This window comes from Janthinobacterium goodfellowi (assembly GCF_051380695.1).
In the GTDB taxonomy this organism is placed as follows: domain Bacteria; phylum Pseudomonadota; class Gammaproteobacteria; order Burkholderiales; family Burkholderiaceae_D; genus Janthinobacterium.
In genome coordinates this window covers 228,216-451,239 of the sequence record NZ_JBNYXN010000001.1, presented here as the reverse complement: position 1 = coordinate 451,239, position 223,024 = coordinate 228,216, and the positions used below count along the sequence as shown (strand labels likewise).

General features: G+C 63.3%; 209 protein-coding genes, 3 tRNA genes and 1 other RNA gene (1 of these 213 running past the window's edge). 114 read left to right on the top strand and 99 right to left on the bottom strand.

Annotated features, from left to right (window positions below):
- The first annotated feature begins 8 nt into the window (after positions 1 to 8).
- The 3 genes from ACQ4WQ_RS02075 to ACQ4WQ_RS02065 all read left to right on the top strand — a co-directional run bounded on the left by ACQ4WQ_RS02075 (position 9) and on the right by ACQ4WQ_RS02065 (position 4,294).
- Positions 9 to 1,082 carry a patatin-like phospholipase family protein gene (locus ACQ4WQ_RS02075; RefSeq protein WP_436494344.1) on the top strand — a complete coding sequence of 358 codons (1,074 nt, stop codon included), beginning with the start codon at positions 9 to 11 and terminating at the stop codon, positions 1,080 to 1,082.
- Positions 1,083 to 1,204: 122 nt separating this feature from the next.
- Positions 1,205 to 2,953: a methyl-accepting chemotaxis protein gene (locus ACQ4WQ_RS02070; RefSeq protein WP_436494342.1), complete on the top strand. Its 1,749-nt coding sequence runs from the start codon at positions 1,205 to 1,207 to the stop codon at positions 2,951 to 2,953.
- A gap of 165 nt (positions 2,954 to 3,118) precedes the next feature.
- A complete protein-coding gene (locus ACQ4WQ_RS02065; protein WP_436494340.1) occupies positions 3,119 to 4,294 on the top strand; it encodes a tetratricopeptide repeat protein in 1,176 nt (391 codons plus the stop codon).
- On the opposite strand, the gene hemW is transcribed toward ACQ4WQ_RS02065, so the two are convergent.
- From hemW to rph, 3 genes are all read right to left on the bottom strand, one after another.
- Positions 4,291 to 5,565 carry a radical SAM family heme chaperone HemW gene (gene hemW / locus ACQ4WQ_RS02060; RefSeq protein ID WP_436494338.1) on the bottom strand — a complete coding sequence of 425 codons (1,275 nt, stop codon included), beginning with the start codon at positions 5,563 to 5,565 and terminating at the stop codon, positions 4,291 to 4,293. The genes ACQ4WQ_RS02065 and hemW overlap by 4 nt on opposite strands.
- On the bottom strand, positions 5,562 to 6,146 hold the full coding sequence (rdgB, locus tag ACQ4WQ_RS02055; protein ID WP_070222390.1) for an RdgB/HAM1 family non-canonical purine NTP pyrophosphatase: 585 nt from the start codon (positions 6,144 to 6,146) through the stop codon (positions 5,562 to 5,564). Before rdgB ends, hemW begins: the two co-directional genes overlap by 4 nt.
- Positions 6,147 to 6,284: 138 nt before the next feature.
- A complete protein-coding gene (gene rph / locus ACQ4WQ_RS02050) occupies positions 6,285 to 7,013 on the bottom strand; it encodes a ribonuclease PH (protein WP_046685905.1) in 729 nt (242 codons plus the stop codon).
- A 301-nt stretch (positions 7,014 to 7,314) separates the two neighbouring features.
- Between rph and ACQ4WQ_RS02045 the strand changes: the two genes are divergently transcribed.
- On the top strand, positions 7,315 to 8,205 hold the full coding sequence (locus ACQ4WQ_RS02045) for a YicC/YloC family endoribonuclease (protein WP_326456708.1): 891 nt from the start codon (positions 7,315 to 7,317) through the stop codon (positions 8,203 to 8,205).
- Between the two features lie 3 nt (positions 8,206 to 8,208).
- Positions 8,209 to 8,538 carry a hypothetical protein gene (locus ACQ4WQ_RS02040; protein WP_326456707.1) on the top strand — a complete coding sequence of 110 codons (330 nt, stop codon included), beginning with the start codon at positions 8,209 to 8,211 and terminating at the stop codon, positions 8,536 to 8,538.
- Between the two features lie 15 nt (positions 8,539 to 8,553).
- Here ACQ4WQ_RS02040 and ACQ4WQ_RS02035 read toward each other — a convergent pair whose 3' ends face one another.
- On the bottom strand, positions 8,554 to 8,964 hold the full coding sequence (locus ACQ4WQ_RS02035; RefSeq protein WP_436494334.1) for a DoxX family protein: 411 nt from the start codon (positions 8,962 to 8,964) through the stop codon (positions 8,554 to 8,556).
- Positions 8,965 to 9,161: 197 nt separating this feature from the next.
- On the opposite strand from ACQ4WQ_RS02035, the gene gmk reads away from it, so the two are divergent.
- From gmk to ACQ4WQ_RS02020, 3 genes are all read left to right on the top strand, one after another.
- Entirely contained in the window at positions 9,162 to 9,800 is a 639-nt protein-coding gene (gmk, locus tag ACQ4WQ_RS02030) for a guanylate kinase (RefSeq protein ID WP_077407781.1), read from the top strand.
- A 52-nt stretch (positions 9,801 to 9,852) separates the two neighbouring features.
- Entirely contained in the window at positions 9,853 to 10,056 is a 204-nt protein-coding gene (gene rpoZ, locus ACQ4WQ_RS02025; protein ID WP_010400723.1) for a DNA-directed RNA polymerase subunit omega, read from the top strand.
- A gap of 82 nt (positions 10,057 to 10,138) precedes the next feature.
- On the top strand, positions 10,139 to 12,421 hold the full coding sequence (locus ACQ4WQ_RS02020; protein ID WP_436494332.1) for a RelA/SpoT family protein: 2,283 nt from the start codon (positions 10,139 to 10,141) through the stop codon (positions 12,419 to 12,421).
- Between the two features lie 56 nt (positions 12,422 to 12,477).
- Here ACQ4WQ_RS02020 and greB read toward each other — a convergent pair whose 3' ends face one another.
- A complete protein-coding gene (gene greB / locus ACQ4WQ_RS02015; protein ID WP_436494330.1) occupies positions 12,478 to 13,044 on the bottom strand; it encodes a transcription elongation factor GreB in 567 nt (188 codons plus the stop codon).
- Positions 13,045 to 13,139: 95 nt separating this feature from the next.
- On the opposite strand from greB, the gene ACQ4WQ_RS02010 reads away from it, so the two are divergent.
- The 4 genes from ACQ4WQ_RS02010 (at position 13,140) to ACQ4WQ_RS01995 (ending at position 17,708) form a co-directional block, all read left to right on the top strand.
- Positions 13,140 to 13,727 carry a hypothetical protein gene (locus ACQ4WQ_RS02010; protein ID WP_436494328.1) on the top strand — a complete coding sequence of 196 codons (588 nt, stop codon included), beginning with the start codon at positions 13,140 to 13,142 and terminating at the stop codon, positions 13,725 to 13,727.
- A gap of 17 nt (positions 13,728 to 13,744) precedes the next feature.
- Positions 13,745 to 15,235 (top strand): sensor histidine kinase, encoded by a 1,491-nt coding sequence (locus ACQ4WQ_RS02005; protein WP_436494326.1) that lies wholly within the window; start codon positions 13,745 to 13,747, stop codon positions 15,233 to 15,235.
- A 52-nt stretch (positions 15,236 to 15,287) separates the two neighbouring features.
- The gene (locus tag ACQ4WQ_RS02000) at positions 15,288 to 15,935 is read left to right on the top strand and encodes a response regulator (RefSeq protein ID WP_034753998.1); all 648 of its coding nucleotides are present in this window, start codon (positions 15,288 to 15,290) and stop codon (positions 15,933 to 15,935) included.
- 201 nt (positions 15,936 to 16,136) lie between these two features.
- Positions 16,137 to 17,708 carry a diguanylate cyclase gene (locus tag ACQ4WQ_RS01995; protein WP_326456714.1) on the top strand — a complete coding sequence of 524 codons (1,572 nt, stop codon included), beginning with the start codon at positions 16,137 to 16,139 and terminating at the stop codon, positions 17,706 to 17,708.
- 89 nt (positions 17,709 to 17,797) lie between these two features.
- Here the strand turns inward: ACQ4WQ_RS01995 and ACQ4WQ_RS01990 are convergent, their stop codons facing one another.
- The 3 genes from ACQ4WQ_RS01990 to ACQ4WQ_RS01980 are packed head-to-tail and all read right to left on the bottom strand — an operon-like array spanning position 17,798 to position 22,004.
- Positions 17,798 to 19,009, bottom strand: a complete 1,212-nt coding sequence (locus ACQ4WQ_RS01990) for a class I SAM-dependent methyltransferase (protein ID WP_436494324.1) — start codon at positions 19,007 to 19,009, stop codon at positions 17,798 to 17,800.
- The gene (locus ACQ4WQ_RS01985) at positions 19,006 to 19,947 is read right to left on the bottom strand and encodes a UDP-glucuronic acid decarboxylase family protein (protein ID WP_436494322.1); all 942 of its coding nucleotides are present in this window, start codon (positions 19,945 to 19,947) and stop codon (positions 19,006 to 19,008) included. The genes ACQ4WQ_RS01990 and ACQ4WQ_RS01985 overlap by 4 nt, the downstream gene beginning before the upstream one ends.
- Entirely contained in the window at positions 19,944 to 22,004 is a 2,061-nt protein-coding gene (locus ACQ4WQ_RS01980) for an O-linked N-acetylglucosamine transferase, SPINDLY family protein (protein ID WP_436494320.1), read from the bottom strand. Before ACQ4WQ_RS01980 ends, ACQ4WQ_RS01985 begins: the two co-directional genes overlap by 4 nt.
- A 94-nt stretch (positions 22,005 to 22,098) precedes the next feature.
- On the opposite strand from ACQ4WQ_RS01980, the gene ACQ4WQ_RS01975 reads away from it, so the two are divergent.
- The 9 genes from ACQ4WQ_RS01975 to ACQ4WQ_RS01935 all read left to right on the top strand — a co-directional run bounded on the left by ACQ4WQ_RS01975 (position 22,099) and on the right by ACQ4WQ_RS01935 (position 30,346).
- The gene (locus ACQ4WQ_RS01975) at positions 22,099 to 22,281 is read left to right on the top strand and encodes a hypothetical protein (RefSeq protein ID WP_436494318.1); all 183 of its coding nucleotides are present in this window, start codon (positions 22,099 to 22,101) and stop codon (positions 22,279 to 22,281) included.
- Between the two features lie 141 nt (positions 22,282 to 22,422).
- Entirely contained in the window at positions 22,423 to 23,880 is a 1,458-nt protein-coding gene (locus tag ACQ4WQ_RS01970) for a flagellin N-terminal helical domain-containing protein (protein ID WP_436494316.1), read from the top strand.
- An 84-nt stretch (positions 23,881 to 23,964) separates the two neighbouring features.
- A complete protein-coding gene (locus tag ACQ4WQ_RS01965) occupies positions 23,965 to 24,336 on the top strand; it encodes a flagellar protein FlaG (protein WP_436494314.1) in 372 nt (123 codons plus the stop codon).
- A gap of 230 nt (positions 24,337 to 24,566) precedes the next feature.
- Positions 24,567 to 27,248 (top strand): flagellar filament capping protein FliD, encoded by a 2,682-nt coding sequence (gene fliD, locus ACQ4WQ_RS01960; RefSeq protein ID WP_436494312.1) that lies wholly within the window; start codon positions 24,567 to 24,569, stop codon positions 27,246 to 27,248.
- Positions 27,249 to 27,270: 22 nt separating this feature from the next.
- Positions 27,271 to 27,717 carry a flagellar export chaperone FliS gene (fliS, locus tag ACQ4WQ_RS01955; RefSeq protein ID WP_436494310.1) on the top strand — a complete coding sequence of 149 codons (447 nt, stop codon included), beginning with the start codon at positions 27,271 to 27,273 and terminating at the stop codon, positions 27,715 to 27,717.
- Positions 27,718 to 27,720: 3 nt separating this feature from the next.
- Positions 27,721 to 28,047 (top strand): flagellar protein FliT, encoded by a 327-nt coding sequence (locus ACQ4WQ_RS01950; protein WP_436494308.1) that lies wholly within the window; start codon positions 27,721 to 27,723, stop codon positions 28,045 to 28,047.
- A gap of 26 nt (positions 28,048 to 28,073) precedes the next feature.
- Entirely contained in the window at positions 28,074 to 29,255 is a 1,182-nt protein-coding gene (fliK, locus tag ACQ4WQ_RS01945) for a flagellar hook-length control protein FliK (RefSeq protein WP_436494306.1), read from the top strand.
- Complete coding sequence (locus tag ACQ4WQ_RS01940; protein ID WP_096238642.1) at positions 29,248 to 29,574, top strand: EscU/YscU/HrcU family type III secretion system export apparatus switch protein; 327 nt, start codon at positions 29,248 to 29,250, stop codon at positions 29,572 to 29,574. The genes fliK and ACQ4WQ_RS01940 overlap by 8 nt, the downstream gene beginning before the upstream one ends.
- 25 nt (positions 29,575 to 29,599) lie before the next feature.
- Positions 29,600 to 30,346 carry a flagellar brake protein gene (locus tag ACQ4WQ_RS01935; protein ID WP_436494305.1) on the top strand — a complete coding sequence of 249 codons (747 nt, stop codon included), beginning with the start codon at positions 29,600 to 29,602 and terminating at the stop codon, positions 30,344 to 30,346.
- A gap of 79 nt (positions 30,347 to 30,425) precedes the next feature.
- Here the strand turns inward: ACQ4WQ_RS01935 and fliE are convergent, their stop codons facing one another.
- A complete protein-coding gene (gene fliE / locus ACQ4WQ_RS01930) occupies positions 30,426 to 30,728 on the bottom strand; it encodes a flagellar hook-basal body complex protein FliE (RefSeq protein WP_205711475.1) in 303 nt (100 codons plus the stop codon).
- Between fliE and ACQ4WQ_RS01925 the strand changes: the two genes are divergently transcribed.
- The 14 genes from ACQ4WQ_RS01925 (at position 30,625) to fliR (ending at position 42,385) form a co-directional block, all read left to right on the top strand.
- Positions 30,625 to 30,981: a hypothetical protein gene (locus ACQ4WQ_RS01925; protein WP_314606218.1), complete on the top strand. Its 357-nt coding sequence runs from the start codon at positions 30,625 to 30,627 to the stop codon at positions 30,979 to 30,981. The genes fliE and ACQ4WQ_RS01925 overlap by 104 nt on opposite strands.
- An 85-nt stretch (positions 30,982 to 31,066) precedes the next feature.
- Positions 31,067 to 32,782 carry a flagellar basal-body MS-ring/collar protein FliF gene (gene fliF / locus ACQ4WQ_RS01920; protein WP_152284687.1) on the top strand — a complete coding sequence of 572 codons (1,716 nt, stop codon included), beginning with the start codon at positions 31,067 to 31,069 and terminating at the stop codon, positions 32,780 to 32,782.
- A complete protein-coding gene (fliG, locus tag ACQ4WQ_RS01915) occupies positions 32,775 to 33,773 on the top strand; it encodes a flagellar motor switch protein FliG (RefSeq protein ID WP_034787109.1) in 999 nt (332 codons plus the stop codon). Before fliF ends, fliG begins: the two co-directional genes overlap by 8 nt.
- A 43-nt stretch (positions 33,774 to 33,816) precedes the next feature.
- Positions 33,817 to 34,530, top strand: a complete 714-nt coding sequence (locus tag ACQ4WQ_RS01910) for a flagellar assembly protein FliH (protein ID WP_436495942.1) — start codon at positions 33,817 to 33,819, stop codon at positions 34,528 to 34,530.
- On the top strand, positions 34,515 to 35,936 hold the full coding sequence (gene fliI / locus ACQ4WQ_RS01905) for a flagellar protein export ATPase FliI (RefSeq protein WP_436495941.1): 1,422 nt from the start codon (positions 34,515 to 34,517) through the stop codon (positions 35,934 to 35,936). The genes ACQ4WQ_RS01910 and fliI overlap by 16 nt, the downstream gene beginning before the upstream one ends.
- A gap of 32 nt (positions 35,937 to 35,968) precedes the next feature.
- Positions 35,969 to 36,409 (top strand): flagellar export protein FliJ, encoded by a 441-nt coding sequence (gene fliJ / locus ACQ4WQ_RS01900; protein WP_436494302.1) that lies wholly within the window; start codon positions 35,969 to 35,971, stop codon positions 36,407 to 36,409.
- Between the two features lie 19 nt (positions 36,410 to 36,428).
- Positions 36,429 to 37,697 (top strand): flagellar hook-length control protein FliK, encoded by a 1,269-nt coding sequence (locus ACQ4WQ_RS01895; RefSeq protein ID WP_436494300.1) that lies wholly within the window; start codon positions 36,429 to 36,431, stop codon positions 37,695 to 37,697.
- 186 nt (positions 37,698 to 37,883) lie between these two features.
- The gene (fliL, locus tag ACQ4WQ_RS01890; protein WP_436494298.1) at positions 37,884 to 38,396 is read left to right on the top strand and encodes a flagellar basal body-associated protein FliL; all 513 of its coding nucleotides are present in this window, start codon (positions 37,884 to 37,886) and stop codon (positions 38,394 to 38,396) included.
- A gap of 6 nt (positions 38,397 to 38,402) precedes the next feature.
- Entirely contained in the window at positions 38,403 to 39,389 is a 987-nt protein-coding gene (gene fliM, locus ACQ4WQ_RS01885) for a flagellar motor switch protein FliM (protein WP_034754035.1), read from the top strand.
- 51 nt (positions 39,390 to 39,440) lie between these two features.
- Positions 39,441 to 39,875: a flagellar motor switch protein FliN gene (gene fliN, locus ACQ4WQ_RS01880; RefSeq protein ID WP_034754038.1), complete on the top strand. Its 435-nt coding sequence runs from the start codon at positions 39,441 to 39,443 to the stop codon at positions 39,873 to 39,875.
- A complete protein-coding gene (gene fliO, locus ACQ4WQ_RS01875) occupies positions 39,872 to 40,450 on the top strand; it encodes a flagellar biosynthetic protein FliO (RefSeq protein WP_436494296.1) in 579 nt (192 codons plus the stop codon). The genes fliN and fliO overlap by 4 nt, the downstream gene beginning before the upstream one ends.
- The gene (gene fliP, locus ACQ4WQ_RS01870; protein WP_495542705.1) at positions 40,440 to 41,216 is read left to right on the top strand and encodes a flagellar type III secretion system pore protein FliP; all 777 of its coding nucleotides are present in this window, start codon (positions 40,440 to 40,442) and stop codon (positions 41,214 to 41,216) included. The genes fliO and fliP overlap by 11 nt, the downstream gene beginning before the upstream one ends.
- A gap of 10 nt (positions 41,217 to 41,226) precedes the next feature.
- A complete protein-coding gene (gene fliQ, locus ACQ4WQ_RS01865; protein WP_035821365.1) occupies positions 41,227 to 41,496 on the top strand; it encodes a flagellar biosynthesis protein FliQ in 270 nt (89 codons plus the stop codon).
- A 22-nt stretch (positions 41,497 to 41,518) separates the two neighbouring features.
- Positions 41,519 to 42,385 carry a flagellar biosynthetic protein FliR gene (gene fliR / locus ACQ4WQ_RS01860; protein ID WP_436494294.1) on the top strand — a complete coding sequence of 289 codons (867 nt, stop codon included), beginning with the start codon at positions 41,519 to 41,521 and terminating at the stop codon, positions 42,383 to 42,385.
- A gap of 7 nt (positions 42,386 to 42,392) precedes the next feature.
- Here the strand turns inward: fliR and ACQ4WQ_RS01855 are convergent, their stop codons facing one another.
- Positions 42,393 to 43,040, bottom strand: a complete 648-nt coding sequence (locus ACQ4WQ_RS01855) for a LysE/ArgO family amino acid transporter (protein WP_326459302.1) — start codon at positions 43,038 to 43,040, stop codon at positions 42,393 to 42,395.
- A 73-nt stretch (positions 43,041 to 43,113) separates the two neighbouring features.
- Between ACQ4WQ_RS01855 and ACQ4WQ_RS01850 the strand changes: the two genes are divergently transcribed.
- Positions 43,114 to 44,010 carry a LysR family transcriptional regulator ArgP gene (locus ACQ4WQ_RS01850; protein WP_436494291.1) on the top strand — a complete coding sequence of 299 codons (897 nt, stop codon included), beginning with the start codon at positions 43,114 to 43,116 and terminating at the stop codon, positions 44,008 to 44,010.
- 9 nt (positions 44,011 to 44,019) lie between these two features.
- Here the strand turns inward: ACQ4WQ_RS01850 and ACQ4WQ_RS01845 are convergent, their stop codons facing one another.
- The 13 genes from ACQ4WQ_RS01845 to flgB form a co-directional block, all read right to left on the bottom strand.
- The gene (locus ACQ4WQ_RS01845; protein WP_326459300.1) at positions 44,020 to 45,279 is read right to left on the bottom strand and encodes an MFS transporter; all 1,260 of its coding nucleotides are present in this window, start codon (positions 45,277 to 45,279) and stop codon (positions 44,020 to 44,022) included.
- 48 nt (positions 45,280 to 45,327) lie between these two features.
- Entirely contained in the window at positions 45,328 to 45,780 is a 453-nt protein-coding gene (locus ACQ4WQ_RS01840) for a MarR family winged helix-turn-helix transcriptional regulator (protein ID WP_436494289.1), read from the bottom strand.
- A gap of 164 nt (positions 45,781 to 45,944) precedes the next feature.
- Positions 45,945 to 47,186: a flagellar hook-associated protein FlgL gene (gene flgL / locus ACQ4WQ_RS01835; RefSeq protein ID WP_436494287.1), complete on the bottom strand. Its 1,242-nt coding sequence runs from the start codon at positions 47,184 to 47,186 to the stop codon at positions 45,945 to 45,947.
- A 51-nt stretch (positions 47,187 to 47,237) separates the two neighbouring features.
- A complete protein-coding gene (gene flgK, locus ACQ4WQ_RS01830) occupies positions 47,238 to 49,205 on the bottom strand; it encodes a flagellar hook-associated protein FlgK (protein ID WP_436494285.1) in 1,968 nt (655 codons plus the stop codon).
- An 88-nt stretch (positions 49,206 to 49,293) separates the two neighbouring features.
- On the bottom strand, positions 49,294 to 50,220 hold the full coding sequence (flgJ, locus tag ACQ4WQ_RS01825) for a flagellar assembly peptidoglycan hydrolase FlgJ (protein ID WP_326459296.1): 927 nt from the start codon (positions 50,218 to 50,220) through the stop codon (positions 49,294 to 49,296).
- Positions 50,221 to 50,230: 10 nt separating this feature from the next.
- Positions 50,231 to 51,346 carry a flagellar basal body P-ring protein FlgI gene (locus ACQ4WQ_RS01820; RefSeq protein ID WP_326459295.1) on the bottom strand — a complete coding sequence of 372 codons (1,116 nt, stop codon included), beginning with the start codon at positions 51,344 to 51,346 and terminating at the stop codon, positions 50,231 to 50,233.
- Positions 51,347 to 51,348: 2 nt separating this feature from the next.
- The gene (locus ACQ4WQ_RS01815) at positions 51,349 to 51,999 is read right to left on the bottom strand and encodes a flagellar basal body L-ring protein FlgH (protein WP_086148190.1); all 651 of its coding nucleotides are present in this window, start codon (positions 51,997 to 51,999) and stop codon (positions 51,349 to 51,351) included.
- Positions 52,000 to 52,049: 50 nt separating this feature from the next.
- Positions 52,050 to 52,832: a flagellar basal-body rod protein FlgG gene (flgG, locus tag ACQ4WQ_RS01810; RefSeq protein WP_071322383.1), complete on the bottom strand. Its 783-nt coding sequence runs from the start codon at positions 52,830 to 52,832 to the stop codon at positions 52,050 to 52,052.
- 72 nt (positions 52,833 to 52,904) lie between these two features.
- Positions 52,905 to 53,648, bottom strand: coding sequence for a flagellar basal body rod protein FlgF (locus tag ACQ4WQ_RS01805; protein ID WP_046685936.1), 744 nt, complete (start codon positions 53,646 to 53,648; stop codon positions 52,905 to 52,907).
- 181 nt (positions 53,649 to 53,829) lie between these two features.
- Positions 53,830 to 55,377 carry a flagellar hook protein FlgE gene (locus tag ACQ4WQ_RS01800; protein ID WP_436494281.1) on the bottom strand — a complete coding sequence of 516 codons (1,548 nt, stop codon included), beginning with the start codon at positions 55,375 to 55,377 and terminating at the stop codon, positions 53,830 to 53,832.
- 52 nt (positions 55,378 to 55,429) lie between these two features.
- Entirely contained in the window at positions 55,430 to 56,125 is a 696-nt protein-coding gene (locus ACQ4WQ_RS01795) for a flagellar hook assembly protein FlgD (protein WP_326459293.1), read from the bottom strand.
- Between the two features lie 15 nt (positions 56,126 to 56,140).
- Positions 56,141 to 56,542, bottom strand: coding sequence for a flagellar basal body rod protein FlgC (gene flgC / locus ACQ4WQ_RS01790; protein WP_071075845.1), 402 nt, complete (start codon positions 56,540 to 56,542; stop codon positions 56,141 to 56,143).
- Between the two features lie 2 nt (positions 56,543 to 56,544).
- Complete coding sequence (gene flgB, locus ACQ4WQ_RS01785; RefSeq protein ID WP_436494278.1) at positions 56,545 to 56,994, bottom strand: flagellar basal body rod protein FlgB; 450 nt, start codon at positions 56,992 to 56,994, stop codon at positions 56,545 to 56,547.
- A 191-nt stretch (positions 56,995 to 57,185) separates the two neighbouring features.
- On the opposite strand from flgB, the gene flgA reads away from it, so the two are divergent.
- From flgA to ACQ4WQ_RS01770, 3 genes are all read left to right on the top strand, one after another.
- Positions 57,186 to 57,893, top strand: coding sequence for a flagellar basal body P-ring formation chaperone FlgA (flgA, locus tag ACQ4WQ_RS01780; protein WP_436494276.1), 708 nt, complete (start codon positions 57,186 to 57,188; stop codon positions 57,891 to 57,893).
- Between the two features lie 111 nt (positions 57,894 to 58,004).
- The gene (flgM, locus tag ACQ4WQ_RS01775; protein ID WP_034787161.1) at positions 58,005 to 58,313 is read left to right on the top strand and encodes a flagellar biosynthesis anti-sigma factor FlgM; all 309 of its coding nucleotides are present in this window, start codon (positions 58,005 to 58,007) and stop codon (positions 58,311 to 58,313) included.
- An 8-nt stretch (positions 58,314 to 58,321) separates the two neighbouring features.
- Positions 58,322 to 58,789 carry a flagella synthesis protein FlgN gene (locus tag ACQ4WQ_RS01770; protein ID WP_326459290.1) on the top strand — a complete coding sequence of 156 codons (468 nt, stop codon included), beginning with the start codon at positions 58,322 to 58,324 and terminating at the stop codon, positions 58,787 to 58,789.
- Positions 58,790 to 58,840: 51 nt separating this feature from the next.
- On the opposite strand, the gene ACQ4WQ_RS01765 is transcribed toward ACQ4WQ_RS01770, so the two are convergent.
- From ACQ4WQ_RS01765 to ACQ4WQ_RS01710, 12 genes are all read right to left on the bottom strand, one after another.
- Positions 58,841 to 59,701 (bottom strand): hypothetical protein, encoded by an 861-nt coding sequence (locus tag ACQ4WQ_RS01765; RefSeq protein WP_436494273.1) that lies wholly within the window; start codon positions 59,699 to 59,701, stop codon positions 58,841 to 58,843.
- Positions 59,702 to 59,772: 71 nt separating this feature from the next.
- Entirely contained in the window at positions 59,773 to 60,135 is a 363-nt protein-coding gene (locus ACQ4WQ_RS01760; protein ID WP_326459288.1) for a translation initiation factor Sui1, read from the bottom strand.
- 94 nt (positions 60,136 to 60,229) lie between these two features.
- On the bottom strand, positions 60,230 to 61,840 hold the full coding sequence (locus ACQ4WQ_RS01755; RefSeq protein WP_436494271.1) for a CehA/McbA family metallohydrolase domain-containing protein: 1,611 nt from the start codon (positions 61,838 to 61,840) through the stop codon (positions 60,230 to 60,232).
- Positions 61,841 to 61,937: 97 nt separating this feature from the next.
- Complete coding sequence (motD, locus tag ACQ4WQ_RS01750; protein WP_326459308.1) at positions 61,938 to 62,708, bottom strand: flagellar motor protein MotD; 771 nt, start codon at positions 62,706 to 62,708, stop codon at positions 61,938 to 61,940.
- Between the two features lie 16 nt (positions 62,709 to 62,724).
- On the bottom strand, positions 62,725 to 63,471 hold the full coding sequence (locus ACQ4WQ_RS01745; RefSeq protein WP_326459286.1) for a flagellar motor protein: 747 nt from the start codon (positions 63,469 to 63,471) through the stop codon (positions 62,725 to 62,727).
- Positions 63,453 to 64,184 (bottom strand): RNA polymerase sigma factor FliA, encoded by a 732-nt coding sequence (locus ACQ4WQ_RS01740; RefSeq protein WP_102297166.1) that lies wholly within the window; start codon positions 64,182 to 64,184, stop codon positions 63,453 to 63,455. The genes ACQ4WQ_RS01745 and ACQ4WQ_RS01740 overlap by 19 nt, the downstream gene beginning before the upstream one ends.
- Before the next feature lie 45 nt (positions 64,185 to 64,229).
- A complete protein-coding gene (locus tag ACQ4WQ_RS01735; protein ID WP_070220170.1) occupies positions 64,230 to 65,093 on the bottom strand; it encodes a MinD/ParA family ATP-binding protein in 864 nt (287 codons plus the stop codon).
- Complete coding sequence (flhF, locus tag ACQ4WQ_RS01730; protein WP_326459285.1) at positions 65,086 to 66,414, bottom strand: flagellar biosynthesis GTPase FlhF; 1,329 nt, start codon at positions 66,412 to 66,414, stop codon at positions 65,086 to 65,088. The genes ACQ4WQ_RS01735 and flhF overlap by 8 nt, the downstream gene beginning before the upstream one ends.
- A gap of 267 nt (positions 66,415 to 66,681) precedes the next feature.
- The gene (gene flhA, locus ACQ4WQ_RS01725) at positions 66,682 to 68,778 is read right to left on the bottom strand and encodes a flagellar biosynthesis protein FlhA (RefSeq protein WP_436494268.1); all 2,097 of its coding nucleotides are present in this window, start codon (positions 68,776 to 68,778) and stop codon (positions 66,682 to 66,684) included.
- The gene (flhB, locus tag ACQ4WQ_RS01720) at positions 68,775 to 69,968 is read right to left on the bottom strand and encodes a flagellar biosynthesis protein FlhB (RefSeq protein WP_326459283.1); all 1,194 of its coding nucleotides are present in this window, start codon (positions 69,966 to 69,968) and stop codon (positions 68,775 to 68,777) included. The genes flhA and flhB overlap by 4 nt, the downstream gene beginning before the upstream one ends.
- 263 nt (positions 69,969 to 70,231) lie before the next feature.
- The gene (locus ACQ4WQ_RS01715; RefSeq protein ID WP_436494265.1) at positions 70,232 to 71,230 is read right to left on the bottom strand and encodes a fumarylacetoacetate hydrolase family protein; all 999 of its coding nucleotides are present in this window, start codon (positions 71,228 to 71,230) and stop codon (positions 70,232 to 70,234) included.
- 87 nt (positions 71,231 to 71,317) lie between these two features.
- On the bottom strand, positions 71,318 to 72,028 hold the full coding sequence (locus ACQ4WQ_RS01710) for a pseudouridine synthase (RefSeq protein ID WP_436494263.1): 711 nt from the start codon (positions 72,026 to 72,028) through the stop codon (positions 71,318 to 71,320).
- A gap of 256 nt (positions 72,029 to 72,284) precedes the next feature.
- Here ACQ4WQ_RS01710 and ACQ4WQ_RS01705 point away from each other — a divergent pair, with 256 nt between their 5' ends.
- Positions 72,285 to 72,662: a hypothetical protein gene (locus ACQ4WQ_RS01705; protein ID WP_436494261.1), complete on the top strand. Its 378-nt coding sequence runs from the start codon at positions 72,285 to 72,287 to the stop codon at positions 72,660 to 72,662.
- A 371-nt stretch (positions 72,663 to 73,033) separates the two neighbouring features.
- Here ACQ4WQ_RS01705 and ACQ4WQ_RS01700 read toward each other — a convergent pair whose 3' ends face one another.
- The 4 genes from ACQ4WQ_RS01700 to ACQ4WQ_RS01685 form a co-directional block, all read right to left on the bottom strand.
- The gene (locus ACQ4WQ_RS01700; protein ID WP_326459279.1) at positions 73,034 to 74,035 is read right to left on the bottom strand and encodes a S49 family peptidase; all 1,002 of its coding nucleotides are present in this window, start codon (positions 74,033 to 74,035) and stop codon (positions 73,034 to 73,036) included.
- Between the two features lie 41 nt (positions 74,036 to 74,076).
- Positions 74,077 to 74,454 (bottom strand): Rieske (2Fe-2S) protein, encoded by a 378-nt coding sequence (locus tag ACQ4WQ_RS01695; protein ID WP_436494259.1) that lies wholly within the window; start codon positions 74,452 to 74,454, stop codon positions 74,077 to 74,079.
- A complete protein-coding gene (locus tag ACQ4WQ_RS01690; protein WP_096237515.1) occupies positions 74,451 to 75,110 on the bottom strand; it encodes an HAD-IIIA family hydrolase in 660 nt (219 codons plus the stop codon). The genes ACQ4WQ_RS01695 and ACQ4WQ_RS01690 overlap by 4 nt, the downstream gene beginning before the upstream one ends.
- Before the next feature lie 90 nt (positions 75,111 to 75,200).
- Positions 75,201 to 76,196: an RluA family pseudouridine synthase gene (locus tag ACQ4WQ_RS01685; protein ID WP_034754116.1), complete on the bottom strand. Its 996-nt coding sequence runs from the start codon at positions 76,194 to 76,196 to the stop codon at positions 75,201 to 75,203.
- 699 nt (positions 76,197 to 76,895) lie between these two features.
- Between ACQ4WQ_RS01685 and ACQ4WQ_RS01680 the strand changes: the two genes are divergently transcribed.
- From ACQ4WQ_RS01680 to ACQ4WQ_RS01655, 6 genes are all read left to right on the top strand, one after another.
- Entirely contained in the window at positions 76,896 to 80,048 is a 3,153-nt protein-coding gene (locus tag ACQ4WQ_RS01680; protein WP_436494256.1) for an Rne/Rng family ribonuclease, read from the top strand.
- An 89-nt stretch (positions 80,049 to 80,137) separates the two neighbouring features.
- Positions 80,138 to 81,484 (top strand): chromate efflux transporter, encoded by a 1,347-nt coding sequence (chrA, locus tag ACQ4WQ_RS01675; protein ID WP_436494254.1) that lies wholly within the window; start codon positions 80,138 to 80,140, stop codon positions 81,482 to 81,484.
- Between the two features lie 29 nt (positions 81,485 to 81,513).
- A complete protein-coding gene (gene moaA / locus ACQ4WQ_RS01670) occupies positions 81,514 to 82,635 on the top strand; it encodes a GTP 3',8-cyclase MoaA (RefSeq protein WP_436494252.1) in 1,122 nt (373 codons plus the stop codon).
- 62 nt (positions 82,636 to 82,697) lie between these two features.
- Entirely contained in the window at positions 82,698 to 84,557 is a 1,860-nt protein-coding gene (moeA, locus tag ACQ4WQ_RS01665) for a molybdopterin molybdotransferase MoeA (protein WP_436494250.1), read from the top strand.
- 264 nt (positions 84,558 to 84,821) lie between these two features.
- The gene (locus ACQ4WQ_RS01660) at positions 84,822 to 85,748 is read left to right on the top strand and encodes an MHFG family PEP-CTERM protein (RefSeq protein WP_436494248.1); all 927 of its coding nucleotides are present in this window, start codon (positions 84,822 to 84,824) and stop codon (positions 85,746 to 85,748) included.
- 78 nt (positions 85,749 to 85,826) lie between these two features.
- Positions 85,827 to 86,591 (top strand): hypothetical protein, encoded by a 765-nt coding sequence (locus ACQ4WQ_RS01655; RefSeq protein WP_436494246.1) that lies wholly within the window; start codon positions 85,827 to 85,829, stop codon positions 86,589 to 86,591.
- 27 nt (positions 86,592 to 86,618) lie between these two features.
- On the opposite strand, the gene ACQ4WQ_RS01650 is transcribed toward ACQ4WQ_RS01655, so the two are convergent.
- Both ACQ4WQ_RS01650 and ACQ4WQ_RS01645 read right to left on the bottom strand, forming a co-directional pair.
- Complete coding sequence (locus tag ACQ4WQ_RS01650; RefSeq protein WP_436494244.1) at positions 86,619 to 87,980, bottom strand: DNA recombination protein RmuC; 1,362 nt, start codon at positions 87,978 to 87,980, stop codon at positions 86,619 to 86,621.
- A gap of 5 nt (positions 87,981 to 87,985) precedes the next feature.
- The gene (locus tag ACQ4WQ_RS01645; RefSeq protein ID WP_034754244.1) at positions 87,986 to 88,381 is read right to left on the bottom strand and encodes a group II truncated hemoglobin; all 396 of its coding nucleotides are present in this window, start codon (positions 88,379 to 88,381) and stop codon (positions 87,986 to 87,988) included.
- Positions 88,382 to 88,513: 132 nt separating this feature from the next.
- Between ACQ4WQ_RS01645 and ACQ4WQ_RS01640 the strand changes: the two genes are divergently transcribed.
- The 3 genes from ACQ4WQ_RS01640 to ACQ4WQ_RS01630 are packed head-to-tail and all read left to right on the top strand — an operon-like array spanning position 88,514 to position 90,672.
- Positions 88,514 to 89,788 carry an MFS transporter gene (locus ACQ4WQ_RS01640; protein ID WP_436494242.1) on the top strand — a complete coding sequence of 425 codons (1,275 nt, stop codon included), beginning with the start codon at positions 88,514 to 88,516 and terminating at the stop codon, positions 89,786 to 89,788.
- A 12-nt stretch (positions 89,789 to 89,800) separates the two neighbouring features.
- Positions 89,801 to 90,148: a GIY-YIG nuclease family protein gene (locus tag ACQ4WQ_RS01635; protein WP_436494240.1), complete on the top strand. Its 348-nt coding sequence runs from the start codon at positions 89,801 to 89,803 to the stop codon at positions 90,146 to 90,148.
- 56 nt (positions 90,149 to 90,204) lie between these two features.
- A complete protein-coding gene (locus ACQ4WQ_RS01630) occupies positions 90,205 to 90,672 on the top strand; it encodes a MarR family winged helix-turn-helix transcriptional regulator (RefSeq protein ID WP_436494238.1) in 468 nt (155 codons plus the stop codon).
- Between the two features lie 6 nt (positions 90,673 to 90,678).
- Here ACQ4WQ_RS01630 and cqsA read toward each other — a convergent pair whose 3' ends face one another.
- Positions 90,679 to 91,923, bottom strand: a complete 1,245-nt coding sequence (gene cqsA / locus ACQ4WQ_RS01625; RefSeq protein WP_326456435.1) for an alpha-hydroxyketone-type quorum-sensing autoinducer synthase — start codon at positions 91,921 to 91,923, stop codon at positions 90,679 to 90,681.
- Positions 91,924 to 92,087: 164 nt separating this feature from the next.
- Here cqsA and ACQ4WQ_RS01620 point away from each other — a divergent pair, with 164 nt between their 5' ends.
- Together ACQ4WQ_RS01620 and ACQ4WQ_RS01615 are read left to right on the top strand one after the other, a co-directional pair.
- On the top strand, positions 92,088 to 93,404 hold the full coding sequence (locus ACQ4WQ_RS01620; protein WP_436494236.1) for a sensor histidine kinase: 1,317 nt from the start codon (positions 92,088 to 92,090) through the stop codon (positions 93,402 to 93,404).
- 3 nt (positions 93,405 to 93,407) lie between these two features.
- Positions 93,408 to 94,415: a response regulator gene (locus ACQ4WQ_RS01615; RefSeq protein WP_326456433.1), complete on the top strand. Its 1,008-nt coding sequence runs from the start codon at positions 93,408 to 93,410 to the stop codon at positions 94,413 to 94,415.
- Between the two features lie 2 nt (positions 94,416 to 94,417).
- Here the strand turns inward: ACQ4WQ_RS01615 and ACQ4WQ_RS01610 are convergent, their stop codons facing one another.
- Positions 94,418 to 96,949: an ABC transporter permease gene (locus ACQ4WQ_RS01610; protein ID WP_436494233.1), complete on the bottom strand. Its 2,532-nt coding sequence runs from the start codon at positions 96,947 to 96,949 to the stop codon at positions 94,418 to 94,420.
- A gap of 24 nt (positions 96,950 to 96,973) precedes the next feature.
- Positions 96,974 to 98,005: an adenosine deaminase gene (locus ACQ4WQ_RS01605; protein WP_436494231.1), complete on the bottom strand. Its 1,032-nt coding sequence runs from the start codon at positions 98,003 to 98,005 to the stop codon at positions 96,974 to 96,976.
- A gap of 570 nt (positions 98,006 to 98,575) precedes the next feature.
- Here ACQ4WQ_RS01605 and ACQ4WQ_RS01600 point away from each other — a divergent pair.
- The 14 genes from ACQ4WQ_RS01600 to ACQ4WQ_RS01535 all read left to right on the top strand — a co-directional run bounded on the left by ACQ4WQ_RS01600 (position 98,576) and on the right by ACQ4WQ_RS01535 (position 115,660).
- The gene (locus tag ACQ4WQ_RS01600) at positions 98,576 to 100,498 is read left to right on the top strand and encodes a PrkA family serine protein kinase (RefSeq protein WP_034754154.1); all 1,923 of its coding nucleotides are present in this window, start codon (positions 98,576 to 98,578) and stop codon (positions 100,496 to 100,498) included.
- A gap of 72 nt (positions 100,499 to 100,570) precedes the next feature.
- Complete coding sequence (locus tag ACQ4WQ_RS01595) at positions 100,571 to 101,839, top strand: YeaH/YhbH family protein (RefSeq protein ID WP_436494229.1); 1,269 nt, start codon at positions 100,571 to 100,573, stop codon at positions 101,837 to 101,839.
- Entirely contained in the window at positions 101,839 to 103,440 is a 1,602-nt protein-coding gene (locus tag ACQ4WQ_RS01590; protein WP_436495936.1) for a SpoVR family protein, read from the top strand. The genes ACQ4WQ_RS01595 and ACQ4WQ_RS01590 overlap by 1 nt, the downstream gene beginning before the upstream one ends.
- 539 nt (positions 103,441 to 103,979) lie before the next feature.
- Positions 103,980 to 104,636 (top strand): energy transducer TonB, encoded by a 657-nt coding sequence (locus ACQ4WQ_RS01585; protein ID WP_034754161.1) that lies wholly within the window; start codon positions 103,980 to 103,982, stop codon positions 104,634 to 104,636.
- Between the two features lie 86 nt (positions 104,637 to 104,722).
- Entirely contained in the window at positions 104,723 to 105,643 is a 921-nt protein-coding gene (locus ACQ4WQ_RS01580; RefSeq protein ID WP_436494227.1) for a MotA/TolQ/ExbB proton channel family protein, read from the top strand.
- Positions 105,644 to 105,648: 5 nt separating this feature from the next.
- Complete coding sequence (locus ACQ4WQ_RS01575; protein WP_034754165.1) at positions 105,649 to 106,077, top strand: ExbD/TolR family protein; 429 nt, start codon at positions 105,649 to 105,651, stop codon at positions 106,075 to 106,077.
- A gap of 105 nt (positions 106,078 to 106,182) precedes the next feature.
- A complete protein-coding gene (locus ACQ4WQ_RS01570) occupies positions 106,183 to 106,614 on the top strand; it encodes an ExbD/TolR family protein (protein ID WP_176741207.1) in 432 nt (143 codons plus the stop codon).
- 75 nt (positions 106,615 to 106,689) lie between these two features.
- Entirely contained in the window at positions 106,690 to 107,901 is a 1,212-nt protein-coding gene (locus ACQ4WQ_RS01565; RefSeq protein ID WP_326456428.1) for a tetratricopeptide repeat protein, read from the top strand.
- 284 nt (positions 107,902 to 108,185) lie between these two features.
- Complete coding sequence (locus tag ACQ4WQ_RS01560; protein ID WP_230502563.1) at positions 108,186 to 109,157, top strand: bifunctional riboflavin kinase/FAD synthetase; 972 nt, start codon at positions 108,186 to 108,188, stop codon at positions 109,155 to 109,157.
- A gap of 67 nt (positions 109,158 to 109,224) precedes the next feature.
- Positions 109,225 to 112,125 (top strand): isoleucine--tRNA ligase, encoded by a 2,901-nt coding sequence (gene ileS, locus ACQ4WQ_RS01555; protein WP_436494224.1) that lies wholly within the window; start codon positions 109,225 to 109,227, stop codon positions 112,123 to 112,125.
- Positions 112,126 to 112,321: 196 nt separating this feature from the next.
- Complete coding sequence (gene lspA / locus ACQ4WQ_RS01550; protein ID WP_152250316.1) at positions 112,322 to 112,831, top strand: signal peptidase II; 510 nt, start codon at positions 112,322 to 112,324, stop codon at positions 112,829 to 112,831.
- 17 nt (positions 112,832 to 112,848) lie between these two features.
- A complete protein-coding gene (gene coaBC / locus ACQ4WQ_RS01545; protein ID WP_436494222.1) occupies positions 112,849 to 114,069 on the top strand; it encodes a bifunctional phosphopantothenoylcysteine decarboxylase/phosphopantothenate--cysteine ligase CoaBC in 1,221 nt (406 codons plus the stop codon).
- 25 nt (positions 114,070 to 114,094) lie between these two features.
- Positions 114,095 to 114,544, top strand: coding sequence for a dUTP diphosphatase (gene dut, locus ACQ4WQ_RS01540; RefSeq protein WP_326456424.1), 450 nt, complete (start codon positions 114,095 to 114,097; stop codon positions 114,542 to 114,544).
- A 60-nt stretch (positions 114,545 to 114,604) separates the two neighbouring features.
- Positions 114,605 to 115,660, top strand: coding sequence for a M48 family metalloprotease (locus ACQ4WQ_RS01535; protein ID WP_436494219.1), 1,056 nt, complete (start codon positions 114,605 to 114,607; stop codon positions 115,658 to 115,660).
- A 153-nt stretch (positions 115,661 to 115,813) separates the two neighbouring features.
- Here the strand turns inward: ACQ4WQ_RS01535 and ACQ4WQ_RS01530 are convergent, their stop codons facing one another.
- Positions 115,814 to 115,954, bottom strand: coding sequence for a hypothetical protein (locus tag ACQ4WQ_RS01530; protein ID WP_175444556.1), 141 nt, complete (start codon positions 115,952 to 115,954; stop codon positions 115,814 to 115,816).
- 98 nt (positions 115,955 to 116,052) lie between these two features.
- On the opposite strand from ACQ4WQ_RS01530, the gene ACQ4WQ_RS01525 reads away from it, so the two are divergent.
- The 5 genes from ACQ4WQ_RS01525 to ACQ4WQ_RS01505 all read left to right on the top strand — a co-directional run bounded on the left by ACQ4WQ_RS01525 (position 116,053) and on the right by ACQ4WQ_RS01505 (position 119,787).
- Positions 116,053 to 117,060, top strand: coding sequence for an XdhC family protein (locus ACQ4WQ_RS01525; RefSeq protein WP_436494217.1), 1,008 nt, complete (start codon positions 116,053 to 116,055; stop codon positions 117,058 to 117,060).
- 66 nt (positions 117,061 to 117,126) lie between these two features.
- Positions 117,127 to 118,038: a DNA-3-methyladenine glycosylase family protein gene (locus tag ACQ4WQ_RS01520; protein ID WP_436494215.1), complete on the top strand. Its 912-nt coding sequence runs from the start codon at positions 117,127 to 117,129 to the stop codon at positions 118,036 to 118,038.
- 58 nt (positions 118,039 to 118,096) lie between these two features.
- Positions 118,097 to 118,462 (top strand): COG4315 family predicted lipoprotein, encoded by a 366-nt coding sequence (locus ACQ4WQ_RS01515; RefSeq protein WP_409028005.1) that lies wholly within the window; start codon positions 118,097 to 118,099, stop codon positions 118,460 to 118,462.
- Positions 118,463 to 118,483: 21 nt separating this feature from the next.
- A complete protein-coding gene (locus ACQ4WQ_RS01510; protein ID WP_436494213.1) occupies positions 118,484 to 119,005 on the top strand; it encodes an RNA polymerase sigma factor in 522 nt (173 codons plus the stop codon).
- The gene (locus ACQ4WQ_RS01505; RefSeq protein ID WP_326456418.1) at positions 119,002 to 119,787 is read left to right on the top strand and encodes an anti-sigma factor family protein; all 786 of its coding nucleotides are present in this window, start codon (positions 119,002 to 119,004) and stop codon (positions 119,785 to 119,787) included. The genes ACQ4WQ_RS01510 and ACQ4WQ_RS01505 overlap by 4 nt, the downstream gene beginning before the upstream one ends.
- A 41-nt stretch (positions 119,788 to 119,828) precedes the next feature.
- Here ACQ4WQ_RS01505 and mug read toward each other — a convergent pair whose 3' ends face one another.
- Positions 119,829 to 120,350 carry a G/U mismatch-specific DNA glycosylase gene (mug, locus tag ACQ4WQ_RS01500; protein ID WP_436494210.1) on the bottom strand — a complete coding sequence of 174 codons (522 nt, stop codon included), beginning with the start codon at positions 120,348 to 120,350 and terminating at the stop codon, positions 119,829 to 119,831.
- A gap of 152 nt (positions 120,351 to 120,502) precedes the next feature.
- Between mug and ACQ4WQ_RS01495 the strand changes: the two genes are divergently transcribed.
- Both ACQ4WQ_RS01495 and ACQ4WQ_RS01490 read left to right on the top strand, forming a co-directional pair.
- A complete protein-coding gene (locus ACQ4WQ_RS01495) occupies positions 120,503 to 120,979 on the top strand; it encodes a (2Fe-2S)-binding protein (RefSeq protein WP_326456416.1) in 477 nt (158 codons plus the stop codon).
- Entirely contained in the window at positions 120,976 to 123,282 is a 2,307-nt protein-coding gene (locus tag ACQ4WQ_RS01490) for a xanthine dehydrogenase family protein molybdopterin-binding subunit (RefSeq protein WP_436494208.1), read from the top strand. Before ACQ4WQ_RS01495 ends, ACQ4WQ_RS01490 begins: the two co-directional genes overlap by 4 nt.
- Here the strand turns inward: ACQ4WQ_RS01490 and ACQ4WQ_RS01485 are convergent.
- Positions 123,279 to 124,463 carry an MFS transporter gene (locus tag ACQ4WQ_RS01485; protein WP_436494206.1) on the bottom strand — a complete coding sequence of 395 codons (1,185 nt, stop codon included), beginning with the start codon at positions 124,461 to 124,463 and terminating at the stop codon, positions 123,279 to 123,281. The two genes, ACQ4WQ_RS01490 and ACQ4WQ_RS01485, sit on opposite strands and share 4 nt — an antisense overlap.
- Before the next feature lie 110 nt (positions 124,464 to 124,573).
- On the opposite strand from ACQ4WQ_RS01485, the gene ACQ4WQ_RS01480 reads away from it, so the two are divergent.
- A complete protein-coding gene (locus ACQ4WQ_RS01480; protein WP_436494204.1) occupies positions 124,574 to 125,374 on the top strand; it encodes a helix-turn-helix transcriptional regulator in 801 nt (266 codons plus the stop codon).
- A gap of 47 nt (positions 125,375 to 125,421) precedes the next feature.
- Here ACQ4WQ_RS01480 and ACQ4WQ_RS01475 read toward each other — a convergent pair.
- Positions 125,422 to 125,498, bottom strand: a tRNA-Met gene (locus ACQ4WQ_RS01475).
- Between the two features lie 142 nt (positions 125,499 to 125,640).
- Positions 125,641 to 125,717, bottom strand: a tRNA-Met gene (locus ACQ4WQ_RS01470).
- A gap of 198 nt (positions 125,718 to 125,915) precedes the next feature.
- Between ACQ4WQ_RS01470 and ACQ4WQ_RS01465 the strand changes: the two genes are divergently transcribed.
- The 3 genes from ACQ4WQ_RS01465 to ACQ4WQ_RS01455 all read left to right on the top strand — a co-directional run bounded on the left by ACQ4WQ_RS01465 (position 125,916) and on the right by ACQ4WQ_RS01455 (position 128,036).
- The gene (locus ACQ4WQ_RS01465) at positions 125,916 to 126,494 is read left to right on the top strand and encodes an NUDIX hydrolase (protein WP_034747557.1); all 579 of its coding nucleotides are present in this window, start codon (positions 125,916 to 125,918) and stop codon (positions 126,492 to 126,494) included.
- Positions 126,495 to 126,524: 30 nt separating this feature from the next.
- Positions 126,525 to 127,241, top strand: coding sequence for a leucyl/phenylalanyl-tRNA--protein transferase (gene aat / locus ACQ4WQ_RS01460; protein WP_326456412.1), 717 nt, complete (start codon positions 126,525 to 126,527; stop codon positions 127,239 to 127,241).
- Positions 127,242 to 127,313: 72 nt separating this feature from the next.
- Complete coding sequence (locus ACQ4WQ_RS01455; protein WP_326456411.1) at positions 127,314 to 128,036, top strand: arginyltransferase; 723 nt, start codon at positions 127,314 to 127,316, stop codon at positions 128,034 to 128,036.
- 114 nt (positions 128,037 to 128,150) lie between these two features.
- On the opposite strand, the gene ACQ4WQ_RS01450 is transcribed toward ACQ4WQ_RS01455, so the two are convergent.
- On the bottom strand, positions 128,151 to 131,450 hold the full coding sequence (locus ACQ4WQ_RS01450; protein WP_436494201.1) for a S41 family peptidase: 3,300 nt from the start codon (positions 131,448 to 131,450) through the stop codon (positions 128,151 to 128,153).
- A gap of 203 nt (positions 131,451 to 131,653) precedes the next feature.
- Here ACQ4WQ_RS01450 and ACQ4WQ_RS01445 point away from each other — a divergent pair, with 203 nt between their 5' ends.
- From ACQ4WQ_RS01445 to ACQ4WQ_RS01435, 3 genes are all read left to right on the top strand, one after another.
- Positions 131,654 to 132,703, top strand: coding sequence for a quinone-dependent dihydroorotate dehydrogenase (locus ACQ4WQ_RS01445; RefSeq protein WP_436494199.1), 1,050 nt, complete (start codon positions 131,654 to 131,656; stop codon positions 132,701 to 132,703).
- Positions 132,700 to 133,749 (top strand): aldo/keto reductase, encoded by a 1,050-nt coding sequence (locus ACQ4WQ_RS01440; protein ID WP_436494197.1) that lies wholly within the window; start codon positions 132,700 to 132,702, stop codon positions 133,747 to 133,749. The genes ACQ4WQ_RS01445 and ACQ4WQ_RS01440 overlap by 4 nt, the downstream gene beginning before the upstream one ends.
- Positions 133,750 to 134,043: 294 nt before the next feature.
- Positions 134,044 to 136,467 (top strand): TonB-dependent receptor plug domain-containing protein, encoded by a 2,424-nt coding sequence (locus tag ACQ4WQ_RS01435; protein WP_436494195.1) that lies wholly within the window; start codon positions 134,044 to 134,046, stop codon positions 136,465 to 136,467.
- A gap of 102 nt (positions 136,468 to 136,569) precedes the next feature.
- Here the strand turns inward: ACQ4WQ_RS01435 and ACQ4WQ_RS01430 are convergent, their stop codons facing one another.
- On the bottom strand, positions 136,570 to 137,127 hold the full coding sequence (locus ACQ4WQ_RS01430) for a PEP-CTERM sorting domain-containing protein (protein WP_436494193.1): 558 nt from the start codon (positions 137,125 to 137,127) through the stop codon (positions 136,570 to 136,572).
- 354 nt (positions 137,128 to 137,481) lie between these two features.
- Here ACQ4WQ_RS01430 and ACQ4WQ_RS01425 point away from each other — a divergent pair, with 354 nt between their 5' ends.
- Both ACQ4WQ_RS01425 and ACQ4WQ_RS01420 read left to right on the top strand, forming a co-directional pair.
- Positions 137,482 to 138,093, top strand: coding sequence for an immunity protein Imm33 domain-containing protein (locus ACQ4WQ_RS01425; protein WP_436494191.1), 612 nt, complete (start codon positions 137,482 to 137,484; stop codon positions 138,091 to 138,093).
- Positions 138,090 to 138,443 carry an MmcQ/YjbR family DNA-binding protein gene (locus tag ACQ4WQ_RS01420; RefSeq protein WP_436494189.1) on the top strand — a complete coding sequence of 118 codons (354 nt, stop codon included), beginning with the start codon at positions 138,090 to 138,092 and terminating at the stop codon, positions 138,441 to 138,443. Before ACQ4WQ_RS01425 ends, ACQ4WQ_RS01420 begins: the two co-directional genes overlap by 4 nt.
- On the opposite strand, the gene ACQ4WQ_RS01415 is transcribed toward ACQ4WQ_RS01420, so the two are convergent.
- The 8 genes from ACQ4WQ_RS01415 to ACQ4WQ_RS01380 all read right to left on the bottom strand — a co-directional run bounded on the left by ACQ4WQ_RS01415 (position 138,440) and on the right by ACQ4WQ_RS01380 (position 145,325).
- A complete protein-coding gene (locus ACQ4WQ_RS01415) occupies positions 138,440 to 139,372 on the bottom strand; it encodes a CysB family HTH-type transcriptional regulator (protein ID WP_436494187.1) in 933 nt (310 codons plus the stop codon). The two genes, ACQ4WQ_RS01420 and ACQ4WQ_RS01415, sit on opposite strands and share 4 nt — an antisense overlap.
- Positions 139,373 to 139,386: 14 nt before the next feature.
- The gene (locus ACQ4WQ_RS01410) at positions 139,387 to 140,457 is read right to left on the bottom strand and encodes a sulfate/molybdate ABC transporter ATP-binding protein (RefSeq protein ID WP_071075790.1); all 1,071 of its coding nucleotides are present in this window, start codon (positions 140,455 to 140,457) and stop codon (positions 139,387 to 139,389) included.
- A 1-nt stretch (position 140,458) separates the two neighbouring features.
- Entirely contained in the window at positions 140,459 to 141,385 is a 927-nt protein-coding gene (cysW, locus tag ACQ4WQ_RS01405; protein WP_436494185.1) for a sulfate ABC transporter permease subunit CysW, read from the bottom strand.
- Positions 141,382 to 142,191, bottom strand: coding sequence for a sulfate ABC transporter permease subunit CysT (cysT, locus tag ACQ4WQ_RS01400; protein ID WP_070224513.1), 810 nt, complete (start codon positions 142,189 to 142,191; stop codon positions 141,382 to 141,384). The genes cysW and cysT overlap by 4 nt, the downstream gene beginning before the upstream one ends.
- A gap of 323 nt (positions 142,192 to 142,514) precedes the next feature.
- Complete coding sequence (locus ACQ4WQ_RS01395) at positions 142,515 to 143,153, bottom strand: peroxiredoxin (RefSeq protein ID WP_070224512.1); 639 nt, start codon at positions 143,151 to 143,153, stop codon at positions 142,515 to 142,517.
- Between the two features lie 42 nt (positions 143,154 to 143,195).
- Positions 143,196 to 143,762: an RBBP9/YdeN family alpha/beta hydrolase gene (locus tag ACQ4WQ_RS01390; RefSeq protein WP_326456402.1), complete on the bottom strand. Its 567-nt coding sequence runs from the start codon at positions 143,760 to 143,762 to the stop codon at positions 143,196 to 143,198.
- Positions 143,763 to 143,806: 44 nt separating this feature from the next.
- A complete protein-coding gene (locus tag ACQ4WQ_RS01385; protein ID WP_326456401.1) occupies positions 143,807 to 144,811 on the bottom strand; it encodes a sulfate ABC transporter substrate-binding protein in 1,005 nt (334 codons plus the stop codon).
- A 130-nt stretch (positions 144,812 to 144,941) separates the two neighbouring features.
- Positions 144,942 to 145,325, bottom strand: coding sequence for a diacylglycerol kinase (locus tag ACQ4WQ_RS01380; RefSeq protein ID WP_436494182.1), 384 nt, complete (start codon positions 145,323 to 145,325; stop codon positions 144,942 to 144,944).
- A gap of 153 nt (positions 145,326 to 145,478) precedes the next feature.
- Here ACQ4WQ_RS01380 and ACQ4WQ_RS01375 point away from each other — a divergent pair, with 153 nt between their 5' ends.
- Positions 145,479 to 146,258 (top strand): IclR family transcriptional regulator, encoded by a 780-nt coding sequence (locus ACQ4WQ_RS01375; protein WP_152250343.1) that lies wholly within the window; start codon positions 145,479 to 145,481, stop codon positions 146,256 to 146,258.
- 33 nt (positions 146,259 to 146,291) lie between these two features.
- On the opposite strand, the gene pbpG is transcribed toward ACQ4WQ_RS01375, so the two are convergent.
- From pbpG to ACQ4WQ_RS01360, 3 genes are all read right to left on the bottom strand, one after another.
- Positions 146,292 to 147,365 carry a D-alanyl-D-alanine endopeptidase gene (gene pbpG / locus ACQ4WQ_RS01370; RefSeq protein WP_436494180.1) on the bottom strand — a complete coding sequence of 358 codons (1,074 nt, stop codon included), beginning with the start codon at positions 147,363 to 147,365 and terminating at the stop codon, positions 146,292 to 146,294.
- Positions 147,366 to 147,542: 177 nt separating this feature from the next.
- On the bottom strand, positions 147,543 to 148,262 hold the full coding sequence (locus ACQ4WQ_RS01365; RefSeq protein ID WP_436494178.1) for a nitroreductase: 720 nt from the start codon (positions 148,260 to 148,262) through the stop codon (positions 147,543 to 147,545).
- 14 nt (positions 148,263 to 148,276) lie between these two features.
- Positions 148,277 to 149,203, bottom strand: coding sequence for a DMT family transporter (locus ACQ4WQ_RS01360; protein WP_230539758.1), 927 nt, complete (start codon positions 149,201 to 149,203; stop codon positions 148,277 to 148,279).
- Between the two features lie 352 nt (positions 149,204 to 149,555).
- Between ACQ4WQ_RS01360 and ACQ4WQ_RS01355 the strand changes: the two genes are divergently transcribed.
- A complete protein-coding gene (locus ACQ4WQ_RS01355; RefSeq protein WP_034747490.1) occupies positions 149,556 to 150,122 on the top strand; it encodes a phasin family protein in 567 nt (188 codons plus the stop codon).
- A 130-nt stretch (positions 150,123 to 150,252) separates the two neighbouring features.
- Here ACQ4WQ_RS01355 and ACQ4WQ_RS01350 read toward each other — a convergent pair whose 3' ends face one another.
- The 6 genes from ACQ4WQ_RS01350 to ACQ4WQ_RS01325 form a co-directional block, all read right to left on the bottom strand.
- A complete protein-coding gene (locus ACQ4WQ_RS01350; protein WP_326456397.1) occupies positions 150,253 to 150,975 on the bottom strand; it encodes an ABC transporter ATP-binding protein in 723 nt (240 codons plus the stop codon).
- Positions 150,972 to 151,745 carry an ABC transporter ATP-binding protein gene (locus tag ACQ4WQ_RS01345; protein ID WP_128142146.1) on the bottom strand — a complete coding sequence of 258 codons (774 nt, stop codon included), beginning with the start codon at positions 151,743 to 151,745 and terminating at the stop codon, positions 150,972 to 150,974. The genes ACQ4WQ_RS01350 and ACQ4WQ_RS01345 overlap by 4 nt, the downstream gene beginning before the upstream one ends.
- Before the next feature lie 14 nt (positions 151,746 to 151,759).
- Positions 151,760 to 152,977 (bottom strand): ABC transporter permease subunit, encoded by a 1,218-nt coding sequence (locus ACQ4WQ_RS01340; protein WP_326456396.1) that lies wholly within the window; start codon positions 152,975 to 152,977, stop codon positions 151,760 to 151,762.
- 22 nt (positions 152,978 to 152,999) lie between these two features.
- Positions 153,000 to 153,929 (bottom strand): branched-chain amino acid ABC transporter permease, encoded by a 930-nt coding sequence (locus tag ACQ4WQ_RS01335; RefSeq protein WP_034747477.1) that lies wholly within the window; start codon positions 153,927 to 153,929, stop codon positions 153,000 to 153,002.
- A gap of 295 nt (positions 153,930 to 154,224) precedes the next feature.
- A complete protein-coding gene (gene ispH / locus ACQ4WQ_RS01330) occupies positions 154,225 to 155,172 on the bottom strand; it encodes a 4-hydroxy-3-methylbut-2-enyl diphosphate reductase (protein WP_436494174.1) in 948 nt (315 codons plus the stop codon).
- A 9-nt stretch (positions 155,173 to 155,181) separates the two neighbouring features.
- A complete protein-coding gene (locus ACQ4WQ_RS01325; RefSeq protein WP_070224501.1) occupies positions 155,182 to 155,637 on the bottom strand; it encodes an FKBP-type peptidyl-prolyl cis-trans isomerase in 456 nt (151 codons plus the stop codon).
- A gap of 120 nt (positions 155,638 to 155,757) precedes the next feature.
- On the opposite strand from ACQ4WQ_RS01325, the gene radC reads away from it, so the two are divergent.
- The 3 genes from radC to rpmG all read left to right on the top strand — a co-directional run bounded on the left by radC (position 155,758) and on the right by rpmG (position 157,106).
- Positions 155,758 to 156,432, top strand: a complete 675-nt coding sequence (gene radC, locus ACQ4WQ_RS01320; RefSeq protein WP_070224500.1) for a RadC family protein — start codon at positions 155,758 to 155,760, stop codon at positions 156,430 to 156,432.
- A 247-nt stretch (positions 156,433 to 156,679) separates the two neighbouring features.
- Positions 156,680 to 156,916 carry a 50S ribosomal protein L28 gene (gene rpmB / locus ACQ4WQ_RS01315; protein ID WP_010400928.1) on the top strand — a complete coding sequence of 79 codons (237 nt, stop codon included), beginning with the start codon at positions 156,680 to 156,682 and terminating at the stop codon, positions 156,914 to 156,916.
- 22 nt (positions 156,917 to 156,938) lie between these two features.
- Positions 156,939 to 157,106, top strand: a complete 168-nt coding sequence (rpmG, locus tag ACQ4WQ_RS01310; protein ID WP_010400929.1) for a 50S ribosomal protein L33 — start codon at positions 156,939 to 156,941, stop codon at positions 157,104 to 157,106.
- 140 nt (positions 157,107 to 157,246) lie between these two features.
- Here rpmG and ACQ4WQ_RS01305 read toward each other — a convergent pair whose 3' ends face one another.
- From ACQ4WQ_RS01305 to ACQ4WQ_RS01285, 5 genes are all read right to left on the bottom strand, one after another.
- Positions 157,247 to 158,455: a DesA family fatty acid desaturase gene (locus ACQ4WQ_RS01305; protein ID WP_035821552.1), complete on the bottom strand. Its 1,209-nt coding sequence runs from the start codon at positions 158,453 to 158,455 to the stop codon at positions 157,247 to 157,249.
- Between the two features lie 133 nt (positions 158,456 to 158,588).
- Entirely contained in the window at positions 158,589 to 159,947 is a 1,359-nt protein-coding gene (locus tag ACQ4WQ_RS01300) for a mechanosensitive ion channel family protein (protein WP_436494172.1), read from the bottom strand.
- Positions 159,948 to 160,069: 122 nt separating this feature from the next.
- Positions 160,070 to 161,389 (bottom strand): RsmB/NOP family class I SAM-dependent RNA methyltransferase, encoded by a 1,320-nt coding sequence (locus ACQ4WQ_RS01295; protein ID WP_436494170.1) that lies wholly within the window; start codon positions 161,387 to 161,389, stop codon positions 160,070 to 160,072.
- A 21-nt stretch (positions 161,390 to 161,410) separates the two neighbouring features.
- The gene (purN, locus tag ACQ4WQ_RS01290) at positions 161,411 to 162,019 is read right to left on the bottom strand and encodes a phosphoribosylglycinamide formyltransferase (protein ID WP_326456392.1); all 609 of its coding nucleotides are present in this window, start codon (positions 162,017 to 162,019) and stop codon (positions 161,411 to 161,413) included.
- Between the two features lie 156 nt (positions 162,020 to 162,175).
- The gene (locus ACQ4WQ_RS01285; RefSeq protein ID WP_034747450.1) at positions 162,176 to 162,574 is read right to left on the bottom strand and encodes a barstar family protein; all 399 of its coding nucleotides are present in this window, start codon (positions 162,572 to 162,574) and stop codon (positions 162,176 to 162,178) included.
- 401 nt (positions 162,575 to 162,975) lie between these two features.
- Here ACQ4WQ_RS01285 and ACQ4WQ_RS01280 point away from each other — a divergent pair, with 401 nt between their 5' ends.
- The 5 genes from ACQ4WQ_RS01280 (at position 162,976) to ACQ4WQ_RS01260 (ending at position 166,834) form a co-directional block, all read left to right on the top strand.
- A complete protein-coding gene (locus ACQ4WQ_RS01280) occupies positions 162,976 to 163,488 on the top strand; it encodes a glycine zipper 2TM domain-containing protein (RefSeq protein ID WP_326456391.1) in 513 nt (170 codons plus the stop codon).
- Positions 163,489 to 163,585: 97 nt separating this feature from the next.
- The gene (locus ACQ4WQ_RS01275) at positions 163,586 to 164,374 is read left to right on the top strand and encodes a class I SAM-dependent methyltransferase (protein ID WP_436494167.1); all 789 of its coding nucleotides are present in this window, start codon (positions 163,586 to 163,588) and stop codon (positions 164,372 to 164,374) included.
- A gap of 47 nt (positions 164,375 to 164,421) precedes the next feature.
- A complete protein-coding gene (locus ACQ4WQ_RS01270; protein WP_436494165.1) occupies positions 164,422 to 166,188 on the top strand; it encodes a GspE/PulE family protein in 1,767 nt (588 codons plus the stop codon).
- A gap of 68 nt (positions 166,189 to 166,256) precedes the next feature.
- A tRNA-Lys gene (locus ACQ4WQ_RS01265) sits at positions 166,257 to 166,332 on the top strand.
- Positions 166,333 to 166,435: 103 nt separating this feature from the next.
- A complete protein-coding gene (locus ACQ4WQ_RS01260; RefSeq protein WP_436494163.1) occupies positions 166,436 to 166,834 on the top strand; it encodes a hypothetical protein in 399 nt (132 codons plus the stop codon).
- Position 166,835: 1 nt separating this feature from the next.
- Here ACQ4WQ_RS01260 and ACQ4WQ_RS01255 read toward each other — a convergent pair whose 3' ends face one another.
- Positions 166,836 to 167,303, bottom strand: a complete 468-nt coding sequence (locus ACQ4WQ_RS01255; RefSeq protein WP_436494161.1) for a hypothetical protein — start codon at positions 167,301 to 167,303, stop codon at positions 166,836 to 166,838.
- Positions 167,304 to 167,342: 39 nt separating this feature from the next.
- A complete protein-coding gene (locus ACQ4WQ_RS01250; protein WP_436494159.1) occupies positions 167,343 to 168,389 on the bottom strand; it encodes a lysozyme inhibitor LprI family protein in 1,047 nt (348 codons plus the stop codon).
- Between the two features lie 174 nt (positions 168,390 to 168,563).
- On the opposite strand from ACQ4WQ_RS01250, the gene ACQ4WQ_RS01245 reads away from it, so the two are divergent.
- A complete protein-coding gene (locus tag ACQ4WQ_RS01245; RefSeq protein WP_436494157.1) occupies positions 168,564 to 170,711 on the top strand; it encodes a dipeptidyl-peptidase 5 in 2,148 nt (715 codons plus the stop codon).
- Positions 170,712 to 170,869: 158 nt separating this feature from the next.
- Here the strand turns inward: ACQ4WQ_RS01245 and ACQ4WQ_RS01240 are convergent, their stop codons facing one another.
- The 5 genes from ACQ4WQ_RS01240 to ACQ4WQ_RS01220 form a co-directional block, all read right to left on the bottom strand.
- On the bottom strand, positions 170,870 to 172,162 hold the full coding sequence (locus ACQ4WQ_RS01240) for an MFS transporter (protein WP_436494155.1): 1,293 nt from the start codon (positions 172,160 to 172,162) through the stop codon (positions 170,870 to 170,872).
- 157 nt (positions 172,163 to 172,319) lie between these two features.
- On the bottom strand, positions 172,320 to 173,051 hold the full coding sequence (locus tag ACQ4WQ_RS01235) for a BON domain-containing protein (protein WP_326456383.1): 732 nt from the start codon (positions 173,049 to 173,051) through the stop codon (positions 172,320 to 172,322).
- A gap of 104 nt (positions 173,052 to 173,155) precedes the next feature.
- Positions 173,156 to 173,848: a hypothetical protein gene (locus ACQ4WQ_RS01230; RefSeq protein WP_436494153.1), complete on the bottom strand. Its 693-nt coding sequence runs from the start codon at positions 173,846 to 173,848 to the stop codon at positions 173,156 to 173,158.
- A 151-nt stretch (positions 173,849 to 173,999) separates the two neighbouring features.
- Positions 174,000 to 175,721: a dipeptidyl-peptidase 3 family protein gene (locus tag ACQ4WQ_RS01225; protein ID WP_436494151.1), complete on the bottom strand. Its 1,722-nt coding sequence runs from the start codon at positions 175,719 to 175,721 to the stop codon at positions 174,000 to 174,002.
- A gap of 109 nt (positions 175,722 to 175,830) precedes the next feature.
- The gene (locus tag ACQ4WQ_RS01220) at positions 175,831 to 176,430 is read right to left on the bottom strand and encodes a short chain dehydrogenase (RefSeq protein ID WP_326456380.1); all 600 of its coding nucleotides are present in this window, start codon (positions 176,428 to 176,430) and stop codon (positions 175,831 to 175,833) included.
- A 114-nt stretch (positions 176,431 to 176,544) separates the two neighbouring features.
- Here ACQ4WQ_RS01220 and ACQ4WQ_RS01215 point away from each other — a divergent pair, with 114 nt between their 5' ends.
- Positions 176,545 to 177,462, top strand: a complete 918-nt coding sequence (locus tag ACQ4WQ_RS01215; RefSeq protein ID WP_230539778.1) for a LysR family transcriptional regulator — start codon at positions 176,545 to 176,547, stop codon at positions 177,460 to 177,462.
- Between the two features lie 9 nt (positions 177,463 to 177,471).
- Here ACQ4WQ_RS01215 and ACQ4WQ_RS01210 read toward each other — a convergent pair whose 3' ends face one another.
- The 3 genes from ACQ4WQ_RS01210 to ACQ4WQ_RS01200 are packed head-to-tail and all read right to left on the bottom strand — an operon-like array spanning position 177,472 to position 181,805.
- Positions 177,472 to 178,950: an efflux transporter outer membrane subunit gene (locus ACQ4WQ_RS01210; protein WP_436494148.1), complete on the bottom strand. Its 1,479-nt coding sequence runs from the start codon at positions 178,948 to 178,950 to the stop codon at positions 177,472 to 177,474.
- 50 nt (positions 178,951 to 179,000) lie between these two features.
- Positions 179,001 to 180,599 (bottom strand): DHA2 family efflux MFS transporter permease subunit, encoded by a 1,599-nt coding sequence (locus ACQ4WQ_RS01205; RefSeq protein ID WP_436494146.1) that lies wholly within the window; start codon positions 180,597 to 180,599, stop codon positions 179,001 to 179,003.
- Between the two features lie 6 nt (positions 180,600 to 180,605).
- Positions 180,606 to 181,805, bottom strand: a complete 1,200-nt coding sequence (locus tag ACQ4WQ_RS01200) for an HlyD family secretion protein (protein ID WP_326456376.1) — start codon at positions 181,803 to 181,805, stop codon at positions 180,606 to 180,608.
- A gap of 144 nt (positions 181,806 to 181,949) precedes the next feature.
- Here ACQ4WQ_RS01200 and ACQ4WQ_RS01195 point away from each other — a divergent pair, with 144 nt between their 5' ends.
- Entirely contained in the window at positions 181,950 to 182,666 is a 717-nt protein-coding gene (locus ACQ4WQ_RS01195) for a TetR/AcrR family transcriptional regulator (RefSeq protein WP_436494144.1), read from the top strand.
- A 23-nt stretch (positions 182,667 to 182,689) separates the two neighbouring features.
- Here the strand turns inward: ACQ4WQ_RS01195 and ACQ4WQ_RS01190 are convergent, their stop codons facing one another.
- Positions 182,690 to 183,790 (bottom strand): hypothetical protein, encoded by a 1,101-nt coding sequence (locus ACQ4WQ_RS01190; RefSeq protein WP_436494142.1) that lies wholly within the window; start codon positions 183,788 to 183,790, stop codon positions 182,690 to 182,692.
- Between ACQ4WQ_RS01190 and ACQ4WQ_RS01185 the strand changes: the two genes are divergently transcribed.
- Complete coding sequence (locus ACQ4WQ_RS01185; protein WP_436494140.1) at positions 183,779 to 184,102, top strand: hypothetical protein; 324 nt, start codon at positions 183,779 to 183,781, stop codon at positions 184,100 to 184,102. The genes ACQ4WQ_RS01190 and ACQ4WQ_RS01185 overlap by 12 nt on opposite strands.
- Before the next feature lie 349 nt (positions 184,103 to 184,451).
- Here ACQ4WQ_RS01185 and lpdA read toward each other — a convergent pair whose 3' ends face one another.
- From lpdA to aceE, 3 genes are all read right to left on the bottom strand, one after another.
- Positions 184,452 to 186,248 carry a dihydrolipoyl dehydrogenase gene (lpdA, locus tag ACQ4WQ_RS01180; protein ID WP_436494138.1) on the bottom strand — a complete coding sequence of 599 codons (1,797 nt, stop codon included), beginning with the start codon at positions 186,246 to 186,248 and terminating at the stop codon, positions 184,452 to 184,454.
- Positions 186,249 to 186,258: 10 nt separating this feature from the next.
- Positions 186,259 to 187,926 carry a dihydrolipoyllysine-residue acetyltransferase gene (aceF, locus tag ACQ4WQ_RS01175; RefSeq protein WP_436494136.1) on the bottom strand — a complete coding sequence of 556 codons (1,668 nt, stop codon included), beginning with the start codon at positions 187,924 to 187,926 and terminating at the stop codon, positions 186,259 to 186,261.
- A gap of 94 nt (positions 187,927 to 188,020) precedes the next feature.
- Entirely contained in the window at positions 188,021 to 190,717 is a 2,697-nt protein-coding gene (gene aceE, locus ACQ4WQ_RS01170; RefSeq protein ID WP_099408847.1) for a pyruvate dehydrogenase (acetyl-transferring), homodimeric type, read from the bottom strand.
- 600 nt (positions 190,718 to 191,317) lie between these two features.
- Here aceE and folD point away from each other — a divergent pair.
- The 5 genes from folD to ACQ4WQ_RS01145 all read left to right on the top strand — a co-directional run bounded on the left by folD (position 191,318) and on the right by ACQ4WQ_RS01145 (position 196,595).
- Positions 191,318 to 192,163, top strand: coding sequence for a bifunctional methylenetetrahydrofolate dehydrogenase/methenyltetrahydrofolate cyclohydrolase FolD (folD, locus tag ACQ4WQ_RS01165; protein WP_436494134.1), 846 nt, complete (start codon positions 191,318 to 191,320; stop codon positions 192,161 to 192,163).
- Between the two features lie 94 nt (positions 192,164 to 192,257).
- Positions 192,258 to 194,327 (top strand): M3 family metallopeptidase, encoded by a 2,070-nt coding sequence (locus ACQ4WQ_RS01160; RefSeq protein ID WP_436494132.1) that lies wholly within the window; start codon positions 192,258 to 192,260, stop codon positions 194,325 to 194,327.
- A gap of 5 nt (positions 194,328 to 194,332) precedes the next feature.
- A complete protein-coding gene (locus ACQ4WQ_RS01155) occupies positions 194,333 to 194,758 on the top strand; it encodes a DNA polymerase III subunit chi (protein ID WP_326456440.1) in 426 nt (141 codons plus the stop codon).
- Complete coding sequence (locus ACQ4WQ_RS01150; RefSeq protein ID WP_436494130.1) at positions 194,755 to 195,126, top strand: DUF2486 family protein; 372 nt, start codon at positions 194,755 to 194,757, stop codon at positions 195,124 to 195,126. Before ACQ4WQ_RS01155 ends, ACQ4WQ_RS01150 begins: the two co-directional genes overlap by 4 nt.
- Positions 195,127 to 195,452: 326 nt before the next feature.
- Complete coding sequence (locus ACQ4WQ_RS01145; protein ID WP_436494128.1) at positions 195,453 to 196,595, top strand: branched-chain amino acid ABC transporter substrate-binding protein; 1,143 nt, start codon at positions 195,453 to 195,455, stop codon at positions 196,593 to 196,595.
- A gap of 91 nt (positions 196,596 to 196,686) precedes the next feature.
- On the opposite strand, the gene ACQ4WQ_RS01140 is transcribed toward ACQ4WQ_RS01145, so the two are convergent.
- Positions 196,687 to 197,589 (bottom strand): LysR family transcriptional regulator, encoded by a 903-nt coding sequence (locus ACQ4WQ_RS01140; RefSeq protein WP_436494126.1) that lies wholly within the window; start codon positions 197,587 to 197,589, stop codon positions 196,687 to 196,689.
- A 108-nt stretch (positions 197,590 to 197,697) separates the two neighbouring features.
- Here ACQ4WQ_RS01140 and ACQ4WQ_RS01135 point away from each other — a divergent pair, with 108 nt between their 5' ends.
- On the top strand, positions 197,698 to 198,714 hold the full coding sequence (locus tag ACQ4WQ_RS01135; RefSeq protein WP_436495934.1) for an NAD-dependent epimerase/dehydratase family protein: 1,017 nt from the start codon (positions 197,698 to 197,700) through the stop codon (positions 198,712 to 198,714).
- A gap of 21 nt (positions 198,715 to 198,735) precedes the next feature.
- On the opposite strand, the gene ACQ4WQ_RS01130 is transcribed toward ACQ4WQ_RS01135, so the two are convergent.
- Both ACQ4WQ_RS01130 and ilvD read right to left on the bottom strand, forming a co-directional pair.
- Entirely contained in the window at positions 198,736 to 199,047 is a 312-nt protein-coding gene (locus ACQ4WQ_RS01130; RefSeq protein WP_436494124.1) for a c-type cytochrome, read from the bottom strand.
- A 220-nt stretch (positions 199,048 to 199,267) separates the two neighbouring features.
- Positions 199,268 to 201,133 (bottom strand): dihydroxy-acid dehydratase, encoded by a 1,866-nt coding sequence (gene ilvD, locus ACQ4WQ_RS01125; protein WP_436494122.1) that lies wholly within the window; start codon positions 201,131 to 201,133, stop codon positions 199,268 to 199,270.
- Positions 201,134 to 201,303: 170 nt separating this feature from the next.
- On the opposite strand from ilvD, the gene ACQ4WQ_RS01120 reads away from it, so the two are divergent.
- The 3 genes from ACQ4WQ_RS01120 (at position 201,304) to ACQ4WQ_RS01110 (ending at position 204,818) form a co-directional block, all read left to right on the top strand.
- Positions 201,304 to 202,215 (top strand): LysR family transcriptional regulator, encoded by a 912-nt coding sequence (locus tag ACQ4WQ_RS01120; protein ID WP_436494120.1) that lies wholly within the window; start codon positions 201,304 to 201,306, stop codon positions 202,213 to 202,215.
- A gap of 79 nt (positions 202,216 to 202,294) precedes the next feature.
- The gene (gene lgt, locus ACQ4WQ_RS01115) at positions 202,295 to 203,125 is read left to right on the top strand and encodes a prolipoprotein diacylglyceryl transferase (RefSeq protein ID WP_436494118.1); all 831 of its coding nucleotides are present in this window, start codon (positions 202,295 to 202,297) and stop codon (positions 203,123 to 203,125) included.
- A gap of 178 nt (positions 203,126 to 203,303) precedes the next feature.
- Positions 203,304 to 204,818 (top strand): GGDEF domain-containing protein, encoded by a 1,515-nt coding sequence (locus ACQ4WQ_RS01110; protein WP_436494116.1) that lies wholly within the window; start codon positions 203,304 to 203,306, stop codon positions 204,816 to 204,818.
- Here the strand turns inward: ACQ4WQ_RS01110 and ACQ4WQ_RS01105 are convergent.
- The 5 genes from ACQ4WQ_RS01105 to ACQ4WQ_RS01085 form a co-directional block, all read right to left on the bottom strand.
- Positions 204,815 to 205,279, bottom strand: a complete 465-nt coding sequence (locus tag ACQ4WQ_RS01105; RefSeq protein ID WP_436494114.1) for an EVE domain-containing protein — start codon at positions 205,277 to 205,279, stop codon at positions 204,815 to 204,817. The two genes, ACQ4WQ_RS01110 and ACQ4WQ_RS01105, sit on opposite strands and share 4 nt — an antisense overlap.
- A 78-nt stretch (positions 205,280 to 205,357) precedes the next feature.
- Positions 205,358 to 205,535, bottom strand: a non-coding RNA gene (ssrS, locus tag ACQ4WQ_RS01100) — 6S RNA.
- 54 nt (positions 205,536 to 205,589) lie between these two features.
- Positions 205,590 to 205,901, bottom strand: coding sequence for a cell division protein ZapA (locus ACQ4WQ_RS01095; RefSeq protein WP_034747344.1), 312 nt, complete (start codon positions 205,899 to 205,901; stop codon positions 205,590 to 205,592).
- Positions 205,901 to 206,164: a DUF904 domain-containing protein gene (locus ACQ4WQ_RS01090; RefSeq protein ID WP_070289202.1), complete on the bottom strand. Its 264-nt coding sequence runs from the start codon at positions 206,162 to 206,164 to the stop codon at positions 205,901 to 205,903. Before ACQ4WQ_RS01090 ends, ACQ4WQ_RS01095 begins: the two co-directional genes overlap by 1 nt.
- Positions 206,165 to 206,320: 156 nt before the next feature.
- Positions 206,321 to 207,067 (bottom strand): hypothetical protein, encoded by a 747-nt coding sequence (locus ACQ4WQ_RS01085; RefSeq protein WP_436494112.1) that lies wholly within the window; start codon positions 207,065 to 207,067, stop codon positions 206,321 to 206,323.
- A 525-nt stretch (positions 207,068 to 207,592) separates the two neighbouring features.
- On the opposite strand from ACQ4WQ_RS01085, the gene groES reads away from it, so the two are divergent.
- From groES to ACQ4WQ_RS01070, 3 genes are all read left to right on the top strand, one after another.
- Positions 207,593 to 207,883 (top strand): co-chaperone GroES, encoded by a 291-nt coding sequence (gene groES / locus ACQ4WQ_RS01080; protein WP_010400979.1) that lies wholly within the window; start codon positions 207,593 to 207,595, stop codon positions 207,881 to 207,883.
- Positions 207,884 to 207,933: 50 nt separating this feature from the next.
- Positions 207,934 to 209,583, top strand: a complete 1,650-nt coding sequence (gene groL, locus ACQ4WQ_RS01075; protein ID WP_128142111.1) for a chaperonin GroEL — start codon at positions 207,934 to 207,936, stop codon at positions 209,581 to 209,583.
- Positions 209,584 to 209,767: 184 nt separating this feature from the next.
- Positions 209,768 to 210,277 carry a hypothetical protein gene (locus ACQ4WQ_RS01070; protein WP_436494110.1) on the top strand — a complete coding sequence of 170 codons (510 nt, stop codon included), beginning with the start codon at positions 209,768 to 209,770 and terminating at the stop codon, positions 210,275 to 210,277.
- Positions 210,278 to 210,281: 4 nt separating this feature from the next.
- Here the strand turns inward: ACQ4WQ_RS01070 and ACQ4WQ_RS01065 are convergent, their stop codons facing one another.
- Complete coding sequence (locus ACQ4WQ_RS01065) at positions 210,282 to 211,520, bottom strand: MFS transporter (RefSeq protein ID WP_436494108.1); 1,239 nt, start codon at positions 211,518 to 211,520, stop codon at positions 210,282 to 210,284.
- Positions 211,517 to 212,056: a PadR family transcriptional regulator gene (locus tag ACQ4WQ_RS01060; protein ID WP_326459586.1), complete on the bottom strand. Its 540-nt coding sequence runs from the start codon at positions 212,054 to 212,056 to the stop codon at positions 211,517 to 211,519. Before ACQ4WQ_RS01060 ends, ACQ4WQ_RS01065 begins: the two co-directional genes overlap by 4 nt.
- A 100-nt stretch (positions 212,057 to 212,156) precedes the next feature.
- Here ACQ4WQ_RS01060 and ACQ4WQ_RS01055 point away from each other — a divergent pair, with 100 nt between their 5' ends.
- Positions 212,157 to 212,726 carry a GNAT family N-acetyltransferase gene (locus tag ACQ4WQ_RS01055; RefSeq protein ID WP_436494105.1) on the top strand — a complete coding sequence of 190 codons (570 nt, stop codon included), beginning with the start codon at positions 212,157 to 212,159 and terminating at the stop codon, positions 212,724 to 212,726.
- An 82-nt stretch (positions 212,727 to 212,808) separates the two neighbouring features.
- A complete protein-coding gene (locus tag ACQ4WQ_RS01050) occupies positions 212,809 to 214,383 on the top strand; it encodes a POT-type proton-dependent oligopeptide transporter (RefSeq protein WP_436494103.1) in 1,575 nt (524 codons plus the stop codon).
- Positions 214,384 to 214,434: 51 nt separating this feature from the next.
- Here the strand turns inward: ACQ4WQ_RS01050 and ACQ4WQ_RS01045 are convergent, their stop codons facing one another.
- Entirely contained in the window at positions 214,435 to 216,066 is a 1,632-nt protein-coding gene (locus ACQ4WQ_RS01045) for an alpha-D-glucose phosphate-specific phosphoglucomutase (protein ID WP_436494101.1), read from the bottom strand.
- A 314-nt stretch (positions 216,067 to 216,380) separates the two neighbouring features.
- Between ACQ4WQ_RS01045 and ACQ4WQ_RS01040 the strand changes: the two genes are divergently transcribed.
- From ACQ4WQ_RS01040 to ACQ4WQ_RS01020, 5 genes are read left to right on the top strand one after another with little or no spacing between them, the layout of a single operon-like run.
- Complete coding sequence (locus ACQ4WQ_RS01040; RefSeq protein ID WP_436494099.1) at positions 216,381 to 218,642, top strand: TonB-dependent siderophore receptor; 2,262 nt, start codon at positions 216,381 to 216,383, stop codon at positions 218,640 to 218,642.
- A gap of 50 nt (positions 218,643 to 218,692) precedes the next feature.
- Complete coding sequence (locus ACQ4WQ_RS01035; RefSeq protein ID WP_436494097.1) at positions 218,693 to 219,439, top strand: DUF4198 domain-containing protein; 747 nt, start codon at positions 218,693 to 218,695, stop codon at positions 219,437 to 219,439.
- Between the two features lie 2 nt (positions 219,440 to 219,441).
- Positions 219,442 to 219,777: a DUF3649 domain-containing protein gene (locus tag ACQ4WQ_RS01030; RefSeq protein ID WP_409027966.1), complete on the top strand. Its 336-nt coding sequence runs from the start codon at positions 219,442 to 219,444 to the stop codon at positions 219,775 to 219,777.
- Positions 219,774 to 221,396 carry a PepSY-associated TM helix domain-containing protein gene (locus ACQ4WQ_RS01025; RefSeq protein WP_436494095.1) on the top strand — a complete coding sequence of 541 codons (1,623 nt, stop codon included), beginning with the start codon at positions 219,774 to 219,776 and terminating at the stop codon, positions 221,394 to 221,396. The genes ACQ4WQ_RS01030 and ACQ4WQ_RS01025 overlap by 4 nt, the downstream gene beginning before the upstream one ends.
- Positions 221,396 to 221,764, top strand: coding sequence for a DUF3325 domain-containing protein (locus tag ACQ4WQ_RS01020; RefSeq protein WP_436495932.1), 369 nt, complete (start codon positions 221,396 to 221,398; stop codon positions 221,762 to 221,764). The genes ACQ4WQ_RS01025 and ACQ4WQ_RS01020 overlap by 1 nt, the downstream gene beginning before the upstream one ends.
- Here the strand turns inward: ACQ4WQ_RS01020 and ACQ4WQ_RS01015 are convergent.
- Positions 221,751 to 223,024, bottom strand: partial view of a putative bifunctional diguanylate cyclase/phosphodiesterase gene (locus ACQ4WQ_RS01015; RefSeq protein ID WP_436494093.1) — the 3' portion only. It continues 535 nt past the right edge of the window; the window shows 1,274 of its 1,809 coding nt (coding positions 536–1,809); its start codon lies off the right edge, out of view; its stop codon occupies positions 221,751 to 221,753. The two genes, ACQ4WQ_RS01020 and ACQ4WQ_RS01015, sit on opposite strands and share 14 nt — an antisense overlap.

Sequence of the window (223,024 nt, the reverse complement as noted above, 5' to 3'; positions counted from 1 at the left end):
GACTACTCATGCAATCACCGATCACCATCCGCCTGGGCCGCCGCGCCCGCGCCCGCATCGCCGACCACGGCTTGCGCGCGCTTGACGTCGCCATCGTGCCCGCCGCCGCCGGCGGGCCGAAAGGCTTGATCCTGCACCAGCTCGATTGCTGGCTGTTCGGCGACTTCCTGCCGCAGGCGCCGCGCCCGCGCCACTTCGTCGGCGCCTCGATCGGCGCCTGGCGCATGGCCGCCGCCGTGTTCCCCGACCCCGTGGCCGCGCAGCGCCGCCTGGTGCGCGAATACGTGGGCCAGCGCTATCCCGACAAGCCCGCTGCGGCGCATGTGAGCCGCACGTGCCGCGCCCTGCTCGACGCCGTCCTCGATGGCCAGGATGCACAGCTGCTGCGGCATGCGCAGCACAGCCTGTCGGTGCTGGCCGTGCGCGGCATCGGCGCGCTGGCGCAGCCGGGCAAATGGCGCGACCGGCGCGGCTTCGTGCTGGCGGCCGCCGGCAACGCCGTGGCGCGCGCGCGCCTGGCCGCCTCGCTGGAACGCACCGTGTTCCATGCCGGACCGGACGGCGCCAGCTGGCTGCGCTCGCGCTTCGACGCCTTTCATTCGCATTTCGTGCCGCTGGCGCAGAACAACCTGCGCGACGCGCTGCTCGCTTCCGGTTCCATCCCGCTGGTGCTCGATGCGGTCACGGACATCGCCGGCGCGCCGCCCGGGCGCTACTGGGACGGCGGCCTGGTCGACTATCATTTGCACCTGCCCTACCAGCGCGAACCGGACCTGGTGCTGTACCCGCATTTTGCCGACCATATCGTGCCCGGCTGGCTGGACAAGGCCCTGCCCTGGCGCCGCGCGCGCAACGGCGATAGCGCACTCGACAATATGATTCTCGTCTCGCCCTCGCCCTCCTTCGTGGCCAGCCTGCCCAATGGCAAATTGCCGGACCGGCGCGACTTCCCCCACTACGGCCAGGACCACGCGGCACGCATGCGCGACTGGCGCCGCGCCATCGCGGAAAGCGAACGCATGGCCGCCGCCTTCGCCCGCTGGGCGGAGCAGCCGGACTTGCGCCAGGCGGGCGAGCTGTAGCACGGGCGTGGCTGCAACAGGCGCGAAAACAAGCGCGCTTTTCCCTCGCCTCTTGGTCACTTATCAGTGCATACTATGTCGCACAGGCAATTTAAATCCCCTCTGCGACAGGAGTTCCGACCATGCACGCCCTCTCCCACCTTCGTATCGGCACGCGCCTGGCTGCAGGCTTCGCGCTGGTGCTGCTGCTGTCCGTGATCTCCACCTCGTACGCGCTGTACAGCGCCCGCGTGAATGCCGAAGCGACGCGGCAAATGATGGAAAAACCGCTGGCCAAGGAACGCCTCGTATCGGACTGGTACGTGCTGATCTATTCGGCCATCGCGCGCACCTCGATGATCGCCAAAAGCACGGATGAAACCCTCTCCAGCGTGTTTGCCGACACCATCGCCGACAGCACGAAACAGGGCAGCGAACTGCTGAAGAAGATCGAGACGCTGCTCGACAGCGACGAGGAAAAGGCCATCTTCAAGTCGTCCATTGCCGAGCGCGTCAAGTACCAGGATGCCAAGACCCTGGTGATGAATGCGCGCAAGGCCGGCAATGCGGCGCAGGCGGAAAGCACCTACCGCGACAGCTTCGCGCCGGCCGCCACCCGATACCAGAACAACGTCAAGGCCCTGCTGTCGCAGCAGCGCCAGGCCATCGACGCCACGGCGCATGCGATCGAGGCGGCCAATGAACGCAGCTTCACCCTGCTGCTGACCTTGTGCGCGCTGGTGGTGGCGCTGGGCAGCGCCTGCGCGTGGCTGATCACGCGCTCGATCACGCAGCCGTTGAAGGCCGCCGTGAAGGTGGCCGAAACGGTGGCCGACGGCGACTTGCGCACGCATTTCGGCACGCCGGCCAGCGACGAAATCGGCGACCTGATGCGCGCGCTGCACGGCATGAACGAGGCGCTGCGCAAGGTGGTGTCGGAAGTGCAGACGGGCACCAACGCGATCGCCACGGCATCGGGCGAAATCGCCGCCGGCAACCAGGATTTGTCGGCGCGCACGGAAGAGCAGGCCAGTTCGCTGGAAGAGACGGCGTCGTCGATGGAAGAGCTCACCAGCACCGTGAAGCAAAATGCGGACAATGCGCGCCAGGCCAACCAGATGGCGGTGGCGGCGTCCGGCGTGGCCGAACGGGGCGGCAGCATCGTCAGCCAGGTGGTCGACACCATGGGCGCCATCGATACGGCATCGACGAAAATCGTCGACATCATCGGCGTCATCGACGGCATCGCCTTCCAGACGAATATCCTGGCCTTGAACGCCGCCGTCGAAGCGGCGCGCGCCGGCGAGCAGGGGCGCGGCTTTGCCGTCGTCGCCACGGAAGTGCGCAGCCTGGCGCAGCGCTCGGCCGCCGCGGCGCGCGAAATCAAGACCCTGATCGGCGACTCGGTGGAACAGGTCAACAACGGCACGCGGCTGGTGCAGCAGGCCGGCAGCACCATGGGCGAAGTGGTCGACAGCGTACGCAGGGTCACCGACATCATGGCCGAGATCACCGCCGCCAGCGCCGAGCAAAGCATGGGCATCGACCAGGTCAACCAGGCCATCGCGCAGATGGACCAGGTGACGCAGCAAAATGCGGCCCTGGTGGAAGAAGCGGCGGCGGCCGCCGAAAGCATGCAGGACCAGGCGGCGCGCCTGGCGCAGGTGGCGGCGGGCTTTCAGCTCGAGCACGTGACTGCGGCGGCGCCGGTGCGCGCCGCGCGGCCGGCCAAGGCAGCTATTGCCACCACGCAAAAACTCGCGCCACGCCCGCCCCAGGCCGCAGCCGGCAAGGCCACGGCCGGCAAGCCGGCAATGCCCAAGGCAGCCGGTGCCGCGGTGCACAAAACGCCGTCGCACATCGCCGCCGACCAGGACTGGGAAGAGTTTTAAGCCCGGTTTCAAGCCCGCTTTCAAGCGCCATGATCGCTGCCGCCGATACGCCCGCCGCGGGCCGCTGAAAGTATTTGACAGCGGGGGCTGGCGCGCCGATACTGATTTCAGGTGGGACAGGCGCGCCACCATGCAGCCAAGAAAGCCGGCGCCCCTCAGGGAGAGATGATGCGCCCCTATTTTGCTTGCGCCCGCCACCTCATGCGCCTGCTTGCCGCCCTGCTCTGCGCCACGCTGGCAGCCTGCGCCACCACAACGCCCGCCAGCTTGCCCCCCATTTTCAACGACAGCGATTTTGTGCCGGCCGCCGCCATCGACGCCAGCCAGGTCTTCGCCCTCGACGACGCCATGCGTCAGTATGTGCAGACGCAAGTCCGGCACGCGGCGCGCAACGGCAATCCCCGCCTGGCGCTGTACGAGGCGCTGTACGACAAATCCAGGCTGAAACTCGAATACGATGCGGCCATGACCCGCAATGCGCGCGAAACGTTCGAGGCGCGCAGCGGCAACTGCATGTCGCTGGTGATCATGACGGCGGCGCTGGCGCATGAATTGGGCTTGCAGGTGCGCTACCAGGAAGTGCTGGGCGAAGAAAGCTGGAGCCGCAGCGGCGACATGTATTTTGTCGCCGGCCACGTCAACCTGGTGCTGGGCCAGCGCCTGGGCGAAAATCCGAATAACTACGATACCAAGGGCCTGCTGGTGATCGACTTTCTGCCGTCCGGCGACGTGGCGGGCTACCGCACGCGCGAAATCAGCGAGGCGACCGTGCTCGCCATGTACATGAACAACCGCGCCGCCGAAACCATGAGCGAGGGCCAGCTGGACCAGGCGTACTGGTGGGCCCGGGCAGCGCTGCTGCAAGACCCCTCGTTCAGCGGCGCCTACAACACCCTGGGCGTGATCCAGTTCCGCCATGGCGACCTGGCGCAAGCGCGGCGCACGCTGGCCCATGCGCTGATGCGCGCGCCTGACAACACGGTGCTGCTGTCGAACCTGGCGCAGGCGCTGGAAGCGTCCGGCATGCCCGATGAAGCGCTGCCGCTGCGCCGGCGCCTGCTGGCGCTGCAGCCACAGCCGCCCTTCCACTACTTCAACCTGGGCAAGGCGGCCATGCAGCGCAACGATTACGTGCAGGCGATACAGCTGTTTTCACGCGAAATCGCGCGCGATCCGTACTACCACGAATTCCACTTCTGGCTGGCACAAGCCTATGCGCGCCTGGGCCAGCTGGAGCAGGCCGGCAAGCAGCTGGAACTGGCGATGGACAACAGCACCACGCGCGGCGATCACACTGTCTATGCGGCCAAGCTGCAGCGCCTGCGCGCCATCACCCATTAATCTTCCAGGAACATCTGCTGCAGGTCGTTCAGGAAGCACAATCCCCGTTCCGTCGGGCGGATGACTTGATGGTCGCGGTACAGCAAGCCTTTCGCTTCGGCCGCATTCAGCGGCTGCTCGATGGCGTTGAGGGCTACGCCCGTGCGCTCGGCGAACAGGTTCGGCGCAAAGCCCTGCGTCAGGCGCAAAGTATTGAGCATGAATTCGAAGCCCATTTCCTCGCGCGCCAGTTCGCGCTCTTCCTGCACCGGATTACCGGCCAGTACCGCGTCCATGTAGGCGCGCGGCTGCTTGTAGCGGGCCTGGCGCAGCACGCGGTGCGGGAACGATATCTTCGAATGCGCGCCCGCGCCGATGCCGAGATAGTCGCCGAATTCCCAGTAATTGCGGTTGTGGCGTGCCTGGCGGCCCGGCTGCGCATACGCCGACACTTCGTAGCAGCCGTAGCCCGCCTGCGCGGCGCGCGCGGCGACCATGTCGGCGATGTCGGCGCTCTCGTCGTCGTCCGGCAGCACGGGCGGATACTTGGCGAACAGGGTGTTCGGCTCGAGCGTCAGGTGGTACAGCGACAGGTGCGGCGGCGCGAACGACAGCGCCGTGTCCAGGTCCTGCCGCGCCTCGGCCAGGGTTTGCGTGGGCAGCGCGTACATCAGGTCGAGGTTGAAATTGTCGAAGTTGGCGTGCGCGATGTCCACCGCGCGGCGCGCCTCGCTGTCGTCATGGATGCGCCCCAGCGCCTGCAGATGGCGGCCATTGAAGCTCTGGATGCCGATCGACAGGCGGTTGATGCCGCTGGCACGGTAAGACTTGAATTTTTCCGCTTCGAAGGTGCCCGGATTGGCTTCCATGGTGATTTCGCAATCGGGCTCCAGTGGCAGCAGGGTGCGCACGTCCGACATCAGCCGGTCCAGGCCTGCCGCCGACATCAGGCTGGGCGTGCCGCCGCCGATGAAGATGGTGTGGATCTTGCGGCCCCAGATCAGCGGCAGCGCCATTTCCAGGTCCAGCCGCAGCGCGGCCAGGTATTCGGCTTCCGGCAAGTCGCCGCGCACCTCGTGCGAATTGAAGTCGCAATACGGGCATTTTTTCACGCACCACGGGAAATGGATGTACAGCGACAGCGGCGGCAGCGCCGTCAGGTTCAGCGCGCCCGGCTGCAGATACTTCAGCGCCGCCCCGGCCGCGCCGGAAAGGCCTTCCTGCGGCGCGGGGGCGGTATTCGGCTTGGCTCCCGACTTGGCCACGGCGCCCACCAGTTTGATCGGGATCATCGCAGTTTTTCCACCAGCGCGCGCAGGGCCTGGCCGCGGTGCGACAGCGCGTTCTTTTCGTCGGACGTCAGTTCGGCCGCGCACTTGCCCAGCGCGGGAATGAAGAAATGCGGATCGTAGCCGAAGCCGCCGTTGCCGCGTGGCGTGGCGATCATCTCGCCGTTCCAGCGGCCGTCGGCGATCACCGGCTGCGGGTCGTCCGCATGGCGCACGTACACCAGCACGCAGTAGTAATACGCGGACTTGTCGGCATGCGCCTCGAGGTCGGCGATCAGCCTGGCGCTGTTGGCCGCATCCGATTTCGGCTCGCCCGCATAGCGGGCCGAGTACACGCCCGGCGCGCCGCCGAGCGCATTGACGCACACGCCCGAATCGTCGGCCAGCGCCGGCAAGCCCGTCAGGCGCGACGCGTGGCGCGCCTTTTGCAGGGCGTTTTCAACGAAGGTGTGGAACGGTTCGTCGCTTTCCGGCACGTCGTACTCGCCCTGGGCGTGGACGGAAAAACCGATGGTCGAGAGCAGCTCGTTGAATTCCTTGAGCTTGCCGGCGTTATTGGAGGCGAGGATGAGGCGTTGGGTCATGTCAGTAGTCCGGTTGAAGTGCCGACATTGTAAACCTTTTGCGCTCCCCTCACCTTCGCCCGCCGCCGCGCTCAACGGCGGCAGGTGTGGGCTTTTTGCCCGGCGCGGCGGGCAATGACATGTAAATCTGTGTAAAGATTACATGCCGAGAGCTTGCTTTTGCAGGGCGATCAGGTCGGCGATGCCGCCCTGCGCCAGGTCCAGCAGGCGGTTCATGCCGGCGCGGTCGAAGGCGGCGCCTTCGGCCGTGCCCTGCACTTCGATGAAGTGGCCCGCTTCCGTCATCACCACGTTCATGTCCGTGTCGCAGCCCGAGTCTTCCACATAGTCGAGGTCCAGCACCGGCATGCCCTGGTAGACGCCCACCGAGATGGCGGCGACGAAGCTTTTCACGGGAATGGCGGCGATCGCGCCGCGCGCCTGCAGCTGCGAAAACGCGTCATACGCGGCCACCATGGCGCCCGTGATCGAGGCCGTGCGCGTGCCGCCGTCGGCCTGGATCACGTCGCAATCGAGGTGCAGCGTGCGTTCGCCGAACGCCTGCAAATCGAAGGCGGCGCGCAGCGAGCGGCCGATCAGGCGCTGGATTTCCTGCGTGCGGCCGGACTGCTTGCCGCGCGCCGCCTCGCGGTCCATGCGCGTGTGCGTCGAGCGGGGCAGCATACCGTACTCGGCCGTCAACCAGCCCTGGCCCTTGCCCTTCAGGAAACCCGGCACCTTGTCTTCGATGCTGGCGGTGCAGATGACCTTGGTGTCGCCGCACTCGATCAGCACCGAGCCTTCGGCATGCTTGGTGTACTGGCGGGTGATGCGGATGGCGCGCAGCGCGTCGACGGCGCGGCCGCTCGGGCGGGATTCGAATGTCATGGGGTGTCCTGTGTGATTGGGGTTGCGGCAGCGATTCTACCACCGCGCGCCCATCCATTTGCAGCCATGCAACAGCGCGGGGCGCAATGGCGGGCGGCGCACACATGATCCCTACAATCCTGCCCCGCCAAACACAATTTTCTTTACAATGCCGTAAAACGCACACTATTCAGCAATTTTCAGGCCATCGGGCACTTCGGTCCTGTTTTGCGGCGCGGGCGGTATTGCCTGCGCTGGCTGATTAAGTGTATAAGTGACTGTATACAAGATCAAATCGGGGAATCCTTTGAGCATTTCAAGCATGACAGGCTACGCGGTTGCCACCAGCGAAGGTGCTGCAGGCACACTGACAATTGAAATCAAGAGCGTCAACTCGCGCTTTCTCGACCTGCAATTCCGGATCAACGACGATCTGCGGGCCCTGGAGCCTGACTTGCGCGCCGCCGTCATGTCCGCCATCACGCGCGGCAAAGTCGAGGTACGTCTGAGCTTTGGCCGCAAGGCTGCGACCGCCGGCACACAGGCGCTGAACGTGCCCCTGCTGGCCGAACTGGCACGCCTGCAAAACGAAGTGGGCCAGCATTTTGTCTCCGCCCCCGTCATGACGGTGGCCGAACTGCTGCGCTGGCCTGGCGTCATCGAAGAAGCGCAAGTGGGCCAGGAGTCCCTGCAGGCGGACGTGGGCGCACTGACCAAGCGCACCGTAGCCGCCTTCGTCGACAGCCGCAAGCGCGAAGGCGCGGCGCTCGAAGCGGTGCTGGTGTCGCGCATCGAGGCGATGGAAGCCATCGTCAAGCGCATCACGCCCTTGATTCCGCAAGTGGTGGCGGCCTTCCAGCAAAAAGCCATCGAGCGCATGCAGGATGCGCTGGGCCTGGCCAGCCAGGGCTCGAATTCGGCCCTGTCGCGCCAGGACGCCATGGAGCGCATCCGCCAGGAAGTGATCCTGTACGGCATCCGCATTGATGTGTCCGAAGAACTGGCGCGCCTGTCGGCCCATTTGGGCGAAACGCGCCACATCCTCGCCAAGGGCGGCCAAGTGGGCAAGCGCCTCGACTTCATGATGCAGGAACTCAACCGCGAAGCCAACACGCTGGGCGCCAAGGCCTCCGTCAAGGAACTGGCTGACGCCTCGATGGACTTGAAGCTGCTGATCGAGCAGATGCGCGAACAGGTACAGAACCTGGAATAAGCCATGACCGCAGCACGCATCCTGGCTACACTCGCCAGCGTGGCCCTGGCGCTGCTGGCGGCAGGCGCGCAAGCGCAACCCGTGCAGCAGCCGTCGCCATATGCGGTCGAAGGCTGCGCCTCCGGGTGCTTCGCGCTCAAGGAACGCGGCGCCGCCATCTACACGGGCGCCGACGCCGCCTCCTACCGCATCTGCTCGCGCAGCAACCTGGGCGCGGAAGTCTCGGTCGACAGCGCCATCGTGCGCATCAGCAACCGCGACTGCACCGATGTGAATGGACGGGCGATCGTGCTCAATAGCGGCGAAATCGCCCTGGGCCGGCTGCCCCGCTGAGGCAGGGCACGCAACTTACGCCAGGCGCGCTCCGGCGCGCCCCCTGTCGCTGGCGGCGATGACGACGCAGGCGACAAACAGCACGATGCTGTACTCCATGCCGCCGGCACCATGCTCGCCCACGAACCAGCCCTTGGCCGCGTGCACGATAACGATGCCGCCGATGCAGATCGCCATCAGCCCAGCCGCCGCCCAGCGCATGTATTTGCCGGCGATGAGCAGGCTGCCACAAACAATCTCGACGATGGTAATCGCCCATACGACGGCCAGGCCATAGATAAATCCCTTGTCTTCCAGGAAACCGGCAAAGCGGGGAATGGTGCCGTTGGCGATGCGCGTGATGGCGTGCGCCATGAACATCACGGCGATGGCCACGCGCAGCAACAACATGGCTTGGGCGATACTGAGAAACGGGAAATTTTTCATGCGCGCATCCTGTCGATAAAGAAAAATATTCCAAATTAGATAACTACTTCTTCAGGATAACAAGCAAAATATGCGCAGACGCGGCGGCCAGGCGCATCGCGGGGCTGGCTCGCCGCCTTGCCTCTTGGTAAAATACCGAATTGGGCGGCGCCTATGCAAGCGCACACGCCGCCATCAACGCATATGGAAAGATCCGCATGAGCCACCCTACCGCCTTCTCCGGCAGCCTGTTCGTGGTCGCCGCGCCATCGGGCGCCGGCAAATCGACACTGGTCAATGCATTGCTGGCGCAAGAGCCCGGCATCAAATTGTCGATCTCGACCACCACGCGCGCGCCCCGTCCGGGCGAGCAGCATGGCCGCGAGTACTATTTCACGACGGCGGAAGACTTTGTCGCGCGCGCCGACCAGGGCGAATTCCTGGAATGGGCGGAAGTGCATGGCAACTACTACGGCACCTCGCGCATCATGGTGGAACAGCAAATGCTGGCCGGCACCGATATCCTGCTGGAAATCGACTGGCAGGGCGCGCGCCAGGTGCGCAAGCAATTTCCCCGCGCGGCCGGCATTTTCATCCTGCCGCCGTCGATCGATGCGCTGGAAGAACGCCTGAACAAGCGCGGCCAGGACGAGCCGCACGTGATCACGCGCCGCCTGCTGGCGGCCGGCGGCGAAATCGCACACGCTCCCGAGTTCGAGTATGTTATTATCAATGAAGAGTTTACGGTCGCTTTGTCCGAACTGAGCGCGATCGTGAGAGCGGCCCGTTGCCGGTTTGCGCAACAAGCGGCCCGCAACGCATCGCTATTCGCCCAGCTGGGCCTGCACGCAGAGTAATCAGCCTGCACGCCAATTCACACAGCACCACGCAAAAATTTTAGGAGTTACCATGGCCCGTATCACAATCGAAGATTGCCTGAAGCAGATCCCTAACCGTTTCCAGCTGACCCTGGCTGCGACCTATCGCGCACGTCAGTTGTTGCAAGGCCACACCCCTAAGGTGGAAGCCAAGGACAAGCCTACCGTCGTCGCACTGCGCGAAATCGCTGCCGGTAAAGTCGGCATCGAAATGCTGAAAAAGGTCCCGATGTAAGTGGGAACCCGCGTGCCGGAACAGTGCTGACCCCTGGTTCTACCGTATCCTTTATTCACACTGTAAAGCAACGCGACGTTTTATGAGTCTGACCCCAGCCGACACGACTTCCGCAGCACTGCCGCCCCTGGCCTCGCGCCAGGCGGCAAAATCGCAGGGCGCTTCCGCGCCCGGCGCCGGCACGTCCGGCAGCAACACCCCCGCAGTACCGCCGGCACCCGCCCTGGGCGTGGCTTCCGTCAGCCACCTGGCCGACAAGCTGGCCGAATACCTGTCTCCCGCCGACCTGAAAAAAGTCAAGGAGGCCTACCGCTTCTCCGACGAAATGCACCTGGGCCAGATGCGCCGCTCGGGCGAGCCGTATATCTCGCATCCGATCGCCGTCGCGGAAATCTGCGCCGACTGGAAGCTCGACGCGCAAGCCATCATGGCCGCCCTGCTGCACGACGTCATGGAAGACCAGGACGTCAAGAAGGAAGAATTGATCGAGCGCTTCGGCGCACCCGTGGCACACCTGGTCGACGGCCTGTCGAAACTGGAAAAGATCGAATTCCAGAGCCAGATCGAAGCGCAGGCGGAAAACTTCCGCAAGATGCTGCTGGCCATGGCGTCGGACGTACGCGTGATCCTGATCAAGCTGGCCGACCGCCTGCACAATATGCGCACCCTGGACTTCATGACGGCGGCGAAAAAACGCCGCATCGCCAGCGAGACCATGGAAGTGTACGTGCCGATCGCGCACCGCCTCGGCCTGAACAACATCTACCACGAGCTGCAGGACCTGTCGTTCTCGCACCTGTACCCGATGCGTTACCGCACCCTGGCGAAAGCCGTCAAGGCGGCGCGCGGCAACCGGCGCGAAGTGGTCAACAAGATCATGGAAGCGGTGAAAAGCACCCTGTCCATGGCCGAGCTCGAAGCCGACGTCACGGGCCGCGAAAAGACCCTGTACGACATCTATAAAAAGATGCGCAGCAAGCATTTGTCGTTCTCGCAAGTACTGGACGTGTACGGCTTCCGCGTGGTGGTGGGCAGCTTTGCCGACTGTTACGTGACCCTGGGCACCTTGCACAGCCTGTACAAGCCCATGCCGGGCAAGTTCAAGGATTACATCGCGATCCGCAAGCTGAACGGCTACCAGTCGCTGCACACGACCGTCATCGGCCCCTACGGCACGCCCGTCGAATTCCAGATCCGCACGCAGGAAATGCACCGCACGGCCGAGTCCGGCGTGGCGGCGCACTGGCTGTACAAGAGCGGCGAATCGAACCCGTCCGACCTGCAGCAGCGCACCCATGCGTGGCTGCAATCGCTGCTCGACATCCAGCAGCAGACGGGCGACTCGGCCGAATTCCTCGAACACGTCAAGGTCGACCTGTTCCCCGATTCCGTCTACGTGTTTACGCCGAAGTCGAAGATCATCGCCCTGCCGCGCGGCGCCACGGCCATCGACTTCGCCTACTCGATCCACACGGGCATCGGCGACCAGACCGTGGCCGTGAAAATCAACAACGAAACCTCGCCGCTGCGCACCGAACTGCACAACGGCGACATCGTGGAAATCATCACCGATTCCTCGTCGCGCCCCAGCCCGACGTGGCTGTCGTTCGTGCGCACCGGCAAGGCCCGCTCGGCCATCCGCCACCATCTGCGCACGATCAACCTCCCTGAATCGATCGCCCTGGGCCAGCAGTTGCTGTCGCAGGCGCTGCACACCCTGAACATCGACGCCGAGCTGCCGGCGCCGCTGGTCGAGCGCCTGCTCAACGAATCGAGCGCCAATTCCATGGACGAGCTGTACGCGGACATCGGCATCGGCAAGCGCATGGCCACCCTGGTGGCGCGCCACATCTTCGGCTTGATCGGCGGCGAAGCGGCCAGCATGCCCGTGGAACACAATAGCGGCAGCGAACTCGACCCGGTTACCATCTGCGGCAGCGAAGGCGTGTCCGTGCAGCTGGCGCCGTGCTGCCTGCCGATACCCGGCGACCAGATCATCGGCCAGCTGCGCCGCGACCAGGGCTTGCTCGTGCACACGAGCGACTGCTCGCAAGCGAAACGCCAGCGCGCCAAGGAACCGGACCGCTGGATCGCCGTACGCTGGGGAACCGAACTGAACCGTCGCTTCGACTGCCGCATCAAGGTCTTGATCAACAGCGAACGGGGCATCCTCGCCCGCGTGGCCGCCGAAATCGGCGAATCGGACGCCAATATCATCTACGTGGGCATGGACGAAGACAAGGACAACGTCCTCGACCAGCTGCGCTTTACCGTGCAGGTCAAGGACCGGGTCCACCTGGCCGCCCTGCTGCGCAACGTGCGCCGCGTCGCCGGGGTCAACCGGATACTCCGGGAGCGCAATTAAAAAAACGGCTGGCCAGATTCTCTGCCCAGCCGTTTTTTCATGCCGAGAGCATCAGCTCAAGTTTCCCCCGGCGCCGGATACGTCACTTCCAGCAATTCCAGTTCATGCTCGCCCAGCGGCGTGTTGAGGGTGATCACGTCGCCTTCGCGCGCCTTGGTGATGGTGCGGGCCATAGGCGAGACCCAGCTGATCTTGCCGTTCAGGGGGTCGAATTCGTCGATGCCGACGATGGTGATGGTGTGCGTTTCGCCGTCGCTGGTGCGGTAGGTTACCGTGGCGCCGAAAAATACCTGATCGTTGCCATGGTGCACGCTGGGGTCGACGATGGCGGCCAGGTCCATGCGCTTGGTGAGAAAACGGATGCGGCGGTCGATTTCGCGCAGCCGGCGCTTGCCGTAGATATAGTCGCCATTTTCCGAACGGTCGCCATTCGACGCCGCCCAATGGACGATGCGCACCACTTCCGGACGATCGACGTCGATCAGCTGCAGCAGCTCTTCCTTGATGCGCTGGTAGCCGGCCGGCGTGATGTAGTTCTTGGCGCCGGCGGGAATGGCCAGCGCCAGCGCGGCCGCTTCTTCATCGTCGTCGTTATCGGATTCTTTTACAAAGGCTTTATTCATCCGCCTATTGTAGCCCCGTCAAGGACTGCCGGACACACCGATTTATCGTATCATCGAGGCAATGGCAACCATACTGGAGCGCCACACGGAGACGGATGAAAAAATTCTACAGAGTCAGGCGCTGGCTGTTCGCGCCGCTGGTCTACCTGGCCGCCATCTGCCTGCTGATCGAGGAATGGCTGTGGGCAACGGGCGCGCGCATCATGCAGGTGGTGGCGCAATTCCCGCCCCTGCATGCACTGGAGGCGTGGATCAGGCGCCTGCCGCCGTACTGGGCGCTGGCCATCTTCGTGCTGCCGGCCGTGCTGCTGTTTCCCGTCAAGCTGCTGGCCCTGCTGGCGATCGCGCGCGGCCATGCGTTTTCCGGCATCGGCGTGATCGTCATCGCCAAGCTGGGCGGCGCGGCCGCCGTCGCGCGCCTGTATTCGCTGACGCGCCCTACCCTGCTCAGTTTGCCGTGGTTTGCGCGCTGGCATGGCCTGTTCATGGAAACCAAGGACCGCTGGATCGCCCGCCTGCGCGCCACGCGTCCGTGGCGCCGTGTCAGCCGCCTGTCGGCCGCGCTGGGCCGCGCCCGCCGCGCCTGGTGGCAGCGCTTGCGCAAGGGCACGCCAGGGCGCCATAATTCCCGCCCAGCCCGGGTGCTGCGCCGCTTTGCCGCCTTCTGGCGCGCCCGCCGCTGATGAAGAAAGGCAATTCCATGCACGACACTCCCCGGCTGGCCCCCGCCCTGCGCGCGGCGGCGCCGGAAATCTACCTGTACGATGCGGCCAGCTTGCAATTGCTGGACGCCAACGATGCCGCCTGCCACAACTTGCAGTATGCGCGCAAGGAATTGCTGGCCATGACGCCCTTCACGCTGGCGCCGCAGCTCGACGCGCAGCAACTGGCCGCCGTGCTGGCCACCCTGGACGACAGCATCGGCGCGCAAGCCAGGCTGCACGTGCAGCAGCGCCGCCGCGACGGCAGCCTGTATTCGCTCAGCCTGCACCTGTCGCGCGCCCAGCGCCAGGGGCGCGCCCTGCTGCTGGCCGAGGGCGAAGACTTGCGCACGCCGCAGGCGACGGCCGCAGCCCTGGCCCAAGTGCAGTCGCGCTTCAATGCCATCGTCTCGAATACGCCGGGCCTCGTGTACCAGTTCTGCCTGCATGCGGATGGACGGGCGTCCTTTGCCTACCTGAGCGACGGCTGCCAGGCCCTGCTGGGTCTGAGCCCGGCACAGCTGCACGCGCGCCCGGAACTGTTTTACCAATTGATCCTGGCCGACGACCGGGCCTCGTATCTGGAATCGATGCAGGCCTCAAAAAACGCCTTGTGGAGCTGGAACTGGGAAGGCCGCATCTGGATCGATGCCTGGAAGGACGTCAAATGGATCAACCTGCGCTCCACGCCGCGCGCGCTGGCCGACGGCACGGTGCAGTGGGAAGGCATCATGACGAATATCACGGAAAGCCGGCTGGAACAGATCGAAGTGCGCCAGTCGCGCGCCCGCCTGGCCGAGCTGACGGCGCATATCGACAAGGTCAAGGAACATGAACGCACGCGCCTGGCGCGCGAGCTGCACGATGACCTGGGCGGCAATTTGACGGCGATCAAGATGGCGCTGGCCATGCTGGCGCGCCGCCTGCCGCCGGACGACACGCTGCTGCAGGAAAAGGCCGATTATGTCGATGCCCTGGTCGACCGCAGCATCGACGCCGTGCACCGCATTTCGCTGGACTTGCGCCCCTCCATGCTGGATCTGGGCCTGGTCGCCGCGCTGGACTGGCAAGTCAAGGAATTCGCGCGCCAGGCCGGCATCGAATGCCAGTTCATTTCCAACCGCCAGCACATCGAACTGGAACTGGACCAGGCGACCAGCCTGTTCCGCATCGCCCAGGAGGCGCTGACGAATATCGCCAAGCATGCGCAGGCGAGCAAGGTCAGCGTGCGCCTGGCCCGGCAGCGCCAGCATATCAGCCTGACCATCGCCGACAATGGCGTCGGCATGCGCCTGTCCGACCGCGCCAAGCCGCAGTCGTTCGGCATCCGCGGCATGGCCGAACGGGCCAGCGCGCTGGGCGGCAGCCTGAGCCTGATGGATGGGCCGGACGGCGGCACCATCCTGCGCATAAAAATCCGGCTGGCCACGCCGCGAGAGGCGATAATAGCGGCTGCAGCCAGCGCACCAGCCCAAAGCGGAGCGCCATAAGGCCACTGGGCCGCCGCAGGGCGCAGGGATTCAGATAGGAAACAACGCAGTCATGAAAGAAAAAGCCACCATCCGGGTATTCATCGCCGACGATCACGCGATCGTGCGCGAAGGCTTGAAGCAAATCCTCGCCGACACGAAGGACATCATCGTGGCCGGCGAGGCTGAAAATGGCCACGACGCCATCAAACTGTTCCGCGGCTCGAAGTGCCAGGTGTTGCTGCTCGACATCTCCCTGCCCGACCGCAGCGGCATCGAGGTGCTCAAGCAGATCAAGAAGGAAAAGCCGGAACTGGCCGTGCTGATGCTCTCCATGCACCGCGAAGACCAGTACGCCATCCGTTCGCTCAAGGCGGGCGCGGCCGGCTACCTGACGAAACAGAGCGCGCCGCGCGAACTGGTCACGGCCATCCGCCAGGTGGCGCAAGGTTTGAAATACATCAGCGCCTCGCTGGCGCAGGAACTGGCCAACACGGTGGGCGAAGACCACGAAACGGCCTTGCACGACACCTTGTCGGACCGCGAATACCAGACCCTGGTCATGATTGCCTCGGGCAAGGCGGTGGGCGCCATCGCCGAAGAACTCAAATTGTCCGTGAAAACCGTCAGCGAATACCGCGCCCGTTTACTGGTCAAGATGAAGCTCAAGAACAGCGCGGAACTGACGCATTACGCCATCCGCAACCAGCTGGTGGATTGACGGCAAAGCGGCATGCCCGCTGGCATCGGGCGAATTGACAGGACTTCTCCTTGCTTCTCGCACAATAAGTTCTTTGCCAACTCGCATATCATGAGGATAATGAGAAATATCTGAAAAGGCTGTGCCTACATGTCCAGTAAATTGCCATCTTCACCAGCAAGCGCGCCCGCTGGCGCCACGAATACCGCCGCCGCTGCGGCGATGAACCCGGCCGATATCGCCCGCGAAGCGTTTCGCCGCCTGGCCACGCGCCGCATCGCCCCGACGCCGAGCGCCTACCGCGACATCTACAATGAAATCGCGGGCATCAGCGAAGCGGCCGAGACGCCGGCTACGCCGGGAGCGGTGCTGGCCGCCAGCGCACCCACGGAGAGCGGCGCGGAAAACGTCCTGACGCAATTCGCCGCCAAAATGAGCGAATCGGCGGGCGAACTGGGCGACTTTGGCAAGCGTTTCCAGCGCGCCCTGAAAGCGCGCGACTGGGATGGCTATGCACGTACCCTGGCGCAACTGGCCGAGAAGCAGGTCAAGAAAAGCGGCGGCATCGAATTGCCGCCCCTGCCGGACGGCGAACAGACGCGCACCCTGCGTGAATTGCTCAGCCGAACCCTCGGCTTTGCGGTCGCCACCTTGCTGACGGGCACGCCCGCGCTGGTGGAAGAGGCAGAGTCCCTGGGCGCCGCCATCAAGCAGGCGCATACGGAAGAAGCACTGAACGAAGCGGCCCTGCGCCTGAAGCAGTTGTGCTACCAGATCGAACTGAAAAGCGGCGACACGGCCGAGCAGCAGGAATTGCTGCTGCGCCTGTTCAAGTTGCTGTTGGACAACGTCAGCCAGTTGCTCGACGACGACAGCTGGCTGCGCGGCCAGGTCGACGCCGTGCAAAACCTGATCGCCGGTCCGCTCGACCAGCGCGCGCTGGAAGACGCCACGCGCAGCCTGAAGGAAGTCATCTACAAGCAAAGCCAGCTCAAGCACAGCCTGTCCGACGTCAAGCTGACGGTCAAGAACATGATGATGACCTTCATCGACCGCCTGGGGCAAGTGGCGGCCAGCACGGGCGACTTCCATGAAAAGATCGGCGGCTATTCGGAAAAGATCAGCCAGGCGGAAAATATCAGCGAGTTGAACAGCGTTCTCGACGAAGTCTTGCGCGAAACGCGCATGGTGCAGAACGAGGCCTTGCGCGCACGCGACAAGATGGTGCTGGCGCGCCAGGAAGTGCAGGACGCGGAACAGCGCATCCACACGCTGGAAGCGAAGCTCCAGCATATGAGCGAGCTGGTGCGGGAAGACCAGCTGACGGGCAGCCTGAACCGCCGCGGCCTGGACGATGTGTTCGAGCGCGAGACGGCCCGCTCGGACCGCCGCGGCACGCCGCTGTGCATCGCCATGCTGGACCTGGACGATTTCAAGCGCCTGAACGACACCTACGGCCACCTGGCCGGCGATGCGGCGCTGAAACACTTGGTGAAGATCGTCAAGGAAACCCTGCGCTCGATGGACGTCATCGCCCGCTTCGGCGGCGAGGAATTCCTCATCCTGCTGCCGGAAACCACGGTCGAGGCGGCTTCATCGACGATGACGCGCCTGCAGCGCGAACTGACCCGGCATTTCTTCCTGCACGACAACGAAAAAGTCCTGATCACCTTCTCCGCCGGCGTGGCCCTGCGCCTGCCCAACGAAGACCAGGCCGAACTCGTGAAACGCGCCGACCGCGCCATGTACCAGGCCAAGCAGACGGGCAAGAATCGGGTGGTGGTGGCGGATTGAAGAACGTCACACGGTACACGCCAATAAAAATGCCGCTCATCAAGCGGCATTTTTGCATTCCAGCGCCAGCTGGGCACCTGGCGAGAGCATCAGCGGTATGGATGCTCATCAGCAAAGAAATCGATCAAGCTTCCCTCGTGCTCGATCAGGATGGACTTGGCGACGATGCCCTCGCGCGCCATTTCGGCGGCGATATCGCGTGCGCGCCACTGCGTGGGGATGATGACCACGTCGGCGGACTGCGTTTTGAGCACGTCGCGGTAGACGATTTCCTGACCCAGGCCCGGCACGAAGGTCCCGGCCTTGTCCGGATCGGAATCGACCACCAGCGGGAAGCGCTGCGCGTCGGCGCCGAACTGGTGCATGAAGGCGGCGGCCTTGCCCGTGCCGCCCCAGATGGCCACGCGCTGGCCGCCGGTGGCCAAAGTATCGAGCTGGGCGGCAATGGTCTTGCGGCTGCGCTGGGCGGCAACGGCGAACGCATTGCTGTGGCGCGCCTGGTCGCGCAGCGCCTTCGGGATCTGCAGGCGCACCAGCGCATACACGACTTCGCCGTCATAGCCATGCGCCAGTTGCACCACCTCGCCTGCGCGCTGCATCAGGGTACGGAACGATTCCGTCGTGAAATGCGACATGTGTTCATAAAAGAAATCGGCCAGGCGGCCCGTGGCGAAGACACGGTCGATGCACGGCACTTCGGCAAACAGCCAGATGGGCTTGTCCGAGCGCGCGGCGGCCCACGCCATCTGCTCGACCAGCGCAGCGGGATCGGTCAGGTGTTCCAGCACGTGGCGGATCACCAGCGCATCGGGCGCGAACTCGGGCACATCCTGCAGCGGCTGGAAATAACGCGCGTAAAACTCCACGCCGCGGCCAGTTTCCGGCGTGGCGTTCGGATCGAAGCCGATGAAACGCCCCTGCTCGCTGCGGGCGTCGGCCAGCGCGCGCACGAAATGGCCTTCGCCGCAACCGATGTCGATCACCGTCGGCAAAGCCGGCAACTGGGCCAGCAGCACGTCGCGCGTGTCGGCCAGGTGGCCTTTCCAGATGCCTCCTTTATTGAACATGCGGTTGGGATTGTTTTGGTAGGGAATGGCGTCATAGGAAAACGCGCGGTTCCATACGTGGGAGCACTGCGGGCATTGCACGAAATCGTGCGGCTGCGCGGCCATCGCCTGCGCGTCTGCCGCACTGGCTGGCCAGCCCAGGGTGGCCAGGGCTTGCTGGCCACCATTGAAAAACGCCGCCGCCACCGTGTGGGCGCAGACCGGGCACACTGCCGGGAGCAATTGCTGTTTCATGCAAAGATCACTTTCTTGAAATAGGCGATGGTTTCTTTCAAGCCATCATGCAGGCTCACCGTCGGCTCCCATTCCAGGGCGGCGCGCGCCTTGGCGATGTCGGGCTGGCGGCGCACGGGATCGTCGGCCGGCAAGGGGCGGAAGACCAGTTCGCTTTTCGATTCCGTCAGGCGCAGCACCAGCTCGGCCAGTTCGCGGATGGTGAATTCTGCGGGATTGCCCAGGTTCATCGGGCCGATTTCCTGCGTCTGGTTCATCATGCGCACCATGCCCTCGATCAAGTCGTCGACATAGCAGAACGAGCGCGTCTGCTGGCCATCGCCGTACAGGGTGATCGGTTCCCCGCGCAGGGCCTGCACGATGAAGTTGCTGACCACACGGCCATCGTTCGGATGCATGCGCGGGCCATAGGTATTAAAGATGCGCACGACGCGGATATCCACGGCCGACTGGCGGTGGTAATCAAAAAATAATGTTTCCGCACAGCGCTTACCCTCATCGTAGCAGGCGCGCGGGCCGATCGGATTGACATGTCCCCAGTAATCCTCGCGTTGCGGATGCACCTGCGGATCGCCATATACTTCCGACGTGGACGCCTGCAGGATACGCGCGCGCTTGCGCTTGGCCAAACCCAGCATGTTGATGGCGCCCAGCACCGAGGTCTTGGTGGTCGAGGTAGGGTCGTTCTGGTAATGCACGGGGCTGGCCGGGCAAGCCAGGTTGTAGATGCGGTCCACTTCCACGTACAGCGGCAGCCACACGTCGTGGCGCAGCAGTTCGAAGCGCTTGTGGCCCAGCAGGTGGCGGATATTGTCCTTGCTGCCCGTGTAAAAATTATCCACGCACAACACATCGTAGCCATCGGCGATCATGCGGTCGCACAGGTGCGAGCCGAGGAAGCCGGCGCCGCCGGTAATCAGGGTGGTACGGGGCATCATGGTTCTCCTTGGGATATGCCGCAGGATTCAGCCAGTTTTTTGCTCTTGTCGTGCCACATGCCCCAGACCGCATCCTCAAAGTGACGCGCGAAACGGCGTGCGTCATACAGCGGCGAGTTCACGACCTGCTGGCGCAAGCCCCCCCGCAGGGCCGCCAGCGCATCGACGTCGCCGGCAAAGCGCCGGGCGACGGCCACGTAATCGTCATCGTCGCTGGCGATCCAGGCCGGCAAGCCTGCATTGAGCAGTATCGACTCTCCCAGATGCGACAAAAAGTGCGTGCCGCGCCGCGTCACGATGGGCACGGCCATCCATAGTGTCTCCATGCTGGTAGTACCGCCGGGATATGGAAAAGGATCGAGTGCAATATCGACATGCTGATAGGCTTCCAGCATGGCCAGGCGGGTTCCGGTTCCCGACATGGAAATACGCTCGGCACTGATGCCATGGGCAGCAAAGCGCGCCAGGGTGCGCGCGCGCACGGCGGCGTCATCCAACTGTTTGGTCTTGAGCGACAGCCGGGAATCGGGCACGGCCTTGAGTACGCGTGACCACAGGGCGACGACGGCATCAGTCATCTTGGCAAGATTATTGAAACAGCCAAATGTGACATAGCCATTCGACAAAGCCGGCAACGGCGTCACAGACACCTCCTCACGCGGCTCCGTGAAGCACAGGTAGCTGTCAGGCATGCGCCACAGCGTCTCGGTGAACTCGCCCTCCTCTCCCAAGGGTGCCACATGAGGGTCTGCCAATAAATAATCCATTTCCGCCATGCCCGTGGTGGCAAAATAACCAAGCCAGCTCACCTGAACGGGCGCTGGACGCCAGGCGAATACGGGCAAGCGATTGTTGCCTGTATGACCACCAAGATCGAACAACACGTGCACGCCATCGCTTTCAATCAACTGCGCCGCCGCCGCATTGGCCATGCCGGAAATCGGGCGCCATGCGGCAAAGTGAGGCCGCAGGCGTGCCGTCACTGCATCGGCGTGCAGGACAGTCGGGTAAGCAATCAATTCCACACGGCGCGGATCGAGCGCCGCCAGCAATGCCTCCAGGAAAAGTCCAACCGGATGGTTCCTCAGATCGGCTGAAACCATGCCGATGCGCAAGCGTTGCGGCTGTTTACTACACGACCAAGCCGTAAATGGCCCGCTCGCCTGACGACTGACCTCTTGGCCAAAACGCCGCGCTTCGGCCAGGCGTTTGGCTGGCGTTGTACGGGAATGATAGTTTTGCATCAAAATAAGATTGCTATGCGCCAACATTAAGCCAGGCGCCATCGTCAGAGCATTCCTGCAAGCATTTTCGGCAGCGGTCATATTGCCCAGTTCCTGCAAGATCAGTCCCAGATTGTGCTGGGCCTCAGCATCCCCAGGCAATAGACGCGCAGCCTTCTGCATGCATGGCAGCGCCTCGCGCGAACGGCGCTGCTCCTGCAACGCAGCCCCCAGCAATTTCCAGCAGTAGCCGTCGCGCGGCTGGCGCCGCGTCAAGGCTCGCGCACCCACTTCCACCTCGGCATAACGGCCTTGCTCGAACAAGGCGCCCAAATCGTCTTCCAAATGCCCTACAGCGCCCTGCCCATCGCCGACGGAAAACTTGCCCGGAGAACCGACATCAGCGGCAGACACCGCCGCTTCGCGCTCATTGAGCCGGCGGGCCAACTGGTCAGCCCATATATTGTCGAGGCCGCGTTCGCGCCCGAACCGCAGCACCTGTCTTGCCGTCTCATGCTGGCCAGCCAGGATCAACGCTTCTATATAGTCCAGCCAGCCAGCGGCCAGATCGGGACGCGCCTCGAGTGCGGCGGCAAAGAAAGGCAAACTTGCCTCGACTTCGGCCGCCTTTAATGCCAGCAGCCCCAACTGGCGATTAGCTTCCGCATGCAAGGGTGAAAGTTGCAATACCGCTTTATATAGCTGTTCAGCCTCGGAAAACTGTTCCGCCAGCAAATGTGTCTCTGCCGACAATATGGCTTGCGCCACCGCCAGCGCGATTTCGCTGCCCTCAGGCAGGCCGGCAGCATTGCCAGCAGCAGTATCAGTCATCATTTTATTAGGGTGTCCATCCAATCCATACAACTGCACGGCCGTCACGAGCGGTTCGCTGCGCTATGCTGATCCTTACCATGACAGGCATCCATACATGGTAGCAATGATCTTAGCAGCTTATCTTCATGCCGAGGAGCACAGCCTCGGCGATGAAAGCATCGTCCGCCGCAAAAAACATGGCGGCGCAAAGGCAAAATATTTTTTTATTTCCCCTCAAGTTTCCCGCAAGCCTGCCGATAGACGGGCCCTGATTTTAAAAATTGAAGGAAAAAAATAAAATAAAGAATGTTTTCCCCTATTAACTTTTCCAGACAGTAACCGATAAACATTACAACAGCGGCTTGATTGCCCCAGGACAACGGGGCAGGCCAAAGTGACTAGCACATAGCGCAATGTAGTACCTGTCTGGAGAATTATCATGGCTGCAGTAATTAACACCAACATCGCTTCCCTGAACTCGCAACGCAATCTGTCGACTTCGCAATCGGCCCTGACCACCTCGCTGCAACGCCTGTCTTCAGGTATGCGCATCAACAGCGCCAAGGACGATGCCGCTGGTCTGGCAATTTCCGACCGCATGACGTCGCAGATCCGCGGCATGACCCAAGCAACCCGCAATGCAAACGACGGCGTCTCGTTGGCGCAAACGGCCGAGGGCGCGTTGGCAAGCTCGGGCGACATCCTGCAACGTATCCGCGAACTGGCAGTGCAATCGTCGAACGCCACCAACTCGTCGAGCGACCGCCAGGCGCTACAAACAGAGGTGGGTCAACTGGGTTCGGAACTGAACCGTATCGCCACCACGACCTCTTTCAACGGCCAGGCATTGCTAGACGGCACGATGGGTACGGCCAATTTCCAGGTCGGCGCCGATGCCAATCAGTTGATTTCCGCAAATGGCGCGAACTTCCTGACCAGCACTTATGGCAACAACCGCATTGAGAACAGTGCAGTTGCAACAACCGCCTCGACAAGCGTAGTCGCCGGCAAGGCGATTGGGATCAACGGCAAGCTCGGTTCCGCCAGCTACACCACCACGGCCACCGATACGGCCCAAACGATCGCCGCCGCCCTGAACCAGAAAACAGCGGCCACCGGCGTAACGGCAACCGCCAAGACAGAAGCCAACCTGGGCCTGGTCGCCGGCAACTATGCCTTCACGATCGCGTCGGACAACAGCGCCAGCCCGGTCACCGTCTCGTTTAACGTCGCGGCCGGTGCCGCCAGCGCAACTGACTTTGCTGCCGGTATCAACGCCATCAATGCCCAAACGGCAAAGACCGGCGTCACGGCCCAGTTCGACAACACGAATGGCGGTATCAAGCTGAGCAACGCTAACGGCGCCAACATCGCCATCGCCGACACGGCTGCCGGCGGCGCCAATCAGTTGAAGGTCAATACCTATACCACCGCCGGCGGGATTGTTGCAGGCGTGGATGCCAAAGGTGCTACCGCCGTTGCCAACGGAACCGTCACGTTCGACTCGGACAGCAGCTTCTCCGCCAGCGATGCGGGCTCCGGCCTGGCTCTGGTTGCGGGTGGCACGGCTTCCAAGCTGAACTCGGTTGCTTCGCTCGACGTCACCACCTTCGGCGGCGCCCAATTGGCATTGAAGATTGCCGATGCTGCCCTGTCGACGGTGAACAGCCAGCGCGCGCAGTACGGCGCCTTGCAGTCGCGCTTCTCGTCGGCCATCGCCAACCTGCAATCGACGACGGAAAACCTGTCCTCGTCGCGCAGCCGCATCGTCGATACGGACTTCGCTTCGGAAACGGCCAACATGACCCGCGGCCAGATCCTGCAACAAGCTGGTACGGCCATGCTGGCACAAGCGAACTCGCTGCCAAACGGCGTCCTGAGCCTGCTGCGCGGCTAATCTCCGATTAGTCAGGCAACAGCGTAGGACTCTGATTCCCCTGCCGGATTTGTTCGGCAGGGGAATTTTCACTAGGAGAGCACCATGACTATCGACACGATAGCGGCCGCCTCCGCGGCCAGGATAGACAAGAGTTACGTGTCTGCAGACACGTCTGCAGCGCGCCCGGCAGCGCCACGCGGCGCGACGGAAAGCGGCACGGTTGCACCACAGCAAGCCAGCAAGGAGCCCAGCCGAGACCAATTGAACAAGGCGGTATCGGAACTGAACCAATCGTCGCAAATCAAAACGCAAGGCATCGAATTTTCCATCGACGAGGACAGCCAGCGCACGGTGGTCAAGATCATCGACCAGGAAACCAAGGAAGTACTGCGCCAGATACCCACCAAGGAAGCCCTGGAACTGGCCAAGACCTTCGACTCGGCCAAAGGCTCCTTGATCAGCCAAAGCGCATAACGATGGCATTGCCTACGGACATGCAGCATCGCAGCAATACGCATCGGCATGACCACGGGGCTGGATAGCCCGGCTATCCAGCCCCGTTTTTCATTACCAATCAAGCAATTCCCGCCTATATCTCTCCCGCCTTTTCGCTCCCGCTGAAAACAGCGCGGTAAATCCCCCTCTCAAGTCCTGATTGATTCTGCCGATAACAGCTTATATTAGCGTTTTCCTAGGAGCATTCCGTGGCCATCACCCCTACAATATCATCCGTTGGCATCGCCGCCGGCGCCAGCGGCCTGGACGTGAACGCCATCATCGACAAGCTGATGACCGCAGAAGCGGCGCCACTGGGCACTTTTGACAAGAAAACGGCGTCCTATCAGGCCAAACTCAGCGCGCTGGGAACGCTCAGCGGTTCCGTCAGCAGCTTCCAGAGCTCGCTGTCGGCACTGACCAACTCGAACAACTTCCGCGCCGTCAGCGCCACGCCATCGGATCCGCTGGTCCTGACGGCCAGCGCCGGCGCCAAAGCCGTCGCCGGCAGCTACAACATCAATGTTTCCCAACTAGCCCAGGCACAGACGCTGACATCCGGCGGCATGGCCAGCAAGCTGTCCACCATCGGCAGCGGCGCCAAGACGACTGTTTCATTCCAGCTCGGCTCGCTCGCCGGCGGCACCTTCGGCGTATCAGGCACGACGCTGGGCGGCAGCACCCTGCTCACGGGCGTGAGCAACGGCTCGCTGATCATCAATGGCACGGCCATCCCGACGGATGCCAGCACCAAGAGCGCGCGCGCCTTGGCCGACGCCATCAACGCCAAGAGCAACACGACGGGCGTCACAGCCACGGCCCAGCCGACAGCCAGCAATGCCACCATGTTCAGCGGTTTCGGCAATATCGCCACCGGCGCGGACGGCACCTATTCGCTGTCGGTCGGGGGTATCGAGATCGTTACCCAAGGTAACGGCGTCGCCGCAGGCAGCGGTATCACGGCCGCCTCGCTCGATACGACGCTTGCCGGTCCGAATGCTGTCTCAAACGCGCTGGCGGCGGCAAATATCACCGTCACCGGCACGGCAGCTGGCGGCAACCTGCAGTTTACGCGTGCCGATGGCTCCAATATCAATATCGAGGAAGTGGTCACAGGCAGCGTCACGGGCGGCATCGGCCATGCCGCCAATTCCGTCAACGACGGTTCGAATGTGACGATTGCCAGTTCGATCACCCTGGCCTCGGGCAACGCCAGCCCCATCACCATTGCCGGCAGCAATCCGGCCGCAGCCGGGCTGACGGCAGGCTCGGGCGGCACCTACATGAATACCAACTTTACCCAGGACGGCACTCAAGCAACGGGGTCGGTGGTGATCGATGCCACCAACAACACCTTGCAGGGCATACGCGACGCCATCAATAACGCGGGCCTGGGAGTGACCGCCAGCATCGTCTCCGATGGCAGTGACAAGCCGTATCACCTGGTGCTCAGTTCAACCAAGACAGGCGCCAATTCGGCCATGAAGATTTCGCTCAGCGGCAGCGATGGCCAGCCTGCCGACAGCGCCCTGAATAACCTATTGTCCTATGATGCATCCGGCACGCAAAATCTGAAGCAGAACAGTGCGGCGCAAAACACCATGTTCAGCGTCAACGGCATTGCCATTACCAGCAGTTCGAACAGCGTCGATACGGCAATCGAAGGTGTCACCTTGGGCATTACCAAGATAGGCACTTCCAATTTGTCGGTGGCAAAAGATACCACGACGGTCAAAACCAGCATCACCGCCTTCGTCAAGGCCTACAACGACCTGAATACCTCGATTAGCAAGATGACAGCCTACAATCCAGATACCAAGACGGGTGGGGTTTTACTTGGAGACGCAACCGTTAAATCGATCCAGAGCCAGTTACGCAGGCAGCTGGGCGCGCCGATTACCGGCCTGAACAGTGGCATGAGCACCTTGAGCCAGGTGGGCATTTCCTTCCAAAAAGATGGCAGCCTGAGCCTAGATACCAGCAAGCTCGACAAGGCAATCAGCACGAACTTCGGCGACATCGCCGGCCTGTTTTCAGCCATCGGCGCGACCACCGACAGCAACGTGGCCTTCACCAGTTCGACTGCCGCCACCAAACCCGGCACCTATGACCTGACCATTACCACGATGGCCAGCCAGGGTTCGCTCACCTCGGATGCAGTATTGCCGGCCAGCACCACGATTGCCAGTGATACCACCTGGAACGTCACCCTCAACGATACGGAACCGTCGGCCGCCAAGAACACGGCCAAAGTGACGATACCGGCCGGCACCTACACCCCTACACAGCTGGCCTCGTTGGTACAGTCGTCGATCAACGGCGTGAAGGCGTTCTCGGACAATGGCTCGACGGTTTCCGCCGCGATCGACGGCACCGGCAAACTGGTCCTTTCATCGAGCCGCTACGGCTCCGTCTCCAATCTGGCCGTGAGCAGCGGCACGGGAACTGGCATCGACACCCTGTTTGGCGCGGCCAAGCCCGTCAAGGGCGCCGACGTGGCCGGCACGCTGGGCGGGCAACCGGTGGTCGGCTCCGGCCAGACCCTGACGGGCGCCCCCGGCTCGCCGGCCGAAGGCTTGAAGATTGAAGTGACCGGCGGCGTCATCGGCTCGCGCGGCACGGTCAGCTTTTCGCAAGGCTATGCCTACCAGTTGAACAACCTGGCCACGTCTTTCCTGGGTACTGACGGTATGATCACCGGACGCACGAACGGCATCAATGAAACCCTGAAATCGGTGGCGGCGCAGCGCGACAAGTTCAGCGCGAAGCTGACCGACATCGAAGCGCGCTACCGCGCCCAATACACGCGCCTCGACGTTACGCTAAGCAAATTGCAGTCCACGCAAACCTATTTGACCCAGCAGCTGGCATCCATCGCCGCCAACCGCTAAGCGCCATCATCAGGAGAAACATATGTTCGGAACTCAACAACGCGGCGTCAATGCCTATGCCAAAGTCGGCCTGGAAACGGGCATCGGCTCGGCCTCGCCGCACAAGCTGATCGTGATGCTGTACGACGGCGCCCTGGTGGCAGTGCTCAGCGCACAGATGCACATGAATTCAGGCAATATTCCCGAGAAAGGCAAGTCGATCTCGAAAGCCATCCAGATCATCGACAATGGCTTGCGCGCCAGTCTGGACAAGGACGCGGGCGGCCAGATCGCCGAAGGCCTCGACGCCCTGTATGAATACATGAGCGCGCGCCTGCTGGCGGCCAACATCCACAACGATCTTGGCATGCTGGAAGAAGTGCAGCGCCTGCTGACCGACTTGCGCGAAACCTGGAACGCCATCGGTACCACGCCGGCCGCCATCCCCGGCGCCGATTTGAAACGTATGCCCAGCCTTGCGAGCGCCTGACCCATGATGACGAACCAAGAAGTCCTGACCACCTACGAAACCATGCAGACCCTGACGGGCCGGATGGTGACCGCCGCCAGCAACGCCGACTGGGACGAGCTCGAAGCGCTGGAACAGCAAGTGAGCGCGCATGTCGAGGCGCTGAAGGCGAATGAAGAAAAAGTCGTGCTGGAAAGCGCGGGCCGCCAGCGCAAGGTCACCCTGATCAAGCAGATGCTGGAAGACGACCGCAAGATCCGCGACCTCACTATGCCGTGGATGGCGCAATTGTCCAAGCTGATCAACAGCACCGGCACCGAACGGCGCCTGGCCAACGCCTACGGCGTCTAAACGCCCACGGGGCAAGGTCAGCTATCATGTTGCCGAAGATGGATGCGATCGGCATGACGCCCCTGACGCCGGTCAAGCCCACGCGGGCGGCCGATGCCGTCGCCGACCCGCGCCAGGCCGAGTTCCAGCGCTCGCTGCAGGGACTGATCGGCAAATCCATGCAGGGACAAGTGCTGGCCCGCATGGGCGATGGCAGCTTTCTCGTGCGCGTGGCCGGCACGCCTGCCCGCATGCAGCTGCCCGCCGGCGCCCAGGCGGGCACGGAAATCCCGCTGACCTTGATCGGCATCAATCCCCGTCCTTCTTTTCAAATCGGCAATAACCGCGACCAGCCCGCCAGCGCCCTGCTGACATATGCGGACGCGGAAGCCGAGCCCGAGGCTGCCGACCTGCGCGGCCCCCAGGCCGGCGCCGCCCAGGCGGGCACGCGCGCCAGCAGCACGGCCGCCACCCTGCTCAGCCGTGCCCCCCTGACGCCAGCCAATCTGCTGCCCGCCCTGGCCGGCGACACCCCTGCGCCCGAGCTGAGCACGACCGCGCGCGCCATCAGCACCGTGCTCAGCCAGGCCGAAAGCGTGCCCGGCGCGCCCCTGTCGCTGGTCGGCAAGTCGCCGCTGATGGCCACGCCGGGTGCCGATCCCGCCCAGGTGGCGCAAAAGCTGCGCGACACGGTCGGCAGCAGCGGCCTGTTCTATGAATCGCATGTGGCCGAATGGGCCGAAGGCAAGCGACCGCTGGCGTCGCTGCTGCTGGAACCGCAGATGCAGAAAGCCCCGCAAGGCGAGACGGCCAGGACGGGCACCGACCTGGCTTCGGCGCAACTGATCAATTTGCAGCTGCATACGCACGAACAGGCGCGCGTGCAGTGGCAAGGCGAAGCCTGGCCCGGCCAGAAGATGCAGTGGGATATCAGCAAGGATGCGCCGCAAGGCCAGCCGCACGAGGGTACGGACGCCGCCGAGGAAGCGACGGCCTGGCGCAGCAATGTGCGCTTCCAGTTTCCCCTGCTGGGCGACCTGGCCGCGCACGTGGTCTTGCAGGGCGGCAGAGTATCCATCCAGCTGCAGGCCGGCAGCGAAGGCAGCGCCGACACCCTGCGCCAGCATGCGGCGCGGCTGGAAGCGTCGCTAGACGCGGCCGGATGGCCGTTGTCATCGTTGACGATCACCGGCAAGCCGGAGGCGGCGGCTGGAGAAGATGATGCTTGACGACACCAAGCGCAAGGTGCCGCAGACAGCCGTCGCGCTCGCCTACCAGAGCGGCACGCCGGCGCCCAAGGTGGTGGCCAAGGGCAGCGGCCTGATCGCGGACCAGATCATCAGCACGGCGCGCGAACACGGCGTCTTCGTGCATGAATCGAAGGAATTGGTGGCCTTGCTGATGGATGTCGACCTGGACCGCCAGATTCCGCCCGGCCTGTATCGGGCGATTGCGGAACTGCTGGCCTGGTTATATCATATTGAATCTGCGAATGGCGGGCCCATCCCGCCGCCGCCCGACACCAGCATCAACCTCACCGATACATAGACAGGCATCAATGCAAGCACATATTATGGATTCCGGCCTCGAAAACTGGCATGATTTTGAAGTGGAATCGCGGCGGGAAATCATCGCCTTGCTGCGCGGCATCAGCGAAAAGAACCAGCTGATCCGCATGCTGATCCACGGTGAATCCGATGTGTGCGTCACGTCCATCCTGGAAGTCGATGCCGACCACAACACCGTCATCCTCGACCGCTCTGTGAACGCCGACCAGAACCGCCGCATGGTGGCCGCCACCGGCATTTCGTTTGAAACCTCGCTCGACAAGATCCGCATCCTGTTTGCCAGCGCCCTGGTGGAAGAGTGCAATTACGGCGGCACGCCCGCCTTGAGAATTGCCATCCCAGAAACATTGATCCGCTTGCAGCGGCGCGAGTATTACCGCATGACGACGCCCGTGAGCAATCCCGTGCGCGTGTCGATTCCCCTGCCGCCCTCGCTGGGCGGCGCCGACACCCTGTTTCCGCTGGCCGACATCAGCTGCGGCGGCATCGCCATCCTCGACAATAAATTGATGCTGGGCGAGACCATCGGTCGGGACTATCCGGGCTGCCGCATCGACTTGCCCGACGTCGGCATCGTCACCGCGACTTTGCAAATTCGCAACTCGCTGGACATGACCCTGCTGAACAACAAGCTGAACCGCCGCCTCGGCTGCCAGTTCGTCGACCTGCCGCGCAGCATGCTGGCGCACGTGCAGCGCTATATCACGCGGCTGGAGCGTGAGAGAAATGCACGGATGGCAGGGTTGGGCTGATCATAGTTAACCCAAAACGCAAGGGCCGGGGTCGGACCCGGCGGGTCCGACCCCAGTCTTCGTTTTGGGTTCTCAACAGTTAAACCTGCATATTCATGATCTCATGATACGCAGAAACTAATTTATTGCGCACCTGCACCGTCGCCTGGAATTCGATGCTCGATTTCTGCATCGACACCATCACGTCCGACAGGCTGACCTTTTCGTCGCCCATGGTAAAGCGCTGGCCCAGTGCCGACGAAGCCTGTTGCGCGCCGCTCACGGAATCGAGCGCGCTCTTGAAGGCATCGGCGAAATTCACCTTCGCCGCCGGCATCTCGGTCTGGATCGCCGGTATTTTCGCCTCCGGCCGCGTGGCCGCCGACTTCAGTTGCGCGATCATCGCCTCGATCCTGCTGCTATCGATACCGCCTGTTTTCACTTTGCCTCCCGATTCTGGTCTGCTTCATATCTGTTCCATGCCTGTTGCACCCAGAGAACAAAACCCTGGCTTGCAAGGCAACGACGGGTACAATAACTTCCGTCACATGTTGCCAGGGTTCCACAATACCAGCGCCAACGCCAGCCGCTCGGCCGAGCAGGCGGCAAAAGCGCCTTCTATTTGGACGATTGAAGCGCGTGACAGTGGCGGATAATTCTGCATATCGCCCCCTCCTCCAGTGGAAGCGGCCCCCACGCATTACCGAACATACCTAAATACACGCGCCCCGGAAGGCAATCATGGCTGTAGCCGAAGAAATCGATGTGAACCGCATACCGCCAGAACCGGCGCCTGCCCGCTCGCCGGTGGAATCCGTGCAAGCCTTCGCCAAGACGCCGATGGGCAAGAATTTCCTGCGCGGCCTGGGCGTGGCGGCGCTGATCGCCATCGGCGTGGCCCTGTACATGTGGAACCAGCCGCCCGAGTACAAGGTGCTGTTTTCCAACTACACGGACCGCGACGGCGGCGCCATCACCGCCTCGCTGGACCAGCTGGGTATCAAGCACAAGTTTTCCGAAGGGGGCGGCGCCATTCTCGTGCCGTCCGAGCAAGTCCACGACGCGCGCCTGAAACTGGCCGCGCAAGGCTTGCCGAAGGGCGGCAATGTGGGCTTCGAGCTGATGGAAAACCAGAAGCTGGGCGTGTCGCAATTCCTGGAACAGGTCAATTTCCAGCGCGCGCTGGAAGGCGAGCTGGCCAAATCGATCGAATCGGTGTCCGCCGTCGATACGGCGCGTGTCCACCTGGCCCTGCCCAAACCGTCCGTCTTCGTGCGCGAACAGCAAAAACCGACGGCTTCCGTGCTGCTGAACCTGCATCCGGGCCGCGGCCTCGACCAGCTGCAGGTGAGCGCCATCGTGCACCTGGTGGCGTCGAGCGTGCCGGAATTGCTGCCGATCAATGTCACCGTGGTCGACCAGGCCGGCACCTTGCTGTCGAACCAGGAAAAGGACAAGGACCGCGCCAACGGCATCAAGAGCCTGGACCCGAACCAGCTGAAGTACGTGCAGCAATTGCAGCAAAGCGTGATCAAGCAGGTCGAATCGATCTTGCTGCCCATCGTCGGCGAAGGCAATGTGCGCGCCGAAGCGACGGCCGATGTTGATTTTTCGCAAAGCGAGCAGGCGGCCGAAACCTACAAGCCGAACTCGCCGCCGGAAGCGTCCACCATCCGCAGCCAGCAAACGAGCGAATCGACGGGCGCCGGCAATGCCAACCCGTCCGGCGTGCCGGGCGCGCTGTCGAACCAGCCGCCGGGCGTGGCCACGGCGCCGCTGACGGCCGAGGCGCCGGGCGCCCCGGGCGGCGCGCCGACGGCGCCGACACAGAAGGAATCGACGACGAATTATGAAGTCGACAAGACCGTGCGCTACGAGCAGAAATCCATGGGCGGCTTGCGCCGCCTGTCGGTGGCCGTCGTCGTCAATTACCGCCGCAGCTTCGACAAGGATGGCAAGGTCACGGTCAAGCCGATTTCGCCTGCCGAAATGGTCCAGATCAATAATCTGGTCAAGGAAGCGATGGGCTACAACAAGGAGCGCGGCGACAGCTTCAGCGTGGCCAACTCCCCGTTCGACGGCATCGACCGCGCGCCGGAAGGCAAGCTGGAGTGGTGGCGCGACCCCGCCAACTTGCCGCTGGCCAAGGAACTGGCGAAATTCCTCATCACAGCCCTGATCCTGCTGTATATCTTCATCAAGATCGTACGCCCGATGCTGCGCCCCGTGATGCGCAAGATCGACGATTTCGGCGCCCCGCCGCCCGTCATCGAGCCGGAACTGAGCAAGGACGGCGAAGAAAACGAAGTCCTGCTCAGCGAAGCGGAGCTGGAAGAACTGGAAGAAGACACGGCCCGCGGCTACCGCGAAAACCTGGCGATGGCCCGCAAACTGGCGCAGGAAGACCCGCGCGTGGTCGCCAACGTCATCAAAGCATGGATAGGCAATAATGACTGAGACAACGGGACTGCAAAAAGCATCGATCCTGATGCTGGCACTGGGCGAGAGCGAAGCGGCCGAGGTCATGAAATTCCTCGGCCCGCGCGAAGTGCTGAAACTGGGCGCCGCCATGGCCACCATGAAGGGCATCGCGCACGAACAGGTGGTCGAGGTGCTCGACGACTTCCGCGCGCAGACGGAACTCAATTCCACCGTCGGCCTCGATTCGGACGAATACATCCGGCAGGTGCTCACCAAGGCGCTGGGCGACGACAAGGCATCCGTGCTGCTGTCGCGCATCCTGGGCGGCAAGGATGCGTCCGGCATCGAATCGCTGAAATGGATGGATTCACAATCCGTCTCCGAGCTGATCCGCAACGAACATCCGCAGATCATCGCCACCATCCTGGTCCACCTGGAACGCGACCAGGCCTGCGAAATCCTCGGCCATTTCACGGACCGCCTGCGCAACGACGTGGTCTTGCGCATCGCCACCCTGGACGGCGTGCAGCCGGCCGCCTTGCGCGAGCTCAACGATGTGCTGACGAAACTGCTGTCGGGTAACGAAAACATCAAGAAATCGTCGCTGGGCGGCGTGCGCGCGGCGGCCGAGATCCTGAACTTCATGAGCGGCGAGCAGGAAGGCTCCGTCATGGACAATATCAAGAATTACGACAACGACATGGCGCAAAAGATCATGGACGAAATGTTCGTGTTCGACAACGTGATCGATATCGACGACCGCGGCATCCAGCTGCTGCTGCGCGAAGTGCAGTCGGAAATGCTGATCATCGCCCTGAAAGGCGCCTCGCAGGAGCTGCGCGACAAGATCTTCAAGAACATGTCGCAGCGCGCCGGCGAGATGATGCGCGAAGACCTGGAGTCGAAAGGCCCCGTGCGCCTGTCGGAAGTGGAGTCGCAGCAGAAACAGATCCTGCAGATCGTGCGCCGCCTGGCGGACGAGGGGCAGATTGTCTTAGGCGGAAAAGGCGAGGATTCGTTTGTCTAATTTGATTCCCAAAGAGCAGCAAACCGCCTACCAGCGCTGGGAAATGACCTCGTTTGGCGACGAGCGTCCCAGCGTGGTGGCGGCGCGCAAGCTGCTCGAACCCGATCCTGAACCCGAATTCGACCCGGAAGTCGATCCGTACGGCGAGCTGCACGAGGAAGAGCCGGCGCCGCCACTCGAATACCCGACGCAGGAAGAACTCGACGCCATCCGCGAGGAAGCGCGCGCCACGGCTTTCGACGAAGGCCGGGCGGCCGGCTATGCGGAAGGCCACGCGGCCGGGCATGCCGACGGCCATGCGCAATCGTATGCGGAAGGCAAGGCGGCCTCGGCCGTGGTACTGGCGCACCTGCAAACCATCGCCGTCGACTTCGGCACGGCCGTGCACCAGGCCGACGAACTGATCGCCAACGACGTGATGGAACTGGCCCTGCAGCTGGCCAGGGGCATGCTGAAGACGGCCCTGCCCGTGCGCCCCGAGCTGATGCTGCCGGTCGTGCGCGAAGCCATCGAATACTTGCCCGTACTGCAACAGCCGGCCTTGCTGATGCTCAACCCGGAAGATGCGCAAGTAGTGCGCGACGGCATCGGCGATGAGCTCGACAAGGGCGGCTGGCGCGTCATCGAAGACCCGTCCGTGGAACGCGGCGGTTGCAAGATCGACACGGCCAGCAACCAGATCGACGCGCAGGCATCCACCCGCTGGCAGCGCCTGACGCATGCGCTGGGCAAGGACCTGGACTGGCTGGCGCCGTGAGCGAGCCCGTCAAAGGCCCCACGGCCCATGCGGCGCGCTGGCGCGCCTACCTGAACGACTGTTCGGCCGTGGTCAGCTTCGTGGAACCGATGCAAATTTCCGGCCGGGTCACGCGCGTGGCCGGCCTGGTGATGGAAGCCGTGGGCTTGCGCCTGGCCGTGGGCGCCGCCTGCACCGTGCCGCTGCCCAATGGCGGCCGGGTCGAGGCGGAAGTGGTGGGTTTTGAAGGCGACAGGCTGTTCCTCATGCCGCAAAGCGACGTCGAGGGCATCGTGCCCGGCACGCGCGTGTTTTCCGTCGAACCGGCCATCCCCCGCCCCGGCAGCGTGGCGCACCCGCGCCGCCGCCCCAGCGACCGCGCGCGCCACCTGCCCGTCGGACCGCAACTGCTGGGCCGCGTGCTCGACGGCGCGGGCCGTCCGCTGGACCAGCTCGGTCCGCTGCACACGACCGACAGCGCCCCCATCAATGTGCGCCCCGCCAATCCCCTGGGCCGCGCGCCCATCGTCGACACGCTCGACGTGGGCGTGCGCTCGATCAATGCCATGCTGACCGTGGGCCGTGGCCAGCGCATGGGCCTGTTCGCCGGTTCCGGCGTCGGCAAGAGCGTGCTTCTGGGCATGATGGCCCGCTACACGGAGGCGGACGTGATCGTCGTCGGCCTGATCGGCGAACGCGGACGCGAGGTAAAAGAATTCATCGAGCAAATCCTCGGCCCCGAAGGCCTGGCCCGTTCCGTCGTCGTGGCCGCGCCGGCCGACACGCCGCCGCTGATGCGCCTGCAGGGCGCCGCGTATGCGACGGCGATTGCCGAGCATTTCCGCGACCAGGGGCAAAACGTCCTGTTGATCATGGATTCGCTGACCCGCTACGCCATGGCGCAGCGCGAAATCGCCCTGGCCATCGGCGAGCCGCCCGCCACCAAGGGCTATCCGCCGTCCGTCTTCGCCAAGCTGCCCGTGCTGGTGGAACGGGCCGGCAATGGCGAGGAAGGCGGCGGCTCGATCACGGCCTTCTACACCGTGCTGACCGAGGGCGACGACCAGCAAGACCCGATCGCCGACTCGGCGCGCGCCATCCTGGACGGCCATATCGTGCTCAACCGCCGCCTGGCCGAGGCGGGCCATTATCCCGCCATCGACATCGAGCAATCGATTTCGCGCGCCGCGCACTCGATCACCACGCCTGAGCACCAGCAGCAGGCGCGCAAGCTGAAACAGCTGTATTCGCGCTACGAGCGCAGCCGCGACCTGATCAGCGTGGGCGCCTACAGCGCCGGCACCGACCCCGTGCTGGACCAGGCCATCGCCCTGCATGAAAAGATCGAAGCGTTTTTGCAACAGCAAATCACGGAACGGGTCAGCATGGACGAGAGCTTGGGGCAACTTACCGCTCTATTCGACTGATTAGGACTTGCATAGCGGGAATATAATCAGCCATGGCTTCTCCTTCCCAACTTGCAACCCTGATCGACCTCGCCCAGCGCGAAACGGATGATTGCGCCAAGCGCCTCGGCGCGGCCCTGAAAGCGCTCGACGATTGCCGCCAGAAGCTCGAGATGCTGTCCGGCTACCGCGACGACTATGCCAAGCGCTTCGAGGCGAGCATGAGCAACGGTATCACGCCCATGGCTTACCGCAACTTCCAGGCCTTCATGGTCAAGCTCGACAGCGCCATCCTGGGCCAGCAGCAAGTGGTCGAGCATGCGCAAGCGCGCAGCGACAATGAAAAGATGCGCTGGCAGCTGGCCGAGCGCAAGCGCATGTCCTACACCACCCTGAACAACCGGGCGCAGGAACAGGCGCTGAAGCTGGAAAACAAGCGCGACCAGAAAGCAATGGATGAGCACGCGGCGCGACAAGCCTATTACAAACGCTAAGCAACACTGAGGCAGCATCATGCAAACCCAGCCAACCCCGATTTCCCAGATCGTCTCGCCGAACGCCACGCCGGGCGCCGCCAACCGCAGCCAGCCGTCCACCAGCGGCACGGCGGGCGACTTCCAGCGCACCCTGAACCGCCAGATCGAACAGCGCCAGGCCAGCCGCAATACAGCCCCAGCGCAAGCGCCGGTGGCGCGTCCCGCCAGCCCTCCTGCCGCCACACAGGCGCCCGCCCAGGCGCCAGCGAACGAAGCGAAGCCGGCGCAAGCAGGTAGCGAACAGGCGGCCGGCAGCGACCAGCCGTCCGCGCCGGTGGCCGAGGCAGCCGCACAAGCGACCGGCGACAACGCGCCGGCCGAGGCCAGCGTCCCCGCCGCAACAGTCGTGCCGCCAGCCGATCCGGCCGCCGACATGCTGGCTCTCGTGGGCAGCATCCAGCTGGCCATCCAGCCGCCGGCAGCCAAGGCCGCACCGGAACTGCCCGCGCGCGCCAGCGTCAAGGCCGACGGCAAGGGCCTGGCAAGCGGTCCATTGCTGGCAGCGGGCCAGGGCAGCGGCAAAGCCGCCGCTGCCGCCGCAGCGCCAGCGGACAGCGGCGGCTTTGCCGACAGCCTGGGGCAGGCACAGGCCAAGACAACAGCCACGCCAAGCGCCAGCGTCCCAAGCGGCAAGGCCGAGCCTGGAAAACTGGCCGTCGATGCGCAGCTGGCCGCCACCGTCAAGGCGGGCACCGCCGTGGCCGAACCGGTCATCAAGGAAACACCTGCCGACCTGAGCCGTCTGGCGGCCCAGTTGCAGCCGGGGGCGCTGCAGCAGGCGGCCGCCGCCGTGGCCGTGCCGGCCGACAAGCTGACGGGCCGGGTCGGCTCGCCGGCCTGGGACCAGCAGCTGGGGCAGAAAGTCGTGTGGATGGCGGCCGGCGGCGACCAGAGCGCCACCCTGACCCTGAATCCGCCCGACCTGGGGCCCGTGCAGGTGGTCCTGACGGTCACCAATGACCAGGCCGACGCTGCCTTCATGTCGGCCCAGCCGGAAGTACGCCAGGCGCTGGAAGCGGCCATGCCGCGCCTGCGCGAAATGATGAGCGAAGCGGGCATCGCCTTCGGCAGCGCCACCGTCTCGGCCGGCACGCCGGAACAGCAAAACCATGGCGAACGCGCCGCCTCGGGCGAACGCCGTGGCAATGGCCAGGGCGGCGGCGTCTCCGGTGGCGAGATCGCCATCGCGCCGGCGGCGGGCGGGCGCAGCCGGCCCAGCCTGAGTGCCGTGGATACCTTTGCCTGAGGACAATTCGTCGTCCGCAGGCCACAGGCGCGCCCCACGGCATAACTTTTCGTATAAAAACAGCGAGTTGAGGGCGCTTCCGCCCTCTTTTCACTGCATCCTTCTGCGCAGAATTTGCCGATAATGACATAATGGCGTCGTGATCCACTTCCATGCACCCGAGTACCATTGAAAGCAAATCCAAAAATGAAAGCAGATCCGAAAGCAGATGCAGGCCTGGCCCCCGCCGGCGCCTCGAAAAAGAAGCTTCTGATCATAGTGCTGGCCTCGGTGCTGGTGGCCGGCGGCCTCGGTGGCGGAGCCGCCTGGTATTTCCTGCATGGCAAGGCCGATAAAGAAGAATCAACGCCCAGCAAGAAAAAACACGCCGCTTCCAAGGCAGGTCCGCCCGTTTTCGTGCCCGTCGATGCCTTCACCGTCAACTTGCAGCCGGAAAATGGCGAGCAATATCTGCAGATCGCGTTTACCCTGCAGGTGGGCAGTCCCGAAGAAATGGATACGATCAAGCTGAACATGCCGAAGGTGCGCAGCCGCTTGCTGTTGCTGCTGTCCGGCAAGAAGGCGTCCGAACTCAATACCGTGGAAGGCAAGCAGCAACTGGCGGCCGAAATCATCAATCAGGTGAACCAGCCGTTCGAGGACAAAGGGCCGGAGCAGGACGTGACGGACGTATTATTTACCGCATTCATCATTCAATAAGCAGCCATGGCCGATAATTTCCTCTCCCAGGAAGAAGTCGATGCCCTTCTGAAGGGCGTCAACGGAGACCAGGACGACGCGCAGGCGCCGGAAGATGTCACGGGAGTTCGTACCTACAACCTGGCAACCCAGGAGCGCATCGTGCGCGGCCGGATGCCAACGTTGGAAATTATCAACGAGCGTTTCGCCCGGCTGCTGCGCGTGGGCCTGTTCAACTTCCTGCGCCGCAGCGCCGAAGTGTCGGTCGGCTCCGTGCGCGTCTCGAAATACAGCGAGTTCATCCGTAATCTGGTGGTGCCGACCAACCTGAACCTGGTGCACATGAAGCCGCTGCGCGGCACGGCCCTGATGGTCTTCGATCCGGGCCTCGTGTTCCTGCTGGTCGACAACCTGTTCGGCGGCGACGGACGTTTTCATACGCGCGTCGAAGGGCGCGACTTTACGCAGACGGAGCAGCGCATCATCCTGCGCATTCTCGACATCGTCTTCGAGGCGTACACCAAGTCGTGGGAGCCGGTCTTCCCCGTCGAGTTCGAATATATCCGTTCAGAAATGAACACGCAGTTCGCCAACATCGCCACGCCAAACGAAGTGGTGGTGGCCTCCACGTTTACGGTGGAATTGGGCTCCGTTTCCGGACAAATCCACTTCTGCATGCCGTATTCGATGATCGAACCGATCCGCGATTCGCTGACCTCGAGCCTGCAGGGCGAGGCGCTGGAAGTGGACAAGCGCTGGATACGCCTGATGACGCAGCAGATCCAGATCGCCGAAGTCGAGCTGGTGGCTTCGCTGGGCACGGCGCGCGTGTCGTTCGACGAGATCTTGAACATGAAGGTGGGCGACATCATCCCCCTGAACATCCCCGAACTGATCGCCGCCACCGTCGACGGCGTGCCCGTGATGGATTGCACGTATGGCGTGTTGAACGGACAATATGCATTGAAGGTGGAGAAACTCCTCGCCAATGCCGATAACATGAATAACCACTAAATAAATACCCGGGCCGCGCTGCGGTCCGTATCTGTACAACAGGAGAAACACATGTCTGACAACCAAGACGACCAAAGCGCGGAAGACGATTGGGGCGCGGCCATTGCCGAGCAGGCCAAGGCGGAAGCCGAAGCGCTGCAGAACCAGGCCGCCAATACGGCCAGCGCGGCCAGCGCCGCCGTGTTCAAGGACTTTTCCAAGCAGGCATCGAAGTCGGAAACGCACAACGATATCGATTTCATCCTCGATATCCCCGTGCAGCTGACGGTCGAACTGGGCCGCACCAAGATCGCCATCAAGAACCTGCTGCAACTGGCGCAGGGTTCCGTGGTCGAGCTCGACGGCCTGGCCGGCGAACCGATGGACGTGCTGGTGAACGGCTGCCTGATCGCCCAGGGCGAAGTGGTGGTGGTCAATGACAAGTTCGGCATCCGCCTGACCGACATCATCACGCCTTCCGAACGCATCCGAAAATTGAATAAATGAAGCCTGGCCTGTTGATTTCCACCGTGCTGCCGCTCTTGGCGGCATGCAGCATTGCCCACGCGGAACCGGCAGCCGCATCGGCGCCGGCGGCCAGCGCGCCTGCAGAGCTTGTATCTGAGAAAGCCGCATCTGCCACCCCGGAAACCCAAGCCCCGGCGGCAGCCTCGCCGGCCGCCGCCCTGCCCGCCATGCTGCCGGGCGCCCCCATGACGATGGCGCCGACCAGCTCGGCCGGCAGCCTGCTGCAAACCATCTTCGCGCTGGTATTCGTGCTGGCCCTGTTGATTGGCCTGGCCTGGTTCATGAAGCGCTATGGTCCCAAGGTGATGGGCGGCAACAACAAGATGCGCGTCGTCAGCTCGCTCAACCTGGGCGGACGCGAACGCATCGTCCTCGTCGAAGTGGCCGACCAGTGGATCGTCGTCGGCGCCTCGCCCGGCAGGATCAATGCGTTGGCCACCATGCCGCGCCAGGAAGGCGAATTGCCGCAACTGGCCACGGCGCAAAACGGCCCCGCGGCCGCCAATTTTTCCGAGTGGCTGAAACAGACCATCGAAAAACGCAATGGGAAATAAGCAGCAGATGGCGTGGTCCACCTTGAAGACTCCCCTGACCTGGCTGCTGGCGGCCGCCGCCCTGGCCTTGCCGCTGTGGGCGCTGGCCGAACCGGGCATCCCGGCCTTCAACAGCACGCCGGCGCCGGGCGGCGGCCAGAATTACTCGCTGCCGGTGCAGACGCTCATCCTGATGACGTCGCTCACCTTCCTGCCGGCGGCGCTCTTGATGATGACCTGCTTTACGCGCATCATCATCGTGCTGTCCCTGCTGCGCCAGGCCATCGGCACGCAATCGGCGCCGCCGAACCAGGTGCTGGTGGGGCTGGCGCTGTTTTTGACCCTGTTCGTCATGGGTCCCGTGTTCGACAAGATCTACACGGATGCGTATCAACCATATCAGGAAAACAAGATCAGCATGCAGCAGGCGATGGACAAGGGTGTCGAACCGCTGAAAACCTTCATGCTCAAGCAGACGCGCCAGGCCGACCTGGCGCTGTTCGCCAAGATGTCGCGCTCGGCGGCCCTGCAAGGTCCGGAAGACGTGCCGCTGCGCATCCTCGTGCCCGCCTTCGTCACCAGCGAACTGAAGACGGCATTCCAGATCGGCTTTGCCATCTTTATCCCGTTCTTGATCATCGACATGGTGGTCGCCAGCGTGCTGATGTCGATGGGGATGATGATGATGTCGCCGGCGACCATCTCGCTGCCGTTCAAGCTGATGCTGTTCGTGCTCGTCGATGGCTGGCAGTTGCTGCTGGGCTCGCTGTCCCAGAGTTTTTACTAGGGGAAATACGATGACACCCGAAAGCGTCATGACCCTGGGCCGCCATGCGATGGAAATCACCTTGATGGTGGCCGCGCCCATGCTGCTCGTCGCCCTCATCATCGGCTTGATCGTGAGTATTTTCCAGGCGGCCACGCAGATCAACGAGGCGACCCTGTCCTTCATCCCCAAGCTGGTCGGCATCTTCGTCGCCCTCGTCGTGGCGGGCCCGTGGATGCTGTCCGTCATGCTCGACTACATGCGCCAGGTATTTACCGGCATCCCGAACCTGGTCGGCTAGGCGTGGGGCTGCGGCATACGCCATGCTGACCCTGTCCAGCATCGAACTGAACACGTGGATCGCAGCACTGCTGTGGCCGCTTAGTCGCATCCTCGGCCTGATCGCGGCCGCGCCCCTGTTCGGCAACGCGGCCGTGCCCGCCACCGTCAAGGTGACCCTGGGCGCGCTGCTGGCCATGATCATCGCCCCCACCGTGCCGGCCTTGCCTGCCGTCAACCCGATGTCCTTGCCCGGCCTGCTGATCCTCACGCAAGAGATGCTGGTGGGCCTGGCCATCGGCTTTTCCATTCGCATCGTGTTTTCCGCCGTCGAAATGGCCGGCGAGATCAGCAGCCTGACCATGGGCCTGGGCTTCGCCTCGTTCTTCGATCCGCAAACCAAGGGCCGCTCGTCCGCCATCAGCCAGTTCCTCGTCATGCTGGCCACGTTGATGTTTCTCACTGTCAATGGCCACCTGGTCTTGCTGGCGGCGCTGGCGGAAAGCTTCGTCAGCCTGCCGATTTCATCGAGTCCCATCAGCGGCGGCGGTTTCCAGCAATTGGCGGCCTGGGGCGGGGAAATCTTCCGTTCCGGCCTGCAAATTTCACTGCCCATCCTCGCCGCCCTGCTGCTGACCAACGTGGCGCTGGGCATCCTGACGCGGGCCGCGCCGCAGCTGAACATCTTCGGCATCGGTTTTCCCGTCACCCTGGGCGTAGGCTTGCTGGTGATCAGCATGGTCCTGCCCTACCTGGCCACGCCGTTCCAGAACATGTTCCTGCGCGGCATAGAAACGGCGCGTTTGCTGCCGCGCGGCTTTGCCACGCGTGACCGGCCACCGCCGCCCGTGCCGCCGAATCCCCTGCGTCCCGCGCTGCCGACGCCGGCGCCGCTGCCGCCCGCGCGCTGATCCAGCGCTACCAGCCCAGCGCGTGGCGCAGCAGCAGCGCCGACAGCACGAACATGGTCACGCCGATCAAGCCATCGAGCACTTGCCAGGCGCGGGGCCGCGCAAACCACGGCGCCAGCCAGCGCGCGCCATAACCCAGCGATGCAAACCACAGCAGGCTGGCCGCGCTGGCGCCAACAATAAACCAGCCGCGCAGCGCGCCCGGCTGCTGCGCGCCAATACTTCCCACCAGCAATACCGTATCCAGGTACACATGCGGGTTGAGCAGGGTAAATGCGGCCGCCTGGGCCAGGACGGCGCCCAGGCCCAGTCCGCCCCCGCCCTCGGCGGCGCGCAGCAGCTGCGGCCGGCGGGCGCGCCGCAAGGCTTGCCAACCGTAGACGGCCAGGAAAACGGCGCCGCCCAGCGCCAGGACGTTGGCCAGCAAGGGGCGCTGCCCCAGCGCCTGGGCCATGCCCAGCACGCCGGCGGCGATCAGCGCCGCATCGGCCAGCGCGCAAAACAGCACGATGGCGCCCACATGTTCGCGGCGCAAGCCTTGCCGCAGAACAAAGGCATTTTGCGAGCCGATGGCAACGATGAGTCCCAGGCCCAGGCTCAAGCCCTGGAGAAAGACGGAAAAAACGGGTGCGGTGGTGGCGGTCGAGAGTGTCATGCGGCGATCTTGCCAGCCGCGCGCAATGAAGGCAAACTACCTTTACTACAGCAAGTTAAGGAAAACTACATTCATGCTCGATTATGCCGCCCTCGCCGCCCTGGCAGCCGTCATCCGCGAAGGCAGTTTCGAGCGCGCGGCGCGCGCCTTGCACGTGACGCCATCGGCCATTTCGCAGCGTATCCGCCTGCTGGAAGAGCGCGTCGGCTGCGCGCTGGTGATACGCGACCAGCCCTGCCGCGCCACGGAAACGGGCCGGCGCCTGTGCCAGCACGTGGACCAGGTGCAGCTGCTCGAACAGGATTTGCAGGGCGCCTTGCCGGCGCTGGCGGCGCAAGGCCTGACGCGCGCCAGCGTGCCCGTCGCCGTGAATGCCGACAGCCTGGCCACCTGGCTGGCGCCCGCCATCGCCGCCTTTGCGGCCGGGTACCCGGTGCTGCTGCAAGTGGCCGTCGACGACCAGGACCACACGGCCGAATGGCTGCGCAGCGGCGCCGTGCTGGCCGCCGTCAGCGCCACGGCCCGGCCCGCGTCGGGCTGCAACAGCCGCCCGCTGGGCGCCATGCGCTACCTGGCGGCCGCCAGTCCCGCCTTCCTGCAGCGCTATTTTGCCCACGGCGTGGGCGCCGCCAGCCTGGCGCTGGCGCCCAGCCTCGTCTTCAATGCCAAGGACGAGCTGCAATCGCGCTGGGTGCGTCGCCTGTGCCACCGGCACGTGGAACTGCCGCGCCATGCCTTGCCCTCGTCACATGCCTTCGTCACGGCCGGCCTGGCCGGCATGGGCTGGGGCCTGCACCCGCAGGCGCTGATCCAGCCGCATCTTGACAATGGCAGCCTGGTCGAACTGCTGCCGGATATGCCATTGGATGTCGCCCTGTACTGGCATACGGCGCGCGCCGCGTCCAGCCTGCTCGACGGCTTGAGCGGCGCCATCCTCGCCGCCGCCCGCACGGGCCTGCTGCCGCCCTGACGGGCTGCCTTAATGCTGGTCGCTGCTGAATGCGAAGCGCCAGCGCCGCAGGTCGACGTTCAGGCGCAACTGGTGATGTTTGACCAGGTAGCGCACGCCGACGAGGGCGGCCGCCAGGCCCGACAAGGCACCGATGCCCAGCGCCCAGCGCGGGCCGAAGGTGTCGGCCACCCAGCCCACGATAGGCGCACCCAGCGGCGTACCGCCCGCCGAGATGGCCAAAAGGATGGCCATCACCCGGCCCCGCATGGCGGGCGCCGTCGACAGTTGCACGCTGCTGTTGACGCTGGTGGTAAACGTTTGCGCGGCGATGCCGATGACCACCAGCATCATGCCGAACAGCCAGTAATTGGGCATCACGGCGGCCAGCGCGCAGGCCAGGCCGAACAGCGCGGCCGCCCCCAGCAGCAAGGCCAAGGTGGGCTGGCCCCGCCCCGCCGCCAGCAGGGCGCCCGCCACGGAGCCGCACGCCATCACGGAGCTGAGCAGGCCATACTGGCCGGCGCCCGCGTGGAAGGCCGTCACGGACATGGTCGAGAGGAAAATCGGAAAATTCAGGCCAAAGGTGCCGATCAGGAACAGCATCAGCAGGATGGCCATCAGGTCGGGCCGCTGGCGCACGTAGCGGAAACCTTCGCCCAGGCTGGCGCGCGTGGCCTTGACGCGCGGCGCGCGGCGCAGCAATTCCACGCGCAGCAGCAACAGCGAACCGATCACGGCCGCAAACGAGACGGCGTTGATGATGAAGACCCAGCCGCTGCCGACGCTGCTGATCAAGAGTCCCGCCACGGCCGGGCCCAGCATGCGCGCCGCATTGAACGAGGTGGAATTGAGCGCCACGGCGTTCGTCAAATCTTCCTCGCCGACGATTTCGGAAACAAAAGTCTGGCGCACGGGCGAATCGAAGGCCGTCACGCAGCCCAGCAGGAAAGCAAACACATACACATGCCACAGTTGTACCAGGCCGCTGATGCACAACATCCCGAGTCCCAGCGCCAGCAAACCCATGGCCGCCTGCGTGCACAGCAGCAATTTCCTGCGGTCGAGCAGGTCGGCCGCCATGCCCGTCAGGGGCAGCAACAGCAGTTGCGGGCCGAATTGCAAGGCCATGACGATGCCGACGGCGCTGGCATTGTGCTGCGTCAATTCGCTCAGCACCAGCCAATCCTGCGCCGTGCGCTGCATCCAGGTGCCGATATTCGACACCAGGGCGCCGCCGGCCCAGATACGGTAATTGGGAATGCGTAGCGAACGGAATGTGTTGTTCATCTGGGCGTGCGGGCTCCTTGCCGGGGTCGTGGTGAAAAATTCAGCGGATCACTCCGCCAAGCGTTTGAGTAATGCCACCGCGTTGTCCAGCTCGGTGACTTCGGCCGGCGTGAGCCGGGTTTCGATGGTGCGCGCCAGCCAGTCCTCGCGCGCGGCGCGGCTGGCCGCGATCCAGGCGCGGCAGCTGTCCGTCAGGGTCAGCAGCGTTTGCCGGCCATCGAGCGGATCGGGCGAACCCGTCACCATCTGCGCGTCCGTCAAGGCTTGCACGGTGGCGGCCATCGACTGGGGCCGCATGCCTTCGGCGCGCGCCAGGCTGCTGGCAGTGGCCGGGCCGTCGCGCTCGAGACGGCTGAGCACGGACGCCTGCGACATGCTGACGTCGCCCAGGTGGGCTTCCTCGCGCAGGCGGCGGCGTAGTTTGCCGATGAGAATGCGCAATTCGCCGGCCAGTTGCAGCACCTGCTCGTGATCTTCGTGGTCATCTTGTGGGGTGCTCATGGGGGCCGCTGGTGAATCAACAGCCTCTACTATAACAGATATGCAGGTAGACTGCACAGTTTGCCTGTATATCTTGCCAGCCTGGCCAGATTGCGGACGCAAAAAAGCCGGGGCGGGAAGTCTCCCTGCCCCGGCCCGGCCGGACGTCATGCTGGAACGACGGCTTAGCTGATGTAGTTGAACAGCGACAGGCCCGAGATCGACGTGAAGGACTTCTGCGCCGCCTGCAGGGTGATCTGCTGCTGGCTGAACAGGGAAATCGCCTTCACCATGTCCAGGTCCTGCAAGCCGGACAAGGTGCTCGCATATTGCAGGTCGAGGTCGTCGCCGGCGCTGTCGAGCGTATCGATCTCCTTCAGGCGCGAACCGACTTCCGCGCGCACGGATAGCACATTGTCGTAGGCCGTGTCGAGGATATCGTGCGCGGCGTTCAGGCTGGCCGTCAAGCGCGCCTGGCCCGCGTCGCCCGAAGCCGGCTGGCCCAGCGCGCCGATCAGGTTGGTAATCGTGGTAAAGATCGATTCCTTGCTGCTGGGTTCCAGGGTGAACTTGTCCAGATCGGCCGGCTTGCCCGCGATATTGACTTGCTGGCCGTCAAAGTTGATCGCGTCGCCCGATTTATACGCCACCGGCACGGCGGGATTCGGGATGGTCTGGCCCAGGGTCACGTCCGTCACGGTATAGGTCGTGACGGCAGCGGTGCCCGTGCCCGTCACCTGGAAATCGATCGAATACTTGTGCCCCGTCAACTTGCTGGCATCGGTGATGGTACCGCCGGAAATGATGCCGGCGCCGCCGCGCGCAAAGTTGCCCGGGTCGGCCGCCGTGGTGAACTTGCCGTTGCCCGTCAAATTGTTCTCGAACACGGCCGCGCCCGAGTCGCTGGTGGCCAGGTAGCGGGCCGAGCCCACTTGCAGCTCGCGCTGGCCCTGGTCGCCCACGTAGGTGGCGCCGCCCGGCGTCTGACTGAACGGTTGCGTCGTCGACTTGTAGCCGCCGAACAGATAGCCGCCCGCGTTGTCGGACGTGTTGGCAATGCCCATCAGGTCGGTCAAGCGTCCCTTCAGTTCCGTGGCCAGGCTCTGGCGGTCGATATCCTTCAAGGCCGGATTACCGGCCTTCAGCACCAGCTCCTGCACGTCGGCGATCAGCGACGTGGTGCTGGCCAGCGCCAGCTCTTCCTGCGAGAGGAAATTCTTGGCGTTGGAGCGATTCGTCACGAATTGCGTATTGATCGATTGCGACTGCGTCACTTCCAGCGCGCGCGCCGAGGCGATCGGGTCGTCGGCCGGCGTCAGGTTGCGGCGGTTCGCCGACAGCTGCATCTGCGTGCGGTTCAACGCGCCCTGCAGATTGTTCAGCTGCGTGCTGCCCGCGTCATAGATCATTTTGGTACTGATGCGCATGATGCTGCCCTTCCTGATGGCGGCGGGCGCCAGGCGCCGCCGCTTGAATAATTAACGTCCGAGGCCGATGACCACGTCGAACAGGGTGCTGGCGATCTGCATGACCTTGCCGCAAGCCTGGTAGGCTTGCTGGTAGCGCAGCAGATTGGCCGCCTCTTCATCGAGGTTGACGCCGGAAACGGCCTGCTGCTGCGTGCTGGTCTGCTGCAACAAGGCCATGCTGGCCAGGCCGCTGACCTGCACTTCGCGCGTCTTGTTGCCCACATAGCTGACGGTTTCCGCGTACGAACCCTGGAACGTCGCCTTGCCGCCATCGAGAATGTTTTTCGTCTGCAAGCCCGCCAGCAAGGAGGCATTGCGGTTGTCGCCCACCCCGCCCGTGTTCGGCGCGATGGTGAATTTATCGCCCTGCGCGGGCACCCCCGTCATGTTGACGTTGATGCCGCCAAAGCTGAAGTTGTCGCCTTCCGTGTAGGGAATATTCGCCGTGCCGGCCGGATACGTGGTGGTGGCGCCGTTCAAGCCTTTCACCGTCACGGCCTGGCCCGCGGGGAAACCCGTCAGCGAGGTGGTCGCCTTGTCGTACGTCAAGGTGACGGTGCCCGTCAAGGCATTGCCTGGCGTTAAATAGGCTTTGTCCACGCTGCCTGCACCCAGCTTGCCACTGCCCGTGTTGCTGACGGGCGCGCCCGTGGCGATCGGCGCGCCGGCGGCCAGCTTGTTGCGGTCGGTAATCGCCACGGCCAGGTCGGCAGCGCCGTGGGCCGTCGGCCTGACCATGAAGTTGTCGCCTTCGGCAGCCGTGCCCGAGATCGAGAAATCCACGCCGTCGATGGTTTGCGGCACCGTTTGCGGATACGGGTTGATGGTCGTTTTCGCGCCGTCGCTCTGGCGCGTCACCACATAGTTGGTGCCGTCATATTTCACGGCATAATCGCTGGCCGTCAGCTTGGTCGGATCGCTGACCTTGGCCGACAGCGCGGTCGTGCTGGTCGCGTTGTTGCGGTAGTCGGCGCCGATGACGGGATCGGGCAACTTGAAGAAATCGCCCCCCATGTCGCCATTCAAGTCCTGGCCCAGCTTGTGCTGCTCATTGAAGCTCGACGCGAGCGCGATGGCGACCTTGCCCAGCGAATTCTGGATGCGGTCCAGGCTGCCGCTACGGAATTCCAGCAAGCCGCCCAGCGCCCCGCCGCTCAAGGAACTTTCCGACAGCTTGGTAACGCTCGTGCCCGTCACATAGCCCACGTCCAGGCGGTTCGGGTCCGTCGGCGACGGCGTGACGGCCAGTTCAAAGTTCTTGTTGCCCACCACCAGCGGCTGGCCCGAGCCGATCGAGACGGTAATCGAGTTGCCGGCGCCAGGCTGAACCGTTGCCTTGACGTATTTGTTCAGCTCCGTGATCAGCTGGTCGCGCTGGTCCAGCAAATCGTTGGGCTGATTGCTTTCATTCACGGTCAGGTTGGTAATCGAGGTATTCAGGTCCGCGATCTGCTTGGCATAGGAGTTGATCACCTTCACGTTCGAGGTGATCTGCGAATTGACGCCGTCGCCGATTTCCGTCAGGCGCGCGCTGAGGCCCTGGAAGCGCGCCGTCAGCGAGTTGGCGCTCGACAGCAATGCCTGGCGCGACGACACGGACGAGGGATTCGAACTGAAATCCTGCACGCCCTTGAAGAAATCGGCCATCGCCGGCGACAGCCCGGCCGTGGGATCGGCCAGCATATTGTCGATCTGCGTGATCTGCGTGTAATACGCGTCGAGCGAACTGGTGGTCGACTGCGCGGCATTCACCTGGGCCGCCATGAAGCCGTCGTACTGGCGCTTGACTTGCGACACTTCCGTACCGTTGCCCACGAAGCCATAACCGGCATTGTTGAACTGCGCCGTCTGCTGCAGCACCACCTGGCGGTTGTAACCGTCCACGTTGGCATTGGTGATGTTATGCCCGGTCGTCGACAGGCCCACCTGCGCTGCAAGCAAACCGCTCTTACCGATGCTGAGTAGATTCGAAGTCATGGTGTCTTATTGGTTACCGTCAAATGTATTTACGGCAGCCGCGGCGAAAACTTGAAGCGCGCGGCCTGCACGGGGGCATGGAAGAGGATTAGCCGACCAGCGAATGCTTGATGATCTTTGTCAGTTTGGCAGCGTAATTCGGGTCCGTCGCATAGCCGGCCTTTTGCAAGCCCTGGGCGAACGTGCTGGCGTCGCCCGCGCTGGCCAGCACTTTTTCATAGCGTTTGTTGTTGGTAATCAACTGCGCATAATCCTTGAAACTATCCGCGTAGCTGTCGTAGGCGCGGAATTTCTCCACCTTGCGCTGCGCCTTGCCATTTACATATTCCGTGGTGACGGCTTCCGTGACCTTGCCCTTCCAGTCGGCCGACGCCTTAATGCCGAACAGGTTGTGGCTGCTGCTGCCGTCGCGGCTGATGATTTCGCGCTTGCCCCAGCCCGTTTCCAGCGCCGCCTGGCCCAGCATGAACTTGGCCGGGATGCCGGTGGCGCGGCTCGCCTCTTCCGCATGCACGCCCAGCTTTTCCTGGAAGGCGCGCACGTGCGGCGCCTGCGTGGCGTTGGCCTTGTCGCTCAGGGTCTTGCCGGTGCCGGCGGCGCTGCCTGCGCCCTCGGTCAGCGCGCCCTGCTGCTGGCGGAACGCGGCCAGCGCCTGCGTCATGCTCGACGAGCGGGGCGACGGCGCTTCGGCGCCGTCGGCGGCCAGCGCCTGGTTCGACGACGACAGCTGGCGGATCAGCATGTCCGCCAGGCCCGTGCCCCGCTTGGCCAGGTTCTGGCTCGTCTGCTGGTCCAGCATCGAGGTGTACATCTTGCTCTGCTGGCTATCCATGATGCCGTCCTGCGGCGTGGCTTCGCGCATGCTTTTCATCATCATGTTGATGAACATGGCTTCGAATTGCGTGGCCGCCTCTTTCAGGGCGGCGGGGTCCTTCGCCTTGGCGGACTGGCGCAAGCCATCCATGCCCTTGACGTCATAGGCGGCGGTGTTGCTGAGGTCGGTTTGACTGATCATGGCATGCCCATCAAATGATTTCGAGTTCGGCGCGCAGCGACCCTGCCGCCTTCATCGCCTGCAGGATGGCCAGCAAGTCTTGCGGCGAGGCGCCGATGGCATTCAAAGCCTTGACCACGTCGGACAGCGAGGCGCCGCCCTTGACCAGCATGACCTTGCCCGGCTCCTTCTTGATGTCGATCTGCGCCGTCTGCGTGACCACCGTGCGCCCGCCCGACAGCGGCGCCGGCTGGCTCACCTGCGGCTCGACATTGATGGTGACGGACAGGTTGCCGTGCGAAATGGCGCACGTTTCCAGGGTCACGGACTGGTTCATCACGACGGAACCGGTGCGCGCATTCATGATGACCTTGGCCGCCAGACGGGCCGGGTTGACTTCGATGCTTTCCAGCTGGCCCAGGAAGGACACGCGCTGGTCGCTGCCGCCCGGCGACTGCACCTGGATCACGCGCCCGTCCAGCGCGGCGGCCGTGCCGGCGCCGTAGCGGCTGTTGATGGCGTCGACCACGCGGCTGGCGGTGGCAAAATCGGTGGCATTCAATTCCAGGCGGATCGTATTATTGGCGCCCAGCACCGAAGGCACGGTGCGCTCGACGGTGGCGCCGCCCGAGATGCGGCCCACGCTCAGGTGATTGATGACGACGGAGCTGCCGGCCGCCTGCGCGCCCACGCCGCCCACCAGCACGTTGCCCTGCGCCATGCCGTACACCTGGCCATCGGCGCCCTTCAATGGCGTCATCAATAAAGTGCCGCCGCGCAAGCTTTTCGCATTGCCCATCGACGACACCGTCACGTCGAGCAGCTGGCCCGGCTGGGCAAACGCGGGCAAGGCCGTCGTCACCATCACGGCGGCCACGTTTTTCAACTGCAAACTGGTGCCTTGCGGCAAGTTGATGCCCTGCTGCTGCAGCATCGCCGCCACGCTCTGGATGGTAAAGGGCGTTTGCGTGGTCTGGTCGCCGCTGCCGTCGAGGCCGACGACGAGGCCATAGCCCATCAGCTGATTCTGGCGCACGCCGGCGATGCTGGCCAGGTCCTTGATGCGCTCGGCCTGCGCCACGGGCGCCAGCAGAGAAATAGCCAGGCCACAGACGGCCAGAACGCGGGGAAAGGTCAGGGTCGCCATGATCAGAACGGCAGCAGGCTGAGGAAGAAGCGCGAGGCCATCGAGGCCATTTCGGCGCGGTCAATCTGGCTGTTGGTGCGGTACTCGACACGCGCGTCGGCCACCTGGGTCGATGGCACGACGTTGCCGATGCCGATGGTATCGGGATTGACCATGCCCGAGAAACGGATGAATTCCGTGCCCTTGTTCATGGCGATCTGTTTCTCGCCGGCCACGATCAGGTTGCCGTTTGGCAATACCTCGATCACCGTCACGCCGATCGTGCCGGAAAACGTGTTGCTGGCGGACTGGTTGTCGCCGTCCGCAAACTTGGTCGCGCCGTTCGCCGAGACCGTGCCGCCGAAACGGCCCTGGGCGATGCCCGGCGTGGAAAAGCCCACGCTGCCGGACTTGTTGCCGGAACTGGCGCCCGCCTTGACGGCGTTCGTGCGCTCGGTGATGGCGATGGTCATGGTGTCGCCCACGTGGCGCGCGCGGCGGTCTTCGAAGGCGGGACGGTAGGTCGACGGCTGGTAGATGGAACCGTTGCTGACGACCACGGGTTCCGGCATCGGCGCGCGCGTGGTGGTCGGGTATTGCACGATGGACGTAGGCGTGATGGCGCAGCCGGACAGCAGGACTGCGGACAACAGGGCGATGATGGGGTATTGCATGACGAACCTCCGCTGCCATCCGGCGGCGGATGGCATGACGACTATGAAAATTAAAGTTGCGACAATTTCTGCAGCATCTGGTCGGATGTGGTGATGGCCTTGCTGTTGATCTCGTAGGCGCGCTGCGTCTGGATCATGTTGACCATTTCCTCGGCCACGTTGACGTTCGACGTCTCGATATAGCCCTGCATCAGCACGCCGGCGCCATTCGTGCCCGGGGTGTTGGTCTGCGCCACGCCGGAGGCGCCCGTTTCCATGTACAGGTTTTCGCCCTTCGACTCCAGGCCGGCCGGGTTGACGAAGGTGGTCAGCTGCAGCGAGCCGATCTGCGATGGCGCGACCGTATCGGGCAAGGTGACGGACACGGTGCCGTCGCGCGCCACGGTCAGGCTCAGCGCGTTCGTCGGCACGGTGATGGCGGGCTGGATGACGAAGCCTTCGGACGTCACCAGCTGGCCGTTGGAATCGGTCTGGAAGGAGCCGTCGCGCGTGTAGGCGGTGGCGCCGTCCGGCATCAGCACCTGGAAGAAACCCGTGCCGTTGACCATCACGTCGCGCGAATTGCCCGATGCCTGGGGATTGCCTTGCGTATGGATGCGTTCGGTAGCCACGGTGCGTACGCCCGTGCCGATCTGCAAGCCCGATGGCAGCTGGGTTTGCTGCGACGATTGCGCGCCCGGCTGGCGCACATTTTGATACAGCAAGTCTTCAAACACGGCGCGCGACTTCTTGAAGCCCGTGGTGCTGACGTTGGCCAGGTTATTGGCGATCACGTCCATCTGCGTCTGCTGCGCTTCCAGGCCGGTCTTGGCAATCCAAAGGGAACGAATCATGATTTTTCTCCAATAACAGCGCTAGTCAGCTCTGTAGACTATTTCTATGTGACCATTATGCGGGTGCCCCCATCAATTCAAAGCGAGGATCTGGGTGGCTTTCGCCGCGTTATTCTCGGCATTCTTCAACAAGCTCATTTGCGTTTCGAACTGGCGCGCCAGGGCGATCATGCTGACCATGGAGTCGACGGGGCTGACATTGCTGCCTTCCAGCGCACCGGTGGTCAGCTTGACGGCCTGGTCGGCCTGCGCCACCGTGCCATCCTTCAGACGGAACAGGCCGTCGTCGCCGCGCACCAGTTGCTGCTCGGGCGGGTTGACCAGCTTGATGCGCCCCAGCACCGTCGACGGGCCTGGCGGCACGTCGGTGGAAATCGTGCCCACCGTGCCGTCGCTGGCGATGGCCACCGTCACGCCCGGCGGAATCGCCATGGGGCCCGTGTCGCCCTGCACCATCAGGCCCGATTGCGTCTGCAGCATGCCGTTTTCATTGAGCTTCAGGGCGCCGTTGCGCGTGTAGGCTTCGGAACCATCGGCCGACTGCACCGCGATCCAGCCCGCGTTTTCCACGGCGACGTCGAGCGCGCGGCCCGTGTGCTGCATCGGGCCTTGCGTGAAATCGGAACCGACCGTCGAATCGACGACGAAGGCGCGCGTCGGCATCATGCCGTCGGCCACCACGGGCACGGCGCGGAACGAGTCGAGCTGGGCACGGAAACCCGTGCTGGTGGCGTTCGCCAGGTTGTTCGCCGTGGTCGCCTGCTTGTCCAGGATGTGCTTGGCGCCCGAGCCGGCGGTGTAGATGAGACGGTCCATGTGTTTCTCCTGCCTGTATCGCAACTGATGGGTTTAATGCAACTTCCCGCAACGTCACGGGTGCCTCGGGAAGCGTAGCGAGCGGTTCAATACCGGGTTGAGTAGCGCAGCTGTACGGAGGTACAGCGAGCAACGCCGGCCCGGTAGTGAGACGCGCAGTAGCTTAACGAGGCGCCCCAAGTTAGCGCAGGTTGACCAGGGTCTGCAGGACGGAATCCTGCGTCTTGATGGTCTGCGCATTCGCCTGGTAGGCGCGCTGGGCTGTGATCATGTTGACCAGTTCCGCCGTCAGGTCGACGTTCGATACTTCCACGGCCGAGGCGCGCAAGTTGCCCAGGGTGCCCGTCTTCGGCTCGCCCGTGATGGGCTTGCCCGAGGCCGAGCTTTCCACCCAGGCGTTGTTGCCCAGCGGCTCCAGGCCGTTCGGGTTGGTAAAGTTGCTCAACACCACCTGCCCCAGGGCGCGCGTCTTGCCATTGTTGTACTGGCCCTGGATGACGCCGTCGTCGCCCACGATGAACTGGCTCAGCTGACCCGCCTTGTAGCCGTCCGCTTCCGTTTTCTTTTCCGCCGTGGCGGTGCCCAGCTGAGTCGATTTGCTGAAATCGACCTGGACCGACAGGGTCGGATTGGCGCCCGTGGCCGGGAAGATCGGCAGGTTGACGGTGACGGGCAAGGTTTGCGGCGGCGTCAGGGCCAGCATGGCGGCCCGGTCCAGGCTGCCGACCGTGTTGAAGACCAGCGAACCCGTCTTGACGGCGGGCACCGAGGTCACGGCGCGGATGGCCGCGTCGATCTGGTCGGGCGTGCGGCTCGAATTGATGCCATTCGGCACGGCACTGCCGTAGGTGGCGGCGATGGCGGCCAGTTGCGCCGGCGTGGCGCCCGCGGCGGCGGCGGCGGCCGAGACGGCGGCGCCGACCGCATTGCCATAGGCGACGGCGGCCGTCGTCACATTGGCCGGCACCAGCGGCACGGCCGTGGCGGCGGCCTGGTAGGCGGCGCGCGCGGCCAGCGAGGCGGGGTCCGTCTGCAGGGCGGCGGCGGCCTTCATGCTGGTCACTTCCGTGCCGTCGACGGCCGAGTAGACGTCCCAGGTGTTGGTGCCCGTCTTGACGTAGAAATTCGACATGATGTGGGAATTGCCCAGCGAATCGAAGACTTCGACGGGGAACTGCTTGCTGTACGTGGTGTCATCACTGAGTTTGAATGGCACCGTGGTCGGCATGGCCGTATTCGAATTGAGGTTGACTTGCGTGTCGACCTTGGTCGTGGCCTGGGGCTTCATGTCCGACTGGTCGATCTGCAGGGGCACGACGGCGCCAGCGACGATCTTGCCGTTGGCGTCGGCCGCATAGCCGGTCAGCTGCGCCAGCTGGGCATTGACGATGAAGCCGCTCTTGTCGACCTGGAACTGGCCATTGCGCGAGTACTGGACGGCGCCGTTGACGCTGGTACGGAAGAAGCCGCCGCCATTGATGGCGATGTCGAGGGGATTCGACGAGGTTTCCAGGTTACCCTGGTTAAATTGCTGGGCGATTTGCGAGACGGACACGCCGATCCCCGCCTGGTTGCCGCCCACGCCATACAGCGAGTTGGCATAAATGTCGGCGAACTGGGCCTGCGACTGCTTGAAACCGACGGTGGACGAGTTGGCGATATTGTTACCGATGACGTCCAGCGATTTGGCGGCGCCATTCAAGCCGCTCAGGCCTTGTTGGAAAGACATTGTGTTCTCCTGGTAGAAATTAGGGGTAGAGGGTCAGCTAAGGGGAAGCGGCTTACAGAATCTGTTTCACGTCGGCCATGGTGATGCTGCCCACGCCCGGGACATTCAATTTCACGCCATTCGCGCCCGTCGACACGCTGGCGACCGAACCGAACATCAGCGCCGTCGCATCCTTGAGCTTGGTGCCGCCCCGCGTCGCTTCCACCGTGAAGGTGTAGGCGCCGTCGGCCAGCACGACCGGCTTGCCGTCCTTGTCCAGGTCGGCGGTGGAACCGTTCCAGCCCAGCGGCAAGGTGCCCGCTTCCTGCGCGCCCAGGTCGATGGAATGGACTTCCTTGCCATCCTTGTAGATGACGACCTTGACCTTGTCGGCCGCCGTGGCCAGGTCCACGCCCAGCAGCGCGGCGCTCTTGCTCAGGTTGATATCCTTGCCCGCCGTCAACACGCCGTGGCCGATGATGTTGGCCGCCTGCATCGATTCGGCTTGCTGGTAGCTGGTTTTCAGGGTTTCCAGCGTCGTGTTGAGCTTGTTGACGCCCGTCACCGTGGACAGCTGCGCCAGCTGGCTGGTCAGTTGCGCATTGTCCAGCGGATTCATCGGGTCCTGGTTTTTCAGCTGGGTCACCAGCAGGGTGAGGAATTTGTTCGTTTCCGCTTCGACGCTGCCTGCCTCGGCCGTCGTCTTCTTCGGATTCATCGTCGCCATCAGGTCGGTGGTGACGGAGGTCGTGGTATCGATGGTTGCCATAATGATCAGTCAGCCTTATTGGCCGAGGGTAAGGGTTTTCAAGAGCAGCGACTTGGCCGCGTTCATGGTTTCCACGTTGGTCTGGTACGAGCGCGAAGCCGACAGCATGTTGACCATCTCGTCGACCGTATTCACGTTGGGCATGGTGACATAGCCCTTCTCGTCGGCCAGCGGATTCTTCGGGTCGTAGACCAGCTTCATCGGCGACGGGTCCTCGATCACCTTCTGCACCTTGACGGCCGTGGCGCCGTTGGCCATGGGCACGGCTTCGAACACCACCTGCTTGGCGCGGTAGGCTTCGCCCGTGGCGCTGGTGGCGCTGTCGGCATTGGCCAGGTTGCTGGCCACCGTGTTCAGGCGCTGCGCCTGGGCGCTCATGGCCGAACCGGACACATTGAAGATATTAAATAGCGACATGATTATTGTCCTCCCTGGATGGCCGTCAGCATGCCCTTGATCTGCGAGTTGAGGAACGTCACGGCCGCCTCGTAGCGGATGGCGTTGTCGGCAAAGGCATTGCGCTCAAGATCCATGTCGACCGTATTGCCATCGACGGCGCCCTGGGCCGGCGCGCGGTACAGCAGCGGCGTGCCGTCGGCCAGGGTCTCGACCTTGCCGCCCGTGCTGCTTCCCACGGCGGCGACGCCCTTGCCCGGCATATGCTGCGGCGCCGTGCCCTTCAGGGCCGGCGGCACGCCATCCTTGCGCGCCATCGCCCCCTTCAGCGCGCTGGCGAAATCGACGTCGCGCGCCTTGTAGTTGGGCGTGTCCGCATTGGCGATATTCGAGGCGAGCAATTCCTGGCGCGTCGAGCGCAGGCTCAGCGCCGTCTCGTTGAAGCGCATGTAATCGTCGAGTTTCCCTATCATGTCAGGCTCCGGAAAGATCTGCCACTGGCGCCCGAGATGGCGGAAGGATGGCGGTATAGTGATGACAGGAAACATAGTACGGCGCCCGACGGCAAGGCCATCGCCGGATCAGACCGTACTTTTACCCCTTAATCGGCGCTTCGAACGGGGCGGCGCGCACTATCATGGCACTATTCCAGAGGCCTATCACCATGAAAACACCGCTCGCTTTCCTCCTCGCCCTAGCCATCCGGCTTGCCGCCCTGGCGCCTTGCGCGCAGGCGCAAAACGCCGGCCGGCAGACGCCGGAAGCGCTGCGCAACAGCGTGGAACAATTCCTGCAAGTGCAAAGCAACGGTTTGCCGGGCAAGGTGACGATCACCGTCGGCGCCGTCGATCCGCGCCTGAACCTGGCCGCCTGCCCCGCGCCGCAAGCATTCATGGCGCCAGGCGCCCGCGCCTGGGGCAAGACCACCGTGGGCGTGCGCTGCACGGCCCCGTCCAGCTGGACCATCTATCTGCAAGCGAACGTGGCCGTCGTGGGCGACTACGTGGCCAGCGCCGTGCCGCTGGCGCCAGGACAGGCCATCGACGCCAGCCAGCTGGTGACGATGCAGGGCGACCTGGCTGCATTGCCAGCAGGCATCGCCACGGACATGGCCCAGGTCGTGGGCGCCAGCACGAATATTTCCTTGCCGCCAGGCACGCCGATGCGCCTCGACACGCTGCGCCGCAAACCGGTGGTGATGCAGGGCCAGCTGGTGCGTGTCGTTTCCAGTGGCAACGGTTTCCAGGTAGCATCAGAAGGACGCGCCATCGGCAGCGCCGGCGATGGCCAGACGGTGCAGGTCCGCACGCAGAGCGGCCAGCAGATCAGCGGCGTGGCGCGGGCTGGCGGCATGGTGGAGGTGGCGTTCTAAACACGGATGGACAGCGATATTGTGGTCTGGCGCACTAAAGTTTCGGAAGAAGGTGCCGATAATGACACATATCCCGGAGTTTCTTGACTTCGACCAGACGAGGATCACGCTGTGAAAATTACCGATAACACCATTAAAAGCAATCCCGGCCTGCCGGTGGCGCCCGCCAGTACCTCCGGCGCCCGGAATGCCGAGAAAGCCCAGGCAACACCGACAACGTCGGACAATGTACGCCTGTCGCCGCAAGGACAGGCATTAGCGGCCAGTGCAACTGCCGGCAGCGGCGCCGTGTTCGACACGAAAAAAGTCGAACGCATCAAGCTGGCGATCGCCGACGGCCAGTTCCAGGTCAACTCAGAAAAAGTGGCGGACGGTCTCCTCGACACGGTCAAGGACTTGCTGCACTCACGAAATAGATAGGTTTCCTCATGCAATCAGTGACTCCGTTTTCCAGCCTGCGCGACGAGCAACAGCTCATGACCACATTGCTGGCATTGATGAAAGAAGAACAGCGGCATCTGGTTGCCGCTGACATCGATGCAATCACGGAGCTCACGGCGCGCAAGACGGCGCTCGTCGGACAATTGAGCCAGCTGGCGGCGCAACGCCACCAGGCGCTGGCGGCAGCGGGCTTCACGGCCGCCGAAGCGGGCATGGAAGACTGGCTGGTCGGCGCCAACGAAGCCGAGGCGGCATCCCTGTGGAAAGCCCTGCTCGAGACGACACGCGAAGCGAAGGAACAGAACCGCCTGAACAGCCTGCTCGTCAACAAGCACATGGTACATACGCAAGGCGCCCTGAACGCCATGCGCCCCCCGGCCCAAAGCGGAAATTTCTACGGCCCCAGCGGCCAACCGACAACGAACACGGCCAGCCGGCGCGTCGTCATCGGCTGATTCCCCTTACTTAACAGCGATCCTCGGGCAAGGCGCAGCGGCCTTGCCAGCTCAGCCGTGCGCGGGACGGCCCGTATGCTGGCGGAACTTCGCCGCGATGGCTTGCGCCTTGGCGCTGGCGGCGGCTTGCTGCTCCGGCGTCAGTTCGTTTTGCAGCCAGTGCCAGTACTCATCCTGATACGGATTGGTAACGCCGGGCGCCAGGATGTCGTCGTACACGAGGCGCAGGGCCAGCAGGTAGCCATACGCCTGCGGCGCATCTTTGTGCACCACGTCGCCATCGCGCAGATACGCCATCATCAGGGTCGACACGCTGGTCAGTTCCGCCTCGTCCGCCTGCGCCGTCAGCTGGGCGATGGCTTGCCGCTTCCATGCCTGCACCAGCGGGTCGTCGGGACGGTTGCGCAGCGCGCTGCGGTCGCCGAACGGGCCTTCCGACAGGAACAGCGTGGCCGCGCCCGGCACGCCCGCCTTCGCGGCGGTGGCCAGGTAGTCCAGGCGGTCCTCGCGCTGGCGCTGCGTCAGGCCCGCGCACAGCTGCCGCTGGGCGGCTTTTTCTTCCGCCGTCATCTCGCGGCCCAGCTCGAATTCCAGCCCCGGCAACCGGCCTTCCTTCTCAAAAGAAATACAGTCATCGAGCAGATTGTAGGCCGCATACGCGTCTTCCGGCTTGCCGCTGGCACCCAGGCGTTCGAGCCGCTGCGCGAGCGTCACGACAACGGGCGCGGCACCGGCGGCCGGGGCGGCATCGATAGCCAAGTACGATGCCAGGCTGCGTCCCGGCGGCGCGCCGGCGGCAGCGGCGCCCGCTTGCGGCGTGCCGCCGTCGGGCGCGGGCCAGTACACGAGCGCCAGCACTGCCGCGATGGCAGCGGCGATGGCGATGGCGATACCGGTCAGTTTGCTGTTCATAGGAGGTGGCACATAAGAGGAAATGCACGTTACCACAGGCGCACGGCAGCGGGCCGCACGCCTCCGCACGCTCAGCCGCCGGCCTTTTTCGCCTGGTGGCCCAGCTTGACCAGCGCGGCCAGGATGGCCTCCACATGGTCGCCCTGCACTTCGATCACGCCATCCTTGACGGTGCCGCCCGAGCCGCACTGCGTGCGCAGCTGCTTGCCCAGCAGGGCCAGGGCGATGGCGTCCAGCGGCAAGCCTTTCACCACGGTGACGCTCTTGCCGCCGCGGCCCTTGGTCTGGCGCGACACGCGCACCACGCCGTCGCCCGCCGGCACCGCCTTCGATTGCGCCTTGCATGCGCATTGCGCCAGCGGCTGGCGGCAGGCGGGACACATGCGGCCCGTTTCGGTGGAGTAGACGAGACCGCCCTGGGAACTGCTTTTCATGATGAGGTGATAAAAAGAGAGAAGGCACGATTGTACCAAGCGGGAGCGCGATCCAGCTCGCTCCCGCCCCATCCGGCGGCGCGCCGGCTAACGTTTAACGCAAGGTGACGAACACGGGATTCGAATAGAACCACAGGCTGCGGTAATTGCGGTCGTTGATGTCGTTAAAACGCTGGGTACTGTCCGTCGTGCCCGTGCGCTGGTCGGCCAGCGGCTCGCCGCCCTGCGTCAGGCCCGCGACATCGGTACCCAAGTTGGTACCCCGCAGGCGGAAATACTGGCTCTTCGTTGCCGTCGTTTCATAGCTCACGCTGGCGTAGCCGTCGGCCCCGACTTTCCAGTCCGCGCTGGTGAAGCGCTTGAGCACGCGCGTGCTGGCATTGCCGGCAACGCTGTAGGCCGGCGTGCCCGCCGCCGCCTTCGCGCCCACATCGCCGACGATGAGGTCGACATGGTCGACCACGGGCTTGACGTTGGCGGCCACGCCGCTGTCGACGGGCTTTTCGTAGTTGTTTTTGGCCGGGCTCCTGAAGCGGATGGTGATCGTGACTTTCTCGCCGCTGGCCACTTTCAGCTCGCCGCCCATCTCCTTGCGGTCGTCCTTGCTGGCGAGGTTGAAATCGAGCGCATTGATCAGGTCGCCGTAAGTCGAGAACATCTTGCCCGAACGCAAGCCGGCCAGCAAGTCCTTCGCCAGCGGGACACCCTGCGCGCCGTTGAACACATAGTTCTTCGCATACTCGCCGGGGAAATAGCCGCTGCTGTTGCCGCCGACGATCTTGAAGTGGGTATCCGAATCGGTCAGGTTCCAGATGCGGCGCCCCTCGCCCAGCAGCGCATCCCATGGCCCGCCCAGCTTGGCCACCACGTAGTCGACGCCGCCATACACGCGCAGCAGCGCATTGTCGTCCGTGTAGGCGGCCGTGTAGCCGCCCCGGTCCGGTTCCATCTGGTTGCCGACCATGCCTTCGATGGCGAACATGATGTTCGGCGCGGCATCATTGAAGGCACGCAAGTCGGCGATGCTGTAGCTGCCCTTGTTGCGCGACGGGTGGTTGATGACGGCGTAGCTGGTTTCCGGGTAATTCTGTTTCAGCCAGTTGATCGCTTGCAGCGCATCGGCAGCCGTCTTGTTGTAGCGGGTGTCGCCGTATTTCGCTTTCCATGCCGCGACGTCGGCGGCGTCGAACATGGCCGCGTCGCGCGTGGTAAACAGGTATTCGAACTCCTTCATGCCGCGCGTGCTGGCGACCAGTTTGTCCGCCCCTTCGAACAGGCCGACGCCGATGTGATCATGGGTCGGCATGTCCCACTCGAAGCCCGAGAAAATCAGCTTATCGGCATAGCTGCCGCCCGCCTGCAGGGCCTGCACGCGCGGGATTTCATAACGCTCGGCGCCGATGGACATGGGAACCGGCACCGGCAGTGGTGCGCCCAGTGCATCGCGCGTGGAGACGCGCAAATGGTTCGACAGCGCCATCCAGTCGAGGCCATACGTGGTAAAGGCCTTGGCCAGCACCTTGTCCAAGGTCTGGCTGACGTCGGCGTCGGCCGATTGGGTGGTATGGGTGTGCAGGTCGCCGGCGATCCAGCGGCCGGCGGGGAGCGGCGGCACGCTGCCGGCCGGGTCGCTATCGCCGCCGCAGGCGGCGACACTCAACACGATGGCGATGGCCGAAGCAAGCAATGTTCTGGAAGAAGGCATGGGATGACCTGGAAGCTGAAAGAAGGGCGACAGCCTAGCATTCCAGTATGACCAGCAAATGACATGGTCCAGGCCCCGCCGGCCCGAAAAGCCCGTCCTAGTTGGCCGGCGGCGCCGTCGGCACTTCCGTCACCGTCTCGGGGATGCCGGACAAGATCGTCACGGCGACCCGGCGGTTGCGCGCCCGTCCTTCCGGCGTGGCGTTGGGTGCCACGGGGATGTTGTCGGCGTGGCCCACGGCCGTCAGGCGCGACGCCTTGACGCCGCTGGCGATGAACAGGCGCACCACGGCGCTGGCGCGCGCGGCAGACAATTCCCAGTTCGAGGCGAAGTTCGAATTGCTGATCGGCTGCACGTCCGTATGCCCTTCCACCTGCACGTCGTGCGTGTCGTCCTTGAGCAGCACGGCGACGGCGCGCAGGGCCTGGTCCGATTCCGCCGTCAGGCGCGCCGCGCCCGGGTCGAACAGCACGCTGGCATTGATTTCCACGCTCACGCCGCGGCTCGTCTGCGTCACGCGGACCTTGCCTTCCTTGACCAGCGGCGCCAGCGTGGACGTGAGGTCCTGCGCCAGGCGCGTCATGTGTTCGCGCTCGCGGCGGATGGCTTCCGTGCGGCGTTTCAGGGCGGGGTTCGGCAGCGGGATCGCTTGCGGCGCTTCCATGATGATGGGCGGCGCGCCCTTTTCCAGGCTGAAGGCCTGGCCGATGGCGCTCTGGAAGACGCGGTATTTGCCTTCATTGACTTGCGAGATCGCATACATGACGACGAAAAACGCGAACAGCAAAGTGATGAAGTCGGCGTACGAGATCAGCCAGCGGTCCTGGTTGTCCGGTTCCTCGTCATACTTCCTGCGCGCGCGCCGCATCATGGTCAGTGCTCGCTCAGTGCTCGTGAAGCAGGCTGGAGACGCGCTCTTCGATGATGCGCGTGTGGTCGCCCGTGGCGATGTCGTACAGCACGGCGGCCGTGATTTCATACTGCACCACGCGGCGCGAGACGATGGCCTTGAGTTTATTGGCCACCGGCAGGAACAGCAGATTGGCCAGGCCCACGCCATAAATCGTCGAGACGAAGGCCACGGCGATGCCGCTGCCCAGTTTGCTCGGGTCGGTGAGGTTTTCCATCACGTGGATCAGGCCCAGCACGGCACCGAGGATGCCGATGGTGGGCGAATAGCCGGCCGCCGATTCCCACACCTTGACGGCCTGGCGCTCGGCCATTTCGTAGGCGGAGATTTCCACGTCGAGCAGCTGGCGCAGCTTGTCGGGCGCGATGCCGTCGACGATCATGCGCAAGCCCTTGGCGTTGAAGCGATCAGCCGTGTTTTCCATCAGCCGCTCGAGCGCCAGCGGGCCGTCGCGGCGCGCCGTCAGGCTCCACTGCCCGATGTCGCGCGCCAGCGCGGCGCGCGTGTCGGCCGGCGGCAGGAAGACCCAGCGCAGCATTTCCAGGCCGCGCACGAAGGTGCGCAGCCGCGTCTGCAGCAGCACGGCGCCGAAGGTGCCGATGATGACGATGGCAAAGGCGGCCGGCTGCAGAAGGGAGGCCATCTTGCCGCCTTCCAGTGCCTGGCCGACCAGCAGGCCCGCCAGCGCCAGCGCCAGCCCGATTACGCTGGACCAGTCCACGCCTGCTCCCTCAAGGTTGCGCGCAGGCGCGCGACGGCCTGGGTATGCAGCTGCGAGACGCGCGATTCGGATACGCCCATCACCGCGCCGATCTCCTTCAGGTTCAGCTCTTCTTCGTAATACAGGCCCATGAGTATTTTCTCGCGTGGCGGCAGCGCGTCGATGGCATCGATCACGGATTGCCGGAAATCGGTATCGAGCAGGGAACGCAAGGGGTCGCTGTCCTCGTCCACGCAGTGGCGGTCGAGGAAGCTGTCATTGCCGTCCGGGTCATGAAAGTCTTCGTAGTACACCAGTTGGTGGCCGCCGCCGTCGCCCAGCATTTCCTGGTAGTCGGCCAGCGACATTTTCAGCAGCTTCGCCACTTCCGACTCCGTCGGCGGATGGCCGAGGCGCTGCTGCAAGGTGCTCATCGCCTCTTCGATCTTGCGCATGTTCTGGCGCATGCTGCGCGGCAGCCAGTCGCTGGTGCGCAATTCGTCGAGCATGGCGCCGCGGATGCGCAGCACGGCATACGTCTCGAACTGCGCGCCATGCGTCTCTTCATAGCGGGTAATGGCATCGAGCAGGCCGATCATGCCGGCCTGGATCAGGTCATCGACCTCGACCGAAGGCGGCAATTTCGCCTTCATATGGTGCGCCAGACGCTTCACCAGCGGAATGTGCTCCGTCAGCAAATAGTCCTTGTTCGATTTCCCTTTGACCGTGTACATAGGCTGCTTATTGTTTTCTCGTCTTATCTGGTGCTACGGTTGGTGTCAGGCGCTGAACTGGTGCGGGCTCCCCGTCTGGTACAAGGTGCCGCCAAGCACCGGCGCCGCCGAACGGGCCAGCCGCTCGGCCAGTCCGCGAAACGCCACCGAGGCGCCCGCCAGCGGAAACGCATCGACCACGCTGCGGCCCAGCCGCGCCGCGCGGTGCAGATATTCATCGGCAGGCACCGAACCCATCGAGGTCAGCTTCACGGCCAGGTAGCGGCTCGCCGCCTGTGCCATATTATCGTATACCACTTTTGCCTCGGATTCGGAAGCGCCGGTGACGAGAATGCCGAACGGACGGCGTCCCAGTTCCTGGCTCAGGCGCTTGATCAGGCAGTACGCCGCCTTGATCGAAGTGGCGCTGGTCGACACTTGCACCACGATATCCGACGAAGCCATCAGCGGCACGGGGAAGCAATCGCCCTCGTCGGCCACGACGCCGTCGACCAGCACGATGCCGCTCTGGCGCGCCAGCACCTCGAAAGTCTTGCCCAGGCGGCGCAATTCATCCTCGCCCGCATAGTCCATGCTGTCCATCAGGTGGTTGCGCGCGCCCAGGCTGGCCACGCCGAAGCCTTGCGGCACCTGGTGGATGACCTGATTCAAGCCGCACTGCTGGCGCGCCACGTCGCGCAGGCTGGCGCCGTGCGCCAGTCCCAGCCGTGCAGCCACGCCGTCGCTGCCGCCGCTGGCGTCGAGCAGCAGCACGTCATTGCCGCCATAGGCGAGCGAAGCGCCCAGGTTGACCAGCATGGCGCCCTTGTCGTCCTGCGGCGTGGCCGAGAGGAACGTCATGACGCGCGGCTGCGGGCCGGCCAGCATGCGGCGCAAGCCTTCGGCCTGGTCGAAATCGAAATTAGCCAAGGTGCACCCCGCGCGCTTCATTATTGCGGGCGGCCGCCTGCGCCATCAGCAGCGGCAGTTCGGCATCGGAAAACTGCGTCGCCGCCGAGTCGCGCTTGAGCTTGAAGGCGCGGTCGATCAGGTAGCCGCGGTCGGCCAGGTACAGGTCTTCCGGCACGCGCTGGCCGTTCGACACATAAAACAGGTTCAGCTTCTGGCGGATCACCACGTCGAGCACGTTGCCGATCGACGCCGCTTCATCGAGCTTGGTCATGATGCAGCCGGCTAGGCCGCTGCCCTGGTAGGCGCGCACCACTTCGTTCAGCGTTTCCTGCGTCGCCGTCGAGTTCAGGCACAGCAAACGCTTCACGTCGGCGCCGGCGCCCGACAGCATGGCCACCTGTTCCGTCACCATCTGGTCGCGCTGGCTCACGCCCACGGTATCGATCAGCACCGTGTGCTTGTTCTTGAGTTCCTTCAGGGCGATGCGCAAGTCCGCCTCATCCTTCACCGAATGCACCATCACGCCGAGGATCTTGCCGTAGATGCGCAGCTGTTCGTGCGCGCCGATACGGTAGGCATCCGTGGTGATCAGGGCCAGCTTTTCCGGGCCGTGGCGCATCACGCAACGGGCCGCCAGCTTGGCCGTGCTGGTGGTCTTGCCGACGCCGGTCGGGCCGACCAGCGCGAATACGCCGCCCTGCTCCAGCATGGCGTCTTCATTGGCGACCGTGTTCAGGTTGCGGCTCAGGACCGTCTTGATCCAGCGCATGCTTTGCGCACCGTCGAGGCCGGCGGGCAGCTTGTCGATCAGGTAGCGCGCCAGGCTGGCCGAGAAGCCGGCGGCCAGCATTTCGCGCAGCACGACGGCTTTTTGCGGCTCGCGCTGCTGCGTCGAGCCCCACGAGATTTCCGCCAGCTGGGTTTCCATCATGCCGCGCATGGCACGGATTTCATTCATCATGCCGCTCATCTCGGCGGCGGCGTTTTCCTTGACGTGCGCCAGCGCGCTGGCCATCATCTGCTGCATGCGGGCCATGTCCACTGGCTCGCCGGCTGCCTGGCGCGGTGCGGCAGGACGTGGCGCGGCCGGGCGCTGGGCCGGGGCGGCCGGACGCTGCGGCGTGGCGAACTGGGTCTGCAACTGGGGACGGGGCTGGGCCATTTCGGACGCGGCCGGCGGCGACGCCAGCGAAGCGGCATCGTCATTGGCCAGCGCGAGGATTTCCACCACGCCATCGGCCTGACGGTTCGACAGGATCACGGCATCGGGGCCCAATGCTTCGCGCACCTTGCGCAGCGCATCGCGCGACGAGGCACCCGTAAATTTCTTCACATTCATGACCGGCCTCCCAAGGCGGGGGTGGCGCAATATTGGCTGAACTGTGTGACCATCATCGACTCCTGTTGCTTGGGTGCTGTCTTCCTCATGGACACAGATCACCCGGACAGTTTCCATTATTAGCGATGCTTGCAGGAAATGATCGAAGGAACAGGACGGGAAAGTACCCGTTATTCAGTTTGCCGGCAGGAAATTACGCTTTTTTTTAACCCAAAGCAAAAACCGGGGTCGAACCCTCAGGGTTCGCCCCCAGCCCTTTGCATGGGTTTATTGCGCGCCCACCAGACTGGTGACGCGGATCGTCTTGGTTTCCGGCACTTCCGCATGCGACAGCACTTTGAGCTGCGGCAAGGCGCGGCGCAGGAAACGCGACAGCAGGGCGCGCAGCGGCGCCGGCACCAGCAGCACGGGCGTCAGGCCCAGCGCTTCCTGCTGCTGCGCGGCCAGACCCGCCTGGTGGGCGATGGTGTCGGCCAGGCCCGGCTCGATGCCGGCGCCGTCGCCGCCATTGCCCATCGCCTGCATCAGCAGGCGCTCCAGGCGGCTGTCGAGGGTCATCACGGACAGTTCGGCCGCGCCGGGGAACAGTTGCTGCACGATGGCGCGGCCCAGGGCCACGCGCACCAGCGCCGTGAGGTCGTTCGGATCTTGCGTCTGCACCGTATGCTCGGCCAGGGTTTCGATGATGGTGCGCATGTCTCGGATGTGCACGCCTTCGGCCAGCAGGTTCTGCAGCACCTTCTGCAGGGTGGACAGCGACAGCATCTTCGGCACCAGGTCTTCCACCAGGCGCGGCGACTCCTTGCCCAGGTGGTCGAGCAGCGACTGCACCTCGGCGCGGCCCAGCAGTTCCGACGCGTGCGAGGTAATCAAATGGTTCAGGTGCGTGGCCACCACGGTGCCCGCATCGACGACCGTGTAGCCCATCGACTGGGCCTGGTCGCGCAAGCTGGCGTCGATCCAGGTGGCGGGCAAGCCGAAGGCCGGGTCGTTCGTGGCCAGGCCCGGCAAGGTGCCGCTGGCCATGCCGGGATTGATCGCCAGGAACTGGCCGTTGAACGCTTCGCCCACGCCCACTTCCACGCCCTTGAGCGTGATGCGGTAGGCGGACGGTTTCAATTCCAGGTTGTCGCGGATATGCACGGGCGGCGCCAGGAAACCCACTTCCTGGGCAAATTTCTTGCGGATGCCTTTGATGCGCTTGAGCAATTCGCCTCCCTGCGTCTTGTCGACCAGGGGAATCAAACGGTAGCCCACTTCCAGGCCCAGGGTATCAACGGGCATGATGTCTTGCCAGCTGGCCTCTTCCTGCTCGGGCGCCACGGTCGCTTGCGGCGCCTCGGCCGGCTTGTCGGCCGCCGCTTTTTCCAGCCTGCGCTTCTTGCTGATCAGATAGGCGGAGCCGGCCAGCAATGACGCCAGCAGGATGAAGACCATGTTCGGCATGCCGGGAATCAAGCCCATGCCGCCGATGATGCCGGCGGTAATGTACAGCACTTGCGGTTTCGCAAACAATTGACCCACCAGCTGGGTACCGATGTCCTGTTCGCTGGCCACGCGCGAGACGACGATACCGGCCGCCGTGGAAATGATCAGCGAAGGAATCTGCGCCACCAGGCCGTCACCGATGGCCAGCAGGGTGTAGTTCTTGAGTGCATCGGCAAAGCCCATGTCGTGCTGCAGCAAGCCCACCAGCAGGCCGCCGACGATGTTGATGACGGTGACCATGATGCCTGCGATGGCGTCGCCGCGCACGTATTTGCTGGCACCGTCCATGGCGCCGTAGAATTCCGCTTCCTGCGCCACTTCCGTGCGGCGGCGGCGCGCTTCGTCTTCGCCGATCAGTCCGGCGTTCAGGTCGGCATCGATGGCCATCTGTTTACCAGGCATGGCGTCCAGCGCGAAGCGGGCGCCCACCTCGGCGATACGGCCCGCACCCTTGGTCACGACGGTAAAGTTGATGATCGTCAAAATAATGAAGACCACGATACCGACCGTGTAGTTGCCGCCAATCAAGAAGTGACCGAACGCCTCGATCACCTTGCCGGCCGCGTCGGCGCCCGTATGGCCTTCCGTCAGCACGACGCGCGTGGACGCCACGTTCAGCGACAGGCGCAGCATGGTCGACACGAGCAGGATGGTGGGGAACGCCATGAAGTCGAGCGGCTTGACCGTGTACAGTGCCGTCAGCAGCACGATGATGGACAGCGCGATATTAAAGCTGAAGAAGATATCGAGGATGAAGGCCGGCAGCGGCAGCACCATCATCGCCAGCAGCATGATGATGATAATCGGTGCGGCGACACCCTTGCTGGCGTTGTTGCCCATTCCGCTGAGCCAGGCTGGCAATCTCAGGCCGTTCATGGTGTACTTCCTTTATTCTTGTCTGCCGCGTCTGCCGCGGGTTTGGTCTGCGATGCGGGGTCGAGCGGATCGAGCTCGGGCGGCACGTCGAGTTTTTTCGGCTTGTCGGGGCGCTGGCCCTGGCCACTGCCGTAGCTGCGCAGCTGGAACACATACGCCAGCACTTCGGCGACGGCGCCGTACAGCGCCTCGGGAATCTCGTCGCCGATGTCCGTGTGCTTGTACAGCGCGCGCGCCAGGGCGGGCGCTTCCAGGATGGCGACCTTGTGTTCGCCCGCCAGTTCGCGGATCTTCGCCGCCACCTCGTCGATACCCTTGGCCACCACCTGCGGCGCGCCGCGCGAATTCTCGCCATACTTCAAAGCCACGGCGTAGTGGGTCGGATTGGTCACCACCACGTCGGCCGTCGGCACGTCGGCCATCATGCGGCGGCGCGACATTTCATGCTGCATCTGGCGTATCTTCGCCTTGATCTGCGGATTGCCATCCGACTCCTTCGCCTCTTGCTTGACTTCCTGCAAGGACATTTTCATCTTGTTGGCGTAGTGCCACATCTGGTAGGGGCCGTCGATGGCGGCGATCAGGCCCAGCGCGCCCACGATCAGCAAAAAGGCCGTGATCAGCAGACTGATCAGATGGGCCGAACCGGCGCGCAGGGATTCCACCGACAAGCCCAGCACGGCATCCTTTTGATGCTGCATCACCATCCAGGCGACGACGCCGACGACGAGGGTCTTGGCGATGGCCTTGAGCAATTCCACCAGCGCATTCTTCGAAAACATATTGCCCAGGCCGCGAATCGGGTTGAGCTTGCCAAAATTGGGAGTAAACGCCTTGGAACTGAACAGCCAGCCGCCCACCAGCACGGGCGAGGCCAGCGCGACGAGCATGATGGCCGCGGCGTACGGCAGGCAGGTCAGCAGCACCGAACCCACGTCGTAGCCGATGCGCAACATCATCGCGTCGGGATTGAGGATTTGCTCCCTGTCCAGAGTCAGCCCGGAGACCATGACGGCCGTCAGCCGCCGCACGATGGCGTCGCCGGCAAACCACAGGCAGCAGCCGGACGCCATCAGCACCGTAAACGTGGCCACTTCACGCGATCGCGGAACGTCGCCTTCCTCACGCGCCTGCTCGAGGCGCTTCGGTGACGCGGCTTCGGTCTTTTCTGCGTCGCTGTCTTCCGACATCAATCAACTCCGGTGAAGTCCTGCGGCCTGGCTAGGCGCAATACGGACTGGGCATGGGGCATTATCGGTTCAAGCGGGCGCACGCCATCGGCGGAACAGGGGGGCAAATCCCCTGTATTTCCTTTACCCAAATGAAACAAGGCGCCGCAGGCGCCCACTTTAAAGGAGACCGAAAAATGGTCAGGACAAGGCGCGGCCCCGAAGACAGTACGAATAGTACGGCGAGGGGCTGCAACGCAGTCATGGCCATTTTCTCGGGGCTCCTAACGGTTTTTCCTCGCCTCGGCCTGTTTCACCGTCTGCTCGATGGCACCAAACAGCGACTTGCCGTCATCGCCCAGCATCTCCAGGCGGACCACGTCGCCGAACAGCAAATACGGCGTGCTGGCGACGCCATCGGCGATCATCTCCTGGTTACGTCGCTCAACGATGCTGGAAAATCCCTTCTTGACTTCCTTGTTGGCGACCCCGCCCGCGCTGACCACGCTGCCGGCGCGCGCGTTGCGCGTCTGGCACAGATGGGCGAGCAATTGCGGGTAATTGAACGCCATGTCGGCGCCCGCGTGGGGCTGGCCCGTCAACTTGCCGTTCACGCTGCAGCGCAAGGCGTAATGCACCTTGCCGCCGCGCCAGGCGTCGCCCAGCTCGTCGGGCGTGATGGCGACGGGCGAGCACGCCATCGCCGGTTTCGCCTGCAGGAAGCCGTAGCCGCCGGCCTGCTCGTCCGGCGCCAAGTTGCGCAAGGTGATGTCGTTGACCATCATCAACAGCTTGATGTTCAGATGCGCCTGGTCCGGCGTCGAGCCCATGGCCACGTCGTCCGTGATGGCGGCGATGCCTGCCTCGTAATCGATGCCCCACTGTTCGTGCGCCAGGGTGATGTCGTCGTGGGCGCCGAGGAAATCGTCGCTGGCGCCCTGGTACATGCGCGGCGATTCGCGCAGATTCGCGGGCACTTCAGTTCCCGCCGCCTTGCAGGCCCGCTCGATCTGCTGCAGGTAGGAAGCGCCGGCCACGCGCAAGCTGCTGCGCGGCAAAGGCGCCATGCAGTTGGCGGGGTCGAACTCGAAGGCGCGATGGCCGCGGCCGCTATTGATGGTCTGGTACAGCAAATCGAGCTGGGGCGCGATGAAACTCCAGTCGTCGAGCGCCTTTTGCAGGGTCGAGGCGATGCCGTCGGCCAGGTGGGCCGTTTTCAGGTCGCGCGAGACGACGGCCAGCTGGCCGTCGCGCGTGCCATCCTTCAGGGTAGCTAATTTCATGTAGGAAAAACTTCGTCAAATGCAGGCAATTGAAGGCTAAAGACGCCAAAAAGCCGGGATATCCCCGGCTTTGACGGTCAGGAGAGTTTACGCGAGGAGAGCGATCTGCTCGGGCGTCAGATAGCACCACTCGCCTTCGGCGATGCCCAGCGACTTCAGGGTCAGGCTGCCGATGGCGGAACGGTGCAGCGCGCTGCAATGGTTGCCGGCGGCGGCCAGCATGCGCTTGACCTGATGGTATTTGCCTTGCTCAAGCACGATTTCCAGCTGGAACTCGCCCCGCTTGACGCAGACGAGGGCGGCCAGCGGGGCCGGTTCGTCGTGCAATTGCACGCCGGCCAACAGCAGGGCCACCAGTTCATCGGTCACGGGCTCTTGCGTGGTGGCCTGGTAAATCTTCGGAACGTGGCGCTTCGGCGACGATTGTGCATGGATAAATGCGCCATCGTCGGACATCAGCAGCATGCCGGTCGTATCGTGGTCGAGCCGGCCAACGGGCTGGACTTCGCGCCAGGTGAATTGCTCCGGCAGCAGGGTCAGCACGCCAGGATGGTGGCTGGGCTTGCGCGAGCATTCGAAGTTGGCAGGCTTGTTCAGCGCCAGGTACACGTGCATGCGGACCACCCACTCTTCTTCGAACACGTGCAGCACCAGGCCTTCGGTCTCGACGGTGGTGCGGTAATTGGTCTGGGTGACGCCATCGATGACGACATCGCCATCCTCGATGAGGGAACGACAATATTTACGGGTGCCAAAACCCTGCGATTGCAGGATGCGGTCTAGGGATAATTTACTCATGGGCGTGACTTTACCAGAAGCGGCTGACAGCGTGAAGCGGCGCCACCCGGCGCTCGCGCGACGGTGCCAGCGGCACGAAAGCGTGGAGCACGCAGAAATACCAAAAAGAACAAGGTGAGATTTGGCGAGAAATGGATGATTCCTTTGAGATATATCAAGCGCTCGGAATATCGCATTGATAGACTGAAACTTCGTTAGGAATCCGCCTAACGAGCCTTAGGAATAATAACTAGGCAATCACTGACAAGGACATTGTATGAAGCATACCGATACCATCGCCTTACAAGGCAGCATCGCTGACATGCGCACGCGCATCGCTACGGAACAAGCGGCCATGCACAAGGTCAGACTCGGCGTGGCGCGCTGGAGCAAAACCCCTGCGCCGCAGGAGGCGGACGCGCGGCCCTCGCCAGCGAGCCAGACGCGCTGGCATGCCGAGGCGCAATGCCATTTCATGTGCTGGCTGGAACTGGGCGGTTTTGCGCAGGCGGAAGCGGATGCGGCGGCCGACAACGTAAGCGCGCGCGCCATGGCGGACATGCCGCCCGAGATCGGCTCCAGCACCGGCGCCAGTGCAGCGGCGGCCCGGCAGGCCACGACCTTGCCCGCGCACTGCAACGGCTGCGCCGTCTGAACGCGGCCCATCCGACCAGCCATGCCCCGCCCTCGCATGCCTGACCTACCCGCACGCCCAGACACAGCCGACAACATCCCATCAACCATGAACGACGCACAAAAGGAAACGGCGGCATTGCGCCGCCGTTCCCAAGCCCCATCGGGACTTTAGTGAGGAATGTAAATTCACTCAAAACCACATCTGCGATGCGGCAAGTAGTTCCAAGACCTGCCAATCAAGTTAGTACTGACAACATAGTTGATATATCGCCCCTCCTTGAAAAGAACTACGTTTTCACTATAGCCCAAGCAGCCCCTTTTTCAAGCCAATTTACCACCTTATTGAAAATCATTCTCGACTGGCTTGCCTGCCAGCCAAGAGTCATGTCATCAGCGCAACGCCGGTTGTGACTGCTGCACGGCCGCCTTCATGGCGCCCGCGCCCATGGCCGCGCCGAATTTCTTCAGCACCCGTTCCGGCAAGCCTTCATGCTGCGTGTAGTCGACGATGTCTTCCGCCTTGACGACGTCGCGCGCCACGCTGTCGACCGTGCCGAAGTCATCGGCCAGGCCCATTTCCACGGCTTTCGCGCCCGTCCAGTACAGGCCCGAGAACGTATCGGCCGTTTCCTTCAGACGCTTGCCCCGCCCCGTGCGCACGACGTCGATGAATTGCTGGTGGATTTCATTGAGCATGCCTTGCGCATACGCCTTGTGCTTGTCCGTCAAGGGGCTGAACGGGTCCATGAAGCCCTTGTTCTCGCCCGCCGTCAGCAGCCGGCGCTCGACGCCCACCTTTTCCATCACGCCCGTGAAGCCGAAGCCATCCATCAGCACGCCGATGGAGCCGACCACGCTGGCCTTGTTGACATAGATGCGGTCGGCGGCGGCCGCGATGTAATAGCCGCCCGAGGCGCACATTTCATCGACCACCACATATAAAGGCTTGTCCGGATAGCCCTTGCGCAGGCGCTGCATCTCGTCGACGATCATGCCGGCCTGTACGGGACTGCCGCCCGGACTATTAATATGCAGCACCACGGCCACGGAGCCGGCGTCGGAAAACGCCTTGTCCAGCGCGGGGATGACGACGGCGGCCGAGCCGCTGCCTTCGGACTCGATGGCGCCGCTGATATCGATCAGGGCCGTGTGGCGGCCCAGGGTTTCACTGTCGTCGGCCGTGTTGTAGTCATAAAACACCCACAGAGCGAACAACACGATCAGCAGGCCGAACACCTTGAAAAAGATGCTCCAGCGGCGGTGCGCGCGTTGCTCTTGCAAAGTGGCAAATACCAGCTTTTCCAGCACGTCGCGCTCCCAGTTCCCCGCAGGGGCGCCGTGGCCGGCGGCTGGCGCGCCGCTGTCCAGCTTGTCATTCGTGTTTTCGCTCATGGTTCACTTTGTTTAAATTGCAATAATGCCGCTGCCGGACTTCAGGCCGGCAGCGGCTGGACATACTCATCGGGCTGCCAGTACAGCTGGCCATCGCGCTCGGTCACGGGAATCGGACGCAAGCGGCCGCCCTTGCACGGGCCGCCCGCGCAGTAGCCGCTCTCCGGCACATAGATGGCGCCATGCGTCGAACACATCAGATACAAGCCGCTGGACTCAAAAAACTCGCCCTCGGCCCAGTCCAGCTCGATGGGCACATGGGCGCAGCGGTTCAGGTAGCCATACGCCTTGCCGCCGTGGCGCACGACAAAGCCCGTGGTCGCCTCGCCACCGGCCGAGACGGGAAAGCGCACGCCCTTGCCGCCATCGGCCACGGCCTCGGCCGCACAAATGAACACATCGACAACGTCGCTCATCATGCGTGCTCGCTCAGCCATTGGTGCAGATCGGCCACCGTGGCGGCCGAATACAGCGGATTGCAAGCCTGCAACTGCTCGACCGGATGCGCTCCATACTCTACGGCAATACCCGCCGCGCCTGCATTGCTTGCCATCAACAAATCATGGCTGGTGTCGCCGATCATCACGGTACGGCGCATGTCCTGGCCCAGTTCGCGCGTCAGCTCCTGCAGCATGGCCGGATGGGGCTTGGAAAACGTTTCATCGGCGCAGCGCGTCGCATCGAACAAGGACAGCAGCTTGACGGCATTCAGCGAACGGTTCAGGCCGACACGGCTCTTGCCCGTGGCGACGGCCAGGAAGTACGCCTGCTGCGAGAGTTCCTGCAGCATCTCTTGCACGCCAGGAAACAGGGTCAGCTCATGGTCGCGCGACAGATAGTGATAACGGTAGCGTTCGGCCATGCGCGCATGGTATTTCGGCTCCACATCGGGCATCACCAGCTGCATCGCTTCCTGCAAGCCCAGGCCGATCACATGCGAGGCCAGCAACTCGGTGGGAATGGGCAAGCCCAGGTCTTTGGCCGATGCCTGGATGCACTTGACGATGGTCGAGGTACTGTCTATCAGGGTACCGTCCCAATCGAAGACGATCAGATCAAATTGCTTTCTTGCCATGTTTCCCGACGACAAAGTCGCCGGCTCCTTGAGAATGAATGATGGCGACTGACTACCTTGTGAGTAGTATCGCGCGCACGCGGTCGGTAGTTATCGTGCGGCAACGGCCAATGGTTTGCCCAAGCTTACCAAGAAACGCTCGCATTCGGCAGCCAGCGGCGCGTTCAGGGTCATCGTCTTGCCCGTTTCCGGATGCGTAAACGTGATCTGGTGCGCGTGCAGGAACATGCGCTTCAGGGCGCCGCGCGTGCTGTCGGCCTTCAACAGGGCACGGTTGAGGGCAAAGTCGCCATATTTATCGTCGCCGGCGATGGGGAAACCGGACGACGACAGGTGCACGCGGATCTGGTGCGTGCGTCCCGTCTTCAATTCCGCTTCCAGCAAGGCGAAGTTGTGATATTTATGCAACAGTGAAAACACCGTATGCGACGCGAGGCCATCGGCTTGCACGGCGACCCGGCGCTCGCCTTCGGCCGTCGTATATTTATGCAACGGCAACTTGATATGCTGGCGCGCATTCTTCCAGTCGCCCGCCACCAGCACCAGATAGCGTTTATCCGTGACGCCGTCGCGCATCTGCTCGTGCAGATTCGTCAAGGCCGTGCGTTTCTTTGCCAGCAACAGCAGGCCGGACGTGTCGCGGTCCAGGCGGTGCACCAGTTCCAGGAACTTGGCGTCGGGGCGCGAAGCGCGCAATTGCTCGATCACGCCGAACGACACGCCCGAGCCGCCATGCACGGCCACGCCGGCCGGCTTGTCGATGACGAGCAGCTGCGCATCTTCGAAGATGATCTTGAATTCGGCGGCCGGCGCGCCCGTGGGCGCCTTTTCGGCCACGCGCACGGGTGGAATGCGCACCACGTCGCCGGCGGCGAGACGGTACAGCTGATCGATACGGCCTTTATTTACCCGCACTTCTCCCGATCGCAAGATCCGGTAGATGTGGCTTTTAGGCACTCCCTTGCACACTCTTAATAAGTAGTTGTCGATACGCTGGCCTGCTTCTTCTTCGGCGATCGTTACGAATTGGGCTTGCGGCTGAACCGGGGGTGTTGAAGGGGGAACAACATCATTTTGACTCTTCATTTACTATGTCTTCCCAGAAATCTCTCTAAGTCCTTCATTTTGAATATATAATTGTTTTTGCTGCGGCCCTGGCTGCTGCGAGTGTAAGAATAAAAGCACATTTTACACAGGGGCGTCTCCACCGGCCTCGCCAAATTGCAAATTCGGTGGAAAAAAATGTATATGCACCATCCCTGCGCGAATCAAGGTTGCACCGTAGTTGTAATCGGATAACGCGTGGAGATGCTGAAGTGAGTGTATTGGATTATAAGGATAAGTACCCGTTAGCGCGACTTATCGAGTCGGGCTCGCGGGTTGATGAAGTTGATAACGCTTGCCGTTTTCGCCAAACCCCGTATGCGGCCACAATACTGAGGGTTGTCGATGAATAGGCTGAGGCCAAGCCTCGCCATCGCGATCCCTGTAATAAGCCGGCTTACGATTTGGCTCTGAATTTGCTGACCACTTGCATTCTCTGCCCCCGATGCAGTTCATTCTCATTCGGGCTGTTTCAGATGAGTTGCAAGTGTCCTGTGCACTCGGCATGACGATTGACCTCACCGCGCCTGTTGCGGCCGTAACGTATACCTCGTACGCGTTGTTGCTCCGCACGCTAAGGCATTTCCCCCGCCAACACTCCCGTTCTCGCATATATCCCTGTACTTCGCCGCTTCCCCGGAAGCGGCTTTGAGATGGCCTACGGGTCGCGGAGTTATAAAAATGAAACGCATGTTGTTTAATGCCACGCAGCAAGAAGAACTGCGCGTAGCGATTGTCGACGGACAAAAACTGATCGACATCGATATCGAGACAGCCGGGCGCGAACAGCGCAAATCCAACATCTACAAGGGCGTGATCACGCGCATCGAGCCATCGCTCGAAGCGTGCTTCGTCAGCTATGGCGAAGACCGCCACGGCTTCCTGCCTTTCAAGGAAGTTGCCCGCACGTATTTCCGCGAAGGCGTCGACGTACGTAACGCTTCCGTCAAGGAAGCGCTGCGCGAAGGCCAGGAAATCATGGTGCAAGTGGAAAAGGAAGAGCGCGGCAACAAGGGCGCCGCCCTGACCTCGTTCGTCTCGCTGGCCGGCCGCTACCTGGTCTTGATGCCGAACAACCCGCGTGGCGGTGGCGTATCGCGCCGCGTGGAAGGGGAAGAGCGCCAGGAATTGCGCGAAACCATGGATAAACTGGACTTGCCTGCTGGCATGTCCGTCATTGCCCGCACCGCCGGCATCGGCCGCAACGTCGATGAACTGCAGTGGGACTTGAATTACCTGATGCAACTGTGGCGCGCCATCGAAGGCGCCGGCAAGTCGGCCAACGGCGCGTTCCTGATCTACCAGGAATCGTCGCTCGTCATCCGCGCCATCCGCGACTACTTCCAGCCCGACATCGGCGAGATCCTGATCGACACCGACGAGATCTACGACCAGGCGCACCAGTTCATGAGCCACGTGATGCCCGACATGGTGCACCGCGTAAAACGCTACAGCGACGACGTGCCGCTGTTCTCGCGCTTCCAGATCGAACACCAGATCGAAACGGCCTACAGCCGCACCGTGCCGCTGCCATCGGGCGGCGCCATCGTGATCGACCACACCGAAGCACTGGTCTCCGTCGACGTCAACTCGGCCCGCGCCACGCGCGGTTCGGACATCGAGACGACCGCCTTCAACACCAACTGCGAAGCGGCCGAAGAAGTGGCCCGCCAGCTGCGTTTGCGCGACCTGGGCGGCTTGATCGTCATCGACTTCATCGACATGGAAGTGGCGAAGAATCAGCGCGAAGTGGAACAGCGCCTGAAAGATGCGCTGCACCATGACCGTGCCCGTGTGCAAATGGGCAAGATTTCCCGCTTCGGCCTGATGGAACTGTCGCGCCAGCGCCTGCGCCCTTCGCTGTCCGAAGGCTCGCACGTGACGTGCCCGCGCTGCTCCGGCACCGGCCACATCCGCGACACGGAATCGTCCGCCCTGCAGGTGCTGCGCATCATCCAGGAAGAAGCGATGAAGGAAAACTCGGCCACCATCCACGTGCAGGTACCCGTGGACGTGGGCGCCTTCCTGCTCAACGAAAAGCGCGGCGAAGTGCTGAAGATCGAGAACCGCCACCGCATCGCCGTGATCCTGATCCCGAACAAGCATCTGGAAACGCCGCACTACAAACTGGAACGCATCAAGCACGACGATCCGCGTCTGGAAGACAGCCAGGCCAGCTACAACCTGGCCGAAAGCGCTGAAACCGACATGGCGTACAGCAAGCGCCAGAAGGAAGAAGCCAAGCCGCGCCAGGAAGCCGTCGTCAAGACGATCACCCCTGACCAGCCGGCACCGCTGGTCGAGCGCAAGCCCGTCGAAGCGAAACCGGCTCCAGTGGCCGCGCCTGCCGCACCGCAAGGCCTGATCGCCAAGATCATCAGCTTCTTCACCGGCGCCCCGGCACCGGTGGCGCCAGCGCCAGCCCCTGTCGCACCGGCCAAGCCGGCGGGCACCGACCGCGGCGACCGCAACAGCCGTGGCCCGCGTGGCCGTGGCCGCAACGGCAAGCCTGGCCGCGAAGAGCGCGAACCAGGCCAGGGCCGCCCAGCCCAGGACGATGCAGCGAAAGAAGCGGAAGCACTGGAAAAAGCGGCACGTCCGCCACGCCCGCCGCGTCCGCCACGCGAACCGCGTGAAGCGCGCGAGAACGGCGATACGGCAGCAGCACCACGCGAACGCGGTGAACGTCCTGAGCGCGCCGAGCGTCCCGAGCGCGCAGAGCGCCCGGAACGTGCCGAACGTCCGCCACGCCAGCCGCGCGAAGGCCGCGAACCACGCGCCGACAAGGCTGTTGTTGCTGAAGTGAAAGCTGACGAACTGGCCCTGGTTGGCGCCAGCGCCAGTGCCATCAACGTGGTCGTGGCCTCAAACGGCCCGGACGCTGATGCCGCACCAACGAGCTTGCTGAAAGCGCCGGCAAATGCCGGCCCTGAAGGCGAAGAGACGGAAAACGACGTGGAAGGCGAAGAACCGCGCCGCCGTCGCCGTCGTGGTGGCCGCAACCGCAACCGCCGCGACCGCGAAACGGGCGAGCTGATCGAATCGGCAAACGGCGAGAACGATGGCCAGGACGCGCCAGTAATCAGCTTTACGGTCGCTCCGGCGCCGGAAGCCGCCGCTGATGCCGCTCCGGTGGCCGTCGTGGCTGCCGCCGCTGTCGTCGCCGTCGCGGCGCCAGTGGAAGCTGCCGTCGTGGAAGTGGTCGAAGTGGTGGAAGTGGCCAAGGTGGTGGACATCGCCAAGGTCGAAGAAGCCGCTCCTGCCGCTGAAGCCGCGCCAGTTGCTGCGCCGGTCGTAGCGCAAGCCCCTGTCGAAGTGCCTGCCGCGCAAGCTGAACCGGCCGCTGCCGAGCCGGTACCAGCTGCCGAGTACAGCTTTGCCGAGAAAGCGGAAGCTGCGCCTGCGCCTGCTCCAGCGGAAGTCATCGTCGAAGCGGCACCCGTCGTGGAAGCGGCGCCCGTCGTGGAAACGGCTGCGGTCGTGGAAACCGTCGTAGTGGCTGAAGCAGCGCCAGTCGCCGAAGCGGCACCGGCCGTGGTGGAAGCTGCCCCGGCGGTTGCCGAAGCTGCTCCTGCTCCTGCTCCTGCTCCTGCACCAGCGCCTGTCGTTGCTCCTGCCCCGGCACCTGCCGTGCCAGCGGCGGCGCCGCTGGACTTGAGCGCGGTGCTCGGTTCGGCCGGCCTGACCCTGGCGGCCACCGATCCGGAAAAACTGCGCCTGGCGCAGGAAGCGGCCGCCAAGGCAGTCGCCCCGGTCCGCAAGCCGCGCGAACGCAAGCCATTGCCGCCGCAATCGGATGAGCCGTTGATCCAGGTCAACACGCAACGTCCATAAGCGCGCCGGGTTCGCCCAGCCGCCAATAATGAAAGGGGGAGCTCAGGCTTCCCCTTTTTTACGTCCACTCTTCTTGCCAGCCCGCCGCCATGCACGAGAACGCCAATCTGCCCCGTCCCGCCCCCGTCAGCCTGCGCAGCGCCTTCTGGTACTGGCTCAAGCTGGGATGCATCAGCTTTGGCGGCCCGGCCGGGCAAATCGCCATGATGCATGCGGAACTGGTGGAAAAGCGGCGCTGGATTTCCGAGCAGCGCTTCCTGCACGCCCTCAATTACTGCATGCTGCTGCCGGGACCGGAAGCGACCCAGCTGGCCATCTACATCGGCTGGCTGATGCACCGCACGCGCGGCGCCCTGGTGGCGGGCCTGCTGTTCCTGCTGCCCTCGCTGGGTGTGCTGATCGTCCTGTCCTGGCTGTACATGGCGTATGGCCACGTGGCCGCCATCGCCGGCATCCTGTACGGCATCAAGCCGGCCGTCGTCGCCATCGTGCTGGCGGCCGCCTGGCGACTGGGCCGGCGCACCTTGCGCAGCCCCGGCCTGACGGCCATCGCGGCGGCAGCATTTGTCGCCATCGCCGTGCTACAGCTGCCATTTCCCTTGATCGTGCTCACCGCTGCCCTGCTGGGCATGGCGGGCGGGCGCTGGCTTCCCACCCATTTTCAAGCCGGCGGCACGCAACATGGCGGCGTGGCCCGCTACGGCGCCGCCCTGATCGATGACGACACGCCCACGCCAGAGCACGCGCGTTTCCGCTGGCCGCGCCTGCTTGGCACGGCCGCCGTGGGCCTGGCGCTGGCCTTCTTTGCCTGGCTGGGCCTGGCGCTGGCGGGCGGGGTCGACCGGCCGCTGGCGCAGATGGGCGTGTTTTTCAGCAAGGCGGCCCTGCTCACGTTCGGCGGCGCGTATGCCGTGCTGCCCTACCTGGTACAGGGCGCCGTCGACCATTACCACTGGATCACGAGCGCGCAGATGATGGATGGCCTGGCCCTGGGCGAAACGACGCCCGGCCCCCTGATCATGATCGTCGCCTTCATCGGCTTTGTCGGCGGCTGGAGCCATGCCGCAGGCATCGCCGGTGAACACCTGTGGCTGGCGGGCGTGTGCGGTGCACTGGTCGCCAGCTGGTTTACTTTCCTGCCCTCGTTCATCTTCATCCTGGCCGGCGCGCCCGTGGTGGAAGCGTCGCGCGGCAACTTGCGCCTGAGCGCACCGCTGAGCGCCATCTCGGCGGCCGTGGTGGGCGTCATCGCCAGCCTGGCCCTGTTCTTTGGCCGCCATGTGTTCTGGCAAGCAAATCCGCTGCCCCACTGGGACTGGCTGGCCATCGTCATCGCGCTGGCGGCCGGCGTGACGCTGATCAAGTTTCAAATGGGAACCATCAAATTGCTGCTCGCCTGTGCCATCTTCGGCCTCGTGCTATCGTATCTGCCTTGAACGACTTAACGTAAGTGGTATCACCTTTCATGGCTGACAAGATTATCTACCTCGCCGAGGCCCGTAATGGGGCACCGGCGATCCCCGCGCGGCTGGAAAGTCCCAGCGGCAGCGTGGCCGACAGCCTGGGCCGGCCCCTGCATGACTTGCGCATCTCGATTACCGACCGCTGCAATTTCCGTTGCGTGTATTGCATGCCCAAGGACGTGTTCGACAAGAACCACGTGTACCTGCCGCACACGGATTTGCTGTCGTTCGAGGAAATCACGCGCATCGCGCGCCTGTTCGTCGAGCACGGCGTGGAAAAGCTCCGCCTGACGGGCGGCGAACCGCTGCTGCGCAAGAATATCGAAAAGCTCATCGCCATGCTGGCCGAGCTGCGCACGCCGTCGGGCCAGCCGCTGGACCTGACCCTGACGACCAACGGTTCCCTGCTGGCCAGAAAGGCGCAGACGCTCAAGGATGCGGGCCTGAACCGCGTTACCGTCTCGCTCGACTCGCTCGACGACGCCACCTTCAAGCGCATGAACGACGTCGATTTCGCCGTGGCCGACGTGCTGCACGGCATCGATGCCGCCCACGCGGCGGGCCTGGGCCCGATCAAGATCAACATGGTCGTCAAGGCCGGCATGAACGAGCAGGAAATCGTGCCCATGGCGCGCCACTTCAAGGGCACACCCTACATCCTGCGCTTCATCGAATACATGGACGTGGGCGCCTCGAACGGCTGGAACTTGCAGGAAGTCATCCCTTCGGCCGAGGTGGTGCGCCGTATCGGCGAACACATGCCCTTGCTGCCCATCGACCCGAACTACACGGGCGAGACGGCGGCGCGCTGGCGCTACGCCGATGGCGGCGGCGAAATCGGCCTCATTTCCAGCGTCACGCAAGCGTTCTGCGGTGACTGCAGCCGCGCCCGCCTATCGACCGAGGGCAAGCTGTACACGTGCCTGTTCGCCAGCAGCGGCCACGACTTGCGCAGCCTGCTGCGCGGCGGCCACAGCGATGCGGAAATTTCCTCGGCCGTGGCGCAGCTGTGGCGCGGCCGCGGCGACCGCTATTCGCAATTGCGCACCAGCCAGACGGATTTGACGGGCGGCGCGCTTGAGCACGGTAAAAAGAAAGTGGAAATGTCGTACATCGGCGGCTGATTCGGACGCGGCGCGCGCCCGCCGCTGCTACCATGGCGCATGCACCCATTTTCCGACCTGACATGATCAACAAACACGACATTACCGGCCTCATCCTGGCCGGTGGCCTCGGCACGCGCATGGGCCAGCGCGACAAGGGCATGCTGCCCCTGCACGGCCAGCCCCTGGCGCGCCACGTGCTGCAGCGCCTGGCGCCGCAAGTGGGCCAGCTGGCCATCAGCGTCCACGCCGATGCCGGAGAGTACGCGCGCTTCGGCGTGCCCGTATGGCCGGATGCGCTGCCGGGCCAGCTGGGGCCGCTGGCCGGCTTGCACAGCGGCATGCAGCACGCCGGCACCGCCTACCTGCTGACCGTGCCGTGCGATTCGCCCCTGCTGCCGCCCGACCTGGCGGCGCGCCTGGCGGCCGGTTTGATCGCGGACCATGCCGACCTGGCCATCGCCGTCACCGACGAGCTCGATCCGGCGACGGGATCGACGGTACGCCGTCCCCATCCCGTCTTTTGCCTGGTGAAAACATCGGCCCTGCCTCAGCTTGACGCGTATCTGCGCGGCGGAGAGCGCCGCATGCGCACCTGGCACGGCCCCTTGAAGCTGGCCGAAGTGCTCTTCGAGGATGGCGCCGCGTTCGGCAACATCAATACGCCGGACGAGCTGGCCGCCCTGCAGGCGCGGGGATTGAGCGTGCCGATGGCGCAAGCCATCCTGGCCGACACCGTCGCGCCCGTGACCGAGATCGAGGAATTGCCGCTGCCGCAAGCGTTCGAGCGCATCCTGGCGGCCGACATCATCTCGCCCATCAGCGTGCCCGCGCACGACAATTCCGCCATGGATGGCTATGCGCTGCACGGGGCTGACCTTGGCGCCGGCCTGGGCGGCAGCGCTCCGCTGACACTGGCCGTGGTCGACACCATCCTGGCCGGCCGTCCCGGCACCGTCAACGTGGGGCGCGGACAATGCGCGCGCATCATGACGGGCGCCGTCATGCCGGACGGCTGCGACAGCGTGGTGCCGCAGGAACTCGTGCTGCAAGCCGGCGAAACCAGCATCACGCTGGCGCCGGACTGCATCCGTCCCGGCGACAACCGCCGTTTCAAGGGCGAAGACTTGATGCAGGGCAAACCCGCGCTGCTGCAGGGCAAACGCCTGGGACCGGCCGAACTCGGTTTGCTGGCCTCGCTGGGCATCGCCACGGTGCCCGTGCGCCGCCGCCTGCGCGTGGCCTTCTTTTCCACGGGCGATGAATTGCGCGCGATCGGCGAGCCGCTCGACGCGGGCTGCATCTACGACAGCAACCGCTACACCCTGCTGGGCATGCTGACCCGCCTCGGCTGCGACGTGCTCGACATGGGCATCGTCAAGGACAATCCGCAAGCGCTGGAAGCGGCCCTGCGCGGCGCCTGCGCCAAGGCCGACGTCATCCTCACCTCGGGCGGCGTGTCCAGCGGCGCGGCCGATTTTACGCGCGACATCCTGGCCCGTCTCGGTGAGGTCGCCTTCTGGCAAATCAACATGCGCCCGGGCCGCCCCATGGCCTTTGGCCGGATTGCCAGCGAAGGCGACACGGCCTTGCTGCTGGGCCTGCCCGGCAACCCCGTGGCCGTGATGGCGGCGTTTTATTTTCTCGCCCGCCCCACCCTGCTGCGCCTGATGGGCGCCGATGCGGACACGGCCAGCCTGCCCCTGCTGCAGGTGGCGGCGCAAGCGCCTATCCGCAAGAAGCGGGGCCGCACGGAATTCCAGCGCGGCATCGTCGAGCGGGGCGCGGACGGACGCCAGCACGTGCGCGTGACGGGCGCGCAAGGCTCGGGCATCCTGCGCTCGATGACGCAAGCCAATTGCATGATCGTGCTGCATGAGGCGCAAGGCCACGTGGCGGCCGGCGACCTCGTCGACGTCGTGCTGTTCCATGGCCTGATGTAAGCAACTCTCCTCCTCCTTCTTCTCCCTGACGGCCCGCCTTGTGCGGGCCGTTTTCTTTCCCCCTTGCAATCAATTTCCCTTGCGCGGCAGGCGTTCGTCCATCGAGATAAAAATATCAATTATCTCCCCTTAAAATAAATCAATAAACACAACACTAATTGTAATAATTTTATTTATTAGTTGATATTGAAGTTTCTTCTATGATAACATTCGAACTCACACAAAAAATTCAATTTTGATATTGTTTTCACGAGGAAACTTCCAATGAAACACGGCCCATGGTTAGCGAACACCTGCATGCTGGGTGCGGCAGTCATATTCGGCATGTTGTCTCTGGCTTCCCTGCCCGCCTACGCGAAAGGCATGGCCCGCACCGACGTGCTCGATAACTGCAGCTGGAACCGTCCCGGCGTCGATCCGTTCATGGGCGATGTGGTCGCGGCCGTGGACCGCTATACGGATATCGCGCCGCAGGTGCGCGAACAATTGAAGGAGCGCATGCGCGCGCGCCAGTACGACGAGATCGTGGTGATCAGCCGCGACGCCATCCGCGGCAAGGGCAATTACAACGCGCGCATCAGCGAGATGCATTTCGGCCCGGGCCGCGTTTGCCGCAATGTCACGCGCGCAGGCTGGAGCGAACAGATGCAGGAACGGGGACTCGTGTATTGCGTGCAGGGCCAGTGCATCCTGGTGCCGACGATTTGCCGCAACGTCAGCCGCATCACGCAGGCGCCCGCGTCGGCGCCGCCGGCGGCCGGTGCCGCTCCCGGCGGTGCTGCACCGGGAGCCGCCGCGCCCGCCGCCCCGGAAGCGGCAGGCGTGCCCGTGATCGACAATCCCGACGCCTTGCGCGGCGGTTCTTTCACGGGCGGCGCCATGCCGCCCGAGGTGGCCAGCATTCCTTTCCTGCCCTTCGGTTATGTGCGTACCGTCAGCGATATCGGCCCGCCGGCCGGCACGGGCGGTGGCGGTGGCGGTGGCGGTGGCGGAGGTGGTGGCGGCAGGCCGCCAGACCAGGGCAGCAGCATCATCGTGCCGCCCACCGTGATCCTGCCAACCCTGCCGCCTACCGGGCCGACAGTCCTGCCGGCCGTGCCGGAACCGCAAACCTGGGCCATGCTGCTGGCGGGACTGGCGCTGACGGCCTTCGCCGCCAGAAAACGCCGGGCCGGCAAGCATGCCGCCTGATGCGTAGCCAGCCGGGTGCGGACTTGTTACTATGATGCATTCCAGACAAGGACCGCCATGCCCGATATCGATAGCCTTTTGACACGTCTCATTGCGCTGCGCGCGGAAGGCCGGCATGCGCAAGCGCTGCCGCTGCTGCAACAGCTGTTCGCCGACGCCAGACGAGTCGTGAATCCGGCAAGGTCGAGCTATTTCATCCCCATGCTGGAGTGGAAGTTTTTGGCCGAGGCCTACGCGCCGGCGTACACCGCGCTGCAGGTGGAGCGTGACGCGCAAATACGGCTGCTGCTGTCAGGCGAGCACGATTTCGGACGCCACGACAGTAGCGTGCCGCCGGCAAGCAACGCGTTCGGGCGCGCATCGCGTTTTTCTCTCATCGTCGAAATGAACGAGACGCTGGGCGATGTCCGCTCCACCGCCGACCTGTTCGCCCGGCTGGACGCCAGCGCCCCGGAACTGGCGCGCCGGTACGCCTGGCAAGCGCTGCCAGCCGTCGTCGAAGTGGGCAATTTTGCGCTGGCGGAGCGCTACCGCTGCCCCGCCCCGCTGGCACACCTCGAGACTGTCAATGCCCTGGCCGCCAGCCAGCCCCTGCTTCCTGCGCCGGGCACGGCACCGCGCCTGGCGGCGGAGTTGATGAATCTGGTGAAAGACGTGCGGATCGCCGCTGCCGTACTGCGCGGCCAGGGACAGGCCGCCGAGGCCGACGCGCTGTGCGCCGCCTTGCTGGCCGGCCTGGCGAATGACGCCATGCGCACGCTGGCGCAGCGCGAGCTCGATGCGCCCGGCAGCATCACCGCTGCCATCGTCAGGCGCCAGATGGACGAGGAACAACAGGCCTAGCCGGCCGCTGCGGCGAACAGGGCGGCGCTATTCGCCGTCCGCCTTACCCAGCAGCAAGGCAGCCGCCTCGCCCGGCAAGGCTTCCACGGATTTCAATTTGCGCGCCATCTGCCGGCTGCGCACTTCCGCGCTTTCGATATTCTTCGCCGCCTTTTCCAGGGTCAGCCGGGTTTGCGACAGCACGTCGCCGAACTTGCCGAACTCCGTCTTGACGGCACCGAGCACCTGCCACACTTCGGACGAGCGCTTTTCCAGCGCCAGGGTGCGGAAACCCATCTGCAGGCTGTTGAGCAAGGCCGTCAGGGTCGATGGCCCGGCGATGCTGACCCGGTGCACGCGCTGCAATTCGTCGGCCAGGCCCGGGCGGCGCAGCACTTCCGCATACAGGCCTTCCGTGGGCAGGAAGAGGATGGCAAAGTCGGTGGTCTGCGGCGGCGCCAGGTATTTCTCGGCGATGGTTTTCGCCTCGCCCCGCACGGCCCGTTCCAGTTCGCGGCCCGCCAGGGCCACGCCGTCGGCATCGGCCCGCTCGGCCGCCTCGACCAGGCGTTCGTATTGTTCCTTGGGGAATTTCGCATCGATGGGCATCCACACGGGCGCGCCGCCCTCGACCATGCCCGGCAACTTCAAGGCGAATTCCACGCGCGCGCCGGTTCCAAGCACCGTTTCCACGTTCTTCGCATACTGGTCGACAGTGAGTACCTGCTCCAGCAGCATTTCCAGCTGCACCTCGCCCCAGGTGCCACGCGTCTTGACGTTGGTGAGCACCCGCTTCAGGTCGCCCACACCGAGCGCCAGCTGCTGCATTTCGCCGAGTCCCTGGTGGACTTTTTCCAGCCGCTCCGACACTTGCTGGAACGAGGCGGAAAGCCGCGTTTCCAGGGTGGCGTGCAGTTTCTCGTCGACCGTCTTGCGCATTTCTTCCAGGCGCGCGCCATTGTCGGCCTGCAAGTCGCGGATCTTGTTCTCCAGCGTGGCGCGCACTTCCAGCATGCGCTGCGCATTCGATTCCGTCAGCTGGGCCAGGGTTTGATTGGTGCTGTCGGCAAAGCGCGCCAGGCTTTGCGCCTGTTCTTCGCGCCCGACTTTCCCCTGCGCCTGCATCTGCGTGCGCAGGCTGTCGAGCTGCTGCAGTGTTGCTGCCTGGAATTGCGCCAGGCCAGCCGCCAGGTCTTGCCGCGTGGCTTGCGCCGATGCCTGCAATTGCAGCCGCACTTCGCGCTCGACCCGGTCGATGCGTTCCAGGCTTTGCTGCTGGTGCTGCTGCACCAGCGCCAGGGTGGTGGCGCCATCGCCGGCCGCGCCACGGGGACGCAGCAGCAGCAAGAGCAACAAGATGATGGCGGCGATGGCGGCGCACAGCAGGCTGTAGAACTCGATAGGGCTCATGGGTGTCAGTCAGGTTTGTTGCGCATCCAGTCGGCCGTCTGATAGAACGATTCCATCAGGCGCACGCGCAAGGATTCTTCGATGCCCGTGTCTTCCATGGCCCAGGCCATGGCGCGCAGCCACTGGTCGCGCTCGCTGGTGCCGATGGCGTAGGGCAAGTGGCGGGCGCGCAGGCGCGGGTGGCCGAATTTCTCGATATACAAATCCGGCCCGCCCATCCAGCCCGTCAGGAAGAAATACAGCTTGTCGCGCGAACCGTCCGTCGAGGGCGGATGCATGACGCGGATGCCGGCGAACTCGGGTTCGAGTTCCATCAAGTCATAAAAGCGGTCGACCATTTCACGCAGCACGGGGGCGCCGCCGATGGTCTCATACAGGGTGGGGGCAGTGGTATCAGTCATGGCCGCCATGATAGCGCAAGCATCGGCGCTCCATGCAGCGCCAGCGCTCGCTGCCGCAATAAACAGCAACATACTTGACTACTCAAGCTTTTATCAACTACCATGCAATTTTTAAACATGGACAAGACGAATATGCCAACCGCCACAGACACTGATTTGCTACGCAATACCAACTTCCGCTGGCTGCTGGGCGGCGGCCTCGTCTCCATGCTGGGCGACCAGTTCAGCCTGCTGGCCCTGCCCTGGCTGGTGCTGAGCCTGACGGGCGATAGCCTCAGTCTCGGCATCGCCGTGGCCCTGATGGGCGCGCCACGCGCCGTGCTGATCTTGCTGGGCGGCACCATCGCCGACCGTTATTCGCCCCGGCGCGTGCTGCTACTGAGCAAATATGCGAACGCTGCCATCCTGCTGGCACTGGCGGGACTGCTGTGGCTGGACCAGGCCAGCCTGGCGCTCGCGTATGCGGCCGCGCTGGCGCTGGGCGTCGCGTCCGCCTTCGGCATCCCGGCCGGCACGGCCGGCACGGCCATCCTGCCGCAAGCCGTGCCTGCCTCATCGTTGCAGAAAGCCAATGGCTTGCAGATGGGTGTGCGCCAGCTGTCCTTGCTGGCCGGTCCACTGCTGGCGGCGCTCGTGCTGGGCGCCCACGGTACCGGGCGGCACACCGCCATGGCGGCGCTGGCCGCCGCCTTTGCCATCGATGCGCTGACGTTTGTGTTTTCCGCCTGGACCTTGCGCCAAGTCAAGCTGCGGCCACTGCCCGCGGCGGCCACGCAGGGCATGTGGCGCGACATGGCGGCGGGCCTGGCCATGGTGTGGCGCGACTTGCCCCTGCGCAGCTGTTATGCCTACTGGGCGCTGGTGGCCTTCTTCGTCATGGGGCCGCTGCAGGTGGCCTTGCCCGTACTGGCCAGCGAACGCCTGCACGGTGCCCCGGCGCTGGGCTTGCTGATGGGCGCGCACGGCGCCGGCACCCTGGCAGGCATGCTGGCGTCCAGCCTGGGCGGCGCCTGGCTGCGCCGCCATTTCGGCGCCACCTTGCTGCTCGTCGACGCTGTCGTCGGCTGCCTGCTGATGGCGCTGGGACAGATCAGCACCGGCTGGCACGGCGCGGCCCTGCTGGCCATCACCGGCATGCTGGGCGGCTATGTGCAGGTGGCCATCTTTACGTGGATACAGCGGCAGGTGGCGCCCGCCATGCTGGGCCGGGCGATGGCGCTGTTCATGGGCATCTTCCTGGGACTGGCGCCCCTGTCGGCGGCAGCCACGGGCGCGCTGCTGCGCCACCTGAGCGTGGGCGAACTGTTCTGCGGCGGCGGCGCCCTGCTGCTGGCCGCCGCCGTGGCCGCCACCCTGCTGACCGACATTCCCCGCATCGCGGGCAACACTTCCGTATCGTCACATTGAGAAAGTTCTACCATGGATAAAACACGACAAACGGCCCTGAAAGCGGCCTACCGGCAACAAGCGCCAGCGCTGGGCATCATCGCGCTGCAGCACTTGCCCAGCGGGCGCACCCTGATCGAATGCAGCCGCAACGCGCCCGGCACGCTGAACCGCCACCGCTTCGAACTGAACCTGGGCAAGCACCGCAATGCGTGCCTGCAGACGGACTGGCGGCGCGACGGCGCGGCGGCTTTTCGCTTCGACATCATCGACACTGTCGATCAATCCGCCGATCCCGCCTTCGATGCGGATGCCGAGCTGGACGCCCTGCTGGCCCTGCACCAGGCGCAGCTGCTGGAACAAGGGCAATCCCTGTATTGAGCGGCCATGCTTTACACTTGCGCACTCAAGCACTGCGCAGCCAATACAAGGAAAACATGACCGATCTCACTTCCCCGCCGCCGGACGGCGCCAGCGCGCTGGACTTTTGCCTGCGCCTGGCGCGCGCCCAGGCGCTCATCGTGCGCCGCTTCGACAGCATCCTGGGCAATCTGCACGGCCTGAGTTTCAGCGATTACCAATTGCTGTACCACCTGCAGCGGGCGCCCGGCGGCCGCCTGCGCCGCATCGACCTAGCCGAGCGCCTGGCGCTGACGGCGTCCGGCATCACGCGCTCGCTGATGCCGCTGGAAAAGATTGGCCTGGTGGCACGCCAGGCCGACCAGCGCGATGCGCGCGTCGGCTATGCCGCCATCACCGAGGCGGGGCAGGCGCTGCTGGCGCACGCGAACACGACGGCGCAGGCGCTGGCGCAGGAATTGCTGGGCAACGCCAGCGCGGACCAGCTGGCGCCCCTGTCCCTGCTGTTGGGCGCTATCGCCGGCAAGCAGCCCTCTAACGGCTGACGCGCGCTACACCAGCGCCAGCTTGCGCAGGCGCCGCGTCGACGGCCAGCGCGCCATGCCCGTCTCGTCGCGGATGGCGGCGCAGGCGGCCAGCACTCTTGCGCACTCATCCTCGCGCAAGCCCGCATTCAGGGTCAAACGCACCAGCGAACGGTTCTTCGGCGTGGCTGGCGCACAGAAGACGGCGCCGTAGATGCCGTGCCGCTCCAGCGCCTTGCGCAGGATCAAGGTATCGGGTTCGCTGCCCGCCTCCAGCGCGATGATCTGCTCGGTGCCGTCGCTGACGTTGTAGCCGAGATCCATCAGCCCCTGGCGCAGCTGCACGCTGTGGCGGCGCAAGGCGGCGCGGCGGGCATCGGCGGCGCGGATGAAATCGAGCGCCGCATCGAACCAGGCCAGTTCGTGTTCCAGCAGGCAGGAACTGAAGATGGCGGGCCGCGAAGCGGACAGGAAATATCCCTTGAAGCGGGATGAGCACGTGATCAGCCCCGCCCGGCCCGCGAACGCCTTGGCCAGCGACGCCGTGCGGAAATGCACCCTGTCGGCCAGACCCAGCTCCGCCACCAGCCCCGCGCCCTGCGGGCCGTGCGTGCCCAGCGAGTGCGACTCGTCGACGATCAGCATGCTGCCGCTGCGCTCGGCAATTTCCACCATGTCCCGCAGCGGCGCGACGCTGCCGTTGGTGCTGTACAGCGCATCGACGATGATGATGCCGGGGCCATGCTTGTCGAGCTGGCGCTGCAGGTGGGCGCCATCGTTGTGCAGGAAGGCGACGGGCACGGCTTGCGCCGATTGCACGCCTTCCCACAGCGAAGCGTGCGCCTGCATGTCCAGGTACACGGGGATGCCGGGCCCGGCCAGGCTTTGCAGCAAGCCCACGTTGGCGGCCCAGCCCGACTGCGCCAGCACGCACGCTTCACTGCCAAGAAAATTCGCGAATTTTTGTTCGAGGCGGTGCTGGCGGCTGCCTTCCTGCAGGAAGACGGACGACATCAGCATGGCGCCGCCGCCCTGCAAGACGCGCGCCTGGGCCGCCAGCAGCGCCGCCTCGCCGGCGATGTTCAGGTAATCATTTCCAGCGAGCATCACGGCACCGGCCGGCATGGCTTGCCATTCATGCAGGTGTTCGCCGCCAAGCAGCTTCTCGATGCGCTCGACATAGTGCTCATCCATGCGCGCACGCACGAAGGCGGGCATCCGTTGCTCGGCGTGGATGGCGCGGGACGACAGGGAGGAAAGGGCGTGTGACATAGGGACTCCTGATTGGTTGCGGTGGGAACTACCGCGTCCAACATGCGCGAGCCATTCGGCAAGAGATTGATACAGCTCAACACTTATGCCGATATTCTGCTGATAGGGAGGGAACCCGCCGATCATGTTGTATTGACACGCCTCAACGAACACGCCCCCTGACCATGATGCACGCGCAGTCCCCTTCCGGAAAACAATGGCAAGGCAAGCTGCTCCAGCCTTTCCTGCATTTCCACGATGCCATCGAACACACGCCCGTGCGGCGCGCCCAGGTGCGCGCGCTGGCGCTCATCGGTGCGCTGGGCATGCCCCTGTATTACGCGCTGTGGCAGTATCTCTTTCCGCAAGAATACGAATCGCCGCTGCTGCGCAGCGTGGCGGCGCTGCTGTTCCTGCCGGCGCTATGGCCCGGCCGCTTCAGCAATACCTGGTTCAGCGTCTACCTGTTGCTGGGGCTGACCTTCGAACTGCCGTTTTTCTTCACCTATATGTTCCTGATGAACCACGCTTCGGCGCTGTGGGTACATTCGCTGCTGGTGGCGCTAATCATGCTGTTTCACTTCGACACGCGCATCGCCGTCCTCGCCTATCTGAGCGGCACCGTGCTGGCCTGCCTGGCGTTTGCCGTCGCCGGTGATCCGGCCTTTTTGCTCAGCAGCGACGTCTTGCAGCAATTGCCCGTGCACTGGTTCACGATTGCCGTCCTGTCCGTCGTCAAGGTGGGGCGCCATGTGGGTGCGCAGGAAAAGCTGGCCGGGCTGGCGGCCGGCCTCGGCAGCGTGGCGCACGAATTGCGCACGCCCCTCGTCAGCGTCGAGGCGAATGTGCGCGGGCTGCAGCGGGGGCTGCAAGGGGCGCAAGGCCAGCCATCCGATGCGGACAGCCTGGACGCGCTGGCGCGCATCCGCTTCGAAGTGCGCCATATGCACCACATGATCGATCTGTTCCTGCTCAGCGCCAGCGCCGTCAACCGCAAGCTCGAAGCGAACGAGACGGTCGCCATGCATGACAGCGTCACGTCCGTCCTGCGCCGCTATCCATTTACCAGCACGGCGCAGCGCGACATCGTCAAGGTCGACGTGCGCGCCGACTTCAGCTTTTCCGGCCAGTCCGAACTGTGCGTGGTCATCCTGCTGAACTTGCTGCGCAATGCCTTGAAAGGCATCCAGCGCGCCGGCAAGGGCCGCGTGCGCATCATCATCGATGGCGCGCGGCCCGTGCCGCGCCTGCTGTTCATCGACACGGGCTGCGGCATCGCGGCCAGCCGATTGCCGCTGATCTTCGACCGTTTCTATTCCTATCCCGCGCACAACGGCAGCGGCATCGGCCTGGCCCTGTGCCGGCAAATCATGCAAGCCTGGCATGCGCGCATCAGTTGCGTCGCGCGCGAAGGCGCGTACGCCATCTTCGTGCTGGAGTTTCCGCAGCCACAGGCCAGCACCAGGCACAGCCGTTTTCCATCCATCCACCGCGCGAGGTGACGCATGCAACTGCCCGTCTACACCCATCCGACCCTGACCGTATTGATCGACGACAGCGATTCCTTCCTGAAAAGCCTGGCGTTCCAGCTCGATCCCAGCCTGGCGCGCAAGACGTTCCACGACACCAGCAGCGCGCTGCACTGGCTGCGCCACAGCGCGCAACTGGGCGAGACGCCGCTGCACGTCAATTTCGATACGCAAAACCTGCCGCCCGACCAGTACAACGTGGCGCTCGACATCGAACGCATCTGGCGCATCAGCAGCCAGGCGCAGCGCTTTGCCGTGCCCTCCGTGCTGGTGGTCGATTATTCGATGCCGCAGATGAACGGCCTGGAATTTTGCCAGGCCGTGCGCGACTTGCCGTGCAAGAAGATTTTATTTACAGGCGCGGCCGATGAAAAGGTGGCCGTGACGGCCTTCAACCGGGGCTTGATCGACCGCTACATCAAGAAGAGCGACGACGATGCGCTCGACATCCTGGAACAGGAAATCGTCAGCCTGCAACGCGAATTCTTCCTGCAGCAATCGGATACCGTGCGCGACTTGCTGATGCTGCACGACTACAGTTTCCTGCAAGACGAAGCGCTGGCCGCCGTGGTGCAGGAGCTGTGCCAGCGCCACGGCTTCGTCGAGTTCTATATCTTTCCCAATCCCAGCGGCATCCTGTTCTTCACGCGCGATGGCCACGCCAAGCTGATGATCATCGAGACGGAGCGGGGCCTGCACACGCAGTACGAAATGGCGCGCGACAGCGACGCGCCGGAGTCGCTGCTGCTGGCCTTGCTGGAAATGCGCGTGATCCCGTACTTTTCCGATGCCGACAGCGATGGCATGTATGCGGCGCACATCGGCGAAAACTGGTTCCGCTATTGCGCCGCCCCCACCATCTGCCTGGGCCGCGTGACGTATTTCTGGGCCCTGTTCGACGTGCCGGCGCACCAGCTGGGGCAGCCGGTCATGTCCTACGCGCAATTTCTGCGCGCGGGCGCGGGCGACAGCGTCAGCGCTTAGGATCAGCTTTCGCGCAAGGTCTGCAGCGGCGGACGCTTGAGCACATTGCGCAAGCCCAGCCAGCCGCCGGCGATCGCGCACAGGGCGCCGGCCAGCAGACCGAAGGCCCACACGCCCGGTGCGAAGCTCCAGGCGAACTTGAACTGGTACGTGGCCAGGGCCCAGCCCATGGCGGCCGCGCCCGATGCCGCCAGCAGGCCGGCCAGGGCGCCGACGAGGGAAAACTCGATCAGCTGCGCCTGCGCCAGCTGGCGCCGCGTGGCACCCAGCGCGCGCAGCAGGCCAGCTTCGCGCGTGCGCTCATCCTGCGAACCCATCAGGGCCGCATACAGCACCAGCAATCCCGAGGCCAAAGTAAAGGCGAACAGGAATTCGACGGCCGTCACCACCTGGTCCAGCACGCCCTGGATTTGTTTGAGCACGCCGCCCACGTCGACCACCGTCAGGTTCGGATAGTCGCGCAGCAGGGCGTTGCCCAGGTCCGCCTGCGCAGGCGGCAGGTGGAAGGCCGTGATCCACGTCTGCGGCGTGTCCGCCATGGCGGCCGGATTGATGATGACAAAGAAATTGACGCGCATCGAGCCCCATTCCAGCTTGCGCAAACTCGTGATGGCCGCCTCGACGCTCTGGCCGGCGATGTCGAAGCGCAGCTTGTCGCCCAGCTTGAGTTTGAGCGTCCTGGCAATGCCCTCTTCCACCGACGCTTCCGCCGGCGCGCCGGGCTTGTCGCTGAACCACTTGCCGGCCACGAGCTTGTTTTCTTCCTGCATCGTGGCCATCGTCGACAGATTGAATTCGCGGTCGGCCAGGCCCTTGGCGCGGTCGTCCTCGTACGTAGCTTCCGTGATGGCGTTGCCGTTCACGGCCACCAGGCGCCCCCGTATCATCGGATACAGCGGTGCATTGGCCACGCCCGCCTGGGCCAGGCGCGCGGCGATCGGGTCTTTCTGCTCGGGCAAGATATTGATCATGAAGCGGTTCGGCGCATCGGGCGGCGTGGCATTGCGCCAGGCCACCATCAGGTCACCGCGCACCACCGTCAGCAGCAGCAAGGCCATCAGGCCCAGGGCCAGCGACACCACCTGGATGACGGTGGCGCCCGGACGGCGCTGCAAGGACGTGACGGCAAAGCGCCAGCCCTGGTGCCTGAAGGCGCCGCGCAGGCTTTTCAGCGAGCGGATGCCCAGCCAGCCGGCCAGGGCGAACAGGGCGAAGCCGCCCAGAAAACCGGCCGCCGTCAGCAAGGCCAGTTTCACGTCGCCCGCCTGCCACAACAGCAGCACGACGAAGGCGGCGATGCCCAAGCCATACGTGGCCAGGGCCAGCGCCTGCGGCGGTTCCTGTTCGCGGCGGATCACGCGGTTATGGGGGACATTGCGCAACTGCAAAATCGGCGGCAAGGCAAAACCGAGTAACAGCAACATGCCGGTGGCCACGCCCTGCAGCGCGGGCAGCAGGGACACGGGCGGCAAGTCGCTCTGCACCAGCTTGCCCAGCAACTCCAGCAGCACCAGGTGGCCGCCGAAACCCACCATCACGCCGATCACGCTGCCCGCCAGGCCCACCAATAAGAATTCGATCACGTACATGGCCGTCACCTGGTTTTGCGTCAGGCCCAGGCAGCGCAGCATGGCGCAGGCGTCGAGGTGGCGCAGCATGAAGCGGCGCGCCGCCATGGCCACGGCGACGGCTGCCAGCATGGCCGACAGCAGGCCGACGAGCGACAGAAAGCGGTCGGCGCGGTCCAGCGTCGATTGCATTTGCGGGCTGCCCGATTCCAGCGACTCGATGCGCACGCCTTTGATGGACTGCGCCTTGATCTGGCTTTCCAGCCAGGCTTGATATTGCGCAAGTTCGGCTGCCTTGGCGGGCGGCGCCGACAACAGCAGCCGGTACGACACGCGCGAGCCGTTCTGCACCAGCGCCGTGGCGGCCAGGTCGCTCAAGGGCAGCATCACTCTCGGAGCGAAGTTCAAAAAGGAAGCGCCGCGGTCCGGTTCGCTGGCGATCAGTTGCGTGACGGTAAAGGCCTTGTCGCCCAGGGTCAAGGTGTCGCCCAGCTTCGCGTTCAGGCTGGACAGGATCGCCGCATCGACCCACAGGGTGCCGGGCGCCGGCACCTGGCTGGTCGGCTGCCCCACAGCCTCCTGCGCTTCGCTCGGTTTGGTCGTGATTTTCAGCTTGCCCCGCTGCGGATAGCCGGGCGAGACGGCCTTGATGGACGCCAGCTGCGAGATCGATTGCTCGCCCTCGCCCGCCTGCGCCATGCTGGGAAACGTCACCGTGTCGGCCAGGATAAAACCGCGCTTCTGCGCTTCGGCGCGCCAGGCCGCATTGACGGGCTGGTCGGCGTTGATCACGAGGTCGGCCCCCAGCAACTGGTGCGCGTCGCGGTTCAGGCCCGCGCGCAGGCGGTCGACGAAGAAGCCCACGGCCGACAGGGCCGCCACGGCCACGATCAGCGCGACGAGCAGGAAACGCAGTTGCCCGGCGCGCCAGTCGCGGCCGGTCATTTTCAGGGAGAGGCGGAACATGGGCGGCGGGTCTTTCTGCAGATTTTATTGCGCGATGCCGTGGGCGGCCGCGTGCTGGGCGAAATACGCGTCGACGGTAGCGAGGAAGGCGTCTTTCTGTGCCTGCGGCAGGAAGGCGGCGATGAAACCGTTGCGCGCCAGGCGTTGCGCGTGGGACAGGCCCAGCGGCAAGGCATCGAAGATGGCGTCGAAATTGTCGTTCATGTAGCCGCCGAAATACGCGGGATCGTCCGAGTTCACCGTCACCAGCAGGCCCGCGTCGAGCAATTGCACCAGGTTATGGTCATGCATCTGGTCGAACACGCGCAGCTTGGTGTTCGACAGGGGGCAGACGGTGAGCGCGATCTGTTCGCGCGCCAGGCGGGCCGTCAGTTCCGCGTCTTCCAGGCAACGCACGCCATGGTCGATGCGCTCGACTTGTAAATCATCGAGCGCCGTGCGGATGTAGGCTGGCGGGCCTTCTTCGCCCGCGTGGGCCACCAGGTGCAGGCCCAGTTCGCGGCAACGGGCAAACACGCGCGAGAATTTCTCGGGCGGATTGCCCACTTCCGAGGAATCGAGGCCGATGCCGATGAACTTGTCGCGGTGCGGCAGCGCGTCTTCCAGGGTCTCGAACGCCTCTGCCTCGCTCAGGTGGCGCAGGAAGCACAGGATCAGGGACGCGCTGACGGGGCTGTCCTGGCAGGCGCGATGGATGCCGTTGATCACGTCGGCCATCGGCACGCCGCGCGCCGTGTGCGTTTGCGGGTCGAAGAAGATTTCCGTGTGCAAGACGTTATCGGCTTCGGCGCGGCGCAGGTAGGCTTGCGTCATGTCATAGAAATCCTGCTCTTTCAAGAGCACGCTTGCGCCAGCGTAATAAATGTCGAGAAAAGACTGTAAATCCGTAAAAGCATAGGCGCTGCGCAAGTGTTCCACAGATTCATAGCCCAGCGGCACGCCATTGCGCTCGGCCAGTGCGAAAATCAGTTCTGGCTCCAGCGAGCCTTCGATATGGATATGCAGTTCGGCTTTCGGCATGCCGCGGACGATCGCGCGCAATTGGGGATGCATCATGGGTGTTCCTTATAGGGTGACGATAAAAATGCTGGCACGCGCGCGCGGCGCGCTGGGCCATCAGACATGCAGGCATCTTAGCGCAAGATGGCCGGCCTCACCGGCGCCCGGCCGCCGTGGCGCCGGCTGCGGCAGCGTCACGGCACGCACCGGCACGCGCTGGCGAATTGTCGTATGATGATTTAAAAGGGCCAAAAAGGTTCATTGAAATGGATGAAAAATTTGATGGTTTATCCAATTAAATCAACAATTTACAAACAAGTATTAAGGATATTCTGACATATCTTTTGACTTCCTGATCCTTTAGAGCAATAATAAATTTCATGGGGTAATGGTAGGTGCAACAAGCGCTATCAACAGTGAAAAAAAAGCCGGCTGGCCACGTCAGCGCACGGCATCAAGCGCCAGTTTTTTGGTCCGGGCAATCCGGACTCGCAAAGACAGCCGGGCTTGAAACAACAATAAAAATCGGTACGGGGTACAGGAAAAGTTCAGACGGCAAGCCCAGGCGAGTGCCAGGCGGGCGGCCATGGTGACTGGCAGTTCAGGTTTACATTAAAGGACATTGACATGACCATTTTTGATAACTATGCAGCACGCTACGAGCGCACCCGCGAAGAGGAAATGTCGCTCACCGAGTACCTGGCCCTGTGCAAGAAGGACAAGCTGACGTATGCCAGCGCGCCCGAACGCATGCTGGCCGCCATCGGCGAGCCGCAACTGGTCGACACGCGCAACGACACGCGCCTGTCGCGCATCTTCGCCAACAAGGTGATCAAGATCTACCCCGCCTTCCGCGAGTTCTACGGCACCGAGGAAGTCATCGAGCAAGTCGTCTCCTACTTCCGCCACGCCGCGCAAGGCCTGGAAGAACGCAAGCAGATCCTGTATCTGCTGGGGCCCGTCGGCGGCGGCAAGTCGTCCATCGCGGAAAAACTCAAGTCGCTGATGGAACACGTGCCCTTCTATTGCCTGAAAGGCTCGCCCGTCAACGAATCGCCGCTGGGCCTGTTCAACGAGGAAGAGGACGGCACCATCCTGGAAGAGGATTATGGCATCCCGCGCCGCTACCTGCGCAACATCCCCAGCCCGTGGGCCGTGAAGCGCCTGCATGAATACAATGGCGATATCAACCAGTTCCGCGTCGTCAAGCGCTACCCGTCCGTGCTCAAGCAAATTGCCATCTCGAAAACGGAGCCGGGCGACGAGAACAACCAGGATATTTCCTCGCTGGTGGGCAAGGTCGACATCCGCAAGCTGGAAGACTATGCGCAGGACGACCCCGATGCCTACAGCTATTCGGGCGGCCTGTGCCTGGCCAACCAGGGCTTGATGGAATTCGTGGAAATGTTCAAGGCGCCGATCAAGGTGCTGCACCCGCTGCTGACGGCCACGCAGGAAGGCAACTACAAGGGCACGGAAGGCTTCGGCGCGATACCGTTCGACGGCATCATCCTGGCCCACTCGAACGAGTCGGAATGGAAGACGTTCAAAAACAACCGCAACAACGAGGCGTTTCTTGACCGTATCTATATAGTCAAGGTGCCGTATTGCCTGCGCGTGTCCGATGAAATCAAGATCTACGACAAGCTGGTGGCCAATTCCTCGCTGGTCAAGGCCCCGTGTGCGCCCGGCACCCTGCGCATGATGGCGCAGTTCGCCATCCTGTCGCGCCTGAAGGACCCGGAAAACTCCAGCATCTTCTCGAAGATGCTCGTCTACGATGGCGAAAACCTCAAGGATACGGACCCGAAAGCCAAGTCCATGCACGAATACGTCGATTACGCGGGCGTGGACGAGGGCATGAACGGGCTGTCGACGCGCTTTGCCTTCAAGATCCTGTCGAAGGTGTTCAACTTTGACAATTCCGAAGTGGCCGCCAATCCCGTGCACTTATTATATGTACTGGAACAGCAGGTCGAGCGCGAGCAGTTCGCGCCGGAACTCGAGCAGCGCTACTTCTCCTATATTAAGGAGCACCTGGCGCAGCGCTACGTGGAATTCATCGGCAAGGAAATCCAGACGGCGTACCTGGAAAGCTATTCGGAATACGGACAGAACATCTTCGACCGCTACGTGACGTTCGCCGATTTCTGGATACAGGACCAGGAATACCGCGATCCGGACACGGGCGAAAGTTTTGACCGCGAATCGCTGAACAATGAGCTGGAAAAGATCGAGAAGCCGGCGGGCATTTCCAATCCGAAGGATTTCCGCAACGAAATCGTCAACTTCGGCTTGCGTGCGCGGGCCTCGAACGGCGGCAAGAATCCCGCCTGGACCAGTTATGAAAAGTTCCGCACCGTGATCGAAAAGAAAATGTTCTCGAATACGGAGGAATTGCTGCCCGTGATTTCCTTCAATGCCAAGGCCAGTGCCGACGATGCCAACAAGCACGCCGACTTCGTGGCCCGCATGGTGGAAAAAGGCTATACGGCCAAGCAGGTACGCCTGTTATGCGAATGGTACTTGCGCGTGCGCAAGTCATCCTAGCGCGGACAGCGGAGGCGCGCTCCCGCCCGGCGACTGGCGGGGCGCGCAAGACGAGAGGCAAGGAGGCACCCTTTGACATACCTCATCGACAGGCGCTTGCAAAGCAAGAATAAATCCGCCGTCAACCGCGAGCGTTTCCTGCGGCGTTACAAGGGCCAGATCAAGGATGCCGTGGGGCGCGCCATCAAGGGGCGCTCGATCACGGACGTCGAGAATGGCGAGAAGGTCAGCATCCCCGTCAAGGACGTGGGCGAACCGTCGTTCGGCCACGCGCATGGCGGCGTGTGGGAAGTGGTCAATCCCGGCAACAAGGAATACCTGAAAGGCGACCAGATCGCCCGGCCGAAAGGCGGCGCCGGCAGCGGAAGGGGCAAGGCGGGCAACAGCGACGAGACGACGGAAGACGATTTCATCTTCGAATTGTCGCGCGAAGAATTCATGAATTATTTCTTCGAGGACCTGGAATTGCCGCACATGGTGAAAACCCAGCTGACGGCCACCACGGAATTCAAGAACCAGCGCGCCGGCTACAATATGTCGGGCACGCCATCGAACATCCACGTGCTGCGTTCCCTGCGCGGCGCGCTGGGGCGGCGCATCGCCGTCGGCGGCGGCGCCCGCAAGAAGCTGGCGCAGGCCGAGGAAGACCTGGCCGTCTTGCTGCACGAAGGGGCGCCCGACAGCGACCCTCTGGTCACGGAGCTGCGCCGCCTGATCCACCACCTGCACACGCGCCTGCTGGCGATTCCCTTCATCGACCCGTTCGACTTGCGCTACAGCAACCGCATCAAGGTGCCCAAACCGATGACGCAAGCCGTCATGTTCTGCATCATGGACGTCTCCGGCTCCATGGACGAATCGCGCAAGGACACGGCCAAGCGCTTCTTCATCCTGTTATATCTGTTTCTCAAGCGCGTCTACGACAAGATCGAGGTGGTCTTCATCCGCCATCATACGGCGGCGGCGGAGGTGGACGAGCATGAATTCTTCAATTCACGCGAATCCGGCGGCACCGTCGTATCGTCCGCCCTGCACTTGCTCAACACCATCATCGACGAACGCTATGGCGCCGGGCAATGGAACAGCTACGTGGCGCAGGCATCCGACGGCGACAACTGGGACAACGATTCCGTGCAATGCCGCCAGTTGCTGATCAACACCATCATGCCCAAGGTGCAGTACTACACCTATGTCGAGATCACCGACGGCCCGCAGCAAAACCTGTGGGAGCAATATGCGGGCGTGCTCGACCATCACGCCCATTTCGCCATGCAAAAGATCGTCACGCCGGCCGATATCTACCCGGTCTTCCGCGAACTGTTCAAGAAACAGGTGAAATGATGAGTGCAGCCTTTGACCGCGCCAGCAATACTCTGGGCGAACCGTTCGTGCGCCTGCGCCACCCGAACGCCCTGCCCGAGCAGTCGGAATGGACGTTCGAGCTGATCGAACAAATCCACGAAGAAATCCGCCGCGTGGCGAAGCAGTTTGGCCTCGATACCTATCCGAACCAGCTGGAAATCATTACGGCCGAACAGATGATGGATGCCTACACCTCGGTCGGCATGCCCGTCTCGTACAACCATTGGTCGTTCGGCAAGCATTTTTTATCTACCGAGAAAAGCTACAAGCGGGGCCAGATGGGCCTGGCCTACGAGATCGTCATCAACTCGAACCCGTGCATCGCCTATTTAATGGAGGAAAACAGCCTGACCATGCAGTCGCTGGTGATCGCGCATGCGGCCTACGGCCACAATTCCTTCTTCAAGGGCAATTACCTGTTCCGCGCCTGGACGGATGCGGATGCCATCATCGACTATATGGTGTTTGCCAAGAATTACATCGCCGAATGCGAACAGCGCCATGGCGTCGACGCCGTGGAATTGCTGCTCGACTCGTGCCACGCCATCCAGAACTATGGCGTGGACCGCTACAAGCGCCCGGCGAAATTGTCGATGGCGAAGGAGTATGCGCGCCAGAAAGAGCGCGAAGCCTATGTGCAGTCGCAGATCAACCAGCTGTGGCGCACCCTGCCCCGGCGCGACGAGGACGACGACGAGGACGACCAGCGCAAGGCCGCGCCCCGCTTTCCGCCCGAACCCGAGGAAAACCTGCTGTACTTTATAGAGAAGTACGCGCCGCTGCTGGAACCGTGGCAGCGCGAGATGGTGCGCATCGTGCGCAAGATTTCCCAGTATTTCTATCCGCAGCGGCAAACCCAGGTCATGAACGAAGGCTGGGCCACCTTCTGGCACTACACGATCTTGAACCAGCTCTATGACGAAGGCGTGGTGGGCGACGGCTTCATGATGGAATTTTTGAAAAGCCATACCAACGTGGTCTATCAGCCGCCCATCGACAGCCCGTATTACAGCGGCATCAACCCGTATGCGCTGGGTTTTGCCATGATGAGCGACATCCGCCGCATCTGCGAGCATCCGACGGACGAAGACCGCGCCTGGTTCCCGGACATGGCTGGCAGCGACTGGCGCAAGAGCCTGGACTTTGCCATGCGCAATTTCAAGGATGAAAGCTTCATCGCCCAGTACCTGTCGCCGCGGCTGATCCGCGAATTCCACTTCTTTGCCGTGCTCGACGACGACAAGAATGAAAAGCTGGCCATTTCCGCCATCCACGACGATGCCGGCTACCGCTATGTGCGCCAGCAGCTGGCCGAGCAGTACAACCTGGGCAACCGCGAGCCGAACATCCAGGTCTGGTCCGTCAATACGCGCGACGACCGCGCATTGACCCTGCGCCACACGCAATTCCAGCGCCGCCCGCTGAACCAGCAGGCGGCCGAGGTGCTCAAGCACGTGGCACGGCTGTGGGGCTTCGATGTGCACCTCGATACGGTCGACCCGCAGGGCGTCGTCCTGGGCACCTTGAATTGCCGTCGGGAAAAACGCAACCGGCGCGACGACCCCGTTGTCCGGCCATGAAATGATTTGTTGATAATAATCAATAGCAAGAATATAAGCGCTTCCTATGCCTATATAGGAATTCAGTATGGCCTGGCGACCTCAAATGGGCCGCCAGGACCGCCTTTTTTGACCTGGATAAAGTGCGTTCCGCACCCGTTTGGTGCGCGCGGGCCGCTAAGTGGTCTGGTTCCGAGTCAAAACATTTCCAAAAAGAAAGATTTTCCTCCAAATTTAGCGGTTTCCATATTGAATATCACGAAATATAATTCCGCCATATGGGCACATCGGAGAACTTAGCAGTGGTAGCCCAAAACGGCTGTAAAAAACCGATAAGACCGCCTTTTTTTCTGTCCGAAAGCGTGCAAAGATGACATAAGCAAGTACGTTTTCAGGGCGCAAAAGCGCCAAAAATTTAACCGGTTTTAGGCGTTAAAAATCTGTGTAAAATAAAGAATTCGTATGTATAATTCGGCGACGTCCCGGATACGGCTGGAGCTTTGTGTCGTCATTTTGGGGTTCAGTTGCAAGACAAGAGATGGTATTTGGAGAAAGCAGGCATGAATTTTTCGAACGAGAAAAGTCCCAAGAACTACACAGGCATCACTATCGTTGTCCTGCTGCACGTTCTCGCGGCTTACGGGATCGTGACGGGCTTGGGCAAGCGGTTGGTCACCAAAATGATGGAACCGGTTGAAACCAAGATTATCGAGGAAGTCAAACCGCCTCCACCGAAGGATCTTCCACCGCCACCACCGCCGCCAGAAATGAAAGCGCCACCGCCGCCATTCATTCCGCCAGTCGAGGTGAACGTGCAGCAGCCGCCGCCACAGCAAAACGTGATTGCAAATACGACTGCTGTGAAGCCAGCCACGAATGTATTGGCACCGCCAGCACCGCCTGCACAGCCTGCGCCAACTCCTGGACCAGCCAAATCGGTGCGTACGCCGGCCGTGGTTGACTTCAGTGTCTGCGAAAAGCCGGCTTATCCAAAGTCGTCGCAGCGCAATGAGGAAACCGGTGTGGTGACACTGTCGTTCCTGATCGGTGTAGACGGCAAGGTCGCTGATTCGAAGATCGTGAAGTCCAGCGGCTTCAGAGACCTGGACAAAGCTGCGGTGCAAGGTATCAGCCGCTGTACATTTAAGCCGGCAACAGTTGACGGCAAGCCGGAACAAGGCTGGCAGCAAATGCAATACGTTTGGTCGCTGGATTAAAACCCGAGACAGTTACCCCCTGTCTCACACCATGATTTCGTTGTCATTACGTTCAGCGATCTGTTATTTTTAATTTTGGAGGAAGCATGTTTAAGAATACCCGTTTGTCCGCATTTTTTGCCGCGGTTCTGTTGTCCGTTACCGCTACTACCGCTCTGGTAGCAGCTCCGGCATTCGCTGACGCGCCAGCATCGGCTGCCGCTTCGGCTCCTGCGGCAGACGCTGCACCAGCACCAGCTGCCGCAGATGCCGCCGCTCCAGCAGCAGCTCCAGCCGCTGACGCAGCCGCTCCAGCCAAAACCGAAGAAGTCCACAACCCGTTCGGCCTGCAAGCAGTGTGGGACGGCGGCTTCGTGCCACGCGCCACCCTGATCATCCTGGCCATCATGTCGATCGGCAGCTGGTACATCATCATCACCAAGCTGATGGATCAAATGAAGATCTTCAAGCAAGCTAAAGAAACCGCTGCCAAATTCTGGAAAGCGCCTTCGATCGCTGCTGGTTCGGCAACGCTGACCGAAGGCTCGCCATTCCGCTTCATCGCTGAATCGGGCACCAAGGCAACGGCTCACCATGACGGCGCCCTGCTGGAACAAATCGACCTGTCGACCTGGGTGACGATGTCGATCCAGCGCGCTTCGGACAAAGTCCAATCGCGTCTGCAAGATGGCCTGTCGTTCCTGGCAACCGTTGGTTCGACCGCACCGTTTATCGGTCTGTTCGGTACCGTTTGGGGTATTTATGGCGCGCTGACCAACATCGGCATGACCGGTAACGCTTCGATCGATAAAGTTGCAGGTCCAGTTGGTGAAGCACTGATCATGACCGCTTTCGGTCTGCTGGTCGCCGTTCCTGCCGTTCTGGGTTACAACTGGCTGGTACGTCGTAACAAAACCGCAATGGAAGACGTACGCTCGTTCAGCGCCGACGTTCACTCGGTACTGATCTCCGGCGCAATGTCGACCAGCGAAGCTGGCCGTGCTGCCGGCGCTAAAAAGATCGGATAAGAATCATGTCGATGTCCGTCGGCTCCGACAGCGGAGATGAAGATCAAGTAATGTCAGAAATCAACACGACGCCGCTCGTCGACATCATGTTGGTTTTGCTGATCATTTTCTTGATCACCAGTCCGGTTGTCCTCAAATTGCAGAAAATCGATCTGCCGATCGAGGCCAACCAAGCCCTTCAAAGCAAGCCAGAAAACGTCAACATCGTTGTCAACAAGGATGGCGAGATTTATCTGGGCCAGAAGAAACTGAAAGATACGAGCGAACTGTTCGATTATCTGAAAGTTGAAGCAGTGAAAGTACCGCAGCCGGAAGTACACGTTCGTGGCGACCAAGAAACACGCTACGAATCGATCGGCCGGGTTATTTACACGACCCAACGTGCCGGGATCCAGAAGGTCGGCTTCATCACCGAACCACCTGACAAGGGCTGATAGCAACTGGCAGCGGCGCCCCGGCAACAAGGGCTCGCCACTGCCGGAAGCTGACCGGGCGGCAGTTTCGCCCGGTGCTTCGTTGGACTTCTTAAAGGAAACACTATGAGTATGAATGTCGGTTCGGGAAGCGCTCCAGGCGCGGATCCGGAACCAATGATGGAACTGAACATGACGCCCCTCATCGACGTGATGCTGGTGCTGATTATCATGTTGATCATCACGATTCCTAAGCAAAACCACTCGGTGAACTTGAACATGCCGGTCGGCACCCCGCCGCCACCGACAACCGAACCAGTGGTCGTCACGATCGATGTCGATTTTGACGGTACGATCTTGTGGGACAATCAGGTCGTTCCTGACCGCGCTTCGCTGGAAGCCAAGCTGAGCAACGTTGCTGCGCAAGCAGACCAGCCGGAAGTGCATCTGCGTCCGAACAAGCTGGTGGAATACAAAGTCGTCGCCGGTGTGATGGCGTCGGCGCAGCGTCTGGGCGTGACCAAAATCGGTCTGGTCGGCAACGAGCAATTCCAGTAAGCTGCAATCAGGTTCTCTTTACATCCGAATAGGCAGGACTTCCTGCCTATTCGCTTTTTACTGAAAGACTTTCTTATGTCCAAGTTTCGTCTCGCTCATCTCGGCCTCGTCATGGCCGCTATCGGTTTTACCGCAGCAACTCCCGTAATCGGCCTGGGCTCGCTGGCATACGCCGCGGACACCGTGCGTGCCGAAGTGGGCAAGCCACTGCAAGAAGCGCAAAAACTCGCTAGCAGCGGCAAAAACAAGGAAGCGCTGGCCAAGCTGCGCGAAGCTGACAGCGTCGGCGGCAAGACCGCCTTTGAAAGCTACCAGATCGAGCGCGTGCGCGCCTCGGCCGCTGCCGCCGCCGGCGACAACGGCACCGCCATCAAGGCTTTCGAAGCCGTCATCAATTCCGGCCGCCTGAGCGCCGCCGAAGCCCCCAAATTCACCCAGGCGCTGGCAGGCATGTACTACCGCGCCAAGGATTGGCCGAACACCATCACCTGGATCAAACGTTCGCTGAAAGACCGCGAAGATCCACAGATGCGCGAACTGCTGATCCAGACCTACTACGTCAGCGGCAACTACGCCGAAGCGGCGAAAGAACTGCAAGCGCGCGGCGGCAACTCGGAGTCGAGCCTGCAAATGCTGGCCAACATCCAGTTGAAGCAGAACGACAAGGCCGGCTATGTGGCCACCCTGGAAAAACTGGCCGGCAGCTATCCGAAGACCAGCTACTGGGCTGACCTGCTGAACCGCGTCTCGGGCAAACCTGGCTTCTCGCAACGCCTGGGCCTGGACGTCCAGCGCCTGCGCCTGGCCAACGGCCTGTTCACCAAGCCGTCCGAATACATGGAAATCAGCCAGCTGGCCTTGCAAGCAGGCAATCCTGGCGAAGCGCTGAGCATCATCGAGCAGGGCTACAAAAAAGGCGTGCTGGGCACCGGCGCCGATGCCGCCCGTCACCAGCGCCTGAAAGACCTGGCCCTGAAGACCCAGGCTGACCTGAAGGCCAACGCCGCCAAGTCGGAAGCGGAATACGTCAAGAACAAGGACGCCGACAGCTTGAGCAAGCTGGGCTTCGCCCTGGTCTACGATGGCCAGGCAGAAAAAGGCCTGGGCTTGATGAATGACGCCGTGAAGATGGGCACCGCCAAGTATCCGGAAGAAGCCAAGCTGCACCTGGGCATCGCCTACATCCACGCCGGCAAGAAAGCCAACGCATCGACGGCACTCAAAGCCGTCAAGGGCACGGATGGCGCTGCCGACCTGGCACGTTACTGGGCATTGATGAATAAGTAATTGACATCGAAGCCAAGCTACTGCGCGTCGCGCTTTGCGGCCTGTGATGCTCACCGTACCAGCGTACGGTTGCGCTTCTCGGCCACAAATCACTGCCGCTCGCTACGCCTGGCTTCGACGTTGAGAGTGTAGTGTATCCATATTAAAGCGTTGCCGGCACACCCGCCGGCAACGCTTTTTATCATTTCAGCAGGGAAATTACCCCTGCGGCCGCCCTGCCGGGTGTGCATCCCTGAAACAGTCCGTATAATCCCCCTTTTGGCACAGTTTTTCATCAGATTCCTATGAAGGTATTCCGCGGACTTCCCAATGCCCAGGCACGAGCGCCTTGCGCTCTGACCATCGGCAATTTTGACGGTGTCCACATCGGCCATCAGGCCTTGCTGGCGCGCGTGCGCGAAGCTGCCACCGAACTCGGCATCGAAGCGGCCGTGATGACGTTCGAACCGCACCCGCGCGAGTTCTTCGCGCAGCGCGCGGGCGACCTGTCGAAGGCGCCGCAGCGCATCGCCAACCTGCGCGACAAGCTGCAGTCGCTGGACGACGCCGGCATCGACCGGGTCGTCGTCGAGCATTTCAGCGCCCAGTTCGCCGCCTTGACGCCGCAGGAATTCACGGAAAAAGTCCTCGTCGACGGCTTGCACGTGAAATGGCTGATGGTCGGCGACGACTTCTGCTATGGCGCCCGGCGCGCCGGCGACGTGGCCATGCTGCAGGAAGCGGGCCGCCAATATGGTTTCCATGTAGAAACTTTACCGACAGTCATGAATGGCAGCACGCGCATTTCCTCGTCCGCCGTGCGCCTGGCGCTGGCCGCCGGCGATTTCCCGCTGGCCACGCAGCTGCTGGGGCATCCGTACGCCATTTCCGGCCACGTCATCCATGGCCAGAAACTGGGCCGCACCCTCGGTTTCCCCACCCTGAACCTGCGCGTGGCGCACCGCCCCGCCCTGTCCGGCATCTTCATCGTGCAAGTGCACGGCCTGGGACCAGTACCGCTGCCGGCCGTGGCCAGCCTGGGCGTGCGTCCCACCGTCGACGACAGCGGCCGCGTCTTGCTGGAAGTGCATCTGTTCGATTTCGCCCAGTCCTGCTACGGCAAGCTGGTACGCGTGGAATTCCTGGAAAAGCTGCGCGACGAAGAAAAGTATGACGACTTGCCCACCCTGACGGCCGCCATAGAGCGCGACTCGAACCAGGCGCGTGCCTATTTTGAGCAGCGCAGCGGCGCCATTACCGCCACCGACCGAATTTGACGCCGGCCAACTCCGCCGCCTGGCGGCGCCTGCCGCCGCAAACCATTCAATATCATTAAAGAAGACTATGTCCGATCAAAACAAGCCAGCCACGCCCAAGCAAAACAAGAAGCCTGAAAGCAAATACCCGGTCAACATGACGGAAACCCCGTTCCCGATGCGCGGCGACATGGCCAAGCGCGAGCCGCAATGGGTGCAGCAATGGCAAGACAAGAAGATTTACGAGCGCGTGCGCAAAGCTGCCGCCGGCCGTCCGAAATTCATCCTGCATGACGGCCCGCCGTATGCGAATGGCGACATCCACCTGGGCCACGCCGTCAACAAGATCCTGAAGGACATGGTCGTCAAGTCGCGCTCGCTGGCCGGCTTCGACGCGCCATATGTGCCGGGCTGGGATTGCCACGGCATGCCGATCGAAATCCAGATCGAAAAACTGCACGGCAAGAACCTGCCGACGGCCGAAGTGCTGGAAAAGGCCCGCGCCTACGCCAACGTGCAGGTCGAGCGCCAAAAGAAGGATTTTATTCGCCTGGGCGTGCTGGGCGAGTGGGACAACCCCTACCTGACCATGGCGCACGGCAATGAAGCCGACGAGCTGCGCGCGCTGGGCAAGCTGCTGGAAAAAGGCTATGTCTACCGCGGCCTGAAACCGGTCAACTGGTGTTTCGACTGCCAGTCGGCGCTGGCCGAGGCGGAAGTGGAATACGCGGAAAAACGCGATCCCGCCATCGACGTCGGGTTCAAGTTCGCCGAGCCAGAAAAACTGGCGGCCGCCTTTGGCTTGCCGTCCCTGCCGACCGATAACGGTTTCATCGTCATCTGGACCACCACGCCGTGGACCATCCCGTCGAACCAGGCGCTCAACGTGCACCCGGAAGTCAAATATGCGCTGGTGAAGGCCGAGCGCGATGGCCAGCCATTGCTGCTGATCCTGGCGCAAGACCTGGTCGTGGCCAGCCTGGCCCGCTTCAAGCTCGATGGCACGACGATCGCCACCTGCGACGGCGCGGCCCTGGCCGGCATCAGCTTCCGCCATCCGCTGCATGCAAGCGACGCGTTCTACGACCGTTTGTCGCCCTTGTACCTGGCCGAATACGTGACCACGGAAAGCGGCACGGGCGTGGTGCACTCGGCGCCAGCCTACGGCCTGGACGACTTCATTTCGTGCAAGGCGCACGGCATGAAGGACGACGACATCATCAAGCCCGTCATGGGCGATGGCAAATTCGCCTCGACCCTGCCCATGTTCGGCGGCATGACCATCTGGGAAGCATCGAAGCCGATCTGCAACGCCTTGCGCGAAGCGGGCGCGCTGTTCGAAGTCAAGATGTTCGACCACAGCTACATGCACTGCTGGCGCCACAAGACGCCGATCATCTACCGCGCCACGTCGCAGTGGTTCGCCGGCATGGACGTGACGCCGAAAGACGGCGGCGCAACCTTGCGCGAGACGGCCTTGCAAGGCATCGCCGACACCGAGTTCTTCCCGGACTGGGGCCAGGCGCGCCTGCACGGCATGATCGCCAACCGTCCCGACTGGACCCTGTCGCGCCAGCGCCAGTGGGGCGTGCCGATGGCCTTCATCGTGCACAAGGAAACGGGCGACCTGCATCCGCGCACGCCGGAACTGCTGGAGCAGGTGGCCAAGCTGATCGAAAAAGGCGGCATCGAGGCATGGCAGGCGCTGGACCTGAAAGACCTGATCGGCGACGAAGCGGCCATCTACGCCAAGAACAAGGACACCCTGGACGTGTGGTTCGATTCCGGCGCCACGCACCAGACGGTGCTGGGCGGCCCGCAGGCCCACGGTTCGCACTCGACGCAGCTGCAGTTCCCGGCCGACCTGTATCTGGAAGGCTCTGACCAGCATCGCGGCTGGTTCCACTCGTCGCTGCTCGTGTCGTCGATGCTGAACGGCCGTCCGCCATACAAGGCCCTGCTGACGCACGGCTTCACGGTCGACGGCGAAGGCAAGAAGATGTCCAAGTCGCTGGGCAACACGCTGGCGCCGCAAAAGATCTCGGACACCCTGGGCGCGGACATCCTGCGCCTGTGGATCGCCTCGACCGACTACACGGGCGAGCTGTCGATCTCCGACGAGATCCTCAAACGCGTGACGGAATCGTACCGCCGCATCCGTAACACCCTGCGCTTCCTGCTGGCGAACACGTCGGACTTCAATCCGGCCACGGATGCCGTGCCGGTGGCGGAGATGTTCGAAATCGACCGCTATGCGCTGGCCAACATGGCATTGCTGCAGCAGCAGATCGAGAACAACTACGCGCGCTACGAATTCCACCCCGTCGTGTCGAAGCTGCAGACCTACTGCTCGGAAGACCTGGGCGGCTTCTACCTGGACATCCTGAAGGATCGTCTGTACACCTCGGGCTTGACGTCGCACGCGCGCCGCTCGGCACAGACGGCCCTGTGGCACATCACGCAAAGCCTGCTGCGCCTGATGGCCCCGGCCCTGTCATTCACGGCCGAAGAAGCATGGGCCATCTTCGCAGGAAGCGAAGCGTATGCCGCCAGCGATGAAACCATCTTCACGCAAACCTGGTGGCAGCTGCCGGAAGTCGCGGACGCGGCCGACCTGCTGGAGAAATACACGGCCCTGCGCGCGGTGCGCACGGACGTCACGAAGCAGCTGGAAGACTTGCGCACCTCGGGCGCCATCGGTTCCTCGCTGCAGGCGGAACTGACGATCAAGGCCGCGCCGATGAAGTACAAGCTGTTGACCACCTTGGGCGACGACTTGAAGTTCGTCTTCATCACCTCGCAGGCCAGCGTGGCTGAAGTCGCCGACGAAGCGGCCGAGGAAGTGGTCGTGGCCGCGTCGACGGCGCCGAAGTGCGAGCGCTGCTGGCACTACCGCGCGGACGTGGGCACGGACGCCGCACATGCTACCCTGTGCGGCCGCTGCGTCAGCAACCTGTTTGGAAAGGGCGAATCTCGCCGTTTCGCATAGACAACGTCGTCAAAATCTACTGCGCGTCGCGATTTGCGGCCTGCGATGCTCGCTGTACTAAAGTACAGCTGCGCGTCTCGGGCCAACGGGGGCGCCGAGCCTCGCTGCCGCTCGCTACGATTTTGCCCGCCGTTGTATGCTATGAATCCAACCGCCGCCTGCTGCCAGGCGGCGGCTTTATCTTCCCTGGAAAAATATGGCCACTAAAAACCGTTTTTCATCGAAATCGTCCTCCTCAGCGTCGCTCGTGCCCTGGCTGGGCATCGCCGCCATCGTCATCCTGTTCGACCAGATCACCAAGATCACGATCCTGAAGACCTTCCGCTACGCGCAAGAGATGGTCATCACCTCGTATTTCAACCTGGTGCTCGCGTATAACAAGGGCGCCGCGTTCAGCTTCCTGTCCGACCAGGGCGGCTGGCAGCGCTATTTCTTCACCGGCATCGCCCTGGCGGCCGCCATCTACATCATTTATCTGCTGAAAAAGCACGCCGGCCAGCGCATGTTCTGCTGGGCCCTGGCGCTGATTCTCGGCGGCGCGCTGGGCAATGCCATCGACCGCCTGATCTACGGCCACGTGGTCGATTTCCTCGACTTCCACTGGAAAAGCTGGGGCCATTTCCCCGCCTTCAATATCGCCGACAGCGCCATCTGCATCGGCGCGGCCCTGTTCATCATCGATGAACTGCGCCGGGTAAACAAATAAACACGCAGGAGAACGGCATGGAATTGTCCGGCAAAAAAATCGTCCTGGGACTTTCGGGCGGCGTCGCCTGCTACAAGGCGGCGGAACTGTGCCGCGCGCTGACGAAGGCGGGCGCCTCGGTGCAGGTGGTCATGACGGATGCGGCCAGCCACTTCATCACGGCCGTGACCATGCAGGCGCTGTCCGGCCACCCCGTGCACACGAGCCAGTGGGATGCCCGCATCGACAACAACATGGCGCATATCGACTTGACGCGCCACGCTGACGCCATCCTGATCGCGCCGTGCTCGGCCGATTTTCTGCGCAAGCTCGCCCATGGCGTGTGCGACGACCTGCTGTCGACCCTGTGCCTGGCCCGCCCCTCCCACCTGCCCTTGCTGGTGGCGCCGGCCATGAACGTGGAAATGTGGCAGAACCCCGCCACGCAGCGCAATGTGCAGCAGCTGCGCGACGACGGCATCAAGCTGTTCGGCCCGGCCGCCGGCGAACAGGCCTGCGGCGAGGTGGGCCTGGGCCGCATGCTGGAACCGGAACAGCTCTTGACGGAACTGATCGCCGCCTTCCAGCCGAAAGTCCTGGCGGGCAAGCGCGTGCTGGTCACCGCCGGTCCCACGTTTGAAGCCATCGACCCCGTGCGCGGCATCACCAATCTGTCCTCGGGCAAGATGGGCTATGCGGTGGCGCGCGCGGCGCGCGAAGCGGGCGCCGAGGTGCTGCTCATTTCCGGCCCGACGGCCCTGGACGCGCCGTTCGGCGTGCGCCGCATCGACGTGCAAAGCGCGCAGCAGATGCATGATGCGGTACTGGCCCATGTCGACGGCCAGCACGTCTTCGTCGCCGTGGCCGCCGTGGCCGACTGGCGCGTGGCCAACGCCAGCGACCAGAAGATGAAAAAGCAGGCCGACGGCTCCGTGCCCGAACTGCAGTTCGTGCAAAATCCCGACATCCTCGCCACCGTGGCGGCGCGCACCAACCTGGCTGGCTATCCGTACTGCGTGGGCTTTGCCGCCGAATCGGAAAACCTCGTGGAATTCGGCTCGGTCAAGCGCGAGAAAAAAGGCATTCCCCTCCTGGTCGGCAATATCGGCCAGAACACGTTTGGCCAGGACGACAACACCATCATCCTGTTCGACGAGGAAGGCCATACCGTGCTGCCGCGCGCCCCGAAATTGAACCTGGCGCGTCAGCTGATTTCCGAAATCTCGAAGCGGATCGCCAGGAATTCGCTGCTCAAATAATCACTTTTTAAACGACTTGGCTTCAATGAAAAATATCGACATCAAGATCCTCGACGCCCGCATGCAAGAACTGCTGCCGGCCTACGCCACGCCGGGCAGCGCGGGACTCGACCTGCGCGCCTGCATAGCCGAGCCCATCACCATCGAAGCCGGCCAGACCGTGCTCATTCCCACGGGCCTGGCCATCCACATCGGCGACCCGTCGTATGCGGCCATGATTTTGCCGCGCAGCGGCATGGGCCACAAAAACGGCATCGTATTGGGGAATCTGGTAGGCTTGATCGACTCCGATTACCAGGGCCAGCTGATGGTATCGACCTGGAACCGGGGCCAGAGCGCATTCACGCTCAATCCCATGGAACGCCTGGCGCAGCTGATTGTCGTGCCGGTGCTGCAAGTGGGCTTTAACGTCGTCGAGGAATTCGGCGACAGCGAACGCGGTGTTGGCGGTTTCGGCAGCACCGGCAAACATTAAGGATTGACACTTATGCCAGGTTTCCGCCATCTGATCCCAGCCCCAACCTCGCTGCGCCGATTGGCCACTCCCCTCCTGTTGGCCGGCGCGGCCATTCTGGCCGGCTGCACCACGCCGGCGCCGAATGTCAGCGGCCCGTTCAACGTCGTGCCGGCGCCCGATGCGCCCGCGCCGACGGCGCAGCAAAAGGCGGCGCAGGAAGAGCTGGTGAAGATGGTGGCACTGCAGGACCGCCTGTCGAAAGTCTCGGCGCCCCTGCTGATCAACAATGCGGACCTGTGCAAGACGTATGCGCGCAATCTGCTGGGCTTCACGGCGCAGAACAAGTATTCCTACCCCGGTATCTATGCCGACGCGGCGCAGGCAGCGCTCGGCTACGGCGAACAGATGCAGGTGTCCGGCGTCTTGCCGGGCAGCGGCGCCGCGCGCGCCGGCTTGCGCAAGGGCGACGGCTTGCTGGCCGCCGAAGGCAAGCCGCTGCCTGCAGGCCCGAAAGCGGAAGGCCCGTTCGGTGCCATCGTCGGCCCGCTGGCCTCGAAAAGCGCCAGCCTGAACATGACCATCGCCCGCGACGGCCAGCAGCAGGACCTCAAAATTCCCGTCACGCGCGCCTGCGCCTTCCGCGTCGCCCTGGGCAATGCGGACAATATCAACGCGTATTCGGACGGCGCACGCATCATGCTCACGCGCGGCATGGTCAATGCGGCGCAAAACGATGAAGGCATCGCCTTCGTCATCGCCCGCGAAATGGCGCACAACATCCTCGACCACGCGCGCAGCCAGCGCACGGCGGGTACGGCCGGCAGCATCATCGACAGCCTGGGCGCCGTGCAGCCCGACGTGTCGATGCTGACGGGCGCCGCCGGCATCAAGGCCATGCCGCAGGAACTCGACGTGCAAGCCGACACCCTGGCCATCTACCTGCTGGCGCGCGCCGGCTACAACGTCGACAACGCGGCCCGCTTCTGGCAGCGCCTGGCCACGCAAGTACCGGCCACGGTCGCCAACGGCTACACGGCCCTGCACCCGGGCACCAACTCTCGCATGGCGGCCGTCAACCGCGCGGTCATCGACGTGCGCGCCAAGCAGGCAGCGAAGAAGCCAATCAAGCCTTAGAACGCCTACCATAACCTACTGCGCGTCGCGCTTTGCGGTCTGCGATGCTCACTGTGCTCAAGCACAGTTGCGCTTCTCGGCCACAAATCGCTGCCGCTCGCTACGGGCTACGGTTCTGTCAGACGTTCTTCATCCTGATCAAACAGGGTTTGGTCAGGCGCCGGGGAAGTTCGGGAAGTAGGTGCCCATGATCCAGGTCAGGGCGCCGCAAAATACCACCGCCAGGAACAGGGCGATGAGCAGTTTGCCAAACTTGGGGATGCCGTCATCTTGCGTCTTTTGGTCGTTCGACATGAAAACTCTCCGCAGGCTGTTGGAGAGCGTAGTATAGCCATAATATTGAAAAATATTCCATACTTTGCCGCCTGCCTGCGGCTTTCCTCCCTTGCCCCATGGACAGCATCGACCTTGAAGTTCTGAAAACCAGCGCCGCCTGGCTCGCCGCCGGCCACCGCTGCGAACTCGTCACCGTCATCAAGACCTGGGGCTCCAGCCCCCGCCCCGTGGGCGCCACCCTGGCCATCTGCGACGATGGCACGGTGGTCGGTTCCGTCTCCGGCGGCTGCATCGAGGATGACTTGATCGACACCGTGCGCGTGCACGGTATCGTGCGCACCTTGCCGGAAATCGTCAGCTACGGCATCAGCGCCGACGAGGCGCACCGCTTCGGCCTGCCCTGCGGCGGCACCATCGAACTGGCCATCGAGCCGCTGCATGCGGACAGCCGCGTGGCCGAACTGCTGGCGCGCCTGGAAGCGCATGAACTGGTCGAGCGCCGCCTCGACCTGCGCACTGGCGCCGTCACCTTGCAAACCGCCGTGCCGGGCGCCGTGCTGGCCCTGGAAGACGCGGTGCTCACCACGCAGCACGGCCCGCGCTGGCGATTGCTGATCATCGGCGCCAGCCAGCTGTCGCGCTTCGTGGCGCAGATCGCCACGGCCATGGATTACCACGTCATCGTCTGCGACCCGCGCGAGGAATACCGGGGCGGCTGGAACGTGCCCGGCGTGCCCCTGCTGCACGCCATGCCGGACGACCTGGTACTGGAATTAAAGCTCGACAGCCGCAGCGCCGTCGTCGCCCTCACGCACGACCCCAAGCTCGACGACCTGGCCCTGATGGAAGCATTGAAATCCCCTGCGTTTTACGTGGGCGCCATCGGCTCGCGCGTGAATAATGCCAAGCGCCGCGAGCGGCTGCTGCAGTTCGACGTCAGCGCGGAACAGCTGGCGCGCCTGCACGGCCCCATCGGCCTGTACATCGGCAGCAAGACGCCTGCCGAAATCGCCATTTCCATCCTGGCCGAGCTGACGGCCGTGAAAAATGGCGTGCCGGACGCGCTGCAGATCCAGCACGCGGCGGCCCTGAGCCCGCCCACCACCGATATCTGCGCCCGCTAAGGAGCGCAGCAAGAAACGCGGTGCGCCGGCGGCGCGCCCCTGCTACCTTCACTGAATTTGGCTACCATGACCCTGCTGCACTGGACCCTCCCCCTGCCCGCCGGCTACCGCCGCGACGACGTCATCGCCTTCCACAGCCGCGATACGGAAGCCGTCGCGGAACAAGTCACGCCGACGGGCCTGCGCAAGGGCATCCTGCTGCACGGCGTACCCGTCGTGCTGGATGTGGCCTTCACGGACGATACGGCCGTCTGCCGCGCCGAGATCGACGGCAGCGCCAGCGACGATCTGCAAACGGCGCTGCACGGCGCCCTGCTCAACATCCTCGGCCTGCGCATCGACCCGCAGCCCTTCGCCCGCCTGGCCGCCGCCGATCCGCTGCTGGCGCCCCTAATCCGCGTCAACCCGGGCTTGCGCATCGTGCAATCGGCCAGCCCCTTCGAGGCGCTGACCTGGGCCATCATCGGCCAGCAGATCAACCTGTCGTTCGCCATTTCCCTGCGCCGCACCTTCATTCTGCAGGCGGGGCGCCGGCATGACAGCGGTCTTTGGTGCTACCCGGAGGCGCGCGACGTGGCACGGCTGGACATCGAGGATTTAACCAGCCGCAAATTCTCGCGCGCCAAGGCGGAAACCGTGCTGCGCCTGGCGCGTCTCGTCGATGACGGGGAACTGTCGCTGGAGCTCCCCCCTTCCGGCGACGTGGCGGCCATTTCGCAGGCGCTGCTGGCCGTGAAGGGCATCGGCCCGTGGACCGTCAATTACGCGCTGCTGCGCGGCTACGGCTATGCCGACTGCTCGCTGCACGGCGACGTGGCCATCCGCGCCGCCCTGCAAAAGCTGCTCGGAGAGGAAACGAAACCGGACATGGCGCGCACGGAACAGTGGCTGCGCCAGTACGCGCCGCATCGCACCATGGCGGCCGCCCACCTGTGGGCCAGCCTGCATGCGAAAAATAATCCGTCAGCGGTGGAATAAACGGGCAGCGCCGCGCGTCTATCCCTTGCAAGCCCCCAAAAACCTCAAGGAGATCATCATGCGCTTTACCGCTATCGCCACCCTCGCCGCCCTGTTGTCCGCCCCCCTGGCGTTCGCCGCCGACGTCATGCCCGCCAACGGCATGCTGGTCAACGCCAGCGGCATGACCGTGTATGTGTTCGACAAGGATGTCGCCGACAGCGGCAAGAGCGCCTGCAGCGGCGGCTGCCTGGTCGCCTGGCCCGCCGTCATCGCCACCGACGCGGCGCCCGCCGCCCCGTATGGCAGCATCAAGCGCGAAGACAACGGCGCCATGCAGCTGACCTACAAGGGCAAACCCCTGTACCTGTACAAGGAAGACAAGAAGCCGGGCGATGTGGCCGGCGACAATTTCAAGAACGTGTGGCACGTCGTCAAGCCGTAAGCAGCCCTGCCCGCCGCCACGATGACCACGCAAGAGGATAGCCGCCAGCTGCAAGCGTGCCTGCCCGGCCTGCGCCGCTATGCGCGCGCGCTGGCCGGGGCCCTGCACGCGGACGACCTGGTGCAGGACACCGTGGAGCGGGCGTGGCGCAAGCTGGACCAGCGCGTCGGCGAGATGCGGCCCTGGCTGTTCTCCATCATGCATAACCTGCACGTGGACCAGCTGCGCCGTCCCGGCCTGGCGCTGCAGGAACTCGACGACGATACCGTGCTGCCCGCGCCGGAGCGCGCGCCGGGGCAAGCCATCGCCATCGGCGAGATGGATGCGGCGCTGGCCCGTTTGCCGCTGGGGCAGCGCGAAGTCATCCTGCTGGTCGCGCTCGAACAGATGCCGTACGAGCAGGTGGCGTCCACCCTCGACATCCCCGTCGGCACCGTCATGTCGCGCTTGTCGCGCGGGCGCGACAAGCTGCGCACCCTGCTCGATGGCCGCCCTGCCGGCAGCCAGGGCAGCGGCCCACCCACCCTGAAAGTCGTGAAATGACAACGCAAGCCATCAGCGAAGCGCAATTGCACGCCCTGGCCGACGGCGTCCTGCCCGAAGACCAGCGCGCGGCCGTCGATGCCCACCTGCGCGCGCATCCCGGGGACGCCGCCAGGGTCGATGCGTGGCGCGCGCAGAACCGCCAATTGCGCGCCCTGTTCGATCCCCTGCTGGACGAAGCCTTACCCTCGGCGCTGCTGCAGGCGGCGGCACCGCCGGCGGCGAACGGCGCCTGGCAGCGCCTCGCCATGCAGGCGGCAGCGGCTATCGTGCTGGTCATCGCGGGCGGCGCGGGCGGCTGGCTGCTGCGCGGCGGCGACAGCACGACCGCCAGCGCCAGCCCGGTCTCCCTGGCGCGCAGCGCCGCCATCGCCCATGCCGTCTACACGCCCGAGGTGCGCCACCCCGTCGAGGTGGGGGCGGAACAGGAGGCGCATCTGGTGCAATGGCTGTCGAAACGCCTGGGCAGCACCTTGCGGCCGCCCGCGCTGTCTCCGCTCGGCTATCACCTGATCGGCGGGCGCCTGCTGCCCGGCGATGGCGACGGCCCCGTGGCGCAATTCATGTATGAAGACGGCAAAGGCCTGCGCCTGACCCTGTACGTGGCCAAGGAGCGGGCCGGCAAGCAGGAAACGGCCTTCCGCTACACGCAGGAAAAGGACCTGAGCGTGTTTTACTGGATCGACGGCCAGCTCGGCTATGCCCTCTCGGCGAGCCTGCCCAAGCAGGAGCTGGGCAAGATCGCCGACGCCGTGTACGCGCAGCTGGAAGCACGCCACTGAGCCACGGATAAGCTGTCGCGGCGCCGGCGCGCGGCGCGAAGTCAGCCCAGCGCGCGCCTGAGTTCCGCGTAGGCGTCGACCAGCCGCTCCTTCGAATAGCCGCGATTGAGGCCACTGGGATTGGGCAGTATCCACACGCGCGCGCCGCCGAAGCGCTCCGGCTGTTCGCCCCACGCCAGCTGGCGTTTCCCCGTCATCGCCGCGTAGGCAGCCTTGCCCAGGAAGGCGATCCACTGCGGCTGCATCAATGCCAGTTTGTGCTGCAGGCCGGCCTCCGCTTGCGCGAATTCGTCCGTTCCCACCTGGTCCGCGCGGCTGGTCGGGCGCCCGACGGCCGCCGTCAAACCCAGCCCGAAACCGAGCACGCTGGCATCGTCCTGCGGCGCCACGAGGTGCGGCGTGAAGCCGGCCAGGTGCAGCACGGGCCAGAAACGGTTGCCGCGGCCGAGAAAATGGTGGCCGGCCGCCGCCGCGTCCACGCCGGGATTGAGGCCGCAAAAAACCACCTGCAAGCCGGGAGCGAGGATGTCGGGCAGGCCCGGCGCCACTGCGATGTATGTCATGAAAAACTCCGATATCAGTAGCCGCAGTATGCCACCGGACCCGCGCCCTGCAGCGCAAGGCGGCTGGTGCTACCATCCCATACTGATGCGCTCATCCATATGTCGGATGGCCGTCGCGCTTCCCCGCACCATCCCCATTCCGAGGACTACACATGACGACCCTGACCATCAATGGCAAGCAGCACGACCTTGCGCTGCCTGAAGACACGCCCCTGCTGTGGGCCCTGCGCGACGAACTGGGCATGACCGGCACCAAATTCGGCTGCGGCATGGCCCTGTGCGGCGCCTGCACCGTGCATATGGATGGCGAAGCGATCCGCTCCTGCGTGACGCCCGTGTCGGCCGCCGCCGGCAAGAAGATCACCACCATCGAAGCGGTGGGCGACGACCAGGTCGGCCTGGCCCTGCAGCAGGCATGGCAGCAACACGGCGTGCCCCAATGCGGCTATTGCCAGGCCGGGCAAATCATGTCGGCCACGGCCCTGCTGCACAAGACCCCAAGACCGAACGACCAGCAAATCCGCGAAGCGATGAGCGGCAACATCTGCCGCTGCGGCACCTACACGCGCATCCACGCGGCCATCAAGCAGGCCTCGGCCAGCATCCACGCGAAAGGAGCGGCCAAATGAGCATCCATGACACTGCCGCCGCACATTCGCCTGCGCGGCGCAACTGGCTCAAGGCCGCCGGTGCGCTGGCCGGCTTGACACTGGTGGCCGGCCCTTCCGGCCTCGTGATGGCGGCCGACGCCGTCAAATACGGCGGCGACAAGATGGCTGGCGGCGTGGTCGATGACACCCTCGTCTTCCTGTCGATCGCCGCCGACGGCATCGTCACCATTGTTGTACACCGCTCCGAAATGGGCCAGGGCATCCGCACCAGCCTGCCCATGGTGGCGGCCGACGAACTGGGCGCCGACTGGGCGCAGGTGCGCGTGCAACAGGCGCCCGCCGACGAGGCGCGCTACGGCAGCCAGGATACGGACGGCTCGCGCAGCATGCGCCACTCGTTCCGCGCCATGCGCCACGTGGGCGCCACGGCGCGCCTGATGCTGGAAACGGCCGCCGCCGTGCGCTGGGACGTGCCCGTCACCCAAGTCAAGGCCGTCAACCATGCGGTCGTGCATGCGGCCAGCGGACGCTCGCTGTCGTTCGGCGCGCTGGCCGAGGAAGCGGCCAAATTGCCCGTGCCGCCGCGCGCGCGCATCAGCCTGAAAACGGCGGACGAGCTGCGTTATATAGGCCAAAACAGCACGCGCGGCATCGACCTGCACGACATCGTCACGGGCAATACCCACTTCGGCATCGACACGCGCCTCGACGGCATGGCGTATGCCGTCATCGCCCGTCCGCCTGTCTTCGGCGGCAAGCTGAAAAGCGTGGACAAGACGGCGGCCCTGAAAGTGCCGGGCGTGCTGCGCATCGTCGAACTGGCGGGCAGCCCGCCGCCGGCCATGTTCAATCCGCTGGGCGGCGTGGCCGTCATCGCGAAAAATACCTGGGCCGCCATCAAGGGCCGCGAAGCGCTGGTGCTGGAATGGGACGATGGCCCGAACGGCGATTACGACTCGAAAGCCTTCCGCAAGACCCTGGAAGCGGCCGTGCGCCAGCCCGCCAGCCCGGCGCGCGACCAGGGCAAGACGGTGGCCACCCTGGCCGCCGCTCCCGCCGCGCGCAAGCTCAGTGCCGAATACTATCTGCCCCACCTGGCCCACGCCACGATGGAGCCGCCCGCCGCCACCGTGCGCATCGCCAATGGCAAGGCCGAAGTGTGGGCTTGCGTGCAGGCGCCGCAGGCGACGCGCAGCAACGTGGCCAAGGCCCTGGGCCTGGCGTACGACGACGTGACCGTGCACGTGACTTTGCTGGGCGGCGGCTTCGGGCGCAAGTCGAAACCCGATTTCGCCGTCGAGGCGGCGCTGCTGTCGAAAGCCATGGATGGCGCGCCCGTCAAGCTGACGTGGACGCGCGACGACGACCTGCAGCACGATTACCTGCACACGGTGTCCGTCGAACGGCTGGAAGCGTCGCTGGATGCGAAAGGCATGCCGACGGCCTGGCTGCACCGCACGGCCGCACCCACCATCACCTCGACCTTTGCCGCCGGCGCGAACAAGCAAGCGCCGTTCGAGCTGGGCATGTCGGCCATCAACGTGCCGTTCGCCATTGCGAACATCCGCGTCGAGGTGCCCGAAGTGCCGGCCCATACGCGCATCGGCTGGTTCCGCTCCGTGTCGAACATCCCGCACGCGTTTGCCATCCAGTCGTTCACGGCCGAACTGGCGCATGCGGCGAAGAAGGACCACCGCGACTACCTGCTGGCATTGCTGGGTCCCGCGCGCAAGATCAACCCGGGCGACCTGTCCGACGCCTGGAACTACGGCGAAGACCCGGCGAAGTATCCAGTCGACATCGGTCGCATGCGCCACGTGATCGAGCTGGCGACGGCCAAGGCGGGCTGGGGCCGCAAGCTGCCCAAGGGACGGGGGCTGGGCCTGGCCGTGTCCTACAGTTTCGTCACCTATGTGGCGGCCGTGATCGAAGTGGAAATCAATGCGGCTGGCGAAGTCATCGTGCCCAGGGTCGATATCGCCATGGATTGCGGCCCGCAGATCAATCCGGACCGCGTGCGCTCGCAGATCGAGGGCGCCTGCATCATGGGTCTGTCGCTGGCCATGAGCGGCGAGATCAGCTTCAAGAATGGCCGGGTCGAGCAAAGCAATTTCCACGACTATAGCGTGCTGCGCGCCGCCGACGCGCCACACGTGATCCACACGCACCTGGTGCCGGGCACGCTGGACATGGAGCTGGGCGGCGTGGGCGAACCGGCCACGCCACCCATCGCGCCGGCCCTGTGCAACGCCATCTTCGCCGCCACGGGCAAGCGCATCCGCGCCCTGCCCGTGGGCATGCAGCTGGCGAAAAAGGCTTAAGTCCGCCGCGCGGCCGGCAACTGCAGCAGCAGCGCCGCGGCGGCGACCAGGGCGGCGCCGGCCGCCAGCAGCCACATGGGCCAGTCCAGCAGGAGCAGTACCCCGCCTGCGGCGGCGCCGATGGCGCTGCCCAGGTACAGCGCCGATTCGTTGAGGGCGATGGCCAGGTTGCCGTCGCCCTGCCGCGCGCGCACGGCCAGCAGCCGCTGGTTCTGCGGCACTTGCAGGGCCCAGCCGGCCGCACCCCACAGCACGATGGGCGCCAGCATCAGCCAGGCCGACCAGCCGGCCGCCAGCGGCAGCGCGCACAAGGCCAGCGCCAGCAACAGCAGGATGAGCCAAGTCAGTTTCGGCGCCGCCACCTTGTCCGCCCATGGCCCGACCAATACGCTGCCCGCGATGCCGCCCACGCCCCACGCCCACAGGAAGGGCGTGGCGGATATCGCGGCGCCGTGCGCGGACCACGCCAGCAGCGGCGCAATAAACGTGTACATGCCCAGGCTGGCGATGGCCGCCAGCAGCGACACGAGCAAAATGGCCAGCACCTGACGATCGGCCAGCAAGGCCAGCTTGCGGCGCAGCGACATGGCCGGCGCCACCGGCAGCGCGGGCAGCTTCCACAGCAAGCCCGCCAGCGCCAGCGTACCGAGTATGGCGACCAGCCACAGGGCAGCCGTCCAGCCCAGCTGCTGCGCCAGCAGCAAGCTCAATGGCACGCCCAGCACCGTGCCGCCCGCCATGCCGCCCATGATCGCGCCGATGGCCTTGCCGCGCTGCCGCGGCGCCGACACGCCCGCCGCCGCCGCGATGCCCAGCGCCAGGTAGACACCGGCGCCGATGCCGGCAACGGCCCGCCAGGCCAGCAGACTGGAAAATCCTGCTGCCAGCGCGCTGGCCCCGTTCGCCAGCACGAACACGCCCAGTGCGCCCAGCAGGCCGGAACGCTGCGCGCGCGCCGGCAGCAAGGCCACGGCCAGTGGCGAGCCGAGGCCATAGGCCAGGGTGAACGCCGTTACCAGCTGCGCGGCCATCGCCACGGACACGGAAAAGGCGCCGGCGATCATCGGCATCAGGCCCGCCGTCACATACGACGCCATGCCCAGCGCGAACGCGCCCACGGCGATCAGCCAGACGGTGGCGGGCAACGCAGCGGCGGCACGGGAGGAAGAATAGTCAGACATGGGCATGCTTTCGGGAAGAAAGCAGGCATTCTGGAATACAATATAAACAATTACAATTTAACTGTTTATGCTATTACTGATAGCAACAGCCTCATAGGAAAGACCGTATCATGCGCACCTTGCAACGCACCCGCCACGAACTGGCCGCCTACCTGCAGGCGCGCCGCGCGCGGCTGTCGCCCGAGGACGTGGGTTTGTCCGGCGGCGGGCGGCGCAGGACGCCGGGCTTGCGCCGCGAAGAAGTGGCGGCGCTGGCCGGCGTGGGGCTGACCTGGTACACCTGGCTGGAGCAGGGGCGCGACATCGGCGTCTCGAGCGCCTTCCTCGACAAGCTGGCCGAAGTGCTGAAACTCGATGCGGCGGAACGCCGCCACCTGTTCCTGCTGGCGCATGCGCGCCCGCCCGCCGAGGAAGGCAAGACGTTTTGCGTGGTGCCGCCGCCCGTGCGCCGCCTGATGCACGAGCTGGCGCATCCGGCGTATGTGCTCAACCTGCGCTGGGACGTGCTGGCGTTCAATGCGGGCGCGGACGCCCTGTTCGGCTTCGGCGCGCATGTGCCCGCGCGCCGCAATCTATTGTGGCTGTTATTTACCAACCCGCTGCTGCGCTCCCGTTTCGCCGGCTGGGAAGAGCAGGCGCCGCAGATGCTGTCGAGCTTTCGCCGCGACTACGCGCGCGCCACGCAGGAAGCGGACATCCACGCGCTGGTGGAGGAGCTGGAAAAGGTCTCGCCCGAGTTCAAGCTATGGTGGCGCCGCCATGACGTGCATGCGCCGTGCTCCGGCGTGCGCCAGCTGGACGTCGGCGGCGAGAAGGTCGCGTATGAACACACTTCGCTGACCATCGATGCGGACCGCCACTTGCGGCTGGTCGTGTATGCGCGCCAGCGGGCAGACGACATCGCGCCGTAGAACGAAAAAACCGCTGGCCCTCTTGCGAGGAACCAGCGGCTTCGAATTGGTTGCGGGGACAGGATTTGAACCTGTGACCTTCGGGTTATGAGCCCGACGAGCTGCCAGACTGCTCCACCCCGCACTCGAATTATATACCAGATTGTTGCGCGGCGTAAAGGGCATGATTTGACAATGTCATGCCTGCCCCGGCTGCCGGAGTGTGCCGTTGGCCAGCAATGGAAAAAGCCGCTGATCTTTTGCAAGAATCAGCGGCTTTCCGGTATTGGTTGCGGGGACAGGATTTGAACCTGTGACCTTCGGGTTATGAGCCCGACGAGCTGCCAGACTGCTCCACCCCGCACTCGAATTATAAGGGCAAACGGGTGGCTTAGGCAATAGCTATCTCAACTTCAGCTGCAATAGAGCCATTTAATTAAAAAGCTCCTTAAAAAATCAGCGAATTACCGCTTGGCATTGTGTCCGCCCGTCACGCCACGCCGCGCGCAATCGGTGTACAGTAAGCGTTACACTAGACACCATCATTTTCCGAAGCCTGCCCATGAAATTCTGCTCCGAATGCGCCCATCCTGTCAGCCTGTCCATTCCGGAAGGCGACAACCGTCCGCGCTATGTCTGCGCCAACTGCGACGCCATCCATTACCAGAACCCGAAAATGGTGGTCGGCTCGATTCCCGTCTGGGAAGAGGATGGCCAGCTGCAGGTGTTGCTGTGCAAGCGGGCCATCGAGCCGCGCCTCGGCTACTGGACCCTGCCGGCCGGCTTCATGGAAAACGACGAAACGACGTCCGACGCGGCCGAGCGCGAAACGGTGGAGGAAGCGGGCGCGAATATCGAGCTGGGTCCCCTGTTTTCGCTGCTCAACGTGCAGCGCGTGCACCAGGTGCACCTGTTCTACCTGGCGCGCCTGCGCGACCTCGATTTCGCGCCCGGCATCGAAAGCCTGGACGTGCAGCTGTTTACGGAAGCGCAAATTCCGTGGGATGACCTGGCCTTCCCCACCATCCGCGCCACCCTGGAACTGTTCTTTGCCGACCGCGTGAAAATCCGCGAAGGCGGCAGCTACGGTGTGCATACGGGCGACATCACGCGCCCGATGGCGCGCGCGGATGCCGAGTAAGCCCCCATCACCTGCCATTTTTGACGCCGCATGATTCCCTGGCTCGACATCCACACCCCGTTCCCCGACGTCTCGCGCGCCCTCACCGACGAGGCGCCCGGCCTGCTGGCGGCCGGCGCCGACCTGTCGCCCGCGCGCCTGCTCGACGCCTACCGGCGCGGCATCTTCCCCTGGTTTTCCGAGGGTCAGCCCATCCTGTGGTGGAGCACGGACCCGCGCATGGTGCTGATGACGGACGACTTCAAGGTCTCCGACAGCCTGGCCAAGGCGATCCGCAAGGTCGAGCGCAGCGCCGCCACGGACGGGCGCTGGCAGCTGCGCTTCGACGGCGATTTCGACGCCGTCATGCGCGCCTGCGCAGCGCCGCGCAAGGATGGTCCGGGCACGTGGATTTCCGACGACATCATCGCCGGCTACACGGGCTTGCACAAGCTGGGCTACGCCCACTCGTCGGAGCTGTGGCTGGACGGCGAACTGGTGGGCGGCGCGTATGGCGTATCGATCGGGCGCATGTTCTATGGCGAATCGATGTTCGCCCGCGTTTCGGATGGTTCGAAGATCGCGCTGGCGCACCTCGTGCGCTTTTTGCGGGCGCGCGGCGTGGCCATGATTGACTGCCAGCAAGAAACGAAACACCTGGCCTCGCTGGGCGCGGCCCCCATTTCGCGCGCCCGCTTCCTGGCCCATGTAAGGATCGCCATTGAAGCAGCGCAAATCACTGACTGGCATGCTGCGCCGCCGGCGTAAAAAAGCTATGATATCTCCAGGCACACCGCCAGGCACATTTCCATTGCTGCGGACAGACCAGACAGGATCAGCATGACGCACCTGAACGAACTACCGTTTGCCACCCTGCAGTTCTACACGACGGCACCGTATCCGTGCAGCTACCTGGACGACCGCCAGGCCCGCTCGCAGGTGGCCACGCCTTCGCACCTGATCAACAGCGACGTGTATTCGGAACTGGTGCGCAACGGCTTTCGCCGCAGCGGCATTTTCACCTACCGCCCGTATTGCGACGGCTGCCAGGCCTGCATCCCCGTGCGCGTGGTGGCCGGCGAATTCGCGCCCAACCGCAACCAGCGCCGCGCCTGGAACCGGCACGCCAACCTGCAGGCGGGCGTGGCTACCCTGTCCTTCCTCGACGAACACTACGAGCTGTATCTGCGCTACCAAAGCACGCGCCACGCGGGCGGCGGCATGGACCAGGACAGCCGCGACCAGTACGCGCAATTCCTGCTGCAAAGCCGGGTCAACACGCGCCTGGTGGAGTTCCGCGAGCCTGACGGCACCCTGCGCATGGTCAGCATCATCGACGTGCTGGCCGATGGCCTGTCGTCCGTCTACACGTTTTTCGATCCCGACGTGCCGGGCGCCTCGTACGGCACCTACAACGTGCTGTGGCAGATCGCCCAGGCGCAGGAGCTGGGCCTGCCCTACATCTACCTGGGCTACTGGATAGAACAGAGTCCGAAGATGGCCTATAAAATCAACTTCAAGCCGCTGGAAGCGCGGATCAAGGGGCAGTGGGTCGTCCTGTAAAATCGGGTAGGTCGGATTAGCGGCGGTACGCCGCGTAATCCGACGCTGCAAAGCCAACAATGGTGTCGGATTACGCTGCGCCTCGGCGGCGCCGCTAATCCGACCTACGCCTTGTTACCTGCTCTTGTCCGGAAACGCCGGACGCGCAGGCCGCACGGGCGGGTTCTTCGCCAGTTCGGCCTGGATCACCTCGATCGCCTTTTCCAGCTGCGGATCGCGGCCGGCGATGACGTCGGCCGGCGTTTGCTCGACTTCGATATCGGGCGGCACGCCTTCGTTTTCCACGCCCCAGCCGTTTTCGCGCGTCCAGAACGCCAGGTTCGGCGCCGTGATCGTGCCGCCATCCATCAGCACCGGGAAACCGAGGATGCCCACCAGGCCGCCCCATGTCGCCTTGCCGATCAGCGGGCCCATGTTATTTTTGCGGAACATCCACGGCAGCAGGTCGCCCCCCGAACCGGCCGTCTCGTCGATCAGCATGGCGCGCGGTCCCTGGATCGAGGCGGACGGCGTCTTCATGTCGGCGCCATAGCGCATGGTCCACCAGGCGATTTCCTTCTTCTGCAGGATCTCGATGTAGTAATCGGCCACGCTGCCGCCGCCATTGAAACGCTCGTCGACGATGATGGCCTGCTTGTCCGCCTGCGGGAAGAAATAGCGCTTGAAGTAGGTGTGGCCCAGGCCCGCCGTATTGGGCACGTACACGTACGCCACCTTGCCGTTGGTGGCCGCATTGACCTTGCGCATATTGCCCTCGATCCAGTCGCGGTTGCGCAAGGCATCCTCGGTCGGTACGGGCACGACGGTGATCGTGCGCGCGCCCTTGCCGTCGGCCGAGGGTCCCACGGTCAGGTCGATGGCCTTGCCGGCCGTGTTCTCGAAGGCGCTGTAGATATTCGTCGGCGGCAGCAAGGGGCGGCTGTCGACGGCCAGCAGGTACTCGCCCGCCTTGACGTTCAGGCCCGGCTCCGTCAGCGGCGCGCGCAGGGCCGGATTCCAGTTCAAGCCGCCATACACCTTCTTGAAGCGGTAATGGCCGTCGCTCACTTCATAGTCGGCGCCCAGGAGTCCCCCCGGCACCTTCTTGGCATCCAGAAAATCGTCGCCGCCACCGCCGCGGTGATGGCCCACGGCCAGTTCGCTGCACATCCACTGAATCAGGCGGTTCAGGTCCGCGCGGCTGGACAGCTCGGGCAGGAAGACGGCGTACTTGTCGCGCATGGCCTTCCAGTCCACGCCATGCATGCCCGGGTCATAGAAGTAATCGCGGTTGATGCGCCACACCTCATTGAAAATCTGCGCCCACTCGGCGCGCGGATCGGCTTTGACTTCAATGGCGTCGACCTTGATCTTGCCTTCGCCCGGCGCCAGCAGCTTGCCCATGGCGGAGCCCATGGCCCAGTTGTCCTTCTGGCGGTACAGCAGCTTCTTGCCGTCGGCCGAGACCTCGAAATCATCGGCTTCGGCCACCACGGTTTCCGCCTTGCGCTCCTTCAGGTCGAAGCGCTGCACGGCCTTCTTGCCGTCGCTTTCGCGCAGCAAAAAGATCTGCCCCGCGGCGCCGGCGGTCAGGCTGGAAAACTGCGCGGCCGGCAGCGGCAGGTCGACGATGCGCGTGGCGATGCCGTCGAAATCAATGCTGATCGGCGCCACGGGCGCCACCGCCACTTTCGGGTCGTCGCGGCCCGTCTTCGGATCAATCTTCGGCTCCGCTTCCGCCTTCGCCGTGTCTTTCCTGCTCTCCGCGCTGGCGGCCTTTTCCTCGTCGCTTTCCTTGATCAGGGGCGACGGCAAGTCGCGCCGCAGCACGGCCATCCACACGGTGCGCGTCACCAGGTTGTCTTCATTCTGCTGCGAGAACCAGTTGTTGCTGGGGCCTGCGTTGGTTGACGCGAAGAAGTACAGGTATTTGCCGCTCTTGTCGAACACGGGCTGGGCCACGTCGGACAGGCCATCGGTCACCGGCATGGACTTGTTCTGCTCGACGGAATAGATGTAGGCGCTGCGCGTGTAGGTGGGAGAATTGAGCGTATAGGCCAGCCAGCGCGAATCGGGCGCCCATGAGGCGCGCATGCTCTTGTCGACGCCATACATCGGTTCCGTGGCTATCTTTTGCACCTTGCCATTGCCGATATCGATCACGTACATGCTCCAGCCATTGTCGGCAAACGCGATTTTCCTGCTGTCGGGCGACCAGACGGCGTTGTCATAGAAGCCGCTGCCATTGAGCTTGAACTTGCGCACCGCGCCCTTGCCATCCTGCGCACGCACATGCAACTCGTATTCGCCCGATTCATCGGAAAAATACGCGACCGAGCGGCCATCGGGCGACCAGATGGGCGTGCGCTCGTGGGCGCCGGCCGTCTGCGTCAGGTTGCGCACGTCGCCCTTGTCGGCGGGGATGGTGACGATCTCGCCCCGGTATTCGAAGGCGATGCGCGCGCCCGACGGCGAAATCGACGCGTCGCGGATGTATTTCGCGTTCTTCACCCAGCGGGGGCGTGCCTGCCCCAGGTCGCTGGCCACGCCGATGGTGAGCTTGTGCGCCTGGCCGCTGGCGATGTCGAACGCATGCAGATAGCCGGCCTGCTCATAGACGATGGTGCCGTTCGCGGCCGACGCGTTGAGCACCGGGAAATCCGCGTGCCGCGTCAGCTGGCGCACGGCCTTGGTCTTGACGTCATAGGCAAACAGGTTGAATTCGCCGTTGCGGTCGGAGCGGAAGTACACGGTATCGCCTATCCATATCGGGTCGACGTCGTTCGAGCGCGTGGTCGGCTGGGGGATTTTTTCGATGGATTTGTCGCTGGACGAAAACAGCCACAGCCAGGAATGGGTGCCGCCCCGGTAGCGCTTCCACTGCTTGAAGGCGGGCGCCAGCGGGTTGTAGGCGATGCGCTTGCCATCGGGCGAATACGTGGCGCGCGACGCATTCGGGATTTCCAGCTGCGTTTCCACGCCGCCCGCCACGGGCACCGTAAACAGCTTCTGGAAACGGTTGTTGAAGGCGGCGCGGGGCGAAGTGAACATCACGGACTGGCCATCGGGCGTGAACGCTTGCGCCAGGTCGGCGCCCGGGTGGAAGGTCAGGCGGCGCGGCACACCGCCCGCCGCCGCGATCACATACACATCGACATTGCCGTCGATATTCGCGCTATACGCGATCTGGCTGCCGTCGGGCGAGAAGACGGGATTCGATTTGTCGCCCAGGTCGGACGTCAGGCGCCGCGCGCCGCCGCCGTCGAGGTTCGACAACCACAGGTCGCCCGCATAGATGAAGGCGATATGGCGGCTGGAGACGGCCGGTTCGCTCAGCATGCGGGTGTCTTGGGTATTGGGCAGAGCCAGGGCCGGATGGCTCAGCAGCAGTGCGCTGGCGGCCGCGATGGCGGTCAGGATGCGTGTCTTTTTCAATCGATGTCTCGCTTATGAAGTCAACAGAACAGAGAAAAAACAGGAAGGTCCGCGGCCGAATGCAAATTATCAAGGAGTCAATGTTGCATTAGACCAAATAGAACTATACACCCGGCAGCCGCGCGGAACACGGTAAAATACGGCACTTATTTCGCGCGCCGCCAGCCCTTCCCGGTCGCCCGCACACCTACTCAAAGCGCCCCATGTCTGAAAAATTCCTGTACTCCCTCGCCCGTCCCTTGCTGTTTTCGATGGATGCCGAAGCGGCCCACCATTTCACCCTGCCCGCCCTGAAACGCGCCAGCGCGCTGGGCCTGACGAAGCTGGCCGGCAAACCGGCGCTTGATCCGCGCACGGTGATGGGCATCACCTTCCCCAATCCCGTGGGCCTGGCCGCCGGCCTGGACAAGGATGGCGCCTACATCGACGCGCTGGCGGACCTGGGTTTCGGCTCGATCGAAGTGGGCACCGTCACGCCGCGCGCGCAGGCGGGCAATCCGAAACCGCGCATGTTCCGCCTGCCGCAGGCGCAGGGCATCATCAACCGCATGGGTTTCAATAATGGCGGCGTCGATGCCTTCGTGGCCAACGTGCAGGCGTCGAAGTTTTACCAGGAACGCGCCGGCGTGCTGGGCCTGAACATCGGCAAGAACGCCGACACGCCCATCGAACGGGCGGCCGACGATTACCTGCTGTGCCTGGAAAAAGTCTACCCCTACGCCAGCTATGTGACGGTGAATATCTCGTCGCCGAACACCAAGAATTTGCGCCAGCTGCAGGGCGCGTCGGAACTCGACGCCCTGCTGTCGCAACTGAAGGACGCCCAGGCGCGCCTGGCGGACAAGCACAAGCGCTACGTGCCGCTGGCATTGAAGATCGCGCCGGACATGGACGGCGAACAGGTGAAAAGCATCGCCGAGTCGCTCACGCGCCACCGCATCGACGGCGTCATCGCCACCAACACGACCCTGTCGCGCAGCGCCGTCGAAGGCATGCAGCACGGCGCCGAAGCGGGCGGCCTGTCGGGCGCGCCCGTGTTCGAGCTGTCGAACAATGTGATCCGTTTGCTGAAGGCGGAACTGGGCGACGCCCTGCCCATCATCGGCGTGGGCGGCATCATGCAGGGTAGCGACGCCGTGGCCAAGTTCGAATCGGGCGCGCAGCTGGTGCAGCTGTACAGCGGCCTGATTTACGCCGGTCCCGCCCTGATCAAGGATTGCGCGCGCGCGCTGCGCGGCAAACAGGCGAAATGATCAACAAGATCAAACTGGGTTCCAGCGGCCTGGAAGTGAGCACGATCTGCCTGGGCACGATGACCTTCGGCGAACAGAACAGCGAAGCCGAAGCGCACAGCCAGCTCGATTACGCGCTGGAACGTGGCATCAACTTCATCGACACGGCGGAAATGTATCCCGTGATGGCCAGCGCGCAAACGCAGGGCAGCACGGAGCGTTACATCGGCAGCTGGCTGAAGAAAAGCGGCAAGCGCAGCCAGATCGTCCTGGCCAGCAAGGTAGCGGGCCCAAACTCGCGCATGCACTGGATACGCAAAGGCAAGACGGATCACGACGCGGTCAACATCCGCGCCGCCGTCGAGGACAGCCTGCGCCGGCTGCAGACGGAGCACATCGACCTGTATCAATTGCACTGGCCCAGCCGCAACCTGCCCATCTTCGGCGCCAGCGTGTACGACCCGCGCAAGGAACACGCCTCGGTCGCCATCGAGGACACGCTGGCCGTGCTGGGCAAGCTGATTGAAGAGGGCAAGATCGGCCACATCGGCGTATCGAACGAATCGTCGTGGGGCGTGTGCGAATACATCAAGCAGGCCGAGCTGAAAGGCTTGCCGCGCATCGTTTCCATCCAGAACCTGTACAACCTGACGGCGCGCCATTTCGAGACGAGCCTGCTCGACGAAACCTGCCACCGCGAAAACGTCAGCTTGCTGGCCTACAGCCCGCTGGCGTTCGGCCAGCTGACGGCGAAGTACCTCGACGATCCGCAGGCCAAGGGCCGCCTGACGCGCTTCCCGGCCGGCTGGAGCCCTCGCTACGTGCGCCCCGCCACCATCGCGGCAGCCAGCCAGTATGCGGCGCTGGCCCGCGCGCACGGCTTGACGCCGGCGCAACTGGCGCTCGCGTGGTGCTATTCGCGCTGGTTCGTCGCGTCGACCATCATCGGCGCCACCAGCGTGGCGCAGCTGCAGCAAAATATCGACGCCCATCACCTCGCCTTGTCGCCGGAACTGGTGGCGGCCGTCGACGCCATCCACGCCAGAGCGCCCAATCCGGGGCAGTAATTCCCGCCGTCTGGCGGCGCATGCCGTCGCCAGGCGCCCCACTCCCTTCGCAGATAGTCGTATTTATACAACAGCCGGCAATTTACTGCTGTGCAGCATTGCGGCCTTGCCATGCCCGGTCGTATGCTGGAAACGAGGCCATATGCGCTACGCGCACCATGTTGACGTCTTTCAGATATTTATTGCATATCGATAGACAGAACGATTCGTAAGCACGCCGCGTGCCCACTGTTAATCTGATTGCATCACCGGACCGCCATGGTCCGCGCAACCACAACCGAAGAGATATCGTCGATGAGTTCAAGCACCGCCCGCTCCCAGCGTCCCGCCCTCCCCGTAAAAACCGTGATCGCCGCCAGCCTGGTCGCCTGCTTCAGCCTGCCGATGCAGGCGCAGGCGCAGCAAGAGCTGCCGGCCGAAGGCGAATTGCAATCGGTGGTGGTCACCGGCACCTTCGCCAAGAACCGCCGCACCATCGATTCCGAATCGCCGATCGACATCCTCACTTCGCGCGACTTGCAAAGCACGGGTTCGGGCGAGCTGGCCACCGTGCTGGCGCGCCTGCTGCCATCGCTGAACTTCGCCCGCGCCACGGGCGCCGACGCCAGCGATGCCGTGCGTCCGGCCCAGTTGCGCGGCCTGTCGCCGGACCAGACCCTGGTGCTGGTAAACGGCAAGCGCCGTTATACGTCCGCCGTGGTCAACGTCAACGGCTCGCTGGGCCGCGGCTCGGCGCCCGTCGACCTGAACGCCATTCCCCTGGCCGCCATCGACCACGTGGAAGTGCTGCGCGATGGCGCCGCGGCCCAGTACGGCTCCGACGCGATTGCCGGCGTGATCAACATCATCCTGAAAAAAGGCGCGGCCGGCGGCGACGTCGAAGTGGGCTATGGCCAGACGCAGGAACGCGACGGCAAGCAGAAATCCATCAAGGGTTCGGCCGGCTTCGCCCTGGGCGAGGACGGCTGGGTACGCGTCTCGGCGGAAGTGGCGGAGCGCGACCCGACCAACCGCGCCGGCGCCGACTTCCGCAATCCGCTGGAACCGCGCTACGGCAAGGTCAACCAGCGCTATGGCGACCCGGAAAGCAAGCCGGCAACGATTTTCCTCAACAGCGAATACCACATCAGCGACAACCTCGACTGGTATGCCTTCGGCAACTACGGCAAGCGCGACACGTCGGCCGCCGCCACCTGGCGCACGGCCCTGATCACGGACCCGAATAATTCGAAGCTGTTCGTCCAGCGCACGCCGCTCTTCCCGGAAGGCTTTTTGCCGCTGCAAAACAGCACCCTGACGGACCAGTCCTTGGTGACGGGCTTGCGCGGCGATGCGGCCGGCTGGCGCTGGGATGCCAGCCTCAATTACGGCAGCAACAAGTTCGAGCTGGACCTGGACAACACGGTCAACCAGTCGCTGGGCGCGAACAGCCCCACGCATTTCTATGCCGGCTCGCTGAAAAACGAACAGACGGTGTTCAACCTCGATGCGGCGCGCGAATTCCCCGTCTCGTACTTTACGGGCCCGCTGACGGTAGCCGTGGGCGCCGAAGCGCGCCATGAAAAGTACAGCATCGGCGCCGGCGACGAAGCGTCGTACACGGGCGGCGGCTCGCAAGGCTTTGCCGGCTTCCGTCCCGCCAACGCGGGCAGCCATTCGCGCCACAACGAGTCGGTCTATGTGAACCTGGAAGCGGAAGCGACGAAGAAACTGTCGGGCGGCGTGGCCCTGCGCCATGAGCGCTACAGCGATTTCGGCAGCACCACCTCGGCCAAGGGCTCGGCCCGCTATGCGTTCACGGATGCGCTGTCCCTGCGCGGCACCGTGTCGAGCGGCTTCCGCGCGCCGTCGCTGGCGCAGCAGTACTACACCATTACCACCACCAATTTCCAGGTCGTCAACGGCGTCAACACGCCGATCGAGACGGGTACCTTCGCCGTGAACACGCCGCAGGCGCGCGCGCTGGGTGCACAGGATCTGAAACCGGAAAAAGCACGCAACTACAGCCTGGGCCTGCAGTTCCAGCCCAGCCGCAACTTCACGACGACAGTGGACGCCTACCGCATCGACATCGACAACCGCATCCTGTTCTCGGCCAATCTGGTCCTCAACAATGCATTGAAAAACGTCCTGGCCGCGCAAGGCACGCCTGTGGGCTCGGGACGCTACTTCACCAACGCCGTCGATACGCGCACGGAAGGCGTGGACATCGTCAGCACCTACCGCATCGACCTGCAGGACAAGGATCGCCTCGACCTCACCGTGGCGTACAACCACAACAAGAGCACGGTACGGAAAATCGCCGACAATCCGGCCATCCTGACGGCCAACAACCTGAAACTGATCGACCGCCAGAGCATCGACCGCATCACGGTGGCGTCGCCAAAAGACAAGTTCAGCCTGGCCGCCGACTATGGCTTCGGCATCTGGAATGCGCACGGCGTCGTGACGCGCTACGGCAGCTTCACCGTGCCGCAGAACGACGTCAAGCTGGACCAGACGTATGACCCGCAATGGGTGCTGGACGTGTCCGGTTCCGTGAAACTGGGCAAGAACTGGCGCCTGGTGGCCGGCATCGACAACGTCACCAACCGCTACCCGGCGCAAGTGACGAGCGCGGGCAACCTGAACGTCAACGGCACCCAGCCTTACAGCATCTTCGCGCCGAACGGCTTCAACGGCCGCTACTACTACGCCAAGGCTGGCTATAGCTGGTAACTAGCCGGCAGCGAGCACCCTGCCATGCAAAAAGCCCGGAACGCATCGCGTTTCCGGGCTTTTTTTCATGCTTTAGCACAAGCGCCCGCAGGCGCTGCAGGCTCAGGCGCGGCGGCGGCGCGCGATAAAACCGACCAGGCCCAGGCCCAGCATCAGCATGCCGTAGGTCGCTGGTTCTGGCACGGCCGAGACCGAACTGTAGGCGCGGAAATTGCTCAGGCCGCGCGGCAGGTTGGCAATGCTGAAGAGCGTATTGGCGGCCAGCGGCGTATCCCAGTGGAACAGCAGTTCGCCACGGCCATAATGCACGGCCAGGTAGTCGAAGCTGGACTTGACGGTGAACGAACCGGACTTGCTGCTGGCCAGGTCGCCCTGGGCGGCAAAGACCAGCGAGCCCGTACCGCTGGATGGCAGACCAAACTTGCTGCTGACCAAGTTCTGGATGGCGGCCGCGCTTTGCGCGCCCGGCGGATTGGCGCCGTCATAGACCCAGACCGAGTCCGCTGCCACGCTGCCATAAGTCACGGTATTGCCGCCTACCAGGAAGCCGCTCTTGGCGGGATCGGTGATTTCCACCCAGTTCGCCGCCTGGGCCAATGGCGCCAGGCAAGCCGAAACGCTCAGGCACAGACCCAGCAGCGCATGTTTAGCCGTATTCATAATTTCCCCTCTTGATAAATTTCAAAAACCACAATGTTGATTATATTTTTGTTATATTTCTTTGCGATTGGACAAAAGATATCATCTAGGAAATCAAAGTGCAATAAAAGAAACAAATTTTACCATTGGCATTTTTAATCGATCGCATCAGTTTCTTGCAGAGTCCGGCTATCAAGGGGCTGGCCGCCATCGTTGCCATGACCGGGCGCTGGTCCGGGAAACCGGCTTGTTGTAGATCGGCACATGCCAAGCGGCGGCTTAGCGCTGCGGCAATGGCAAACCTGCAGGTAGACGTGGTCATCCTGGCATGCAATCGGCTACCATGGGTGCTACTCTTCTTGATGACGGATAACCATGCCCAGCTGGCACCTGGCCGACGCCGCCGAACTGGCGGCGCGCCATCCCTACACTTTCTATAAATCACCGCCCGAGGCCATCGCCCAGGTGCGCCCCGGCGACGTGGTCAAGCTGATCTTCGCCTTCCATAGCGACGATCCGCAGGCGCCGGGCGCCGAACGCATGTGGGTACTGGTCGATACGGTGGACGCCGGCGGGCATTTCACGGGCAAGCTCGACAACATACCCGGCTACATCGCCGATTTGCACGCCAAAGACCCCATCGCCTTCGCGGCGCGCCACATCATCAATACCCAGCACGACGATGACGATAACCTCGTCAACCGCTACGCGGGCCTGTGCTTCGTCACAAAGCGCGTGCTGGAAGACGGCGCGCCCGTCGGCTATCTGTACCGCGAGACGCCGGACAACGACGACGACAGCGGCTGGCGCTTCACTGCCAACGACGAGAGCGACGACTACGTCAACGACAGCGCCAACGTGGCGCTCGTGTCGCTGGGCGCCGTGCTCAGCGTGGACGACCGCTTCATTGCGCTGCTGGACTCCCCTGCCGGGTCGGCGTATGCCTTCGACCACGACACGCAACAATTCATGGCGGCTGACGAATGACAACAGATAAACTGAAAGAATTTTGCGCGGCCCTGCCCGGCGCGCAAGCCGTGCTGTACGGTGCGCCGTCGAACATCCTCGTGTATGAAGTGAGCGGCAAGAAGTTTGCCTATTTTAAAACCAGCGCGCCCGAGCAATGGCGCTTCAGCCTGCGCGTCAGCGCGGAACGATTCATCGAACTGACGGACATGCCGGGCGTGAAACCGGCCCGCTACATGGGCCGCTTTCACTGGGTCACCATCGTCGACGTGGCGCGCTTCCCCACAGATTACCTGGCGGAACTGGTGCAGGATAGCTACGCGCGCGCCGTGGCCAGCCTGACGCGCGCGCAGCGGGCCGCGCTGGCTTAAAGAGCGTCCTCGCCCGCCATGGCGCGGTCGATGTCTTCGCGCGTCAGGTCCGGCGCCAGTTGCAGGATGAATTCGTAGGCGTAGGCACGCAGGTAGGCGCCGCGGCGCACGGCCAGGCGCGTCGTGTTGGTGGCGAACAAATGCGACGCTTCCACCGCCCGCAGCCCCTTGTCGCGGCCGTGATCAAACGCCATCGAGGCCACGATGCCCACGCCCAGGCCCAGCGCCACGTATTGCTTGATGACGTCCGAATCCATGGCCGTGAGGATGATGTCCGTCGTCACGCCCGCCTTGGCGAACGCATCGTCGATATGGCCGCGTCCCGTGAACCCCTTGTCGTAGGTAATCAAGGGATATTTCGCCAGGTCTTCCAGACGGATCGGCGAATGTTCGAGCAGCGGGTGGCCGTCCGGCACGACGATCAGATGGCTCCAGCGGTAGCACGGGAACGACACGAGGTCGGGGAACTGGCTCAGGCCCTCCGTGGCGATGCCGATATCGGTCTTGCCCGACAGCACCCATTCCGCGATATGCTCGGGCGCGCTTTGCTGCAGCGCGATGCGCACGTCGGGGAAGGCGGCGCGAAAGCCCTGCACCACTTTCGGCAACGCATAGCGCGCCTGCGTGTGCGTGGCCGCCACGGATAACGTTCCGCTGGTCTGGCCGCTGTATTCGAGGCTGGCCTGCTGCAGGTTTTCCGCCTCGATCAAGAGGCGGTCGACGATCTTCAGGATGCCCTTGCCCGGCTCCGTCAAGCCCGTCAAGCGCTTGCCGTTGCGTTCGAAAATGACCACGCCCAGCTCGTCCTCGAGTTCGCGGATCTGCCGGCTCACGCCCGGTTGCGACGTGAACAGGGCGTTGGCCACCTCCGTCAGGTTATAGCCGCGGCGGGCCGCTTCGCGGATCGATCGCAGTTGTTGAAAATTCATAGTGTTCCAGCCTCTCAGGTTCTTGTCGGTTCGACGAACACATGTAAACGTTTCGGACGCACGACCAGGGTCTCGCCTTCCTTCAGCTGCAGATGGCTGAAGCGCTCGTTCGACATCACCGCTTCGATCAGCTCGCTGTTATCGACGCGCTGCAAGTCCAGCTGGGCCAGCGGGCCGATCGCATGGGCGCGGCTCAACTTCACCACGATGCCTTCGGCGCCCTGCGTGTAACGGTCGATTTCCAGGTCGTGCGGACGCACATAGGCCGTGCCCTTGCTGTCGCTCACGCCCGCATAATCGGGCACCTCGAAGCTGGCGTCGCCCGTGGCCATCACGCCGTCATGCACGCGTCCATGGAACAGGTTGACGTTGCCGAGGAAGCCGTAAACGAACGGCGACGCCGGATGGTTGTAGACTTGCTCAGGCGAACCCAATTGCTCGACGGTGCCCTTGTTCATCAGCACGACCTGGTCGGCCACTTCCAGCGCCTCTTCCTGGTCATGCGTGACGAAAATACTGGTGACGTGCAAATCGTCGTGCAGGCGGCGCAGCCAGCGGCGCAATTCCTTGCGTACCTTGGCGTCGAGCGCGCCGAACGGTTCGTCGAGCAGCAGCACGCGCGGCTCGACGGCCAGGGCGCGGGCCAGGGCGATGCGCTGGCGCTGGCCGCCCGACAGCTGCGGCGGATAACGGTCTGCCAGCCAGTCCAGCTGCACCAGCTCCAGCAAATCTTTCACTTTACGGCGGATCTGGTCTTCCGACGGCCGTTCGCTGCGCGACTTCACGCGCAAGCCAAACGCCACGTTCTCGAACACCGTCATGTGCTTGAACAGCGCATAGTGTTGAAATACGAAACCGACTTGCCGCTCGCGCACGTGGCGGTTCGACGCGTCTTCCGCATCGAGCAGCACCTGGCCGCTGTCCGGATGTTCGAGGCCGGCAATGATGCGCAGCAAGGTGGTCTTGCCGCAACCCGACGGGCCCAGCAGGGCCGTCAATTCGCCGGCGGGAAAGTCCAGCGAGATATTGTCGAGGGCGACGAAATCGCCGAAGCGCTTGTGGATGTTTTTAACTGCGATGGTCATATCAGTGCTCCGTGGAACGTAAGGCGGAATCGTCGGCGTCGCTCTCGTTCAAACGCCACTCAATGAAAGCTTTCAGGGCCAACGTCACCAGCGCCAGCAGGGCCAGCAGCGAGGCGACGGCAAACGCGGCGGCGAAGTTGTACTCGTTGTACAGAATCTCCACCTGCAGCGGCATGGTGTTCGTTTCGCCGCGAATATGGCCGGAGACCACGGACACGGCGCCGAACTCGCCCATGGCGCGGGCGTTACACAGGATCACGCCATACAGCAAGCCCCATTTGATATTTGGCAAAGTGACTCGGCGGAAGGTGTTCCAGCCCGAGGCGCCCAGCACGATGGCGGCCTCTTCCTCTTCGCTGCCCTGCGACTGCATCAGCGGAATCAGTTCGCGCGCGACGAACGGGAAGGTAATGAAAATGGTGGCCAGCACGATGCCGGGCACGGCAAACAAAATCTTGATGTCGTGCGCCTGCAGCCACGGGCCGAACCAGCCCTGGGCGCCGAACATCAGCACATAGATCAGGCCGGAAATCACGGGCGAGACGGAAAACGGCAAGTCGATCAGGGTCAGCAGGATGCTCTTGCCGCGGAAGTCGAACTTGGCGATGCACCAGGAAGCGGCCACGCCGAATACCAGGTTCAGCGGCACGGCGATGGCGGCCGTGATCAATGTCAATTTAATGGCGGAAATCGCGTCCGGATCGATGATGGCGGCGATATACGCTTCCCAGCCCTTCTTGAACGCTTCCGCAAACACGGCCACCAGGGGCACGATGAGGAAGGTCGTCAGGAACAGCAGGGCGATGGTGATCAATACCGTGCGCACCCACAAGGGTTCCAGCACGACGGGGCCGACATTCGGCTCGAAGCGGCGCGCCTTTGGCAGCGCATCTTCCGCGTTGGCGGCGGCAGTCGTATTCGTACTCATGATTTCTTCGCCTTTCCGCGCGTCCATGCTTGCAGCAGGTTAATCGTCAACAACAGCAGGAAGGACACCACCAGCATCACCACGGCGATGGCCGTGGCACCTGCGTAATCGTATTGCTCCAGCTTGGTAATAATGAACAGCGGCGTGATTTCCGACACCATCGGCATATTGCCGGCGATAAAGATCACGGAACCGTACTCGCCCGTGGCACGGGCGAAGGCCAGTGCAAAGCCCGTCAGCAACGATGGCAAGATCGTGGGGAAGATGACGCGGATAAACGTTTGCAAGGAATTGGCGCCCAGGCTGGCGGCCGCTTCTTCGAGTTCCTTTTCCGCGTCTTCCAGCACCGGTTGCACGGTGCGCACGACGAAGGGCAAGCCGATGAAGGTCAGCGCCACCACCACGCCCAGCGGCGTGAACGCCACCTTGATGCCCAGCACGCCTTCGATGAACTGGCCGAACCAGCCGTTCGACGAGTACAGGGCCGTCAGCGTGATGCCGGCCACAGCCGTCGGCAAGGCGAAGGGCAAGTCGACCAGCGCGTCGATGATGCGCTTGCCGGGAAACTTGTAGCGCACCAGCACCCAGGCCAGGATGCCGCCAAACACCACGTTCAGCAGGGCGGCGATCAGCGAGGCGCCGAACGTCAGGCGGTACGAGGCCATCACGCGCTCGGACGTGACGGCGCTGAAGAAGGCGTCCCATGTCATGGTGAAGGTCTTCAGGAACACCGACGACAGCGGGATGAGGACGATCAAGGCCAGGTAAAAGAGCGTGAAGCCCAGTGACAGCTTAAACCCCGGCATGACCCGAAACGGCGCTCCGCGCGCCTTGAGCGGTGCTGCTGATGCTGCAGACATAGAAACCCCTTCTTATTACATTTTTGAGTTATAGGGCGCAATAATCACATGCAATCGTTATAAAAAGAACTAACCATTTCTCATTTGCTTAGATGGATTTTGCATACTTGGCGGCACAATCTGCAGACGAAAAAAAACGCACCGGCGAGGTGCGTTTTTGTGGGAACAAGAGTGCCGAATAAAACGTTCAGGGCTAGGCGCGTTGCCGAAGACAGTACGAATGTACGGCGAGGCAATGCAACAACGCCATGGACGTTTTTTCGGTGCTCTTATTTGTTGGGCTGCGGCGTCAAGCGCAAGTATGGCTTGGCGGCCGTAAAGCCCTTCGGATATTTCTGCTTTATCACGTCCGGGTCTTGCACGGTCAGTGGAATGATGACGTCGTCGCCATCGTTCCAGTTGCCGGGCGTGGCCACCGTGTAGCCGTCCGTCAATTGCAGGGCGTCGATGACGCGCAGGATTTCATTGAAGTTGCGGCCCGTGCTGAGCGGATACGTGAGGATCAGCCGTACTTTCTTGTTCGGGTCGATGATGAAGACGGAGCGCACGGTGGCCGTGACGGACTGTTCAGGGTGGATCATGTCGTACAGCACCGACACTTTCTTGTCGACGTCGGCGATGATGGGAAAGCCCACCACCGTGTTTTGCGTCTCTTCGATATCCTTGATCCAGCTCTTGTGCGACTCGGCCGCGTCCACGGACAGGGCGATGGCCTTCACGTTGCGCTTGTCGAATTCCGGCTTGAGCTTGGCCGTCAGGCCCAGTTCCGTCGTGCACACGGGAGTAAAGTCGGCCGGGTGGGAAAACAGCACCACCCAGGAATTGCCTGCCCACTCGTGGAACTTGAGCGGGCCGATCGAGCTGTCTTGTTCAAAATCAGGGGCGACATCGCCCAGGCGTAAAGTCATCGTGATCTCCTTGAAAGGTTGTGTGGCGGGATGTTTGTCGTATCAGGCTGCCTGACGGTGGCGCTTGTCGCTTTGCGCCAGATCAAACAGCGTTTGCAGTTGCGCCTGGCCATAGACCCAATCGCCAAGGCGCGACTCCGCGTTGATATGGCCCAGCGCACCGCCATCAATATACTTGCAATTCCAGCGCCGCGCCCACTGCGCCGCGTGCTCGGCCGTCATCCACGGGTCCGTCTGGCTGGCGATCAGGATGCCGGGGCAAGGCAGCCGCTTTTGCGGCAATGCCTTCGCCACGCCAAACTTGTCCGGGTCGGCCGGCCCCACCAGCAGCACGCCGGCCACGCCCTGCGGGTCGCGCGCCAGGCTGTGCGCCGTCGTCAGGCAGCCGAAGCTGTGGGCGACGATCAGGGTCGGGCGCGCATCCTGCCGCCGCACCTGGTCCAGGCGCGCCGACCAGGTGGCCAGGTCGGGCGTGTTCCAGTCATCCTGCTCGACCCGCTCGAATTGCGGATACAGGCGCTGCCAGCGGCTCTGCCAATGCTCGGGACCGCTGTTATGCAAGCCCGGCACGATCAGTACCCGGTAATCGGAAAAGCTGCGCAGCGCCATGATGGTTCCTTTTAGTAACGGTCTGGCAATCGTGCCATCCGGTATTACTTAGGCTGGTAGATCTGGTCGAAGATGCCGCCGTCGGCAAAGTGCGCCTTCTGTGCCGCCGTCCAGCCGCCCGCCACTTGCTCGATGGTGAACAGGTTGACCTTGGCGAACTGCGACGCGTATTTCTTTGCCGCCTTGTCCGTTGCCGGACGGTAGTAGTTCTTGGCGATGATGTCTTGCGCTTCGTCCGTGTACAGGTAGTTCAGGTAAGCCTCGGCCACCTTGCGCGTGCCATGCTTGTCGGCAAACTTGTCGACGACGGCGACGGGTGGCTCGGCCAGGATGCTGACGGACGGCGTGATGATGTCGAACTTGGTCGGGCCCAGTTCCTTGACGGCCAGGTAGGCCTCGTTTTCCCAGGCGATCAGCACGTCGCCGATACCGCGTTCGACGAAGGTGGTGGTGGCGCCGCGCGCGCCGGAATCGAGCACGGGCACGTTTTTATACAGTTTGCCGAGGAAATCCTTGGCCTTCGCTTCGCTGCCGCCCGGCTGGCGCAGCGCGTAGCCCCAGGCTGCCAAGTGGTTCCAGCGGGCGCCGCCCGAGGTTTTCGGATTCGGCGTGATGACGGACACGCCCGGCTTGATCAGGTCGTTCCAATCCTTGATGCCTTTCGGGTTGCCCTTGCGCACCAGAAAGACGATGGTCGAGGTGTAAGGCGAGCTGTTGTGCGTCAAGCGCTTTTGCCAGTCGGCGGCCAGCAGCTTGTGCTCGGCCAGGGCGTCGATGTCGTAGGCCAGGGCCAGCGTGACCACATCCGCTTCCAGGCCGTCGATGACGGCGCGCGCCTGCTTGCCGGAGCCGCCGTGCGATTGCTTGATCTTGACGTTGTCGCCCGTCTTGCCTTTCCATTCCTTGGCAAATGCCGTATTCACATCCTGGTACAGCTCGCGCGTCGGGTCGTACGACACGTTGAGCAGGGTGATATCGGCAGCCTGCGCCGTTTGCAGAATGGCAAACGCGCTGATGGCGGCGGCAATGATGATTTTTTTCGACAGCATCTAAGATCCCCGTATGGTTGAACTTTCAGAGCCACCAGATTACGGCGCAACGGCCGCAAAGAGAACGAAGCGTTTCGCCGTTTGATATGCGATTTTCGCATATGGACGGCGCGCAACGGGGATTTAGTGCTTAATAAAAACGGTTGAGCAGCACCACGGACCACGTGGCGAAAGCCAGGATACACGTGAGCAGCACGGCGGCGCTGCCGAAGTCCTTGGCGTTCTTCGACAGCGGATGGCGCTCGAGCGAAATGCGGTCGACCACGGCTTCGATTGCCGAATTGATCAGTTCGACGATCAGCACCAGCAGCAGCACGCCGATCAGCACCAGTTTTTCAAATGCGGAGATGCGCAGCAGCAAGGCAATCACGGTGCCGACGACGAACAGGCCCAGTTCCTGGCGGAACGCGTGCTCATGGCGCCAGGCCGCCTTCAAGCCATCGAGCGAATAAAAAAAGGCGGAAAAAATCCGTTTCAAGCCGCTTTTGCTCTTGAATTCATTGACAGGTTGCATAGTTTTCCATGGTTCAAAGTCCATCCAGCCGCCAATTATGACGGCCAACATGAGAATTGTGACAATTTATTCGCTGAATATCTCGGAACATTTCACTATTTTTTCACATCATGGTATAAAGATGCATGAATACTGCATTGCACCAAATCCATCATGAAAATTGAACCGGTCGCAGCCCCAAAGACGACGATCCAGGTGATCGAACGCATGGTCGCCCTGCTCGATGCCCTGGCCAAATATTCGGACCCGGTCAGCCTGAAGGAATTGTCGAAAGTGTCCGGCCTGCACCCATCGACGGCGCACCGCATCCTCAACGACATGGTGCTCACACGCTTCGTCGACCGCATCGAACCGGGCACGTATCGGCTGGGCATGCGCCTGCTGGAACTGGGCAATGTGGTGAAAAGCCGCCTCAGCGTGCGCGAAGCGGCGCTCGATTTCATGCGCCAGCTGCACAAGAAAACCCAGCAAACCATCAACCTGTCCGTGCGCCAGGGCGACGAGATCGTCTACATCGACCGCGCCTTTTCCGAACGCTCGGGCATGCAGGTGGTGCGCGCCATCGGCGGCCGCGGCCCGCTGCACCTGACGTCGACGGGCAAGCTGTTCCTGTCCGTGGACGAGCCGAAAGCCATCCGCGCCTACGCCACGCGCACGGGCTTGGCCGGGCACAACAAGAATTCCATCACGGATCTGCAAAAGCTCGAGCGCGAGCTGAGCCTGGTGCGCGAGCGCGGCTATGCGCGCGACAATGAAGAGCTGGAACTGGGCGTGCGCTGCATGGCCGCCGGCATCCGCGACGATTCGGGCAAGCTGATCGCCGGCCTGTCGATCTCCGCCCCCGCCGACCGCCTGCAGGATGAGTGGCTGGTGGACCTGGTCGAGACGGCGAATCAGATTTCCGTCACACTGGGATTCATTCCCCAGGAGTAAAGAGAAAGGGCAGCAACGCTGCCCTTTACATTCTTAACCGCCGGGCAGGCTCATGTTGGCGGGTTTGAGTGCCTCCAGCCACTTGCGCATGCGTCCCGCATCGGCCGTACGCGATTGTTTCCCCTTGGAATCGAGGAAGACCATGATCACGGCCCGTCCTTCGATGACGGCCTGCATCATCAGACAACGTCCCGCCTCATTGATGAAGCCCGTCTTTTGCAAGCCGATTTCCCAGCCCGGATTGGCCACCAGGTGATTCGTATTGCCAAACTGCATGGGCTGGCCGCTGGCTTCGACGATGGCTTTCGGGTCCGTCGAGTACTCGCGCAGCAGCGGATGGCGGAAGGCGGCCATGGCCAGCTTGCCCAGGTCGCGCGCGCTGGCCACATTCATTTTCGACAAGCCGCTGGAATCGACGTAATGCGTATCCATCATGCCCAGCTGGCGCGCCTTGCTGTTCATGGCGTCGACAAAGGCCGGCAAGCCGCCCGGATAATTGCGGCCCAGCGCCGAGGCGGCGCGGTTTTCCGAGCTCATCAGGGCAATATGCAGCATATTCGCGCGCGTCAATTGCGAGCCCACTTTCAGGCGCGAGCTGCTGAACTTGGCGCGGTCGACGTCTTCGTCCGTAATCGTCAGCAATTCATCCATGTCCTGGTGCGCTTCGACCACCACCAGGCCCGTCATCATCTTGGTAATGGAAGCGATGGGCAGGGCGACATTCGAATTCTTTTCAAACAGCACTTCCGAATTGTTCTGGTCCAGCACCAGCGCCACGCTCGACTTGAGGTCGAGCGGATCGCGCGTGAGGTTCAGGCCGGCCAGGTCGCCCATGGTGGGCATCGGGGCGGCCATGGGCACGGCCACGCTGCTGACTTTTTGATAGATGACCTTGCGTTTGCCGCGCACCATGACGACCCGGCGCACGCTCTTTTCGCGCGGCGCGGCCGTCGCGCCCTTGCGCAGCACGACCTTGATTTTCTTGGTGTTGTGTTTCTTGGAGGCTGAGGATTTGCCGCTCGCGTCCCTGGCGTGCACGGCCGCAGCCGGCGCCAGTGCAAACAGCAGGGAAGCCAGGACACCCAGCGCAAGTTTAAACTTAGCCATTCGATAATTCCCCGTGAAGCTGTTGCCTTATTGCAGTGTAGCGAAATGCAGAGTAATCGCAAGCCTATTTAACAGTTACGACAGTATTTATTGCAGCAATGAAATACAAATCGTTGGCGATCAGCAAACAAGCTCATCCTTGATCGGCTGTTTGCCCGTGCAGATCGCCAGCAATATCTATTTGTCCATGAATTTAACAAAGCCGGCCAGCGGCTCGCGTTCCGTGCTCAGGCGGTTCTCGATCTTGTCCGGGTCGGCATAGCCGAGGGCCATGCCGCACACCACCATTTCGCTGGCCGGTATGCCCAGCTCGTCGCGGATGATGTCATGGTAGTGGATGAAAGCGGCTTGCGGGCAGGTATCGAGTCCCCGCGCGCGCGCCGCCAGCATGATATTTTGCAAGAACATGCCGTAATCAAGCCAGGAACCCTGTTCCAGCACCCGCTCGATGGTAAAGATCAAGCCCACGGGCGCATCGAAAAACTGGAAATTGCGTCCATGCTGGGCCGCCATGCCCGCCGTGTCGCCCCGTTCCAGGCCCAGCAGCTGATACAGGTCCAGGCCGATCTTGCGGCGGCGTTCGATGAACGGCGCCGTCCACTGGCGCGGGTAATAGGTATACGACGCCGTGCGCGCGGGCGCATCGGGCGCCTTCGGCGCGTCGTAGGCGGTGAGGATGCGGCGCGACAGGCGCAGTCGCGCCTCGCCCGACAGCACGTAGACTTTCCACGGCTGCATATTGGCGCCCGACGGCGCGCGCGCCGCCACTTCCAGGATGCGCGCGATCTCGTCCTGCGCCACCGGCGTGGGCAGAAAGGCGCGGATCGAACGGCGCGACAGGATGACGCTATCGACGGCTTGCTGCGCCGACGGTGTTTCAGATACTTGCTTGTTCACTGCCCTGCTCCCTGCTATTTCTTGACCACGAACACCACGCCGACCACGGCCACCAGCATGCCGGCGATGCCCAGCATATTAAATGCTTCGCCAAACATCAGCCAGGCCATTACGGCCGTCGTGGGCGGCGTCAGGTACAGCAAGCCCGTCACTTTCGTCGCGTCGCTGCGGCGGATCAGGGCGAACAGCAGGAAGATGGCGCCGATGGACAGCACGAGTACCGACCACAGCAAGGCGCCGATGAAATTCGCCGTCCATTGCACGTTGCTGAAATGCAGGTCCAAGCCTTCGTAATACAGGGCGAATGGCAACACGACCACGATGGAAGCGGCAAACTGCACCACCGTGCCGGTGCGCAAGTCGAACTGGGGACAGTGGCGTTTTTGATACATGGTGCCGGCCGTCATCGACAGCAGCGCGAACACGCACAGCAGCACGCTTTCCACCGTCAGGCCCACGAGGTTAATCTTCGCATACACGACGAGGGCCACGCCCAGCAAGCCAAAAAACAGGCCCAGCCACTGGCGCGGGCGCACGGATTCGCCGATCAGGGGCGCGGCGCAGGCCGTCAACACGGGCTGCATGCCGACGATCAGCGCGGAGAGGCCGGCCGGCATGCCCAGCTTGATGGCGCACCAGACGCCGGCCAGGTAGCCGGCCTGCATCAGGATGCCGGCCACGGCGATCTGGCGGAACTGCCCCACGGGCCACGGCGCGCGCAACAGCAGCACCAGCGGCAGCAGGATCACCAGCACGCCCAGGAAGCGCAGCAGCAAAAAGGTCAGCGGCGGGGCGTACGGCAAGCCGAACTTGGCGACGATAAAACCTGTGCTCCATAACAACACAAAGAAGCCGGGCAAGGCCATCGGTGCAAGGGTCGTCAGGAAAGAGGCTTTGGGGGCTTTGCCGCTGGCGCCAGCCGCGGCGGGAAGATTGGACATGGTATCAACTCGGGAAACGGGGTCGGCACCGGGGCGCTACGCCAGTGCGGGAGGCAAAGTCTAGCATGCTGCGCCGCGATCGTCCCCGTAGCCCCTGGAAACGATCGTTTAAGCTCAAACCATTGACACGTAGAAATCAAATATTTCTCTTTAGAAACAACGGCTTTTGATGCAAATCTATTCAATTGTTGCATCGCACAAGAATCGCTTGACTTCGTTTTTTTTCGCCGTAGAATAGGGTTTGTTGCGTTGCACAATTCTTGTTCAGCTTGAAAAATTTAGATTCACCTGCTTTCCCAAACGGTACACGCAGCATCAAATTAACCAGATTTCGAATTTTTTGGAGATTTATATGTTTTCAATTCCTGAGCAATTTTCGTCCGCTACCAAAGCCAACCTGGAAGCCCAATTCGCCCTGTTTTCGTCGCTGACGGGCAAAGCCTTCGAAGGCATCGAAAAGATCGTCGAACTGAACCTGACCGCTGCCAAGGCAACGCTGGAAGAATCGACCGCCGCCGCCAAGCAATTGCTGTCGGCAAAAGATCCACAAGAATTCTTCTCGCTGAGCGCTGCGCAAGCCCAGCCTAGCGCTGAAAAAGCCATCGCTTACGGCCGTCACCTGGCTGCCATCACGTCGGGCACCCAAGCCGAGTTCAGCAAAGCTGCTGAATCGCAGATCGCTGAAACCAACCGTAAAGTCCTGTCCCTGGTGGAAGAAGTCACCAAGAACGCGCCAGCCGGTTCGGAAAACGCCGTCGCCATCCTGAAAAGCGCCATCGGCAACGCCAATGCAGGCTACGAGCAATTCTCGAAAACCAGCAAGCAAGCCGTTGAAGCGATCGAAGCGAACCTGACCTCGGCCGTGAACCAGTTCACGCAAGCGGCTGAAAAAGTCGTGCCGCGCGCTGCCGCCAAGTAATTATCAAGCGGCCGCCACGGCGGTCCGCTGTTATCGGCTCCTCCAGGCATCCATCCCGCACTTCCCCGACGGATGCCATTATGCCCCAGCCCTGCTGGGGCATTTTTTATGCGCTTTTACTTTCCCGCCCTTACTCTCCCAGATACGCCGCCTTCACGCGCGGGTCGTCGAGCATGGCCGCCGCGTTGCCGCCCATGGTGACCAGGCCGGAATCCATCACATAGCCGCGGTGCGCCGCCTGCAGGGCCAAACGGGCATTCTGTTCGACCAGCAAGATCGTGATGCCTTCGGACGACACCTTGCGGATCACCTCGAAAATTTTCTCGACCATGATGGGCGACAAGCCCATCGACGGCTCGTCGAGCAGCAGCAGCTTCGGATGGCTCATCAGGGCGCGCGCCATGGCCAGCATCTGCTGCTCGCCGCCCGACAGGGTACCGGCCATCTGCGCCGCCCGCTCTTTCAAGCGCGGAAAGACGTCGAACCACTTGGCAATGTCATCCTCGATACCGGCCTTGTCCGTGCGCGTGTAGGCGCCCATCATGAGGTTCTCTCGGATCGACATGCGGGTAAACACGCCCCGCCCTTCCGGCACCATGGCCAGTTTCCGCTCCACCAGGTGGAACGACTTCGTGCCCTTGAGCGATTCGCCCAGGTAACTGATCGTGCCTTCGATCTTGCACGCAGGCAAAGTGCCCGTGATGGCTTTCAAGGTCGTCGTCTTGCCGGCGCCGTTCGCGCCGATCAGGGCGATCAGCTCGCCCTGGTTGACTTCCAGGTCGATGCCCTTCACCGCCTTGATGCCGCCGTAAGCCACGTGCAAGCCCGCCACTTTCAATACGGTATTACTCATGCGTGCGATCCCCCCAGATAAGCCTCGATGACGGCCGGGTTTTGTTGTATTTCGGCCGGCAAGCCTTCCGCGATGCGCTTGCCATACTCGAGCACCGTGATGCGGTCGCACAGTCCCATCATCAGTTTCACGTCGTGCTCGATCAAGAGCACGGTCTTGCCTTCCGCCTTGATTTTCACCAGCAATTCGCGCAAGGCCAGCTTTTCCGTGGCATTCATGCCGGCCGCCGGCTCGTCGAGGGCCAGCAGTTGCGGATCGGTGGCCAGCGCGCGGGCGATTTCCAGGCGCCGCTGGTCGCCATACGACAAGAAGCGCGCCGTGCGGCTGGCGAACTGGGCGATGCCGACGAAGTCGAGCAGTTCCATCGCCCGCTGACGGATGGACGCCTCTTCCTCGCGCGCCGCCTTGTGGCGGAAGATGGCGCCGAACACGCCCTGGTGCGAGCGCACGTGGCGCCCCACCATGACATTTTCCAGCGCCGTCATGTCGCCGAACAAACGGATGTTCTGGAAGGTGCGCGCAATGCCCGCCTTGGCCACCTTGTGCGGCGCGGACGGCGAATACGGCTTGCCGGCCAGCTCGAAGGTGCCCGTGTCGGGCTGGTACAAACCGGTGATGACATTGAAGAAGGTGGTCTTGCCGGCGCCGTTCGGGCCGATCAAGCCATAGATTTGCCCTTGCCGGATGGTGATGCCCACGTCGGTGAGCGCCTGTAAGCCGCCGAACCGTTTATTGACGCCGGCAATGTTGAGAATGATCTGTTCGCTCATGGTGCTTCCCTCCCTTACGCGGACACGACGCCGGTGGATTTGTTGGGCTGATCGACATCGTGGTCGGGCCGGTCTTCATGCTTCGGCGCTGGCCACAGGCCGGCGGGACGGTTGAGCATGATCAAGACCATGGCAAGGCCGTACAGCAACTGGCGCAGCACTTCCGCCTCGATCACCACATGGCCGAACAGCGCCTGCTGGGCCGGTTCCACCACGTGGCGCAGCACTTCGGGTATCGAAGCAAGGATCACGCCACCGAGGATCACGCCGGGAATGTGCCCGATGCCGCCCAGCACCACCATGGCCAGCACGGCGATCGATTCCGTCAAAGAGAACGATTCCGGCGAGACAAAGCCCTGGAACGAGGCAAACATGGCGCCGGCCACGCCGCCGAACGAGGCGCCCATGGAAAAGGCCAGCAATTTGACGTTGCGCGTGTTGATGCCCATGGCTTTGGCGGCGATCTCGTCTTCGCGGATGGCCACCCAGGCGCGGCCCAGGCGCGAATGCTGGAGGCGCTTGGTGACGAACACGACAGCGATGCACAGGAAGAGAAACAGGAAATAATAGGCGTTCACGGACGGCATGGAAAAGCCGCCCAGCATCACCGTGCTGTTCGTGCCCGCCTCGCCCGCCAGGTTGACGCCGAAGATGCGGATCGGGTCGATCAGATTGATGCCTTGCGGCCCATTCGTGAAATTGATCGGATCGTTCAGATTGTTCATGAAGATGCGGATGATCTCGCCAAAGCCCAGGGTCACGATGGCCAGATAGTCGCCGCGCAACTTCAAGGTTGGCGCGCCCAGCAAGGCGCCGAACAGGCCCGCCACGGCAGCGGCCAGCGGCACGATGAGCCAGATCGACAAATGAATGCCGTGCTCGCGGATTTCCGGCCCCATCAGCTGCACCAGGGTTTCGCCCAGCACCGGATACTGGTTCACCACGGATTCGAGCAGGATGGCGAACTGGGGCGACGCCAGCAAGGCCGTCAGGTAGGCGCCCACGGCGTAGAAGGCGATGTAGCCCAGGTCGAGCAGGCCGGCAAAGCCGACGACGATGTTCAAGCCCAGGGCCAGCATGATGTAGAGCAAGGCCATGTCGATGATGCGCACCCATGAATTGCCGAACTGGGCGGCAAAAAACGGGAACACCATCAGCAGCGCGGCCAGGCCCAGCATGCCGGCGTAGGCTTTGGTCGGATTCTTCTTAGCGTCAAAATCGAGTAGTGCCATGATTTAATCTCCCAGTGTCACATCAGGCACGGTCGGCCACGCGTTCGCCCATGATGCCGGACGGGCGCAGGGTCAGCACGATGATCAGCACGACGAAGGCAAAGATATCCTGGTAGTGGCTGCCCAGGAAACCGCCCGTGATGTCGCCGATATAGCCGGCGCCCAGGCTCTCGATAATGCCCAGCAAGATACCGCCCAGCATGGCGCCGTAGATATTGCCGATGCCGCCCAGCACGGCCGCGCAGAAGGCTTTCAGGCCGGGGATGGCACCCATGGAAAATTGAATCGAGGCGTAGTTGGCGCCCCACATCACGCCCGCGACGGCCGCCAGCGCGGCGCCGATGGCAAACGTGGCAACGATGACCTTGTCGGAATCGACGCCCATGAGTCCGGCCACGCGGGGGTTTTCCGCCGTGGCGCGCATCGCGCGGCCCATGCGTGTTTTTTCCACCAGCAACACCAATCCGCCCATCGACAAGGCGGCCAGGGCCAGCAGCAATACTTGCGTTTGCGAAATCACGGCGCCGCCTATGTTGATGGGGTCGGTCGACAGCAATTGCGGGAAGGGCAAGGGATTGCGCGTCCAGATCATCATGGCGAAGGTTTGCAAGAGGATGGAGACGCCGATGGCGGTAATCAGGGGGGCGAGGCGGGGGGCGTTACGCAGGCGGCGGTAGGCGACCCGCTCGATGATGATGTTGACCAGAATACAGATGGGAATGGCGCCGAGGATGGCGGTGGCCAGTTTCAAATAGCCGGGCCAGTCCGGCACATAGATGCCCAGCAGCTTGAGAATGGTCAAGCCCACCATGGCGCCGATCATGAGCACGTCGCCGTGGGCGAAGTTGATCAGGTTCAGCACGCCGTACACCATGGTGTAACCGAGGGCGACTAAGGCATACATGCTGCCCAACACCAAGCCGTTGATGATCTGCTGGATGAATGTATCCATGATTGCCCTATCAAATATGCATTTTTCGGGAACAACTTCCACCAGAATATGTCGCTGATACAAAAACGGCACCGGAGGAAAAATTCCTGCAGTGCCATCCCTGGACCGTTCTCACCAGCATGGTGCACGCACTGAAAACGGGCGTGACCTTGCTTAGTCATAACGACAACATATTCAAGCTTGAGGCAATCATAACGATCTTTTGCAAAAACTAAGCTTGGAATAAATCGATCATTTCCGAATTAAATTCGGTTTTGAGGCGACTATCTCATCGATACTCAATCGTCCTGCAGGCTCAGGCGACGTCGCGCTTGATGCCATCGAGGCCTTTCGGCATCGGGAACGTGACGGCTTCCTGCACGCCATCGAGGGGGCGCACGCTCTTCACGCCACACTCTTTCAAGCGGTCGATGACGGCTTGCACCAGCACCTCGGGCGCCGAGGCGCCGGCCGTCACACCCACGCGCAGCTTGCCTTCCAGCCAGGCGGGGTCGATCTGCGAGGCATTGTCGACCATGTAGGCGGGCGTGCCCATCTTCTCGGCCACTTCGCGCAGGCGGTTCGAATTCGAGCTGTTCGGGCTGCCCACGACGATCACCACTTCCACTTGCGGCGCCATGAATTTCACGGCTTCCTGGCGGTTCGTGGTGGCGTAGCAAATGTCGCCTTTTTTCGGCTCGGCGATGTTCGGATATTTCGCTTTCAAGGCCGCAATAATGTCGCTGGTGTCGTCAACTGACAACGTTGTTTGCGAAACATAGGCCAGGCTGTCCGGATTGGCGACCTGCAATTTCGCCACATCGTCGAGCGTTTCCACCAGATGCATGCCCATATCGGCCTGGCCCATCGTGCCTTCCACCTCGGGATGGCCATCGTGGCCGATCATGATGATCTCGCGGCCTTCGCGGCGCATCTTGCCCACTTCCATGTGCACCTTGGTGACCAGCGGGCAAGTCGCATCAAAGATGCTCAGGCCGCGCGATTCCGCCTCGGCGCGCACGGCTTTCGACACGCCATGCGCGGAAAACACGAGCGTATTGCCAGCAGGCACGTCGTCGAGGTCGTCGATGAAGATGGCGCCCTTGTTGCGCAAGTCAGCCACCACATAGGCGTTGTGGACGATTTCATGGCGCACGTAGATCGGTGCGCCAAATTGCTGCAAGGCGCGTTCGACGATTTCGATCGCCCGGTCGACGCCAGCGCAGAAACCGCGGGGCTGGGCCAGTAACAGTTCTTTATCCATCGCTATTCCTTACAGGACCGAAATGAGCTTGACTTCAAAACGCAGCGGCTGGCCGGCCAGCGGATGGTTGAAGTCGAACAGGGCGGAATCCTCGCGCATTTCGCGCAGCACGCCGGCAAAGCGGCCGCCGCCCGGCGCCGCGAAGTCGACCAGGTCGCCGATCTTGTAGTCGGCGCCCGGCACGGAGTTTTCGTCCAGGGTCGCGCGCGAAACGGACTGCACCAGCTCGGGATTGCGCTCGCCAAAGCCTTCGCCGGCCGCCAGCTCGAACGTCTGGTGCGTGCCTTCAGGCAAACCCAGCAAGCGCTGCTCGAGGAATGGCGCCAACTGGCCCTGTCCCAGCATCAAGGTAGCAGGATTTCCGCTGAAGGTAGTGACAATATCAGTACCGTCAACAGTAGCAAGACGATAATGCAGGGTGAGGTAAGCCGCTTCGGTGACGACTGCTGGTTGCTCGTTGGACATAGTAGTTTTCAAGTAACTGGTGCAAAACGATATTGTAAGCCACACTGGCCGCGCCTGCCCCATGGCTTCGTCAAAGAAGGCCACACTGGGGCGCGCGCCGGTGCCAAACAGGAGAACAACATGGGCATCAAGGATTGGCCGGCCGGCGAACGGCCGCGCGAACGCCTGATCGAAGATGGCGCGCAGTCGCTGTCGGACGCGGAATTGCTGGCCGTGTTCCTGCGCACGGGCGTGCGCGGCAAGAGCGCCGTGGAGCTGGCGCGCGACACGGTCGAACACTTCGGCTCCCTGCGCGGCCTGTTTGGTGCAAGCCTCGTGAGTTTTTCCGCCGTGCATGGCATGGGCAGCGCCAAGTTCGCCCAGCTGCAAGCCGTGCTGGAACTGGCGCGGCGCGCCATCATCGAGGATTTGCAGGCGGGGCAAGCCCTCAATTCGCCGCATGCGGTGAAAGACTATCTGCGCCTGACCCTGGGCAACCTGGCGCATGAAGCGTTTCACGTGTTGTTTTTGGACGTCAAGAACCGCCTGATCACGACGCAGGAAATGTTTCGCGGCACCCTCACCCACACCAGCGTGTATCCGCGCGAAGTGGTGAAACAGGCGCTGCTGCACAACGCGGCCAGCGTCATGCTGGCCCACAACCACCCGTCCGGCACGCCGGAACCGAGCGAATCGGATTTATTGCTGACGCGCGCGCTGGCGCAAGCGTTGTCGCTGGTGGACGTGCGCATCCTCGACCATTTCGTCGTGGCCGGGCGGCAAGTGCATTCCTTTGCGGAACACGGCCAGATCTAGGCCGGCACCGGTCAATTGTCAGTTAACCATGTGTAAACAAGGACATACGTGACAGCAGCGGGACGCTTATCTAGCAGTAAACAACGCGGTTTACCAGCGCTTTCCCCAAGGAAGAAGGGCAAACATCAAATTGTTAATTTTTCTCAATGCAACATGACACAATTGTTTTTCGCAAGTCATTGATAAATCTGCTTATTTTGGATATACTCTCGTTTTTCCAATTTGGAATATCTTTAAGGAGTGCGCCATGGCACGTGTTTGCCAAGTCACTGGGAAGAAGCCGATGGTCGGCAACAATGTTTCCCATGCAAACAACAAAACCAAACGTCGTTTTTTGCCTAACTTGCAGAATCGTCGTATTTTTGTTGAATCTGAAAACCGCTGGGTCTCCCTGCGTTTGTCCAACGCCGGTCTGCGCGTCATCGATAAAGTCGGCATCGACGCCGTATTGGTCGATATGCGCGCTCGTGGCGAAAAAGTCTAATTAGCAGAATAAGGGAGCTATCATGGCAAAATCAGGCCGCGACAAAATCAAGTTAGAATCGACCGCCGGTACGGGTCACTTCTACACGACTACCAAAAACAAGCGTACGACGCCTGCGAAAATGGAGATCATGAAATTCGATCCTAAAGCACGCAAGCACGTAACGTACAAAGAAACCAAGATCAAGTAATTGATATTGTGTTCTGTAAAAAGAGCCGCTCCGATGAGCGGTTTTTTTTCGCCCTGATTTTCACGCCCTCCTCCTCCCCTTGTGCCGGGACGAAAAAAAGGCCCTGGAATCCAGGGCCTTGATATGGCGCAACAGCTTGCTTATGCGTAGCTGCGCAGGCGCAAGGAGAAGTCCTGCAGCGACTTGATGCCCGACGCCTCGGCGCGCGTGCACCAGTCTTGCAGCTTTTGCAGCAACTGTTCGCGCGTAAAGTGCGAACGTTCCCAGATGGCGCCCAGCTCCACGCGCATGTGGTGCATGGTTTCCAGCGCCTTGCTGTGCTGGAACAGTTCCGACAGCTGTTCGTGGTGCGCATCGGCCAGCTTGCCCGGCTCGCGCTGCATCAGCTTGCGCGACGATTTCAGGAAACGCTTTTCCAGTTCCGCCTTGTGCTTCAGGTGTTCCAGCTCTTCCTTCCAGGCATGCTTGATCGATTTCGCATACTTGGCCATCACGTCGTAGCGGTTGGCGATGACGGACTGCAAGGTCTCGAAGTCCGCTTCCAGCTTGCCGTGCGAGAACTTCGGCTCCGGCGCCAGCTTTTTCACCTTGGCCAGGCCCAGCATTTCCAGCGCGCGGATATACGCCCAGCCGATATCGATTTCATACCATTTCGACGACAGCTTGGCCGAGGTTGCATACGTATGGTGGTTGTTGTGCAACTCTTCGCCGCCAATCAGGATGCCGAACGGAATGATGTTGGTGGCCGCGTCGGCGCAGTCGTAGTTGCGGTAGCCCCAGTAGTGGCCGATGCCGTTGATGATGCCGGCCGCCGTGATGGGGATCCACATCATTTGCACGGCCCACACGGAAATGCCGATCACGCCGAACAACACGAAATTGATGACGAACAGCGAGACCACGCCCAGCCAGCTGTACTTGGTGTACAGGTTGCGCTCGATCCAGTCCGTCGGCGTGCCGTGGCCGTACTTGGCCATGGTTTCCATGTTCTTCGATTCAGCACGGTACAGCTCGGCGCCTTCCCAGAACACTTTCTTGATGCCGCGCGTCACGGGGCTGTGCGGATCTTCTTCCGTATCGCACTTGGCGTGGTGCTTGCGGTGGATGGCCGCCCATTCCTTGGTGACCTGGCCCGTCGTCAGCCACAGCCAGAAACGGAAGAAATGGCTGGGAATCGCGTGCAATTCCAACGCGCGGTGGGCCTGGTGGCGGTGCAGGTAAATCGTGACGCTGGCGATCGTGATGTGCGTGACCACCATGGTGTACAGGAAAACTTGCCATGCGGACAGATCGGTAATACCAGTGGCCATGAACTGCAAAACGTCGTGTAAAACGGAACTCAATGTCATTACTACTACTCCAAGTGGACAGGGCGTGCGCACGGTCGCTCCAGTGACTCTGGAGGTCCGGCAGAGTTAATTTTAGGCGTGATTGTACGCCCTAATGGGTGCTATCAGGCAAAATCGGAGGCAGGCAGCGAGGTTAAGGCTGGGTGCCGGATGGCGGGGACTCACCGTCTGCCGCGCTGGCGAGCGGGGCAGGAGGCGTACCAACAATACGCAATTCGCGTTGCGGAAACGGTACAGTGACCTTATGTTCCTGCAAGGTGCGCCAGATGGCGCGGTTCACATTCGACTTCACGCCGCCCGTGCCGTTTTCCGGGTCCGCGATCCAGAAACCGATCTGCACGTCGAGGCCATCGGCGCCGAAACGCACGAGCGTCGCCGAGGGTGGATTGCTTTGCGACACACGCGGCACCTTGGCCGTCGCCGCTTCCAGCAAGGGGAAGATAACATCAAGATCCGTTTCATAGCCCACCGACACGGCCGTCGACAGCCAGACCATGCGGTTGCTCAGCGACATGTTTTGCACGCCGCCGGAAATCAGCATTTCATTCGGCACGATGGATTCAACGCCATCGCCACCCAATAACACAGTATAGCGCGTATTGATCTGCGTGACTTTGCCCGTGAATTGACCCACCGTGATCATGTCGCCGATGGTCAGGCTGCGGTCGAGCAGGATGATGAAGCCGGACACAAAGTTCGCGGCGATCTTTTGCAGGCCAAAGCCCAGCGCCACGCCGAAGGCGCCGCCGAACACGGACAGCACCGTCAGGTCGATACCTACCAGCGACAGGCTGACCAGCACGGAAACGAGGATCAGCACGGCGCGGCCCATGCGCGACAGCACCACGCGCAGGGAGGTGTGCAAGCCCTGCATCTTCATCAGGCGCTCGTCGAGCGAGGTGCCGGCCCACATGGCCAGCACCAGCAGCACGGCGACCGAGATCGCGGCTTGCAAGATGGCAGCCACGGACACCTTGTTGCGTCCCAGCGGCACGACGATGCCTTCCAGGAAGGCATGCAGTTCCGGCCACAGGCCCGTGATGTACAGGGCCATGCCGGCCCAGACCACCACCGTGAAAATCTTTTCCAGCAACAACATGGTGGGACTGACGTCGCCGTGACGGGCAAAAATGCGGCGCAGCACATAAAAGCCGAAGCGCACCAGCGCCATCGAGGTGCACAGGGGGATGGCGATGCTGAGCAGGTTCACCGACTGGAACTTGGCCAGGAAATGTTGCGCAATGCCCAGCAGCATGGCCGCCAGCAAGGGCGTCAAAATGCGGATGAAACTGTCCGTGCGCTGCAGGGTTTCCGGCATGGCTGGCGTCGCCGCCGCTTCCGCCCGCTTGTGCAGGAACACGCGCAACTGCCGCACCAGCAGCCAGCTCAGGGCCAGGCAGGCGACGATGACCAGCGCCTGCCACAGGATGGCCGGTTGACGGAAATCATTGACAAAATCAGTGATCAGATTGAGCAGCGGGGTTTCATTCATGGCGGATGCGGTCCGGAAGGTGGGACGAAGATGGTACGGATGGGGGGTGACCCCATGCCGCCAGGCGGGCTGGCGGCATTGAAGGCCGCCGCTGCAGGGTGCAGCGGCGGCCCGTGACAGGCTTACTCGGCTGGTTCAGCGTCAACGTCGTCGGCCGGTTTTTCATCGGCGTAGACTTTTTTCGGCATGACCTTGCGCTCGAACACGGCGGCGAAGAAGCCGTCGGTCTGGTGCAGGTGCGGCAACAATTTCAGGTAGTCGCCCATTTCCAGTTCGATCTTCTGTTCAGCCAGCACCTTGCTCATCGGCACCAGGGTGAAGTCGGGGTTGGCAGCCAGGAATTGCTCGGCGATTTGATCGTTTTCTTCGTTCAGGAAGCTGCAGGTGGCGTACACGAGGCGGCCGCCGCCCTTGACCAGGCGCGCCGCACCGGCCAGGATCGCTGCCTGCTTGGCTTGCAGCTCGACGATGGAATTGGGCTGCTGGCGCCATTTGACGTCCGGATTGCGGCGCAGGGTGCCCAGGCCGCTGCATGGCGCGTCGACCAACACGCGGTCGATCTTGCCGGCCAGGCGCTTGATCTTGGCATCGCGCTCATGCGCGATCTGCACCGGATGCACGTTCGACAGGCCGCTGCGGGCCATGCGCGGCTTGAGCTTGGCCAGACGCTTTTCCGACACGTCGAAGGCGTACAGACGGCCCGTGTTGCGCATCAGCGCGCCCAGCGCCAGGGTCTTGCCGCCCGCGCCGGCACAGAAATCGACCACCATTTCGCCGCGCTTGGCGCCGACGATCTGCGACAGGATCTGGCTGCCTTCGTCCTGCACTTCGATGGCGCCGCTCTGGAACAAGGGCAAGTTTTGCAGCGAAGGCTTCTTGATCACGCGCAAGCCCAGCGGCGCGTAAGGCGTCGGGGTGCTGAGGATAGGTGCTTCGGCCAGGGCCAGCATCACGTCTTCGCGCGTGGCCTTGAGCGAATTGACGCGCAAGTCCAGCGGCGCCGGCGCGTTCAGCGCATCGGCCAGCTTCATGGTTTCCGCTTCGCCGAACTGGGCGATCAGCTTGTCGAACAGCCAGGTCGGCATGTTGGCGCGCATGTTCGCCGGCATCAGGCTGCGGTCGATCTGCGTGATGCGTTCCAGCCATTCCACTTCTTCTTCCGTCAGGCCGCCCAGCGAATCGGCGCCCACCGCTTCGGCCAGGCCGAGGATGGTCAAACGGCGCATGGTCGGGCCGCTGCCCGCTTCGGCGAAGTCCGTGAAGAACGATTTGTTGCGCAGCACGGCATAGATGCCTTCGGCGATGGCGCCGCGTTCGCGCGAACCGAGGCGCGGATGGTCGCGGAAATAGCGCGACAGGGTGGTGTCGGCGGGGGCCGTGAAACGTAAAATTTCGCGCAATACTTCTTCAGCATTGGCAAGTATCGCTGGTGGCAATCTCATTGTTATTCTTCCTGTAATATTTTATTGAGGGTCCACGCGGACCTGGCCATGCTCGACTGACAGTTTATCGTCAATGAACAGGCGGATGGCGCGCGGGTAAAGCAGATGTTCCTGTACCAGCACGCGCGCCGATAAGCTCTCTTCTGTGTCGCCCGGCAAGACGGGGACTTTCGCGCTCGCCACGGCCGGGCCATGATCGAGCTCTGCAGTTACGAAATGCACGGTCGCGCCGTGTTCCGTTACGCCCGCCTCGAGCGCCTGGCGGTGCGTCGCCATGCCCGGGAACAACGGCAGCAGCGACGGGTGGATATTGAGCATGCGCCCCGCGTAATGTTCGACGAAGGGCGGCGTCAGGATGCGCATGAAACCGGCCAGCACGACCAGGTCGGGGGTGTAGCCGTCGATCACGGCTTGCAGCGCCGCATCGAACTGTTCGCGGCTGGCATAATCCTTGTTGGCAACAACTGCCGTCGCTATCCCATGTTCTGCGGCAAAAACCAGTCCCTGGGCATCGGCCCGGTTACTGATGACGGCGGCAATACGGGCTGGCCATTGCTCGGCTTGCGCCGCGCGCACGACCGCTTCCATGTTGCTGCCGCGTCCGGAAATGAGGATAACGATATTTTTCATAGCGCGCATTGTACCCGCTATGGCGATGCGAACCAAGAAAGGCCGCTATTATTGTTGCGGCGCAGCATACCTGCCGGGCCGCCCGTGCTGCCGGTTTACGCCACCCGGCAAGGGCAGAAAAGGCTGGCTTGACGCCGCTGCAGCGTGAGTAGGTGCTTACTCGAACGAATAGAAGACGCGGAACGGGACTTTCTTCTCGGCCCAGTAGTCGGCCGCGTCGCGGAACACGTCGAGCAGGATCTCGCGCGCTTCCTTGTCGAATTTTTGCGTATTTGGCAATTGCTCGAGCACCACCAGGAAGCCCGTCTGCGTGCCCGCCTTGAACATGGTGTCCGTCAGGCACAGGCGCAGGGCATCGAAATTCTTCGCCAGGTTTTTCGGAAACAGGAAGGCTTCCGCAATAATGCCGATGACTTGTTGTTTGGTCTGTCCAGCGTTGCAATGCGCATATAAAAAGTGCTGCCCGAGACGGATCGCCTCGTCTTGTAATTCGGTCACGCGAAAGGCACGGATGGACTGGACAAGGTTGGGCGGCACGGTTAGTAACAAACTCATTTTTCCCTCAAATCGACCTGTTATGTATGGATTTTTTCTAGCTGCTCTTCTTATTGCATCCCCGCACGCGGGTCAATGCGCACGCGGCGATTCGATCTGTATCAACTTTTATGCGATTCAGTACGATTTTATCTAAGCCATACGCGTATTAGGGTAACGTGTTGTCCTGCATGAATCAACCCGAATATGATGTCAAACGCAAGATTTGTTACAAACCGCTGGTTTCAAGTCACTTCAACATCTTGTATCGATTGAAAGTGCATGTTACAGACTGTGGGGCAAGGGACTTGGGCTGTTACATTTTGTTGCCATGCGAAACACTTGCCCCGGTCTGGCGGGATTACTATAGTCCCAAGTTGTAAAAAATACCCTGAAAGATTCTCTAGATAACGAGGTTACAAATGAACTTGCAAGCCAAATTGATGTTGTCAGCCGTTTGTCTCGGCACATTGCCACTCGCCCAGGCCGCCGACTTTGAAGATTTCGGCAAGGTCGTGCGCGTCGTGCCGCAAGTGGAACAGATCAATCGTCCACGCCAGGAATGCCGTACGGAATACGTGCAAGTGCAGGCACCGCCGCAACAGCGCAGCGCTGGCGGCTCCATCGTCGGCGGTATCGCCGGCGCCCTGCTCGGTAGCCAGGTCGGTGGCGGCAATGGCCGCACGGCAGCAGCCGCCGCTGGCGCGATCGCCGGCGCCGTCGTGGGCGACCGCGTCGATAACCAGAACAATTACCAGGGCGGCGTGCAGGAACAAGCCGTCAAGCAATGCCGCCAGGTCGATCACTGGGAATCGCGCAACAATGGCTACCAGGTCACCTACGACTACCGCGGCCGCAACTACACGAGCATCATGTCCTATGATCCGGGCGAGCGCATCCGCCTGCGCGTCTCCATCGAGCCAGCCCAGCAGTAAGCGCGGCAACCGGCCCCTACCATGCCAGCCCCAGCGGCTGGCATTTTTTATGGCGCTCCGGCACGGGCTATAATGCGGCACACTTTCAGGCTGCCTTATGCTTATCAAACGAAAATCCATCGAACAAGTCGAATCCTCGCGCCCTGCGCGCAAGCCCCGCTACGCCCCTGTCACGCTGTCGGAAATGGATGGCGTGCGCTATCTGCATTTCGGCACGGAATGGGTGCAGGGCGCCATGCGCATCCGCAAGCCGGACTGGCCGGAACTCGAATACGCGCAGCAGATGATGGCGTGGATGCTGTGGATCGAGCAGCCGCAGCGCCTCACCCAGCTGGGCCTGGGCACGGCCGCGCTGACCAAATTCTGCTACCGCCAGTTCCCGCAGGCGCAGGTCGAGGCCATTGAACTCAATCCTTCCGTCATCACCATCTGCGCCTCGATGTTCAAGCTGCCGCCCAACGACGAGCGCCTGCACGTGCGCGAGATGGATGCGCTCGACTACGTCAACGACGACGCCAACCACGGCACCCTGGACGCCCTGCAGGTGGACCTGTACGACGCCACGGCGCGCGGTCCCGTGCTCGACAGCGCCGATTTCTATACCGCCTGCTGCGCCTGCCTGGCGCCGCACGGCATCATGACGGTCAATCTGTTTGGCGACCATCCCAGCTACGCAAAGAACATCAAGGCGATGAAGTTTGCGTTCGAACAGGTGATCTGCCTGCCGGAAGTCCATGATGGGAACGTGGTGGCGATCGCGTTCAAGACGAAAGTGGCACTCGATACCGAGGCGCAAGCCGCCCTGCTCGAGCGCGCCAAGCAGATCGTCGCCGAGACCAAGCTGCCCGCCAAGTCCTGGGTCAAGGGCATCGTCAGCACCCTGTAAGCGCCGGCATTCCCAGGCATGGCCGGCAGTCCTGAAAGACGCCGGCCATGCCCGCTTCCCCTCCTCCCTCTCCCATCTCGCCCGACACGCCGCTGGAACTGCAGCAACTGCTGGCCTGGCTGCAGGAAGACGGCTTGCTTGACGCTGCGCAAGCGGCCGCCATCGCCACCCAGGCCGCCCTGCTGCCGGCGCCCGCCTTGCATCCGCTGTGCAGCATCGCCCACGGCGCACTGACGCTCGATACCCTGTGCGCGTGGCTGGCGCAACGCGCAAGCTTGCCGTATCTGCGCATCGATCCCCTGCACATCGATTTCAGCCAGGTGGCCGACGTCATGACGGCCGGCTATGCGGCCCGCTTCAACATCCTGCCCGTGGAAAGCACGCTTGACCGCATCGTCATCGCCACGGCCCAGCCGTATGCGCTGGCCTGGCAGGCGCAACTGGGCAACCTGGCGCCGCGCAAACTGAGCCTGGTCATCGCCAACCCGCTGCATATCGCCGACGCCATCGCGCAATTTTTCAGTCTGGCCACTTCCGTCAAGGTGGCCCGCCAGGCGTCCACGCAAGACCTGGCGCTGCGCCAGAATGTCGAGCAGCTGGTGGAGCTGGGGCGCAACAAGACCAGCCTCGACGCCAACGACCAGCACGTCGTGCGCATCGTCGACTGGCTGTGGCAATACGCGTTTGCCCAGCGCGCTTCCGACATCCACCTGGAACCGAAACGCGATGCGGGCCTCGTGCGCCTGCGCATCGACGGCCGCCTGCACCAGGCTTACCAGCTGCCGCCCGTGGTGCTGCTGGCCATGACGGCGCGCATCAAGTTGCTCGGACGTATGGACGTGGTGGAAAAGCGCCGCCCCCAGGATGGCCGCATCAAGACGCGCAATGCGCAGGGCCAGGAAATCGAGCTGCGCCTGTCGACCTTGCCCACGGCCTTCGGCGAAAAGCTCGTCATGCGCATCTTCGACCCGGAAGTGGCCGTCAAGAGCCTGGGCGAGCTGGGTTTTCCGCCCGCGGACGCCGAACGCTGGCGCCAGCTGACGGCGCGCACGCACGGCATCGTGCTGGTGACGGGCCCCACGGGCTCGGGCAAGACCAGCACCCTGTACAGCACCCTGAAGGCGCTGGCCGGCAGCGAAGTCAATGTGTGCACGGTGGAAGACCCCATCGAAATGGTCGAGCCGGCCTTCAACCAGATGCAGGTGCAAACCCAGGCCGGCATCGAACTGTCGTTTGCCGATGGCGTGCGGGCGCTGATGCGGCAAGATCCCGACATCATCATGGTCGGAGAAATCCGCGACCTGGCCACGGCCGAAATGGCCATCCAGGCGGCGCTGACGGGCCACCTGGTGCTGTCGACCCTGCATACCAACGACGCCCCTTCCGCCGTCATGCGCCTGCTGGAACTGGGCTTGCCCGCCTATCTGCTGGAAGCGTGCCTGATCGGCGTGCTGGCGCAGCGGCTGCTGCGCTGCCTGTGCTCGGACTGCAAGCAGCCGGGCGGCGCCCCTGACGATGCTGCATGGCAGCGCCTGACGGGCGGCCAGCTGGAACGGCCCCACGCCATGTACCGCCCCGTCGGCTGCGCCCGGTGCCGGCACAGCGGCTACCTGGGGCGCGCCGGCATTTATGAATTGCTGTGTGTGACGGAAACGTTCGGCCAGCTCATCAAGGCGGGCGCCGACCTGCACGCCTTGCGCCGCCAGAGCATCCTCGACGGCATGACGCCGCTGCGCCTCGCCGGCGCGCGCAAGATCATCGATGGCACGACCAGCATCGACGAAGTGCTGCAGCTCACGGCCGCCCTGCATTGAGCCATATTCATTTTCGTACAGGAATGCTTTGCATTCTTTTTCAACTGATATATAATGCGGCCTCTTTCGGGTCGTTAGCTCAGCTGGTAGAGCAGCGGACTTTTAATCCGTTGGTCGCAGGTTCGAATCCCGCACGGCCTACCACGAATGCGCAGTACTAAAAAGCCTATCCTCACGGATGGGCTTTTTTCGTTTCCGGCCCCGCGGTTATACTGGCGCTTCGTCTCGCCAGCCCTGAAAGAAACGCATGAAACTTGCCGCCGCCCTCCTCCTGGCCACCGCCTGCCTGTCCGCCCAAGCACAGCCGCCCATCGTGCTCGATGGCCAGTACAGCGCGCGCACGGACGAGATGAGCCTGGAAATCATCGGCAACCGCGTCTGCTTCGCGCCCGACAAGGCGCAGTGGGGCCGCTTGCCCCGCCCTGCCGCCACGCACGATGCGTGGTTTTGTTTCAGCAACGACGCCGAGGCGCGCCGGCTGCTGCGCGTGCCCGCACGCCAGGCCGACAATTGCGGCTGGCAGGCGCGTGCGCGCATCGTCATTGACACGTATCAACCGTACGTCGAGCAAGGCGACGGCAACGACATGGCGCGCCTGGCGTCGGTGGTCAAAGTGGCGCAGCCGAACGCCATCGCCTGCGAATGAATCAACCGAGTTCGTATTCCTGCAGATAGCGGGCGAACAAGTCGCCATCGGCCAGCGGACACGCAAACCCCGCGCCCCAGTCGGCCAGCAACAGCTGCTCTTTCAAGGGCAGCAGCAACAGTTGCGGCATGCCATCGCTGCACCACAGGTCGCACACGATGCCATGGTCGTCCAGGCCGGCAAACAATGTTTCCGTCTTGTCGCCGCCAAAGGCCAGCACGTTCTTGCATTCCACGCGGTAACTGCTGTAACCCGTGTAGACGGTGTCATACGGCGCCAAGGCATGGTCCAGCGCCAGGCGCAGCTGGTCCGCCGTCAGGCCCAGCGCGCGCAGTGGCGACGGTGGCGCCTTGATGACGTCCATGTCCTTCCAGCCGGCGCCGCTGCGGTGCGTATCGGCGAACACCTGCTGCTCGCCCATCTGCGTCAGACAGTGCTGCAAGTTATCCAGTGGCAGCAGTTCGATCATGCAATAGTCATCTTCGTGATAGTACGCTTCCCGCATGCTTCAATTCCCCAGCAAATCTTGCAGCTGCGCATTACGCCGCGCCGTCAGCAGGCCGGCCCAGGTCTCGCTGGTGACGGCGGGATAGCGCACGGCGCCAAAATTCATCCAGGCATCGCGGTAGGCCAGCCACAGGCGCTGGGTGGCGCGGATGCCCTCCTTGTCCACGGCGCCCGCATGGGTTTCCGCCGGCTTTTTCATCAGCTTGCCATAGATGGCGTTGAGCTCCTTGTCGAGCGCCGCGACCTGTGCCTTCGACATGCTGGCAGGCAGCTTGCCCCCTTCGTATTCGCGCAAATCGTGCGCCAGCAGATCGAGCTCGGCCGTGCGGGCCGCGATGCTCTGGGCGGCCCGTGCCGTGCCGCTCAAGTCCGTTTCATTGGCCGCGCGCGCATCGGCAAACTTGCTTGCCGCCGCCTGCAGCTTTTGCAGCGACGCTTGCGCCACGGCAGGCATGCTTGCGCTGACCTTGCCTGTCGCCTGCGCGCGCACTCTTTGTTTCTGGCGTGCGTCGATGGCGCTGCACACGCCCATCATGTAGCCGCTGGTGATGTCGTCGCACAAGTCGATCATGCCGCGTCCGCTGGCATTGATCTTCTGCAAGTGTTCAATGCGGCCCTGCATCTCGGCCGGCGCCGCGTCGATGCTGCACGCATACTTGAGCGCCAGCAACGGGTCTTTCTGCACGCCCTGTCCATTCTGGTACAGCATCATCAACACGGCGCTGTTCTGCGTGGCCATCGCGCAATGACGCGCGGGACGCCAGTCGGCCGGCTTGGGCGAGGACATACTCTTGGTATCGTAATACAGGTCTGTCGCCTGGCATTGCTGCAAGGACGCCACGGCAGACGGCGCCGGCAGGTCGGCCGGCGGCGGCGCCGCATCCTTGACCTTCAGGCAGCCCGCATACCAGGCCGTGCTTTCCGCCTGGCCCACGCCCATGGCGCTGGTGTTCGGGTACGGTGCAGACGCAGCAGCAAAAACCGGGGCCGCCAGCAGGCAGCTCGCACCCAGCAAGGCCGTTTTCAATAAGGGTAGACAAATTTTCATGTTCTATCAGCGCCAGCGTGAGTAAAGCGGCAAGTTTAACTGATCGGATACGCGCTGCCCGCCCGATACGCGCCCCTCCCGTCTGGTAAGTAACGGTTCATGGCCTTGGCAGTGGCCGAATCGATGGGCAATAATGTTGCCCGCTGTACTTTTTTCACTACCCGGACCACGCCCATGACCTCACCCCGTCTTCGCCGTTCCCTCGGCTCCCTGCTGATCGCAGCGGCCTGCGCCTCGCTGGCCCACGCCGCCGATACCAAGGCCACCACCCCAGTTGCCGCCACGCAAACGCAAGCCAGACACGCCATCACGCATGAAGACGTGTGGCTGATGAAACGGGTGGGCGCGCCCGTCGCCAGCCCGGACGGACGCTGGGCCGTGTTTTCCGTGGTCGACAGCGCCTACGATAGCAAAGACCAATGGTCGGACCTGTGGATCAAGTCCCTTAGCGACGATACTCCCGCGCGCCGCCTGACGTATTCCAAGGGTGGCGAAAGCGCCGTCGCCTGGTCGCCGGACAGCCGCCAGCTGGTGTTTGTCGCCAAGCGCGATGGCGATGAGGCGGGACAGATTTACCGCCTCGACGTGGCCAACGGCGGCGAAGCACAACGGTTGACCTCGCTCACCCTGGGTGCGCGCATGCCGAAATGGAGCCCGGACGGCAAGCAATTGCTGTTCATCAGCGACATCTATCCAGGCAACAAGACGGAAGCGGACGTCAAGCAAAGCGCGAAAGAGCGCAAGGAGCGCAAAGTCAGCGCCCGTTCGTATGAAACGACGGCACCGCGCTATTTCGACAAATGGCTGACCGACAAGCAGGTGCGCCTGTTCATCGTCGATGCGCAGCCGGAGTCGACGCCGCGCGACATCCTGTCGGGCACGCAACTGGTGGCGCTTCCCGGCTTTGGCGGCGGTCAGGGCGACGAGGGGCAATCCTTGGATGCCATCTGGACGCCGGACGGCAAGGCCGTCGTCTTCAACGCGGCCACCAACCGCGATGCGGCCCAGCGCGAAGCCGTGGTTTCGCAGCTGTATCTGCTGCCCGTGGCGGGCGGCGAAGCGCAGCGTTTGACGCAGGACAAACACAGCTATGGCAGCCTGAAATTCGCGGCCGACGGCAAGACCCTGTTCGCCTTGAGCGACGCACAAACGCCCGGTAAAGTGTATGACGTGAAGCGCCTGGCCAGCTTCGCCTGGCCGATGAGCAACCTTGCGCCGACCATCCTGACAGCCAGGCTGGACCGCTCGATTTCGCGCTACGTGCTGCCCGAAGGCGGCAAGCGCGTCCTCTTCAGCTATGAACATGCGGGCCTGGAAAAGCTGTACTCGATCGACGCCAAAGGCGGCGAGGTGCGTGAAGAGCCATCCTTGCCGACGGGCACCATCAACTCGCTGAGCAGCGGCGGCAAGGCTTTGGTCGGCGTGTGGGAGTCGTCCATCAACCCGCCGGAAATCTATGCCTTCAACGGCAAGCAGCCGAAACGGCTGACGGCTTTCAATACGGACAAGGCAGACAAGATCGACTGGCAGGCGCCCGAGCACTTCTGGTTCACCACGGCCGACGGCCGACGCATCCACAACATGCTCGTCAAGCCCGCGAATTTCGACCCGAACAAGAAATACCCGCTGTTTACCGTCATCCACGGCGGCGCCGCCAGCATGTGGCGCGACCAGTTCGTGCTGCGCTGGAACTATCATTTGCTGGCCAAGCCAGGCTACGTTGTCTTGCTGACCGACTACAAGGGTTCCACCGGCTATGGCGAAGAGTTCTCGCGCTCGATCCAGTTCGACCCCTTGAAGGGCCCGGGCGATGAAGTCAACCAGGGCGTCGATGAAGCCATCAAGAAATACCCGTTTATCGACAGCACGAAACTGGCTGCCGGCGGCGCCAGCTATGGCGGCCACCTGGCCAACTGGCTGCAAGCGACCACCACGCGCTACAAGGCCATCGTCTCGCACGCGGGCGAAATGGACTTGATCATGCAGTGGGGCACCAGCGATGGCGGCTTCGGCCGTGAAACGAACGCGGGTGGCCCCGTCTGGTCGAACCTGCCCGTGTGGCGCGATCAAAGCCCCATCATGCAAGCGGGCAACCACGAAAAAGGCACGGGCTTTACCACCCCCATCCTGATCACCGTGGGCGAGCTCGACTACCGCGTGCCGGCCAACAATGCCTTGATGAACTTTGCCGTGCAACAGCGCCTGAACGTGCCGGCGAAATTGCTGGTGTTTCCGGACGAAAACCACTGGATTCTGAAGGGCGAGAACAGCCGTTTCTTCTACAGCGAAGTCGAAGGATGGCTGGCCAAATACTTAAAATAAGAACACCACAGAACAGTCCATGGCGGCGTTGCATTGCCTAGTCGTACTATTCGTACTGCCTTCGGCAATGCGCCTTGCCCTGAACGTGTTCTGAGGCGTTCTTGAAATCTTGAAAAAATGAAAAAAGCCAGGCGCCGCTCATGCGGGCCTGGCTTTTTTCATGCGGGCTGGACGGCGGCCACGGCCGCCTTCTGCTGCTGGATCGCCAGCACCATTAACGCGGCGACGAGGCAGGCGGCGCCTGCCGCGAACAGGGCCGGGTTGTAGGTCAGCATCAGGGTGCGGATGCGGCCCGCGCCGTACGCGGCCACGGCGGCGCCCAGCTGGTGGCCCGCGAAGATCCAGCCGAACACCATGCCCGCCCGCTCCCGGCCGAACGTGGCGCCCACCAGTTTCACGGTCGGCGGCACGGTGGCGATCCAGTCGAGGCCATAGAACATGGCGAACAGCGACAGGCCGTACAAGGTGAATTCCGAATACGGCAGCCAGAACAGGGACAGCCCCCGCAAGCCGTAGTACCAGAACAGCAGTTTGCGGTTGTCATAGCGGTCCGACAGCCAGCCGGACAAGATCGTGCCGAACAGGTCGAACGCGCCCATCATGGCCAGCACGGAGGCGGCCGGCACGGCGGACAGGCCCGAGTCGCCGCACAGGGAAATGAAGTGCGTCTGGATCAGGCCGTTGGTGCTGAGGCCGCAAATGAAAAAGGTGCCGAACAGTATCCAGAAGGTACGATTGGAAGCCACGCTGCGCAGGATCAAAAAAGGTGTGGCGAACGTCATTTTTGCGGCCACTGGCGCCGTCAGCGGCGTGGCCGGATCGGCGCCGTAGGGCCGCAAGGCCACGTCCTGCGGCCGGTTGCGCATGCACAGGAAGGCCAGCACGGCGACGATGGCGCAGCTGGCAAACACGGGCATGACGGCCGTGCGCCAGCCGAAGTGCTCGATCAGCCAGGCGCCTGCGGGGAGGAACAGCAGCTGGCCCGTGGCCGAGCTGGCCGTCAGCACGCCCACCACCAGGCCCCGGTGCGTCTCGAACCAGCGGTTGGCCACCACGGCGCTCAAGACCAGCGCCGTCATGCCCGAGCCCAGCCCCAGCAGGATGCCCCATAAGGCCACCAGGTGCCAGAACTGCGTCATGCGCGTGGCCAGCAGCATGCCGCAAGCGATCAGGCCCAGGGCCACGCAGATGATATTGCGCAAGCCGAAACGCTCCATCAGGATGGCGGCAAACGGCCCCATCAAACCGAACAGCACGAAGCGCACGGCCAGCGCGGAGGAAATCTGCTCGGCATCCCAGCCGAATTCGCGGCTCAGGGGCTGCATCAGCGCGCCCGGCAAGCCCAGCGCGGCCGATGACGTCAGGGCCGTGAGGAAAGTAATGGCGACGATGACCCAGGCAAAGTGGATGCCGCGCCGCGCCAGCCATTGCGAAAAGGGAAGAGAAAGCATGCCGTCCTCATGAGAAAAAGTGGATGCCGAGCACCACTCGCCGGCCAGATTTTCCATGTTATATTACGTCCATAATTTATACAAGCAAAAAAAACTGGAGCCACACACCCTCGACATGCGGCTCCAGTTCCTGTGTCAATGCTTGTACACAGTGCGCTTACTTCACCTTCAAGCCATTCTTCACGTCTTTCACGCCTTCCACGCCACGGGCCAGGTCGGCGGCTTTCTTGACTTGCTCCTGGGAAGGCACGAAGCCGCTGAGCATGACGACGCCGTTGACCGTTTCCACGTGCACGTCGAGCGCTTTCAAGTCATTGTCCTTGACGAGATCCGCCTTGATCTTGGTGGTGATGACGGAGTCGGCCACGGCCGTCTTGGTGCTGCCGGCCGCATTGCGCGCCACACAGGCGGCCTTGGCCGTCGCATCCATGGCGTCGCAATTCTCCTTCGTGGTGGCGGGCGGATTCTGCGCCACGTTGGTGCCAGCCTTGGCCCCCGTATTGGCGTCGGCCAGCGCGGCCGTTTTCGCCGCCTTGGCATCGTTCATGCACGTGGTTTTGTCGGCGCCCGTGCGGTCGCCGCACTTGGCCTTGGCCAAGTCATATTCGGCATTGGCAACATCCTTGCGGGCCTTGGTCAGCTCGCGCGGCGTGTTGCGGTATTGCGCCACGGCGTCCGAATCGGCCTTGGCGCGCGCTACCCTGGCCTCTTCCACGCAGACTTTTTTCGCGTTGCCGCTTTTACTGTCGCAGGCGGCCTTGGCCTGCTTATAGTCGGCCGATGCCTTGTCCGTCAAACTCTTGTACGAGGCATCCTGCGCATACGCGGGCGCGGCGGCAAGCAGGGCGCTGGCACTGGCGGCCAGCATGAGTGCGATCATTTTGTTCATGATGGTTCCTCTCTGGTTAGTTGATGCCCAGATTAGACCCCTGCCGTGCGCAAAGCTCCGTGCGACAGCACACGCTGACAGGCCATTCTCCTAAAAATCACCGTTTATTTGTCGCCGCTCAAACCCATCCGCCACAATACTTGCGCCTGTTCAAATGGTGAAACGGCCCCATCAAATGCACCTGCGCCATCGGCCAGCGCCAGCCAGCCTTGCGTGGCGTGCGAACCGCCCGCGCCATCGCCGCCGGCGCGCACGCGGCGCATCCAGGCCAGCACATCCTGATACTGCCCGGGGTAGCGTCCATGCATCCAGGCCAGGGCCACCAGGTCCGCGTACCCTTCTTCGCGGCGCGTCTCGCGCAGCTCCCGCGCCAGCGGTGTCAACTGGCCGCGCTGCACGCTGCGCGGCTCGACAAAGCCGCGTGGCAAGGCGTGCCAGTCGCCCTGTGCATAGCGCCGGCAATGTCCGATCTCATGCGCCGTCATCGCTTCGATCATCAAGCCGCGGCCCGCGGCCGGCACGCCCTGCAAGACACTGTCCGCCTGCGCATTGCCGCGCAAGGACAGCACCAGCTTGCAGCGCCCCCCTTCGTAGCCCAGCGCCAGCGGCACGGCACCGGGCGCATCCTGCGGCTGCACGATGATATCGATGGGCAAGCCCTGCGTACGTGCGTAATCGATGACGGTTTTTCCCGCCTGCAACCAACGGGTTTCCAGTTCGGTGAGCTGGGCGGCAGCCACGGCAGGCAAAGGAGAGAAAGCGATGAGCAAGCTCATCAGCAAGAGCGGATTGGGCATGGGATCGGCGGGAAGAAAAGCGGATTGACCATTGCAGGGTAAGCGGCGCAGATATTTCCACAAGGAAAAACTGGCAACTTTTCACAAATAAAGACGAAAAAAAACCGGCGCAGCAGCGCCGGCTTTTCACTCTGCCAATACGGCATCGGGTTTATTTCTTCACCGCCTTGTCCAGCGCGCGGGCCGTGACGAATTCCGGACGGATATCGTTGGGCACGGCCTTCATCTTGTCGAGCGCCACCTGCACCTCAGGGCGGATGACCACGTATTTCGTCATCATCGCTTGCGCGCGCGCATAGTCGCCCGTCGCCTCGATGGTCAGGAATTCACGGTCCAGGTCGATCACGGCCTGCTTGATCTTGCCGAAATCGACGCCGAACTTGCCATCGCCCAGCGAGACAAAACCGCCCTTGTCGAGGATGTAATTCATCTGGATGGCCATGCCGCGCGCGTGCGAATCCGTCAGGCCGAAATGCAGCGTGCGGAAACCGGAGGCGAGGAAAGTGTTGTACAGCTTGCGCTCGGCCGCCTCGCCCTGGCCCAGGGTATCGTTGAGCTGGCCCTTGTCCATCATGTAGCGCAGCGCGAACAGGCCCGTGATGTCGGCCTTGGCTTCCTCGATGGTGGAATACGCTTCCTTCAAGTCCTGGCGCGGCGTGGAAGCCTTGCCGTCGACCACGGTTGCGTGCGGGCCCAGGCCGTGCATGATTTCATGCGCGAGGATGTGCGTGAAGAAGGAATTGAAATCGACGTCCTGCTGCGCTTCGGGCGTGAGCACCAACTTGGAGATCGGCGTCAGGGTGGCCTTGAACTTGGCTTCCTGCACGTTCTTCAGCATCACGCGCTTCGAGCCGCGCGTGCTGATGATGCGCTCGTCATTGGGCAAGTTGTAGGCGGCCGTCTGCACGGCCATATTGCCGTCGCCGGCGCCATATACCTGGTTGACCACCACCATCGGCGCCAGCGCGCCCACTTTCGGGTTGCGGTACCGGGCGTCGAGCGGCAGGTTGTCTTCCAGCTCCTGCATGTGCTTGGCGAAGAAATTGAGCTTTTGCGTCTCGGCCTGGTCGCGGATGTTCACGTAGGCTTCGAACGCGGCCTTGTAGCCGAACAGTTCATCGTTGTACGTTTCATATGGGCCGATGGTGATGTCGACGGGCGAATCGAGGTCCATCCAGGCGAAGTCGGACGGTAGATAGTCGTTGTCGAGGAAAGCCTTGGCGCGCAAGGTCAGGAATTTCTTCAGCGATGCGTTGTCCGTGGCGGCCGCCGCTTCGTCGAGCAATTTGGCCAGCTGTTTCAGCTCCACCTTGTATTCGTCCGAATACTTGACGGTCTGGTACTTGCCATCCTTGCCCGCGCGGATGGTGGTAAAAAACCATTGCGCCTGCTGCTTGTCGTCCGCCGGCAAGCCGTTCATCCACGTTTCCAGGCTGGCCTTGGTGGCGCCCTGCGGATAGAAGTTGCCCGCTTCCGGCTTGTGCGCGGGGATGGCGATGCCCGCATAGCTGGCCGGCATGAACGAGGCGTGCGCGTCGAGCACCGACCATGGCCCCTTGTTGATCCAGAAATAATTCAGGCGGGCCTGGCCCAGGGCCGACTTGTCCTTCTTCAAGGCCGCCCACAGCGCTTCATTGCCGGACCAGCGCTGGCGCAGCTGCAGCACGTCGACCAGCTTGGCCGCCTCGACCAGCTTGGCGATGGCCTGGCGGTCGCCTGCGGACAGGTGGGTGACGTCGGCCGTCAGCGCGACGGGTGCGTAACGGGCGCTCATGGCCGTCAGTTGTTGCGCGGTGGCCGAGGTGGCTGGCGTTGCGGCGCAGGCGCTGCCGACGGCGGCGGCCATCAGCAGGGGAATCAGGAGTTTTTTCATGGAGGTCTCGGTTGGATTTTTCTCAGACGCGGCTGGCGCGGATGGCGCGCTACCGCTTTCTTGCTCAGCCTGCGATTGTCCCACCTGCCCCCATGGCATGGCAAGCGGCTTACCAGACCTTGTACACCTGCCCCGTCTGCGCCCCTTCCACGCTGCGGCTGTAGGCGAGGGCCACGCGGCTGGCGGCGGCCGGCTCGAAGCCGTAGAAGAAGGGGCCGTACGATTCCAGCGACTCGGCCAGCACCGTGGGGCTGACGACATTGATGCGCACGCCGCGCTGCAATTCAATGGCGGCGCCCCGCACGAAACCTTCCACGGCCGCGTTGGTCATGGTGGCGGCCGTGCCGAAGCGGATCGGCTGGTCGGCCACGATGCCGCTGGTCAAGGTAATCGAACCGCCGTCGTTCAGGTATTCCTGCGCCACCAGCGCCACATTGACCTGGCCCATCAGCTTGCTGTCCAGGCCCAGGCGGAATTGTTCAGGAGTAAATTCGCTCAGCGGGCCGAAATGCAGCTTGCCGGCGGTCACGACGACAGCGTCGACCTTGCCGATGCGCTTGAACAGGGCGCGCACTTGCGCGATGTCGCCCATGTCGGCCTGGTGCGTGCCGCTGCGGCTACCCACTTCGATGATTTCATGGCGTTGCGCCAGTTGGGCCGCGACGGCCGTGCCGATGGTGCCGCTGGCGCCGATGATGACGATTTTCATGATGCTGTCCTTGTCTGCTGTTGAACGATGGAGCCAGTATGCGCCGCTTACAAAAAGGAATAAATACGCTAGAATTTACAAGATTACTAATCTATAGTTTACAATCGGGACGTCATGGATAAATTGCGCAGCATGGAGATTTTTGTCGCCGTCGTCGATGCGGGCAGTTTCACGGCTGCCGCCGAGGCGTTCCAGATTTCGCCCGTGATGGTGGGCAAGCACATCAAATACCTGGAAGAGCGGCTGGGCGCGCGGCTGCTGGCGCGCACCACGCGGCGGCAAAGCCTGACGGAAATCGGCCAGCAGTATGCGGAACAGTGCCGCCAGATCCTGGCCAGCATCCATGCGGCGGAACGGGGGGCGGAAGCCATGCGCGCGGCGCCGCGCGGCAAGCTGAAAATCACGGCGCCCGTGTCCTTCGGCAGCGAGTGCATCGCGCCGCTGATGGCCGACTACCTCGATGCGTATCCGGAAGTGAGCCTGGAATTGAACCTGAACGACAGGACGGTGGACCTGGTGGAGGAAGGATTCGATGCGGCCATCCGCATCGGCAAGCTGGAGGATTCCGCCATGGTGGCACGCGTGCTGCGACCGTATGCGATGGTGATCTGCGCCGCGCCCGCCTACCTGGCCAGACACGGCACGCCGCGCACGCCGGCCGACCTGGCCCGCCACGAATGCCTGGACTTCATGCAATGGACGCGCCACGTGCGCTGGCGCCTGGCCAGGAGCGGCGACGATGACGGCAGCCCCGTGCGCGAAAGCCGCTTCCGCTCGAACAATGGTCAGGCGCTGCGCGTGGCGGCCCTGCACGGCTTCGGCATCGTCATGCAGGCGGAGATCCTGATGGCGGGCGATATCGCCGCCGGCAGGCTGGTGCCGCTGCTGGCCGACTACGTGCCGGCGCCGCGCCCCATGCACCTCGTGTATGCGCGCGACCGCCAGCCCACGCCGAAGCTGACCACCTTCATCGATTTTCTGCTGGAACGCTACGGGCCGGCGGCGACACCGCCACCGGCCACGCTCACGTAACCGTCGTACTTAATTGGCCTTTGCGGCGGGTGCCGACGCCAGCTTGGCCAGCTCGCCGTCCGGCTGCCAGCCAGCACCCAGCGAGCGGGCCACGGCGACCGTCGCCAGCAGGCGCTGGGTCTTGATCTGCGCGGCGGCGCGGTCCGCTGCCAGCGAGCTGCGCTGGGCATCGGTGACGTCGAGATAGGTCGAGATGCCGCGCTCGTAGCGCGTGCGCGCCACCAGGTAGGCGCGCGCCGCCGCTGCCTGCGACAGGGCTTGTGCATCGCCCTGCAACTGGCGCTGCTCCACGTCGGACAACGCGTCTTCCACTTCGCGCAAGGCCGTCAGCAGTTTCGTTTCATGGTTCGCCACGGCTTCCGCATAGCGCGCCTTGGACAGGTCCAGATTGGCCTGGTTGCGGCCGCCGTCGAAGATAGGCAGGGACAGGGCCAGCGGGCCAAAGCTGAACTGGCGCGAACCGCCCTGCGCCAGGTCGCGCAGTTTTTCCGAGGCATAGCCGAAATTGCCCGTCAATTGCAGCGACGGGTAAAACGCGCCTTCGGCCACGCCCACTTGGGCGTTCGCCGCGCGCAGGCCCGCCACGCTGGAAACGAGGTCCGGACGGTGCGCCAGCAGGCTGGCCGGCAAGCCGACAGGGATGGCGGGCGGCAGCGGCAAGATCGACGGATCGGCCGCCACCGGCAATTGCAGCGCCGACGGCGGCTTGCCCGTCAGGGTGGCCAGGCTGTTTTCCAGCTGGTTGCGCTGGCGCTTGACTTCATGCAGGTCGGCCTGCGCGTTCGACAGTTCGACCTTCGCGCGCGCCAGGTCCAGCTCATTCGTCAGGCCCGCGTTGAAACGCGCCTCGACCAGCTGCGCCGACTCGCGGCGCGTGTCCAGCGCGCCATTCAGGATCGCCATTTCCGCGTCCAGTCCGCGCAGCTGCCAGTAATTGCTGGCCACTTGCGACGACAGCATCAGCAGCACGCCGTCGCGGTCCGCCTGCGCCGCCAGCGCCTGCGCGTCCGCCGCTTCGACCAGGCGCTTCACGCGGCCCAGCAAGTCGACTTCATATGACAGCGAGCCGCCCACGGAGAAGTTATTGCCGCTGATCGAGCGGTTGCCCAGGGCCAGGCCCTGCGAAGTGTTGGCCGAGGTGCGCGAATTCGAAATGCCCGCGCTGACGTTGACGCTCGGGCCCTGGTTGGCGCGCGCCGTGCCGCTTTGCGCCAGCGCCTGCAGCAATCGCTCGCCCGCCGCCTTCACGCTGGGATTGTCCTGCAGCGCGCTTTGCTCGAGGCGGTCCAGCGTCGCGTCGCCGTAGATGCGCCACCACTCTTTGGGCAGCTGCGCGGCATCCGCGGCGGCCGCGCCGTGGCGGAAAGTGCCGTTGTCGATGCCGGCCACGTTTGCCGGCGCCGTGAAATCCTGGCCCACGGTGCCGCAGGCGGACAGCGCCACGGCAAGGGAGGCGGCCAGCGCGATTTTCGTCAATACTGTTTGCATGATGTATACCTTCTTGTTCTTGAGGTGCTGCACGTGCGCGCTGTGCGCGGTCAATGACCGCCGCCACCGCCACCGGGAGCTTTGAGTTTGTCGGCCAGCCACAGGGGCACGATACAGGCCAGCAGGATGGCGCCGATGAGGAAGAAGCCATCGTTGTAAGCCATCACATACGCTTCGCGGCGCACGATGCCGTCGATCGCCTGCAAGGCCTGGTTGCCGGCCGTGACGGCGTCATAGCCCTTGGCCATGAACGACGACGTCAGCTGGTCGATGCGCAGCTGCGTGGCGCTGGAATACGCATTGATCGCTTCGCCCAGGCGCTGCGAGTGGAAGTGTTCGCGGGTGCTCAGGGCCGTGGCCAGCAGGGCGATGCCGATCGAGCCGCCCAGGTTGCGCGTCATGTTGAACAGGCTCGATGCGGACGGCATGTCCTTCGGCGCGATGCCCTTCATGGCGAAGTTCGACAGGGTCAGCATGACGAAGGGCTGGCCCAGCGCGCGCACCACCTGCGACCACAAGAGCTGGTCGTAGCCGGTGGACGCGTCCATGTAGGCATTCATCATGCACGAGCCGCCGAACAGCAAGAGGCCGAACGAGCACAGGATGCGGTTGTCCACCACGGACGACAGCTTGGCGACAAACGGCATGATGAACAGCTGCGGCAAGCCCACCCACATGATGACTTCACCGATCTGCATCGGCGAATAGCCGGCGATCTGGCCCAGGAACAGGGGCAGCAAAAAGGCCGAGCCGTACAGGCCCATGCCCGTCACGGCCGACAGCACGGTGGCGACCAAAAAGTTACGCTGGCCGTACAGGCCCAGGTTGACGAACGGCTCGGCGCGCGTGGCGCTGGTGACGACCCAGCCCAGGATGCCCGTCAGGGCCAGCGCGGCGAAGGTGATGATGAAACCGGAGTCGAACCAGTCCTTCGAATTGCCTTCTTCCAGGAAGATCGTCAGGCAGCCCAGGCCCAGGGCCATGAAGAAGATGCCCAGCCAGTCGGCCTTCCAGAACATCTCGAGCTTCATCGGCTCCTTGTCCAGGCCATAGATCATGCCGGCGATCAGCAGCACGCCCGGCACCCAGTTGATGTAGAAGATCGAGGGCCAGCCATACAGCTCGGAGAGGTAGCCGCCCAGGGTCGGGCCCATGGCCGGCGCCAAGGTGGCCGTCAGGCCGAAGATGGCCATGCCGACGGCGCGCTTCGACGGCGGCAGCTTGAGCATTACCAGGGTGAACGCCATCGGTATCAGCGCGCCGCCCGTGAACCCCTGCAGCATGCGGAAGACGATCATGCTTTCCAGGTTCCAGGCCGTGCCGCACAGGGTGGAAAACAGCAGGAAGAAAGCGGTGGTGCCGATCATGTAGGTACGCAGTCCGAACACGCGCGCCAGCAGCGCGGTGAGGGGAATGACGATAATTTCCGCCACCAGGTAGGCCGTGGAAATCCACGAGCCCTCTTCCTGGGTGGCCGACAGCGAGCCAAGGATATCCTTGAGCGAGGAGTTGGTGATCTGGATGTCGAGCACCGCCATGAAGGCGCCCAGCATGCCGGCGGCGACCGCCAGCCAGGTGCGCCCGGAGACTTTCTCGCTAATCACGGGAAACGCCGGCGTTGCCGCCGGTGTGGTGGAAGGGCTGCTCATGGAAGCTTAGCGGGCGGCGCTCTGTGCGGCAGGAGCGGCGGCGTGGCGCGGGGCCTCGGCCTTGTCCGACGCGGGCTGGTTCACTTCCACTTCGGCGATCACCGACATGCCCGGCACCAGGCGGCCATTCATGGCCTTGATGTCTTCCGGCTGGAAGACGATTTTCACGGGCACGCGCTGGACGATCTTGGTGAAGTTGCCGGTGGCATTATCGGCCGGCAGCAGCGCGAATTGCGCGCCCGAGGCAGGAGCGAAGCTGTCCACGGTACCGACCAGTTTCTTGCCCGGCATGGCGTCGATGGTCACGTGCACGCTCTGGCCGCGGTGCAGGTCGGCCAGCTGGGTTTCCTTGAAGTTGGCGGTGACCCAGACGTTGTCCTGCACGATGGCCGTCAACTGCTGGCCAGGCTGCACGCGCATGCCCGTTTCCACGTTGCGCTTGCCGATGCGGCCGGCGACGGGCGCCAGGATGCGGTTGTATTGCAGCTGCTGTTCCGCGTCCTTCAATTGCACGCGCAGCACGGCCACTTGTGCCTTGGCCACGTCGCGCGCGGCTTGCGCCGCGCCGATCTGCGCCTTGGCGGCCGAAGCGCTGTCGCGGCGGGCGGCCAGGTCGGCCACGGCGCTCGAGCGGGCCGCGTTGGCCGCATCGAGTTCCGCTTTCGAGACGGCTTTCATCTGGCTCGTGTACAGCTGGCCGTAACGGTCCGCATCCTGTTTCGCGCGCAGCAATTGCGCATCGGCTTGCGCCACTTGCGCCTGGGCGGCACTCGCTTGCGCCTGCACTTGCGCGATCTGCGCATCGGCCTGCAGCACTTGCTGCTCGGCGCTGGCGATCTGCGCGGCGATCTGCTCGGTTTTCACGCGCTGGTCGAAGGGATCGAGTTCGGCGATCACGTCGCCCTCTTTCACGATTTGATTGTCATCGATGAAGACCTTGGTGACGACGCCGGAAATACGCGCCGAGACGGGATGCACGTGGCCGGCCACATAGGCGTTTTCCGTTTCCACGAAATAGTGGCTGCGGTACCACATGCGCGCGCCGGCGCCCAACGCCACGAGGACGATCAGGCCGGCGATGATTTTCACACGGTTGTTCGGTGGTGCGGAGCTGGCGGAAGCGGCGGGCGTGGAAGGTGCGGCAGGGGCCGCGGGTGGGACGGCGCTCAGCACCTTGTGCTCTGCTTGGCCTGGCTGGTTGGACATACTCGCTCCGAAAATGAAATGATATAGGTTCATTATTGGGCAAAGAAAAGCTAAAGTCAAGAAATGAAACGATTGCATTTCATTTTAATTTGCACTACAGTGTGAGCCATCACTTACCTTCCAACTTATAAAGAGACCCAGACCATGTCCGATCCCGGCCTCAGCGATACCTTGCCCACCGATACAGAGTCCGCCGACACCCAGGAGCTTTCCTGCTGCGGCAAGCCAGCCGGCCGCCCGCGCGCGGCCGACATGGAAGCGCGCATGGAAAACCTGCTGCACACGGCAGGCTGCCTGTTTCTGGAAAAAGGGTATGGGAAGGTCAGCCTGGAAATGATCGCCCGCGAAGCCCATGTGGCCGTGCGCACGATTTATGTGAAATTTGGCGGCAAGTCGGGCTTGTTCAATGCCGTCGTGGAATTGCGCCGCGCCGCCTACTTCTCGACCATGCCGGCGCTGGAAACGGATATGCGCCCCCTGCCCACCATTTTGAGCGAGTTCGGCCTGCTGTTCGTGCAACTGGTGACCATGCCGGCGGCGATCCGCCTCAATCGCATGGTGGTGGCTGAAGCGGCCACGCATCCGGAACTGGCGGAAACGTTTTACAAGGTGGGACCGGGACAGACGCGCGAGATGCTGACCAAGTTTTTCAGCCGCCCCGACATCGCACCACTGTTTCGCGCGGAGCTGACGCCCTCCATGCTGGCGCTGCACCTGCTCAATTGCCTGCTGGGCGACCAGATGTCGCGCCTGCTGTTTCCGCCACAGGCGCAGCCCGATGTGGCGCAATTGCGCGCCAAGGTGGCGGTCAGCCTGGACCTGTTCCTGCGCGGCACCCTGCGCCAGCCGCTGGCGGACTGACGCGGGACGGCTGGCCGCGGAAGTCAGCCAGGGCGGCTGCAGTCTTCCGGCAGCGCCGCTTCGGCCTGTTCTTCGTTCAAGCCCAGCGCTCGCAGGAAAGGCTGGGCCGCCGACGCGCCATCAACACTGAGTGAAGACTCACTTCCATCGTAGCGGTCCGGGCCATAGCGCATCAGGTCGAACGAGGTTTCAAAGCGCTGCGCCAGGAAATACGTGCGGAAGTAATCGAAGGAAAACGCCACCTGGCCATCGGCCCGCAGCAGCAAGCCATGCGCATACAGCGGCGCCAGCCAATCCCCGGCCGCCATGTCCCAGCCCTTCACGCCACAATAGTCGCTGGCAAAACGCTCGAGTTCCGCCTCGTTGAGGAACACGCTCTTGGCTTCGAACATCACGAACGCCAGCTCGATCAGGAATTCGCGCGCGTCGGCAGCGACGCCGCCGGCCTCGCGCCGCTGCGCGCCCGCCGTGCCCAGCAAGCCATCGAGATAGGCGCGCTCGCCTGCCAGCCGCGGCAGCAAGGTGGCAAACACATACTCGGCGTCCATCTGTCCCGTTTCCTGGCCGTTCGGCGTGTACAGCACCGACAGGGCGAAGTTCTTGCTCACGTCGTCGAACTCGCGCAGGGACACCTTCCACTGCTTGCCTGCACTGCCGTCATCGGCCTCGCCCGTGCCGAATTCGAGCACCGCATACGCCGCCATCTGGCCCTGAGCACCGTACAGGCTGCCGGGATTGCTCTTGAACAGGATGCCCAGCGACTTCATCAGCGAACTGGCATCGCCCGTATGCTGGTGGCCATGGAACACGGCGTGGATATTCTTGTAGTGCGCGCGCTGCTCGGCACTGGCGTGCTCATCGGCGGAGAAAAAGCTGAAGCCGGCATTGCCCAGCGCCGCAGCCGCGACACCCTGCGCGCGGCTGCCCGGCACCAGATAGAAACGCGCGCCGGGCAAGCTGGCCGCCTGCAGCAAGGGGCGCAGGAAGTATTCGTAGACGTACACGGGCGTCGTGCCGGCACAGGCGTCCGGCGCCACCAGCTGGCCCGTGAAGAAAATCGCATCGATCCTCTTGCCCGCCGCCAGGATAGCGGCCACATCCTGGTACAAGGCATGCAGCATCACGGCTTGCTCTTGCTCATCAGCCCGGCGCAAACGGACATCGGCGATATGAAGGGCGGTAAATTTTTTCATCGTTGCAAAACCTTCTCAGTACAGCGGAACTTGACCCTAACCCACGCTGGCAACATTCCTGGAAAAATCACACGCTTCGATGGAAGCAAAACATGGTTACAGACCGCCATTCTGCCATTTTTTCCATACGGCAATACTCACCAATTTCCACATGGCACCGCCGCGCCACGTTTTACCACGCTGCAGGTCAAGGGAAATAAAAAAACCGGGAACAGGTCCCGGTTTTTTTGTACTGAAAGTTAATTTTTTATCAGCGCTTGCGCGGCGGCGGCAAGTCCGTGCACACGCCTTCGCACACGTCGGCGCGCTTTTGCCAAGCTGCCGATCGACTCGCCCAGGGTCGGGTACGGGTGGTAAGCGGCTCCAATAAAAAACCCCGCAATCGCTTGCGGGGTTTTGAGTGTCACGCGCTACAACATCAGCGCTTGCGCGGCGGCGGCAAGTCCGTGCACACGCCTTCGTACACGTCGGCGCGCTTTTGCCAAGCTGCCGATCGACTCGCCCAGGGTCGGGTACGGGTGGTAAGCGGCTCCAATAAAAAACCCCGCAATCGCTTGCGGGGTTTTTAGTGTTGCGACACAGCGCTACAACATCAGCGTTTGCGCGGCGGCGGCAAGTCCGTGCACACGCCTTCGTACACTTCGGCTGCCATGCCGATCGACTCGCCCAGAGTCGGGTGCGGGTGGATGGTCTTGCCGATGTCCGTGCCGTCGCAGCCCATTTCGATGGCCAGCGCGATTTCACCGATCATGTCGCCCGCATGCGTGCCGACGATGGTGCCGCCGATGATGCGGTGCGTTTCCGCGTCGAACAGCAGCTTGGTGAAGCCTTCGGCGCGGCCGTTGGCCACGGCGCGGCCGGAAGCTGCCCACGGGAAGTGGCCCTTCTCGACCTTGATGCCCTTGGCTTTCGCTTCGTCTTCCGTGATGCCGGCCCATGCCACTTCCGGATCCGTGTAGGCGACCGACGGGATCACCTTGACGTCGAAGTGCGACTTCTGGCCGGAAGCCGCTTCGGCGGCCACGTGGGCTTCATGCACGGCCTTGTGCGCCAGCATCGGCTGGCCAACCAGATCGCCGATGGCGAAGATGTTCGGCACGTTGGTGCGCATCTGGCTGTCGACTTCGATGAAGCCGCGGTCGGTGACGTTCACGCCGGCCTTGTCGGCAGCGATCTTCTTGCCGTTCGGGCTGCGGCCCACGGCGACGAGCACCAGGTCGTAGACTTGCGGCGCCGGTGCCGTGGCGCCCGCTTCGGCCGCTTCGAACGTGACCTTGATGCCTTCCGGCAACGCCTCGACGGCGACCGTCTTGGTCTTGGTCATGATGTTGTCGAAGCGCTTCTCGTTGAACTTCTGCCACACCTTGACGGCGTCGCGGTCTGCGCCCTGCATCAGGCCATCCATCATTTCGACCACGTCGATGCGCGCGCCAAACGTGGAGTACACGGTCGCCATTTCCAGGCCGATGATGCCGCCGCCGATGACCAGCATGCGTTTCGGGATCTGGCGCAGTTCCAGCGCACCCGTCGAATCGACGATGCGCGGGTCTTCCGGCACGAAGGGCAGTTTCACCACGGACGAACCGGCGGCGATGATCGCCTGCTTGAACTGCACGACCTTTTTAGAACCGTCGCCTGCCGTCACTTCGATGTGGTTCGCGGAGAGGAACTGGCCCACGCCGGTGACGACTTGCGTCTTGCGTGCCTTGGCCATGCCGGCCAGGCCGCCCGTCATGTTCGAGATCACGCCTTCCTTGTACTTGCGTACCTGGTCGATGTCGATCGTCGGCTTGGCGAACGTCACGCCCGTGTTGGACATGTGCGCCGTTTCATCGATGACGGATGCCACGTGCAGCAGCGCCTTCGACGGGATGCAGCCCACGTTCAGGCACACGCCGCCCAGGGTGGCGTAGCGCTCGACGATGACCGTCGACATGCCCAGGTCGGCCGCGCGGAACGCCGCCGAGTAGCCGCCAGGACCGCCGCCCAATACCATCATGTCGACGTCGATGTCGACCTGGCCGCTGTAATTGCCGGCCGGGATGGCGGCAACGGCCGCAGGTGCTGGCGCTGCCGCGGCTGCCGGAGCGGCTGCCGGAGCGGCTGCCGCCGGCGCAGGAGCGGCAGCTGGCGCGGCAGCGGCCGCGCCTTCAGCCGCTTCCACCACCAGCAGCGCGCTGCCTTCGGCGATCTTGTCGCCGACCTTGACCTTGACCTCCTTGACGACGCCCGCGTGGGTCGACGGAATCTCCATGCTGGCCTTGTCCGATTCGACCGTGATCAGGGACTGGTCCACCTTGATGGTGTCGCCCACCTTGACCATCAGTTCGATGACTTCGACTTCCTTGAAGTCGCCGATATTCGGTACTTTTACCTCTACTGTGCTCATCAATCGCTCCTTACAGCAGAATTTTGCGCATGTCGGCCAGGACTTCGCCGAGGTACACGGAGAATCGCGCGCCCATCGCGCCATCGACCACGCGGTGGTCGTAGGACAGCGAGGTGCCCATCATCAGGCGTGGCTGGAAGGCCTTGCCATCCCATACCGGCTTGATCGAGGCTTTCGACAGACCCAGAATCGCCACTTCCGGCGCATTGACGATAGGCGTGAAGTGCGTGCCGCCGATGCCGCCCAGGGACGAAATCGTGAAGCTGGCGCCCTGCATGTCGGCCGGTTTCAGCTTGCCTTCGCGTGCCTGCAGCGACAGTTCCGTCATTTCGCGGGCGATCTGCGAGACCGACTTCTGGTCCGCGCCCTTGATCACCGGTACCACCAGGCCATTCGGCGTGTCGGCAGCGAAGCCGATGTTGTAGTACTGCTTGAGGATCAGGTTCTCGCCCTTGGCATCGAGCGACGCGTTAAACGCGGGGAATTTCTTCAGCGCGGCGACGGAGGCCTTGATGACAAAGGCGAGCATGGTCAGCTTGGCCGCATCCTTGTTCTTCGCATTGGCCGCGTTGGTGTCGACGCGGAATGCTTCCAGGTCCGTCACGTCCGCTTCGTCGAACTGCGTGACGTGCGGGATCATGACCCAGTTGCGGTGCAAGTTCGGACCCGAGATTTTCTTGATGCGCGACAGCGGCAGCAATTCGGTCGTGCCGAACTTGCTGAAGTCCAGCGACGGCCATGGCAGCAGATCCAGGCCCACGCCGGAACCGGCCTTGGCGACCGGTGCGTTAGGCGCGGCGACGGCGCCCGACATCACGCCCTTGACGAAGTTCTGCACGTCTTCCTGGGTGATGCGGCCCTTCGGACCGGAACCGCCCACGCGGGCCAGGTCCACGCCCAGTTCGCGCGCGAACTTGCGGATCGATGGCGACGCGTGCGCCAGCTTGCCGTTCACGGCAGGCGCGGCGGCAGTTGCCGGGGCAGCAGCGGCGACCGGCGCCGAAGCGACGGCGGCGGCTGGTGCGGCGGCAGCTTGCGCGGCCGGTGCAGGCGCGGCGGCAGGGGCTGCTGCTGGAGCGGCAGCGCCACCGGTCGTTTCCACGACCAGCACCAGACTACCCTTGGCGACCTTGTCGCCGACCTTGACCTTCAATTCCTTGACGACACCGGCGTGGCTCGATGGGATTTCCATGCTGGCCTTGTCCGATTCGACCGTCAGCAGCGACTGGTCGACCTTGATCGTGTCGCCGACCTTGACCATCAATTCGATGACTTCGACTTCCTTGAAGTCGCCGATATCGGGCACGGTCACGTCGACCAGGGCCGGCGCGCCGGCAGGGGCGGCAGGGGCCGGCGCGGCCGCAGGAGCGGCGGCGGGGGCGGCTTCAGCGGCAGGTGCCGGGGCGGCAGCGGCGGCTGGCGCAGGGGCCGAGGCGTCGTCCGCCACTTCCAGCAGCAGGACCAGCGAACCTTCGGCGATCTTGTCGCCCACGTTGACCTTCAATTCCTTGACGACACCGGCGTGGCTCGATGGAATTTCCATGCTGGCCTTGTCCGATTCGACGGTGATGAGGGACTGGTCGACCTTGACCGTGTCGCCTGGCTTGACCATCAGTTCAATGATCTCGACTTCCTTGAAATCGCCGATATCCGGGACTTTGACTTCCACAATGCTCATAGCTTGCTCCGTTATTTTATTTGTCAGATGGACCCGCACACACGCCAGGGCGGCACTTTCGCACCGCCCTGGCATCATCGGGTCCGCACAACGATTACTGGGTCACCGGATTCGGTTTGTTCGCGTCGATGCCGTACTTGGCAATCGCCTGCTCCACCACCGACACGTCGATCTTGCCTTCGTCAGCCAGCGATTTGAGCGCGGCCACGGTGACATAATAACGGTTCACTTCGAAGAACTCGCGCAGCTTGGCGCGGCTGTCCGAGCGGCCAAAGCCATCGGTACCGAGCACTTTGTAGGTGCGGCCCTTCGGCATGAAGGCGCGGATCTGTTCTGCAAATGCGCGCATGTAGTCGGTCGTGGCGACGATCGGGCCATCCGTGTCCTGCATCAGCGACGTCACGTACGGCACGCGCTGCTGTTTCGACGGGTTGACCATGTTCCAGCGTTCCGCATCCTGGCCATCGCGAGCCACCAGGGTCAGCGACGGCGCCGACCATACGTCCGCGGCCACGCCCCAGTCGTTTTCCAGCAATTCGGCGGCGAAGATCGATTCGCGCAGGATGGTGCCGCAACCGATCAGCTGTACGCGCAGCTTGGCGTCAGCCTTGCCTTCCTGCAGCTTGTACATGCCTTTCAGGATGCCTTCTTCCTGGCCCGGCTTGATGCCTGGCTGGGCGTAGTTCTCGTTCATGATCGTGATGTAGTAGAACACATCTTCCTGGTTGGCGATCATGCGGCGCAGGCCGTCCTGGATGATGACGGCGACTTCATGGCTGAAGGTCGGGTCGTACGGCATGCAGGTCGGGATGGTCGCGGCGAAGATATGGCTGTGGCCATCTTCGTGCTGCAAGCCTTCGCCGTTCAGGGTCGTACGGCCGGCCGTGCCGCCCATCAGGAAGCCGCGGGCGCGCATGTCGGCCGAAGCCCATACCTGGTCGCCGATGCGCTGGAAGCCGAACATCGAGTAGAAGGTGTAGAACGGGATCATGATGCGGTCGTTGGTCGAATACGACGTCGCCGCGGCGATCCACGAGCTCATGCCGCCCGCTTCGTTGATGCCTTCCTGCAGGATCTGGCCTGCCTTGTCTTCGCGGTAGTACATGACCTGGTCCTTGTCGACCGGCTCGTACAACTGGCCTTTCGGATTGTAGATGCCGATCTGGCGGAACAGGCCTTCCATGCCGAAGGTACGCGATTCATCGACCAGGATAGGCACGACGCGCTGGCCCAGGTTCGGGTCTTTCAGCAGGGTCGAAATGACGCGCACGAACGCTTGCGTGGTCGAGATTTCGCGGCCTTCAGGCGTGGCTTCCAGCACGTTCTTGAACGCGTCCAGGCCAGGCACGGGCAGGGTTTCTTCCGCTTTCTGGCGGCGCTGCGGCAGGTAGCCGCCCAGGGCCTTGCGGCGCTCGTGCAGGTAGACCATTTCCGGCGCGTCGTCGGCCGGCTTGAAGAACGGGATGTCGGCCAGCTTGTCGTCAGGGATAGGCAGCGAGAAGCGGTCGCGCATTTCGCGGATGGCTTCGTCGTCCAGTTTTTTCGTCTGGTGCGCCGTGTTGCGCGCTTCGCCCGACTTGCCCATGCCGTAGCCCTTGATGGTCTTCACCAGCAGGACGGTCGGCTGGCCCTTGTGTTCCTGGGCGATCTTGAAGGCCGCGTAGATCTTGTGCGGATCGTGGCCGCCACGGGTCAGGCGCCAGATGTCGTCGTCCGTCATGTTGGCAACCATTTCCAGCAGCTTCGGATGCTTGCCGAAGAAGTGCTTGCGCACGTAGGCGCCGTCTTTCGCCTTGTAGTTCTGGTATTCGCCGTCGACGGTTTCCATCATCACGCGCTGCAGGATGCCTTCTTTATCTTGCGCCAGCAGGGCGTCCCAGCCCGGGCCCCAGATGACCTTGACGACGTTCCAGCCCGCGCCACGGAATTCGCCTTCCAGTTCCTGGATGATCTTGGTGTTGCCGCGTACCGGGCCGTCCAGGCGCTGCAGGTTGCAGTTGACCACGATGACCAGGTTGTCGAGCATGTCGCGTGCGGCCAGGCCGATCGCGCCCAAGGACTCCGGCTCGTCCATCTCGCCATCGCCGCAGAAGGCCCAGATCTTGCGGTTGTCGGTCTTGGCGATGCCGCGTGCGTGCAGGTATTTCAGGAAACGCGCCTGGTAGATCGCCATGTGCGGGCCCAGGCCCATCGACACGGTCGGGAACTGCCAGAAGTCAGGCATCAGCTTCGGATGCGGGTACGAGGACAGGCCCTTGCCGTCGACTTCCTTGCGGAAGTTCAGCATTTGCTCTTCCGTCAAGCGGCCTTCGAGGAAGGCGCGCGCGTAGACGCCGGGCGAGGAGTGGCCCTGGATGTACAGCAGGTCGCCGCCGTGGTCGGCCGTCGGCGCGTGCCAGAAATGGTTGAAACCGATGCCCAGCATGTTCGCCAGCGACGCGAACGAGGACAAGTGGCCGCCCAGGTCGCCGTCGGCGCGGTTGGCCTTGACCACCATGGCCATGGCGTTCCAGCGCATCCACGAACGCAGGCGCTCTTCGTATTCCAGGTTGCCGGGGCAGTGTGCTTCTTGTTTGGTGGGGATGGTATTGACGTAGGCGGTGGTGCTGGAGAACGGGATCTGGGCGCCGCGGCGGCGGGCCAGGTCAACCATGCGCTCCATCAGGTAATGCGCGCGTTCCGGACCTTCATTTTCCAGCACGGCTTCGAGCGCGTCCAGCCACTCCTTGGTTTCCTGCATATCCGGGTCGGTGCCGATCTGTGTCGTTACCTGGTTCAGTTGAGCTGACATCTGTTGAGTCTCCTTTGTGAACGCCCCACCCCGATTTTCCGGATCGCTGTCGGACGGTATTTCGCTGATTATTTACTATTAAGTCGGTTTAGTGTGGGGATTCTAACAGCGTATTTAGTATTTTTCAAATTACGATATAGCATTTCATATCATGAAATCACCCTATGAAATTTATGCTGCACTGCCGCAAATTCTGTCCGGAAATTAGGGTGAGCAGAGTGGCAAAAGGAATGAACACCCCAGGCGTCCGCACGGGCATACCGGGCCAAGCGGGCCTGAAAAATGTCGAGGGCAAGGCGCGGCGACGCAGACAGTACGCCAGTACGGCAAGGAGCTGCAACGCCGCCATCGGCATTTTCTCAGGCCCGCGTTTCCGGCCCGCTTTTATGCCGGGCCAAGCGGGCCTGAAAAACGTCGAGGGCAAGGCGCGGCGACGCAGACAGTACGCCAGTACGGCAAGGAGCTGCAACGCCGCCATCGGCGTTTTCTCAGGCCCGCGTCTCCGGCCCGCTGCCGCTACGCCTTTGCATAGCCAAAACCGCCCCTTTGCGCCGCCCGGCTTTATAATCTGTCTTTTCCTTCCCACACAGCCTCCCTACCATGCCAGCACAACTGATCGACGGAATCGCCCTCTCCCAAAAACTGCGCAGCGAGATCGCCGCGCGCGCCGCCGCCCTCACCGCCAAGGGCACCCAGCCCGGCCTGGCCGTGATCCTCGTCGGCGAAGACCCGGCCAGCCAGGTATATGTCCGCAACAAGGTCAAGGCGTGCGGCGACGTGGGTTTCCACTCGGTGCTGGAAAAATATGAAGCGGACCTGTCCGAAGCGGACTTGCTGGCACGCATCGCCAGCCTGAACGCCGATCCCGCCATCCACGGCATCCTCGTGCAAATGCCCTTGCCCAAGCACATCAACCCGCACAAGGTCATCGAAGCGATCGCCACGACGAAAGACGTGGACGGCTATTCCGTCCTGAGCGCCGGCGAACTGATGACGGGCCTGCCCGGCTTCCGCCCTTGCACGCCGTACGGCTGCATGAAACTGATCGAAAGCACGGGCGTCGACTTGCGCGGCAAGCACGCCGTCGTCATCGGCCGCAGCAATACCGTCGGCAAGCCGATGGCCCTGCTGCTCTTGCAAGCGAATGCCACCGTCACCATCTGCCATAGTGCGACCCCGGATCTGGGCCTGTACACGCGCCAGGCGGACGTGGTCGTGGCCGCCGTCGGCCGCCGCAACACCTTGACGGCCGACATGGTCAAGCCGGGCGCCATCGTCATCGACGTGGGCATGAACCGCGACGATGACGGCAAGCTGTGCGGCGACGTGGATTTTGCTGGAGTGAAAGACGTCGCGTCGCACATCACCCCGGTACCGGGTGGCGTAGGTCCGATGACCATCACGATGTTGCTGATGAATACCGTCGAGGCCGCAGAGCGCATTTAAGAGCAGCACCTGAGACAATGCTCATGGCGGCGTTGCCTGGCCTTGAACATTTTTCAGGCGCTCCATATATGAAGACAGAATGGACGAACCGACGATGAACACCAACCCCCTGCTTGATTTTTCCGGCCTGCCACGCTTCGATGCGATCACGCACGAGCATGTCACGCCTGCCATCGACACCCTCTTGGCCGAGGCGCGCGCCACGGTGGCGCGGCTGGAAGCGCCCATGGAAGAAGTGAGCTGGGACAACTTCGTCGCGCCCCAGGACCAGATCGCCGAAACCCTGGGCCGCGCCTGGAGCATCGTCAACCATTTGAATAGCGTGGTCGATACGCCGGAACTTCGCGCCGCCTACAACGCCAACCAGCCCAAGGTGACGGAATTCTGGACCGAGCTGGGCCAGAACGAAATCCTCTTCGGCAAATACAAGCAATTGCAGGCCAGCCCCGCATTCGCCAGCCTGTCGCCGGCGCGCCGACGCATCGTCGACAATGCCGTGCGCGACTTCCGCCTGGGCGGCGCCGAGTTGCCCGATGACAAGAAAGAGCGCTTCGGCGCCATCCAGGAAGAACACGCGGCCGTCTCGACGCGTTTTTCCGAAAACGTGCTCGACGCCACCAATGACTACAAGTTGCTGGTCGAGAACGAAGCCGAGCTCGCCGGCCTGCCAGACGACGTGAAGGCCGCCGCGCGCGCCGCCGCCGACAAGGCCGGCAAGCAAGGCTATGAATTCTCGCTGCACTTCCCATCCTACTACCCGATCCTGCAGTTTGCCGACAATCGTGCGCTGCGCGAAACCATCTACCGCGCCAATGCCACCAAGGCATCGGACCAGGGCGACGTCTTCAGCAAGAAGGACGAGTGGGATAACACGCAGAACATCGTCACCCTGTTGCGACTGCGCAACGAAGAGGCAAAACTGCTCGGCTACGCCAATTTCGCCGAAGTGTCGCTGGTGTCGAAGATGGCCACCTCGCCCGCGCAAGTCATCGCCTTCCTGGAAGACCTGGCCAAGCGCGCGCGTCCGTTCGCCGAGAAGGACCTGGCAGAACTGAAACAATTCGCCAAGGAAGAACTGGGCCTGGACGAGCTGCAGGCGTGGGACGTGCCGTACGCTTCCGAAAAGCTGCAGGAGCGCCGCTACGCGTTCTCGGCCCAGGAAGTCAAACAATATTTCCCTGAACACAAGGTGATCGACGGCCTGTTCCGCCAGATCCAGAACCTGTTCGCGGTCGAGATCAAGCCCGATACGGCGCCCGTCTGGCACCCGGACGTGCGTTTTTACCGCATCGAGCGCGACGGCCAGCTGGTCGGCCAGTTCTACCTGGACCTGTATGCGCGCGCCGGCAAGAGCGGCGGCGCCTGGATGGACGACGCGCGCGGCCGCCGCGCCGACGCGCAACACGTGCAAACGCCGATCGCCTACCTGACCTGCAATTTCACGGAACCGGCCGTGGTCGACGGCAAGGCACAGCCTGCCCTGTTCACCCACGATGAAGTCATCACCCTGTTCCACGAATTCGGCCACGGCCTGCACCATATGCTCACCGTCGTCGACGAGCTGGGCGTGTCGGGCATCGCCGGCGTCGAATGGGATGCCGTCGAACTGCCGTCGCAATTCATGGAAAACTTCTGCTGGGAATGGGAAGTGCTCGAACACATGACGGCGCATGCCGTCACGGGCGAGCCGCTGCCGCGCGCGCTGTACGACAAGATGTTGGCGGCCAAGAATTTCCAGTCCGGCCTGCAAACCCTGCGCCAGGTGGAATTTTCCTTGCTCGACATGCATCTGCACTATGACTACGATGCCGGCACGGGCCAGACCGTGCAGCAGCTGATCGACGGCGTGCGCGCCAAGTTCGCGCTGATCATCCCGCCCGCCTTCAACCGCTTCCAGAATGCCTTCGGGCATATCTTTGCCGGCGGCTATGCGGCCGGCTACTACAGCTACAAATGGGCCGAGGTGCTGTCCGCCGACGCCTATGCGGCGTTTGAAGAAGCCAGGGCGCTGGGACCGGCCGCCACCACGGCGGCGGGCAAGCGTTATCTGCAGGAAATCCTGTCCGTCGGCGGCTCGCGCCCTGCGCTGGAATCGTTCACGGCCTTCCGCGGCCGCGAACCGTCGATCGACGCCCTGCTGCGCCACAGCGGCATGGCCGCTTGACCGCCATGAGTCGCGTCGATTTTCACAGCAACGTGCCGGACAAGCTGGCCTACGCCTGCCGTCTGGCACGCAAGGCGTATATGGCCGGCAACAAGGTGGTCGTGCTGGCGGCTGACAGCGCCCAGCTCGACGCCTTGAACAGCGCCATGTGGACCATTTCCGCCACGGATTTCCTGCCGCACGTGCTGGCCGGCGACCCGCTGGCGGCGCAAACGCCCATCATCCTGACCGATGACGCAGCGGCCGAGCTGCCACACCATGACGTCCTCGTCAACCTGTCGCAGCTGCCGCCCGCCAATTACGCGCAGTTCCAGCGCGTCTTCGAGATCGTTTCCATGGATGAGCAAGATGCGCAGGCGGGCCGCCAGCGCTTCCTGCACTACCGCCAGCAGGACGTGCAGCCGACGCATTTCGTGGCGGGTAAAGCATGAACCAGCCGCCATTCGACCAGGGCATCCCCCTGCTGACGGAGGTGCTGCTGGGGCCGGAAGTGCCGGAGGCGGCGCCAGTTGCGGCAGCGCCAGTTGTCGAGGAAACGCCGGCGTTGCCGCCAGCGGTGACGCAGCCCGACTGGGACGCCATCGAACAGCGGCTCACGCAGCGCATCCTGCATCAGGTGCAGGGCAAGATCGACCATTTGCTGGAAGAGCGCATCGCCCACGTGCTGCAGACGGCCCTGCAAAACGCCCTGATCGGCATGCGCGGCGCCCTGCGCGAAGACTTGCAGCAATCGCTGGAACAGATCGTCGCACATGCGGTGAGCCATGAGCTGGGGCATTTGCATCCGCCAGCACAGTAATCAAGCCACTTTTACCCCTCACAGCGAATTGCCGCTGGGTTAGGAGCATGCTGCGCAATGTCGGGTTACGCGCTGCGCGCTAACCCGACCTGCCCCGACCTGCCCGACCTACCCTATTCTTTCCTCCAACGCCATTCTTTGGTGCGCTCGCGCCTGCGAAATCGGTGCATCGCGCCTCACTTTGGTGATTGTTGCGACAAAATGTAAAAAGCCCGAAATGCGGCTTTGCGCCGCCTGTTTTTTGTTGTACCTTTCTTCACACGCACCGCCTGTCGAAGCGGTTTTTCACGAGACGCCGCCGTATCTTTATCCATTGGAGAATGTTTATGCTGCTCAAGACCAAAGTCCTTCCTCTCGCCCTCGCCCTTGCCTTTGCCGGCCATGCGGGCGCGCAGGAAATCATCAAGATCGGCCACGTCGCCCCGGTCTCTGGCGCCAGCTCCCACCTGGGCAAGGATAACGAGAACGCGGCCAAGATGGCGATCGAGGATTTGAACGCCAAAGGCTTCAAGATCGACGGCAAAGTCGTGAAATTCGTGCTGGTGCCCGAAGATGACGCGGCCGATCCCAAGCAGGGCACGGCCGTGGCGCAAAAACTCGTCGACGCCAAGGTCAACGGCGTCGTCGGCCACCTGAATTCGGGCACGACGATTCCCGCCTCGCGCATTTACTTCAATGCCGGCATCCCGCAGATTTCGCCGGCCGCCACCAACCCGACGTACACCCAGCAAAAATTCAACACGGCCTTCCGCGTCGTCGCCAATGACAACAAGCTGGGGGGCACCCTGGGCGCGTATGCCGTGGGCAAGCTGCAGGCGAAGAAAATCGCCGTCATCGACGACCGCACGGCCTACGGCCAGGGCGTGGCGGAACAGTTCGTCAAGGGCGCCAAGAAGGCGGCACCCGGCGTGCAAATCGTCGGCAAGGAGTTTACCAATGCCAACGCGACGGACTTCAATGCCATTTTGACCAGCATCAAGTCGAAAAATCCCGACCTGATCTTCTTCGGCGGCATGGATTCCGTGGGCGGCCCCATGCTGCGCCAGATGAAGGCGCTGGGCATCAAGGCCAAGTTCATGGGCGGCGACGGCCTGTGCACGGAACCGCTGGGCAAGCTGGCGGGCGACGCCGTGGGCGAAGACATGGTCACCTGCGCGGAAGCGGGCGGCGTGACGGGCGCGCAGCAAAAAGGCATGGACGATTTCCGCGCCCGCTACAAGCAGAAATACAATATGGAAGTGCAGCTGTACGCGCCATACGTCTACGATGCCGTAATGACCATGGCCACCGCCATGCAGGATGCGAAATCGTCGAAACCGTCCGTCTACCTGCCGTATCTGGCCAAGGTGCACTACCAGGGCGTGACGGGGCCGATCTCGTTCGATGCCAACGGCGACATCAAGGATGGCGCGCTGACCTTGTTCACCTATCGAGATGGCAAGAAAACCAAGATGGAAGTGGTCAAATAATAGAACCTACTGCGCGGCGCGATTTGCGGCCTGCGATGCTCACTGTGCATTCGCACAGCTCCGCTTCTCAGCCACAACTCACGTCCGCTCGCTACGGTTCTTGCTGTCCGGCCACGTAAGCCAGTAATCCTTCGGCCAGCGCGTCGAAGGTGGCGCGGCAGCGCAGGCTGCCGCGCAAGTCTTCATGCATGGTGACCCAGGTTTCCATCGGCAGCGAAAACGCTTGCGGCAGCACGCGCCGCAGGGCCGGATCGCGCGCCGCCAGCCTCGCCTGGCACACGCCGATGCCGGCGCCCGCCCGTATCAATGCCAGTTGCGCCAGGTCGCTGTCGCTGCGCCAGGCAAAGTTTTCCCGCGTAAATCCCTGAAAGGCCGCGCCCGCGTTGCGCACGAAGGGACTCGCCTCGTCGTAGCCGATGACGGCGTGTTGCGCCAGCTCAAGCAATCCCGCCGGCGTGCCATGGCGCGCCAGGTAATCGGCGTGCGCATGCAGGCCCAGTTCGATCTCGCCCACCTTGCGCGCCACCAGCTGTTCCTGGCGCGGACGCAGCATGCGCACGGCGATGTCCGCCTCGCGGCGCAGCAAATCCTGCACCTTGTTGCTTAATACTAATTCAATGGTCAAGCCCGGATGGCGCGCGCGCAGGCGGGCCAGGATGGGCGGCAGCACTTCCACGCCCACCACTTCGCTGGCCGCGATGCGCACGACGCCGGCCACGCCCTGCCCCTGGCTGCTGGCGGCGCGTTCCATCAGGGCCGCCGTGTGCTCCATCGTTTCCGCATGGGGCTGCAGCGCCAGGGCCACTTCCGTGGGCAGCAAGCCCAGCTGCGAACGCGTAAACAGCGTCGCACCCAGCGCCTGCTCCAGGGCGGCGATATGCCGGCCGACGGTGGGCTGCGTGATCCCCAGCGCGCGTGCGGCGCCGGAGAGCGAGCCGTGCTTCAGCACGGCCAGCAGCGAACGGTAGTATTCCCAAGCAATGGATGGGTTCATGGTGTCAACTTGGTCATACATAAATGTATAGCTTGTACTCGATGTTCGTCAATTCCCAATTAGCCTTGCGCGGCAGATACTGGCACCATCAACCACACGGAGGTCATGATGGAGAACACGAAAACAGTATTGGTACTGGGCGCCACGGGCGGCATCGGCGGCGAGATGGTGCGCCAGCTGCTGGCGGCGGGCTGGCAGGTACGCGCCCTGAAGCGGGGAGAAACACAGCCGGCGTGCGGCGACCGCATTGAATGGCTGCGTGGCGACGCGCTGTCGCGCGCGGACGTGCTGGCGGCCGCCAAAGGCTGCGCCGTCATCGTGCACGCCGTCAACCCGCCCGGCTACCGGAACTGGGGCCAGCTGGTGCTGCCCATGCTCGACAACACGATTGCCGCGGCGATGGCCGAAGGCGCCACCATCGTGCTGCCCGGCACCGTGTATAACTTTGGGCCCGACGCATTTCCCGCATCGGGAAACTTCCTTGCGGAAGACGCGCCGCAGCGCCCGCTGACGCGCAAGGGCGCCATCCGCGTGGAACTGGAAGCACGGCTGGAACGGGCCGCCACGCAAGGCGCGCGCGTGCTGATCGTACGCGCGGGCGACTTCTTCGGTCCCCGCGCCGGTAATAACTGGTTTTCGCAGGGGCTGGTGAAACCGGGCCAGAGCGTGCGCAGCATACTGTATCCTGGCGCGCCCGGCGTGGGCCACCAGTGGTCCTACCTGCCCGACGTGGCGCGCACGATGGTGCAATTGCTGGCCGTACGCGCCACCTTGCCCGCGTTTGCGCGCTTTCACATGGCCGGCCACTGGGACCACGACGGCCGGCAAATGACGGGGGCGATCGCCCGCGTGGTGGAACAGGCGACAGGAGCCGCGCCCGCCCTCCGGCGTTTTCCGTGGTGGCTGGTGGCGCTGGCGTCGCCGTTCGTGGCGACCTTGCGCGAAATGCGCGAGATGCGCTATCTGTGGCAAACGCCTCTATCCATGGACAATGCGCGACTGCTGGCCGTGCTGGGCCAGGAGCCGCATACGCCGCTCGACGAAGCCGTGCGGGCGACCTTGGCGGGCATGGGGAACTTGAAGACAGCGGGCAAAAAAAACGCGCCGGGATTGCCGGCGCGCTAATTGCAGGTACTGCGGCACAGATTATTTCTGTGCCAGTACCCATTTAACCAGGGTGTGGGCTTCCGCCTCGCTCACTTGCGGGTTGGCTGGCATCGGGATCGCGCCCCAGGTGCCGGAACCGCCCTTCATGACCTTCGCCACGAGCTTGGCTTCCGCGTCTTTCTGACCGGCGTACTTGGCAGCCACGTCCTTGAACGCAGGGCCCACCAGTTTCGTGCTCACCGCGTGGCAAGCCATGCAGTTCTTTGCTTTCGCCAGGTCCGGATTGGCCAACGCTGCTTGCGATGCCAGAGCCGATACGGCCAATACACTCACCAACATAAAACGTTTCATTGTCTTTTCTCCAAAGTTACTTCCTGCGGCATTTTACTGTGTTTCCGCAGATGCACCACGAGCCCAGATCAAGCGTTTCAATGTAGTAACGCAATGTCGTCAGAAGGCCTACCTATTCTGCCCCATCTGCGCGCGCATGACCATGTTGTTTGTAAGGCGATGTAACGACAGGCGGCCCCGCATCGTCAAACGGGGCCGGCCGTCGCACCGGCGCAACAGATCAGCGTTTTTTCAGCTGCGACAGATCCCGCACGGCGCCCCGGTCGGCCGACGTCGTCAGCGCGGCATACGCCTGCAGCGCCTGCGACACGTAGCGCTCGCGGTTGACGGGCAGCCAGGCCGCGTCGCCCTTCGCTTCCATGGCGGCGCGGCGCGCGGCCAGCTCGGCATCCGTGATGCGCAGGTTGATGGTGCGCTCGGGGATGTCGATGTCGATGAAATCACCCTCTTCCACCAGGCCAATGGCACCCCCTTCGGCCGCTTCCGGCGAGGCGTGGCCGATCACCAGACCCGAGGAGCCGCCCGAGAAGCGCCCGTCCGTGAACAGCGCGCACGCCTTGCCCAGGCCCTTCGACTTGATGTACGAGGTCGGGTACAGCATTTCCTGCATGCCGGGGCCGCCTTTCGGGCCTTCGTAGCGGATGATGACGACGTCGCCTTCATGCACGGTGTCTTCCAGGATGGCAGCGACGGCCGCGTCCTGGCTTTCGAACACGCGCGCCTTGCCCGAGAATTTCAAGATGCTTTCATCGACGCCCGCCGTCTTGACGATGCAACCCTTTTCGGCCAGGTTGCCGTACAAGACGGCCAGGCCGCCATCCTGCGAGTAGGCGTGGGCCTTGTCGCGGATGCAGCCCGTGCTGCGGTCCGTGTCGACGGCGGCGAAGCGCTCGGACTGCGAAAACGCCGTCTGTGTCGGCACGCCGCCCGGCGCGGCGCGGAACAGTTCGTGCACGGCCGGATCGTCCGTGCACTTGATGTCGTTTTGCGCGATGGCGTCGGCCAGGGTCGGCGCGTGGATCGTCGGCAAAGTCGTGTTGAGCAGGCCGGCGCGCGCCAGTTCGCCCAGGATGCCCACGATGCCGCCCGCGCGGTGCACGTCTTCGATATGGTATTTGTCCGTCATCGGCGCCACCTTGCACAGGCAAGGCACCTTGCGCGAGATGCGGTCGATGTCGGCCATGGTGAATTCCACTTCCGCCTCGTGCGCGGCGGCCAGCAGGTGCAGCACGGTATTGGTCGAGCCGCCCATGGAGACGTCGAGCGCCATGGCGTTTTCAAACGCGGCCTTGGTGGCGATCGAGCGTGGCAGCACCGAATAATCGTCCTGCTCGTAGTGGCGCTTGGCCAGTTCCACGATCAGGCGGCCCGCGCGCAGGAACAGCTGCTGGCGGTCCGAGTGCGTGGCCAAAATCGTCCCGTTGCCGGGCAGGGCCAGGCCCAGCGCTTCCGTCAGGCAGTTCATCGAGTTGGCCGTAAACATGCCGGAACACGAACCGCAGGTGGGGCAGGCCGAGCGTTCGATCTCGGCCACGTCGGCATCGGAGACGGTGCTGTCGCCCGCCTTGATCATGGCGTCGACCAGGTCCAGCTTGATGATCTTTTGCGTGCCGTTGACCACCTTGACGACCTTGCCCGCTTCCATCGGCCCGCCGGAAATAAACACGACGGGGATATTGATGCGCATGGCGGCCATCAGCATGCCCGGCGTGATCTTGTCGCAGTTCGAGATGCACACCATGGCGTCGGCGCAGTGGGCGTTGACCATGTATTCGACGGAATCGGCGATCAGGTCGCGCGAAGGCAGCGAATACAGCATGCCGCCGTGGCCCATGGCGATGCCGTCATCGACGGCGATGGTGTTGAATTCCTTGGCCACGCCGCCGGCCGCCTCGATCTCGCGCGCCACCATCTGCCCCAGGTCTTTCAGGTGCACGTGACCGGGCACGAACTGGGTGAACGAGTTGACGACAGCGATGATCGGCTTGTCGAAGTCGCCGTCCTTCATGCCGGTGGCGCGCCACAGGGCGCGGGCGCCAGCCATGTTGCGGCCGTGGGTGGTGGTGCGGGAGCGGTATTGCGGCATGATGGACCTTCCAAAAGTGTTGGTGCCTGACTGCGCGGATTTTCAGCAAAACCCTGCATGCAGTGGGGGTACGCCAGATTGCCTTGCGCGCGCCCCACTGTCAAATATATGATGCACGTGTCTGTGAGTCGTTTTACATATCACAGCACTTATTCCACATGGAAACGCATATGAATCTTGAACTGCGCCAGCTGCGCTATTTCGTCGCCGTCGCCGAGGAATTGCACTTCGGCCGCGCCGCCGCGCGCCTGCACATGACGCAGCCGCCCCTGTCGCAAACCATCATGGCCCTGGAAGAACTGCTGGGCGCACCGCTGTTCGTGCGCACGCGCCGCGAAGTGCAGCTGACGCCGGCCGGCAACGCCCTGCTGCCCGAGGCGCGCCGGCTGCTGGCGCAGGCGCTCGATTTGCCCGCCTTGGTGCGGCGCGCCGCGCAGGGCGAGGCGGGGCGTCTGAGCCTGGCGTTTGTCTCCTCGGCCGACTACAGCGTGCTGCCGCCCCTGCTGCGCGCGTATCAAACTGCCTATCCGCAGGTGCAGATCCAGTTGCAGGAAGCCACCTCCGACCTGCAGCTCGACGAATTGCTGGCCGGGCGCACGGATGCGGGCCTGTTGATCCCGCCCCTGCCCGACAAGGCAAAAGGGGCGCTCGATTACCTGCCCGTGCTGGCCGAGCCGCTGGTGCTGGCCGCGCCGTCGGGCCTCGATATCCTGAACACGCCGGGCCCTGTGCGCCTGTGCGACCTGCCGCCCCTGCCCCTGATTATTTTTCCGCGCGCGATCTCGCCCGCCCTGCACGACGCGATCCTGGGCGTGTTCCGCGCGGCCGGCGTGACGCCCATGATCGGCCAGGAAGCGATCCAGATGCAAACCATCGTCAGCCTCGTCTCGGCTGGCATGGGCATCGCGCTTGTGCCACAATCGGTATCGAATCTGATGCGCCCGGGCGTAGAATACAGGCCGCTGCAGGACGCCACGCCACTGGTGGAAACGGGCCTGGCCTGGCGCCGCGACAATCCGTCCGCCGTGCTGCAAGGTTTCCTGGCGCTGTTGCGCAAGCAGATCAGCGCTGCCGCCGATTAAATTAAGTGGCCGCTAAGGCAAAAAACCGCCAGCGCCCCCATACTACGCAACCTTGGCTTTAAACAAAGAAAGAGTTCCCATGCTGATACACCCGATGCCCGACCCGATAGCCATCCAGATCGGCCCGCTCGCCGTGCACTGGTACGGCCTGATGTATGTGCTGGCTTTCGCCCTGTTCATTATCCTGGGCAGAGTGCGCATCAAGCAGCCGCACATCGCCGTGCTGGGCTGGAAGAAGGAAGACCTCGACGACATGCTGTTCTACGGCATGCTGGGCGTGGTGATCGGCGGGCGCCTGGGTGAAGTGCTGTTCTACCGTCCCGAATACTTCCTGCACAATCCGCTCGAGATCTTCATGGTCTGGCATGGCGGCATGTCCTTCCATGGTGGCTTCCTCGGCGTCATCCTGGCCATGTACTTGTGGAGCCGCAAGGCGGGCCGCAACCTGTTCGACGTGCTCGACTTCATCGCGCCGCTGGTGCCGCTCGGCTACGCGGCCGGCCGCCTGGGCAACTTCATCAACGCCGAACTGCCGGGCCGCATCGCGCCGGAAACCTTGCCGTGGGCCATGCAGTGGCCGGGCATTCCGTATCCCGTGCACCCGTCGCCGATCTACCAGATGCTGGTCGACGGCATTTTGGTGTTCATCATCCTGTGGCTATATGCGCGCAAGCAGCGTCCGCGCATGGCCGTGGGCGCCATGTTTACCCTGTTGTACGGCTGCGCGCGCTTCTTCACGGAATACTTCCGCACGCCGGACTGGGAAGTCGTGTGGCTGGGCGTGCCGATCACCTCGGGCCAGATGCTGTCCCTGCCGATGATCGTCGGCGCCATCGCGCTGCTGGTATGGGCGTATAAAAGCCAGGTGATGGGCACGCCGCCCACCAAGGCGCGCCCGGCCAACACGTAAGCACCGCTGTTCCCCCGATGGCGCGCCAGGCAGGCGCGCCATCCCTCCCTCGCAACACTTCCCTTAAAGCAACAAAGTTTCCTTGTGGAATAGACTTGCTGTTGACATCTGGGTATCATCGTTTTGACGTGCAGCCATACTGGCGGCACGCCACGACGCCACCGGGGAGTGCCTTGCCATGCCGCCTGCCGGGCGAAAACTGACATGCTGGACCGCGCTGGCCGCCGGCTATCTGCTGGCACAACTGGCCTTGACGGCCTGGGCCGGCACGCGCGCGCCCTGGGTGAGCTATGCATTCAACATCGCCTCGCCCCTGCTGGCGCTGGCCGCCTGTTGCCGCTGCGCCTACGTCAGCGCGGCAGGCGCCGTCAGGACAGGCTGGGCTCTGTTCGCCGTGGCCATGCTGTTCTGGAGCACGGGCATGACATTATCGGCCTGGCAAGACCTGAGTGGGCAAGTGGCCTCCGACACCACGTATTTTTCCGATTTCGCCTATTTCATGTATGGCGCGCCCCTGCTGCTGGCCATGTCGTCCGTGACGCACGAGCATCCCCCGCGCACCCTGCAATGGCTCGACGCCGTGCAAGTGCTGCTGGCGGCCTACCTTGCCTATACGGCCATCTTTTCGGTGTCGCCCTTCGACCAGCGCTCCATCGCGCCGATTCCCGCCAGCCTGCTGGTGCTGACCTACAACGTGGAAAACCTGGCCCTGGCCTGCTGCGCCTCGCTGCGCCTGCTGGCGCACCGCCGCGATGGCGGGCAAGGCCGCTTTTACCTGCTGCTGACGGTATTTTTATGGTGCTATGCGGGCTGCGCGGCCACGTATAACTATCTGACCTTGCATGGCGTGACGCAAGCCTGGAGCGAAGTGCTGCCAAACCTGCCGTTCCTGCTGCTGGTGCTGCTGGTGCTGCTGGCGATGCTCCCCGCGCGCATCCCGGCGGCGCAGTCCGGGACGGAAAGCCCGCAGACGCAGCCTCCCCCGCAAAAGCTGACCCTGCTGATCGACAATTTCAGTCCCATCTTCTTTACGGCCGCCCTGCTGGGCCTGGGCTTTGCCGTCATGCGCACGCATTTCTACCTGGCGGCGGCGTCGCTGTTCGTCGCGCTGCTGGTCCACGCGCTGCGCTCGGCCACCCTGCAAAGCCGCTACATGCAAAGCGAGCTGGCCCTGCGCGCGGCGCATGACAAGCTGGAAAAGCTGTCGCTGACGGATGGTTTGACGGGCATCGCCAACCGGCGCTGCTTTGACCAGACCCTGCAGCTGGAGTGGCAGCGGGCAGCGCGCAACCATGAGCCGCTGGCGCTGCTGATCATCGATATCGATTTCTTCAAAAGCCTCAACGATAGCTTCGGCCACCCGTATGGCGACGCCTGCCTGGTGCAGGTCGCGGCGGCCCTGCATTCCGCGCTGCCGCGCGCCAGCGACCTGGCGGCCCGCTTCGGCGGCGAGGAATTTGCCGCCATCCTGCCCGCCACCGATGGCGACGGCGCGCTGGCGGTGGCGCACAAGATGCAGGAAGCGATCGCCGCGGCCGCCATCGTCCACGCGCCGTCGCGCGGCGGCCTGGTGACGGCCAGCATCGGCCTGGCCCTGAATGGCGCGGGACGGACGCCGGAACAATTGCTGGCCGCCGCCGACCAGGCCCTGTACCGGGCCAAGCAGAATGGCCGCAACCGGGTCGAGGACTAGGCCTTCAACTTGCCGATAATGACCTTCCATTGCGCCGGCGTCACGGGCGTGATCGACAGCCGGCTGCCCTTCTTGAGCAGCAGCATGTCTTCCAGTTCCGGCATCTGGCGCATCTCGGACAGGGGCAACAGCGCCGTCTTCTTCAGGCCCCGCACGTCGACGCTGATCCAGCGCGGCTGGGCCAAAGTGGCCTTGGCATCGAAATACTTGCCGCCCTCTTCAAACTGGCTGTGATCGGGATACGCGCCGCTGGCCACTTCGGCCACGCCCGCCACGCCCGGCTGCGGGCAGCTCGAGTGATAGAACAGCACGCCGTCGCCGGCCTGCATGCCGTCGCGCATGAAGTTGCGCGCCTGGTAGTTGCGCACGCCGAACCAGGGCATGGTGTGCCCGGGTGCGGCCATCAGGTCGTCGATGCTCACTTCATCGGGTTCGGATTTCATCAGCCAGTATTGTTTCATGCAGACTCCGTGTGAAAGCGCCAGACGTAAAAAAACGGTTGCGCAGGATGCGGCAACCGTTTTCGGTGGTAATGCAAATTGGGCCCCGCCTGTGCCGCTATGCCGGCATCCCGAACCAAACGGTTCAAGGTGGTCACGTTAGTTCAATTTCGGGTTCGTCGAACGAGCGACGCTCACTCCCATCAAACAAAATTCGCAACCGATGCGCATAAATGGTTCAAGGAATATATGGCAATCGCGAACACCGCAGGGTAGACCCAAGTTTACTCCTTTGATCGCGCATCGCAAAGACAAATCGTACCGTGTCCGCTTAAAAAAGGTTTTCCTGGGGCGTCAATGCGCTATCCAATACCGTGTGCATGGCCGAGATCTTTTGCTTCACTTCCAGGATCGTCAGCTCCGACAGCGGACCTTGCGGCGACTTCACGGAAAGGAATTCCGCGGCCACGCCCAGCGCGGCCAGCACGGCGATGCGGTCGTTGCCCTTGACCTTGCCCGCGTCGCGGATGGCTTTCATTTTGCTATCGAGATAGATCGCCGCTTCGCGCAGCGCGCGCTCTTCGCCGTCGCGGCAGACCATGCTGTAGGACTGGCCCATGATATTGACATCGACACGCGGCATTACGCTTCCTTCTCGTTCTCGGCAAGATAGGCGCCTGCCTCCGAAGCGGCTTGCTCCAGGCCGGCTTGCACCAGTTCGGGAATTTTTTCCAGCAACGCCTCGACCCGCTCCTGCGCCTCGCGCATGCGCTGCACATACAGGGCGTTCTCGGCGGCCAGCGCGGCATTGTCCTTGCGCAGTTGCGCGTTTTCACGACGCAGCGCATGGGTCATTTCGGCCAGCAGGCCTATTTTGTCGGATAATTCGTTGAATTCGGAAATCATCCCGCCACTATAGGGCGGACGCTCCATGGGCGTCAATCGAATCACGCCGCTGTCACACATATTTACATCAATGCAGGTCAGTTGCCGTGAAATACACGCTTTTTCCGGCGCGTTTCGCCATCTGCACGCATCCGCCGGCGCCGCGATGGCAGCGTTTTACTCGTCGACGTAATCGGGTTCGATATCGAGACCGCCATAGCGGTTTTCGCACGAGCGGCGCGTCAATTCCTGCTTGCCGCTCTTGCCGTCAAGCACCATCGTCAAGTCGCGGCAAGTACGGCGGTAGCTGCCAGGTTTGGCGTCCGTCCGCGAGGGCGTCAAAGTGACGCGCAAGGGCACGGCATTGCCCAGCCCCTTGTTGCTCCATTCACGGGTCTTGCCATCTTCTTCATCTTTCAGGGTGCGCACGGCGGCCGTCAGCAAGGATATCTGTTCCTTCGCATTGAGCCTGGCGATGGTCACGTCGGACAGGAAGGGCGGATACACGACGGGCGCCGGGTCCTTGCCCTGCACATCCCAACGGCCGCTGTTCTGCGAGCACGTACGGCGGCTCAGGTCTTGCGACTTGTCGCCCGCCGTGACGACGAATTTCAGGTCGCGGCAGATGTGCGCCTTCAGGCTGTGTTCCGTCATGCCGGAGTTGCTGAAGTTATATGTGACCTTCACCCGCACGCCACGGTCGCCGCCGTTGTCCCACACATGGGCTTCCTGGTCATCGTCATCCTTGTTCAGGTCGTTGAACAGCTCGTTGAGCAGCATTTCCTTTTCCAGCGGCGTCAGGGTGGCCACGGTGATCTCGTCGAGAATGGTGGGCGTTTGCGCGGCGGCATTGCCCAGGCAGGCGAGGCCGACGAGGGCGGCACCGAGCAGGCGCAGGGCGGGACGGGAAAGAGTCGATGGCATGGTGTGCTTTCTGGTACAGGGGAAATATTGATATGCAATTGCAATCATCTTATCAAAGTCCATAGCAAAACCCTGTTTCTCGTGCGTACAGGAACGCCGCTCGCCTGACGGGCATGCTAGAGTCGCGCCTGTTGCTGACGCCCGGGAACGAGGCTTGCGTTTGCGCAAACCCTGCGTAAATGCAGGCTGCGCAGAACGTCTAAGCTTATCTTCCCGGAGAATAAGCCCTTGAATAAGCCCCCTACCGTCCCTATAATTAGCACTCGTTAGTAGAGAGTGCTAACAAACTCTTTCGTAGCAATCCTCAGGACATGATGGTGTCTGCCGGGCAACAGCAGGGAACGCTACGCGGCGGGCGACGCCGCGATGCCACCACTGCCCAGCGCCGGCATGCACACGATGCCATGGGGTTTGCTTGACCGTTGCGGGCTGCTTTCAACGGCGGTCACTGAAAGCACGCCTGGCGCTGTGCCAGGCATGTATTCATTTAGCAACACCTATCCATTGAACTTTAAGGAGTTTTGTATGAATCTGCGCCCATTGAACGATCGCGTCATCGTCAAACGCCTCGACCAGGAAACCAAGACTGCGTCCGGCCTCATCATTCCTGATGCAGCTGCTGAAAAACCGGATCAAGGCGAAGTCCTTGCCGTAGGCAATGGCAAGATTCTCGACGACGGCAAAGTCCGTCCTCTGGATGTCAAAGTGGGCGACCGCGTCCTGTTCGGCAAGTACGCCGGCCAAACCGTCAAAGTTGACGGCGATGAGCTGCTGGTCATGCGCGAAGAAGACATCATGGCGATCGTCGTCAAGTAATTGTTTCCACGTTGTAGACAGATACATCCCGAAACTCAGGAGAATTGAACATGGCAGCTAAAGAAGTAGTATTCGGCGACGCAGCGCGCGCCAAGATGGTCGAAGGCGTCAACATCCTCGCCAACGCAGTCAAAGTCACCTTGGGCCCGAAAGGCCGCAACGTCGTGCTGGAGCGCTCGTTCGGCGCCCCTACCGTCACCAAGGACGGCGTGTCGGTAGCGAAAGAAGTTGAACTCAAAGACAAGCTCATGAACATGGGCGCGCAAATGGTCAAGGAAGTGGCTTCCCGCACCAGCGACAACGCCGGCGACGGCACCACCACCGCGACCGTGCTGGCACAAGCCATCGTGCGCGAAGGCATGAAGTTCGTTGCCGCCGGCATGAACCCGATGGACCTGAAGCGCGGTATCGACAAAGCTGTTGCAGCAACCGTCGAAGAACTGGCGAAAATCGCCCGTCCTTGCACCACGACCAAGGAAATCGCCCAGGTTGGCGCGATCTCGGCGAACTCGGACTACTCGATCGGCGAGCGTATCGCTGAAGCGATGGAAAAAGTCGGCAAAGAAGGCGTGATCACGGTGGAAGACGGCAAGTCGCTGAACGACGAGCTGGACATCGTTGAAGGCATGCAGTTCGACCGCGGCTACCTGTCGCCATACTTCATCAACAACCCAGAGAAGCAAGTTGCCGTCCTGGACAGCCCATTCGTCCTGCTGTGCGACAAGAAAATCTCGAACATCCGTGACCTGCTGCCGGTACTGGAACAAGTCGCCAAGGCTGGCCGTCCACTGCTGATCATTGCGGAAGACATCGAAGGCGAAGCGCTGGCTACCCTGGTTGTGAACAACATCCGCGGCATCCTGAAAACCTGCGCAGTGAAAGCACCAGGCTTCGGCGACCGCCGCAAAGCCATGCTGGAAGACATCGCTGTCCTGACGGGCGGCCAGGTGATCGCTGAAGAAGTCGGCCTGACCCTGGAAAAAGTGACCCTGGCCGAACTGGGCCAGGCGAAACGCATCGAAGTGGGCAAGGAAAACACCATCGTCATCGATGGCGCCGGCGAAGCTGCCTCGATCGAAGCACGCGTGAAACAAGTGCGTGTACAGATCGAAGAAGCGACCTCGGACTACGACCGTGAAAAACTGCAAGAGCGCGTCGCCAAACTGGCTGGCGGCGTTGCCGTGATCAAGGTTGGCGCAGCCACCGAAGTCGAAATGAAAGAGAAAAAAGCCCGCGTTGAAGATGCACTGCACGCCACGCGCGCTGCCGTGGAAGAAGGCATCGTGCCAGGCGGCGGCGTAGCCCTGCTGCGCGCACGCGCCAACATCACGGTCAAGGGCGACAATCCTGATCAAGACGCTGGTATCAAGATCGTCCTGCGCGCAATGGAAGAGCCACTGCGCATGATCGTGCAAAACGCTGGCGAAGAAGCTTCGGTCGTCGTGGCAGCCGTATTGGCTGGCACGGGCAACTACGGCTACAACGCTGCCAACGGCACGTATGGCGACATGGTGGAAATGGGCGTCCTGGACCCAGCCAAAGTGACCCGTTCGGCGCTGCAAAACGCCGCTTCGATCGCTTCGCTGATGCTGACGACCGACTGCATGGTCTGCGAAATCGCTGACGACAAGGCAGCCGGCGGCATGGGCGGCGGCATGGGTGGTATGGGCGGCATGGGTGGCATGGACGGCATGATGTAATGTCCGGCATCCCCGCGCGCAGGCGACGGCGCGCGGGGATGCCTCGCCGGGACAGGACAGGCAGACCAAAAGCTGCTTGCGCCTGCCCGGCAACCCCAAGAGCCATCTTCTACGGAAGGTGGCTTTTTTTCGCCTTGCTTTTTAGAAATTTCAACGATTGCCCGCCTGCACGTTTTGCTTTAGCATGGCCGCCATCGTCCCTCTTTCTCACGCCACCATCATGCCGCCACGCGCCTCTTCTTCCAAAACCACCATCATCGCCGGCATCCTGGCCGGCTTGCTGGCCGCCGGGCTCGGCGCTTTCTACCTGCACCAGCAGGCCGCGCCGCATGGCGATCCTGCCCCGGCCGCGAGCAGCCCGGCGGCGCAGGAACAGAATGCGCGCGCCGTCGATGCGCTGATGGCTTTGCCGGAAATCAAGGCCTGGTCGGCGCATATCGAAAAGGCTTCGGGCGGCCGCGCCCATGGCGCCGTGATGGAAACGTCGCCCGACGTGCGCCTCATCGACGGCAAGCCCTACTATGACCTGACCTTTGTGGAAAACACGCCGGACGCGGCGCACCGCTGGGAGAGTTTCGTCGTCTCCCAGGATGGCAAGCGCATCCTCGTCGACGACGTCGTCAGCGGTGAGCTGATCAGCCTGGAACAATGGCGCAAGGACAATGCGCCCATGCAGCGCATCGCCACGCAGTAATCCCCTACGCCGGCGCCCCCTGCGGCGCGGCGCCGCGCACGCGCGCCACCCACCACACCGTCCACAGCGACAAGCCCGCCGCCAGCCAGCCATTGATGCCGTAGCCGCTGATGTGGCCGGCCGCGTCCGTCTGCAGGGTCAGCCCGCCCAGCCAGGCGCCCAGGCCGCTGCCAAAGCTTTGCAGGGCCGAATTGGCGCTGAGAAACGCGCCCCGCTTGTGCGGTTCCGGGATGGTCGTCAGCAGCGCCTGCAGCGGCACCATGCGGCCCGACACCAAGGCCATAAAGAAGGGAAACGCCAGCATCAGCCCCAGCAGCGGCAGCTGGGGCAAGTGCGTCATGAACAGCAGCGGCGCAATCGATAGCAGGGAAACCCAGCGGTACACCTGCTGCTTGCCGGCCCGGTCCGCCCAGCGGCCGATCAGGCGCGCCGTGAAGATCGTGGCGCAGCCGCCCGCCAGGTACACCCAGGTGACGTCGGCCGGCGCCAGCCCCATATTGCCCACGAGCACGGGCGAAATGAAAGGAATGACCAGCATGCCGGCCGTCATGTTGACAATCGACAAGGAAAACGCTTTCAGGTGGCGCCGCTCGCGGAACAGCGCCAGCAGGTTCGGCAGCACCTGGCGCAGCGGCGTGGCAGCGGCCCCCATGTGCGCCGTCAGCGAGGGCAGCACGCGCGCCGCGCCCAGCCAGACCAGCAGCGACAGCACGACCAGCAGGAAAAACGGCGAGGCCCAGCCAAAGTGCGCGGCCAGCACTACGCCGATGGGCACGCCGCCCACGGCCGCCATGGCAAACGAGGTCATGACGATGCCGGTGGCCGCGCCGCGCCGTTCGGAAGGAATCACGTCGCCGATGATGGCCATGACCATGGCGCCCAGCACGCCGCCCGTCAGCCCCGCAAACGCGCGCGACCACAGCAGCACATGGAAGTTCGGCGCCAGCGCGCAAGCGAGGTTCGACAAGGTGAACAGGCAAAACATGGTCAGCAGCAGCTTCTTGCGGTCGAAGCGGTCGATATACGTGGCCGCCAGCAAGCCGGACAGACCCGCGCACCAGGCGTAGGCGGAAACGGCGCCGGAAACGGCGGCCGGGCCGATATGAAACGCCTGCATCAGCTGGGGCGCCAGCGGCATCATCACCATGAAATCCATGATGACGGTAAATTGCGTCAGCGCAAGCAACCACAGCATCGCGCGCTCGCGCGCCGGCGTCAGCACGGGAACAGGCGCGGCCGTCATGCCAGCGCCTCGACAGCGCTGCGGGCCTGGCGCAGGATGGCGCGGATGGCGTCCAGGCGCACGGCATCCGCATCGCCCGCGCGTCCGCGCGCCAGCACGGCCGCCTTCAGTTCATGCATCAGGTGGCGCAGGTCGTCGTCCGCGCCGGCCGGCGCCTCGACCCTGGCGGCAATCGCGTCGACATAGGCGCGGTTCGCCGCCAGGAAAGCCCGTCCCTCGGGCGTGATGCTGTGCAGCTTCTTGTTGCCATCGAGGCTGACGGCCACATAGCCGTGGCCCACGAGGCCGTGCATGAGCGGATAGATGGCGCCGGGACTCGGGGCATACGCGCCGCCGGCGCGCTGCTCGATGGCCTTGATGATGTCGTAGCCGTGGCGTGGCTTGTCGGCGATTAATTGCAGCACCAGATAGCGCAAGGTGCCCGCGTCAAACATTTTCGGCCCGCGGGCAACGGGATGGCCAGGCGTGCCTGGCGCATCGCCCTGGCCATGGGCTGCCGCGCGCACGGGGTGCATTCCGCGCAGAAGATGGAACATGATGATTCCTTAAGATATATCGCAATAAGATATATCTTATGATCGAAACCACCGCAACGCAAGGTTTACTTTCTGGCATCGAAGCCCGATACTCGCCCAAATGCCCGCCACCACCGTCCGCCCCCTCACGCCCGACGACGTTGCCGCCTACCGCGCGCTGCGCCTGGCCGGCATCGCCGAACTGCCCGCCGCCTTCTGCACGACGCATGCGGCGGAAAGCGGCTTGCCGCTGGCACAGATAGCCGAGCGCTTGCGCGCCACTTCCCACCAAATAATATTTGGCGCTTTCGACAAGGAACGATTGATCGGCATTGCCGGCCTGCGCCGCGAACCGATCGCCGTCGTGCATGACAAGGCCAGCCTGTGGGGCGTGTACGTGGCGCCGCAGGCGCGCGGCCATGGCGCGGGACGGCAACTGGCGCAGGCTGCCATCGCCCATGCCTGCGCCATTCCCGAGCTGGGCCGCGTGCGCCTGGCCGTGGCGCAGGACAACCACGCGGCATTGACCCTGTACCTGGGCTGCGGCTTTACCGTGGCGAACAGCCCCGCGCCGGACGGCATGCTGCAACTGCAGCTGTTGCTGCCCCGCCCCGCTCGTGCCAGTGTCAGTGCAAGTGCCGAAAGTAATGTCTTTATGAAAATCAATACCTTACAAATCCCTGCGAAATAGCGGACAGGCCGTTTTTTCTGTTGCAAGCAAACGCGGCAGGCCTTAGCATCGCGGCTTACAAAAAAAACTTGGGGGAGAGCCAATGTCATCGGCCGAGACACAAACCGCCACGGGCAAAATGCCGCGGCAAATACCGTACATCATCGCCAACGAAGGCTGCGAACGCTTCAGCTTTTACGGCATGCGCAACATCCTGACGCCATTCCTCATCAGCACCCTGCTGCTGATGATCCCGATCGACCAGCGCACGGGCGAAGCCAAGCACGTGTTCCACACCTTCGTCATCGGCGTGTATTTCTTCCCGCTGCTGGGCGGCTGGCTGGCCGACCGCTTCTTCGGCAAGTACAACACCATCTTCTGGCTCAGCCTCGTGTATTGCGCGGGCCACGCCTGCCTGGCCCTGTTTGAAAACAGCGTCAACGGCTTCTATTTCGGCCTGTTCCTGATCGCCTTCGGTTCCGGCGGCATCAAGCCGCTCGTCGCCTCGTTCGTCGGCGACCAGTTCGACCAGACCAACAAGCACAAGGCCAAGCTGGTCTTCGACTTGTTCTACTGGATCATCAACTTCGGCTCCTTCTTCGCCTCGCTGCTGATGCCGATGTTCCTGCGCGACTTCGGCCCGTCGATCGCCTTCGGCATCCCCGGCCTGATGATGCTGGCCGCCACCGTCGTCTTCTGGATGGGCGCCAAGAAATACGTGCACGTGCCGCCGGCGCCGCCAAATCCCGACTCGTTCACCCGCGTGGCCCGCACGGCCCTGCTGGCCCGCGTCGACGGCGGTTCGCGTCCCGGCCTGTACGTCGCCTACGTGGGCGTGATCGGCGCGCTGTACGCGTTCTACAGCATCCCGGAATGGGGCTTCGTGATTGCCGCGTGTACCGCGCTGGTCCTGCTGCTGGCCTTCGGCAGCATCGGCACGGCCATGCAGCTGGAACGCGCGCGCGGCATCCATCCGGACGAAGCCGTCGAAGGCGTGCGCGCCGTGCTGCGCATCCTCGTCATCTTTGCCCTCGTCACGCCGTTCTTCTCGCTGTTCGACCAGAAGGCCTCGACCTGGATCGTGCAGGCGAACACCATGGAAAAACCAAGCTGGTTCCTGCCGGCGCAGATGCAGGCGCTGAACCCGATGCTGGTGATGCTCCTGATCCCGTTCAACAACCTGGTGCTGTACCCGATGCTCAACCGCTTCGGCCTGGAAGCGACGGCCCTGCGCCGCATGACGGCCGGTATCGGCTTTTCCTCGCTGGCCTGGATCGTCATCGGCTTGCTGCAGCTGGCCCTCGACAGCGGCAACGCCGTCTCCATCATGTGGCAGATCCTGCCGTATGCCCTGCTGACGTTCGGCGAAGTGCTGGTTTCGGCCACGGGCCTGGAGTTTGCCTACAGCCAGGCGCCCGTCTCGATGAAGGGCGCCATCATGAGCTTCTGGAATCTGTCGACCACGGTGGGCAACCTGTGGGTGCTGATCGTCAACCGCAGCGTCATGAACGAAGGCGTGATCGGCAAGATCGCCGAGAGCGGCATCAGCGTGACGGCTTTCCAGATGTTCTTCTTCGCCGCCTTTGCCGCCGTCGCCATGCTGGCCTTCGGCCTGTATGCGAAGCGCTACAAGATGGTGGACAACTACCGCCAGGCGGCCATCCCGGCAAAAGCGTGATGGCAGTTTAATCAGCCGCAATGAAGAAGGGCGCCCGAGGGCGCCCTTTTTTTACGTCGTCACCGTCGGCGCGTCGCGCCCCGTGCGTGCGCGGATCTGCGCCACTTGCTCGGCCACGGCGATCAGTCCCGCCAGCGCTTGCTGGGTCGGGATGGCGTGTTGTGACGGATCGGCCTCGTAGCGCTCCAGGTACAGACGCAGGGTGGCGCCCTCGGTGCCCGTGCCGGACAGGCGCAGCACGATGCGCGCGCCGTCCGTCATGATGATGCGGATGCCCTGCTGCGTCGCCACGGAACCGTCGACGGGGTCCGTGTAGCTGAAATCGTCGGCCAGCGCCACCGTGTAGCCATCGAACTGCTGGCCCGGCAAGGCGGCCAGCCGGCCGCGCACGGCGTCCATCAGCTGCGCCGCGCAAGCGCCGTCGATGTCTTCATAGTCGTGGCGCGAATAGTAGTTGCGGCCATAGGTGGCCCAATGCGCGCGCACGATGTCTTCCACCGATTGTTTTTTCTCCGCCAGCAGGTTGAGCCAGAACAGCACGGCCCACAGGCCATCCTTTTCGCGCACGTGGTTCGAACCCGTGCCGTAGCTTTCCTCGCCGCACAGGGTGGCCATGCCGGCGTCGAGCAGGGTGCCGAAGAACTTCCAGCCCGTCGGCGCCTCGTGGCAGGGGATGCCCAGCGCGCTGGCGACCCGGTCGGCCGCGCCCGAGGTGGGCATGGAGCGGGCGATGCCTTTCAAGCCGGCGCAGTAGCCGGGCGCCACGCTGGCGTTGGCGGCCAGGATGGCCAGGCTGTCCGACGGCGTGACGTCGAAGCGCCGGCCGACGATCATGTTGCGGTCGCCGTCGCCGTCCGAGGCGGCGCCAAAATCGGGAGCATCATCGGACGCCATGATGGCGATCAATTCCCGCGCGTTGACGGGATTCGGGTCCGGGTGGCCGCCGCCGAAGTCTTCCAGCGGCACGCCGTTGATGACGCTGCCCTTGGGTGCCCCCAGCATGCCTTCCAGGATGGCCGTCGCATACGGGCCGGAAACGGCGTGCATGCCGTCAAAGCAGATGCGCAGGCCGCCCGCGAACAAGGCGCGGATGGCGTCGAAGTCGAACAGCTGCTGCATCAGTTCCGCGTAGTCGAGAACGGGATCGATCACTTCGACCGTCATCTGCTCGATGCGCACAGTGCCCAAGGCGTCGAGGTCGATGTCGGCCGCGTCGCTGATGCGGTATTCGGTGATCGTTTGCGTGCGTGCAAACATGGCTTCCGTGACCTTCTCGGGCGCCGGGCCGCCATTGGCGATGTTGTACTTGATGCCGAAATCGCCATCGGGGCCGCCCGGATTATGGCTGGCCGACAGGATGATGCCGCCGCTGGCGCCATGCTTGCGGATCACGCAGCTGACGGCCGGCGTCGACAGGATGCCGCCCTGTCCCAGCAGCACGCGCGCGTAGCCGTGCGCGGCCGCCATGCGCAGCACCGTCTGGATGGCTGCCCGGTTGTAGTAACGCCCGTCGCCGCCCAGCACCAGGGTCTGGCCGCGGCAGTCGCCGAGCGTGTCGAACACGCTTTGCACGAAGTTTTCCAGGTATTGCGGGCCGCTGAAGACCGCCACCTTCTTGCGCAAGCCCGAGGTGCCGGGCCGCTGGCCGGCCATCGGTGCCGTATTGATAATTTGAATAGCCATCTTGCCTCCCTGTTAACTTCCCATGTTAACGCATGCCAGGCACGCGGCAAAGCGTTGTACGTCTGCCACGGTACGGTAAACCGCTTAAGCCGGCTGCAGCAATGCCACCGCACTCTTGCATGTCTCGCAACCCCACACTATAATAAGAATAGTTCTCATTCACATTTGACTCGCTCCCGAGTCTACACGCAGTCGCCTGACTGATGCGCGGCTGGATGACATGCTGCGCCAGCCAGGCACCACCGCCAAGCAAGCCTTCCCCTACCAATAAAGCGTGCCGCACGACGGCAGGCGCACGAGAAGAAGGATGTTTCATGGCACGAACACGTTCGTTAGCCGGCAGCGTTGCCGCCACGATTTTCCCCGCCCTCCCTGCATTGCGCATCCGGCCACTGGTCATCGCCGTACATTCGGCCCTGCTGACGGCGGCGCTGGGCGCGGGCACGGCGCTGGCCGCCGATACGAGCGCCAAGCCCGAGGAAGCCACGCTGGGTGAAATCAAGGTGCTGGGCCAGCAGGACAAGGCATCGACCGAGCACACGGGTTCCTACACCACCAGACAGATGGCCACGGCCACGCGCATGGGCCTGTCGATGCGCGAAACGCCGCAATCGATTTCCGTGGTGACGCGCCAGCGCATGGACGACATGGGCTTGAACAGCCTGGCCGAGGTGCTGGTGCAATCGACGGGCGTGACGGTGCAGGAAAACGACAGCGAACGCACGAACTTTTCGGCACGCGGCTTTTCCATCGGCAATTACCAGATTGACGGCGTGGCCGTCAATTCCGGATCGAACGCGCTGTTCGACACGGCCATCTATGACCGCATCGAAATCGTGCGCGGCGCGACGGGCCTGGTCAGCGGCAATGGCGACCCCTCGGCCACCATCAACATGCTGCACAAGCGTCCCGGCAAGGAATTTTCCGCCTCGGCCGGCCTGACCGTCGGTTCCTGGAGCAAGGTGCGGCTCGAAGGCGACATCAGCGCACCGCTGAATGCGGACGGCAGCATCCGCGGGCGCGTCGTCGTGGCCGGCCAGAACCGCCATTCCTACATGGACCTGTACAAGGAACGCAAGCTGGCGGGCGCCGTCATCGTCGAGGCGGACCTGACGCCTGCAACGTTGCTCACGGCCGGCATCGACTATCAAAAGAACACGCCGAAAGGCACGAGCTGGGGCACCACGCCATTGTTCTTCGCGGACGGCACGCCGGCCAACATGCCCCGCTCGTTCAATATGGCGGCCAAGTGGAGCAGCTGGGAGCGCGAGTTCCAGAACAAGTACGTCTACCTCGAACACCGCTTCGCCAGCGACTGGAAGCTCAAGGCCGCCTACGGGCGCCTGGACAGCTCCTCGAACGGCAAGCTGTTCTACGGCGGCAGCGGCTATCCGAAACGCGACGGCAGCGGCCTGGAAGTCTGGAGCGGCGCCTTCCCCTACGAGGAAAAGCAGGACAACTTCGACCTGTCGGCCAATGGCAGCTTCGCCCTATTCGGCCGCCGGCACGACCTGGTGCTGGGCGTGAACGGCTGGAAGCGAAAGGGCACGACGAATGAAACCTTGCTGCCCGATCCGCTGCCATTCGCCACCACCATCCCCGACTTCCGCAACTGGACGGGCGACGTGCCCGAGCCGGTGCTCACGCGCACGGGTGCGCGCGACGTCGCCACCACCAGACAGTCGGGTGCCTTCATCGCCACGCGCATCAACGTCATGGATAACTTCAAGGTGCTGGCCGGCGCGCGCGTCTCCAAATGGGAAACGTATAACGACCGCTACGATACCCAGGGCCGTTTTGTGAAACGCAGCTCGGCCTACAAGACGGACGATGTCGTCACGCCATACGCGGGCCTGGTGCTCGACATGAGCAAGAGCACGTCGCTGTACGCCAGCTACACGGACCTGTTCAAGCCGCAGAACCTGAAGGACAAGGGCAATGCCTTCCTCGACCCGATCACGGGCAGCAACGTGGAAGCGGGCGTGAAGAGCGAATTTTTCGACGGCGCCGTGAATGCCTCGTTCGCCGTGTATGAAGCGAAGCAGGACAATCTGGGCGAGGAAGACAAGTCGGTGCCGCCGACCTTCGTGCTGCCGGATGGCAGCCGCCCTTATGTCTCGACGGGCAAGGGCACGAAGAGCAAAGGGTACGAAGCGGAAGTGTCGGGCAGCCCCTTGCGCGGCTGGCAGCTGTTCGCCGGCTACACGCACAGCAGCTCGAAGACGGGCAAGGGCGTGGTGACCAACACCATCCAGCCGACCAATATGCTGCGCGTTTCGACCACCTACCGCCTGCCGGGCGAGCTGCAGAACCTGACCATCGGCGGCGGCTTGAACTGGCAGAGCGAGATCTGGACGATGGCCACCCTGCCGAACAAGAGCAAGATCCGCGTCAGCCAGGGCAGCTACGTGCTGGCCAACCTGATGGCGCGCTACCAGATCAGCGCGAAACTGTCGGCCAGCCTGAACGTCAACAACCTGTTCGACAAGACGTATTTCCGCCGCGTGGGCTTCTATAACGGCGGCTATTACGGCGAGCCGCGCAACGTGGCGCTGAACCTGCGCTACCAGTACTGATGCACCGCCGGCCGTTTTTTCCACTCACATAACAAGATAAGGGATACACCATGCACATCGCTTCCATCGCGCGCCCCGGCGCCCTCGCCACTGCCCTGCTGGGCGCCGCCCTCGCCTGCGGCAGCGCCAGCGCGCACCAGATCTGGCTGCAGCAGGACGCCAAGGCGGCCAGCGTGTACTTCGGCGAATTCGGCGACAACCTGCGCGAAGCGTCGCCCGGCCTGCTGGACAAGTTCAGCATCAAGAACGTGACGTGGCTGTCGGCCAAGGGGGCGCAGCCGCTGCAGGCCAGCAAGACGGCCGGCGCCTTCCTCCTCAATGGCAAGGTGGGCGCCGGCGAAAGCATCATCGTCGAGGAAAACGCCTACCCGTCGTGGGAAGAGAAAAAAGAGGGCAAGACCACGCGCACCGTGTGGGTGCCGGCCGCGCGCCTGATCGCCGACGCCAGGGCGCAAGCGCCCGCGCTGACGCTGGACCTGGTACCGACCGGCACGCCGGGCCAGTTCCAGGTCAGCTACCAGGGCAAGCCGCTGGCGCAGGCCAAGGTCAACGCCGTGGTGCAGTCGGGCTGGGGCAAGGAAGCGTGGAGCGATGCGCAAGGCCTGGTCAGCTTCGCGCTGCCGTGGCAAGGCACGTATGTGCTGGAAGTGCAGCACACGGACAAGACGGCCGGCCAGCGCGGCGCGCAAGCGTATGACAAGGCCATGTTCGTGACCACCCTGAGCCTGGTGCAGCCGCAAGGCGTGACGCCGCTGCCGGCCGGCCCGGCCCAGCCGCCGAGCAAGGATCACGACTGACCATGCAAGCGCCTGCCATCATTAAAATGCCGCGCCTGCGGCTCTCCGCCGGGGTCATGTACCGCCTCGGCGTAGCGTCGCGCAGCGTGGCCGCCATCGCTGGCGGCTACGTGCTGGCCGCACTGGTCACCATGCTGCTGTCGGTGAGCCTGCCCATGGCCCGTTCCGAAGCCGTCATGACGGCCACCCTGCTGTCGTTTGCCATCTACACCTGCGCCGTGATGTGGGTCTTCGCCACGCGCAGCGCCCTGCGCGCCTGGCTGGGTCTCCTGATTCCGGCCGCCGTCATCGCCGCCATCCTGCAGTCGATGGGCGCACTATCCTGGAGTCTCGCATGAAAGAAGGTTTCCGCCAGTCGATGGCATGGCTGCACACCTGGTCCGGCCTGCTCGTCTGCTGGATCTTGCTGCTGGTGTTTTGCGCCGGCACGGCCAGTTACTACCGCAATGAAATCACCTTGTGGATGCAGCCCGAGCTGCACGGCGCCGCCGCCAGCGAAGTGAGCACCGAGGAAGCGGCCAAGGTCGCGCAGCAGGCGATGGAAGAGCGGGCCGACGGCGCCACGCGCTGGTTCATCAGCCTGCCCGGCGAGCGCAGCCCCGCCACGCAGCTGGGCTGGAGCAAGCCGTCGCAACCGGGCGAAAAGAAACGCGGACGGCGCGGCAATTTTCATAGCGAAAAAGCCGATCCGGCCACGGGCCAGGTGCTATCGAAGCCGCGCGAGACGCGTGGTGGCGAATTCCTCTACCGCCTGCATTTCGACCTGCACTACATGCCGGCCATCTGGGGCCGCTGGATCGTGGGTTTCTGCGCCATGTTCATGTTCGTCTCCATCATCAGCGGCATCGTCACGCACAAGCGCATCTTCAAGGACCTGTTTACCTTCCGGCCGAAAAAGGGTCAGCGCTCGTGGCTCGACGCGCACAATGTGACGGCCGTGCTGGCCCTGCCCTACCACATCATGATCACCTACACGGGCCTGGTCACCTTGATGTTCCTGTACATGCCGTCCGGCGCCACGGCCGCCTACAAGGGCGACCAGGACGCCTTCTTCGCCGAAGCCTTTCCGGGCCGCTCGGGCGACAGCAAGCCGGCCGGCGTGGCCGCGCCGCTGACGCCGATCGCGCCCCTCGTGCGCCAGGCGGAACAGCAATGGGGCGGCAAGGTCGAGCGCATCTCCGTCAACCACCCGGGCGACGCCAACGCCACCATCACGCTGACGCGCGCGGGCGGACGCGATATGTCGTCGAAGCAGCCATCGATGGAATTCGATGGCGTGTCCGGCAAGCTGCTGTCGACCGATGGCGAGGCGCAGCCCGGTGCAGCCGCCACGCACGGCGTGATGGTCGGCCTGCACGTCGCGCATTTCGGCGGCCCGCTGCTGCGCGCCCTGTTTTTCCTGTCAGGCCTGGCCGGCTGCGCCATGGTCGCCACGGGCGCCCTGCTGTGGGCCGTCAAGACGCGCCAGAAGCAGGCCAAGGCGCTGGCCGCCGGCAAGCGCGCCAGCTTCGGCCTGCGCCTGGTCGAAGCGCTCAACATCGGCGCCATCGCCGGCATCCCGATCGCCTTCGGCGCCTACTTCTGGGCCAACCGCCTGCTGCCGGCGGCGATGGAGGAACGCTCGAAAGAGGAAATCGCCTGCTTCTTCGGCGCCTGGGCCCTGGCCGCCATCATCGCCCAGCTGCGCCCGTCGCGCGCCATGTGGCGCATGCAGCTGGCCGCCGGCGCCTTCCTGCTGGCGGCGCTGCCCGTGCTGAACGTCTTCACCACCCATTCGCACCTGGGCGTGACCCTGTTCCTGGGGCGCGGCCCCGTGGCGGTGGCCGCCTTCGACCTGGTGGTGCTGGTGCTGGGCCTGGGCCTCGCGTATGCGGCGTTCAAATTGAAACCGCTGCCCGTGAAAACCTCCAAACCAGCACCGGCCAAGCCGGCGCCGACGACGATGGAGGTCGCGTGATGGAACTGTTAGCCAATTTCCTCGTCTTCGCGCTGTGCTACGCGGGCCTGTCCTCGCTGTGCCTGGCCATGGACCGCCACTACGCCGACCTGCACGGGCGCGGCACCGAACCGCCCGCCCCGCTGCGCCGCCGCCTGCAGTGGACGGGCTGGCTGGCGCTGGCGGCCGGCCTGGCCTGGGCCATGCACCTCGCCGGCGGCGGCTATGGCCTCGTCTACTGGGTCGGCAGCCTGACGGGCTGCGGCTTGCTGCTGATCTGGCTGCTGCCGTATGCGCCGCACCAGGCCATGCGCCTGGCGCGCGTGATCGGCGTGGCCGCCCTGCTGGCCGCCGTGCTGCTGGCGGCACTGTCCGTCAGGCCGGGCTAGGCGACTTGAGCAGCTCCTCGATGCCCTCGGGCGCCATGGCGCGGCCGAGAAAATAGCCGAACGCCTCGTCGCAGCCCATCTCGGCCAGCAGTTCCAGCTGCTCGCCGCTTTCCACGCCGCCGGCGATGGTGCGCAGCCCCAGCGTGCGCGCCATCGCCACGATGGCGCGCACCATGGCGCCGTCGCCGCCGGGCTTGCCCAGGTCGTCGACGAAGCACTTTTCGATCTTCACGGCATCCGTGGGAAAGCGTTTCAGGTAAGTGAGCGACGCGTCGCCCGTGCCGAAATCGCTGATGGCGATCGCCATGCCCAGCTGGCGGAACTGGCGCAGTATCAATTCGCAGTTCTGGTTGCTGTCGATCAGGATGCCGGCGGCGATTTCCAGCTCGATGCAATGGCCCGGCACGCCGGCCGCCTCCAGCGCCGCGGCGAAATTGCGCGCGATATCGCGCTGGTAGAACTGGCGCGCCGACAGGCTGACGGACACGGTCAGCATCTGCCCCTGCGCGATCCAGCTGCGCGCCTGTTCCACCGCCGTGGCCATCACCCACGCTCCCACCGGCAGGATCAGGGCGCTTTCCTCCAGCACCGGCAAGAAGTCGAGCGGCATCATCAAGCCCAGTTCCGGGTGCTTCCAGCGCAGCAGCGCCTTCACGCCCGTGATCCTGCGCTTCCTCAAGTCCATGCGCGGCTGGTAGAACAGGACGAATTCATCGCGTTCGAGCGCGTGGCGCAGGGCCGTCTCGAGGATGGTGCGCGAATACGTCTGCGTCTGCATGCGCGCGGCATAGCGCAGACAGGTACCGGGCGCGTGGCGCTTGGCCGCATACATGGCCAGGTCGGCCTTTTCGATCAGCGCATTGACGTCGTCGTCGTCGTCCGGGTACAGGGCCACGCCCACGCTGGCCGCCACCGACAGGCTGTACTCGCCGATGACGAAGGGCGCGGCGATGGCGGCGACGATTTTTTCGGCCACCCGCTCGGCATCGTGCGCCGTGCGCAGTTCCGTCAGCAGGATGATGAATTCGTCGCCGCCCTGGCGCGCCACCGTATCGACCTTGCGCACGCACTGCTGCACCCGGCGCGCGAACTCCGTCAGCACCTGGTCGCCCACGTCGTGCCCCAGGCTGTCATTGATGGATTTAAAACGGTCGATATCGACGAACAGCACGGCCAGCAAACCCTGGTGGCGGCGCGCGTAGGCGATGCCGTGCTCGAAGCGAATCTGGAAATGCAGGCGGTTCGGCAGTCCCGTCAAAC

What these genes read in the sequence shown, in the direction of transcription:
- ACQ4WQ_RS01045 (WP_436494101.1), bottom strand. Translation starts at nt 216,066, where the DNA reads ATGGCTATTCAAATTATCAATACGGCACCGATGGCCGGCCAGCGGCCC.
- ACQ4WQ_RS01085 (WP_436494112.1), bottom strand. Translation starts at nt 207,067, where the DNA reads ATGCCATCGACTCTTTCCCGTCCCGCCCTGCGCCTGCTCGGTGCCGCC.
- ACQ4WQ_RS01855 (WP_326459302.1), bottom strand. Translation starts at nt 43,040, where the DNA reads ATGACACTCTCGACCGCCACCACCGCACCCGTTTTTTCCGTCTTTCTC.
- fliQ (WP_035821365.1), top strand. Translation starts at nt 41,227, where the DNA reads ATGACACCCGAAAGCGTCATGACCCTGGGCCGCCATGCGATGGAAATC.
- ACQ4WQ_RS01610 (WP_436494233.1), bottom strand. Translation starts at nt 96,949, where the DNA reads ATGTTCCGCCTCTCCCTGAAAATGACCGGCCGCGACTGGCGCGCCGGG.
- ACQ4WQ_RS01850 (WP_436494291.1), top strand. Translation starts at nt 43,114, where the DNA reads ATGCTCGATTATGCCGCCCTCGCCGCCCTGGCAGCCGTCATCCGCGAA.
- ACQ4WQ_RS01210 (WP_436494148.1), bottom strand. Translation starts at nt 178,950, where the DNA reads ATGCAAACAGTATTGACGAAAATCGCGCTGGCCGCCTCCCTTGCCGTG.
- ACQ4WQ_RS01765 (WP_436494273.1), bottom strand. Translation starts at nt 59,701, where the DNA reads ATGAACAGCAAACTGACCGGTATCGCCATCGCCATCGCCGCTGCCATC.
- ACQ4WQ_RS01300 (WP_436494172.1), bottom strand. Translation starts at nt 159,947, where the DNA reads ATGAATGAAACCCCGCTGCTCAATCTGATCACTGATTTTGTCAATGAT.
- ACQ4WQ_RS01985 (WP_436494322.1), bottom strand. Translation starts at nt 19,947, where the DNA reads ATGATGCCCCGTACCACCCTGATTACCGGCGGCGCCGGCTTCCTCGGC.
- ACQ4WQ_RS01425 (WP_436494191.1), top strand. Translation starts at nt 137,482, where the DNA reads ATGCCCAGCTGGCACCTGGCCGACGCCGCCGAACTGGCGGCGCGCCAT.
- ACQ4WQ_RS01995 (WP_326456714.1), top strand. Translation starts at nt 16,137, where the DNA reads ATGAACCCGGCCGATATCGCCCGCGAAGCGTTTCGCCGCCTGGCCACG.
- cqsA (WP_326456435.1), bottom strand. Translation starts at nt 91,923, where the DNA reads ATGTCACACGCCCTTTCCTCCCTGTCGTCCCGCGCCATCCACGCCGAG.
- ACQ4WQ_RS01035 (WP_436494097.1), top strand. Translation starts at nt 218,693, where the DNA reads ATGCACATCGCTTCCATCGCGCGCCCCGGCGCCCTCGCCACTGCCCTG.
- ACQ4WQ_RS01495 (WP_326456416.1), top strand. Translation starts at nt 120,503, where the DNA reads ATGACGACCCTGACCATCAATGGCAAGCAGCACGACCTTGCGCTGCCT.
- ACQ4WQ_RS01700 (WP_326459279.1), bottom strand. Translation starts at nt 74,035, where the DNA reads ATGAGCGAAAACACGAATGACAAGCTGGACAGCGGCGCGCCAGCCGCC.
- ACQ4WQ_RS01095 (WP_034747344.1), bottom strand. Translation starts at nt 205,901, where the DNA reads ATGCCGCGTGTCGATGTCAATATCATGGGCCAGTCCTACAGCATGGTC.
- lspA (WP_152250316.1), top strand. Translation starts at nt 112,322, where the DNA reads ATGGCCACTAAAAACCGTTTTTCATCGAAATCGTCCTCCTCAGCGTCG.
- radC (WP_070224500.1), top strand. Translation starts at nt 155,758, where the DNA reads ATGGGCATCAAGGATTGGCCGGCCGGCGAACGGCCGCGCGAACGCCTG.
- ACQ4WQ_RS01155 (WP_326456440.1), top strand. Translation starts at nt 194,333, where the DNA reads ATGAGTCGCGTCGATTTTCACAGCAACGTGCCGGACAAGCTGGCCTAC.
- ACQ4WQ_RS02075 (WP_436494344.1), top strand. Translation starts at nt 9, where the DNA reads ATGCAATCACCGATCACCATCCGCCTGGGCCGCCGCGCCCGCGCCCGC.
- flgG (WP_071322383.1), bottom strand. Translation starts at nt 52,832, where the DNA reads ATGATTCGTTCCCTTTGGATTGCCAAGACCGGCCTGGAAGCGCAGCAG.
- ACQ4WQ_RS01585 (WP_034754161.1), top strand. Translation starts at nt 103,980, where the DNA reads ATGAATTTTTCGAACGAGAAAAGTCCCAAGAACTACACAGGCATCACT.
- cysW (WP_436494185.1), bottom strand. Translation starts at nt 141,385, where the DNA reads ATGAGTACGAATACGACTGCCGCCGCCAACGCGGAAGATGCGCTGCCA.
- ACQ4WQ_RS01640 (WP_436494242.1), top strand. Translation starts at nt 88,514, where the DNA reads ATGCCAACCGCCACAGACACTGATTTGCTACGCAATACCAACTTCCGC.
- ACQ4WQ_RS01695 (WP_436494259.1), bottom strand. Translation starts at nt 74,454, where the DNA reads ATGATGAGCGACGTTGTCGATGTGTTCATTTGTGCGGCCGAGGCCGTG.
- flhB (WP_326459283.1), bottom strand. Translation starts at nt 69,968, where the DNA reads ATGTCGGAAGACAGCGACGCAGAAAAGACCGAAGCCGCGTCACCGAAG.
- hemW (WP_436494338.1), bottom strand. Translation starts at nt 5,565, where the DNA reads ATGATCCCGATCAAACTGGTGGGCGCCGTGGCCAAGTCGGGAGCCAAG.
- ACQ4WQ_RS01910 (WP_436495942.1), top strand. Translation starts at nt 33,817, where the DNA reads ATGACCTCGTTTGGCGACGAGCGTCCCAGCGTGGTGGCGGCGCGCAAG.
- ACQ4WQ_RS01430 (WP_436494193.1), bottom strand. Translation starts at nt 137,127, where the DNA reads ATGAATACGGCTAAACATGCGCTGCTGGGTCTGTGCCTGAGCGTTTCG.
- ACQ4WQ_RS01185 (WP_436494140.1), top strand. Translation starts at nt 183,779, where the DNA reads ATGCAGCATCACGGCTTGCTCTTGCTCATCAGCCCGGCGCAAACGGAC.
- dut (WP_326456424.1), top strand. Translation starts at nt 114,095, where the DNA reads ATGAAAAATATCGACATCAAGATCCTCGACGCCCGCATGCAAGAACTG.
- ACQ4WQ_RS01630 (WP_436494238.1), top strand. Translation starts at nt 90,205, where the DNA reads ATGACCGATCTCACTTCCCCGCCGCCGGACGGCGCCAGCGCGCTGGAC.
- ACQ4WQ_RS01070 (WP_436494110.1), top strand. Translation starts at nt 209,768, where the DNA reads ATGGCCGCCATCGTCCCTCTTTCTCACGCCACCATCATGCCGCCACGC.
- ACQ4WQ_RS01840 (WP_436494289.1), bottom strand. Translation starts at nt 45,780, where the DNA reads ATGAGCACCCCACAAGATGACCACGAAGATCACGAGCAGGTGCTGCAA.
- ispH (WP_436494174.1), bottom strand. Translation starts at nt 155,172, where the DNA reads ATGGATAAAGAACTGTTACTGGCCCAGCCCCGCGGTTTCTGCGCTGGC.
- ACQ4WQ_RS01160 (WP_436494132.1), top strand. Translation starts at nt 192,258, where the DNA reads ATGAACACCAACCCCCTGCTTGATTTTTCCGGCCTGCCACGCTTCGAT.
- ACQ4WQ_RS01820 (WP_326459295.1), bottom strand. Translation starts at nt 51,346, where the DNA reads ATGGCGACCCTGACCTTTCCCCGCGTTCTGGCCGTCTGTGGCCTGGCT.
- ACQ4WQ_RS01620 (WP_436494236.1), top strand. Translation starts at nt 92,088, where the DNA reads ATGATGCACGCGCAGTCCCCTTCCGGAAAACAATGGCAAGGCAAGCTG.
- ileS (WP_436494224.1), top strand. Translation starts at nt 109,225, where the DNA reads ATGTCCGATCAAAACAAGCCAGCCACGCCCAAGCAAAACAAGAAGCCT.
- ACQ4WQ_RS01940 (WP_096238642.1), top strand. Translation starts at nt 29,248, where the DNA reads ATGCTTGACGACACCAAGCGCAAGGTGCCGCAGACAGCCGTCGCGCTC.
- ACQ4WQ_RS01770 (WP_326459290.1), top strand. Translation starts at nt 58,322, where the DNA reads ATGCAATCAGTGACTCCGTTTTCCAGCCTGCGCGACGAGCAACAGCTC.
- ACQ4WQ_RS01060 (WP_326459586.1), bottom strand. Translation starts at nt 212,056, where the DNA reads ATGTTCCATCTTCTGCGCGGAATGCACCCCGTGCGCGCGGCAGCCCAT.
- ACQ4WQ_RS02065 (WP_436494340.1), top strand. Translation starts at nt 3,119, where the DNA reads ATGATGCGCCCCTATTTTGCTTGCGCCCGCCACCTCATGCGCCTGCTT.
- ACQ4WQ_RS01990 (WP_436494324.1), bottom strand. Translation starts at nt 19,009, where the DNA reads ATGAAACAGCAATTGCTCCCGGCAGTGTGCCCGGTCTGCGCCCACACG.
- ACQ4WQ_RS01465 (WP_034747557.1), top strand. Translation starts at nt 125,916, where the DNA reads ATGAAATTCTGCTCCGAATGCGCCCATCCTGTCAGCCTGTCCATTCCG.
- ACQ4WQ_RS01845 (WP_326459300.1), bottom strand. Translation starts at nt 45,279, where the DNA reads ATGAACAACACATTCCGTTCGCTACGCATTCCCAATTACCGTATCTGG.
- ACQ4WQ_RS01600 (WP_034754154.1), top strand. Translation starts at nt 98,576, where the DNA reads ATGACCATTTTTGATAACTATGCAGCACGCTACGAGCGCACCCGCGAA.
- pbpG (WP_436494180.1), bottom strand. Translation starts at nt 147,365, where the DNA reads ATGGCTAAGTTTAAACTTGCGCTGGGTGTCCTGGCTTCCCTGCTGTTT.
- ACQ4WQ_RS01410 (WP_071075790.1), bottom strand. Translation starts at nt 140,457, where the DNA reads ATGACCATCGCAGTTAAAAACATCCACAAGCGCTTCGGCGATTTCGTC.
- fliR (WP_436494294.1), top strand. Translation starts at nt 41,519, where the DNA reads ATGCTGACCCTGTCCAGCATCGAACTGAACACGTGGATCGCAGCACTG.
- ACQ4WQ_RS01950 (WP_436494308.1), top strand. Translation starts at nt 27,721, where the DNA reads ATGATGACGAACCAAGAAGTCCTGACCACCTACGAAACCATGCAGACC.
- ACQ4WQ_RS01120 (WP_436494120.1), top strand. Translation starts at nt 201,304, where the DNA reads ATGAATCTTGAACTGCGCCAGCTGCGCTATTTCGTCGCCGTCGCCGAG.
- ACQ4WQ_RS01525 (WP_436494217.1), top strand. Translation starts at nt 116,053, where the DNA reads ATGGACAGCATCGACCTTGAAGTTCTGAAAACCAGCGCCGCCTGGCTC.
- ACQ4WQ_RS01375 (WP_152250343.1), top strand. Translation starts at nt 145,479, where the DNA reads ATGAAAATTGAACCGGTCGCAGCCCCAAAGACGACGATCCAGGTGATC.
- ACQ4WQ_RS01710 (WP_436494263.1), bottom strand. Translation starts at nt 72,028, where the DNA reads ATGAGTAAATTATCCCTAGACCGCATCCTGCAATCGCAGGGTTTTGGC.
- coaBC (WP_436494222.1), top strand. Translation starts at nt 112,849, where the DNA reads ATGGAATTGTCCGGCAAAAAAATCGTCCTGGGACTTTCGGGCGGCGTC.
- aceE (WP_099408847.1), bottom strand. Translation starts at nt 190,717, where the DNA reads ATGTCAGCTCAACTGAACCAGGTAACGACACAGATCGGCACCGACCCG.
- greB (WP_436494330.1), bottom strand. Translation starts at nt 13,044, where the DNA reads ATGAATAAAGCCTTTGTAAAAGAATCCGATAACGACGACGATGAAGAA.
- ACQ4WQ_RS01305 (WP_035821552.1), bottom strand. Translation starts at nt 158,455, where the DNA reads ATGACATTGAGTTCCGTTTTACACGACGTTTTGCAGTTCATGGCCACT.
- fliE (WP_205711475.1), bottom strand. Translation starts at nt 30,728, where the DNA reads ATGATCGCGCAACTGAAGTCGGCGGCCACGCGGCCGGAGGCGAAAATA.
- ACQ4WQ_RS01815 (WP_086148190.1), bottom strand. Translation starts at nt 51,999, where the DNA reads ATGCAATACCCCATCATCGCCCTGTTGTCCGCAGTCCTGCTGTCCGGC.
- flhF (WP_326459285.1), bottom strand. Translation starts at nt 66,414, where the DNA reads ATGAATGTGAAGAAATTTACGGGTGCCTCGTCGCGCGATGCGCTGCGC.
- fliM (WP_034754035.1), top strand. Translation starts at nt 38,403, where the DNA reads ATGGCCGATAATTTCCTCTCCCAGGAAGAAGTCGATGCCCTTCTGAAG.
- ACQ4WQ_RS02005 (WP_436494326.1), top strand. Translation starts at nt 13,745, where the DNA reads ATGCACGACACTCCCCGGCTGGCCCCCGCCCTGCGCGCGGCGGCGCCG.
- ACQ4WQ_RS01285 (WP_034747450.1), bottom strand. Translation starts at nt 162,574, where the DNA reads ATGAGTTTGTTACTAACCGTGCCGCCCAACCTTGTCCAGTCCATCCGT.
- groL (WP_128142111.1), top strand. Translation starts at nt 207,934, where the DNA reads ATGGCAGCTAAAGAAGTAGTATTCGGCGACGCAGCGCGCGCCAAGATG.
- ACQ4WQ_RS01110 (WP_436494116.1), top strand. Translation starts at nt 203,304, where the DNA reads ATGCCGCCTGCCGGGCGAAAACTGACATGCTGGACCGCGCTGGCCGCC.
- ACQ4WQ_RS01280 (WP_326456391.1), top strand. Translation starts at nt 162,976, where the DNA reads ATGAACTTGCAAGCCAAATTGATGTTGTCAGCCGTTTGTCTCGGCACA.
- flgL (WP_436494287.1), bottom strand. Translation starts at nt 47,186, where the DNA reads ATGCGCATCAGTACCAAAATGATCTATGACGCGGGCAGCACGCAGCTG.
- ACQ4WQ_RS01645 (WP_034754244.1), bottom strand. Translation starts at nt 88,381, where the DNA reads ATGACTGATACCACTGCCCCCACCCTGTATGAGACCATCGGCGGCGCC.
- rpoZ (WP_010400723.1), top strand. Translation starts at nt 9,853, where the DNA reads ATGGCCCGTATCACAATCGAAGATTGCCTGAAGCAGATCCCTAACCGT.
- ACQ4WQ_RS01485 (WP_436494206.1), bottom strand. Translation starts at nt 124,463, where the DNA reads ATGTCTGACTATTCTTCCTCCCGTGCCGCCGCTGCGTTGCCCGCCACC.
- fliO (WP_436494296.1), top strand. Translation starts at nt 39,872, where the DNA reads ATGAAGCCTGGCCTGTTGATTTCCACCGTGCTGCCGCTCTTGGCGGCA.
- ACQ4WQ_RS01740 (WP_102297166.1), bottom strand. Translation starts at nt 64,184, where the DNA reads ATGTACACGGTCAAAGGGAAATCGAACAAGGACTATTTGCTGACGGAG.
- folD (WP_436494134.1), top strand. Translation starts at nt 191,318, where the DNA reads ATGCCAGCACAACTGATCGACGGAATCGCCCTCTCCCAAAAACTGCGC.
- ACQ4WQ_RS01650 (WP_436494244.1), bottom strand. Translation starts at nt 87,980, where the DNA reads ATGAGCCCTATCGAGTTCTACAGCCTGCTGTGCGCCGCCATCGCCGCC.
- ACQ4WQ_RS01230 (WP_436494153.1), bottom strand. Translation starts at nt 173,848, where the DNA reads ATGCCCAATCCGCTCTTGCTGATGAGCTTGCTCATCGCTTTCTCTCCT.
- moaA (WP_436494252.1), top strand. Translation starts at nt 81,514, where the DNA reads ATGGCTGACAAGATTATCTACCTCGCCGAGGCCCGTAATGGGGCACCG.
- ACQ4WQ_RS01140 (WP_436494126.1), bottom strand. Translation starts at nt 197,589, where the DNA reads ATGAACCCATCCATTGCTTGGGAATACTACCGTTCGCTGCTGGCCGTG.
- ACQ4WQ_RS01510 (WP_436494213.1), top strand. Translation starts at nt 118,484, where the DNA reads ATGACCACGCAAGAGGATAGCCGCCAGCTGCAAGCGTGCCTGCCCGGC.
- ACQ4WQ_RS01435 (WP_436494195.1), top strand. Translation starts at nt 134,044, where the DNA reads ATGAGTTCAAGCACCGCCCGCTCCCAGCGTCCCGCCCTCCCCGTAAAA.
- ACQ4WQ_RS01360 (WP_230539758.1), bottom strand. Translation starts at nt 149,203, where the DNA reads ATGTCCAATCTTCCCGCCGCGGCTGGCGCCAGCGGCAAAGCCCCCAAA.
- ACQ4WQ_RS01590 (WP_436495936.1), top strand. Translation starts at nt 101,839, where the DNA reads ATGAGTGCAGCCTTTGACCGCGCCAGCAATACTCTGGGCGAACCGTTC.
- ACQ4WQ_RS02010 (WP_436494328.1), top strand. Translation starts at nt 13,140, where the DNA reads ATGAAAAAATTCTACAGAGTCAGGCGCTGGCTGTTCGCGCCGCTGGTC.
- purN (WP_326456392.1), bottom strand. Translation starts at nt 162,019, where the DNA reads ATGAAAAATATCGTTATCCTCATTTCCGGACGCGGCAGCAACATGGAA.
- fliS (WP_436494310.1), top strand. Translation starts at nt 27,271, where the DNA reads ATGTTCGGAACTCAACAACGCGGCGTCAATGCCTATGCCAAAGTCGGC.
- fliJ (WP_436494302.1), top strand. Translation starts at nt 35,969, where the DNA reads ATGGCTTCTCCTTCCCAACTTGCAACCCTGATCGACCTCGCCCAGCGC.
- ACQ4WQ_RS01090 (WP_070289202.1), bottom strand. Translation starts at nt 206,164, where the DNA reads ATGATTTCCGAATTCAACGAATTATCCGACAAAATAGGCCTGCTGGCC.
- ACQ4WQ_RS01980 (WP_436494320.1), bottom strand. Translation starts at nt 22,004, where the DNA reads ATGATGACTGATACTGCTGCTGGCAATGCTGCCGGCCTGCCTGAGGGC.
- ACQ4WQ_RS01580 (WP_436494227.1), top strand. Translation starts at nt 104,723, where the DNA reads ATGTTTAAGAATACCCGTTTGTCCGCATTTTTTGCCGCGGTTCTGTTG.
- ACQ4WQ_RS01565 (WP_326456428.1), top strand. Translation starts at nt 106,690, where the DNA reads ATGTCCAAGTTTCGTCTCGCTCATCTCGGCCTCGTCATGGCCGCTATC.
- ACQ4WQ_RS01050 (WP_436494103.1), top strand. Translation starts at nt 212,809, where the DNA reads ATGTCATCGGCCGAGACACAAACCGCCACGGGCAAAATGCCGCGGCAA.
- ACQ4WQ_RS01215 (WP_230539778.1), top strand. Translation starts at nt 176,545, where the DNA reads ATGGATAAATTGCGCAGCATGGAGATTTTTGTCGCCGTCGTCGATGCG.
- ACQ4WQ_RS01295 (WP_436494170.1), bottom strand. Translation starts at nt 161,389, where the DNA reads ATGAGATTGCCACCAGCGATACTTGCCAATGCTGAAGAAGTATTGCGC.
- mug (WP_436494210.1), bottom strand. Translation starts at nt 120,350, where the DNA reads ATGACATACATCGCAGTGGCGCCGGGCCTGCCCGACATCCTCGCTCCC.
- ACQ4WQ_RS01245 (WP_436494157.1), top strand. Translation starts at nt 168,564, where the DNA reads ATGACCTCACCCCGTCTTCGCCGTTCCCTCGGCTCCCTGCTGATCGCA.
- rpmB (WP_010400928.1), top strand. Translation starts at nt 156,680, where the DNA reads ATGGCACGTGTTTGCCAAGTCACTGGGAAGAAGCCGATGGTCGGCAAC.
- ACQ4WQ_RS01275 (WP_436494167.1), top strand. Translation starts at nt 163,586, where the DNA reads ATGCTTATCAAACGAAAATCCATCGAACAAGTCGAATCCTCGCGCCCT.
- ACQ4WQ_RS01145 (WP_436494128.1), top strand. Translation starts at nt 195,453, where the DNA reads ATGCTGCTCAAGACCAAAGTCCTTCCTCTCGCCCTCGCCCTTGCCTTT.
- ACQ4WQ_RS01130 (WP_436494124.1), bottom strand. Translation starts at nt 199,047, where the DNA reads ATGAAACGTTTTATGTTGGTGAGTGTATTGGCCGTATCGGCTCTGGCA.
- ACQ4WQ_RS01335 (WP_034747477.1), bottom strand. Translation starts at nt 153,929, where the DNA reads ATGGATACATTCATCCAGCAGATCATCAACGGCTTGGTGTTGGGCAGC.
- flgB (WP_436494278.1), bottom strand. Translation starts at nt 56,994, where the DNA reads ATGATAGGGAAACTCGACGATTACATGCGCTTCAACGAGACGGCGCTG.
- ACQ4WQ_RS01575 (WP_034754165.1), top strand. Translation starts at nt 105,649, where the DNA reads ATGTCGATGTCCGTCGGCTCCGACAGCGGAGATGAAGATCAAGTAATG.
- ACQ4WQ_RS01240 (WP_436494155.1), bottom strand. Translation starts at nt 172,162, where the DNA reads ATGCTTTCTCTTCCCTTTTCGCAATGGCTGGCGCGGCGCGGCATCCAC.
- aceF (WP_436494136.1), bottom strand. Translation starts at nt 187,926, where the DNA reads ATGAGCATTGTGGAAGTCAAAGTCCCGGATATCGGCGATTTCAAGGAA.
- ACQ4WQ_RS01420 (WP_436494189.1), top strand. Translation starts at nt 138,090, where the DNA reads ATGACAACAGATAAACTGAAAGAATTTTGCGCGGCCCTGCCCGGCGCG.
- ACQ4WQ_RS01135 (WP_436495934.1), top strand. Translation starts at nt 197,698, where the DNA reads ATGGAGAACACGAAAACAGTATTGGTACTGGGCGCCACGGGCGGCATC.
- rdgB (WP_070222390.1), bottom strand. Translation starts at nt 6,146, where the DNA reads ATGACCCAACGCCTCATCCTCGCCTCCAATAACGCCGGCAAGCTCAAG.
- ACQ4WQ_RS02000 (WP_034753998.1), top strand. Translation starts at nt 15,288, where the DNA reads ATGAAAGAAAAAGCCACCATCCGGGTATTCATCGCCGACGATCACGCG.
- ACQ4WQ_RS01970 (WP_436494316.1), top strand. Translation starts at nt 22,423, where the DNA reads ATGGCTGCAGTAATTAACACCAACATCGCTTCCCTGAACTCGCAACGC.
- moeA (WP_436494250.1), top strand. Translation starts at nt 82,698, where the DNA reads ATGATCAACAAACACGACATTACCGGCCTCATCCTGGCCGGTGGCCTC.
- lgt (WP_436494118.1), top strand. Translation starts at nt 202,295, where the DNA reads ATGCTGATACACCCGATGCCCGACCCGATAGCCATCCAGATCGGCCCG.
- fliL (WP_436494298.1), top strand. Translation starts at nt 37,884, where the DNA reads ATGAAAGCAGATCCGAAAGCAGATGCAGGCCTGGCCCCCGCCGGCGCC.
- rph (WP_046685905.1), bottom strand. Translation starts at nt 7,013, where the DNA reads ATGACATTCGAATCCCGCCCGAGCGGCCGCGCCGTCGACGCGCTGCGC.
- fliN (WP_034754038.1), top strand. Translation starts at nt 39,441, where the DNA reads ATGTCTGACAACCAAGACGACCAAAGCGCGGAAGACGATTGGGGCGCG.
- groES (WP_010400979.1), top strand. Translation starts at nt 207,593, where the DNA reads ATGAATCTGCGCCCATTGAACGATCGCGTCATCGTCAAACGCCTCGAC.
- ACQ4WQ_RS01195 (WP_436494144.1), top strand. Translation starts at nt 181,950, where the DNA reads ATGTCCGATCCCGGCCTCAGCGATACCTTGCCCACCGATACAGAGTCC.
- flhA (WP_436494268.1), bottom strand. Translation starts at nt 68,778, where the DNA reads ATGAACGGCCTGAGATTGCCAGCCTGGCTCAGCGGAATGGGCAACAAC.
- ACQ4WQ_RS01355 (WP_034747490.1), top strand. Translation starts at nt 149,556, where the DNA reads ATGTTTTCAATTCCTGAGCAATTTTCGTCCGCTACCAAAGCCAACCTG.
- ACQ4WQ_RS01340 (WP_326456396.1), bottom strand. Translation starts at nt 152,977, where the DNA reads ATGGCACTACTCGATTTTGACGCTAAGAAGAATCCGACCAAAGCCTAC.
- fliG (WP_034787109.1), top strand. Translation starts at nt 32,775, where the DNA reads ATGACTGAGACAACGGGACTGCAAAAAGCATCGATCCTGATGCTGGCA.
- fliP (WP_495542705.1), top strand. Translation starts at nt 40,440, where the DNA reads ATGGGAAATAAGCAGCAGATGGCGTGGTCCACCTTGAAGACTCCCCTG.
- ACQ4WQ_RS01520 (WP_436494215.1), top strand. Translation starts at nt 117,127, where the DNA reads ATGACCCTGCTGCACTGGACCCTCCCCCTGCCCGCCGGCTACCGCCGC.
- ACQ4WQ_RS01935 (WP_436494305.1), top strand. Translation starts at nt 29,600, where the DNA reads ATGGATTCCGGCCTCGAAAACTGGCATGATTTTGAAGTGGAATCGCGG.
- rpmG (WP_010400929.1), top strand. Translation starts at nt 156,939, where the DNA reads ATGGCAAAATCAGGCCGCGACAAAATCAAGTTAGAATCGACCGCCGGT.
- ACQ4WQ_RS01760 (WP_326459288.1), bottom strand. Translation starts at nt 60,135, where the DNA reads ATGAAAAGCAGTTCCCAGGGCGGTCTCGTCTACTCCACCGAAACGGGC.
- ACQ4WQ_RS01690 (WP_096237515.1), bottom strand. Translation starts at nt 75,110, where the DNA reads ATGGCAAGAAAGCAATTTGATCTGATCGTCTTCGATTGGGACGGTACC.
- ACQ4WQ_RS01455 (WP_326456411.1), top strand. Translation starts at nt 127,314, where the DNA reads ATGACGCACCTGAACGAACTACCGTTTGCCACCCTGCAGTTCTACACG.
- ACQ4WQ_RS01660 (WP_436494248.1), top strand. Translation starts at nt 84,822, where the DNA reads ATGAAACACGGCCCATGGTTAGCGAACACCTGCATGCTGGGTGCGGCA.
- ACQ4WQ_RS01975 (WP_436494318.1), top strand. Translation starts at nt 22,099, where the DNA reads ATGGTAGCAATGATCTTAGCAGCTTATCTTCATGCCGAGGAGCACAGC.
- chrA (WP_436494254.1), top strand. Translation starts at nt 80,138, where the DNA reads ATGCACGAGAACGCCAATCTGCCCCGTCCCGCCCCCGTCAGCCTGCGC.
- ACQ4WQ_RS01755 (WP_436494271.1), bottom strand. Translation starts at nt 61,840, where the DNA reads ATGCCTTCTTCCAGAACATTGCTTGCTTCGGCCATCGCCATCGTGTTG.
- ACQ4WQ_RS01150 (WP_436494130.1), top strand. Translation starts at nt 194,755, where the DNA reads ATGAACCAGCCGCCATTCGACCAGGGCATCCCCCTGCTGACGGAGGTG.
- ACQ4WQ_RS01020 (WP_436495932.1), top strand. Translation starts at nt 221,396, where the DNA reads ATGGAACTGTTAGCCAATTTCCTCGTCTTCGCGCTGTGCTACGCGGGC.
- ACQ4WQ_RS01250 (WP_436494159.1), bottom strand. Translation starts at nt 168,389, where the DNA reads ATGAAAATTTGTCTACCCTTATTGAAAACGGCCTTGCTGGGTGCGAGC.
- ACQ4WQ_RS01040 (WP_436494099.1), top strand. Translation starts at nt 216,381, where the DNA reads ATGGCACGAACACGTTCGTTAGCCGGCAGCGTTGCCGCCACGATTTTC.
- cysT (WP_070224513.1), bottom strand. Translation starts at nt 142,191, where the DNA reads ATGCCGGGGTTTAAGCTGTCACTGGGCTTCACGCTCTTTTACCTGGCC.
- ACQ4WQ_RS01560 (WP_230502563.1), top strand. Translation starts at nt 108,186, where the DNA reads ATGAAGGTATTCCGCGGACTTCCCAATGCCCAGGCACGAGCGCCTTGC.
- ACQ4WQ_RS01480 (WP_436494204.1), top strand. Translation starts at nt 124,574, where the DNA reads ATGCGCACCTTGCAACGCACCCGCCACGAACTGGCCGCCTACCTGCAG.
- ACQ4WQ_RS01350 (WP_326456397.1), bottom strand. Translation starts at nt 150,975, where the DNA reads ATGAGTAATACCGTATTGAAAGTGGCGGGCTTGCACGTGGCTTACGGC.
- fliK (WP_436494306.1), top strand. Translation starts at nt 28,074, where the DNA reads ATGTTGCCGAAGATGGATGCGATCGGCATGACGCCCCTGACGCCGGTC.
- ACQ4WQ_RS01515 (WP_409028005.1), top strand. Translation starts at nt 118,097, where the DNA reads ATGCGCTTTACCGCTATCGCCACCCTCGCCGCCCTGTTGTCCGCCCCC.
- ACQ4WQ_RS01260 (WP_436494163.1), top strand. Translation starts at nt 166,436, where the DNA reads ATGAAACTTGCCGCCGCCCTCCTCCTGGCCACCGCCTGCCTGTCCGCC.
- fliF (WP_152284687.1), top strand. Translation starts at nt 31,067, where the DNA reads ATGGCTGTAGCCGAAGAAATCGATGTGAACCGCATACCGCCAGAACCG.
- ACQ4WQ_RS01965 (WP_436494314.1), top strand. Translation starts at nt 23,965, where the DNA reads ATGACTATCGACACGATAGCGGCCGCCTCCGCGGCCAGGATAGACAAG.
- flgJ (WP_326459296.1), bottom strand. Translation starts at nt 50,220, where the DNA reads ATGATCAGTCAAACCGACCTCAGCAACACCGCCGCCTATGACGTCAAG.
- ACQ4WQ_RS01395 (WP_070224512.1), bottom strand. Translation starts at nt 143,153, where the DNA reads ATGACTTTACGCCTGGGCGATGTCGCCCCTGATTTTGAACAAGACAGC.
- flgC (WP_071075845.1), bottom strand. Translation starts at nt 56,542, where the DNA reads ATGTCGCTATTTAATATCTTCAATGTGTCCGGTTCGGCCATGAGCGCC.
- ACQ4WQ_RS01235 (WP_326456383.1), bottom strand. Translation starts at nt 173,051, where the DNA reads ATGAACAAAATGATCGCACTCATGCTGGCCGCCAGTGCCAGCGCCCTG.
- ACQ4WQ_RS01225 (WP_436494151.1), bottom strand. Translation starts at nt 175,721, where the DNA reads ATGAAAAAACTCCTGATTCCCCTGCTGATGGCCGCCGCCGTCGGCAGC.
- ACQ4WQ_RS01795 (WP_326459293.1), bottom strand. Translation starts at nt 56,125, where the DNA reads ATGGCAACCATCGATACCACGACCTCCGTCACCACCGACCTGATGGCG.
- flgK (WP_436494285.1), bottom strand. Translation starts at nt 49,205, where the DNA reads ATGACTTCGAATCTACTCAGCATCGGTAAGAGCGGTTTGCTTGCAGCG.
- ACQ4WQ_RS01635 (WP_436494240.1), top strand. Translation starts at nt 89,801, where the DNA reads ATGGATAAAACACGACAAACGGCCCTGAAAGCGGCCTACCGGCAACAA.
- ACQ4WQ_RS01800 (WP_436494281.1), bottom strand. Translation starts at nt 55,377, where the DNA reads ATGTCTTTCCAACAAGGCCTGAGCGGCTTGAATGGCGCCGCCAAATCG.
- ACQ4WQ_RS01680 (WP_436494256.1), top strand. Translation starts at nt 76,896, where the DNA reads ATGAAACGCATGTTGTTTAATGCCACGCAGCAAGAAGAACTGCGCGTA.
- ACQ4WQ_RS01530 (WP_175444556.1), bottom strand. Translation starts at nt 115,954, where the DNA reads ATGTCGAACGACCAAAAGACGCAAGATGACGGCATCCCCAAGTTTGGC.
- ACQ4WQ_RS02045 (WP_326456708.1), top strand. Translation starts at nt 7,315, where the DNA reads ATGACAGGCTACGCGGTTGCCACCAGCGAAGGTGCTGCAGGCACACTG.
- motD (WP_326459308.1), bottom strand. Translation starts at nt 62,708, where the DNA reads ATGCGGCGCGCGCGCAGGAAGTATGACGAGGAACCGGACAACCAGGAC.
- ACQ4WQ_RS01030 (WP_409027966.1), top strand. Translation starts at nt 219,442, where the DNA reads ATGCAAGCGCCTGCCATCATTAAAATGCCGCGCCTGCGGCTCTCCGCC.
- flgA (WP_436494276.1), top strand. Translation starts at nt 57,186, where the DNA reads ATGAAAACACCGCTCGCTTTCCTCCTCGCCCTAGCCATCCGGCTTGCC.
- ACQ4WQ_RS01895 (WP_436494300.1), top strand. Translation starts at nt 36,429, where the DNA reads ATGCAAACCCAGCCAACCCCGATTTCCCAGATCGTCTCGCCGAACGCC.
- ACQ4WQ_RS01255 (WP_436494161.1), bottom strand. Translation starts at nt 167,303, where the DNA reads ATGATCGAACTGCTGCCACTGGATAACTTGCAGCACTGTCTGACGCAG.
- ACQ4WQ_RS01615 (WP_326456433.1), top strand. Translation starts at nt 93,408, where the DNA reads ATGCAACTGCCCGTCTACACCCATCCGACCCTGACCGTATTGATCGAC.
- ACQ4WQ_RS01105 (WP_436494114.1), bottom strand. Translation starts at nt 205,279, where the DNA reads ATGAAACAATACTGGCTGATGAAATCCGAACCCGATGAAGTGAGCATC.
- ilvD (WP_436494122.1), bottom strand. Translation starts at nt 201,133, where the DNA reads ATGCCGCAATACCGCTCCCGCACCACCACCCACGGCCGCAACATGGCT.
- ACQ4WQ_RS01025 (WP_436494095.1), top strand. Translation starts at nt 219,774, where the DNA reads ATGAAAGAAGGTTTCCGCCAGTCGATGGCATGGCTGCACACCTGGTCC.
- ACQ4WQ_RS01445 (WP_436494199.1), top strand. Translation starts at nt 131,654, where the DNA reads ATGTCTGAAAAATTCCTGTACTCCCTCGCCCGTCCCTTGCTGTTTTCG.
- ACQ4WQ_RS02070 (WP_436494342.1), top strand. Translation starts at nt 1,205, where the DNA reads ATGCACGCCCTCTCCCACCTTCGTATCGGCACGCGCCTGGCTGCAGGC.
- ACQ4WQ_RS01220 (WP_326456380.1), bottom strand. Translation starts at nt 176,430, where the DNA reads ATGAAAATCGTCATCATCGGCGCCAGCGGCACCATCGGCACGGCCGTC.
- ACQ4WQ_RS01205 (WP_436494146.1), bottom strand. Translation starts at nt 180,599, where the DNA reads ATGAGCAGCCCTTCCACCACACCGGCGGCAACGCCGGCGTTTCCCGTG.
- ACQ4WQ_RS02020 (WP_436494332.1), top strand. Translation starts at nt 10,139, where the DNA reads ATGAGTCTGACCCCAGCCGACACGACTTCCGCAGCACTGCCGCCCCTG.
- ACQ4WQ_RS01325 (WP_070224501.1), bottom strand. Translation starts at nt 155,637, where the DNA reads ATGTCCAACGAGCAACCAGCAGTCGTCACCGAAGCGGCTTACCTCACC.
- ACQ4WQ_RS01345 (WP_128142146.1), bottom strand. Translation starts at nt 151,745, where the DNA reads ATGAGCGAACAGATCATTCTCAACATTGCCGGCGTCAATAAACGGTTC.
- ACQ4WQ_RS01065 (WP_436494108.1), bottom strand. Translation starts at nt 211,520, where the DNA reads ATGACGGCCGCGCCTGTTCCCGTGCTGACGCCGGCGCGCGAGCGCGCG.
- ACQ4WQ_RS01380 (WP_436494182.1), bottom strand. Translation starts at nt 145,325, where the DNA reads ATGCAACCTGTCAATGAATTCAAGAGCAAAAGCGGCTTGAAACGGATT.
- ACQ4WQ_RS01505 (WP_326456418.1), top strand. Translation starts at nt 119,002, where the DNA reads ATGACAACGCAAGCCATCAGCGAAGCGCAATTGCACGCCCTGGCCGAC.
- ACQ4WQ_RS01270 (WP_436494165.1), top strand. Translation starts at nt 164,422, where the DNA reads ATGCCCGCTTCCCCTCCTCCCTCTCCCATCTCGCCCGACACGCCGCTG.
- ACQ4WQ_RS01415 (WP_436494187.1), bottom strand. Translation starts at nt 139,372, where the DNA reads ATGAATTTTCAACAACTGCGATCGATCCGCGAAGCGGCCCGCCGCGGC.
- ACQ4WQ_RS01705 (WP_436494261.1), top strand. Translation starts at nt 72,285, where the DNA reads ATGAAGCATACCGATACCATCGCCTTACAAGGCAGCATCGCTGACATG.
- gmk (WP_077407781.1), top strand. Translation starts at nt 9,162, where the DNA reads ATGAGCCACCCTACCGCCTTCTCCGGCAGCCTGTTCGTGGTCGCCGCG.
- ACQ4WQ_RS01390 (WP_326456402.1), bottom strand. Translation starts at nt 143,762, where the DNA reads ATGGCGCTGCGCAGCTTTTCCGATTACCGGGTACTGATCGTGCCGGGC.
- ACQ4WQ_RS02040 (WP_326456707.1), top strand. Translation starts at nt 8,209, where the DNA reads ATGACCGCAGCACGCATCCTGGCTACACTCGCCAGCGTGGCCCTGGCG.
- ACQ4WQ_RS01440 (WP_436494197.1), top strand. Translation starts at nt 132,700, where the DNA reads ATGATCAACAAGATCAAACTGGGTTCCAGCGGCCTGGAAGTGAGCACG.
- ACQ4WQ_RS01805 (WP_046685936.1), bottom strand. Translation starts at nt 53,648, where the DNA reads ATGGACCGTCTCATCTACACCGCCGGCTCGGGCGCCAAGCACATCCTG.
- ACQ4WQ_RS01570 (WP_176741207.1), top strand. Translation starts at nt 106,183, where the DNA reads ATGAGTATGAATGTCGGTTCGGGAAGCGCTCCAGGCGCGGATCCGGAA.
- ACQ4WQ_RS02035 (WP_436494334.1), bottom strand. Translation starts at nt 8,964, where the DNA reads ATGAAAAATTTCCCGTTTCTCAGTATCGCCCAAGCCATGTTGTTGCTG.
- aat (WP_326456412.1), top strand. Translation starts at nt 126,525, where the DNA reads ATGATTCCCTGGCTCGACATCCACACCCCGTTCCCCGACGTCTCGCGC.
- ACQ4WQ_RS01490 (WP_436494208.1), top strand. Translation starts at nt 120,976, where the DNA reads ATGAGCATCCATGACACTGCCGCCGCACATTCGCCTGCGCGGCGCAAC.
- lpdA (WP_436494138.1), bottom strand. Translation starts at nt 186,248, where the DNA reads ATGAGCACAGTAGAGGTAAAAGTACCGAATATCGGCGACTTCAAGGAA.
- ACQ4WQ_RS01605 (WP_436494231.1), bottom strand. Translation starts at nt 98,005, where the DNA reads ATGATGCATCCCCAATTGCGCGCGATCGTCCGCGGCATGCCGAAAGCC.
- ACQ4WQ_RS01685 (WP_034754116.1), bottom strand. Translation starts at nt 76,196, where the DNA reads ATGAAGAGTCAAAATGATGTTGTTCCCCCTTCAACACCCCCGGTTCAG.
- ACQ4WQ_RS01055 (WP_436494105.1), top strand. Translation starts at nt 212,157, where the DNA reads ATGCCCGCCACCACCGTCCGCCCCCTCACGCCCGACGACGTTGCCGCC.
- ACQ4WQ_RS01715 (WP_436494265.1), bottom strand. Translation starts at nt 71,230, where the DNA reads ATGAAATTAGCTACCCTGAAGGATGGCACGCGCGACGGCCAGCTGGCC.
- ACQ4WQ_RS01385 (WP_326456401.1), bottom strand. Translation starts at nt 144,811, where the DNA reads ATGCTGTCGAAAAAAATCATCATTGCCGCCGCCATCAGCGCGTTTGCC.
- ACQ4WQ_RS01200 (WP_326456376.1), bottom strand. Translation starts at nt 181,805, where the DNA reads ATGTCCAACCAGCCAGGCCAAGCAGAGCACAAGGTGCTGAGCGCCGTC.